At 34.1% G+C, this 164031-nt stretch carries 155 protein-coding genes, 1 other RNA gene, 2 riboswitches and 1 other annotated feature (1 of these 159 cut by a window edge); of the genes, 122 read left to right on the top strand and 34 right to left on the bottom strand.

Translation table 11 applies throughout. From position 1 onward, the window contains the following. Positions 1-69: 69 nt before the first annotated feature. Complete coding sequence (locus C7P63_RS04935) at positions 70-720, bottom strand: MurR/RpiR family transcriptional regulator (RefSeq protein ID WP_125943037.1); 651 nt, start codon at positions 718-720, stop codon at positions 70-72. Between the two features lie 270 nt (positions 721-990). On the opposite strand from C7P63_RS04935, the gene C7P63_RS04930 reads away from it, so the two are divergent. From C7P63_RS04930 to C7P63_RS04860, 15 genes are all read left to right on the top strand, one after another. Continuing rightward, complete coding sequence (locus tag C7P63_RS04930; RefSeq protein ID WP_125943036.1) at positions 991-2646, top strand: PTS transporter subunit EIIC; 1656 nt, start codon at positions 991-993, stop codon at positions 2644-2646. A gap of 2 nt (positions 2647-2648) precedes the next feature. Further along, positions 2649-3416 (top strand): Cof-type HAD-IIB family hydrolase, encoded by a 768-nt coding sequence (locus C7P63_RS04925; protein ID WP_125943035.1) that lies wholly within the window; start codon positions 2649-2651, stop codon positions 3414-3416. 294 nt (positions 3417-3710) lie between these two features. Beyond that, positions 3711-5099, top strand: coding sequence for a glycoside hydrolase family 1 protein (locus C7P63_RS04920; RefSeq protein WP_125943034.1), 1389 nt, complete (start codon positions 3711-3713; stop codon positions 5097-5099). Further along, a complete protein-coding gene (locus tag C7P63_RS04915) occupies positions 5099-5965 on the top strand; it encodes an ROK family protein (RefSeq protein ID WP_125943033.1) in 867 nt (288 codons plus the stop codon). Before C7P63_RS04920 ends, C7P63_RS04915 begins: the two co-directional genes overlap by 1 nt. 565 nt (positions 5966-6530) lie before the next feature. Next, on the top strand, positions 6531-7292 hold the full coding sequence (locus C7P63_RS04910; RefSeq protein ID WP_125943032.1) for a (Fe-S)-binding protein: 762 nt from the start codon (positions 6531-6533) through the stop codon (positions 7290-7292). A 15-nt stretch (positions 7293-7307) separates the two neighbouring features. Further along, positions 7308-8777 carry a LutB/LldF family L-lactate oxidation iron-sulfur protein gene (locus C7P63_RS04905; RefSeq protein WP_125943031.1) on the top strand — a complete coding sequence of 490 codons (1470 nt, stop codon included), beginning with the start codon at positions 7308-7310 and terminating at the stop codon, positions 8775-8777. Next, positions 8777-9508 (top strand): LutC/YkgG family protein, encoded by a 732-nt coding sequence (locus C7P63_RS04900; RefSeq protein WP_125943030.1) that lies wholly within the window; start codon positions 8777-8779, stop codon positions 9506-9508. Before C7P63_RS04905 ends, C7P63_RS04900 begins: the two co-directional genes overlap by 1 nt. A gap of 26 nt (positions 9509-9534) precedes the next feature. Next, the gene (locus C7P63_RS04895; protein ID WP_125943029.1) at positions 9535-11061 is read left to right on the top strand and encodes an L-lactate permease; all 1527 of its coding nucleotides are present in this window, start codon (positions 9535-9537) and stop codon (positions 11059-11061) included. 85 nt (positions 11062-11146) lie between these two features. Next, positions 11147-11458 (top strand): hypothetical protein, encoded by a 312-nt coding sequence (locus C7P63_RS04890; protein WP_125943028.1) that lies wholly within the window; start codon positions 11147-11149, stop codon positions 11456-11458. A 28-nt stretch (positions 11459-11486) separates the two neighbouring features. Then, the gene (locus C7P63_RS04885) at positions 11487-12155 is read left to right on the top strand and encodes a FadR/GntR family transcriptional regulator (protein WP_125943027.1); all 669 of its coding nucleotides are present in this window, start codon (positions 11487-11489) and stop codon (positions 12153-12155) included. A 111-nt stretch (positions 12156-12266) separates the two neighbouring features. Then, a complete protein-coding gene (gnd, locus tag C7P63_RS04880) occupies positions 12267-13172 on the top strand; it encodes a phosphogluconate dehydrogenase (NAD(+)-dependent, decarboxylating) (RefSeq protein ID WP_125943026.1) in 906 nt (301 codons plus the stop codon). A gap of 240 nt (positions 13173-13412) precedes the next feature. After that, the gene (locus C7P63_RS04875) at positions 13413-13985 is read left to right on the top strand and encodes a LemA family protein (RefSeq protein ID WP_125943025.1); all 573 of its coding nucleotides are present in this window, start codon (positions 13413-13415) and stop codon (positions 13983-13985) included. A gap of 51 nt (positions 13986-14036) precedes the next feature. Beyond that, on the top strand, positions 14037-15533 hold the full coding sequence (locus tag C7P63_RS04870) for a TPM domain-containing protein (RefSeq protein WP_125943082.1): 1497 nt from the start codon (positions 14037-14039) through the stop codon (positions 15531-15533). 84 nt (positions 15534-15617) lie between these two features. Beyond that, entirely contained in the window at positions 15618-16079 is a 462-nt protein-coding gene (locus C7P63_RS04865) for a DUF441 domain-containing protein (protein ID WP_125943024.1), read from the top strand. A 106-nt stretch (positions 16080-16185) separates the two neighbouring features. Beyond that, positions 16186-16608, top strand: a complete 423-nt coding sequence (locus C7P63_RS04860; RefSeq protein WP_125943023.1) for a cupin domain-containing protein — start codon at positions 16186-16188, stop codon at positions 16606-16608. Positions 16609-16659: 51 nt separating this feature from the next. Here C7P63_RS04860 and pepI read toward each other — a convergent pair whose 3' ends face one another. Beyond that, the gene (gene pepI, locus C7P63_RS04855; protein WP_125943022.1) at positions 16660-17547 is read right to left on the bottom strand and encodes a proline iminopeptidase; all 888 of its coding nucleotides are present in this window, start codon (positions 17545-17547) and stop codon (positions 16660-16662) included. A gap of 504 nt (positions 17548-18051) precedes the next feature. Between pepI and C7P63_RS04850 the strand changes: the two genes are divergently transcribed. From C7P63_RS04850 to C7P63_RS04810, 9 genes are all read left to right on the top strand, one after another. After that, on the top strand, positions 18052-19317 hold the full coding sequence (locus C7P63_RS04850; RefSeq protein ID WP_125943021.1) for a YeeE/YedE family protein: 1266 nt from the start codon (positions 18052-18054) through the stop codon (positions 19315-19317). 25 nt (positions 19318-19342) lie between these two features. After that, positions 19343-20638 carry a YeeE/YedE family protein gene (locus C7P63_RS04845; RefSeq protein WP_243640795.1) on the top strand — a complete coding sequence of 432 codons (1296 nt, stop codon included), beginning with the start codon at positions 19343-19345 and terminating at the stop codon, positions 20636-20638. A 19-nt stretch (positions 20639-20657) separates the two neighbouring features. Beyond that, complete coding sequence (locus C7P63_RS04840; protein WP_125943019.1) at positions 20658-22361, top strand: FAD-dependent oxidoreductase; 1704 nt, start codon at positions 20658-20660, stop codon at positions 22359-22361. A 76-nt stretch (positions 22362-22437) separates the two neighbouring features. Further along, a complete protein-coding gene (locus C7P63_RS04835) occupies positions 22438-23211 on the top strand; it encodes an ABC transporter permease (protein ID WP_125943018.1) in 774 nt (257 codons plus the stop codon). Next, complete coding sequence (locus tag C7P63_RS04830; protein WP_125943017.1) at positions 23211-24257, top strand: taurine ABC transporter substrate-binding protein; 1047 nt, start codon at positions 23211-23213, stop codon at positions 24255-24257. The genes C7P63_RS04835 and C7P63_RS04830 overlap by 1 nt, the downstream gene beginning before the upstream one ends. A gap of 1 nt (position 24258) precedes the next feature. Beyond that, positions 24259-25038, top strand: coding sequence for an ABC transporter ATP-binding protein (locus tag C7P63_RS04825; RefSeq protein WP_125943016.1), 780 nt, complete (start codon positions 24259-24261; stop codon positions 25036-25038). 124 nt (positions 25039-25162) lie between these two features. Continuing rightward, positions 25163-26929 carry an ABC1 kinase family protein gene (locus C7P63_RS04820; RefSeq protein WP_125943015.1) on the top strand — a complete coding sequence of 589 codons (1767 nt, stop codon included), beginning with the start codon at positions 25163-25165 and terminating at the stop codon, positions 26927-26929. Positions 26930-27177: 248 nt separating this feature from the next. Further along, positions 27178-27831 carry a peroxiredoxin gene (locus tag C7P63_RS04815; protein ID WP_125943014.1) on the top strand — a complete coding sequence of 218 codons (654 nt, stop codon included), beginning with the start codon at positions 27178-27180 and terminating at the stop codon, positions 27829-27831. A 171-nt stretch (positions 27832-28002) separates the two neighbouring features. Beyond that, positions 28003-29511 (top strand): DUF1846 domain-containing protein, encoded by a 1509-nt coding sequence (locus C7P63_RS04810; protein WP_125943013.1) that lies wholly within the window; start codon positions 28003-28005, stop codon positions 29509-29511. Positions 29512-29552: 41 nt separating this feature from the next. On the opposite strand, the gene C7P63_RS04805 is transcribed toward C7P63_RS04810, so the two are convergent. The 4 genes from C7P63_RS04805 to C7P63_RS04795 all read right to left on the bottom strand — a co-directional run bounded on the left by C7P63_RS04805 (position 29553) and on the right by C7P63_RS04795 (position 31945). After that, positions 29553-30014, bottom strand: coding sequence for a universal stress protein (locus C7P63_RS04805; protein WP_125943012.1), 462 nt, complete (start codon positions 30012-30014; stop codon positions 29553-29555). A 16-nt stretch (positions 30015-30030) separates the two neighbouring features. Next, positions 30031-30318 carry a hypothetical protein gene (locus C7P63_RS04800; RefSeq protein WP_125943011.1) on the bottom strand — a complete coding sequence of 96 codons (288 nt, stop codon included), beginning with the start codon at positions 30316-30318 and terminating at the stop codon, positions 30031-30033. 67 nt (positions 30319-30385) lie between these two features. After that, a non-coding RNA gene (gene ssrS / locus C7P63_RS10420) (6S RNA) lies at positions 30386-30575 on the bottom strand. A gap of 104 nt (positions 30576-30679) precedes the next feature. After that, positions 30680-31945: a replication-associated recombination protein A gene (locus tag C7P63_RS04795; RefSeq protein ID WP_125943010.1), complete on the bottom strand. Its 1266-nt coding sequence runs from the start codon at positions 31943-31945 to the stop codon at positions 30680-30682. Positions 31946-32074: 129 nt separating this feature from the next. Here C7P63_RS04795 and C7P63_RS04790 point away from each other — a divergent pair, with 129 nt between their 5' ends. The 5 genes from C7P63_RS04790 (at position 32075) to dtd (ending at position 37094) form a co-directional block, all read left to right on the top strand. Then, positions 32075-32554 (top strand): DUF3013 family protein, encoded by a 480-nt coding sequence (locus C7P63_RS04790; protein ID WP_125943009.1) that lies wholly within the window; start codon positions 32075-32077, stop codon positions 32552-32554. A 16-nt stretch (positions 32555-32570) separates the two neighbouring features. After that, positions 32571-33521, top strand: a complete 951-nt coding sequence (gene prmA, locus C7P63_RS04785; RefSeq protein WP_125943008.1) for a 50S ribosomal protein L11 methyltransferase — start codon at positions 32571-32573, stop codon at positions 33519-33521. 5 nt (positions 33522-33526) lie between these two features. Beyond that, positions 33527-34282: a 16S rRNA (uracil(1498)-N(3))-methyltransferase gene (locus C7P63_RS04780; RefSeq protein WP_125943007.1), complete on the top strand. Its 756-nt coding sequence runs from the start codon at positions 33527-33529 to the stop codon at positions 34280-34282. A gap of 125 nt (positions 34283-34407) precedes the next feature. Next, positions 34408-36618 (top strand): RelA/SpoT family protein, encoded by a 2211-nt coding sequence (locus C7P63_RS04775; RefSeq protein ID WP_125943006.1) that lies wholly within the window; start codon positions 34408-34410, stop codon positions 36616-36618. Between the two features lie 29 nt (positions 36619-36647). Next, a complete protein-coding gene (dtd, locus tag C7P63_RS04770; protein WP_125943005.1) occupies positions 36648-37094 on the top strand; it encodes a D-aminoacyl-tRNA deacylase in 447 nt (148 codons plus the stop codon). Between the two features lie 65 nt (positions 37095-37159). Here dtd and C7P63_RS04765 read toward each other — a convergent pair whose 3' ends face one another. Then, positions 37160-38440 (bottom strand): N-acetylmuramoyl-L-alanine amidase family protein, encoded by a 1281-nt coding sequence (locus tag C7P63_RS04765; RefSeq protein WP_125943004.1) that lies wholly within the window; start codon positions 38438-38440, stop codon positions 37160-37162. 157 nt (positions 38441-38597) lie between these two features. Beyond that, positions 38598-38811, top strand: a binding site (T-box leader). Between the two features lie 47 nt (positions 38812-38858). Between C7P63_RS04765 and hisS the strand changes: the two genes are divergently transcribed. The 3 genes from hisS (at position 38859) to C7P63_RS04750 (ending at position 42937) form a co-directional block, all read left to right on the top strand. Beyond that, positions 38859-40139: a histidine--tRNA ligase gene (hisS, locus tag C7P63_RS04760; RefSeq protein ID WP_125943003.1), complete on the top strand. Its 1281-nt coding sequence runs from the start codon at positions 38859-38861 to the stop codon at positions 40137-40139. 46 nt (positions 40140-40185) lie between these two features. Beyond that, positions 40186-41946, top strand: coding sequence for an aspartate--tRNA ligase (gene aspS, locus C7P63_RS04755; protein WP_125943002.1), 1761 nt, complete (start codon positions 40186-40188; stop codon positions 41944-41946). Between the two features lie 109 nt (positions 41947-42055). Then, positions 42056-42937, top strand: a complete 882-nt coding sequence (locus tag C7P63_RS04750; protein ID WP_125943001.1) for a YitT family protein — start codon at positions 42056-42058, stop codon at positions 42935-42937. Positions 42938-42991: 54 nt separating this feature from the next. Here C7P63_RS04750 and C7P63_RS04745 read toward each other — a convergent pair whose 3' ends face one another. Continuing rightward, positions 42992-43276, bottom strand: coding sequence for a GIY-YIG nuclease family protein (locus C7P63_RS04745; RefSeq protein ID WP_125943000.1), 285 nt, complete (start codon positions 43274-43276; stop codon positions 42992-42994). Beyond that, positions 43266-44009, bottom strand: a complete 744-nt coding sequence (locus C7P63_RS04740) for a tRNA1(Val) (adenine(37)-N6)-methyltransferase (protein WP_125942999.1) — start codon at positions 44007-44009, stop codon at positions 43266-43268. Before C7P63_RS04740 ends, C7P63_RS04745 begins: the two co-directional genes overlap by 11 nt. Before the next feature lie 127 nt (positions 44010-44136). Here C7P63_RS04740 and C7P63_RS04735 point away from each other — a divergent pair, with 127 nt between their 5' ends. The 3 genes from C7P63_RS04735 to C7P63_RS04725 are packed head-to-tail and all read left to right on the top strand — an operon-like array spanning position 44137 to position 49121. Then, complete coding sequence (locus C7P63_RS04735; protein ID WP_125942998.1) at positions 44137-44772, top strand: lysophospholipid acyltransferase family protein; 636 nt, start codon at positions 44137-44139, stop codon at positions 44770-44772. A 45-nt stretch (positions 44773-44817) separates the two neighbouring features. Next, entirely contained in the window at positions 44818-45966 is a 1149-nt protein-coding gene (locus C7P63_RS04730) for an exonuclease SbcCD subunit D (RefSeq protein ID WP_125942997.1), read from the top strand. Continuing rightward, positions 45963-49121: an AAA family ATPase gene (locus C7P63_RS04725; protein WP_125942996.1), complete on the top strand. Its 3159-nt coding sequence runs from the start codon at positions 45963-45965 to the stop codon at positions 49119-49121. Before C7P63_RS04730 ends, C7P63_RS04725 begins: the two co-directional genes overlap by 4 nt. Before the next feature lie 58 nt (positions 49122-49179). On the opposite strand, the gene C7P63_RS04720 is transcribed toward C7P63_RS04725, so the two are convergent. After that, positions 49180-49893, bottom strand: coding sequence for an HAD family hydrolase (locus C7P63_RS04720; RefSeq protein ID WP_165863772.1), 714 nt, complete (start codon positions 49891-49893; stop codon positions 49180-49182). A gap of 81 nt (positions 49894-49974) precedes the next feature. On the opposite strand from C7P63_RS04720, the gene C7P63_RS04715 reads away from it, so the two are divergent. The 4 genes from C7P63_RS04715 (at position 49975) to C7P63_RS04700 (ending at position 56131) form a co-directional block, all read left to right on the top strand. Further along, positions 49975-51696: an ABC transporter ATP-binding protein gene (locus C7P63_RS04715; protein ID WP_125942994.1), complete on the top strand. Its 1722-nt coding sequence runs from the start codon at positions 49975-49977 to the stop codon at positions 51694-51696. A 310-nt stretch (positions 51697-52006) separates the two neighbouring features. After that, entirely contained in the window at positions 52007-53674 is a 1668-nt protein-coding gene (locus C7P63_RS04710) for a ribonuclease J (protein WP_125942993.1), read from the top strand. 185 nt (positions 53675-53859) lie between these two features. Beyond that, complete coding sequence (locus C7P63_RS04705) at positions 53860-55173, top strand: DRTGG domain-containing protein (RefSeq protein ID WP_125942992.1); 1314 nt, start codon at positions 53860-53862, stop codon at positions 55171-55173. A 10-nt stretch (positions 55174-55183) separates the two neighbouring features. Then, positions 55184-56131, top strand: coding sequence for a DHH family phosphoesterase (locus C7P63_RS04700; RefSeq protein WP_125942991.1), 948 nt, complete (start codon positions 55184-55186; stop codon positions 56129-56131). Between the two features lie 65 nt (positions 56132-56196). Here C7P63_RS04700 and C7P63_RS04695 read toward each other — a convergent pair whose 3' ends face one another. Continuing rightward, positions 56197-58143, bottom strand: a complete 1947-nt coding sequence (locus C7P63_RS04695) for an ABC-F family ATP-binding cassette domain-containing protein (RefSeq protein ID WP_125942990.1) — start codon at positions 58141-58143, stop codon at positions 56197-56199. A gap of 355 nt (positions 58144-58498) precedes the next feature. Here C7P63_RS04695 and C7P63_RS04690 point away from each other — a divergent pair, with 355 nt between their 5' ends. Further along, on the top strand, positions 58499-59140 hold the full coding sequence (locus C7P63_RS04690) for a redox-sensing transcriptional repressor Rex (protein ID WP_125942989.1): 642 nt from the start codon (positions 58499-58501) through the stop codon (positions 59138-59140). A gap of 51 nt (positions 59141-59191) precedes the next feature. Here C7P63_RS04690 and C7P63_RS04685 read toward each other — a convergent pair whose 3' ends face one another. Beyond that, entirely contained in the window at positions 59192-59836 is a 645-nt protein-coding gene (locus tag C7P63_RS04685; RefSeq protein WP_125942988.1) for a CPBP family intramembrane glutamic endopeptidase, read from the bottom strand. A 180-nt stretch (positions 59837-60016) separates the two neighbouring features. Between C7P63_RS04685 and groES the strand changes: the two genes are divergently transcribed. From groES to C7P63_RS04670, 3 genes are all read left to right on the top strand, one after another. Continuing rightward, positions 60017-60316: a co-chaperone GroES gene (gene groES, locus C7P63_RS04680; RefSeq protein ID WP_279386789.1), complete on the top strand. Its 300-nt coding sequence runs from the start codon at positions 60017-60019 to the stop codon at positions 60314-60316. Positions 60317-60378: 62 nt separating this feature from the next. Then, a complete protein-coding gene (groL, locus tag C7P63_RS04675; protein WP_125942986.1) occupies positions 60379-62010 on the top strand; it encodes a chaperonin GroEL in 1632 nt (543 codons plus the stop codon). 118 nt (positions 62011-62128) lie between these two features. Continuing rightward, positions 62129-62719 carry a PepSY domain-containing protein gene (locus C7P63_RS04670; protein ID WP_125942985.1) on the top strand — a complete coding sequence of 197 codons (591 nt, stop codon included), beginning with the start codon at positions 62129-62131 and terminating at the stop codon, positions 62717-62719. 14 nt (positions 62720-62733) lie between these two features. On the opposite strand, the gene C7P63_RS04665 is transcribed toward C7P63_RS04670, so the two are convergent. Beyond that, positions 62734-63630 (bottom strand): LysR family transcriptional regulator, encoded by an 897-nt coding sequence (locus C7P63_RS04665; protein WP_125942984.1) that lies wholly within the window; start codon positions 63628-63630, stop codon positions 62734-62736. A 127-nt stretch (positions 63631-63757) separates the two neighbouring features. Here C7P63_RS04665 and C7P63_RS04660 point away from each other — a divergent pair, with 127 nt between their 5' ends. From C7P63_RS04660 to pepF, 4 genes are all read left to right on the top strand, one after another. Further along, the gene (locus C7P63_RS04660; RefSeq protein ID WP_125942983.1) at positions 63758-64768 is read left to right on the top strand and encodes a YeiH family protein; all 1011 of its coding nucleotides are present in this window, start codon (positions 63758-63760) and stop codon (positions 64766-64768) included. A 150-nt stretch (positions 64769-64918) separates the two neighbouring features. Further along, complete coding sequence (locus C7P63_RS04655; protein ID WP_125942982.1) at positions 64919-66190, top strand: NCS2 family permease; 1272 nt, start codon at positions 64919-64921, stop codon at positions 66188-66190. Between the two features lie 121 nt (positions 66191-66311). After that, complete coding sequence (locus tag C7P63_RS04650; RefSeq protein ID WP_243640803.1) at positions 66312-67502, top strand: competence protein CoiA; 1191 nt, start codon at positions 66312-66314, stop codon at positions 67500-67502. A 36-nt stretch (positions 67503-67538) separates the two neighbouring features. Then, entirely contained in the window at positions 67539-69356 is a 1818-nt protein-coding gene (pepF, locus tag C7P63_RS04645; protein WP_125942980.1) for an oligoendopeptidase F, read from the top strand. A 62-nt stretch (positions 69357-69418) separates the two neighbouring features. Here the strand turns inward: pepF and C7P63_RS04640 are convergent, their stop codons facing one another. Together C7P63_RS04640 and C7P63_RS04635 are read right to left on the bottom strand one after the other, a co-directional pair. Next, positions 69419-70063, bottom strand: coding sequence for a DsbA family protein (locus C7P63_RS04640; RefSeq protein WP_125942979.1), 645 nt, complete (start codon positions 70061-70063; stop codon positions 69419-69421). 90 nt (positions 70064-70153) lie between these two features. Beyond that, positions 70154-70741, bottom strand: coding sequence for a CYTH domain-containing protein (locus tag C7P63_RS04635; protein ID WP_125942978.1), 588 nt, complete (start codon positions 70739-70741; stop codon positions 70154-70156). Between the two features lie 187 nt (positions 70742-70928). Here C7P63_RS04635 and yjbM point away from each other — a divergent pair, with 187 nt between their 5' ends. From yjbM to mgtE, 4 genes are read left to right on the top strand one after another with little or no spacing between them, the layout of a single operon-like run. After that, positions 70929-71630 (top strand): GTP diphosphokinase, encoded by a 702-nt coding sequence (yjbM, locus tag C7P63_RS04630; protein ID WP_125942977.1) that lies wholly within the window; start codon positions 70929-70931, stop codon positions 71628-71630. Positions 71631-71638: 8 nt separating this feature from the next. After that, positions 71639-72454: an NAD kinase gene (locus tag C7P63_RS04625; protein ID WP_125942976.1), complete on the top strand. Its 816-nt coding sequence runs from the start codon at positions 71639-71641 to the stop codon at positions 72452-72454. After that, positions 72451-73374 carry an RluA family pseudouridine synthase gene (locus C7P63_RS04620; RefSeq protein WP_125942975.1) on the top strand — a complete coding sequence of 308 codons (924 nt, stop codon included), beginning with the start codon at positions 72451-72453 and terminating at the stop codon, positions 73372-73374. Before C7P63_RS04625 ends, C7P63_RS04620 begins: the two co-directional genes overlap by 4 nt. Further along, positions 73367-74734 (top strand): magnesium transporter, encoded by a 1368-nt coding sequence (gene mgtE / locus C7P63_RS04615; protein ID WP_125942974.1) that lies wholly within the window; start codon positions 73367-73369, stop codon positions 74732-74734. The genes C7P63_RS04620 and mgtE overlap by 8 nt, the downstream gene beginning before the upstream one ends. Positions 74735-74789: 55 nt before the next feature. On the opposite strand, the gene C7P63_RS04610 is transcribed toward mgtE, so the two are convergent. After that, on the bottom strand, positions 74790-75422 hold the full coding sequence (locus C7P63_RS04610; RefSeq protein WP_125942973.1) for a copper homeostasis protein CutC: 633 nt from the start codon (positions 75420-75422) through the stop codon (positions 74790-74792). Positions 75423-75614: 192 nt separating this feature from the next. On the opposite strand from C7P63_RS04610, the gene C7P63_RS04605 reads away from it, so the two are divergent. The 4 genes from C7P63_RS04605 to recD2 all read left to right on the top strand — a co-directional run bounded on the left by C7P63_RS04605 (position 75615) and on the right by recD2 (position 80465). After that, positions 75615-76475 carry a methyltransferase domain-containing protein gene (locus tag C7P63_RS04605; RefSeq protein ID WP_125942972.1) on the top strand — a complete coding sequence of 287 codons (861 nt, stop codon included), beginning with the start codon at positions 75615-75617 and terminating at the stop codon, positions 76473-76475. Between the two features lie 250 nt (positions 76476-76725). Next, positions 76726-77226: a tRNA (uridine(34)/cytosine(34)/5-carboxymethylaminomethyluridine(34)-2'-O)-methyltransferase TrmL gene (gene trmL / locus C7P63_RS04600; RefSeq protein WP_125942971.1), complete on the top strand. Its 501-nt coding sequence runs from the start codon at positions 76726-76728 to the stop codon at positions 77224-77226. 32 nt (positions 77227-77258) lie between these two features. Continuing rightward, complete coding sequence (locus tag C7P63_RS04595; RefSeq protein ID WP_125942970.1) at positions 77259-77915, top strand: histidine phosphatase family protein; 657 nt, start codon at positions 77259-77261, stop codon at positions 77913-77915. 33 nt (positions 77916-77948) lie between these two features. Beyond that, on the top strand, positions 77949-80465 hold the full coding sequence (recD2, locus tag C7P63_RS04590) for an SF1B family DNA helicase RecD2 (RefSeq protein ID WP_125942969.1): 2517 nt from the start codon (positions 77949-77951) through the stop codon (positions 80463-80465). A gap of 65 nt (positions 80466-80530) precedes the next feature. Here recD2 and C7P63_RS04585 read toward each other — a convergent pair whose 3' ends face one another. Further along, positions 80531-81490 carry a diacylglycerol/lipid kinase family protein gene (locus C7P63_RS04585; RefSeq protein ID WP_125942968.1) on the bottom strand — a complete coding sequence of 320 codons (960 nt, stop codon included), beginning with the start codon at positions 81488-81490 and terminating at the stop codon, positions 80531-80533. 210 nt (positions 81491-81700) lie between these two features. On the opposite strand from C7P63_RS04585, the gene C7P63_RS04580 reads away from it, so the two are divergent. After that, positions 81701-82192: a QueT transporter family protein gene (locus C7P63_RS04580; protein ID WP_125942967.1), complete on the top strand. Its 492-nt coding sequence runs from the start codon at positions 81701-81703 to the stop codon at positions 82190-82192. Positions 82193-82245: 53 nt separating this feature from the next. On the opposite strand, the gene argS is transcribed toward C7P63_RS04580, so the two are convergent. Next, a complete protein-coding gene (gene argS / locus C7P63_RS04575; RefSeq protein ID WP_125942966.1) occupies positions 82246-83934 on the bottom strand; it encodes an arginine--tRNA ligase in 1689 nt (562 codons plus the stop codon). A gap of 245 nt (positions 83935-84179) precedes the next feature. Between argS and argR the strand changes: the two genes are divergently transcribed. Together argR and C7P63_RS04565 are read left to right on the top strand one after the other, a co-directional pair. After that, a complete protein-coding gene (argR, locus tag C7P63_RS04570) occupies positions 84180-84629 on the top strand; it encodes an arginine repressor (RefSeq protein WP_165863771.1) in 450 nt (149 codons plus the stop codon). A gap of 6 nt (positions 84630-84635) precedes the next feature. Next, positions 84636-86150 (top strand): phosphohexomutase domain-containing protein, encoded by a 1515-nt coding sequence (locus tag C7P63_RS04565; RefSeq protein WP_165863781.1) that lies wholly within the window; start codon positions 84636-84638, stop codon positions 86148-86150. Between the two features lie 69 nt (positions 86151-86219). On the opposite strand, the gene C7P63_RS04560 is transcribed toward C7P63_RS04565, so the two are convergent. Continuing rightward, positions 86220-87086: an RluA family pseudouridine synthase gene (locus C7P63_RS04560; RefSeq protein WP_125942963.1), complete on the bottom strand. Its 867-nt coding sequence runs from the start codon at positions 87084-87086 to the stop codon at positions 86220-86222. Between the two features lie 178 nt (positions 87087-87264). Here C7P63_RS04560 and C7P63_RS04555 point away from each other — a divergent pair, with 178 nt between their 5' ends. The 5 genes from C7P63_RS04555 to C7P63_RS04535 all read left to right on the top strand — a co-directional run bounded on the left by C7P63_RS04555 (position 87265) and on the right by C7P63_RS04535 (position 94754). Beyond that, positions 87265-89382 (top strand): PBP1A family penicillin-binding protein, encoded by a 2118-nt coding sequence (locus tag C7P63_RS04555; RefSeq protein ID WP_125942962.1) that lies wholly within the window; start codon positions 87265-87267, stop codon positions 89380-89382. A gap of 78 nt (positions 89383-89460) precedes the next feature. Continuing rightward, positions 89461-89802, top strand: a complete 342-nt coding sequence (locus C7P63_RS04550; RefSeq protein ID WP_125942961.1) for a YlbF/YmcA family competence regulator — start codon at positions 89461-89463, stop codon at positions 89800-89802. Between the two features lie 100 nt (positions 89803-89902). Beyond that, positions 89903-91129, top strand: a complete 1227-nt coding sequence (locus C7P63_RS04545; protein ID WP_125942960.1) for a metallophosphoesterase family protein — start codon at positions 89903-89905, stop codon at positions 91127-91129. Between the two features lie 2 nt (positions 91130-91131). Beyond that, a complete protein-coding gene (locus C7P63_RS04540; RefSeq protein WP_165863770.1) occupies positions 91132-93789 on the top strand; it encodes an AAA family ATPase in 2658 nt (885 codons plus the stop codon). A 23-nt stretch (positions 93790-93812) separates the two neighbouring features. After that, positions 93813-94754, top strand: coding sequence for a 3'-5' exoribonuclease YhaM family protein (locus tag C7P63_RS04535; protein WP_125942958.1), 942 nt, complete (start codon positions 93813-93815; stop codon positions 94752-94754). A gap of 49 nt (positions 94755-94803) precedes the next feature. Here the strand turns inward: C7P63_RS04535 and C7P63_RS04530 are convergent, their stop codons facing one another. The 3 genes from C7P63_RS04530 to C7P63_RS04520 all read right to left on the bottom strand — a co-directional run bounded on the left by C7P63_RS04530 (position 94804) and on the right by C7P63_RS04520 (position 96703). Beyond that, a complete protein-coding gene (locus C7P63_RS04530; protein WP_125942957.1) occupies positions 94804-95784 on the bottom strand; it encodes a peptidylprolyl isomerase in 981 nt (326 codons plus the stop codon). Positions 95785-95924: 140 nt separating this feature from the next. After that, a complete protein-coding gene (locus C7P63_RS04525) occupies positions 95925-96272 on the bottom strand; it encodes a YtxH domain-containing protein (RefSeq protein WP_125942956.1) in 348 nt (115 codons plus the stop codon). Further along, positions 96272-96703, bottom strand: coding sequence for an HIT family protein (locus C7P63_RS04520; protein WP_125942955.1), 432 nt, complete (start codon positions 96701-96703; stop codon positions 96272-96274). The genes C7P63_RS04525 and C7P63_RS04520 overlap by 1 nt, the downstream gene beginning before the upstream one ends. 141 nt (positions 96704-96844) lie before the next feature. On the opposite strand from C7P63_RS04520, the gene C7P63_RS04515 reads away from it, so the two are divergent. The 4 genes from C7P63_RS04515 to trmB all read left to right on the top strand — a co-directional run bounded on the left by C7P63_RS04515 (position 96845) and on the right by trmB (position 100402). Beyond that, the gene (locus C7P63_RS04515) at positions 96845-97588 is read left to right on the top strand and encodes an ABC transporter ATP-binding protein (protein WP_125942954.1); all 744 of its coding nucleotides are present in this window, start codon (positions 96845-96847) and stop codon (positions 97586-97588) included. Next, positions 97588-98811, top strand: a complete 1224-nt coding sequence (locus C7P63_RS04510; protein WP_125942953.1) for an ABC transporter permease — start codon at positions 97588-97590, stop codon at positions 98809-98811. The genes C7P63_RS04515 and C7P63_RS04510 overlap by 1 nt, the downstream gene beginning before the upstream one ends. 96 nt (positions 98812-98907) lie before the next feature. Then, on the top strand, positions 98908-99702 hold the full coding sequence (locus C7P63_RS04505) for a phosphotransferase family protein (RefSeq protein ID WP_125942952.1): 795 nt from the start codon (positions 98908-98910) through the stop codon (positions 99700-99702). Between the two features lie 55 nt (positions 99703-99757). Further along, positions 99758-100402: a tRNA (guanosine(46)-N7)-methyltransferase TrmB gene (gene trmB, locus C7P63_RS04500; RefSeq protein WP_125942951.1), complete on the top strand. Its 645-nt coding sequence runs from the start codon at positions 99758-99760 to the stop codon at positions 100400-100402. 45 nt (positions 100403-100447) lie between these two features. Here the strand turns inward: trmB and C7P63_RS04495 are convergent, their stop codons facing one another. Next, a complete protein-coding gene (locus tag C7P63_RS04495) occupies positions 100448-101356 on the bottom strand; it encodes a 3-hydroxyacyl-CoA dehydrogenase (protein ID WP_125942950.1) in 909 nt (302 codons plus the stop codon). Between the two features lie 119 nt (positions 101357-101475). Beyond that, a complete protein-coding gene (locus tag C7P63_RS04490) occupies positions 101476-101805 on the bottom strand; it encodes a PepSY domain-containing protein (protein ID WP_125942949.1) in 330 nt (109 codons plus the stop codon). Between the two features lie 212 nt (positions 101806-102017). On the opposite strand from C7P63_RS04490, the gene pepA reads away from it, so the two are divergent. The 49 genes from pepA to C7P63_RS04245 all read left to right on the top strand — a co-directional run bounded on the left by pepA (position 102018) and on the right by C7P63_RS04245 (position 143801). Continuing rightward, positions 102018-103094 (top strand): glutamyl aminopeptidase, encoded by a 1077-nt coding sequence (gene pepA, locus C7P63_RS04485; protein WP_125942948.1) that lies wholly within the window; start codon positions 102018-102020, stop codon positions 103092-103094. A 20-nt stretch (positions 103095-103114) separates the two neighbouring features. Further along, entirely contained in the window at positions 103115-103426 is a 312-nt protein-coding gene (locus C7P63_RS04480) for a thioredoxin family protein (RefSeq protein WP_125942947.1), read from the top strand. Between the two features lie 21 nt (positions 103427-103447). Beyond that, on the top strand, positions 103448-103924 hold the full coding sequence (locus C7P63_RS04475) for a universal stress protein (protein ID WP_125943081.1): 477 nt from the start codon (positions 103448-103450) through the stop codon (positions 103922-103924). 36 nt (positions 103925-103960) lie between these two features. Continuing rightward, entirely contained in the window at positions 103961-104569 is a 609-nt protein-coding gene (ytpR, locus tag C7P63_RS04470) for a YtpR family tRNA-binding protein (protein WP_125942946.1), read from the top strand. A gap of 78 nt (positions 104570-104647) precedes the next feature. Beyond that, the gene (locus C7P63_RS04465; RefSeq protein WP_125942945.1) at positions 104648-104917 is read left to right on the top strand and encodes an IreB family regulatory phosphoprotein; all 270 of its coding nucleotides are present in this window, start codon (positions 104648-104650) and stop codon (positions 104915-104917) included. Beyond that, entirely contained in the window at positions 104914-105336 is a 423-nt protein-coding gene (gene ruvX / locus C7P63_RS04460; RefSeq protein ID WP_125942944.1) for a Holliday junction resolvase RuvX, read from the top strand. The genes C7P63_RS04465 and ruvX overlap by 4 nt, the downstream gene beginning before the upstream one ends. 28 nt (positions 105337-105364) lie before the next feature. Next, entirely contained in the window at positions 105365-105685 is a 321-nt protein-coding gene (locus C7P63_RS04455; RefSeq protein WP_125942943.1) for a DUF1292 domain-containing protein, read from the top strand. Positions 105686-106285: 600 nt separating this feature from the next. Continuing rightward, positions 106286-106466, top strand: a riboswitch (cobalamin riboswitch). A 172-nt stretch (positions 106467-106638) separates the two neighbouring features. Further along, a complete protein-coding gene (locus C7P63_RS04450) occupies positions 106639-107139 on the top strand; it encodes an ECF transporter S component (RefSeq protein WP_125942942.1) in 501 nt (166 codons plus the stop codon). Positions 107140-107162: 23 nt separating this feature from the next. Further along, the gene (cobD, locus tag C7P63_RS04445) at positions 107163-108242 is read left to right on the top strand and encodes a threonine-phosphate decarboxylase CobD (protein ID WP_243640794.1); all 1080 of its coding nucleotides are present in this window, start codon (positions 107163-107165) and stop codon (positions 108240-108242) included. Further along, on the top strand, positions 108223-109116 hold the full coding sequence (locus C7P63_RS04440) for a GHMP family kinase ATP-binding protein (RefSeq protein WP_165863769.1): 894 nt from the start codon (positions 108223-108225) through the stop codon (positions 109114-109116). The genes cobD and C7P63_RS04440 overlap by 20 nt, the downstream gene beginning before the upstream one ends. A gap of 6 nt (positions 109117-109122) precedes the next feature. After that, positions 109123-110484: a cobyrinic acid a,c-diamide synthase CobB gene (locus tag C7P63_RS04435; RefSeq protein ID WP_125942939.1), complete on the top strand. Its 1362-nt coding sequence runs from the start codon at positions 109123-109125 to the stop codon at positions 110482-110484. Beyond that, positions 110484-111443 carry an adenosylcobinamide-phosphate synthase CbiB gene (cbiB, locus tag C7P63_RS04430; protein WP_207852966.1) on the top strand — a complete coding sequence of 320 codons (960 nt, stop codon included), beginning with the start codon at positions 110484-110486 and terminating at the stop codon, positions 111441-111443. The genes C7P63_RS04435 and cbiB overlap by 1 nt, the downstream gene beginning before the upstream one ends. A gap of 19 nt (positions 111444-111462) precedes the next feature. Next, positions 111463-112107 (top strand): cobalt-precorrin-8 methylmutase, encoded by a 645-nt coding sequence (locus C7P63_RS04425; protein WP_125942937.1) that lies wholly within the window; start codon positions 111463-111465, stop codon positions 112105-112107. A 2-nt stretch (positions 112108-112109) separates the two neighbouring features. Next, entirely contained in the window at positions 112110-113234 is a 1125-nt protein-coding gene (gene cbiD / locus C7P63_RS04420; RefSeq protein WP_125942936.1) for a cobalt-precorrin-5B (C(1))-methyltransferase CbiD, read from the top strand. Further along, positions 113231-113839, top strand: a complete 609-nt coding sequence (locus C7P63_RS04415) for a cobalt-precorrin-7 (C(5))-methyltransferase (RefSeq protein ID WP_125942935.1) — start codon at positions 113231-113233, stop codon at positions 113837-113839. Before cbiD ends, C7P63_RS04415 begins: the two co-directional genes overlap by 4 nt. Further along, positions 113829-114386: a decarboxylating cobalt-precorrin-6B (C(15))-methyltransferase gene (locus C7P63_RS04410; protein WP_125942934.1), complete on the top strand. Its 558-nt coding sequence runs from the start codon at positions 113829-113831 to the stop codon at positions 114384-114386. The genes C7P63_RS04415 and C7P63_RS04410 overlap by 11 nt, the downstream gene beginning before the upstream one ends. After that, the gene (locus tag C7P63_RS04405) at positions 114387-115151 is read left to right on the top strand and encodes a cobalt-precorrin-4 methyltransferase (protein ID WP_125942933.1); all 765 of its coding nucleotides are present in this window, start codon (positions 114387-114389) and stop codon (positions 115149-115151) included. Further along, on the top strand, positions 115151-116197 hold the full coding sequence (locus C7P63_RS04400) for a cobalt-precorrin 5A hydrolase (protein WP_125942932.1): 1047 nt from the start codon (positions 115151-115153) through the stop codon (positions 116195-116197). Before C7P63_RS04405 ends, C7P63_RS04400 begins: the two co-directional genes overlap by 1 nt. Before the next feature lie 4 nt (positions 116198-116201). Next, complete coding sequence (gene cobJ / locus C7P63_RS04395) at positions 116202-116927, top strand: precorrin-3B C(17)-methyltransferase (protein WP_125942931.1); 726 nt, start codon at positions 116202-116204, stop codon at positions 116925-116927. Further along, positions 116924-117667: a precorrin-6A reductase gene (cobK, locus tag C7P63_RS04390; RefSeq protein WP_125942930.1), complete on the top strand. Its 744-nt coding sequence runs from the start codon at positions 116924-116926 to the stop codon at positions 117665-117667. Before cobJ ends, cobK begins: the two co-directional genes overlap by 4 nt. A 2-nt stretch (positions 117668-117669) precedes the next feature. After that, on the top strand, positions 117670-119115 hold the full coding sequence (gene cobA, locus C7P63_RS04385; RefSeq protein WP_125942929.1) for a uroporphyrinogen-III C-methyltransferase: 1446 nt from the start codon (positions 117670-117672) through the stop codon (positions 119113-119115). Further along, positions 119112-119888, top strand: a complete 777-nt coding sequence (locus C7P63_RS04380) for a sirohydrochlorin cobaltochelatase (RefSeq protein ID WP_125942928.1) — start codon at positions 119112-119114, stop codon at positions 119886-119888. The genes cobA and C7P63_RS04380 overlap by 4 nt, the downstream gene beginning before the upstream one ends. 1 nt (position 119889) lies before the next feature. Continuing rightward, the gene (locus C7P63_RS04375; protein ID WP_125942927.1) at positions 119890-120615 is read left to right on the top strand and encodes a cobalt-factor II C(20)-methyltransferase; all 726 of its coding nucleotides are present in this window, start codon (positions 119890-119892) and stop codon (positions 120613-120615) included. 23 nt (positions 120616-120638) lie between these two features. Continuing rightward, the gene (locus tag C7P63_RS04370; protein WP_125943080.1) at positions 120639-121352 is read left to right on the top strand and encodes an energy-coupling factor ABC transporter permease; all 714 of its coding nucleotides are present in this window, start codon (positions 120639-120641) and stop codon (positions 121350-121352) included. Next, positions 121352-121645: an energy-coupling factor ABC transporter substrate-binding protein gene (locus C7P63_RS04365; RefSeq protein ID WP_125942926.1), complete on the top strand. Its 294-nt coding sequence runs from the start codon at positions 121352-121354 to the stop codon at positions 121643-121645. Before C7P63_RS04370 ends, C7P63_RS04365 begins: the two co-directional genes overlap by 1 nt. Then, on the top strand, positions 121632-122312 hold the full coding sequence (gene cbiQ, locus C7P63_RS04360) for a cobalt ECF transporter T component CbiQ (protein ID WP_125942925.1): 681 nt from the start codon (positions 121632-121634) through the stop codon (positions 122310-122312). Before C7P63_RS04365 ends, cbiQ begins: the two co-directional genes overlap by 14 nt. A gap of 23 nt (positions 122313-122335) precedes the next feature. Continuing rightward, on the top strand, positions 122336-123151 hold the full coding sequence (locus tag C7P63_RS04355; RefSeq protein ID WP_125942924.1) for an ATP-binding cassette domain-containing protein: 816 nt from the start codon (positions 122336-122338) through the stop codon (positions 123149-123151). Then, positions 123144-124640: a cobyric acid synthase gene (locus tag C7P63_RS04350; protein WP_125942923.1), complete on the top strand. Its 1497-nt coding sequence runs from the start codon at positions 123144-123146 to the stop codon at positions 124638-124640. Before C7P63_RS04355 ends, C7P63_RS04350 begins: the two co-directional genes overlap by 8 nt. 16 nt (positions 124641-124656) lie before the next feature. Continuing rightward, entirely contained in the window at positions 124657-125271 is a 615-nt protein-coding gene (locus C7P63_RS04345) for a cob(I)yrinic acid a,c-diamide adenosyltransferase (protein ID WP_125942922.1), read from the top strand. Beyond that, positions 125240-125680: a precorrin-2 dehydrogenase/sirohydrochlorin ferrochelatase family protein gene (locus tag C7P63_RS04340; RefSeq protein ID WP_125942921.1), complete on the top strand. Its 441-nt coding sequence runs from the start codon at positions 125240-125242 to the stop codon at positions 125678-125680. The genes C7P63_RS04345 and C7P63_RS04340 overlap by 32 nt, the downstream gene beginning before the upstream one ends. A 3-nt stretch (positions 125681-125683) precedes the next feature. Further along, complete coding sequence (gene hemA / locus C7P63_RS04335; protein WP_125942920.1) at positions 125684-127057, top strand: glutamyl-tRNA reductase; 1374 nt, start codon at positions 125684-125686, stop codon at positions 127055-127057. Beyond that, the gene (hemC, locus tag C7P63_RS04330) at positions 126978-127958 is read left to right on the top strand and encodes a hydroxymethylbilane synthase (protein WP_125942919.1); all 981 of its coding nucleotides are present in this window, start codon (positions 126978-126980) and stop codon (positions 127956-127958) included. The genes hemA and hemC overlap by 80 nt, the downstream gene beginning before the upstream one ends. Continuing rightward, the gene (locus C7P63_RS04325) at positions 127906-128640 is read left to right on the top strand and encodes a uroporphyrinogen-III synthase (RefSeq protein WP_125942918.1); all 735 of its coding nucleotides are present in this window, start codon (positions 127906-127908) and stop codon (positions 128638-128640) included. Before hemC ends, C7P63_RS04325 begins: the two co-directional genes overlap by 53 nt. Next, the gene (gene hemB / locus C7P63_RS04320; RefSeq protein WP_125942917.1) at positions 128627-129604 is read left to right on the top strand and encodes a porphobilinogen synthase; all 978 of its coding nucleotides are present in this window, start codon (positions 128627-128629) and stop codon (positions 129602-129604) included. The genes C7P63_RS04325 and hemB overlap by 14 nt, the downstream gene beginning before the upstream one ends. Next, positions 129604-130914: a glutamate-1-semialdehyde 2,1-aminomutase gene (gene hemL / locus C7P63_RS04315; protein ID WP_125942916.1), complete on the top strand. Its 1311-nt coding sequence runs from the start codon at positions 129604-129606 to the stop codon at positions 130912-130914. Before hemB ends, hemL begins: the two co-directional genes overlap by 1 nt. Beyond that, the gene (locus tag C7P63_RS04310; RefSeq protein ID WP_125942915.1) at positions 130904-131641 is read left to right on the top strand and encodes an AIR synthase related protein; all 738 of its coding nucleotides are present in this window, start codon (positions 130904-130906) and stop codon (positions 131639-131641) included. Before hemL ends, C7P63_RS04310 begins: the two co-directional genes overlap by 11 nt. A 24-nt stretch (positions 131642-131665) precedes the next feature. Continuing rightward, entirely contained in the window at positions 131666-132262 is a 597-nt protein-coding gene (gene cobU / locus C7P63_RS04305) for a bifunctional adenosylcobinamide kinase/adenosylcobinamide-phosphate guanylyltransferase (protein WP_125942914.1), read from the top strand. Further along, the gene (cobS, locus tag C7P63_RS04300; RefSeq protein ID WP_125942913.1) at positions 132259-133029 is read left to right on the top strand and encodes an adenosylcobinamide-GDP ribazoletransferase; all 771 of its coding nucleotides are present in this window, start codon (positions 132259-132261) and stop codon (positions 133027-133029) included. Before cobU ends, cobS begins: the two co-directional genes overlap by 4 nt. Continuing rightward, complete coding sequence (locus C7P63_RS04295) at positions 133026-133607, top strand: histidine phosphatase family protein (RefSeq protein ID WP_125942912.1); 582 nt, start codon at positions 133026-133028, stop codon at positions 133605-133607. The genes cobS and C7P63_RS04295 overlap by 4 nt, the downstream gene beginning before the upstream one ends. A 267-nt stretch (positions 133608-133874) precedes the next feature. Continuing rightward, positions 133875-134528, top strand: coding sequence for a helix-turn-helix transcriptional regulator (locus C7P63_RS04290; RefSeq protein WP_165863768.1), 654 nt, complete (start codon positions 133875-133877; stop codon positions 134526-134528). A gap of 117 nt (positions 134529-134645) precedes the next feature. Further along, the gene (locus tag C7P63_RS04285) at positions 134646-135119 is read left to right on the top strand and encodes a cell division protein ZapA (protein ID WP_125942910.1); all 474 of its coding nucleotides are present in this window, start codon (positions 134646-134648) and stop codon (positions 135117-135119) included. Between the two features lie 4 nt (positions 135120-135123). Next, positions 135124-135669 (top strand): CvpA family protein, encoded by a 546-nt coding sequence (locus C7P63_RS04280; protein ID WP_125942909.1) that lies wholly within the window; start codon positions 135124-135126, stop codon positions 135667-135669. Between the two features lie 64 nt (positions 135670-135733). After that, positions 135734-138103, top strand: a complete 2370-nt coding sequence (locus C7P63_RS04275; RefSeq protein WP_125942908.1) for an endonuclease MutS2 — start codon at positions 135734-135736, stop codon at positions 138101-138103. Between the two features lie 99 nt (positions 138104-138202). Further along, positions 138203-138517, top strand: coding sequence for a thioredoxin (gene trxA, locus C7P63_RS04270; protein ID WP_125942907.1), 315 nt, complete (start codon positions 138203-138205; stop codon positions 138515-138517). Positions 138518-138631: 114 nt separating this feature from the next. Next, positions 138632-138703: riboswitch (Fluoride riboswitch) on the top strand. Positions 138704-138747: 44 nt separating this feature from the next. Next, positions 138748-139959: a chloride channel protein gene (locus C7P63_RS04265; RefSeq protein WP_125942906.1), complete on the top strand. Its 1212-nt coding sequence runs from the start codon at positions 138748-138750 to the stop codon at positions 139957-139959. A gap of 215 nt (positions 139960-140174) precedes the next feature. After that, a complete protein-coding gene (locus C7P63_RS04260) occupies positions 140175-140921 on the top strand; it encodes a metal ABC transporter ATP-binding protein (RefSeq protein WP_125943079.1) in 747 nt (248 codons plus the stop codon). Further along, positions 140921-141778 carry a metal ABC transporter permease gene (locus C7P63_RS04255; protein WP_125942905.1) on the top strand — a complete coding sequence of 286 codons (858 nt, stop codon included), beginning with the start codon at positions 140921-140923 and terminating at the stop codon, positions 141776-141778. Before C7P63_RS04260 ends, C7P63_RS04255 begins: the two co-directional genes overlap by 1 nt. Further along, a complete protein-coding gene (gene efaA, locus C7P63_RS04250) occupies positions 141765-142706 on the top strand; it encodes an Mn/Fe ABC transporter substrate-binding lipoprotein EfaA (protein ID WP_125942904.1) in 942 nt (313 codons plus the stop codon). The genes C7P63_RS04255 and efaA overlap by 14 nt, the downstream gene beginning before the upstream one ends. 99 nt (positions 142707-142805) lie before the next feature. Continuing rightward, complete coding sequence (locus tag C7P63_RS04245) at positions 142806-143801, top strand: DUF3114 domain-containing protein (RefSeq protein WP_125942903.1); 996 nt, start codon at positions 142806-142808, stop codon at positions 143799-143801. A gap of 74 nt (positions 143802-143875) precedes the next feature. Here C7P63_RS04245 and proC read toward each other — a convergent pair whose 3' ends face one another. Further along, positions 143876-144688, bottom strand: coding sequence for a pyrroline-5-carboxylate reductase (proC, locus tag C7P63_RS04240; RefSeq protein WP_125942902.1), 813 nt, complete (start codon positions 144686-144688; stop codon positions 143876-143878). 162 nt (positions 144689-144850) lie between these two features. Here proC and mprF point away from each other — a divergent pair, with 162 nt between their 5' ends. The 4 genes from mprF (at position 144851) to C7P63_RS04220 (ending at position 150074) form a co-directional block, all read left to right on the top strand. Then, positions 144851-147445 (top strand): bifunctional lysylphosphatidylglycerol flippase/synthetase MprF, encoded by a 2595-nt coding sequence (mprF, locus tag C7P63_RS04235; RefSeq protein WP_125942901.1) that lies wholly within the window; start codon positions 144851-144853, stop codon positions 147443-147445. A gap of 143 nt (positions 147446-147588) precedes the next feature. Continuing rightward, positions 147589-148551, top strand: coding sequence for an ABC transporter substrate-binding protein (locus C7P63_RS04230; RefSeq protein WP_165863767.1), 963 nt, complete (start codon positions 147589-147591; stop codon positions 148549-148551). After that, positions 148535-149314 (top strand): ABC transporter ATP-binding protein, encoded by a 780-nt coding sequence (locus tag C7P63_RS04225; protein ID WP_165863766.1) that lies wholly within the window; start codon positions 148535-148537, stop codon positions 149312-149314. Before C7P63_RS04230 ends, C7P63_RS04225 begins: the two co-directional genes overlap by 17 nt. A 118-nt stretch (positions 149315-149432) precedes the next feature. Beyond that, positions 149433-150074 (top strand): ABC transporter permease, encoded by a 642-nt coding sequence (locus tag C7P63_RS04220; protein WP_243640793.1) that lies wholly within the window; start codon positions 149433-149435, stop codon positions 150072-150074. Positions 150075-150111: 37 nt separating this feature from the next. Here the strand turns inward: C7P63_RS04220 and C7P63_RS04215 are convergent, their stop codons facing one another. Together C7P63_RS04215 and C7P63_RS04210 are read right to left on the bottom strand one after the other, a co-directional pair. Then, on the bottom strand, positions 150112-150528 hold the full coding sequence (locus C7P63_RS04215; protein WP_125942897.1) for an Hsp20 family protein: 417 nt from the start codon (positions 150526-150528) through the stop codon (positions 150112-150114). Between the two features lie 82 nt (positions 150529-150610). Then, positions 150611-153226, bottom strand: coding sequence for a YfhO family protein (locus tag C7P63_RS04210; protein ID WP_125942896.1), 2616 nt, complete (start codon positions 153224-153226; stop codon positions 150611-150613). 371 nt (positions 153227-153597) lie between these two features. Here C7P63_RS04210 and C7P63_RS04205 point away from each other — a divergent pair, with 371 nt between their 5' ends. Further along, positions 153598-155586 (top strand): KUP/HAK/KT family potassium transporter, encoded by a 1989-nt coding sequence (locus C7P63_RS04205; RefSeq protein ID WP_125943078.1) that lies wholly within the window; start codon positions 153598-153600, stop codon positions 155584-155586. 65 nt (positions 155587-155651) lie between these two features. Here the strand turns inward: C7P63_RS04205 and C7P63_RS04200 are convergent, their stop codons facing one another. Then, a complete protein-coding gene (locus tag C7P63_RS04200; RefSeq protein WP_125942895.1) occupies positions 155652-156662 on the bottom strand; it encodes a serine hydrolase domain-containing protein in 1011 nt (336 codons plus the stop codon). A 364-nt stretch (positions 156663-157026) separates the two neighbouring features. Here C7P63_RS04200 and C7P63_RS04195 point away from each other — a divergent pair, with 364 nt between their 5' ends. Further along, the gene (locus tag C7P63_RS04195; protein ID WP_207852940.1) at positions 157027-158187 is read left to right on the top strand and encodes an iron-containing alcohol dehydrogenase; all 1161 of its coding nucleotides are present in this window, start codon (positions 157027-157029) and stop codon (positions 158185-158187) included. Between the two features lie 92 nt (positions 158188-158279). Here C7P63_RS04195 and C7P63_RS04190 read toward each other — a convergent pair whose 3' ends face one another. The 6 genes from C7P63_RS04190 to C7P63_RS04165 form a co-directional block, all read right to left on the bottom strand. Further along, positions 158280-159329 carry a zinc-dependent alcohol dehydrogenase family protein gene (locus tag C7P63_RS04190; protein WP_125943076.1) on the bottom strand — a complete coding sequence of 350 codons (1050 nt, stop codon included), beginning with the start codon at positions 159327-159329 and terminating at the stop codon, positions 158280-158282. Positions 159330-159583: 254 nt separating this feature from the next. Beyond that, the gene (gene cas5, locus C7P63_RS04185; RefSeq protein ID WP_125942894.1) at positions 159584-160327 is read right to left on the bottom strand and encodes a CRISPR-associated protein Cas5; all 744 of its coding nucleotides are present in this window, start codon (positions 160325-160327) and stop codon (positions 159584-159586) included. Between the two features lie 6 nt (positions 160328-160333). Further along, complete coding sequence (locus C7P63_RS04180; RefSeq protein ID WP_165863765.1) at positions 160334-161305, bottom strand: type I CRISPR-associated protein Cas7; 972 nt, start codon at positions 161303-161305, stop codon at positions 160334-160336. After that, the gene (locus C7P63_RS04175) at positions 161286-163262 is read right to left on the bottom strand and encodes a hypothetical protein (protein ID WP_125942892.1); all 1977 of its coding nucleotides are present in this window, start codon (positions 163260-163262) and stop codon (positions 161286-161288) included. Before C7P63_RS04175 ends, C7P63_RS04180 begins: the two co-directional genes overlap by 20 nt. Position 163263: 1 nt before the next feature. Then, complete coding sequence (locus C7P63_RS04170) at positions 163264-163992, bottom strand: hypothetical protein (protein WP_125942891.1); 729 nt, start codon at positions 163990-163992, stop codon at positions 163264-163266. Positions 163993-164011: 19 nt separating this feature from the next. Continuing rightward, positions 164012-164031 carry the final stretch of a CRISPR-associated endonuclease Cas3'' gene (locus tag C7P63_RS04165; protein ID WP_279386792.1) on the bottom strand. It continues 2320 nt past the right edge of the window, so only the last 20 of its 2340 coding nucleotides appear in the window; its start codon lies off the right edge, out of view; its stop codon occupies positions 164012-164014.

The following is a 164031-nucleotide window of genomic DNA, read 5'->3' as shown; positions in this document are numbered from 1 at the left end:
ACTTTTTCAGGATTAATCATCCCTTTTAACTGGTCTAATGCTTGAATTAACTCCTCTAAGGAACTGGTTTCAATGTAATCTTGATAAATCTTCTCTATTCGGTAAGCTAAAGAGGCTTCTATTAAAACCTAAGATTTTTGTGCCATTTTTTCTTGCTTTTAAAAGGCTATTATTAACATCTTTACTATAACCACCTAAAGAAAAGGCGATAATAACATCATTTTTAGTAGAAATATCAGGTATACGCTGAATACTATGCTGTTCAAAATAGTCATTTGACCAAATATCTACTAATTTTAATTTTCGATTAAAATCAGAAATAGCCATATAACTAGAACCGATTCCAACACAAAATACACGTCTTGCTTCAATGATTAATTGAGAAAAATAGTCAAAGTCTTGTTGATCTAAAATAGACATAGTTCGTTCAAATTCGACTGTTAGTTGTTCTTTCATTTGATCAAAAGAAGTTAATTGTTTAGTATTTTGACGGTTAGCTAGATCTTTGCTAAGACGTAAGTCATACCTTAAGTCGTTGTAAGTTTCATAACCTAATTTTTTACACGCACGAATAACAGTAGAAGAAGAGATGAAAATATCTTGTCTAATAGCTTTTAAAGTCAATGATTCTATATGTTCTTGTTTCATTAAATAGTCAATGACTTCTTGTTCAGCGTTGGATAATTTATCATAATTTTGTTTTAAATTTTCAAAAAACATGGCATCACTCCGTTAATTGTCTGCTTTAAACAGACATATTGTTATAATTTTACTCTTCACAAAAAATAAACAACTACATTTTAGCTTATTTTTGTTAAAAAATAAAGGTATTAGCTTGATAATATAAGGGATAAATCGATTTACTTAATCAGAGTAAAAAACTTCTTAAAAAGTAAAAAAAACCTCAATTCGAAAGTTTTGAGTAAAAAGCGGACAAAGGGAAAAAAGCAGTTATAATGTGAAATGAATTAAAACAAAGGAGAGAAAATAATGAAAGAGAAAAACAAATTTGTATCCGCTTTTGAGCAATTCGGACGATCTTTTTTGTTACCGGTATCAGTTTTACCTGGTGCAGGTATCATCAAGGGTATAGGGACTGCATTTAGTAATCCTAATACGGTTGACATGTTTCCATTTTTAAACAACCAAATCGTTCAATTTATTATGAAATTTTTTATAACTTTGGGAGATACAGCATTTAACAACCTTCCAATCATTTTCGCTGTTGGGGTGTCTGTTGGGTTAGCGAGAAGAGAAAAAGGTTCTGCTGCTTTATCTGGTTTATTAGGATTTATAGTTCTTCATTATGTTTTAAACTTTTTACTAGATCAAACTGGTAAGTTAGTCGATACAACTGGCATGGAAAAAGGCGCTGCAAAACTTGCTATGTCTAACGCTATGCAAACAAAAGTTTTAGGAATCCAAACAATGGATTTAAGTGTATTTGGTGGTATTATTGTTGGTATTACAGTTTATTTCGTACATAAGTGGGCAGTTAAACAACAATTGCCAACTTTAATTGGTTTCTTTAGTGGACCACGTTTTGTACCTATTGTAACTATTGTAGTTATGTCAGGTGTAGCTATTGTTTTATTCTTCGTTTGGCCAATTGTGCAAACAGGAATTAGTGCTTTATCCATCTTTATTTTGAAATCAGGGCCAATCGGTACTTTCCTTTACGGTGTGATTGAGCGAGCTTTATTACCATTTGGACTACATCACGGTTTAAACTGGCCAGTTCGTACAACTGAACTTGGTGGTGTTTGGACAATTGGTGGGGAACAAGTAGCTGGAACAATTAATGGTTATATCGCTTCTTTAGCTGATCCAACTATTAAAGCTATTGATCCATCTATTACCCGTTTCAACGGTGGTAAATTTGTTTACTTCATGTTTGGTTTATCTGGTGCTGCTTTTGCTATGTACCGAACAGCTGAACCTGAAAAACGTAAAATGGCTGGTTCATTATTATTTGCAGCAGCAGGAACAGCCTTCTTAACAGGTATTACTGAACCTATCGAGTTTACTTTCTTATTTGTTGCTCCAATGTTATATGCAGCTCATGCTATTTTAGCAGGGACAGCTTTATTCGTTATGCACATGTTAGGTGCTGGTGTAGCAACACCAACTGGACATGGTTTTATTAACTTAGTTATTTATGGTGTGCTTCAAGGACCTAAAACACGTTGGTGGTTAGTATTCTTAGTAGGTATTCCATTCTTCTTCTTATACTACTTTGTCTTCAAAGCAATGATTTTAAAATTCAATTTTAAAACACCAGGCCGTGAAGAAGGAGACGTTCACTTAGCAAGTAAAACAGAAGCTCGTGGTAAGTATGGTCTTAAAACACAATCTGTTGGTAAAGAAGAACCAGCTACAGCTTCTACAGGTAATCCTACTCATGATCAAGCCCTAGCATTAATTGCAGCTCATGGTGGTGGTGCTAATATTGAAGCAGTAGATGCTTGTATTACCCGATTAAGAATCAATGTAAAAGATAAAGAAAAAGTTAATTCAGAAACTATTACTAAAGATTTAGAAGCTATGGGATTTGCAGAAAACGGCATGCAAATGCAATCTATTTATGGATCTCATGCTAACGTTTTAAAAATGGAGATTCAAGAAATTCTTGGATTGGAGGAATAGTCATGCATAATTTGTTTGTAACAGATTTAGATGGAACCTTTGTCATGGATTCAGTCGCTGTTAGTCAACCAGATCTTTCTGCCTATGAACAATTGCAGCCCTTTGGTGATTTTGCTATTGCTACTGGTCGTTCTATTCGAGAAATTGATTATGTGATTGATCAAAATCAGTTAGATGTCTCTCATCGGATTGGTTTTAATGGAGCTTTAGTGCAAGACAAAGAAACTCTAATGTTCAAACAAACTATTCCAAAAGAAGATTTAGTGAGAGTGTTTGACTATTTAAAACGAGAAAGTTTAATTTTTGATGCACTAGATGGTGAAAAAAGAATTGGAAACTTTCAACATGAAAAACCTGCTAGTCTTTGGAATATGGAACTTATTTGTCAGGATAATCCGTTTCATTTGTTAGAGAATAAAGAGATTTACAAAGTCAACGTTCGACCTAACAAAACGGAATGTGATGCTTATTATCACCAAATAAAACAAGCTTTTCCTAACTTAGAAGTTTTTAAATCTGGTAGTTCTCGCATTGAAATTACTGCTAAAAATATTTCTAAAGCAAGTGGAATTGACTTGATTAAACCTGGATATGAGCGGATTATTGCTTTTGGAGATTCAGGTAATGATGTAGATATGTTTCAAACAGCTGACCTGTCTTATTGTATGTCACATGCCCCCAAAGAAGTGCAACAAAGATCTTCTCATGTGGTGAAAGATTTTGCAGCAGCTATTAAACATTTTGTTACACATTATGAATTAAGTCTTTAGTAAAAAGCCAAGTGTGCTAATTTAGTCACTTGGCTTTTTTGATTGAAGTTAATTATGCTACATCTATCTTTTATAAAGTTTTGTAATTAGTAGATAAACTAAAGAAAAAGCCTAAAAAAACTATAACCTGACTATAGGCGTGTCGTTTAAGAATCTGTATAATAAAATTAGATTGATAAATTATAAAAGTCTATGTTATTTATCTTTTTTTCGGTATGATAGATAGCATAGATCCCCCTATGAAATAAAATGATAGCGTTTTTTTGAAATAACAGGATAAAGGAGAAATTACTCATGAAACAATTTCCAACTAATTTTTTATGGGGAGCAGCTACGTCTGCCCCGCAATCTGAAGGTCATTCTACTCAAAATGGTAAAAGTCCAAGTACTTGGGATAAATGGTTCGAATTAGCCCCTGAAAAATTTAACGAAAATCAAGGGCCAGAAAATACGTCTAATATGTATGAGATGTACCGTGAAGATGTTCAGCGAATGAAAGACATTGGGATGAATTCATTTAGAACATCTATTTCTTGGACTAGATTACTTCCAGATGGAAAAACGGTGAATGAAGAAGCGGTTCGTTTTTACCGAGACTATTTTTCTGAATTAAAAAAACAAGATATTCAATTGGTAGCTAACCTTTTTCATTTTGATATGCCTTGGTGGTTAATGGAAAAAGGTGGTTGGGAAGTAAGAGAGTCAGTAGATGCCTTTGCTTATTATGCTAAAACTGCTTTTGAACTATTCGGAGATTTAGTTCCTATGTGGACAACCTTTAATGAGCCTATGGTGCATATTGAATGTGGTTATCTATATGGGTATCATTATCCAGCTATAGTAGATTTTAAAAAAGCTGTCCAAGTGGGTTATCATACGTTAATGGCCCATACTATGGCAGTCAAAGCATTTAAAGACGGTGGCTATCCAGGGAAAATGGGGATAATTTTAAATGTTTCCCCTTGTTATCCACGTAGTCAAGATAGTGAGGATGTCAAAGCAGGACACTTAGCTGATTTGTTGAACACCCGCAGTTTTTTAGACCCAGCAGTACTAGGAGAAATTCCTAATGAATTGATTGAATTAGTGAAAGATCATCACTTAACCCCTGTAACAGAAGAGCTCGATCAACAGTGGATTGCTCAAAATAAAGTAGATTTTATTGGGATGAATTATTATCAACCAAGACGAGTTCAAGCCCCTGAAAATCCACAATTCCCAGCTAGTATGCCATCTGATTTTTATGCTCCATACGATTGGCCTAATAAAAAAATGAATATTTACCGAGGATGGGAAATTTATCCAGAAGCTTTATATGACGTGGCGATGATGATGAAAGAAACCTATCATAATATACCTTGGTTTGTTTCTGAAAACGGTATGGGTGTAGCAGATGAAGAAAGATTTATGGACGAAACTGGGATGATTCAAGACGATTACCGAATTGAATTTATGCAAGATCATTTACTACAGTTACATAAAGGTATTGAAGCCGGAAGTAATTGTTTTGGGTATCATACATGGACATTTATTGATTGCTGGTCTTGGTTAAATGGTTACCGTAATCGTTATGGTTTTTACCGATTGGATTTAGCGAACCAATATGAACGTCAGTTGAAAAAAAGTGGTTTGTGGTTTAAAGAGTTAGCTTTGACCCAACAACTAAAAGAGGAGGAATTTTAGTGACATTAGCAGTATTTGATTTAGGAGGTTCTGCGGTAAAATATGGACTTTGGGATCAAGAGAAATTGCAACAAACCGGTTCTTTTCCTACCCCTAAAACTTACGAGGAATTAAAACAAGAATTAGCAGTCCGAGTAAATCAATTTAAAGAAACTAGTGAAGTAGTCGGAGTTGCTTTTAGTATGCCAGGAGTCGTTAATGTTCAAGAGTCTATTATTGAAGGAATTAGCGCTATTCCTTACATTCATGGGTTTGATATATTTAAAGATTTAGAAACTTTTTTTGATTTACCCATAACTATTGAAAATGATGCTAATTGTGCAGGTATTTGTGAAGTAGAAGTAGGAGCTGGTCAAGGAGTAGATCATTTAGCCTTTCTAGTACTTGGAACAGGAGTAGGCGGCTCTCTTTTTATTAACCGAGAATTATATAAAGGAGCTCACTTATTCAGTGGTGAGTTTGGTTTAATGAAATTAGAAGGAAATAAAATATTTAGTACACATGGTACTGCCGTTTCTTTAGGAAAACGTTACTCAAAGGAGAAACAAGTAGAGGTAAGTGGGGAACAAGTTTTTCTTCTAGCAGATCAAGGTGATTTATTAGCTCAAAAGTATGTAGATGAGTTATATCATGCGTTAGCTAAAGGACTTTATAATATTCAAGTTTCTCTAGATCCAAGTCGGATTATTTTAGGTGGAGGTATGTCTAAAAGAAAAGGTTTGGCTTTAGAGTTGACTAAGCGGGTCTTTACGTTATTAGAAAAAGAAGGGATCACAACAATTAAACCAGATATTCGAGCAGCAGAATTTTTTAATGATGCTAATTTAATAGGAGCTGCTTTAAATTTTAACAAAGTGATTCAATAAATGAAGGGATTTAGAGTATAAAACAAGTGAAACCTTGTTTTATACTCTTTTTTTTGTTTATAAAAAGGATATTATTTTTTTATTTACTAAGATTGGTTTATTATAAATATATAGCCAGTTTTTTATATAAAGATAAGGATAAATAAACATGTTTTTAAAAAATAAAAACTTGTTTTATGTCAGAATAAATTATTCGGTTATATCTTTATTAAAACTTTAGTTATATTTGAAAATATATTCACAATCTTTTTTATCTTAAATAATTTTAAATATAAAAATTGTTTTGTTTGAAATGGATAATTATAAAAATATAGAGAAAACACCTATCAATAAAGGAAAAAGCAAAAAATATTTTGAGAAAACGATTGCAACATGAATAGTTGATTGTTATAATAATTATTGTATTGTAAAAATTATAATTAGTGAAAAAGAAAAATGATAAACGAAGCCATTTTGATATATATTTATTTTAAAAACTGAGTTAGCAGTTATTCTTAATTATTATGTTGTTATATGCTCCGTTTATTAAGTGATTTCTTTAAAACATACAAGGAGGATTTTTGAGATGAAAGTAAGTATCTTTTCAACCTGTGTAGTGGATTTAATGTTTCCAGATGTAGGTAAAGCTATGGTAGAAGTGTTAGAACGGTGTGGATGTGAAACGGAATTTCCTGACAAACAGGTGTGTTGTGGTCAGCCTACTTACAATAGTGGGTATGTTGATGAGAGTATACCTGCTATTAGAAACCAAATTGATGCTTTTGAAGGAGCAGAAGTAGTAGTAGGTTCTGCTGGTTCATGTGTTGCCATGTTGCGTGAGTATCCTGAAATTATGAAAGATGATCCTATTTATTATCCTAAAGCAGTGGAATTAGCTAATAAGACTTATGAGTTCAGTCAGTTTTTATACCGCGTGTTAGGTCTAAAAAATGTAGGAGCTAGTCTAGACGCTAAAGCAACCTATCACCGCTCTTGTCACATGACTCGTCTATTAGACGAAAGGGAAGCTCCTTTTGTTATGCTGGATCATGTTAAAGGATTGGAAATGGTTCCCCTTCCTCACATTGAAAACTGTTGTGGGTTTGGTGGAACATTCTCTGTTAAAATGCCTGAAATTTCTGAGCAAATGGTAACAGAAAAAATGAATGATGTAGTAGATACCGGAGCTGAAATTTTGATTAGTGCAGACATGGGATGTTTGATGAATATCGGCGGAAAGTTAAACCGAGAAGGCAAAAAAATTAAGATTATGCACATTGCAGAAGTCTTAAACAATCAAGTAGACCTAGCTCGTATGGATACACCAAAGATTAACGTTAAAGGATAGGAGGAGAAAGTAACCATGGGATTAAAAACAAGTGAAAAGCCATTACTAGAGCGATTAAAAGACAGTGAAAAAGATGTATTTATGCAAAAAGCTGTGGCGAAAGCCCAAGATGCTCAATGGGAAAAAAGAGAAGGAGCTAGAGATGAATTAGGCAACTGGGAACAGTGGCGTGAGTTAGGCGAACAAATTCGTCAACATACTATCGCTTATTTACCTGATTACTTAGAACAATTTAGTGATAATGTAGCTAAGCAAGGTGGGAAAGTGTTCTTCGCACAAACTGCACAAGAAGCACAAGATTATGTCAAACGCCTTATCATCGAAAAACAAATTAAAAAAGTTGTTAAGTCCAAGTCAATGGTGACAACAGAGGTAGATATTGATCCAATGTTGTTAGACCTTGAGGGTGTTAACGTAATGGAGACAGACTTAGCGGAATTTATTTTACAAATGGATGATTGGGATGAACCTTCTCATATCGTTTTTCCAAGTATTCATAAAAATAGAGAGCAAATTCGTCAAGTATTTGAGAAAAAATTAGGCTACAAAGGAGATAATGAACCAGTTAACTTAGCTCGTTGTGCGAGAGAGGTTATGAGAAAATTCTTCTTAGAAGCAGATATGGGGATCACTGGTTGTAACTTTGCCGTAGCAGATAGTGGCATTATTAATTTAGATACTAACGAGGGAAATGCGGACTTAACCATCAGTGTTCCTAAAACACAAGTCGTTTTAATGGGAATGGAAAGAATTGTTCCTACCATGAAGGAAGCAGAAGTTTTAGATAACTTATTAGCTAGAAGTGCTGTGGGACAAACGTTGACAACTTATGTAACCTTTGCTGGTAAAAAAGCTGAAGACGAGTCAGATGGACCAGAAGATTTTCATGTAGTTATTTTAGATAATGGTCGTTCCAATGCTTTAGGTACAGCCTTTCAATCAGTTTTACAATGTATTCGCTGTGGGTCATGTTTAAATGTATGTCCTGTTTATCGTCATATTGGTGGACATGGATATGGATCAATTTATCCAGGACCAATTGGAGCAGTGCTATCTCCAGTGTTAGGTGGCTATAAACAATTTGGTGAATTACCTTATGCTTCAAGTTTATGCGGTGCCTGCACAGAAACTTGTCCTGTTAAAATACCTCTTCATGAGCTATTGATTGAACATAGACGAGTTATGACAAATGAACTTGGCATGCAGCATGGCTTTGATGACTTCCAAATGAAAGTGATTGGAAAAGGAACCTCTACTCCTTGGATGTTTAAATCTGCCATGACATTCGCTCATGCTGGATCAGCTCCACTAAGCAAGAAGAAAAATATTTCAGTAGAAAATATGTATGATTACGGTGGCTATATTGACAAAGGTCCAGGTATGGTCAAAGGTTGGACAGATGTTAGAGATTTACCACGACCACCAAAAGGCTCTGAAAACTTTAGAAGTTGGTATAAAAATCGTCAAAAAGCAGGTGATAAATAATGACTGAACTTATTCAAAATAGAGAAGATTTCTTGAAAAATTTAACAGAAAAATTAGGAATTGAGCGCCAACCAGTTGAATCACATCCTTTTGAGCCAATGAATCAATTACCTCACGAAACATTAAGTGGTAAAACCCAAGATGAATTATTACAAGTAGCCAAAGAGCGAGTTAAAAAAATTCATACAAATATTGTTGAAACAAAACAAGCAGATTTAGAAGGAATTATCAATGAATTAATTGGCAAATGGGGTAACGGTAAAGTGTTACTACCAACTGATAATAGATTTAAAGAAGTTGGACTTAATCAGTTTGATGCCAATGACTATGCTAATCATTCTGTTGATTTTGATCGTGCTTTTTGGCAAAAAGGTGCTGATTACAGAGAAGAGAACATTCAAACAGCTAGTGAAGCTAACGTTGCGGTAGCATTTGCGGAGTTTTTATTAGCTGAATCTGGTTCGATTGTGGTTGAAACCCATGCAGGCCAAGGCCGTTCTTTACACTTTTTACCTACTCACTATATTTCCATTGTGCCTAAAAGTAAAATAGTGCCTCGTTCCACTCAAGCTGCCGATTTCTATCATGAAAAACGAGCAAAAGGTGAAACATTAGGATCAGCTATCCACTTTATATCAGGGCCGTCTAACTCTGGAGATATTGAGATGCAATTAGTTGTTGGTTTGCATGGACCAATTGAAGTGGTATATGTTGTAGTAGAAGATTTATAAAACAAAAGGTATTGGAGGAATGAAAGATGGATGTAGCACAGACTCTTTTAGCAATCATTCCTATTGTATGGCTAATCTTGTCGCTAGGCGTTTTTAAAATGCGTGGCGACTTAGCCTGCTTGATTGGTTTAGGAATTACGATTGTGTTAAGTATTGTTGGTTTTAGTTTCCCAGTTATGCATAGTATTACTGCAGCATTAGAAGGAATTACCATGGCTATTTGGCCAATTGTATACGTTATTATTGCAGCGGTCTTTATTTACAACGTAAGTAAAGAATCTGGTGGTATGGACACCATTATGAAGATGTTGACATCAATTTCTAGTGACTTACGTATCTTAGTGTTACTACTTGCTTGGGGCTTAGGTGGCTTTTTAGAGGCTGTAGCAGGTTTTGGAACAGCTGTAGCGATTCCAGCAAGCATTTTAGCTGTACTAGGTATGTCACCAGTTAAAGCAGCTGTTATTTGTTTAATTGCTAATACCACTCCAACAGCTTTCGGAGCGATTGGGTTACCAGTTGCCACACTTTCTCAAGTGACTGGTTTAGAAGTAAAACAATTGTCTTATACCGTATCTATTCAATTATTTATTTTAATTATTTTGATTCCTTTCATTTTAGTAGCATTAACGGAAGACAAAGGCTTTAAATCTATTAAAGGTGTTTTTGGCATCACTTTAGTATCTGGTTTGGCGTTTGCTATTCCACAAGTGTTTATCTCTAAATATTTAGGTGCAGAACTACCTTCGATTGTAGGATCAATTGTTTGTATTTTCTTAACAGTATTGATTGCTAAAAAAATGTCTTCTGAGGAAGAAAAAGCATCTGCTGAAAAAGTTAGTACATCAGATGGCATTAAAGCGTGGATTCCTTTTATCTTAGTCTTTATCTTTATTATCTTTAGTTCTTCTTTATTCCCAGTAATTAATCAAGCGCTTTCTAGCATTCGAACAGAATTTCCGATTTACATCGGTGAAGGTGCTAAACCTTATAGCATTGTTTGGTTAACTTCGCCAGGGACACTTATTTTGTTAGCAACGTTTATTGGTGGAAGAGTTCAAGGATTAACTTTTGGCCAAATCCTAGGTATACTAGGTAAAACAGTCAAACAAATGGGTAAAACCATGATTACAGTGGGATCGATTGTAGGGCTATCAAAAGTTATGGGATATAGCGGAATGATTGATATCATTGCAGTTAGTTTAGTAACGATGACTGGTTCGTTCTATCCGTTTATCGCCCCAATTATTGGAGCTTTAGGTACCTTTATAACGGGGAGTGATACTTCTGCTAACGTGTTGTTTGGTGAACTGCAAGTACAAGCAGCTCATAGCTTGAAAGTAGATCCTTTCTGGTTAGCAGCAGCGAATATGGCAGGAGCTACTGCAGGTAAAATGATTTCTCCGCAAAGTATTGCGGTAGCAACTGGGGCAACTGGCCTAGTTGGAGAAGAAGGAAACATTTTGAAACAAGCCATGAAGTATTGTGCTATCTATACATTGATTATTTGTATGGTAGTCTTTGCATTAGGTAAAGCTTTAGGTAAAATTTAATCGTTGAAAAAGTCTAAAAGATTATAGATTTTTTAGACTTTTTTTCATGTTATACTAAAGAAGGTAAAACGTGAGGAGGAAATGAATGTTAACAGAATGGTTAGAAAATTTAGAAGAAACAAGACCAGATATGTTTATCAATGCAAGGTGTGGGGTGATTCAACCTTTACAATTGGTGGTAGTACTTGAAACAGATAAAGGCCCGTTAACTATGATTTGTCATATTCCAGACACCGTGATTGAATTTGTTTTACTTCAAGAAAAAGAGAGAACCATATTTAAAACAGACTACCAAGGAAATTTACAACCTATTGATTCATTTTTATCAGAAAATAATTACAGTCAGGTTCAAGTAAAACAATTTTATAAAACTATTTCTGATTTTAAATATGATTAAACTAGAGTATAAGTAGGTGAAATGAATAATGGCAAAAAGACCTTCACTTTCTGAGTCAGTAGCAAAAGAAATCGAAGAACTAATAAAAACAGAACAATATCAACCAGAGGACCAACTTCCAAGTGAATTCGAATTAGCAGAGTCATTAGAGGTTGGTCGTGGGACAATTCGTGAAGCTATTAAGTTGTTAGCAGCACGCAATGTGGTGGAAATTAAACGAGGAAAAGGGACGTTTGTGACAGAAACACCAGGTTTAACAGAGGACCCTTTAGGACTGGCTTATATATCAGATAAGCACCAGTTAAGTAAAGATTTAATGGAAGTTCGTTTAATGATTGAGCCAAAAGTGGCAGAATTAGCCGCTCAGCGAGCAACTTCTGAAGACATTCAACGTTTGACCCAATTAAGTCAAGAAATTGAAACATTAATCAAAGCAGATGAAGATCATACGCAAAAAGATATAGAATTTCATGAAGCCATTGCTAAGGCTAGTGGGAATTTAGTTGTGCCACTATTATTACCAGTTATTCAGTCAGGTGTCTCCTTGTTTGTTAATTTAACCGATCGTAGTTTGAAAACAGAAACGATTGAAACCCACCGAGGTATTTTAGAGGGAATTAAAAATCATGATCCAGTTTTAGCTAGAAATCAGATGTTGCAACATTTGCAATATAATAAAGAAAAATTACATATTTAATGAAAGAGAAAGTGAAAACTTTCTCTTTTTTAGGTTGACTTTCCAAAAATCTATGTCTATCATGATACATGGAAATCGTATGACGTCAGTTGTCTTTAAGGAGGACATAACATGCAAATAGGATTAGTTGGTTTAGGAAAAATGGGATTAAGCTTAGCTAAAAATTTAGTCGATCATGGTCATCAAGTAGTGGCTTATGATTTAAAACAACCAAAACTTGAAGGAGAGTATCAAGCTAATATTAAGTTGACTCAGTCAGTTGAGGCAATGGTAGAAGCACTACCTGAATTAAAAATTGTTTGGTCTATGGTGCCGTGTGGTGAGCCAACCGATCAAATTATCGAAAAAATGCAAGCATTATTACCAGCTGGCTCTATTTTGATTGACGGAGGAAATTCTAATTATAAAGAATCTGTTGCACGAGGGGGACGTTTAGCTAGTCAAGGCATTCACTTTTTTGATGTAGGAACTTCGGGTGGAGTAGAAGGGGCTCGGCAAGGAGCTTGTTTTATGATTGGTGGAGATGCTACTGTTTTCCAACAAATTGAACCTTTATTCCAAGATATGGCAGTAGAAAAAGGTTACCTGTATGCAGGACCAGTAGGTAGCGGTCATTATTTAAAAATGGTACATAATGGGATTGAATACGGCATGATGCAAGCTATTGCAGAAGGCTTTGATGTGTTAGAGCATGGACCTTTTGATTATGATTATGAACAAGTGGCTCGGGTTTGGAATAATGGGTCAGTTATTCGGTCATGGTTAATGGAGTTAACGGAATCAGCCTTTTCAAAAGATGAACATTTGGATGAAATTCAAGGAAAAATGTTTTCATCAGGAGAAGGAAAATGGACAGTAGAAGAGTCTTTAGCTACTCAAGTCCCTACGCCCGTTATCACAATGGCACTGATGATGCGTTACCGCTCGATGTATCCAGATACTTTTAGTGGAAAGGTGGTAGCAGCTTTACGCAATGAATTTGGTGGGCACGCTGTAGCTAAAAGTGACAAAAATTAAATAAAATAAACAAAACGTCTAAATTCATAATGGATTTAGACGTTTTTTGTTAGGAAAACCTGTTTAAACAAGAGGGATATAATTAGCTATTTCCGATAGGTTTCATGTAAAATAGAAATAAGAGTCTAGTTATTTTCTCTCAGACTTTAGACTGATGTAGAAATAATCAGACTGACTTATACTGTTAAAAAAGAACAGAATGTTGTTATCTTTTTTAATGAATTAAAAGGAGGAAAAGATATGAAACAAGGAAAGAAAACAGGTTTAATTGTAGGAATTGTAGCACTTTTAATCGTTTTATATGGCGTTGTCACTTACAATGGATTTGTTGCGAAAGAAGCTGAGGTTGATAAACAGTGGGCACAAGTTGAATCCAAGTTACAACGTCGTTATGATTTAATTCCTAATTTGGTAAATTCTGTAAAAGGTAGCATGAAACAAGAAAAAGAAGTGTTTGGTGAAATAGCAGATGCACGTGCTCAAATGTCTGGGGCTAAAGGTGTGAAACAAGTATCTGAGGCTAGCAATAATTTAGAAGGAGCTCTTTCTCGATTGTTAGTCGTGATGGAAAACTATCCAGAACTTAAATCAAATGATAATGTAAAAACTTTGATGACTCAATTAGAAGGTACAGAAAACAGAATTTCAGTTGAAAGAGATCGTTATAACCAAGCTGTTAAAGAATATAATGTGTCTGTACGCAAATTTCCTAAATCCGTGGTTGCAGGCGTAGCTGGATTTGAGAAAAAAGACTACTTTGAAGCGGATAAAGGGGCAGAAAAAGCACCTCAAGTAGACTTTAACGATAAATAATCTAAAACAGTTAAGACGTACATAGAATGTAGATTAGGAGGTGGAGTGAGTATGAAAAAGTCCATCTATCAAAAACAAAAACTACTGGTTATAATGGGGTTATTGATGACTGGTTTACTGATAATTATTTTTCCTAACTGTAGTGTAGCAGCTTCTTCTAATATTTTCGTTGAAGATCAGGCACATATCTTAAATGATCAAGACAAAGACTATATAAAAAAGATTAATGAAGAAAAATTTAGTACATTAGATGGTAAACCGCAATATGTCGTAGTAACTTTACCTAATTTAGAGGGATATGATTCTATAGAAGATTATGCTGAACAGAAGTTTCAAAAATTAGGGATTGGACAAAAAAATCTTGACAATGGTTTCTTATTTGTTATTGCTATAGAAGATCATAAATATCGATTAGAAACAGGTTACGGTGTAGAAGATGTTATTACCGATAGTATGAAAGAAGATATCGTTAACGATGAAGCGGTAGAGTTGTTAAAAGATGAGCAGTACGGAGCTGCTGTCATGACTATTAGTCAAAACATTGAAAGAGTAGTATTAGACCGCTATGGTAATTACGATGCTTCTAAGCAGGCAGTTATACAAGAAAAAGAACGGAAAGCTAAAGCAGTTAAATTGCTGTTTACTGTATTAGCCTTTTTAGTTGCTTTGGTTGTGGTTGTTTTTCTAATTTACCAACTTCGTGTTCAAAAGCTTAAAGGTCAACTTCAAAAGGAATATATAGATAAAAATATGAAGGTTTTTATCTATGAAAAATCAGGGGCCTATAAGCAAGTTCAGTTATCTAGCTATTTAGCTAGACAACTTATTAGAATAAGTGGATCTAGCAAGTTATTAAAAGACCAGGAAGAAATGGGCAACTGGCTAGGACAATATTTGATTGTAGATGCTTTGATACAGTACTGGCGTCAAGCTAAGACAAAAGCTCCTTATAGCGTTTCTATTTATATGGATCAAAAGCATTTAGATCCATGGTTAACTCCCTTATTAGAAAATGCTCAGTCATTTGAGTATCCTCTAAAAGTTAATCCATTTACTAAGAAAAATAAACTAACACAAGCTGTGACGACCTACTTTACAGAAGTCACTGAAAAACATGAATTAGCAGTTAGAATCTCTCAACGAAACCAGACTTATATTCATCAGGTTTGTTCTCAGTTTTTAATGCAAAACGGCATTCAGTTTAGAAATACTCTCAATCATCAGTTAGAAATTGCGTTGATGACTTACTATTTTTTAAAAGGAAAAGACTTGTCTAGTCCTCATGTTTTAGATACCATAACTCTCGATGATACTGAGTTAAATAAAGCGTTTCGTTTTGCTGAAAAGAAACGTAAAGAAATCGATTCTAGCCAAAAACAACAGGCATTGTCTGATTTGACCAATATGACGTTAGGGAATTATTACTTACAAAGTCTGATTTGGTCTAATTATCACAGTAGTGGTAGTTCCTCAATTGGTGGCTCAGGAGGAGGTTCTTCCTTTGGCGGAGGTTCATCAGGTGGTGGAGGATTTTCAGGTGGTTGGTAAATTAAGTTAATTAGTTGAGAACTTCTAGATTTGTGCTTACAATAGACAAGAAGATTTAGAATATATATAGTAAAGGGTGTTCTCATGGAAAGTTGGCTTTTTTTATTACTTATTTTAGGTATTGCAGCACTTGCTAAAAATAAAAGTCTTTTAATTGCTACTGCTTTTATTTTAATTATGAAGGCTTTGCCTATTTCTGGTAAAGTTTTTGACTATCTTTCTGCAAAAGGGATTAATTTAGGGGTAACTGTTATCTCAGCAGCTATTTTAGTACCAATTGCTACAGGTAGTATCGGATTAAAGGATTTAATCAATTCTTTTAAATCTCCAGCAGGTTGGGTAGCTATTGGTTGCGGTATTTTAGTCGCTATATTATCTGCAAAAGGTGTAGGTTTGATTGGACAAAATCCCGAAATAACCGTTGCTTTAGTCTTTGGAACTATTATGGGAGTAGTGTTATTAAAAGGAGTTGCTGCAGGGCCAGTTATTGCAGCCGGTATGACTTATTGTATTTTACAATTACTCCAAAATTGGTTTTCTATCTAGTTGATTAGAATAATTATTAAATAATACTAATTATTATCTTTTTAGTTAGAAATCGTGTATACTTAATTTATTAATTAAATAATGAATTCTTAGGAGGTATTCACACATGACAATTGACTATTCAGATCGAGGGAAACAACCTGTTGTAGAAAATATCGAAGAAATGACTCTTCAAAATGAAAATTTTAGAACCACTATTTGGACAGGTGAAAAACTTCAAGTAACAGTTATGACTATTCAACCAGGAGATGACATTGGTTTAGAAATTCACGAAGGTATTGATCAATTTTTACGTGTAGAACAAGGAACAGGTATTTGTAAAATGGGTCCTAGTGAAGACAACTTGACCTTTGAAGCACCTGTAGCAGATGATTTTGCTATTTTCGTTCCAGCTGACACATGGCATAATGTGATTAATACAGGTGATCAACCACTTAAATTATATACGATTTATGCAGGACCAGATCACTTACCTGGAACTGTTCACCCAACTCATCAAGATGCAATTGATGATCCTAATGAAGATTAATAAGTATAACGAATAAAAAGAGAGGCTGTTAATAGCCCCTCTTTTTTTTATTTATTCATGATCATCTAGCCATTTATTTAACTGAGATAAATAAGTGCTATTTTCATCCACAAAAGGCATATGTCGGCTTTTAGGGAAAAGCTCCCAAGAACTATTAGGGATTAAATCATACATCGTTTTGGCAATCAGCGGGGTACATAGGTCATCTGTCCCACTAGTAATTAAGGTTGGCACATTGATTTTATCTAGCTGATCTCGGTAATCCCAATTAGCTAGAGTTCCTGTAGGATTATATTCATTTGGTCCCCAAGCAGTGAGGTAAGAAGCTGCGCCACTTTGTTTTTTTCGGCGTAAAGGTTCAGGAGAACTATCAGAAGGAAGGTCGGCAGCATGTCTAATCATAAATTTTTCATTTGCTTTTAAATAATTCGGCTCAGTAAAGTTTCCTGATGCTTCTGCTTGTTGGATGGCTAGTTGATCTTTTTCATCCATTAAACGAATTAAGCGGTGAGTTTCTTCTTTCCACATAATAGCCGCAGGTAAGGTGCTAGACAAAATTAAACTTTGAATTCCCTTAGGTTGATAATCACACAAGTATTGAATAGCCAACATTCCTCCCCAAGACTGTCCTAGTAAGTGGATAGAGTCTAAGTTAAGGTGATGTCTTAAAGCAATTAATTCGTTCATCCATGTTTCAGCTTTCCAAAGATCTGGTCGATTTTCCACAAAAGATTTTCCGCAACCTAATTGATCGTACATAATAACAGGACGGTTGTTTAAAGCTAAATCATCTAATAATTCAAAGTAATTGTGAGTAGACCCAGGGCCACCGTGAAGTAACACAATTGGTGTTTTAGAGTGAGCAGGGTGGTCTGGTTGAAGGATACGGTAGTAAGTTTGATACTCAAGATAAGGCATATAGCCTTCAATTATTTTCATCAGCAAGTCCTCCTTTTTAACCAAGTATATCACAGGTTAAGTAAGTAAACGTTTTCTTTATTTGGTAGGAAATTATTTTAAAAGTAGGGTTAAATAAGCGGAAAAACTTAGCAATGCAAGAGAATTTGTTTCTTAATCATGAGTTAGTGAGTCAATCAGGTAAACAGTAAAATAGACTACTTCTATAAATATGACTAAAAAAAAACGTAATTATAGTTATTCTAATTAAGGGAGTTAAAGACCTGATAAGGGATGTTTGAATAAAGATAGTTTTTTCATCATTTTATTTTAGCTAAGTTATTTTTTATAAAAGCTTGTTTGGATAAATTTCACATATAAATCACTTGTTTTTTATGTTATTTATAAAAGTGCTTGAATGTAAACTGTTTAATGGTGGTTTTCAGGTAAAGTTCAAGAAAAGTTTGTAAAAGCATTGAAAAATTCACTAATTATTATATAATTAATTTGTTCGTGAAAACACAAACAAACGGAAGGAGAGTCTTCATGAATAAAAAAGAAAATATTGTTGGATTTATTTTATTAATTGTTTTATTGATTGCTGGAAAAACAATGCTAGCTTCTAATGTTTTATTTATTCGGTTACTGTTTGGTTTAGGTTTAGGTTATACACTATCTAGAGCCTATACAGGTTTTGCTGGAAGTGTTAACCGAGCGTATAATACTGGTTCTACAAAATTAATGAGAACGTTAATGCTATTATTCTTTTTAACTGCGCTAGCTTCAACAGGTTATTTCTTCTTAGCAGATGCCACACAATTTGATTTATGGGTTAATCCCATTAACTTAGGATTAATTTTAGGTGGTATTTTATTCGGATTTGGTATGGCCTTTTCATCTTGTTGTGCCTCTGGTGTGTTAACAGATTTAATCACTGCCTTACCTCGTGCAGGTGTGACTTTAATATTCTTTTGTATGGGAGTCTTTTTAGGCTATCCTGTTCAAAACTCTCAAGGCTGGATCATTCATTCATTATTTACATCTGAAACAGGTAAAGCTTTAGGAACAAATGGTGTGTTTTTACCTGACTGGTTTAAAAATGATGGAACAAATGGTTATCTAGGTGCCCTTATTTTAACAGGAATTTTTGCTTTAATTGTAGTGGCACTATCTTATTTATACGAAAAAAAACGCCGTCAAGCGAATACTTATCACGGAGTCCTTTCTGAAAAAATGCAAGATAATAAAGAAACTGTAGATGTAGAAAACTTTACAGTGAAAAGTGAAAAAACTTACTATCATTTATTTGTTTCTCCTTGGACATTAAAACAAGGAGCAGTTATTTTAACGATTATCTTTACAGTGATGATGGGCGTAACTAAAGCTGGTTGGGGTGCTTCTACTCCTTACGGTATGTGGTTTGGAAAATTCTTAATGTTGTTTGGTGTTTCAGCTGATTCTTTAGCAAGTTTCACTAAAATGGCACCTGAATTTTATGCTAATCCTTTATTAGAAAATGGCGTTAGTGTGCAAAACTTTGGTATTTTATTTGGAACGTTAATTTTCTTATTAACTTCTGGACAATTTAAACGCACCTTTATGTCTGAAATGCACTTAACTGGTAAAGAAGCGGCATTATATGCTTTAGGTGGTATTACTATGGGATTTGGAACACGTTTATCTAATGGTTGTAACGTAGGGGCTTTATATACTCCTATTGCTAACTTCTCATTATCTGGTTGGATTTTCTTAATCGCTTTAGTCGGTGGCGGCATTATTGGCAACAAATTTGCTAAAAAATGGACGGCATAAAACATCATAAGAGAGGATGCTTAATATGAAAAAGAACTTTGAACAAATGGGCTTAAATAGTCAACAACCCATTATAGGAGTTATTTTAATCGCCATATTAGCTTGGGCAGGTTATGCTTTAGGACAAACTAAGGCCAGTTTGCCAATGTATTTATTAGCAGGAGTTTTGTTAGGGTATATTTTAACTCGTTCTAGATTTGGTTTTGCTGGTGGAGTTAAACGGATTTATGTAAGAGGAGAAGGCAGTCTAACTAAAGCATTAATTTTAATGCTAGCTGTTACTATGTTTTTAGCCTTAGGAATTCAATGGTTTGCAGCTTCAAATGGAGCAGTAACAGCCATGGTTGCTAAAGAAGGGGAAGCAATTATCCCTGGTACTCAAAATGTAGCCTTTACTAATATTGCAACTATTTTAGGTGGGTTTATTTTTGGTGTAGGAATGATGTTAGCTGGTGGTTGTGCTTCTGGAACTTTAGCTGACTTTGGTGAAGGGGAAGGACATGCAATTATTGCTTTGCCTTTCTTTGTCTTAGGTGCAGCACCAGGACACTGGTTACGTTATGTGATCGATGAGTCTTCTGTAGGTAAAGTTGGCTTTCAAGTCTACTTACCTGATTATGTAGGATTTGTTGGCGCTGTTGTCATTACATTAGTGTTACTAGGAGTTCTTTACTGGATAACTCGTCGTTACGAAGACAAACGTAAACAAGCAGGAACCTATGCGGATCCTAAGTCAGATTATGAAGTATTTGAACAACCACTAAAAGATGCACAAGCATTTAAGTGGACAAGTTTTGAAACTTATCATAAATTCTTTATTGAACGTTGGAGTTTTGTAACAGGAGCTATTTTATTATCTGTTGTCTCTATCTTTATTCTAATTACCACTCAAAAAGCTTGGGGAGTTACTTCTGCTTTTACAGTGTTAGATGTGTATGTTCTTCAAAAATTGGGAATGACTTTTGAGTCTCCAGCCTTTGAAAGTATCTTAGAAAAAGTCAATGCTGGTTTATTACAAGATGGTGGAACTATTCGTAATATTGGGCTAGTGTTTGGTTCATTGATTGCTTTCTTATTGGCAGGACGCTTCAAGTTTAATTTTAGATTTAAAGGAAAAGATGGGGTATACTTTGCAGTAGGTGGGTTAATGATGGGAGTTGGCTCTAGAATGGCCAAAGGATGTAATATCGGAGCACTATATTCAGCTATTACAAACTTCTCTCTATCAGGCTGGGTATTCTTAATTGCGTTAACTCTAGGCGGTATAGTTGGCTTAAAAGCTTTCGCTGGTAAAGTATGTATTATTCCAAATAAAAAATAATTATTGGAGGAATTTAGTTATGAGTAAACGAGTATTAGTAGTAGGCGGCGTTGCTGGAGGAGCTTCAACAGCAGCTCGTGTGAGAAGATTAGATGAATCTGCAGAAGTTGTTATGTTTGAGAGAGGTCCTCACGTTTCTTTTTCTAACTGTGCACTTCCTTTCCATTTAAGTGGTATTGTAGAAAATTCTGATAACTTAGTTTTAATGTCACCAGAACAATTTAAAAAACAATATAATATTGAAGCACACGTTAACTCAGAAGTTGTTGATGTAGATGCTACTAAACAAGAAGTTACTATCAAAAACACTTTAACAGGAGAACTTTCAACGGATCATTATGATGAGTTAATGTTAGCTCCAGGTGCTAGTCCAATTGTTCCTCAATCAATTGAAGGAATCAATCAACAACATGTTTTCACTGTTCGTAATGTTGTAGACATCAAAAAAATTGCGGCTTTTGTTGAAGACAATAATGTGAAAAACATTGCAGTTATTGGAGCTGGCTTTATCGGATTAGAGGTAGCTGAAAACTTCCGTTTAGCAGATAAAAACGTCACAATTATTGAAGCTGCTAATCAAGTTATGGCACCATTTGACTACGATATGGCACAAATTTTACATAAAGAAATTCATGATCATGGTGTAGAGCTTATTTTAGAAGATGCTCTAAAAACAGTTGGAACAGATAAAGTTATCTTAAATTCTGGTAAAGAAGTGACTGCTGAAGTTGTTATTATGGCAATTGGGGTTCGTCCAGAAACTGGCTTAGCTAAAAAAATTGGGGTTGAATTAAATGAACGTGGAGCAATTAAAGTTGACCACAATTATCATACTAACTTACCTCATGTTTATGCAGTGGGTGATGCGATTGAAGTGACTCACATGCTAACGAAGAAAAGAACTCAATTAACTATGGCATTTCCTGCACAAATGCAAGCTCGTGCAGCAGCAGACGACATGTATGGTCGAACTAACCACAACCCCGGTGTTATTGGTTCATCTGTTGTACAATGTTTCAATTTAAATGCTGCTTGTACTGGTATGAATGAAAAAGAATTACAAGCAGAAGGCATCGCTTATGATATTGCTTATGTAATTCCAAAAGATAAAGTTGGTTTAATGCCAGATGCAAAACCTATTTACTTTAAATTAATTTATGCAACTCCTTCAGGCAAGATTATGGGAGCGCAAGCTATTGGTTTAGGAAATGCAGATAAACGTATTAACGTGATTGCTACAGCTATTACTTTAGGTGGAACATTAGAAGATTTAGCTAGTTTAGAATTAGCTTATTCACCTATGTATGCGACACCAAAAGATGCAGTGAACTTTGCAGCTCTTGTTGGTTTAAATGTGTTAAACGGAGAATTTAAACAAGTACCTGTGACACAAGTTCGTAGTTTAGTAGAGTCAGGTGCATGTATCATCGACGCTCGGGAACGTCCAGAATTCCAAGAAGGACACATTAAAGGAGCGGTTAATATTCCATTAAGTGAATTTAGAAATAGATTAGATGAAATTCCAACTGATCGACCTGTTTATGTTCACTGTTTATCTAGTCAACGTAGCTACAACATGGTGCGTGCTTTAGGAAATATGGGATATACAAATGTTTACAATATGGTAGGTTCATTCTTAGGAGTATGTATGTATGAATACTTTAATGATGTAACCACTGGCCGTGAACCTATTGTGACCAACTATCGTTTCGATTTATTATAAAATTAGGTTATGCGACTACCTCGCCTTCTAACATTAGGAGGCGAGTTTTTCGCTAATGATGAGTTAGGAGAAAAAAATGAAAGAAAAGAAAAACTATCAGGGTATAACCTTAAGTATTTGGTTGTTGGTTTTAATTTTATGGTTTGCGGTAACTAAAATAGAACTGATACCTGCTGTCATTTTACCAGCCCCTAAAGAAGTAGTGTTAACAGGCATCGATATCATAAAACATGGCTATAATAACATTTCTTTCTGGTCTCATTTAGGTGTGAGTTTTTACCGATTAATTTCCGCTACTTTTTTTGCTATTATATTAGGAATTCCTTTAGGGTTATTAAGTGGTTATTCGCAAAAAGTCCATGCAGTCATTGATTCTTTTGTTCAATTTTATCGACCTATTCCACCGCTTGCTTACTATACGCTATTAGTTATGTGGATGGGAATTGGTCAAGCTTCTAAAATTATGCTACTTTTTTTAGCAGCATTTGCCCCTATTTATATCTCATGTATAGCAGCAACGAATAAAATTAATCCTAATTACATTCTAAGTGCTCAGACTTTAGGAGCAAACCGTAAACAGATTTTTAAAACCATTATCTTGCCAGCTTGTTTGCCTGAAATATTTACCGGAATTAGAACTGCAGTAGGTGTGTCATACACGACCTTAGTGGCAGCCGAAATGGTAGCAGCAACATCTGGTATTGGCTGGATGGTGATTGATGCCTCTAAATATTTAAAAAGTAATGTGATGTTTTTTGGGATTATTATCATGGGATTAACTGGTATTTTAATTGATTTTGGTTTGCAAAAGTTAGAGAGAAAACTTGTCTTTTGGAAAGGAATGGACTAATGAAAAAGAGAAATAAAAGTAAGTGGTTACTACTAGTTGCACTTAGTTTACTAGTCATCGTTTTACAAGGATGCACGAAAGAAACATCCAGTAAAACAGGACAACCTAAAGAAGTAAATATTGGTATTTTACGTGTGCCAAATGATGAAACTGTAGCAAGAGCTAAACAGTTTTATGATCCGTATTTTAAAGAAAAAGGAATTAAAACTAATTTTGTGGTATTTGATAGTGGTGTAGATGCTAACAAGGCCTTTTCATCAGGGAGTATTGATTTTGCTACTATGGGACACACAAATGGGGTAGTCGCTTTGGCAAATCAGTTGCCTGTTAAACTTATTTGGATCAATGAAGTGATTGGAACAAATGAACAGTTAGTGGTACGAAATGCTTCAGGAGTTAAACAAATGGACCAGTTAGCTGGCAAAAAAATAGCTACACCTTTTTCATCTACTTCTCACTTTAGTTTGCTGAATACACTAGAAAAATATCATTTAACAGATAAAGTAACTTTATTAGATATGAATACCTTAGATATTGTAGCTGCTTGGAAACGAGGAGATATTGACGCAGCTTATACATGGCAACCTACTCTTGACCAGTTGCTTGAAGATGGCACAAGTTTACTATCCAGTGCTGATTTAGCTAAAGATGGCTATGTTACAGCGAATATCACGCTAGGCCGAGATGGCTTTTTAGAAAAATATCCAGACTTAACTCGTGACTTTTTAAGAGCTAACTTAGAAGGAGGAAATTTTTACCGAAAAGACGCAGAAACCGCAGCTGATTTAGCCGCTAAAGAATTAGACATTACAAAAGCAGAGGCATTAAAACAAATGGAAGGAACACTTTGGCTAACTGGAGAGGAATTACTTTCTGATAAATATTTAGGCACTAGTGAAGAACCAGGAGATTTTGCTAAAGTCTTTTCACAAACAGCCACATTTTTACATAAACAACAAACGATTCAACAAGAACCAACTATGGAACAAATTAATCAATTTATCCAACCTCTATACATTGAACAAGCCATGAAAGAGATGAAATAAGATGACAATAACTAAGCCAGCATTTATCGATATTAATCAAGTTTCAGTGGTTTATGATTCTAAAAAAGGACCTGTGACAGCGATTGAACAAATTGATAAACAAATTAATCAAGGAGATTTCATTTGTGTATTAGGACCATCTGGTTGTGGTAAAAGTACTCTTTTAAAAGTGATAGCAGGTTTTATTCAACCGACTAAAGGAACCTGTCAGATGGAAGATAAACTTATTACTCAACCAAGTTGGGAGCGAGGGGTAGTGTTTCAAGACTCTACCTTATACCCATGGATGTCTGTTCAAGAAAATATTGAATATGGGTTAAAAATGAGACAAGTCAATCCTACTATGATAAAAGAAAGAACAGAAAGTATCTTAGAACAAGTTGGCTTACTGCACGTGAAAGACGCTCATACCTTTGAATTATCAGGTGGAATGCAACAACGGGTAGCAGTTGCTAGAACACTGGTTAATAAACCAAAAATGATTTTAATGGATGAGCCTTTTGGCGCTTTAGACGCTTTAACTCGTTTAAACATGCAAGGACTAACGAGAGATTTATGGCAAGAAGAGAAAACTACAGTATTTTTAATTACCCATGATATTGATGAAGCCATGACTTTAGGTAACCGAGTGTGGGTGATGTCGAAAAATCCAGGCAAAATTGAAAAAGAATATCAGCTAGACTATACTTACCAAGCCTTGACAGATGAAAGACATCGTGTCTCAGTGGATGATAAGTATCTGACAATCAAAAATGAAATTCTAGATATTATTGGGGCTTAAAGCAATCACTTACTGAGTGGTTGCTTTTTTTGTTGAGTGGATAAAATAAGTGGTATTCTTTAGATTTGAAAGGGATGTGGTAGAATAAAAGAAAAGAGACATGAGTTGAAGGAGGCCAAATTAGATGGAAGAGTATGAAGGGTGGGAGGAGATTAGTCAACAGATTACTTCGAAAGAAGAACGGCAAAGACTAAAACAAATCATCCAATCATTTAGTCAACATCATGTAATCAAACACCTTATTTTACAAAAAAATCCTGAAGAAGTTTGCCTAGCTTTTGAAGAATTAGGTCCTAGTTTTGTTAAAATTGGCCAATTTTTATCAGTCAGAACAGATATTTTTAAGCCAACTTTTGTAGAAGGTCTAAAACGTTTACAGGAACGGTCTGTTACTCATGATTTTTTAACTGTTCAAACAGAACTTGAATCAGAATTACAAAAACCTTTATTAGAAGTGTTTCAGTCTTTTGAAGAAGTCCCTATTGCTTCAGCTTCCATGGGACAAACTCATGTGGCTTATTTAAAGAATGGTCAGAAAGTAGTGGTGAAGTTACAACATCCAGATATCACTAAAAAAATTCAAATGGATATCGCATTATTAGAAAAAGCTATTCCCTTGTTAGAATCAGTGCCAGAATCAGATGTGATTCATCCTAGTTTATTAATTCAAGAAGTTAAAAAAAGTTTTCAGTTAGAGCTAAATGGCTACAATGAAGTTCAAAATGGTCAAAAGTTTTATCAACTTAATAATGGATGGGATATTATTAGATCTCCTAAAATGTATCCAGACTATTCAACTAGTAAAGTAGTGGTATCTGAGTTTATGGAGGGAACAAGTATCAATCAAGTCATCCAAGAAAAAAGAGAGGCTACTAGATACTCCAAAGAGTTAGCAGATAGAAATCAATACTTAGGGGAAGTGTTGTTGGATAATTTTGTTAAACAAGTGTTTGAAGATGGTTTTTTTCATGCGGATCCTCATCCTGGTAATCTTTTTGCAAGACCACGTCCTTTAAATCAACCTAAAATGCCTAAAAGAAAGCGAATTGGGCAAGTCGGTGACTGGCATTATGAGACGACTTGGCAATCTAATCAGTCTAAGTCAGATTATGAATTAGTTTATCTTGATTTTGGCATGATGGGATCTATTCAAGAAGAGATGTTAGATAAACTGACCAATGTGGTGATAGCTATTTATACCAAAAATAGTGAAACGATTGGGATGGCTTTGCTTCAGTTGTGTCAACAACTAGGTCCAATGAAACGCAGTCGTTTTTTTCTTGATTTAGAAGAATTTTTAGCACCGTATTATGATATGCCTGTCCAAGATATGGATTTCCAGCTTATTTCTAATCAAATTATGAGAATTTGTCATCAGCATCAACTACAAGTACCTAGTGAAATTATGCTATTAGTCAAAGCTTTTTTAACCTTAGAAGGTATTGTTGAGCAGCTTCATCCTTCTTTATCTATGATGGATGTGGCTACACCATTTGCTATGCAAAAGTTAATCGAACGATTTGATGTGAGAAAAGAAGGAAAAAAAGCTGCTTTTGATTTGCTTGCTTTTATTAAAGTGATGCCTAAAATCCCTATTCGGATGTTTGAAGCGATTAGCACTCTAGCCAGAGGGCAATTGCATTTAACGGTACAGTTAGAAAAAGAAGAAAAATTATGGAAACATTTTCAATATTTAACCCAAAAGATAATGGTTACCTTGTTATTAGTTGCCTTGATTATTGGAAGTAGTATACTTCTACCGAGAATGCCGTCAAATTATTTTTTTAAAGGAATAGCTTACCTGAGTTTTAGTTTAGGTTTACTTTATGTACTGCGTTATCTTTGGAGAGAATTAATTCAAAAAATAAAAGAAAAAATAGCTAAAAAGTAACATGTAACTTACATTTTATAACCAAAATAGAATAAAAAGCAATTGATAATAGTTATTACCTAGTTGATTTTAAAATTATGAGTAAAAAGCAAGACAACTTATATAACTTATGTTAATATAGATATGAAATAAGAATAATACTAATTTAAAACGCTTGCTGTTTTTTCTAAGAGTGTTTTTTATTTCAAATTAAAAAACATAGAAGAGTTTACACTCATCTGTGAATAAAATAAAAAGGAGTTTTTTTAATGACAGAAGAAAACAACGTACAACAAACATTACCACGTATTGGTTCACCAGCACCACAATTTACAGCACCAACGACACATGGTGAAATTAACTTATCTGATTATGAAGGAAAATGGGTTGTTTTATTCTCACACCCATCAGATTTCACACCTGTATGTACAACTGAATTCGTAGCTTTCCAAGGAATCAGCGAAGATTTAGCAGCATTAAATGCTGAATTAATTGGTTTAAGTATTGATAGTGTTCCATCACATATTGCTTGGGTAAGAAACATTGAAAAGAACTTTGATGTAAAAATTACTTTCCCAGTAATTGCTGATATTACTATGGATGTAGCTAATAAATATGGTATGATCATGCCTGGCGAAAGCAGTACTGAAACATCACGTGCTGTATTCGTGATTGATGACAAACAAATTGTTCGTGCTATTATTTACTACCCATCAGCAAATGGCCGTAATATTCCAGAAGTATTACGTATTGTTAAAGCATTACAAACATCTGATGAACATGCTGTTGCAACTCCAGCTAACTGGGAACCAGGTGAACGTGTTATCGTTCCTCCAGCTAAAACACAAGCAGGTGCTGAAGAACGTATGAATGATGATACAATCCAATGTAAAGATTTCTATTTCTGTACAAAAGAAATCTAATCTAGTTTAGTTAAAGAGTAGCATACTTGCTACTCTTTTTTTTGATAAGTTAAAGATAATATTGCTTATTTTTTTGTTAACAGGTATTATAAATAAGATGTGAAAAAACCATGGAGCATTTAGATGTGACGTGGTTTTTTGTTGGAATTTAAAAGTAGCGGAGGTCTTCTAATGAAAAAAATCGGATTTGATTCAAAAAAATATATTGAAGAGCAATCAAAATATATTTTAGAAAGAGTTAATCACTATGACAAATTGTATTTGGAATTTGGAGGAAAACTGATTGGTGATAAGCATGCTAAACGAGTGTTACCGGGATTTGATGAAGACTCTAAAATTAAAATGCTGCAAAAGCTAAAAGATCAAGCTGAAATTTTAATGTGCGTGTATGCAGGAGATATTGAACGAAATAAGGTTCGAGGAGATTTAGGGATTACTTATGATATGGATGTTCTTCGCCTGATTGATGAACTTCGAGAGTATGGGTTAGAGGTAAATAGTGTGGTTATTACTCGTTATACAGGTCAACCTTCTACTAAATTATTTATCAATAAGTTAGAGCGCCGGAATATTAAAGTGTATAAACATGGTTTAATTGAAGGGTATCCTTCAGATGTGGATTTGATTATGGGAGAAGGCGGCTTTGCTAAAAATGAGTATATTCCGACTACTAAACCGATTGTGGTTGTTACCGGGCCTGGTGGAGGAAGTGGTAAATTAGCGACTTGCTTAAACCAGTTGTACCATGAAAACCGTCAAGGAACTCAAGCAGGTTATTCTAAGTTTGAAACTTTCCCTGTGTGGAATTTACCCTTAAAACACCCAGTTAATATTGCTTATGAGGCTGCTACAGTTGATTTGAAAGATGTAAACATGATTGATTCTTTTCATTTTGAAGCTTACAATGAAGTAGCTGTTAACTATAACCGTGATGTAGAAACATTTCCAGTAATTAAACGTATTATTGAACGGATTACAGGACATCAAGCAGTTTATCAATCTCCTACAGATATGGGAGTTAACCGAGTTGGTTTTGGAATTGTTGATGATCAAGTTGTCCAAAAAGCTGCTAAACAAGAAATTATTCGTCGTTGTTTTGCAACAGAAGTAGATTTTAAAAAAGGATTAGTTGAAGAAGATATTGTTAACCGGATGCGACTTATTATGGAAGATGCGGGACTGAAAAAAGAAGACAGAGAACCTGTTTTGCCAGCTCGTACTTATAGTGAGCAAATTAAACAACAAACCGGAACAAACGAACCAGTATCGATAATGGCTTTAGAATTACCTAATGGCAAGACTATCACTGGTAAAACCTCTGCTTTAATGGATTCTGGAGCAGCTGTTATTTTGAATGCAGTGAAGGAATTAGGGAATATTGCAGATGAAATATTACTTTTATCACCGGTTATTTTAGAAACAATTCAAGCAATGAAAACAGAGCAATTACATAGTAAAAATACAGCTTTAACAGCCAATGAAATTTTAATTGCTTTAGCTATTAGTGCGGTAACAAATCCAACAGCTGAATTAGCTTATCAACAACTATCTAAATTAGAAGATGCCCAAGCACACTCCACTGTGATGATTGGTAAAGATAATGAACAGACATTGAAACGTTTAGGAATCGATATTACTTGTGATCCTATTTTTGCTTCAGAAAATTTATTTTACATTTAATTAAAAAAAAGCTCTCAAGATTAAAATCTTGAGGGCTTTTTTTAAGCGGATGGAGTTGTATTATCTAAGTCTGTTCGCACCACTAAAACATCACAAGGAGCGTGCCTGATAACATATTCAGATACAGAACCAATTAATAATCTTTCAACAGCGTTTAGACCAGTGGCTCCCATCATAACTAAATCAATCCCGTACTGGGTTGGTAGCTGTTTAGCAATCAATGTTTTAGGAGCACCGTATTCGATTACTGTTTGTATATCTTCTACTCCTAATTTTTTAGCATAATTTTCATAGTCAGTTAGAGTGTTTTTGGCAACCGCAGTTGCTCGGTCAGCCATTTCATCATCAAAAGATGTTACTGATTGAAATGCCCGCATATCAATAATATGAGCTATGTAAAGAGTAGCTTTATTTCTTAACGCCACATTAGCTGCTTTTTTAAATGCTTTTTCTGCCTGATCGGATCCATCAACGGCGATTAAAATTTTTTGATAATGTTGCATGAAAAATCTTCTCCTCTCACTTGTCTGAATGGATGTTTTTAGATAATTTTAGACTAAAAACAGATGACATGATTAAAACTAAAGCGATATACATTAGTGAAGTGTCTTTTCGGTTAATCCAAATAAAGAAACATCCGATTAACATACAAATGATGTTAAGGCGACTAAAAGTTTGAAATAATTGTTTTAGAGTAGCTTCTTTTTCAGGATTAAGTAAATAACTTAGCTTTTCTTTGTTTTGGGATAGGTAGCCAAAAGTAATTCCTTGAATAATTAAAATAATAACTAACAACAATCTAATCATAAAACACCTCATAATAGTATAAAAAGCAACTTGCTTATGCAAATTGCTTTAGGGTTAATTCTAATGGGTAGTATCCGTAGATGCCGTTGGTTACTCTGGCGTATTGATCCCGCGATATATGCAGGTGGGCTCCTCTGTTTTATCAGCAAACTACCAAGTGAAAAGGCCTGTCTTTTGATGAAACTCGTTGGATCCCAATATCAATATAATATGTTCGGTCAACACTTAAAGGAGTAACTCGTACATCACAGATATCCCACTTATATAGTACCATAGTTTTTTATAATGAGCAATTAAGAAGATTGAAAACATAGTCATGTTTATTCGCTTACAACTTTATCTAATCATGTTTTATCTTAATTTAGCTATTATTTAATCGGTCATATTGTTGAGAAAGAGCTTGTTCATATTTACCGGTTAATTTAGGTTGATAGTAGCGAGCATTTTTTAAATTATCTGGTAAGTATTGTTGTTTAATCCAGGAACCTGGGTAATCATGAGGATATTTATAATCAAGACCACGGCCTAAAGTTTTCGCTCCACTAAAATGGGCATCTTTTAAGTGAGCAGGAATAGGGCCGGCTTTTCCTGCTCTAATATCTGCTAAAGCAGCATCTAACGCTTGGTAGCTTGAGTTTGATTTAGGTGATAAACACAGGTCAACCACAGCTTGAGCTAAAGGAATACATGCTTCTGGAAAACCTAATTTTTCAGCAGCTATAACTGCTTGAACTGTTCGGCTAGCTGCATTGGGATTACCTAGGCCAACATCCTCATAAGCAATCACTAATAAACGTCTGCATAAACTTTGTAAATCGCCAGCTTCAACTAACCGAGCCATGTAATGAAGGGCCGCATTTACATCACTACCACGAATAGATTTTTGAAAAGCAGAGATAACATCATAATGGCCATCTCCTTTTTTGTCATGGGTCAATGATTTACGCTGAACGCATTCTTCTATAATAGGAAGAGTTAGGTGAATCTGTCCTGTGGCATCAGGTGGGGTAGACTTTACCGCTAACTCTAATCCGTTTAAGGCACTTCTTAAATCTCCATTGGTTGAATTGGCTAAGTGAATGAGAGCTAGTTCATCTAATTCAACATCATAAGTTCCTAGTCCTCTTTTTTTATCTAGTAAGGCCGCCTGAAGTGCTTCTTGAATAGCGGTTTCTGTTAGGGGGGTTAATTCAAAAATTTGTGTTCGACTTCGAATAGCTGGGTTGATACTAATATAAGGATTTTCAGTAGTAGCACCAATTAAAATAATTTGTCCACTTTCTAAATGTGGTAACAAGAAGTCTTGTTTGGTTTTATCTAAGCGATGTACTTCATCTAAAAGTAAAATGACACCCCCGCTCATTTTTGCTTCTTCTGCCACAATTTGTAAATCTTTTTTAGTATCTGTAGCTGCGTTTAATGTTCTAAAAGCAAGAGAAGTCGATCCAGCAATCGCACTAGCAATGCTAGTTTTTCCAATACCAGGTGGGCCGTATAAAATCATGGAAGAAAGCATACTAGCCTCTACCATTCGGCGAATAATTTTTCCGGGACCAATTAAATGTTCTTGTCCCACTACTTCATCTAAATTTTGTGGACGCATTCTATAAGCTAAAGGTTTTTGCATAAAATTCCACCTTCTTTCTATACAAATGTAGTATAGCATATCTGAAGAAAGAAATTATGCTCCCAAGAGAGCCTAAAGTAGCAATTCTATGATAAAATGAATTAAAATTCAACGAATGAGGCTAAAAAAATGAAAAAACAAACAATGTTAGATTATTTAGAAACTTGCTTAGAAAAAGAATTAGGAGAGTATGATTTTGCTATCGACTGGGATACTAAGAAACATTTAGTAGAAGTGATAGTTGTTTTGTACGGTCATAATAATCAGACTGTAACAGTGGAAGACTTAGAAGGAATAGTTTCTGAAGAAGAAATTATTGAATTTGAAGACAGTGTATTATTGTGTGCAGGGGATACTGATGCAATAGATGAAGAAGATTATTTAGCAGTGATTTCTTTTGACAAGAAAAAAGGCATGTCTAGTCATACATTAAAAGGTTTAGCTAAGTATTTAGCAGCTGTATTAGTGGAAGGTGAAAGTGATTTATTAGACTTTTTACAAGATGAAGGACAAGATGTGTTTGAACTAGTTTGGAATGAAAAAGAGTTTGAGGAAACAGTTGCGACGGTAAAAGGTGAAGATGTTTTATTACCTTATCCTAGATATTAGAAAGAGAGCATAAAAAATGAAGTGGACACAGTTAACGATTAAAACAGAAAGTGAAGCAGTAGAAGCTGTTTCTAATATTTTAATGGAAGCAGGAGCAGCAGGCGTCGCAATTGAAGATGCTAAAGATTTAGAAAACTATCAACCTGATTTATTAGGCGAAATAATTAATAAAGAATCCTTAGATTTTATCCAAGAAGGAGCTCTAGTTATGGCTTACTTCCCAGAAACCACGTATTTACCTGAATTGTTACCTGGAATTGAAACAAAAGTTTATGAACTTCCTAAGTTTGGTTTAGAAATAGGTGAAGCTGTTATTACAACTAATGTACTAGAAGAACAGTCTTGGGAAACAGCTTGGAAAAAGTATTATCATCCGATTGCCATTAGTCGCTTTTTAACAATTGTTCCTAAGTGGGAGTCTTATCAGCAAACACGTTCAGATGAACGTGTGATTTATTTAGATCCAGGTATGGCATTTGGAACTGGCACTCATCCTACGACTTATTTAAGTCTTCATGGACTAGAGATGGTACTTAGAGGCGGAGAAACTGTAGTGGATGTTGGTACAGGTTCAGGGGTGTTAAGTATTGCTAGTAAACATTTTGGAGCTAAAGAGGTTTATGCCTATGATTTAGATCAGGTAGCAGTTCAAGCTGCAGAAGAAAATATGGCACTAAACCCTGTTGCAAAAGATGTAAAAGTGGCAGCTAATGATTTGTTGACTGGTGTAAATTTAAAAGCAGATGTAGTTGTGGCTAATATTTTAGCAGATATTATTTTGAAATTAATCCCAGATGCTTGGCGGATTTTAAAAGAAACAGGGGTACTGATTGTATCAGGTATTATTGAAGATAAAAAAGCAGAAGTGGTTGCTGATGCCCTTGAGCAAGGATTTGTTTTACAAGAATTACTTCAAAAATCAGATTGGTATGGACTTATTTTTGAAAAACCAGCTTTGGAGGAATAGAATTTATGCAACGTTACTTTTTAAATGAAACTTATGAAGTGGCTAAAGAACAAGGTTTTTCCCTCATTGGTGAAGACTATCATCATGCGGTTCATGTGATGCGTATGGAAGTAGGAGATTGCTGTTACTTAGCTTTTCAGGATCAACAAGCTATTGTCGGTGAAATTACACATGTAACAGCTGAAAAAGCGGAATTAAAAGAGGTTCAAAAAGAAAATCAAGAAAAAGAATTACCAGTAGAAGTGACTATTGCTTGCGGTTATCCAAAAGGAGATAAACTCGAGTGGATTATTCAAAAAGGAACAGAACTTGGCGCTTGTCAATTTATAGGGTTTCCTAGTCAAACTTCTGTTGTGAAATGGGATCAAAAAAAATTACAAAAAAAACAACAACGTTTTGAAAAAATAGCTAAAGAAGCAGCAGAACAAAGTCACCGCACTCTTCAACCTACTGTTCAACTATTATTAGCAACAACTGAACTTTATCAGCAGATAAATGAATTTGATCATTGCTTAATTGCCTATGAAGAATCTGCTAAACAAGGAGAAACCAAGCAATTAGTTAAAACCCTACAAGAAATTCAACCAACTGAGAGCTTGTTGTTAATCTTTGGGCCAGAGGGAGGATTTCATCCAAGTGAAATAGAAAAGTTAGAACAATTAGGGGCTAAGCGATGTGGTTTAGGACCTCGAATTTTAAGAGCGGAAACTGCTCCTTTATATGCATTAAGTACAATTAGTTATCAATTAGAATTAATGTGATAGAATAAAGGTACATAAAAACAAGGGTTGTATTGAAAAGGATGGAAATTAACGGTATAATTTTCATCATAATTTAAGAAAAAGCACTCATTGTCAGTGCTTTTTTTTGTAAGGGAGTGAGTAGTATGCCGACACAAAAAGATTTGACTGGTAGAGAAGTCATTGACATGGTTTCGCAGTATATGAGTCAGGAACATACTAAATTTGTTGAAAAAGCCTATGAATTTGCAAAAACAGCTCATGAAGGGCAAACGAGAAAATCTGGGGAGCCTTATATTGTTCATCCTATTCAAGTAGCTGGGATACTAGCTAGTTTACACATGGATCCTTTTACAGTTGCTACTGGGTTTTTACATGATGTGGTAGAAGATACACCTGTTACGTTAGAAGATTTAGATAAAGAATTTGGACCAGATGTAGCTATGCTTGTTGATGGTGTAACGAAGCTAGGTAAAATTAAATATAAATCCCATGAAGAACAATTGGCAGAAAACCACCGTAAAATGTTATTAGCTATGGCACAAGATTTGCGAGTTATTATGGTAAAACTAGCAGATAGATTGCATAATATGCGCACATTGAAACATTTACGTCCAGATAAACAACGGCGTATCTCTCAAGAAACTTTAGAAATTTATGCACCACTTGCTCATCGTTTAGGGATGAGCCGAATTAAGTGGGAACTAGAAGACACGGCTTTACGCTATTTAAATCCCCAGCAATATTACCGAATTGTTCATTTGATGAATTCTAAACGAAATGAACGGGAATCTTACATTAATGAAACGGTTGGTCAAATTAGAGAAGCGACAGAAGAGTTGTCCATTGAAGCAGATATTTACGGTAGACCTAAGCACATTTATTCGATTTATCGTAAAATGAAAGATCAAAAAAAAGAGTTTGAAGAAATTTATGACTTGTTAGCGATTCGAGTGATTGTTAGTACCATTAAGGATTGTTACGGTGTTTTAGGTGCCATTCATACGAAATGGAAACCTATGCCAGGTAGATTTAAAGACTATATTGCTATGCCTAAAGCCAATATGTATCAATCTCTTCATACAACAGTGATTGGTCCTAAAGGCAATCCAGTGGAAATCCAAATTAGAACTCAAGAAATGCACGAAATTGCTGAATTTGGGGTAGCGGCACACTGGGCTTATAAAGAAGGTAAATCCGCTAAAGAAGATGAGGATAATCGTCAGCTTGGTTGGTTTAGGGAAATACTTGAATTACAAGCAGAATCTTATGATGCTTCCGATTTTATGGAAAGTGTCAAAGGGGATATTTTTGGAGATAAGGTCTACGTGTTTACTCCTAAAGGGGATGTAACAGAGCTACCAAAAGGCAGTTGTCCTTTAGACTTTGCTTATAGCATTCATACAGAAATTGGGAATAAAACAACTGGAGCAAAAGTCAATGGCAAGATGGTTCCTCTTGATTATAAGCTTAAAAATGGGGACATTATTGAGGTGTTGACTTCTCCTAACTCATTTGGGCCAAGTCGTGACTGGGTTAATATGGTAGCTACGTCTAAAGCACGAAATAAAATTAAACGTTTCTTTAAAGATAAAGACCGAGAAATGAATTTGGATAAAGGAAAAGAACTGTTAGAAAAACAGTTGTTAGAGATGAGTTTCCAACCAAAAGAATTTATGAATAAAGAAAAAATTTCGGAAATATTAGATCGGTTTAGCTATCAAACAGAAGAAGATTTATATGCTGGAATTGGTTATGGCGAAGTTAATGCTAAGATGATTGCTAATCGTTTAACAGAGAAAAAGCGCCGAGAATTAGAAGTTGAACGAAAAAAACAAGAAGTCGAAGAGATGATCAATCAGCCTGTTAAGAAAGAACCAGAAAAAATGAAAGTTCGTCATGAAGGTGGCGTGGTCATTCAAGGAGTAGACAACTTGTTAATTCGAATCAGTCGTTGTTGTAATCCTGTTCCTGGAGACGATATTATTGGCTATATTACCAAAGGTCGAGGAATTTCTATTCACCGAAAAGACTGTCCCAATATGATAAATAATCAAGCTATTAGTGAACGACTAATAGAAGTTGAATGGGAAGACACTGCAGCTGTAGGTCAACAAACTTATAATGCAGAGTTAGAAGTTTACGGAGCAGATCGTTCTGGTTTATTAAATGATGTGTTGCAAGTTGTTAATGCATTTACTAATAATTTATTACGAGTAGAAGCAAGACCGAATAAAAATAAAACAGCTACCATTTTAATGACAGTAAGTATTCAAAATTTATCCCATTTAGAAAGAATTGTGGATAAAATTAAAAGTGTCCCAGATGTTTATAGTGTGCGTCGGACAAACGGTTAAGAGAATGAGAGATAAAGGATGATAGCAACATGAAAATTGTGGTTCAAAAAGTTAGTCAAGCAAGTGTATCAGTGGATAATCAAGTGCTTTCTAGTATTCCACAAGGATTAATGCTTTTAGTTGGTGTTAAAGAAGGAGATACAAAAGAAGAAGCAGATTATTTGATTAAAAAAATTAGTCAAATGCGTATCTTTGAAGATGAAGAGGATAAGATGAATTTATCCATTGCAGATGTTAAAGGAGAAATATTATCTATTTCGCAATTTACCTTATTGGCTAACACAAAAAAAGGAAACCGGCCAAGTTTTACTCGAGCTGCTAAGCCAGAAGAGGCTAATGAGCTTTATTTATACTTAAATGAAGGACTTAGAGAAAAAGGAATTCCGGTGTATGAAGGACAGTTTGGCGCTCATATGGAAGTGTCTTTAATTAATGATGGTCCAGTAACGATTGTTTTAGATACTGATTACAAATAAAGTGAAACAAAGAAAAGGTCTACTTCAAGTAATTAATTACTTGAAGTAGACCTTTTTGTTAAAGTTTATTCAAAATAATCCATCAAGGCATTTTTAACAGCAAGTGCTACTTTTTTCTGATAATCTTTGCTATTAATAAGGTAGGCATCTCCATCGTTATTCATATAACCTAATTCTAACAGAAGTGCTGGTTGATGATTATCTCTTAAAACTTGATAGTCTCCAAATTCTGTTCCTCGGTTTGTTAGAGGAAGTTCTTGTTTGATATGGCTGTTGACTGTTTCTGCTAAAGGAATATCTTTTTCATTATAGTAGTAAGTAGTTGTTCCAGATGCCTCATTTGGATGTTGACTTGAGTCGAAATGGAAACTAATAAATACATCAGCTTTTGCTCGGTTACTTTTTCCAGCAATACCTGACAGAGAAATAAATGAGTCATCTCGTCTAGTCATAATGACATTGGCACCTAATGATTTTAACTCTTTTTCAACGGCTAGTGCTGTTTTTAAGGTGACATTTTTTTCATAAATCCGCTCGTCATTACTTAAAGAGCCAGCATCATATCCACCATGTCCTGGATCTAGGACAATAGTTGTTTCAGCAATAGACGTGATTTTATTATGTTTATTCGGTTTGCCAAAACTGACTACCCAATTAGCGACATAACCTTTTTGTCCGTTCGCTGTTTTAACTTGATACCAGTCGCCATCATTTTCTAGAAAATGAATTTTTTCTCCGCGACCGAGAGTAGTTAATACCTGGCTGTCAATTGAGGGTTCTGTCCGAATTTTGGTTCCATCTTGTCTTGCGAATAAAGTTTCAGAACTTAGATCTTTTTCTTGTTGTTTATTATTTTCTACATTAAGTAATTGAGAAAAAACCCAACCTTCTTTGTTATCAACGGTTACATAAGACCAGCCATGTTGCTCTTTGGTAATCGTTACCTTGGTTTGTTTATCTAGGGTGGCAATTTTTTTACTTTCAGTTGTAGGATCTTCCCTAAGATTGGTTTTAGGTGTGTTAATTTTTGCTGCGATATTAGTAGCAGGGCTGGTTTCTTTGTTTGAAACTAACCAACTAGCTACCCAGCCTGTGTCATTATCGTTAAATTTAACTCGGTACCAGTGATTTTTCTCTTCTAAAATCGTTAACTTATCTCCTTTTTTAACCTGTGACTGAATGTCAAAGTCAATACTTGGACCAGTTCTGACGTTCATAGCTATTGGATCAACAGTCACAACTTTATATTTTCCTAAACTAAGCAAGGAAAATATAACCATTAAAATAATAATGATATTTAAACTAATTAATCGAAGTTTATTGCCTTTCATAAAACTATTTTTCATAAATTTTCCTCACTTTTAAAAACAAGCTGTTCTCATTATAGCAAAATTTTAAAAAAGAAAGTAGTCTCTCTTTCGTTTTTTGGATTAGATTAAAATTGAATGAGACTTGACAATTATAGAAAATTTTAGTAACGTGTAAATAATACATAATAAATATAGTGAATCAATGAAAGAGAAAAGTAACTAAACTAGTTAGATGTTTCAAGAGAGAAGTTTCAAGGGCTGAGAAAACTTCAACATCTCTTTAGGGAAAGACACTCTGGAGATGAGTAGTAAAAAGCTACTCCGTGACGAGCGTTAATCGTTAGAGTCGAAAGAGAAAATTACTCTTTCAAATTTAGGTGGTACCGCGTAGATAATTCGCCCTTGTATAATGTTACAAGGGCTTTTTTTATTACAAAAAAGGAGAGGAACAGTTATGAAATATCAAAAACCAAAAGGCACCCAAGATATTTTACCAGGCGAAGTTGAAAAATGGCAATTTCTAGAAAAAACAGCAAGAGAATTATTTGGTCGTTACCAATTTCATGAAATTCGTACGCCAATTTTTGAACATTATGAAGTGATTGCGCGAAGTGTTGGGGATACAACAGATATTGTTTCTAAGGAAATGTATGATTTTTATGATAAAGGGGACCGTCACGTTACTTTACGACCAGAAGGAACTGCGCCGACTGTTCGAGCATTTGTTGAACATAAATTATTTGGACCAGAATATCAAAAACCTTATAAAACCTTTTATATGGGACCTATGTTTCGTTATGAAAGACCTCAAGCAGGACGTATGCGTCAATTTCACCAAATTGGGGTAGAAGTTTTTGGAAGTGATAATCCTGCAGTTGATGTGGAAACGATTATGATGGCAATGGAATTTTATCAATCATTAGGCGTTAAACATTTAGAGTTAGTGATTAACTCTTTAGGAGATAAAGAAAGTCGGGCTACTTATCGTCAAGCCTTGATTGACTATTTAGAGCCCTTTGAAAATCAGTTAAGCGAGGACTCTAAACGTCGTCTACACGAAAATCCGTTACGTGTTTTAGATAGTAAAGAGGAGCAAGATAAAGAAATTGTTTTAAATGCCCCTTCTATTTTAGATTATTTAAATGAAAGTTCTAGTGCTTATTTTAATCAAGTTCGTGAATTATTAGATGAATTAGATATCTCTTATACGATTGATCACCGCATGGTTCGAGGTCTTGACTACTATAACCATACGATCTTTGAGATTATGAGTGCTGCACCAGGATTTCAAGGAGCAATCACAACAGTCTGTGCTGGTGGCCGTTATAATGGCTTAGTGGAAGAGCTAGGTGGACCAGATGTTGGCGGCATTGGTTTTGCATTAGGAATGGAAAGAGCTATTATTACGTTAGAAGCAGAAGGAATTACTATTCCAACTAGTCAACCACTAGATGTCTATGTAGTCGGAATTGGGGACAGGACTAATGGAGCGACGTTAAAATTAGTGAGTCATTTAAGAAAATTAGGTTATTCAGCTGACCGAGATTACATGAACCGAAGTGCTAAAGCTCAGTTTAAGTCAGCTAATAAACAACAAGCCTCTTTTGTGATAACTATTGGAGAAGACGAGCTAGACAAACAAGTGGCCCAAATTAAACATATGGGAACAGGGGAACAACAAACAGTTCCATTTACCGAGTTATATCAAGATATAAATTCTTTACTAAAACAGTAGACTAAAAGCAGATAGATTTAGGAATGAAAGAGGGAGAAAAGTTATTATGTCACAGCGTACAATGTATTGTGGAGAAGTTTCAGAAAAAGTATTAGATCAACAGATTACTTTAAAAGGTTGGGTGCAAAAGCGCCGAGATTTAGGTAATTTAATTTTTATCGACTTAAGAGATAGAGAAGGCTATGTTCAAGTAGTCTTTAATCCTGAGCACAGTGAAGAAGCTTGGAAAGTGGCAGATAAATGCCGATCAGAATATGTAATAGAAATTACAGGGAAAGTTGTGTTACGTGATGCTTCTGTTGTCAATAAACAAATGAAAACAGGGCAATTTGAAATTATGGCTGAAGCAATCACTATTTTAAATGAAGCTAAAACAACTCCGTTCACTATTGAGGAAGCTTCGAATGTGAATGATGATACTCGGATGAAGTATCGTTACATTGATTTAAGACGTCAAGAAATGTTTCAAAATTTAAAACTTCGCCACGCTGTTACCCGTTCTATTCGTCATTATTTAGATGACAATGGTTTTATGGACATTGAAACACCTTATTTAGGAAAATCAACTCCAGAAGGTGCTCGTGATTATTTAGTTCCTTCTAGGGTCCATAAAGGTCATTTTTATGCTTTACCACAGTCTCCTCAAATTCATAAACAGTTATTAATGGGAGCAGGGATTGATCGTTACTATCAAATTGTTCGCTGTTTCCGAGATGAAGATTTACGTGGAGACCGTCAACCAGAATTTACTCAAGTGGACTTAGAAACCTCTTTCTTAACAGCTGAAGAAATTCAAACTTACACAGAAAACATGTTAGCTAAAGTCATGAAAGAAACGAAAGGATTAGACATTCCTACTCCGTTTCCACGTATGAGCTATCAAGAAGCGATGGAACGTTTTGGTAGTGATAAACCAGATACTCGCTACGGCATGGAATTAATCGATGTGAGTGATGTGGTAAAAGATGCTGGATTTAAAGTATTTACTCAAGCGATTGAAAATGGTGGACAAGTTAAAGTCATTGTAGCAGAAGGAGCAGCTAGTCAGTATTCTCGTAAAGATATTGATCATTTAGGTACTTATGCTGCCCAATTTGGAGCGAAAGGTTTAGCTTGGGTAAAAGTAGAAGAAGATGGCGTGAAAGGACCAATTGCTAAATTCTTAGGCGAAATTTCTGAAGCACTTTTAGAAAAAACAGGAGCTAAAAGTGGTGATTTAATTTTATTCTGTGCTGATAAAGCAAGTGTTGTTGCTGATTCATTAGGTGGTTTACGAACTCGTTTAGCAAAAGAATTAGATTTAATTGATACAACTAAATTTAATTTCTTATGGGTGGTTGATTGGCCACTATTTGAATACGATGAAGAAGCAGATCGCTACGTGGCAGCTCACCATCCATTTACTATGCCAAAAGCAGATCAAATTGATTTACTAGAAACAGCACCAGACCAAGTTCATGCTCAAGCTTATGATGTTGTATTAAATGGTTATGAAATTGGTGGAGGTTCTCTTAGAATTTATGAACGAGATGTTCAAGAGAAAATGTTTAAAGCTTTAGGATTTACTCAAGAATCAGCAGAAGCTCAGTTTGGCTTTTTAATGGAAGCTCTAGATTATGGTTTCCCACCTCATGGCGGTTTAGCTCTTGGTTTAGACCGATTTGTTATGATTTTAGCAGGTAAAGACAATATCCGAGAAGTGATTGCTTTCCCTAAAAATGGTCGTGCAATGGATCCATTAACTGCAGCACCAGGTACAGTTTCTTCGCAACAATTAGAAGATTTAGATTTAAACATTGTAGAATAATTAAAATTTACACAATAAAGAGCAATCTTCCAGGATTGCTCTTTATTTATATAGGGCTTATCGTTATAATGGGAGTGACTAAAAGTAGAGGAGCGACTCACTTAATAAAATGAAAGAGATAAGAGAGAAGTTACAACTGGTTAACAATGAGTACACGAAAAAAAGTACTGTAGCTGTTCTTTATGCAATCATTGCATCAGTGGCTTTAAATGTTTTTTGGCGACCGGGAAATATTTATGCAAGTGGAGTAACAGGGATTGCCCAAATTGTGACGTCCGTTATGGAAAGAATGACTGGGTCAGAACCTCCTGTTTCGATTATTTATTACTTGTTAAATTTTCCTTTGTTTATTTTAGCTTGGAAGCAAATCAGTAAAAAGTTCACCATTTTTACAGCGGTGACAGTTACTTTAACCACAATTGCTATCCAACTAATGCCAGTGACCCCCTTAACAACTGACCCTATTATTTGTGCAGTATTTGGTGGGGCAGTAAACGGTTTTGGGATTGGTTTTGCTTTGAAGAATGGTATATCTTCAGGTGGGTTAGATATTGTTTCCATTACGATTAGAAAGTTAACTGGTCGAACAGTTGGCTCGATTGCTATTATTGTTAATGGAAGTATTGCTTTAACTGCAGGTTATTTGTTTGGTTGGCCCTATGCTTTTTATAGTGTGTTGTCTTTCTTTGTAAGTGGTAAAGTAACGGATGCCGTTTTTACCAAACAACAAAAATTGCAGGTAATGATTATTACCAAGGAACCAGACAAAGTGATTGAAAGTGTTCAAGAGCGTTTGCGTCGAGGGATTACGATCATCCATGATGCCGAGGGAGCTTACGATCACGGTGAAAAAACAGTTTTATTAACGGTTATTACTAGGTTTGAGTTACATGTGTTTGAAGAAGCAATGATGGAATCAGACCCTAAAGCCTTTGTTAGTATTGCAGATAATGTGCAAATTTTAGGGAATTTTTATGATCCAGGTATGTAGTATAATTGGTCAAGTTTTAGATTAAACAAAAGAACCAGATGGTAGTCTCCAAGGTTAGGAGAGCTTCATCTGGTTTTTTTGTTGGTTATTCGTTAAAAATAGTTCCTTTTTAGCTCGTGTAAGTTGCTTAAAAGCATATTCAGCTTTAGTGGCAGCACTTCTTGTGTCAAATGCCTCACAATAAATCATCTCAGCCGGTCGTCTTGACTTTAGCCGAGTATACTTTGCTCCTTTGCCTGAATTGTGTTCTGCCAAACGTCTTTTAGGATCTGTGGTGTAACCACCATAAAAAGTTTGATCAGCACATGCTAACACATAAAAATAATGTTTAGTTTCCATATAAAATTTGTTTCACCTCAGGTAGATACTGATTGTCTTCACCGTAAACATATAAAGGTGGTAAAATTTTTAGTCCCTCTTTTTTACCATGACGAATGCCCTCAATTAGTAAAATATTGGCTTCTTTGTGTTGTTTAGGGTAGACAAATTGAATTCGTTTTGGAGCAATTTTATAACGGTTCATTAAGTCAATAATTTCTAATAAGCGATCTGGTCGATGGACCATTGAAAATTTTCCCATCATTTTAAGTTGTCTACTTGCTTCTTTAATGACTTCTTCTAAGGTTGTCTCAATTTCATGACGAGCTATGGCTAGATGAGGATTGGGATTTTTAGTGCTAGTAGGTAGTTCTTTAAAGTAGGGAGGGTTACAAGTAACAAGGTCTACTGAGTCAGCAGGAATTACTTGTTTTCCTTGTTGTAAAGGCAAAGTTAGGATATCCATTTGTTCTGTTAGCTGATTTAAGGCGACACTACGTCTGGCCATATCTGCTAATCTTTCTTGGATTTCAATACCAGTAATTTTAGCTTGGGTTTTTTGACTTAAAAATAAACCGATGGCTCCGTTTCCGGCACATAAATCAACAATTTTTCCGGATTTAGGAACATTAGTAAAATGAGCTAATAGCACCGCATCAAGAGAAAAAGAAAAAACTTCTTGACTTTGGATAATTTGCACACCTTCTGAGTAAAGTTGGTCAATACGTTCATTTTCATATAAAACAACGGACATATAATTATCTCCTTTTGATTTGATCTCAATTATTATATCATGGAGTTAGAAAAGAAAAAGAAAAACTTGCATCTCAAATTATTTTTAGGCATACTGAAAGAGATAAAGCAAAACTGGAGGAAAGAGAATGTTTTTTAGATTTATTAGACAAGTAGCTCGCTTTGTTGTATGGCTTTTAAATGGAAAAGCTAGCTATGAACAAAAAGAAAAGCTACCCCAAGACACTAATTATATTTTAGTTGGGCCTCACAGAACTTGGTGGGATCCGATTTATTTTGCCTTAGCAGCCAGCCCAAAAGAATTTTCTTTTATGGCTAAAGAGGAATTATTTAAACGACCTGTTTTACGTTGGATTTTAGTTCATGCTCATGCGTTTCCAGTGGATCGTAATAATCCAGGTCCTAGTGTCATTAAAAAGCCTGTTAAATTATTGAAAAATAGTGAGTTAAGTTTAATTATGTTTCCAAGTGGTACAAGACATTCAGAAGAGTTAAAAGGCGGAGCTGCTTTAATCGCAAAAATGGCTAAAGTTCCTCTTGTGCCCGCTGTCTATCAAGGTCCTTTGACTTTTAAAGACTTTTTAAAACGACAAAAAATAACTATTAGATTTGGAGATCCAATCGACGTTACCGATATTAAACGAATGGATAAAGCAGGATTAGATGAAGTCGAAAGAAGAATGACGACAGCTTTTGACCAATTAGATAAAGAAATTGATCCAACATTTAAATATATTCCAGCGCCTAAAAAAGAGAAACAGTAGATGATTACTGTTTCTTTTTGTTAGGGAATAAAAAGGAGTGATACGATGAAATTTTTACATACAGCTGATTGGCATATTGGTAAAAAGTTAAATGGCTTTGATTTGTTAGAGCAGCAAAACCACGTTTTTAAGCAACTCCTTCAAATAGCTAAAGAAGAAGAAGTAGACGGGATTATTATTGCAGGCGATTTATATGATAGAGGGTTACCTAGTGTTGACGCAGTGGAAACCTTAAATCAAATGTTTATTGAATTAAACTTAAAAGAAACCTTTCCTATTTTTGCTATTGCAGGCAATCATGATAGTGGGGAACGTTTAGGAACAGGGAGTGAATGGTACCAGTATTCTAATTTTTATCTAAAAACTAATTTGCTGGAGGCAACCAAGCCAATCGAATTAGCAGATACTCAAGTTTTTTTACTGCCTTATTTTGAACCTTTTGAAGCTAGACAACTATTTCAAGACGAGAAAATTAAGACAATTCAACAAGGCGTCACTCGTTTGGTAGAAGAGATGAAAAAAGAGATGAAGCCAGACAAACAACATCTGTTAGTGACCCACTTCTTTGTAGCAGGGGGACAAAAAACAGATTCAGAAACAAAAGTAACAGTTGGTGGGTTAGACGCTATCTCTCTAGATTTACTGGCTGAGTCTTTTGATTATGTTGCTTTGGGCCATCTTCATTCTAAACAAGCTTTAAGTCACTCAAGAGTTAAATACAGTGGTTCATTGTTAAAATATTCAGTTTCTGAAGTTTCTGATGAAAAAGGGGTTTGGATTGTTTCTCTGGAAGATAAACAAGTGACAACAACATTTAGAAAAGTTGAACCACTAGCAGATTTGCAACAAATAACTGCTTCTTTTCAAGAGCTTATGTCAAAAGAGTATTATGAACAAATTAAACGAGATAATTATTTAGCCATATCTTTAACGGATACTAAGGTCATTCCTAATGTTATGACAGAACTTAGAAAAATTTATCCACATATCATTCAACTTGACCGAGCTTACGGCCGAGATTGTAGAGAAAACGAAGCGAGTCAAATGAGTCAAAAACTACAAGAGTTAGATCCGTTAGAATTATTTACTACATACTTTAAACAGATTACAGAGGATGAATTGACAGAAGAACAAGTTAATTGGTTAAAAGAGAGTCTGGCAATGACACAAGCAGCAAGGAGAGAACAAGTATGAAGCCAATTAAATTAGTATTAGAAAATTTTGGCCCTTATCAGCATGAACAAATTAGATTTGATCAGTTTGATGAGTTGCCGCTATTTTTAATTACAGGAAAAACAGGATCAGGAAAAACGAGTATTTTTGATGGAATCTGTTATGCTTTATACGGAAAAACAAGTGGTAATTTACGTGAAGGGAAAGATATGCGGTCTAATTTTGCCACAGTAAAAGAGATTACCCGTGTTTCTTTAACCTTCACTCATGACAATTTTACCTATCAGGTGGTAAGAGAGCCGGAACAAGAGTTAGCTAAGAAAAAAGGGGAGGGAACTACTCTACGTCCTTCTAAAGTTTCTTTAACCCAATTAGATAAGTCTGGTTGTGAAATAAATCAATGGATTAAAAAAACAGAAGTAGAAACACAAATAGAAGATATTTTAAAAGTAGATGTGAATCAATTTACTCAACTTATTCTATTACCCCAAGGAGATTTTCGTAAATTTTTAAATGCCTCTAGTGATGAAAAAGAAGGAATTTTAAGGAAGTTATTTCACACAGCTTTTTATAAAGAATGGGCCAGTCAACTGAAAGAATTAAAGAAAAATTATCAACAAGGATTGGAGCAAACTAGTAAGCAAATTACGGCTAAATGGAGTGAAATTCCTTGGTCAAAAGAGCAACTTACTCAGTTTGAACTAGATGAGAGTGTGGAAGCTAGATTAGAGTTGTTAGACTTAGAAATCCAGCACAGACAACAAGGTGTGGCTTGTTCTAGTCAAAAAATCGAGAAAAAAACCGAAGAACAACAACGACTAAGCAAGGCGTTGCAAGAAAAAGAACAGCAAGAACAGTTATTTTTTAAATGGCAACAAGAACTAGAAGTATCAGCTAAACTACAGGAGGAAGAACCTTATATTCTAGCTAAAAAAGAAGAGCTAAACAAACTTAACTGGTTATTAAGTTGTCAACCTCAACTAGAGAAATGGAAGGAAAACGAAGGAGAAAAACAACAGCTATTAACAAGAATAGCTACTAATCGCCAAGAAGAAAGTAAAAAAATCGAAGAACAGGCTGATAATCAACAACGACTAGCTACTTGCCATAAAAATACAGATAAAATTGAACAGGCAAAGCAACAGCTAGTTAAACTAGAAGAGATGATTCCCAAAATTGACGAGTATCGTAGGCTAAAACAACAAGAAATTGAAAAGAAAGAACAATTAGAACGGCAAGTGGAACAGATAGAAATAGTTTCCCAGTCCTTAGAAAAAAGTGCCGAGCAAAAGCATCAACTGAACCAGATGATTCAGTTGAAAGATGATTACTCAAAACAATTAGTAGATTGGCAAACAAAAATTAAGCAGTACGAAGAGTTTAATCAATTGATTACTCAACTTGCTTGTCAGGAACAAAAAATCGAAGACAGTAAAAAATACTTAGCAGATTTGACCAAGGCATTAGAGCAACTATTTGAAGACAAGGAACAAGCTAGGATAAATTATGATCAAACTAAACAGCAGTGGCAGGATATACAAGGAACGCGCTTGGCTTTATTATTAGAAGCTAATCAACCTTGTCCAGTTTGTGGATCATTAGACCATCCGAAAAAACAAAACCAAGAAGAAAATTGGACATTAAATCAAGTCCAAACTCTTGAAAAACAAAAAGAAGAAGCAGAAAAAACCTTTCTTGACTTAAACCAACAAGTAGCAAAAGTTACTACTGAAAAAAGCATAGGATTAGAAGGACAGCAAACCGAATTAGCTAAGTTACACCAACTTGAGCTGGAAAAGCAAATAAAGGTCCCTAAAGAGTTAGCTAGCTTGCCGCAACTAAATTCTAATGACCAACTATTAGCTGTGTTAAAGGATAATCTAGCTACTTACTCTTTAGAAGAAGAAAATGTGAAGGACAAGTTAGCGGAAATTGCAGAACAAGAAGAAAAGTTAATTCAGCTAGAGGAAAAAATTGAAGAAAAGAATGAAGAAAAAATTCGCTTGTCTGAGGAAGTTCAGGAAAGTAAACAAGAAGTGTCAGCACTAGAAGCAAAAGTATCTACTTTGTTTCAGTATGTAGATCCAAGTTTTATCGAACAAGATTTAAATCAGGTCAAAGAGTCGCTGAAAGATACCATTGAAGAAGGAAACAGGCTGTTGAAAGAAGCCCAAGAAGAGAAAGAAAAGATTAGTCAACAGTTAATTTCAATTCAAATTGAGCAAAAACATATCACTCAGCAACTGGAAAAAATAAATCAACTTCAAAGAGAAATTGAAGAAAAAATAACAGAAAAAATCCAAAAAAGTCCTTATGAAGATAGTTTTGATCAACTAGTAGAACAAATGGTTAAACCAGAAGAGATTGCTGAATTAACACAAGAGATTGAAGATTTTAAAGAGAAACAAATGCAAACACTTATTAGGCAAAAACAGTTAAAAGAAGAATTAAAAGTAGAAGAGCAACCTGACAAAGATGAAGAACAAGCCCAATTAAACATGTGTGAAACAGAACTCGCACAAATGCAAGAAGAATTGACTAATTTAAAATATGAACTGAAAGATTGTCAGCAAGCATATCAGTGGGTTAGTCAAACGTATCATGAATTAAAAGAACAATGGGACACACTAGCTGCTTTAAACCAACTTTCAGAAGTAGCTAATGGAGATGGGAGTCAGTCTAAAGTAAGTCTTGAACGATTTGTTTTACAAACCTATTTCAACGAAGTTTTACGTTTAGCTAATAACCGATTTATGCAGTTAACGCATGGTCGTTATAGTTTTCAATTAAACAAAGAATCCGGTTCTTATAAAAAAGCTTCAGGCTTAGAGTTAAATGTATATGATGACAACTTAGGAGGAATTAGGAATATTCATACTTTATCTGGAGGAGAAAGCTTTATTGCTGCTTTGGCTTTATCACTTTCTCTAGCAGATGTTATCCAAATGCAGTCAGGAAGTGTTAAAATTGATGCTTTATTTATTGATGAAGGATTTGGATCATTAGATAGCGAGTCATTAGAAACAGCTATGGAAGCACTAGAATCTATTGAAGGACAGGGTAAGATGATTGGAATAATTAGTCACGTTCAAGAGCTAAAACAGCGAATACCCCAACAATTACAAGTAATTAGTGACGGACAAGGTCAAAGCCGAATAAAGTATCAATTAATTTAACGCCAATAAAAAAGATTAAGATAATCTATTATGTTATCTTAATCTTTTTTATTAATCATTAGCTAAGATGATGTTGGTGAAGGTAGTTCACCAGTTCGTCTACCGATAGAATTTCTGTATAGGATAATTCTAGATCTAAAGGAGAATGATGTCGGTGATTAAACCATAAAACCGACCAATTTGCTTGATTAGCTCCTACTACATCATTGGCAAAACTATCGCCAATATAAAGTAGTTCCCCTTCCTTTAGACCTGTTCGTATTTCCATTTGTTTAAAAATACTAGCACCAGGTTTTTCCGTTTGAACATCACCGGAAACAATTATCTGAGAAGTGGGGATCCATTTTGAAAGGGATAATTGTTTAATTTTTTTATGTTGATGGTCACTAGGTCCGTTAGTAATCACTCCTAGTTGCAGCGAGGTTTTAGCTAACAAGTCTAGTAAGCTACGGATAGCTGGCATTAATTCAATATGATCTAATTCATATTGATAATGTTCCTGAAAAACTTGGGCAGTTTCTAGTGAGATCTTAGGATAGTTAAAGTCTAGTAAGGTTTGTTGAATCCGGTATTGGCGCATATATTCTAGACTCCATTCCCCGCTGACTTGTTTAAAAAAGACAGCATCGCTATTGTGGCGAAATTGTTTATAAAAAGCGTCCATAGGGAGATGAGGATAAATCTCTGGAAATGTCTGCTTAACGGCAGATTGAAAAGGGAGTAGTTGATCGTAAAGTGTATCGTCTACGTCCCAAATAATTCCTTTAATCATAAATAACTCTTCCTTTCTTTTTAGACTCATTCAGTATATCATAAATAAATAATAGCGTTTTAAAAAGGAGAGAAGGTTTGCATGCTCAAAAGATTTTTTAATTATTATAAGCCCTATAAAAAATTATTTCTTTTAGACTTTAGCTGTGCTACTATTGCCGCTATTTTGGAATTAGCATTTCCTATTGTGGTTAATCAAGTGATTGATACTATTTTACCTCAAGAAAATTGGCGGTTAATTGTGGTAGCCTGTTTATCTTTATTATTTTTTTATGTGGTCAATACAGGACTGCAATATATTGTGGTCGCCTTAGGTCACCGGTTAGGGGTTAATATCGAAACAGATATGCGGCAAGATTTATATGAACATCTACAAAAGCAATCTTTTAGCTATTACGATGAACAAAAAACAGGTAAATTAATGAGCCGGTTAACCACTGATTTGTTTGAAATTTCAGAGGTAGCCCATCATGGACCAGAAGATGTATTTATTACCTTGATGACTTTGACAGGTGCTTTTGTTTTAATGTTACGAATTCATGTTAAATTAGCTTTAGCTACCATTGTATTAATTCCATTTATCACCTTAGCCTTAGTCTTTTTTAACAAAAAAATGACCAAAGTTAATACTGATATTTACCAAAATTTAGGAGAGTTTAATGCAGGGATTGAAGCCAATGTCAGTGGTATTCGTGTCATTCAAGCTTTTGGGAATGAAGAGTTTGAAACTCGTCGTTTTAAAGAACTAAATAATATGTACCGACAATCTAAAATTAAATTCTATCAAGTGATGGGAGTAAGTTCTGCTTACAATTATTTATTTATCCGTTTGATTAGTTTGTTTGCATTGATTTTTGGTGCTTATTATAGCATTCGAGGAGAAATTACTTACGGAGAATTTGTGGGATTTATTTTACTATCTAATGTTTTTGTTCGTCCAATTGAAAAAGTTAACAATATGATTGAAAGTTATCCAAAAGGAATAGCAGGTTTTAGACGGTTTATTGAAGAAATTGATAAAGAACCAAGTATTCAAGATGCTAAAAAAGCAGAAGATATGCTAAATGTTAACGGGAACATTGTTTATGATCAGGTTTCCTTTGCTTATGATGATGGAACTGAAGTATTAAACAATGTGTCTTTAACCATTCCTGCTGGGGAAACCATTGCCTTTGTAGGACCAAGTGGAGCAGGAAAAACTACTTTGTGTAATTTGTTGCCACGCTTTTATGAAGTAGATCAGGGAAATATTTATATTGATCAATACGACATTCAGGATGTAACCCTTCAGTCTTTAAGACATCATATTGGAGTTGTTCAACAAGATGTGTTCCTATTTCCAGGGACGATTCGGGAAAATATACGCTACGGAAATTTAACCGCAACAGATGAGCAAGTTTTAGAAGCTGTTAGGTTAGCTCACTTAGATCAAGTTGTGTCTGAAATGCCGGAAGGACTGGATACTATCATTGGAGAACGAGGAGTTAAATTGTCAGGTGGCCAAAAACAACGAGTATCCATTGCTAGAATTTTCCTTAAAAATCCGCCTATTTTAATTTTAGATGAAGCTACTTCTGCTTTAGATACTGAAACAGAGCAAGTTATTCAAGAATCATTACAAGCTTTATCCAAAGATAGAACTACCTTAATTATTGCTCACCGATTTGCAACTATTAAAGATGCTACTAGAATCGTTGTTGTGGCTGATCACGGGATTAAAGAAATGGGTACTCATGATAGTTTAATGGCGTTAAAAGGAATGTACTATCAATTATATCAAGCACAGTTTAGCCAAGAGGGATAGTTCCCTCTTGGCTTTTTTAGTAGCTTTAAGTTTATTTGTGAGATATTTCAGAAAGAATATGTTAAAATAAAGAAGAGTTTCTTAGAGGACAAGCTGATTTTTAATTGGGATGTTATATCTAATGGTAACCAACAGATTTCGACCGCGAAACCACCTTCTCTTTTTCTCTTTTATAAAGACAGTACAGGGTATTTAAAAATGAGTTAAAAAGTTGAGAGGGGTTTTAAGTCCTTTTTGTTTAGATAAATAGATATAATGGTGTACCTAGATTGTGTACAAGAAACAAACAAACATTTAGAGGTGATAAATATTGGCAAATATTAAAATAATTCCACTAGGAGGAGTTCGTGAAAACGGAAAAAACCTTTATGTAGTGGAAGTAGATGATGAAATTTATGTATTAGATTGTGGACTTAAGTATCCAGAAAATGATTTATTAGGTATTGACATTGTGATTCCAGACTTTACTTATTTATTTGAAAACAAAGAAAAAATCGCAGGAATCTTTTTAACTCATGGCCATGCAGATGCGATTGGAGCACTTCCTTATTTATTAGAAGAAATCAACGTCCCTGTTTTTGGAACAGAATTAACGATTGAACTAGCTAAGTTATACGTGGAAGATTATAATAGCTCTAAGTATTTTAAAGATTTTCATGTGATTGATGAATTTACTGAAATTGATTTTGAACAATCTACCATTAGTTTCTTTAGAACAACTCATACTATTCCAGATTCTGTAGGAGTGGTGATTAAAACTAAAGAGGGCAGTATTGTTTATACGGGAGATTTCAAGTTTGACCATAGTGCTATCCCTATGTATCAAACAGATTTATCTCGTTTAGCAGAAATTGGAAATGATGGAGTCTTAGCTCTTTTAAGTGACTCTTCCAATGCAGAAAATCCTGTACAAGTAGTTTCTGAAAAAGAAATTGCTGAAGAAGTTTATGATACACTGAATTATTGGGATGGTCGGATTATTGTAGCGAGTGTAGCTAGTAATATCCAACGAATTCAACAAGTGTTAGATGCAGCAGATCGAGCTAATCGAAAAGTTGTATTAACTGGACAAGATTTGGAGCGGATTATCCGCACAGCTATGAAATTAGGAAAATTACAATTACCTAGTGAAGATTTAATTATTTCAACAAAACAAATGAAGAAAACAGCTCCAGAAGAATTACTTATTTTAGAAACAGGTCGAATGGGAGAACCAATTAAAGCTCTTGAAAAAATGGCAATTGGCCGACATAAAACGTTAAATATTCAAGAGGGAGATTTAGTTTACATTACCACCACTCCTTCAATTGCAATGGAAACAGCAGTCGCTCAAGCAGAAGATAAAGTTTACCGTGCAGGTGGGACAGTAAAATCTATTTCTGATAATTTTAGAGTATCTGGGCATGCTAATCCTAATGATTTGAAATTGATGTTACGTTTAATGAAACCAAAATATTTTGTACCAGTTCAAGGAGAGTACAGAATGTTAGCTGCTCATGCAGATTTAGCTCATGACTTAGGTTTATCTTATAAAGATATCTACCTAACAGGTCGGGGAGATATTTTAGAATATCATCAAGGCAATATGCACGTAGCAGGTAGTACAGAAGCTGATAACATCTTAGTAGATGGAATTGGTGTGGGAGACATTGGTAGTATTGTGTTACGAGACAGAAAAATGCTTTCAGAAGACGGGGTATTTATTGTTGTGACAACAATCAACCGAAAAGAAAAACGTATTGTTTCTAAACCTAAAATTTCTTCTAGAGGGTTTGTCTATGTGAAAGAAAGTAAAGATTTACTAAAAGAAAGTGCTACAATTGTAGAAGGGATTGTAGAAGCAAATCTTCAGTCTAAAGATTTTGAGTGGAGTAAGCTAAAACAAGAAATTCGAGAAGCTTTAAGCAAATATTTATTTGAGCAAACTAAACGGAGACCAGTTATTTTACCAGTTATTATGGAAACAAGTCACCGATAAATTAAAGAAAGTTCTCAATTATATTGAGAACTTTTCTTTTTTTCTGTATTATTATTAAAAATAAACTGTTATACTATTACAGTCCGTTCTTTTTGTTCTTTTGTATAAAAACAGTTATAATAAGTGTGAACAGATTGAAACGAAAATTGTACCTGTTATATTGTTAATTAGAGGAGAGTTTAGGTATGGCAACCAAACATGATAAAATTCTATCGTACATTGAAACCTTACCTGTTGGAGAGAAAATCTCTGTACGTGGAATTGCGAAAACATTAGAGGTAAGTGAAGGGACAGCTTACCGAGCAATTAAAGATGCTGAAAATGAAGGATTAGTTTCTACGATTCAACGAGTGGGAACTATTCGAATTGAGAGAAAATTAAAAAATCATATTCAAAAACTAACCTTTGGTGAAATTGTAAAAATTATTGAGGGAGAAGTACTTGGAGGTGTATCTGGTTTAGATAAACCTTTAAGCAAGTTTATTATTGGGGCAATGCGAGTAGATGCAATGGATCGCTATATTTCAAAAGATTGTTTAACCATTGTAGGAAACCGTGAAGAAGCTCAGCGATTAGCGCTTGAAAAAGAAAGTGCTGTTTTAATCACTGGTGGATTTGATACATCTGAAACTATCAAAGAATTGGCTAATCAAGTAGGAATGCCAGTCATTCGGACTACTTATGATACCTTCACTGTGGCAACGATGATTAATCGTGCCATGAGTGATCAGTTAATCAAAAAAGATATTATGATTGTAGAAGATATTATTACTCCGTTAGAAAGTACATGTTACTTACTTAATACAGAAACTATTCAAGATTACCAAACACTATCAGACACTACGACTCATTCTCGTTTTCCTATTGTAAATAAAAATATGCGAGTATTAGGAATTGTGACAGCAAAAGATATTATTGGGAAAGAATTGACTCAAACTTTGGATAAAGTTATGACAAAAGATCCAATTATGGCAAAAGAGCATATGAGTGTGGCAAGTGCAGGACATATTATGGTTTGGGATGGATTGGAAATGATGCCGGTAGTAACAGATGATTTATCGTTAATTGGGATTATTTCTCGTCAAGATGTGATGAAAGCTATGCAAATTGCTCAACGTCAACCACAAGTAGCCAACACTTTTTCAGATCAAATATCAGAAGAGATTCACTTGGAACAACAAGGTTCTGATTTGAAATTTTACTTTACAGTAACGCCTCAAATGGTTAGTAGTATGGGAACTGTTTCTTTAGGGGTGTTAAGCGAAGTCATTAGTGATGTGACAGAAAAAACGATGTATATTAACCAAAGACGGAGTGTCATGATTGAACAAGTCAATTTACATTCATTTCGTTTAATTCAAATTGATAGCGAGTTGGAAATTAGACCACGAATTTTAGAAATTGGTCGTCGGTCTGCTAAATTAGATATTGAAGTCTATTTAGAGAATACCATTGTAGGTAAAGCCATTGTATTATGTCAATTAATGGAAAAAATGTAAGGAGAGTCATATGAGGATTGAAAAAGAAATTTTAAAAAAAATTCAAGAACATTCTACTATTATTATTCACCGTCATCAACGTCCTGATCCAGATGCCCTAGGTTCTCAAGGCGGACTAGCTGAAATTTTAACTGCCTCTTTTCCTGATAAAAAGATTTATCAAGTAGGAGGTCCAGTTGGGGATTTAAGTTACTTAACTGAAATGAAGACAGTTGAGGATGAAGTATATCAAGATGCTTTGGTTATTGTAACAGATACAGCTAATGCTCCTAGAATTAGTGATAATCGTTATGATCAAGGTGCTTTTCTAATTAAGATGGATCACCATCCAGATGATGAGCCTTATGGGGATCTTTCTTGGGTGAATACTGACGCTAGTAGTTCGAGTGAAGTGATTTATGACTTCTATAAAGCAAATGAAAATGACTTAGTGATGACAGATGAAGCAGCTAGATTATTGTATGCGGGAATTGTTGGAGATACTGGTCGCTTTTTATACCCATCAACAACTAGTCATACTTTACAAGTTGCCAGTGAATTAGTAGCGTATCAATTTGATGCTAGTAAACTAAATAGACAAATAGATGAAATTAGTTTTAAAGTAGCCAAGTTAGCTGGTTACGTATTACAAGAGATGAAAGCTGATGAAAATGGTGCTTGTATGGTCTTTTTACCACAAAGTATTTTAACTCAATACGGAGTGACAGATGCTGAGACAGCTGCTTTAATTTCTTTACCTGGTAAGGTAGAAGACATTATTGCCTGGGGAATTTTTGTGGAACAACTAGAAGGCTTCTTTAGAGTGCGTTTAAGATCTAAAGGACCTGCCATTAATCAGATTGCAAAAGCCCATCACGGCGGAGGACATCCTTTAGCAAGTGGAGCTAATGCTGAAGATAAAGAAGAAGCTTTAGCTATTTACGGAGAAATTCAAGAATTAGTCAAAAATTGGCATTAATTTAAAAAACTGACCGATTGACCTTAACATGATACATGAAGGGTTAATCAGTCAGTTTTTTATGTTTAAGTATTCATTTCTTCTAACTCTAAACTTTTTTCTTCCCATTCTTCCATTAAAGTTAGTTGCTCGGTTTCTAATTGCGAAACTTTTTGATCTAATTCAATTAAAGCAACATGGTCATTTAACACAGTAGGCTCTGTCATGTTAAGCTGCAGTTGCTCGATTTCTTGTTCGATTTCTTGTAGCCTATTTTCGATTGCTTCAATCCGGCGACTCAATTGTCTAAGTTGTCTTTGGAAATCTTTGGATTGTTGAAAATCTGATTTGTTTGAAACGGTTGGAACATCTTGTTTGGTTGTTTCTTGTTTAGTTAGCTCTTCCAGTAGAGCTGTTTCTTTTTTCTTTTCAACGAAATAATCATAATCGCCTAAGTACATAGTGCTACCTTCTGGTGTTAATTCCACCACTTTTGTAGCAATTCTGTTGATAAAGTAACGGTCATGGGAAACAAACAGAATAGTACCGTCAAATTCGATTAAGGCATTTTCTAAAACTTCCTTACTATCAATATCTAGGTGGTTGGTTGGCTCATCCAAAATTAAAAAATTATCTTGATTCATGGATAATTTAGCTAGAGCTAGTCGCGCTTTTTCTCCACCGCTAAGAAGTGGCACAGTTTTTTGAACGTCATCTCCTGTAAAAAGGAAACTTCCTAAAATAGAGCGAATGTCTTTTTCAGGGGTGGTAGGGTGTTCATCCCACAACTCGCTTAAAACAGTTTTAGTAGAGTGGAGGTCAGCTTGCTCTTGGTCGTAATAGCCAATAGATACATTTGTTCCCAGTTTAGCTTGTCCTTCTAAAAAAGGAATATCTCCCATGATTGATTTTAATAAGGTGGACTTCCCAACCCCATTAGGTCCTACTAAGGCAATAGCTTCTTGTTTGCGAATATCTAAATCGACAGGCTTGGACAATACAACATCAGAGGTGTAGCCGATACTTGATCCTTCTACTTGTAGGACGACATTGCCAGATTGTTTGCTCGTTTTAAATTGAAATTTAGCCGATTTTTCATCCCCTAAAGGTTTTTCAATTCTATCCATTTTTTCTAGCTGTTTTCTGCGGCTTTGTGCCCGTTTAGTTGTGCTTGCTCGGACAATGTTTTTGGCCACAAAATCTTCTAATTTCTGGATTTGGTCTTGTTGTTTATCATATTCTTTCCAGGCTCTTGTTAAGCGCTCTGCTTTTTCTTCCAAATAGAAGCTATAATTTCCTTTATAGTGATGTAATTTATGTCGGCTTAGTTCATAGACTTCTGTGACGATTTTATCTAAGAAGTAACGGTCATGAGAGACCATCAATAGAGCTCCTCGGTAATTTTGTAAATAGGTTTCTAACCAAGTAAGGGTTTCAATGTCTAAGTGGTTAGTAGGTTCATCTAAAATAAGTAAATTGGGGCGTTCTAGTAATAGCTTAGCTAAAGCAAGGCGAGTTTTTTGACCGCCAGACAAGCTATTGATTGGCCGAGTATAATAAGTTTCATCAAAGTGAAAGCCATTTAGAATAGATTTAATTTCTGCCTCATATCCATAGCCGTTAATTTGTTGAAAATCATGTTGCAACTGATCGTATTCTTTTAAAACTTGTTCATAACGCTTAGGATCAGCTAAGGTATCAGGATCAGCAATGAGTAACTCTAAGCTATGTAATCTTTTTTCCATAATTAAAGTCTCTTCAAAAGATTTTAGGAGTTCATTCCAAACGGTTTCTTCAGAATCTAGTCCAGTATGTTGATCTAAATAACCTATCGTTAAATCTTTCGTTTTAGAAATATGGCCAGCATCAGGTGTTTCAATTTCAGCAATTATTTTTAATAAAGTAGACTTTCCAGCCCCATTACGGCCGACTAAAGCAATTCGGCTATTATCTTGAATTTCCATATATAGTTGTTCAAATAAAACTTCTGCTCCAAAAAAGCGAGCAATTTGATTAGCTTGTAACAATATCATTTTAAATCCTCACTTATCGTCTGATAGTTTTATCCATCAGTCATTATTAGTTATTATTTTTTTCAGACAAATTGCAACATCTCTAAAACAATTTAACACATGTTATCAGTAAAATCTATGTTTACAGAAGATAAACAAACAATTAACTGGTAAGAATGCTATCAAGGTAAAGGCATAGAAAAGAAAGAAAAAAATAGATAATGAGATTAAGATTTAAGTTTTTCCCCCTTTATTAGCAAATAGTTCACAATCAAGCCAAGAAAATTGCTTTTTATAAGCGGTAACTGGTATTATACTATTGTGAATTTATTTGCTACTACAATTTATTAGATGGAAATATAGAAGGAGGAAACAAATGAAAAACCAAGTGATTCCTAAAGCGACAGCTAAAAGACTTCCGCTATATTATCGCTACTTAAAAGTCCTACTTGATTCTGGTAAGAAAAAAGTCTCTTCAACCGAGTTAAGTGAAGCTGTAAAGGTGGATAGTGCAACGATTCGTCGAGATTTTTCATATTTTGGTGAATTAGGAAAACGTGGCTATGGATACGATGTAGAAAGTTTACTTGATTTTTTTGGTAAGACACTTAGTGAGGACCGATTGACTAGTGTAGCATTGATAGGAGTAGGAAATCTAGGTAATGCTTTACTTAAATATGGTTTTCATCAAAATAATAACATTCGGATTAGTGCTGCTTTTGATGTAAAAGAAGACTTAGTCGGAAGAATTGTTGATGGCATTCCTGTTTATCCTATTGAGGATATGGCGGAACAAATCGAACAACAACAAATTGAAATTGCTATTTTAACTGTGCCAGCTGCAGTAGCTCAAGATACAACTAATCAACTGATTGAAGCAGGGATTAAAGGTATTATGAACTTTACTCCAGTTCGGTTAACTACCCCTCAAGCTGTGCAAGTTCAAAGTGTTGATTTGACTAATGAACTACAAACATTGATTTATTTCTTAAATCATTATACAACTGAAAAACAATAAAAAAATAAGCCTTCTATTAATCAATTACGATAATAGAAGGCTTATTTTTGATTAAGGCACAAAAAACATTTGGGTAAGGACAACTAGCAAGTTCATGGCACAATGAGCAATAGAAGAAGTCCAAATACTACCTGTGTGTTCATATAAAGCAAACAAAACAATTCCCATAGTAAAATAGACTAAAAAATGACCATCCATGTGGGCGACTGCAAATAAACAGGCACTTAAAACAGCTGCAAACCAAACATTGGTATATTTATCTAACCAACCAATAAAGGCCCGTCTAAAGACTAACTCTTCCATAATAGGTCCTCCAACAGATACTGCTAAGAGAAACAAAGGGTATTGCTTAGCTAATGTGACAATATGTTGAGTATTAGCGGAAGCCGCTTCAGTACCTAATAGACTTTGTTCGATTAAATTAGCTACTCCTTGAGAAAAAATAGTAATAAAAATGCCGATAACTCCCCAAGAGATGATTTGAACCCAAGAAGAATTTTTTCTTCTTTCCACCAAGGGTTTCTCTGTAAGGCGAGTGTTAATAAAAATTAATGCTACTGCCCCTAAAATGTAAATAATAGTATTAGCTTGAATTAATACTTTAGGATCTTTTGAAAAGAAAATAACCAATGATGGACTTAAAAAAGCAATCAAATAGGCTATTAAAGTATATTTAAAGTTTTGCGCTAATGTCATAATTTCACCTCTTAAAAAACTTATTGAGGGAATTATACCATAGAATAAAGATTAACTCGAAAATTTTGAAATATCTGCTCATAATTGTTGCAAAAAAAAAGAATAATGAGTATGATAGAAGAGTAGGTTAGCACTTAGCATAGATGAGTGCTAATTGCTAATCCAATTGAAAGAAAAAAGATGGAGGGATTTAAGTTGTTAAAACCATTAGGAGATCGTGTCATTATTGATGTAGCAAAAGAGGAAGAAGTAACAGCAGGCGGTTTAGTGTTGACTTCAGCTTCTCAAGAAAAACCACAAACAGGTAAAGTGGTTGCAACCGGAGATGGTCGGGTTTTAGACAATGGTCAAAACATTCCGATGTCAGTCAAAGTTGGAGATACTGTTTTATTTGAAAAATATGCAGGCTCTGATGTTAAGCATGACGGTAACGATTATTTAATCGTCCATGAAAAAGACATTATCGCAATTGTAGAATAAATGAATGAAACATACTAAGTGATATTTACAAGAAAGAAAATATTTAATGAGGTGACCAAAAAATGGCAAAAGATATTAAATTTTCAGTAGATGCACGTGCAGCTATGGTTAAAGGAGTGGATACTTTAGCAGATGTGGTTAAAGTAACTTTAGGACCTAAAGGACGTAATGTTGTATTAGAAAAAGCATATGGTTCTCCGTTAATTACTAATGATGGTGTAACAATTGCCAAAGAAATTGAATTAGAAGATCATTTTGAAAATATGGGAGCTAAATTAGTATCAGAAGTTGCTTCTAAAACCAATGATATTGCAGGTGATGGTACAACAACTGCTACTGTTTTAACTCAAGCTATTGTACGTGAAGGAATTAAAAATGTTACAGCAGGTGCTAGCCCAATTGGTATCCGTCGTGGTATTGAACAAGCTACTCGCTCAGCTGTGGAAGAATTAAAAGCAATTTCCAAAAAAATCGAATCAAAAGATGCTATTGCCCAAGTTGCAGCAGTTTCTTCAGGTTCAGATCATATCGGTCAACTTGTTTCTGATGCGATGGAAAAAGTGGGTAAAGACGGTGTTATTACTATTGAAGAATCTAAAGGAATTGATACTGGATTAGATGTAGTAGAAGGTATGCAATTTGATCGTGGGTATTTATCTCAATATATGGTAACAGACAATGATAAAATGGAAGCTGTTTTAGAAAATCCATATATCCTAATTACCGATAAGAAAATCTCAAATATCCAAGACATCTTACCACTATTAGAACAAATTTTACAACAAGGTAAACCACTATTAATTATTGCTGATGACGTAGATGGTGAAGCATTACCAACTCTTGTATTAAATAAAATTCGTGGAACATTTAACGTGGTTGCAGTTAAAGCACCAGGATTTGGTGACCGACGTAAAGCAATGCTTGAAGATATTGCAGTATTAACTGGTGGAACAGTTATTACAGAAGATTTAGGTTTAGAGCTTAAAGATGCCACTATTGACTCTTTAGGAACTGCTAGCAAAGTAGTCGTTGATAAAGATAATACAACAATTGTTGAAGGTGGCGGAGATTCTAAAGGAATCGAAGAGCGAGTATCTTTAATCCGTTCACAAATTGCTGAAGCAACTTCAGATTTTGACCGTGAAAAATTACAAGAACGTCTAGCTAAATTAGCTGGTGGTGTAGCAGTTGTAAAAGTCGGCGCAGCGACTGAAACTGAAATGAAAGAATTAAAATTACGAATTGAAGATGCTTTAAACGCAACTCGTGCTGCAGTAGAAGAAGGTATTGTAGCCGGTGGTGGAACAGCTTTAATCAATGTTTTACCAAAAGTTTCAGAGTTAACTGAAAAAGTTGTCGGTGACGAATTAACAGGCGTGAACATTGTAATTCGTGCATTAGAAGAACCAATTCGTCAAATTGCAAAAAATGCTGGAAAAGAAGGTTCTGTTGTTGTAGAACGTATGAAACATGAAGAAACTGGCATTGGATTTAATGCAGCTACTGATGAATGGGTAGATATGATTGAAGCAGGAATTGTTGATCCAACTAAAGTAACTCGTTCTGCTTTACAAAATGCAGCAAGTGTTGCTTCACTTATTTTAACAACTGAAGCAGTTATTGCTGATCAACCAGAAAAAGAAGGGGCAGCTCCAGCTATGGATCCATCAATGATGGGTGGGGGCATGATGTAAAAAAGAAGGGCTTTTTAAGCCTTTCTTTTTTTTGCTCTTTTTTAAAAATAAATAGCTCTAGATATACATATAAGAGAGTTATGGTATAATAAGTTTAAAAAGATAAAAGGGGGATATTATGAAGTCGGTTAAGCAATTATTATGTACAAGTATCCTACTCATTAGCGCAACTTGTCTATTAACCGCTTGTCAAAATAAATCAAATCAAGCCGAAAAACCAAGTGATGTAGTGACTGAGCAAAATATAACACAGGATAATGGAAAAGGTGAAGTGACTGTATCTGAGGCAATTGATTTATACCAAAAGACTTACCCAAATTCTGATATTATAAAATTGGAATTAGACAACTCTTTTGGAAAAATTCAGTATAAAATTGAGGGCGTTGATGATATTAAAGAGTACACAGTAAAAGTTGATGGAGAAACTAAAAAAGTTGATACTGAAAAAGAAGAAGCTTTAGATACAGATGAACGTGATGGGCAAAAAAGACAACAAGAAAAAATAGATGTGACTGAGTTAAAAAGTTTGACTGAAATTTCAGAAATAGCTGAAAAAGAAGTAGGTAAGGGACAAGCTGATGAATGGGAATTGGAACAAAAGTTAGGAATAACTTACTGGGAGGTAACAGTTAAAAACGGATTGAAAGATACTTCTGTTAAAATTAATGCCCAAACAGGAGAAGTTTTAGAAGTTGAACAGGAAGACTAAGAAATAAAAACCACCTAATCTTTCTTTAGGTGGTTTTTTATCATCTGAAATAAGTGTAAATAGTGAGATTCAAAAATACTATCTTTTAAATAGATAAAGTAAAAATTATGATTAGCTTGAATTTGGTTTAAGGGAATTTGGATAAGTTCTCCTTTTTTTAGCTCATCTAACACGACGGTTTGATAAATAAAAGATATCCCTTGATTAGCTTTGACTAGTGATTTTATGGTCTGGATATTACTGATTTCAAAAACTCTTTTAAAATCGTAGACTGTGCTGTTAGATTCATGTAAAACATTGTCTAAAATATGACGAGTACCAGAACCTGGTTCACGAGTAATTAAGGGAAAAGGGTATAAATCAGCTAACTCATAGCTTTTTTTCGAAGAAAATGAAGCGTGACTAGATGCGATAGGAATATATTTTTCAGAACTTAATATTTGATAGGCAAAGTCACTTTTAGGAAAATTCCCCTCAACAAAGGCAAAATCGATCTCTCCGTGAATCAGTTTAGTTAAAATCTGGGTAGTGTTTTCAACATAACAGCTTAAATTAGCTGAAGGATAGTGTTGAGATAGGCAAGTTAAAATATTAGGGAGAAAAGAGTCACTAATAGAGAGAGTAGAAGCAAGTCGAAGTTGACTAGGTTGAGTTTCTTTTAAAGCCATTTGATGTTGAACTTGGGTAATTTGACCTTGGATCTTAATAAGCGCAGTATAAAGTTCTGTTCCTTTAGAAGTTAAGGTTAGCTTGCGGTGTTGATAAGTGAACAGTTGAGTTTGATAATGTTCTTCTAGTTTTTGAATATGTTGAGAGACTGCAGGCTGTGATATATATAAGCGTTTAGCTGCTTGGGTGTAACTTTTTTCTTGACAGACCATTAAGAAAGTTTGATGTAAATCGTCTAACATAAGAATACTCCATCCTTTTATCTATAAGTTTATGTAATACTTCTATTATAATATATAATTTTTGCTTATGGTAAAAAGATGTTATTCTTATAATTGAAAAAGAGATAAAAGTTAGGTGATGAATAACATGAAACAATTTGTAGTAGAAAGAATCAAAGGGTTTTTAGCCTGTTTAGTGATTGCATTAGTTGCCCAGCAAATCGGACATATCTTTCCTCAAATAGGTGGAGCTCTTTTTGCTATTTTACTTGGTATTTTATTAGGAAATACATTGTTAAATAGGGAAAGTTTAAACAAAGGGGTAAAATTTTCTGAAAGTAAACTGTTAGAGTATTCTATAGCCCTAACTGGTTTGACCTTAAATATTCAAGAAGTGTTCGGTGTAGGGGTATCTGGCATTTTATTTATTGCTTGTCAAATGACATTAACGATTACTTGCGCTTATTATTTAGGGCGTCTATTTGGCTTTAGTCGAAAATTTTCCCTTCTTATGGGAGCAGGGAATGCAGTTTGTGGTTCTTCTGCGATTGGCACAGTCAGTCCTGTTGTTGGAGCAGAGGATAAAGATAAAGGCATCTCTATCACTGTAGTAAACTTAACAGGTACGATTTTAATGGTATTACTGCCACTGTTAACAGGTTGGTTGTACCATCATGAAACTTTGCATACAAGTGCTTTGATAGGTGGGGTACTGCAATCAATTGGACAAGTGATTGCTTCTGCTAAGTTAGTTAATGATGAAGTGACTCAATATGCTACTATCTTTAAAATTGTACGAATTATTTTTTTAGTGGTGGTTGCATTAGTTTTTTCTAAGATGAACACAGAAGAAACAGGTCCTTTATTTAAAAGATCAGCTGAAAATAAAAAGGGAACCTCAGTAGGGATACCTTGGTTTATTAAAGTATTTTTTGTTTGTTCATTAGCTATAACCTTATTACCTATTCCAAACATTATTTCAATAGCTGCTAAACAAATTAGTAGTCAGTTTGAAATTATTGCTTTAGCAGGAATTGGTATGCGAGTTAAGTTTAAAGATTTAATCAAAGAAGGACCAAAAGCATTGGCACTTGGAGGGACAATCGGTACGATTCAAGTGATTGCAGCTATTCTATTTATTCGATTATTCTTAGGATAAGTATTCGGTTGCAAAAAGATTTTAGTAATGGTATTATGTACCTATATTTATGACAACTTCATAAGAATCATGCTAAATGTATAGGTGGGTGGGATTATGCTACCCTTCTATACTTTTTTTGTGAATTAAAATGAAGAAGGAGAGGATTACGTGCATAAACAATTGCAACAGGTAGATGTAAAAAAAGAAATATTAGCAGGATTAACATCATTTTTCGCCATTTCTTATGTAATTATTGTTAATTCGGTTATTTTAGGAGAGGCAGGTTTACCACCAGAATTAAGTGTTTTTGGAACTATTTTTATTTCCATTTTAGGTTGTTTAGTGATTGGCTTTTTTGGAAAGGTTCCGATTGTGTTAACTACAGGAATGGGAGTTAATTCCTTTTTTACTTATACCTTAGTTATTTCTTTAGGGTTAAGTTGGCAAGAAGCTTTAGCTGTAAGCTTTGCAGCTAGTTGTTTGTATTTAATTGTGGCTTTTACTCCTTTAACGGAAGTGTTGATTGAACATGTTCCAGACAGTTTGAAACACGGTATTACAGTAGGAATTGGGATATTTTTATCTTTAGTAGGTCTTGAAAAGGGAGAAATTATTATAAAAGGTGAACACACCTTTATGACCCTTAATTCTTTTAGTTCTCCTGCTTTATTATTGACTTTAGCCTCACTTATTTTTACGTTATTTTTATTTTTGAAAAAAATTCAAGGTAGTTTTTTTATTGCTATTATTGTCACAACGATTGTTTCCAATGTGTTTAAAATTATTCCTAGAGAAGCTAGTGCTTTTTCTTTAAAAATGTTAAAAGACTATCCAAGTATTGTCGGACAGTTAGATTTTTCTAATGCCTTATCGACTGAATTTATTTTAGGGACCTTCTCATTAGCAATGATTTTAATTTTTGAGTCAATGGGCTTATTTAATGGGTTACTTCCTCATTTAACACAGGATGAATTTAGAAAAGTTTACCGCATTAATGGGATTATTATGATTTTATCTAGTTTGTTTGGAACAAGTCCAACCATTCCTGCAGCAGAAAGTTCTACAGGAATTCAAGAAGGTGGACGAAGTGGTTTAACAGCAGTTGTAGTCGGACTTTGTTTTATTGCTTCTATCTTTATGATTCCTTTATTATCATTTATTCCAAGCTCAGCTTTAGCCCCTGTCATTATTATTACTGGGTGTCTGATGATGTCTAATTTACAAGCTATTGACTTTCGTGATTTCAGCGAATGGTTCCCTGCATTTCTGATGATTGTCATGATGGCTTTTTCTATGAGTATTTCTGATGGATTAGCATTTGGCTTTGTTAGTTATCCTTTAGTAAAACTATTTACTGGTAAAGGAAAAGAAGTTTCTAAGCCGATGTGGTTTATCTCTTTACTATTTTGTGGCTATTTAATCGCTAAAGTGTGGATTTAAAACAAAATAACCAGTTAAAAGTCTAAAGTGGTTTTGACCATTTTAGGCTTTTTTTTTCGTGGGATTAACGCCAGTTGACGAATTAAAGAGTGTAGAGATTAAGGGAAGAAATCAGGTGACAATGATGTTGGTAGCAATTGATGAGAAAAAACAACATATTTCTTTATGGAATAAGAGAAAAGAAGAAATTCAACAGTTGAAAGGATTAAAATTTTACTGTCCAGTGTGCTATAACCAAGTAATTTTAAAAAGTGGATCCTATAAACGTGCTCATTTTGCCCATAAAAGCTTAAACTGCAGTATTAGTAGTGAAGGAGAAACCGCAGAACATTTAGAAGGAAAAAAATTACTCATTGAAAATTTAGTAAGATACGGAAAGACATGTGAACTAGAACGTTATTTTCCTAAAAGTAATCAACGAGCCGATGTGTTTGTTTCTTCTTTAGCTTTAGAGTTTCAATGCAGTCCTTTAGACGAAAACTCCTATCAAAAACGAACGTTGGATTATCAGTTGAAAGAACAGGTAACACCTATATGGCTTTTAGGGAGTAGGTATTTTCCAGCGAACAGGAAAAAATGGCGGAATGGTGAGAAGCGATTTTTTTTGTTCTCCAAAGGATTAGGTAGCTATTACTGGATATTAGATACTACTAAGCAGCAACTAGGTTTGGTTTATCATATTGAAGAAACTTTTTTAACGAGCCATTATCAAGTGAAGTGGTGGTATTTAAAGAAGTATTCTGTCTATGAGATTGTGACTCAAGTAGAACAGTTAAAAGTAACTAGTTGTTATCATTACCGAGTGAGGGACGAATTAAACAGCTGTTACCGATATCTTAGTCAAAGTTTAAATAAAAAACAGGTTAAGGTGTTAAAAATTCAAGAATACTGTTATTTGAAGCAAGGCAATCTATTAAATTTACCTATTATTTGTTATTTACCTATTGTGAGAATACCTGGAGAAATCGGTTTAATTTATTATTTAAGATGGTTGTTTCTCACAACATTACAAGAGAGAAAACAAGTAGATATGTTAGAAAGTCTTCATTTTTTATCTTTAGAATATCAAAAACAAACCCTTTTTTCTTTAGCAACAAATAAGCAATTCATTGATGAATTTGGCGAGTATCTGACTTTTTTAATAGACATTCAAGTTATTCGACAAATGAATAATAGAATTTTGTTCAATGCAGAAAGATATCAATATTTGTTAAATAAACAAGTAAATGATCTTTTAAAAGAACAACTCATTAATAAAATACAAAGTTCGGACCTTCAGCGACCAAATCCCTTAGCAAGTATGCTATTATAAAAAGTAGATGAAAATTTGAAGGGAGTTTACTCATATATGTCAGCGAAAACATTACCAAAGCGATCTGAATTAGCAGTAGAAAGTACTTGGGATTTAACTAAAATCTATGCATCAGACGAAGACTTTCAAGCAGACTTAAAACAAGTGTCGCAAGAGTTATTACAAGCAAAGGATTACCAAGGAACGTTAAAAAAAGGCGCTAAACATTTTTTACAAGGGATGGAGTTTATTCTAGAATTATCAAGAAAACTAGAAAAAATTTATACTTATTCTCATTTAAAAAATGATCAAGATACAAGTAATACAACTTATCAAGGAATGAACAGTCAAGCTAGTACTTTAGTGGCGAAAGTTAGTGAAGCTGTGTCATGGTTTGAACCAGAACTGTTATCATTAAGTGATGAACAAATATGGGGATACTTTGAAGAAGAACCTAAACTAGAAGTATATCGCCACATGGTAGAAGGAATTGTGGCTGAGCGTCCTCACGTGTTAAGTGAACAAGAGGAAGCCTTATTAGCAGGTGCTGGAGAAATATTTGGAGCATCTAGTAAAACTTATGGAATCATGTCTAACGCTGATTTAACTTTTCCAATTGTTAAAAATGAAGAAGGGGAAGAGGTTAGATTATCTCACGGACTATACGGACAATTACTAGAAAGTACAAACCGTCAAGTTCGAGAAGAAACTTTTAAACAGTTCTATAGTGTGTATGATCAGTTTCAAAATACATTCGCTACCACTTTAGGTAGTCATGTTAAAATGCATAACTACTTGGCTAAAACCCGTCATTATCAATCAGCTAGAGAAGCTTCATTAGCAAATAATCATATTCCAGAAGCGGTTTATGATACTTTGTTACAAGTGGTAGATAAGCATTTACCTTTGTTACATCGTTATGTGGCTTTACGGAAAAAATTATTAGGTGTAGATACTTTGCATATGTATGACATGTATACTCCGATTTTAGGTGAAGCACCTATTCGTTACTCTTATTCAGAAGCCAAAGAAAAGGCTAAAATTGCTTTACAACCATTAGGACAAGAGTACATGGCTATTGTGGAAGAAGCTTTTAGCGACCGATGGATTGATGTAGTAGAAAATCAAGGAAAAAGAAGTGGGGCTTACTCATCAGGGTGTTATGATACAGTTCCTTACATTCTACTTAATTGGCATGATAGTTTGGATCAACTTTATACGTTAGTGCATGAGATGGGACACAGTGTCCATAGTTACTTTACTCGTCACAACCAACCTTATGTGTACGGGGATTATTCTATTTTCTTAGCAGAAATTGCTTCTACTACCAATGAGAATATTTTAACAGAGCACTTATTAGCTACTGAAAAAGATCCTAAAGTGCGAGCTTATGTATTAAATCGTTATTTAGATGGTTTTAAAGGAACTATTTTCCGTCAGACTCAATTTGCTGAATTTGAGCATTTTATTCATACAGAAGATGCTAAGGGAGTTCCTTTAACTGCAGAATATTTAAATCAATATTACGGGGATTTAAATGCTAAATATTATGGACCAGCTGTTGCAAAAGATCCAGAAATTGCTCTAGAGTGGTCTCGGATTCCTCATTTTTATTACAATTATTATGTTTATCAATATGCAACTGGCTTTTCAGCAGCCTCTGCTTTATCTAATAAAATTGTGAAACAAGAGGCAGGAGCTTTAGATCACTATTTAAATTACTTAAAAGCAGGAAACAGTGATTATCCAATAGAAGTGATGAAAAAAGCTGGAGTAGATATGACACAAGCTGTTTATATTGAAGAAGCGATGAAAGTCTTTGAAGCACGCTTAAATGAGTTTGAAAAGATTGTAACAGATTTAGGTTTAGCTTAATTTAATTCTCTATCTCTAATAAAAATACTAATAAAAAATAAACCTCCGAAATTTTCGGAGGTTTATTTGTATAAATGAAATTCTTCTTTATTAATAAAATGATGTTGGTCGTGGTTAGTGTCAAAATGAAGGGCACAGCTAGTTGAATCTGTCCGTAACAATTCTTTTAAGACATCATTAGACGGATGTTCTTCAATCAAAACGCCAAAATCTCTGTCACATTCGTAGTTGAAAACAACGACAGCAGGTTTAGCAGTGACGCCCATTTCTTTTGCCACAATTTGATCATCTAAAAAGGCTTCTCTGACAGTGTTAGAGTAACGATCTGCATAAAACATATCCAAATCTCCTTTAACAGCTAAAACAGAATCTTGAACTAAAGTTTGTGAATAATTACCGATGTTTTGCGTAACGGCTTCTTGTAAAAGAATTAAGAATTTTCGTGCTTTCTTTTTGCCTTGCAATTGTAAGGATTTATAATCAAGTGCAATTGAATAAGAAACATCGAACAATTCATTGCGAGCTTTCATGTCTTTTGTGTCCATGATTTTTAACTCTAAAAATTGTTGAAAACTCCTTAAATTAAGTAATGGAACCATATGGAGTTTAATATCTTGATTTTCTTGAGCAAACAAATCAAGCATACGTTTTTCAGCAGCTAGACATCTTTTACAAAGAGGGTGCATAAACAAATAAATTTCAATCATTTCATTATTCCCCCCTATCTATTATAATTAAAACTTCTAATCTCTACCTATAGAGTATCAGAAATTTCACAAATAATGAAATAAAATGAACTATTGCTCTTTTTGAGCTAAAATAGCTCGAGCAATTTTATTAGCTGCTGGTCGATATATTAGTTGATTTTGTGTTAAAAAGTCTAGAAAGAAAAGACGGCCCGTTTGAGCATTGGAAACTTCCATTTCTAATTCGAAGTCATGATGGCCATGATACCAACTTTCATCTAGAACCAATAAAGCATCTTTTGTGATAGGAATTTCTATGCGAGTAGTGGTAAGTTGTCCAATTATTTGTAACTCCTTCAAAGAAAGATGATACTTGTGAGCTAACTTGTCTTTAAAATTATCCAAAGCAGGAAAAGTTTGATTTTGAATGGCTTCTTTAGCTTTAGCTAGAGATATTTTTTCAGTTGTTTCCCATAAACCATCTGTGACAGGTTCTTTTAAAGTAACTTCTGCTGCTTGTTCCAATAAGCGAATTCTTAAAGCAGTTTCTCCAGATTGAAGTTGGTGAGTACTTGTATCCCAATAAACATTTGTTTGGGTGTGATGCGAACTAGCTTCTGGTAGATATTTTTTGACTAGATTGTCAAATTCTTCTTTAGTTAACAAGCTTTTATATTCGATTTCAATTTCTTCGTGCATAACGCTAGTTAAGCCCCTTTCCGTTCTATTGCGTTAATAGTTTCTCTTTTTTTTTAGATTTCGTCAAATGAAAAGCTAATTCTTTCATTGTATTCTCATTTATTCTTCTTGATATGAGTTCTTATTTGTTTTATGCTAAAATGGTATGTGTTTAAAATTAGAGTGAGAGTTAAAAGGGGTTAGGTTTATGCAAGATTGGGAACTGTTTTTAGCACCCTACGAACAAGTTGTATCAGAATTAAAAGTAAAACTAAAAGGAATTAGACAACAATATCGCGATCAAAATTTACATACACCGATTGAATTTGTGACAGGACGAGTTAAACCTATACACAGTATTCAGTTAAAGTGTCAGCTAAGAGGTATTCCTGAATCTAAAATCGAAAGGGAAATGCAAGACATTGCTGGTTTAAGAATTATGTGTCAATTTGTTGACGATATTTACGAAGTAGTTCGTCTAATTCGGTTACGAAATGATTTAAAAGTGATCCAAGAAAGAGATTATATTTCTAATAGAAAAGAAAGTGGGTACCGCTCTTATCATTTAATTGTAGAGTATCCAGTTCAATTAATTGATGGTGAAAAGAAAATTTTAGCAGAAATTCAAATTCGGACCTTAGCTATGAATTTTTGGGCAACTATTGAGCATTCGTTAAATTATAAATATCAAGGGGAATTTCCTGAGAAAATTAATGATCGTTTAAAAAATGCCTCAGAAGCAGCTCATCAGCTAGATGCAGAAATGTCTAAAATTCGGGAAGAAATTCAAGAAGCCCAACATTTATTTTCACATGGCAAAGGAGCCCATCATATAGAAGCAGTTAATTCACCCTTGTTGTCAAAACTTAATGAAGAGGAGTCACAACAGGGAAAAGCAAGTAAAGGATGATAACTATTATGAAAGTAGCCTTAGTGACCAATCATTCAGAAAAGTCGCAAAAAGCAATGGCTCAATTAGAACAAGAATTAGCGGCGGCTGGGATTGAACAAGATCAAGCCCAACCTGATATTGTCATTTCAGTTGGTGGAGACGGCACATTATTATCCGCTTTTCATCAGTACATTCATCAGTTGGACCGTGTTCAGTTTGTGGGTATTCACACAGGACATTTAGGTTTTTATACAGATTGGCGTGACTATGAAGTGAAAGAGCTTGTCAAAAGTTTAACAGAAGATGTTGGGCATAGTGTTACTTACCCATTATTAGATGTGACGATTGAGTTTCATTCAAAACCAGACCAACACTTTTTAGCACTAAATGAGTGCAGTGTGCGACGAATTAATCAAACAATGGTAGCAGACGTTTATATTAAGGAAGAAAAATTTGAACGATTCCGAGGGGACGGCTTAACCGTAGCTACCCCTACTGGATCAACAGGTTACAATAAAAGTATTGGAGGAGCAGTTATTCATCCAAGAGTGAATGCTCTTCAGTTAACAGAATTCGCTTCTTTAAACAACCGAGTTTACCGAACGCTAGGTTCACCAATGATTATCGCAAGTGATGAATGGGTAAGGCTGGTCTTAGAAGAGGCAGATGATTATTTTATTGGTATTGATCAACTTAATTTTCAAGATAAAGATGTGAAACAAGTCACTTTAAAGGTGGCTAAAGAGCGTATTCAGTTTGCTTCTTATCGACACACTCATTTTTGGAGACGAGTAAAAGATGCCTTTATTAGAAAATGTGAGGATGACGAGGTTGAATCATGATTTTTACGTGGAATTACCAAGAAAATGAGCCGAAAACAATAAAAAAATTTGTTAAAGAAGTTGGGTTGTCTAAAGGATTGTTAGCCAAAGTCAAGTTTCAAGGAGGACGTATCGCTGTTAATGGTAAAGAAGAGAATGTTTTATATAGTCTAAAAAAAGGTGACTTACTAGAAGTGACTATTCCAGATGAAGAAGAACATGAAACCTTATTACAAGATAACCAGCCTCTAGAAATTATTTATGAAGATGAGCATTTTTTAGTGGTGAATAAACCAATTCAGGTGGCATCTATTCCTGCTCAGTTTCATCCTAATGGAACAATGGCTAATCGGGTAAAACATTATATTATGGAGAAAAACTATCCTAATAAAGTGGTTCATATTGTGACACGCTTAGATAGAGATACTTCAGGTTTGATGTTATTTGCTAAACATGGCTTTGCTCATGCTTTACTAGATCAACAATTAAGAAACAAGCAAGTTCTTAAAAAATATGTAGCACTGGTGGGAGGAAATCATGATCAGTTAGCTTCTCATGAGATGATTACACTACCTATTGAAAGAGATACTACCTCTATTTTGAAAAGACAAATAGGAGAACAGGGATTATCTGCGCAAACAGAATACTGGCTAAAGACAAGCTATCCAATGTGTTCTTTAGTAGACATCAGACTACATACTGGTAGAACTCATCAAATTCGTGTTCATTTTGAAGGAATTGGTTGTCCTTTGCTAGGAGATGAGCTATATCATGGCAACATGGATTTAGGAATTAAGCGTCAAGCATTGCATTGTGAAAAGTTAAGTTTTACTCATCCTTTTACTAAAGAAATGCTGACATTAACAGCCCCTTTACCACAAGATATGATCAAAGTCATTGACGAGCAGACTGAGCTTAAACGGAGGAATGAAAATGAGTGAACATATCGATCCAATAGAAGAACAATATAAACTACTACATCAACGATTAAAAAATGAACAACTCCAAGAGTTTAGAAATGAATTGTTAGATCTACATTTATACGAGCAAGGTCTTTTTTATGTGTCTTTAGATGAAGAAGAAAGACAACAAATTTATACCTATCTTTCTCCAAAGGAAATGGGGGATATTTTTGATGTTTTAGAAGAAGAAACAGAAGAAATGCCTGAGTATTTGGAAGAGATGCGTCCTCAATATGTTTCAGATATGCTATCTGAAATGTATACGGATAACGCAGTAGATATCTTAAAACAGCTAGATAAAACAGAAATAGCTAAGTATTTAAGTCTTATGAATCATGAAGATGTAAAAGAAATTAAAGCGTTACTTCATTATGAAGATGAAACTGCTGGGGCTATAATGACAACTGAATATGTTTCGATTGTGGCCAACCAAACTATTCGTTCAGCGATGTATTTACTAAAAACCGAAGCTTTAGTGGCAGAGACAATCTATTATGTGTTCGTTGTAGATGATTTTAACCATTTAGTAGGAGTTATTTCTTTAAGAGATTTGATTGTACATGATGAAGATGAATTGATTTTTGATGTGATGAATGAGCGAGTTATTTCTGTAAAAGTTGGTGATGAACAATCTGATGTTGCAAGAATGATTAAAGATTATGACTTCTTAGCAATTCCAGTAACAGATTATGACGATCATTTATTAGGGATTGTAACAGTAGATGATATTATTGATGTAATCGACGAAGAAGCAACGAGCGATTATTCAGGATTAGCAGGGGTAGATGTAGACGAAGCCAGCGAACACCCAATAAAGGCAGCTTCTAAACGCTTGCCTTGGTTAATAACCTTATTATTTCTAGGAATGTCTACAGCCACCTTAATTGGACAATATGAAGCCTTAGTTAGTGAAGCTAGTGTGTTAGCTGTTTTTATTTCTTTAATCACGGGAACAGCTGGAAATGCTGGGACTCAGTCATTAGCAGTAGCAGTTAGGCGTTTAGCTGTTCAAAATGAAAAAGGAAATAATTTTTTTAGAATGATTCTCAGTGAATTATTAACAGGACTTGTAACTGGAGCTATTACAGGCTTGACTATTTTCATTATTGTAGGTATCTGGAAACATAATTTTATGTTAGGTTTTGTGATTGGCATGGCTATGCTGTGTGCTATTACAGTAGCTAATTTAGCTGGTAGTTTGATTCCTATGTTAATGGATAAATTAGGATTTGATCCTGCAGTAGCAAGCGGTCCATTTATTACAACACTTAGTGATTTGACTAGTGTTTTGATTTATTTTAATATTGCTAGTTTATTTATGCGCTACTTTATTAGTTAAATAAACAGAACCCACCTGACTCAATAAACAGAGCTAGGTGGGTTTCTTTATCTAACTAAACAATTTTTGTTCCATGGACTTCGTGGACGTTTAAGGTCTCACTAACTAATGTCGCATTTTCAGAAGTAATACCACCACCAGGTAAAATAATTAGCCGATGATTAGCATAGGCAATCAATTCTTGTAGGTGAGCGAAATTATCTTCAATAGGAGTGCCACTAGGACCACCGTGAGTTAAAATTCGGTCAACTTGATGGTCAACTAACCAATCAATCGCTTCTTTTTGTTTAGCTAAGGGAATAGCATCAAAAGCCATATGAAAGGTTATTTGTAAACCGTTGGCAATGTCTAGTAGTTCTTCCATTGCTTCTTCATCAATCCAACCATCTTGGGTTAAACAACCTAAGACTACTCCGTCAACTTGAGCCTTTTTTGCTTCAAAAATATCGCGTGTCATAATTTTTAGCTCAGTATCAGAATAAACAAAATGACCTGCTCTAGGGCGAATAATAGCCATGACTGGAATGTCTTTTTCATGACAATATTCCACCGTAGTTTCCATTACACCTAGACTAACTGTAGTGCCACCTACAGCTAGGTTATCACATAGTTCAATTCGTTTAGCTCCTTTTTCGATAGCAGCTGGAACATGTTCAAAATTTTCTGCACAAAATTCTTTTAATAGCATATATGTAGCTCCTTTTAACTTATTATGTCATTTATTGTATCATAAAGAATAGGCAGAATTTGAGATTTTATTGGAGAAGATATCTAGGAAGGCATAGAGTTAAATGAAAAGCTATGTTAAAATTTGATAGGATTAACTTATTTAGATGAAAATAAAAGAAAATTATCTCATTTAGTTTAAAAGGAGAAGAATATGCGTCAAAAAAAAATAGATAAAGCATTGACATTTTTAGAAAAAAATTATCATGTTTTTGCTTGCCCAGTTTGTCAGCAAAAATTTAATTATCCAACTGATTATAGTTTAGTATGTGAGAATAATCATCGATTTAATCTATCGAAAAAAGGCACTGTTTATTTCTTGTCTCATCAGGTTCAGACAGATTATAATGAAGAAATGCTAAAGGATAGACAGAAAATGATTGAGCTAGGATTGTATGAACCTATGTTAAAAGTTATTTATCAACATTTACCTGAAACAGCTAATCCAGTTACAGTAGATGTAGGGTGCGGTGAAGGAAGTTTCTTAAAACAGTTAATGGACATGGGGTTAGAAGGAACTAACATTGGGTTTGATTTATCTAAAGATGGTATTCAATTAGCAACTCAGCATGATTTGGATGCTTTTTTCTGTGTAGCAGATTTAACTCATTTACCTTTTGATAACCAGCAAGTAGATTGTCTTTTGAATATTTTTTCTCCAAGTCATTATGAAGAATTTCAACGAGTGTTAACAGAAGATGGCTGTGTGTTAAAAATTATTCCCGAAGAATTTTATTTAAAAGAATTAAGAGAAGTGTTTTTCAAAGATCAGCCAGAGAAACAGCATTATTCTAATGCTTTAGTAAGAGAGAAATTTTCACAAGAGATGAACTTAGTACATGATCAGCGGATTACTTATCAGTTTAGTATCCCTAAAACCCATCAACAAGCTGCCTTGAAAATGTCACCTATGCATTGGGGAGCAACTTGTGACATGGAGACGTTACTTGATGAAGCGGAATTAGATTATTTAACGGTAGATGTCCGTTTATTGGCAGGTAAAGGAAAAAAATAATGAAAAAAACGCTTTATTATGAAAAAATGAAAATTTTTTGGTAAAAGTGTTGCAAAAGTATGAAGCCTTTGTTATAGTGTCATTAAAGCAATTTTTCGTTGGTTTTTCTCAGATTCCTGTTCTGATAAAAGTTAATGAAGGAGGCTTCACTAACGTAACGACTCGCCGTGCTTAGACACCGAGTTGATACGTTCTTTTTTTTGTCCAAAATTAATCAAGATAGAATAATTTAGCAACGGAGGCTAAAAAAATGAATCATATCGTACTATTTGAACCAGTTATTCCAGCGAATACAGGAAATATTTCAAGAACCTGTGCCGCAACGAACACACCATTACATCTGATTGAACCACTAGGATTTTCAACTGATGACAAGCACTTAAAACGAGCAGGTTTAGACTATTGGAATGCTGTAGATATTCGCTACTATCCTAATCTAGAAGCGTTTTTAGATAAAGTGGACGGAGAGCTTCATTTGATTTCTAAATTTGCTCATCAAGTCTATAGTGATGTGGATTATAATGATGGCAAGAATCATTATTTTCTATTTGGTAAAGAAACTACTGGCTTACCAGAAGAGTTTATGCGTCAAAACGAAGAAAAATGTATTAGAATGCCAATGAATGATGAACATGTTCGTTCTTTAAATTTATCTAATACTGCAGCTATTATGATTTATGAAGCATTAAAACAACAAAATTTTCCTAATTTAGAGTTAACGCATCACTATGAACATGATAAACTAGACTAAAGTCGCTAAAAAGTAAAAGTGAGGAGATTTAAATGAAACTTTATTTTACAAGACATGGAAAAACTCGTTGGAATGAAGAAAAAAGATTTCAAGGTTACCAAGGGGATTCCCCATTACTTGAAGAAAGCTATTTGGCTATTGATCAGTTAGGCAAACATTTAAAAGATATTTCGTTTGAAGCGGTTTATGCCAGTCCTCAAAAAAGGGCCAAAGATACAGCTGAAGGAATTATAAGTCATTTAAAACATACTCCTACCATACAGTTTACCGATGATTTACGTGAGATTGGTTTAGGGAGTTTAGAAGGAGTTAAAATAAGCGAAGCTCGTCAGGTATATGATAAAGAATTGGACCATCTACGTTATCAGCCTGATTTATATGATCCAACTGCTTTTAATGGTGAGAGCTATCAAGATGTCATGAAAAGAAGTATGGATTTTATAATAGAGGCAGTGAATAAAGCAGAGAAAGGCCCTCTTTTATTTGTCAGTCACGGGACTACACTAACAGGATGTATTCAAATGTTAGCAGGAGCACCTTTGAAAGATGCACGTAAAATGGGAGGATTAGGGAATAACACCCTATCTGTTTTGGAGACAAAAGGGCGTCAGTATCCGCCTTTTAACCTAGAAACATGGAACGATGATTCCTTTTTAGCAGTGAAACAAATAAATTCGGTAGATTTATAAATAATTTATATAAGAAGAGAAGTAGGTGAGGCAATGGAAAACAGCGAAGAGTTAAAGGAATGTTATATTGTAGGAAAGGTCTTAGCTATTTTCTTTCAAAATCCTACCAACTTTTATAAAGTTGTGTTGGTAAATGTTTTAGATACTAATACAGGCTATTTAGAAAATGAAATTGTAGTAACTGGTAATTTTGGAGATTTACAAGAAAATGATTTGTATCAATTTAAGGGACATATAGTTGAGCACCCTAGATACGGCTTACAGTTTCAATCTGAAACTTATCAACAAGAAAAGCCTACAACTAAAAGTGGGCTAGTAGCTTACTTGTCTAGTGATCAATTTCCAGGCATTGGTAAAAAAACAGCAGAGAATATTTTAGATGCCCTAGGCTCTGAAGCAATTGATATTATTGTAGAACAACCTGAAAGATTGAAGGAAGTTAAGGGATTAACACCTAAAAAAAGGCAGATGTTAACAGAGAAAATAAGACTGAATTATGGGATGGAACAAATCGTTCTTCAGTTAAATAGTTATGGCTTTGGTAATCAGTTATCCTTGTCGATTTATCAGCATTACCAGGAAAAAACATTAGAAGTCTTGAGAGAAAATCCGTATCAGTTAACCGAGGATATTGAAGGGATTGGGTTTAAACGAGCAGATCAATTAGCTGAGCAATTAGGCTATGAGGCGACTTCACCTAGACGAATTCAAGCAGGCATTCTACATGAGTTGTTCCAATTAAGCATTCTGGCAGGAGACACTTATGTAGAAGCGGACCAACTACTAGTGGAAACTATTCAGACTCTTGAAGGGAGTCGTCCTGTTGAAATCCTACCTGAATTGGTGGCAGATCAGATTATCGAGTTGGTTCAGCAAGAAAAAATTCAACAAGAAGAAACAAAATTATATGACAATTCTTTATTTTATGCAGAATGGGGAATTGCTAGTCAAATTCAGCGTTTATTAGAACGAAAAAAAGAAATTAATTATGAGGAAAAAGAAGTAGAACAAGCTCTTAAAGCGATTCAAAAAAGAGAAGGTATCAAGTATGGTCCTTCTCAGTTGTTGGCGATTAAAGAAGCCATTAAATCTCCGTTATTCATTTTAACTGGCGGACCTGGAACAGGAAAAACAACAGTGATCAACGGCTTAGTGATGTTGTTTGCTGAATTGAATGGTTTATCTCTTGATTTAGATGATTATACCAATGATCTTTTTCCTATCTTATTAGCAGCACCAACTGGCAGAGCAGCTAAACGGATGAATGAAACCACTCAATTGCCATCAGGGACTATTCATCGTCTATTAGGTTTGACAGGACGAGAGAAGAATCCAGAGGCGGTTGCGAATGATTTAGATGGTAGCCTATTAATCGTGGATGAAATGTCTATGGTGGATACTTGGTTAGCTAATACACTTTTAAAAGCCATTCCAACTAACATGCAAGTTATTTTAGTTGGAGATAAAGACCAATTGCCTTCTGTAGGACCAGGACAAGTTCTTCATGATTTGTTAACCATTCCAACTATTCCTAAATGTGAGTTAGTAGATATTTATAGACAAGGAACCGATTCAACGATAATTTCTTTAGCTCACTCAATAATAGAAGGTCAGCTTCCAGTAGATTTTACTCAGAACAAACCGGATAGATCTTACTTTGAATGTCAAGCCTATCAAATTGAACCAGTGATTAGACAAATTGTAACTAGAGCAAAAGAAAAAGGTTTTGAAGCAAAAGATATTCAAGTTTTGGCACCAATGTACCGAGGACCTGCGGGGATTGACCGATTGAATATTATGCTACAAAATATTTTTAATCCTAATGAAGATGGTACTAGGAAAGAAGTTACTTGGAATAAACAGGTATATCGAATTGGAGATAAAGTGTTACAGTTGGTTAATAACCCGGAATCAAATGTGTTTAACGGAGATATGGGAGAAATTACTGGGATTAGTTTAGGTAAGGAAAATGAAAGTAAGGTAGATGAGTTAACAGTTCGTTTTGATGAGGTTGAGATTGTTTATCCTCGCAATGAATGGAGTCAATTGACTTTATCTTATTGTTGTTCAATTCATAAATCCCAAGGCAGTGAATTTAAAATGGTGATTGTCCCAATGGTAATGTCTTTTCAGCGTATGCTACAAAGGAATTTATTGTATACAGCTATTACAAGAAGTAAAGATATTTTAATTTTATTAGGAGAAGAACAGGCTTTTTCGCTATGTGTGAACAATTTAGGCACAGAGAGAAAAACTACCTTAGTTCAGCGGATTATATCGAGTACAGCAGGTGAACTAACCCATCAGCTAACCCAAGAATTGCAACAGCAACTAAAAGAAACACCTAAATTGAAGGAAAAAAAAAGAAAAGAGCCATTACCTGAAACAAAAGAAATTTCTCTATTTGATGAGACGGTGGATGAGTTTCATGTGGAAGAAAGTGAAGCATTACCAGACTATTTAACGATAGAGCTGATTAAACAAAGGGTAGTTGACCCTATGATTGGTATGGAGGGAAAAACTCCTTTTGATTTTATGTCTTGTAAATAAGTGTAAAACCCCCTAGCTATTGATAGTTAGGGGGTTTTTAGAAAAATAACAGGTACTATTTATACTTATAACCAAAAAAGTCGTTCTCGAACTGAAAAAGAGATGTCAAAAGCTCTAGGACTAATAACTTCACCGTCGGCTTGTCCAAATTGAGGTGTAGTGGAAACAATTCGAATTTGAGAACTTTTATAGTGGTGAACGTGTTTAGAGTTTAAATGTTTTTGGCGTAAAAGTAGGAATGCTAAGTGAATAATTTTAAATAGGTTGATTCTTTCTACAATAATTAGTTCCATACAAGCTTCTTTAGGACTAGCATTAGGTGCAATCGCCAAACCTCCGCCGAAATAAGGATGATTAGTAGTTGTACATAAGTAAGCTTGGTTAAAGGATTTAGTTTCACCGTTGACTTCTACCAGAATAGGGAACCCTTTTTGTTTAAACATAACATGCATAGCAGCTAATAGATAAGAAAGAGAGCCTAAATGATAACGATTTAAATTTTTTTTCGATTTAGATGCATTGGCAGTAGCAACGATGTTAGCATCTAGACCAATGCCTAAATTGTTAGTAAATAAACCTTCTTCTTGTTTGATTTGCTCTAAATAGTGAACTACTGTAAAAGGTTGTGGCTGTTTAACGGATAATATTTGCTGTAAAGCTTCTATGGGATCTCTTGTTAATTGGACTCCTCTTGCAAAATCATTGCCAGAACCAGAAGGAATATAACCTACTGGGATATCTGTTTCATCTCCTAAAGCATTCACAACTTCGTGGAGAGTACCGTCGCCACCAATTACTACTAATAGAGGAAATTTTTTTGTTGTATCAGAGTCTGACCAGGGTTTTAAATGTGTTTGTTTTAATTGTTGTGTCAGTTCAATAGCATGACCTTGATAATTAGTAATTTTTGCTTGGTAGGAAATGTGATGTTCAACAAGCCACTTCAGTACGACATCTGCTGCTTGTTCACCATTGCCACTACCAGCTTTTTTATTTATGATAAAAAATAACTCTAAATGTGTCATCGGATGCTCCTTTCACAAATTAATATTATACCAAATATTGATAAAAAAACCATGATAAAAGTGCTGATTATCAGGTTAAACAAAAGATGCTTGAATTTCAAAGAGAATTCCTCTATAATTCATTGTTGGGCGTCTTTGGATGAAGACATAAAAAAACATCACGCGGTTCATCAACCATCCCGCGTCAACAAAACTAGGAGGAGGTATAATATGACAAATAAAAAAACAAAGTTATTAATTCAAAATGGTGTTATTGCAGCGATGTATTTAGCTTTAACGATTGTAGTTTCACCAGTTGCCCAAGGTCCTATCCAATTTCGGATATCTGAAAGCCTTAATCATTTAGTAGTATTTAATAAAAAGCTAATGTGGGGAGTTTTCGGAGGAGTAGTAATTTATAATCTACTTTTTTCTGAGTTTGGCTGGTTGGATATTGTATTTGGAGGAGCTCAAACTTTGATTGCTTTAAGTTTGACTGCTGTATTAAGTCGCTATGTTTCTGATGTTAAAAAACGTTTAGCCCTTAATATTTTCTTTTTTACAATAAGTATGGCATTAATTGCTTGTATGCTTCATTTAGCGATTGATTTACCATTTTGGCCAACTTATGGAACAACTGCCTTAAGTGAATTTATCATTATGACTTTGTCAGCTCCCATTATGTATGGGATTAGTCAATATGTTAAATTTGATCAGTTATAAATGACTTTTAAAAAGGTAAACAAAAAGACCACCAATTTGGTGGCCTTTTTTGTTTACATCTCTTCAGGTGCTTCTATTCCTAATAATCGTAAATCTTCAGCTAGGATCGTTTTAACAGCATAAACTAAGGCTAGTCGAGCATTTTGTTCAGAGTCATCATTGACAATTTTGACATGAGCATAATATTTATTGAATGCTTGGGCTAATTGAATAGCATGTTTAGCGATGATCGAAGGTTCAAATTTATCTGCAGCACGTTTAACCGTTTCAGGAAAATCTTTCAATAATTTGATAACTTCCCAACTATCTGAATCATTTAATTCTAATTGGTCTGTATTTTTTTGCCAATTTGTTTTACGTAAAATAGAAGAACAACGGGCATGAGTGTATTGTACGTATGGGCCAGTTTCTCCTTCAAAACGGACAACTTCTTCTAAAGAAAAGTCGAAATTGTTCATGCGGTCATTTTTTAAGTCATGGAAAATAACAGCGCCTACGCCTACTTGTTTGGCTACTAAGTCTTTATTTTCTAGTGATGGATTTTTCTCTTCGATTTGTTGTTTAGCTAAAGTTGTTGCTTCTGCTAGAACTTTTTCTAATAAAACAATTTTACCTTTACGAGTGGAAAGTTTTTTACCATCTTTTGTGATTAAGCCAAAAGGTACATGATGAATATCTTTTGCCCAGTCACAACCTAATTCTGTTAAAACAGCTTTTAATTGTTTGAAATGAATGGATTGCTCGTTACCTACTACATATAAAGCTTGAGCAAAATTGTATTCTTTTTTCCGATATAAAGCAGATGCAAGGTCGCGAGTGATATACAGTGTCGCACCATCTGATTTACGAATTAAAGCAGGATTTAATTGATATTTTTCTAAATCTACAATTTCAGCACCTTGGTCTGTTTTTAATAGATTTTTTTCTTCGAGTAATTGAATAGCTGCATCCATCTTATCATTATAGAAAGATTCACCATTATAAGAATCAAATTCTACCCCAAGAATATCATAAATACGTTGAAATTCTTTTAAGGACTCTTCTCTAAACCATTTCCAAAGATGAGTAGCTTCTTCGTCTCCATCTTCTAATTTTTTAAACCAGAAACGTCCTTCATCTTCAAGTGATGGATCTTTTTCAGCTTCTTCGTGGAAGTCAACATATAAACGAAGTAGCTCTTGAATAGGGTTAGCTTGGACAGCTTCTTCAGAACCCCATTTTTTATAGGCAACAATTAGTTTACCAAACTGTGTGCCCCAGTCTCCAATATAGTTAATTTTAATCGGTGTGTAGCCGATTTTAGTTAAAATATTAGCTAAAGCATTCCCAATTACTGTACTACGTAAATGTCCCATTGACATTGGCTTAGCTATGTTAGGTGAAGACATGTCAATAGGAACATTAGTGTTACCTGTTATATGAGCATCTCCGTAATGATTTTCATCAGATAAAATAGCTGTTAATGTTTTAGCACTTACATTTCCTTTATTTAAAAAGAAATTAATATAAGGACCAACTACTTCTATTTTTTCAAACGCATTAGCATCTAAAGCTTCAGCAATATCTTTGGCAATCAATTGAGGTGCTTTTCTCATCACTTTTGCTAAAGAGAAAGCTGGAAAAGCTAAATCTCCGTGATCTGCTGATTTAGGCTTTTCTAATAAAGGACTGATCTGTTCAGGTGTTAAGTATTCATTTAAAACATTATGTAACGCAAGGGTTACAAATTCTTTTTCGTTCATGGGGAAACCTCCGATTAATTTATTAACGTGACATAAAGAAACGTCTGACCCAAAGGTAGACGAATATTCTGCGTATTTTTTATTCGTGAACTGAATAAAACTCATTTGTCATTATAGCAAAAATTAAGGGAAAATACTAATGGATTTGCAGACAGGCTATGAATTTATTAAAATTATAGAAGGAAGCTTTATTATTTAATTGAAAGTTTGTTATACTGAAACAAAGAATAGAGAGGATGAATGCGGTGAAAAAAAGTGAGCGACAAACTTATATAAAAGAAGTCATTCAACAACATCCTATTAGTACGCAAGAAGAGTTGCTGAATTTTTTACATCAAAAAGACATTACAGCTACCCAAGCTACTGTTTCAAGAGATATTCGTGAGCTAGGAATTATTAAGTCTCACGATGAAGATGGAAATGTTATTTATCTGTTACCAGAAGATCACTCTCCTTTTTCGGAAACTCGCTTAAAAGAAGTCATTCAAGAAGCTATTTTAAAAATAGAGAGAGTGCAGTTTATGGTGATTTTGCATACTATTTTAGGCTCAGCTGACCGAGTAGCCGCTATTTTAGATGATATGTCTTTAACAGAAATAGCAGGAACATTGGCTGGAAAAGATACAGTGGTTCTTATTGCTCACAATGAAGAAAAAGCGCAAGAATTGTATGAATTTATTCATACATATTTATAAGGAGGAATTAACAAAATGAGAGCGTTACAAAATGGATCAGATATTCGAGGTATTGCGATTTCAACAGAAAATAATCAGGCTAATTTGACTGAAAATGAAGCAGAAAAAATTGCCAAGGGTTTAGTGAAGTGGCTACAAGTAGATAAACAATTACAAGGCCCTCTAACCATTGGAATTGGTCATGATAGTCGTTTATCAGCAGATACATTAAAACAAGGGCTTATTAAAGGGTTATTAACACAAGGGGTTCACATTATTGATGTAGGATTGTCTACAACACCAGCTATGTTTATGGCTACTCAGTTTGAGGATTATCAGTGTGATGCTTCTATTATGATTACTGCTAGTCATTTACCTTATTATTATAATGGAATAAAACTTTTCACTAAACAAGGTGGAGCTGAGCATGAAGACATTGAACAAATTTTAACCTATAGCATGGAAACTATTCCGAGTGCTTCTTCTGAAGGATCAGTAGAAACAAGAGAATTAATTCCTAGATATGCCCAAGACTTAGTTGAAAAAATACGTCAAGGAATTGGTTCAGGTGACACTCCTTTAACTGGTTTTCATATTGTAGTAGATGCTGGAAATGGGGCAGGAGGGTTCTTTGCTAAAGAAGTCCTAGAAGCACTAGGAGCAAACACAACAGGTAGTCAATTTTTGGAGCCAGATGGCCATTTTCCAAATCACATTCCAAATCCTGATAATAAAGAAGCAATGGCAAGTATTAGACAAGCAGTTTTAGACCAACAAGCAGATTTAGGAGTTATTTTTGATACAGATGTAGACCGAGCTGCTGTAGTAGATCAAACAGGTCAAAGTATTAACCGAAATAATTTAATTGCTGTCTTAGCTCAAATTGTACTAACAGAATATCCAGGTTCCACCATTGTAACCAATTCTCCTACTTCTAGTCATTTGAAGACGTTTATTGAGTCCTTAGGAGGAAAACAAGTTCGTTATTTATGTGGTTACCGTAATGTGATTAATAAAGGTATCGAATTAAATCAAAAGGGAATTCCAACTGAATTATCTATTGAAACTAGCGGACATGCAGCTTTTAAAGAAAATTATTTCTTAGATGATGGTGCCTATGTCATTGCTAAAATTTTAATGTTACTACCTAAATTAAGAGAAGAAGGCAAAACTTTAGGGGACTTGATTGCGACATTGAAACAACCTGCTGAAGCTAAAGAGGTTCGGTTTAACATTGTAACAGATAACTACCGTGAAGAAGGGGAAAAAGTGATTGAAGAGTTAGCTTCATTTGTTAATGCAACAGATGATTTTGTCATAGACCCTGAAAACGAGGAAGGTATTCGAGTTAACTTTACAGGCGATTATGGCATGGGTTGGTTTTTATTAAGAATGAGTTTGCATGAGCCTTTACTTGTTTTACAAGTAGAAAATGATGAAGCAAATAAAAATCAACTAGTTTTTCAAAAGTTAGCCACCTTTTTTGAAAGCTATGATTTTCTTAATACAGATAAATTAACAGAAGTATTAACTTCCATTTAACTTAATTAGAATAAAAAAACCTATGACTTTGTCCATCTGATGATACAAGTCATAGGTTTTTTGTTGTATTTACCACAATAACGGTTGTGCTTCTACATAAATTCTTTGTTGAGTAAAGGGATGGATCAATTCAAGAGATTTGGCATGGAGCATTAAACGATCTGCGCCTTGGCTAGGTTGTGGATGATACAAAGGGTCTCCTAAAACTGGATGGCCTAAACTAGCTAAATGAACTCTGATTTGGTGAGTGCGGCCAGTATCTAATTGACATTCAACGTGACTGGTGTGAGCCAATTGTTCCATAACGGTAACATGGGTGATCGCAACTTGTCCATGTCTTTCATCGACTACACGTTTTCGTCTATCTTGACGATGGCGGCCAATCTTCTTTTCAATCGTTAATTGAGAAGAAGAGAATGAGCCCTTTACGATAGCTTGATAAGTTCTTTTAATCTCTTTTTGTTCTAGTAAACGGCCTAAAATTGGCAAAATAAAAGGGTTTTTAGCAAAAAGAATAGCTCCACTAGTTTCCTTATCCAAACGATGTACCACATAGGGATTTTGTTTTTTAGGAGCTAAGTAAGCAGCTAAATGATTTAAGAGAGTATTAGTTTCATCAGGCTGATTGGGGTGTGTTTTCATACCATAAGGCTTATTAACAATAATGAAATGTTCATCTTCATAAAGTGGGGTAATCAACTTTGCTTTTCCTAATTGAATAGTCGGTAGCTGATAGTCACTATCTTCAAAGGTTAAAGTTAACTGATCAAGTGGATAAACAAGTTCATGGAACATTTTTGTTTCACCATTAACTTGAATGTTTTTTCGCATTCTAAGAAAATGTCTAACTTTTCTTGGGACTAGCCATTCTTTCTCTAAAAGAGTTTTAATGTCACAAGTTTTAAAGTTTTCTGGCAAGGTAATTGTATATTCCAAGGGGATACCTCTTTTCATAAAATTATGGAATTCTTATGAATTGTAACATATTTTATTAAGAAGTTCATGCTAAGATAAGTGAGATTAATCTAGGGATTCAGACTTTAGCCTAATTTACTTAGGAATTAGATATGATAAACTTAATAAGCAATTAAGTTGTAAAGAAGAAGGAGATTTTATGGATATAAAAAAAATAAGCCAAAAAATTTTAGAAGCATTAAAACAAGCTTGGCTTTTTATAAAGCCGTATTTAGCAAAATTTCGAGTAGAAAGAAAACGGATTTGGAAAAAGTATCAAGTTAATAAAGTTTTGTTGCTATTAGGTCTTGTAGTAGTCTTAATTACTAGTATTTACTTATTTTATATTGCTAAAAGTGCCAATGTTAAAACGTTAAAAGTTGGCTTGGCAGAAACTTCTATTGTTTATGATAAAGATGGAGATAAAGCTGGGGTTCTTTCTAGTGAAAAAGGGACATTTGTATCTAGTGATCAAATTTCTCAACATATTAAAGACGCAGTTATTTCTACAGAAGATAGACGGTTTTATACTCATAAAGGATTTGATATTAGAGGGATAGCTCGGGCATTTTTAGGTATTTTAAAACATGGACATATTACAGGAGGGGGAAGTACTTTAACGCAACAATTAGCTAAAAATGCTTATCTTAGTTTGGACCAAACCCTTCAAAGAAAAGCCAAAGAGTTGTTTTTAGCAATTGAAATTGAAAAAAAATATAATAAAGATGAAATTTTAGAGATGTATTTGAATAAGTCCTATTTTGGTAATGGGGTTTGGGGAGTGGAAGATGCTTCTCATAAATACTTTGGTAAAAGTGCAAGTCAAGTAACAATTGATGAAGCAGCGGTTTTAGCAGGAATGTTAAAGGGGCCAAGTATTTACAATCCGATTGATCATATGGATAATGCATTAAATAGAAGAGATACAGTTCTACAATTAATGGTAGATAATGCTAAGTTAGATGAAAATGAAGCTAAACGATTACAAGGTGAAAAACTTTATTTGACGGATAACTATGTGAACAACAATCAATTAAATCAATATCCAGACTTCTTCAAATCAGTTATTGAAGAAGCCAAAGAACGGTATGATATTGATGATGAAGTTATCTTGAACCGAGGTTATAAAATCTATACGACGTTAGATCAAACTTACCAACAAGGTATGCAGACTTCATTTGCAAATGATAGTTTATTCCCACCTAATGCTTCAGACGGAGAAATGGTTCAAGGGGCATCGGTTGCTATTGATCCAAAAACTGGAGGGGTATTAGCTGTCGTTGGTGGACGAGGAAACCAAGAATTTAACCGAGCAACTAATGGGGCAATATCTCCAGGTTCGACGATGAAACCACTAGCTGTTTATACTCCGGCTTTAGAGGCAGGTTGGAAATCAACAGATTTATTAAAAGATGGTCCGCTAGATTTTTATCAAGTAGAGAATGTCGATAAATATTACCGAGGAGAAGTTCCTATGTATCAAGCGGTTGCTGAAAGTTTAAATGCCTCTGCCGTTTGGTTATTTAACGAAATCGGCATGGATCGCGGCTTTAAAAAAGTAGAAAAATTTGGCATAAAATTAGATGAAAAGGATCGTTATCCTGGTTTAGTTTTAGGAGGAATGACTCATGGGACTTCTCCTTTAAAAATGGCCAGTGCCTATACAGTTTTTGCTAATGAAGGTAAAAAGAAAACGCCACACTTTATTAGAAAAATTGTTGATGAAACAGGCAAAGTCTTAGTTAATCAAGAAGAAGCAAAAACAGTTCAAGTGACTACTCCAGAAGTGGCTAAAGAAATGACAAGCATGTTACAAGGAGTATTTACTAACGGAACAGGGATCAATGCTCAGCCTTATGGTCATCCAATAGCTGGAAAAACAGGAACAACTGAAAGTGTCAATGCTGAAGGCAAAGCCAAAGATCAGTGGATTATTGGTTACACTCCAGATGTGGTGATTGCCACTTGGATGGGATTTGATAAGAGCAGTGATATTCATTATTTAGATAACACTAGTGGCCAGGGAGTGTCTCAATTATTTAAAGATGAAGCCCAAAGAATTTTAGATGTGTCGCCTCAAACTCCTTTTAATGTTGAAAATGCTAGCCAACAGACGACTCCTCCATTGTCAGAGCAAACCGATGCATTGAAAGAAGCTGTAGACAAGTTAGGTAGTAGTGTAAAAGAAGGAGCAGGTTACTGGGGTGAAAAGTTGAAAGAAGGGGCAGATGTATTGAATGATACATTGTCTGATCTTTGGAATACAGTGGTAAAATAACTGCTTTAGTTAAACGCTAGGCAAGGACATTTTTTAATGTTACAATGATTTAGATAACAAAGAAAGGAAGATGGACTAATGGGAAATATTTATGATACTGCCAATCAATTAGAGAAAGATATTCGCGAACTACCTATGTTTTTAGAATTGAAAGCAGCTGTTGAAGCAATGAAAGCTGATGAGGAAGCTGCTCGTTTATTTAAAGAATTTCAAGAAACTCAAATGACTTTGCAACAAAAACAAATGCAAGGGGAAGAAATTACTGAAGAAGATGCAACCAACATGCAACTAGTTGTGGAAAAAATTCAAACTTCTGATTTAATTATGGCATTGATGGATAAAGAACAAGCATTAAGTACATATATTAATGATTTAAATAGTATTATTATGAAACCTATCCAAGAGTTATACGAAAATTAAGCATTTAAACTAAAAGAATAAAAATAGCTCGGAATTTTTCTGAGCTATTTTTCTATTCTTTTTTTTTTGTGGTAAAATTAGAGGGAAAGAGGTGAACAAAATGAAATGCATACATGTAGCCGATTTACACTTGGATCGTCCTTTTGAAGGTTTAGGGGAGTTACCTGAAGAGTTTTCTTTAAAACTTAGTCAAAAAAACTTTCAGGTTTTTTCGGCTATTATTGATGAAGCAATTAAAGAACAAGTTGATTTGTTGCTATTAGTAGGAGATATTTTTCATCAGCCTAGAATTCCTATCTATACCCAACATTTATTTATAGAAGAAATGAAAAGATTAGAAAAAGAACAGATACAAGTTGTTTTAACATTTGGAAATCACGATTATTATGATACCAATCGTTACTGGTTTCCCTTTCCTAAAAATGTCAATGTTTGGAAATCAGAAACAGTAGAAACTTTGGTGTTAACAACACGTAATCAAGAAACTGTGGCTATTTCAGCATTTTCTTATGAAAATCGTTGGATAGAACAACACCAAGCAACTAAGTTTCCTAAGCGTTTTTCTCATGTGGACTACCATATAGGTTGTTACCACGGAGAACTTGGTACAAGTGAAAATAATCGTTACGCTCCTTTTACTTTAGGTGAACTAAAAGAGAAAAATTATGATTATTGGGCATTAGGGCATATTCATCAACGAAAAGTTGTTGGAGAGGATCCTTTAGTTGTTTATCCAGGGGCTCCTATTGGACACACAAAAAAAGAACAACAGTGTTATTATGCGGCTTTAATAGAGTTTACAGGTCAACAAAAACAGCTTGAGTGGAAATCTTTTCCTTTTGTGGAGTGGAAACGAATAAACTATCAGCTAACAGAGGACAATATTCCAAAACAAGTTATTTTAAAAGAGTTATTTGATGCAATTTTAGAACAAATTACAGATTTAAGTCATACATATTTTATCGAAATAACTTTAGAATCTTCTCCAGAGTATAGCTTGACAGAGTATGAGCAGCAAGACATTTTAAGATATTTACAACAAGAAAGTTATCAAAGTTTTAAACAACAAGTTTGGGTTTATCAATTAATCAATGAAACGGTTATAAAAGATAATCAATCAGCCTTTGGTTTTTTAGATAAACAACTACTTCACCAATTTTTACAAGCTTATGAACAACAAGACATGGAAGATAAAGCTTTAGATCCGCTATATAAACAACCTATTTTGTATACATTACTTCATGAAAACACTTCGTTTAAAGAAGCACTATTAGACCAGTCAAAAGACTTTTTAGAAGTTGAATTTCAAACGAAAGGTGGGGACTAAGGTTGCAAATTTTAGAATTAGAAGTCGTTCAATTTGGCTGTCTAAAAGAGGTTACTATCCCGATTGATAGTCAGCTTCAAGCTATCTACGGAGATAATGGAATAGGAAAAACAACTTTATACAACTTTATCAGAACCATCTTTTTTGGCTTTCCTTCTAAAAGAAGTAAGCGCCATGATTATACCCCGTTAGCTGGTGGAGCTTTTGGCGGTCGAATTCGGGTAAGAACGGAAGCGTTTGGCGAAGTGGTGATTGAACGATTTAAACAAGAACGACAAGGAAAAGCGGTAGTGTACAATCAGACTCATGAAGAAATAGGAGATGAGGTCTTTCTTAATCAGTTATTATCTCCCTTAACAGTAGAGCTGTTTGATGAAATGTATTCATTACAGCAGGAAGAATTATATAAAATCAATCAATTACAAGAAGAAGACTTGCAAAAATTTCTCTTGTCAATTGGTTTATCAGGTAGCCGAAAAATGATGGACTTGAAAGAGTCTTTTGAAAAAGAGCAAGGTAATATTTACAAACCAAATGGGGTTAAACCTGAGTTAAATAATTATTTAGAAGAGTATAGTCGTATTCAAGAATTGATTGAAGAAAAAGAAGCTGATGAAGCGGCTTATCAGGAAAAAGTTGGGGAGCAGCTTAATTTAGAACAATTGATTGAGCAAGAAAAGAACCATATGTTAGCTCAAAAAACGCAAAGGGATCAATTAAATCAACAATTAGTTTTTTGGGAACACTATGATGAGTGGCAAAAATTAAAATTAGAGCTTGAACAAGAAGAGCCTCGGCTTTTTTCTCATGATTTAAAAGATATTGAAAAAATTTATGGTCAATATACGTTCACTAAACAACAAGAGCTAGATTATTTAAATGAACAAGCTTACATCAAAGACAGTGATATTACTCCGGCTTATACTTTTTATTTAGAGCATCAAGAAGCCTGTCAAGAAGCACTAGCTCGTCGAATTGATGTGGAGAAGCGAGAGGACTCTTTAAAACGATTAGCCCAACAGAAAAATGAACAAATAGCGTTTTGTGATCAGCTACAACAAGATTTACAAATAAAAGATGCTAGGCTAGCTTTTTATCCAAATATTCAAGAAGTCACTCAGATTCAGCAATGGAGTCTGACTGAAAATGAACTGATGCAGCAACAAACAGCTACTGAAAACTTGTTTGATCAAGAGATGGAAAAACAAGAAGCTCTTGAAAATGAAAAGTTGGAAAAAGACTGGTTTAAAATAGGTAATGGTTTACCTATTGGAGCAATTTTAGGAGCAGGCATTACTTTATTATTGATGCTTAAAAAACATTTCATACTGGGAATAGCCATTGGTTTTATCTCGTTGATTGCTGTAGGTGTTGCTTATTATTTACAAGAACAAAAGAAAAAACAAAAAGTTATAGCAAAACAATATCAAGAAGTATCTGATAGAGTGGATAAATTAGCGGATAAAATTGCTAACTATCAGGAACGACAAAAAGAGATGGACGTTTTCAAACAACAATTAGCTGAAAGTTATCAGTTCTCTATTCAGAAAAGTTTACGAGATTGGCTAGCCGAGCTGCCACTAAGAGATCAATTGAAAAAACACTTGGAAAAAGTAGAAGAGCTAACAGAAGAAATAACCCGATTGAATTTAGAACAAGAATCGGATATTAGTCGGATTCAATTTATGAAGGAGTGGCTCCCTGTTTCATCAGAACCCAATATTTCTACTTTATATCAAGCCTTAGCTGATTATGTGGAAGAAATGGAAGCGAAACGATTAGCTGAAGCACAAAAATTGGGTGAAGAGCAGTGGTATCAAATGTTGCGAGATATTCAAAAACGAAAAGCTGATCTAGAAGCACAATTAGTCGAACGAATAACATTGTTTAATTTAAGTGAAGTAGAAGATATTCCTGTTTTGTTACATCGTAGTCAGGAACTTAAAATACAAGTAGCAAGAGAAAAAGAACTAAGACAATCTTTAGAACCTATATTTGATTTAAACGAAGTATATACACAAGAAGGCCTAAAAGAGTCTGAACGTCAATTGAATGAAGGAATAGAAAATAGTCGTAGACACCGTGATTCTTATGAAAAACAACTTCAAGGCGTTTTATTTACAATCGGTAATATGGAAGCAGATGGTAAATTGCCTCGGTTATATCAAGAAAAATCTAACATTCAAAGTAAATTAGAAGAATTAGCTTTGACCTGGGGACAATACCGCATTGGCAGTTTAGTCATTCAAGATATTTTAGACTTTTTATCAGATCAACAATTGCCAAGTCTTTTAGAAAAAACTTGTGAGTACTTTGCTCAGTTAACAGATAATAGATATAAAGATATTCAGCTAAAAGAAGGAAAATTGGTTATTTTAGGTTCAGAAAATCAGTCCTATCAATTAGGTGAACTGTCAACAGGGACAAGAGACCAGTTGTATATTAGTTTAAGAATGGCCTTTATCATATTGCAACAAGCTTATTGTGTATTTCCATTGATTATTGACGATGGTTGGTTAAACTATGATGATAGAAGAAAGGGAAATCTCTTCCAGTTACTCACTAAGGTTAGTTTGGAGCAGCCAATTATTTGCATGTCTTCAGATCAAGCCTTTATTGAGTATTGTCGTGAGCATAATCATCCCATTTTTTCATTGTAAGTTAAGAGAGGAATAATAGATTCATGAAGAAGTTATGTGAGTTAGAAGTTAATGAAACTTTTGATATGTTTGTTCTACTAAGAACAGCAGAAGTTAGAGTAGCTAAAAATGGTAAAAAATTTATTGCGTTTACTTTTCAAGATAAATCAGGAACGATAGATGGTAAATTTTGGGATGCTAGCCCAGATGAAATCGATCGTTTTCAAGCAGGCAAGGTTGTATACCTTACTGGTAAAAGAGAGTTATATCAAAACATGCCGCAAATCAAAATTACTCATTTGCGGTTAGCAACAAACACAGAACCTTACCAGCCAGAGCTTTATATGGTAAGAGCCCCATTGTCTACTGAAGAAATGGAAGCAGAATTCAATCAGCGTCTGTTTGATATTACTAATTCAACTTGGCAACGGATTGTAAGATATATTTTAAGAGAGCATCGAGAAGCTTTTTTTCAATTTCCAGCTGCCAAACGTCATCACCATGCCTATGCAGGTGGTTTAGCTTTTCATACTCTGTCCATGATGCGTTTAGGGGAAAGTATTTGTAAAGAATATCCAGAATTAAATAAAGGATTACTTTATGCAGGTATTGTGCTTCATGATTTAGGTAAAGTTTTTGAATTAACAGGGCCAGTTTCGACTGAGTATACTTTAGCCGGTAATTTATTAGGACACATTGTAATGGTAGATGAAGAAATTACAAAAGCTTGTCAACAATTAGGTTTAGATGACCGTTTAGAAGATGTCTTAGTGTTAAAACATATGGTGTTAGCTCATCACGGTTTATTAGAATACGGTTCTCCTGTTAGACCTAAAATAATGGAGGCGGAAGTGTTACATCACATTGATCATTTAGATGCATCTATGCAAATGATGCAACAAGCTTTTAAACAAGTGAAACCAGGAGAATATACAGAACGAATTTTTGGATTAGATAACCGAAATTTTTACTTACCAAATAGCTAAAGAAAAAAGCGAAGGAACTGAAAACAGTTCTTTCGCTTTTTGTTTCATCTTATTTTTTAGTGTCTTTTTTGCTATCTTTTGTTTTATCAGTGTCTTTAGTAGTAGAAGATTTAGAATCTTTTTTCTTAGATGAAGTAGTATCTTCTTGGATAAAGCCAGCTAATACTGATTTCATAGCGTCATCTTCAATTTTGACATCGGCTTTTTTCAACTCTTTACTAATAACATCCATAGTAAATTGTTGATCGTTCATTTTTTCGTCTTTAGCAATCTTAGTTAATTCTTTCTTAAATGGTTTCATATCATTACCTTTGGCTTGATTTTTCACCATTTTTACTACGTAATTTACTTTTTCACCAGTTTGTTGATTATCAACTGAGATAACTTCAGAAACTTCACCGTCTTTTAGTTTATACGCAGCTTGTTTAACTTCGTCAGGTAAAGTGTAGTTAGTTGAATCAAATGATAATTTTCCGCCATCTTTGCTAGAAGCGTCAGTTGAGACTGTTTTGGCTAGTTTAGCAAAATTTTCCCCACTTTTAATTTTATCAAGTGCTTCTTTAGCTTTATCTTCTTTATCTGTTGAAATTAATTGAACAGTTACTTTAGGTTGGTAACTAGCCCATACACGTTTAAGATCTTTATCAGTGATTTTTACATGTGACTTGATCATTTCTTGAAAAGCTAATGATTTTTTCATTTGGTCTTTATATGATGCCTCAGTCATACCATTTTGTTTTAATTGTAACTCAAAGTCATCACCGAATTGATCTTTCATTTTTTTGTATTCTTTGTCAACTTTTTCTTTGGAAACTTTGTCTCCGTAATTTTGTTCAGCTACTTTAAATACAATCATATTGCGAAGGTTGCTTTGAACATTTGGATCTGTTTTAACTTCATCATAAAAGTCATGAACAGTAATTTTGCCACCTTTCATAGTGACGATATCTGGGTTATCACTAGAGCATGCAGCCAGTGTGAAAACAGAGGCAACAGTAATAAATGCTAGAGCAAATTTGTTTTTCTTCATTGTAGAACTCCTTACTATTATATATATTTAGTTATAACGAACTCACTTAATTACTATACCATAATCATACAGGTAACAAAACCCAAATGAGGACAAATCTCAGAAGCTTTCTTTGGATTTATTAAAAATTTAATGTTTTTTTATGAAGACTGCTCTAGGTCATGAACTTGTTGAGAAATAACTTCTACTTGGGTGGCTATTTGTTTCATTCTGGGTTCAGTTTGAAAGCGAAAGGTGTTAAACGTTGCTTCTAAATCTTCGATAACTTCTGGAAGAATCATTTCAGAAGTTTCTTTTAATTGGTTGACAGAAAAATAAAATTTATTAAGACTTTGAGTTAAATCCATGGTTAATTGGCTTGCTTCATCTAAGTCTTTCGTCAGCTTTTTTTTGGTATCTTTGCCACTTCTAGGTGCAAGCACTAACCCACTAACACTGCCGATAACACTTCCAACTAAAAGCCCTTTAGTAAATTGTTTAAGTAACATTAGGCATCAACCTTTTCTCGAATTTGAGTTGCAATAGACTCTAGCTCTTCTTCAGACATATCTTTTCCATGATTATTTAAAAACTGCATACTAAAATCATCATCTTTAGTATAGCGAGGAATTAAATGAATGTGAGAATGAAAAACTGATTGATAGGCTAACTCTTTGTTGTTATTAATCATGTTTAGTCCAGCCATATCAGGAAAGGCTGCTTCTAGTGCTCTAGCAATCTTAGGAATTCGGCTAAATACATCAGCTGCCAGTGTTTCATCGTACTCAAAAATATCTTGTACATGTTGTTTAGGGACGATTAGGGTATGTCCTTTCGTTACTTGGGTTAAATCTAAAAAAGCACAAACTTTTTCATCTTCGTAGACTTTATAACTTGGAATTTCTTTATTGATAAGTCGACAAAAAATACAATCTGTCATAATCTCAACCTCCATAAATATTAAAGTTACTATAGTTATCATAATTATCATAAGATAGAGTGTAGGTAAAAGTCAAAGCTTATCATTAAGGTTTTTGAATAATATGATATAATAAGTGCATGAAAAGATGGAGGAAAAAAGATGACATTATCAATTGAACACGTAACAGGTGGCTATAGTCATCTACCTGTTTTAAAAGACGTGACTTTTCAAGTTAAACCGGGTGAAATTGTAGGATTAATTGGGTTAAATGGTGCAGGAAAAAGTACCACTATTAAACATATCATTGGTTTATTAACACCTATGAAAGGTGACATTAAGATTAATCAAGAGACACTACATAGTCATCCAGACACTTATAGAAAGCAAATTGGCTATATTCCAGAAGCGCCTATTCTATATGAAGAGTTGACTCTAAGAGAGCATATTGAAGTGACTGCGATGGCTTATGATATTCCAAAAGAAGAAGCCTTTAAACGAGCTGAAAAATTATTAACTTTATTTCGTTTAGAAAATAAATTAGACTGGTTTCCTTCTCATTTTTCAAAAGGAATGAAACAAAAAGTTATGATTGTTTGTGCCTTTTTAGTAGAACCAGCCATTTATATTATCGATGAGCCATTTTTAGGGTTAGATCCTTTAGCTATCAATGTGTTGTTATATTTAATGAATGAAAAAAAAGAACAAGGTGCGGCGATTTTAATGTCTACCCATATTTTGACCACAGCTGAAAAATTTTGTGATCGCTTTGTATTTTTACATGAAGGCAGTGTTAGGGCAGAAGGGCCGCTAGCTGTTTTACAAACAGAATTTAAATTGCCCACTGCTTCTTTAGATGACATTTATCTGAAACTGACTGAGGAGTCAAAGGTTGGTGAGGAGTAATGGAACTATTTTTTAAGAATCGTTTACAGAGCTATCAAAAGCAAATGTTTAAGTATTTAAAGTATGTGCTAAATGATCATATTGTTCTTGTTCTTATTTTTTTATTAGGAGGTTTTGGCTACTATTACGGAGCGTTTGTTAAAACGTTAACCCCTGACTTTTGGTTAGGAAAGTGGCTAGTAATTATCATAAGTTTTGCTTGTCTGTGGATAGGACGATTTGCCACCTATCTTAAAGAAGCAGACCGTGTTTTTCTACTTCCTAAAGAAACTGAAATGAAAGAACAATATTTGAAAAAAGCTTATCAATATACGCTTTTTTTTCCATTTGTTTGTCTTCTGATTGTACAAGGTGTTTTTATGCCAATGTTAATTGCGACAGAACAAGCAACCTTTATTGACTTTTTATTAGCAGTAGCGTGTTTGTGGTTACTAAAAGCGAGTCAACTAGTAATTTTAGGTTTGTCTTTTTTACAAGGAATAGATAAACAACAGACTAAAAAATTACTGATTTGGAGTTTGTTTAGTGGGATTATTTTAGTGATTAATAGCTACATTTCCCCTATTGTAGGCCTTGGTTTAAGTGGCGTTTTTTACTATATTTGTTTGCAAGATATGAATAAACAGAAACAAGCTCACTTACTAGATTGGGATTTATTGATTTTAAAAGAACAAGGAAGACTTAAACGGATTTATCAATTGATTAATTTATTTACAGATGTACCAGGAATTAGTACGCAAGTTAGACGTCGTAAATATTTAGATCCTTTGTTAGCTAAGTTACCTTATCAGCAAAAAAACACCTATCTATATCTATATATGAGAAGTTTTTTACGGGGAACAGAATATAGTGGGTTATTTTTGAGATTAACGCTAATTGGTAGCGTGTTAATAGGATTTATTCAAGAATGGCCGATTCAGTTAGCTGTTGGATGCTTATTTATCTACTTAATTGGCTTTCAATTAGTTCCTTTATATAATCAATACGACTATATGTTGTTAACCCAACTTTATCCTATCTCTCTTTTGCAAAAAGAAAAAGCAGTGAAACAACTGATTTTAGGGTTGCTTGTAGGGGTGACTATCGTGTATAGTATAGTTTTGTTACTAACTAATTCATTTAAGATAGAACTAGGTATTCAATTAGCTGTTTTGTGCTTAGAAACTGGAGTAATGGTTGTTTGGTATATTCCTAAACGGTTGCGAAAAATCGCAAAGAAATAATTGGAAATAAACAGATTAAAGACAACCTTGACGGATAATTGAGTGGGCTATAAAATGAAAGTTAGCATGTTTCTCAGTAAAGATAGGTGGAGAATTATGAGTACACATTTTCAATTTGATAAAAGATGGTCTCTCCAACCAATCGAAGGAGATACTGGTCAAACCTTTATGGGAGTGAAGGATTCGGAAAAAGTTTTTATTAAGCGAAACTCTTCTCCGTTTTTAGCAGTCTTATCAAGAGAAGGTATTGCTCCCAAATTGATGTGGACAAAACGAACAGGGGATGGAGATATTTTAATTGCTCAAGAATGGTTAGATGGGCAATTGCTTACTCCAGTTGAAGTGGGTAAACGTTTAGATGTAGTGGAGACATTACAGCATTTACACACATCTGATTCTTTAAAGAAGATGTTATATAGAGTAGGTGGAAAAGAGCAGCAAGCTTTCGATTTTTTGTCGGAATACGCTAGACAATTACCACAAGATTTAAAACACAATACTTATTTACTTCAAGTATTTAGATATTTAGAGGATCATATACCAAGCACTAATGAGTTGAGAGCTTGTCACGGAGATCCAGTCCACACCAATTGGCTATTATCTACGGAAGGTCGCTTATATTTAGTAGATTGGGATTCAACTAAATTAGCGGATCCAGCCTCGGATTTAGGGATTGTTTTAGGTCGCTATGTTCCTTTTTCTGAGTGGGAGAATTGGTTAAAGCTATATGGAATTGAGTTAACCGATGATTTACTAAATAAAATTTACTGGTACAGTGGTATTGATTATTTATTGCGAATTAAAAAGCATTTTTTGTACCGGGATTATCAACAAATGAACCGTGAATTAATTATGCTAAAAGAAATTTATACAAATTTTGATGGAAACTAGAATTGCTCTCTGCCTGCAGAGAGCTTTTTAATGGAAAAAATAAAGGAGTTAGATGATGAGAGTAAGAAATAAACCTTGGGCAAAAGATAGAATTGAAGAAAATCCACAATATGTGGCAACAAACCCAACTGAGTGGCATGGTAAGTGGCAACAAAGATTTGAAAAAAATCAACCTTTACACATTGAGGTAGGAACAGGTAAAGGTCGATTTATTACAGAAATGGCTAAAGCACATCCAGAGATTAATTATATTGGAATCGAATTACAAATGAATGTCCTTGTTATGGCTTTAGATAAATTGCTTGAAGAACAGTTACCGAATTTACAACTTATTTTAGTTGATGGACAACACTTAACTGAAATTTTTGATAAAGGAGAAGTTTCTCAAGTTTATCTAAATTTCTCTGATCCTTGGCCTAAAACCCGACATGCAAAAAGACGACTAACTCACGAAAACTTTTTAAAATTATATGAACAAATTTTAAAACCAAATGGTCAGATTCATTTTAAAACAGATAATAGAGGTTTATTTGAGTATTCTCTTGCTAGCTTTTCCCAATATGGTCTGATTTTGAATCAAGTTTGGTTAGATTTACATCAAAGTGATTTTGAAGGAAATATTATGACAGAGTATGAAGAAAAGTTTTCTAAAAAAGGACAACCAATCTACCGAGTAGAAGCTTGTTTTCCTAACAAATAATAAAAAACTGTTAAGTATGAATTAGCTACTTAACAGTTTTTTTGATTAATGTTTTAAAAAGTCTTCAGCTGCGTAACTTGGATTAGGATAGGTATAAAAACCTTGGCCACTGGATTCACCAAGATAGCCTTTATCTAAGTAATTTTCTTTTAGTTTCTGACTAATAATAGCTAGTATGTCAGTATTTGGTCCGCCTTGGGTTACTTGAATTTGTAAAATATTATAGGCTGTTTGAATACCAACTACGTCTAAGATAGCAAAAGGGCCTCTAGGGGATCCAGTAGCAATCATCCATGTTTTATCAATGATTTGAGGATCAGCAACATCTTTCACCCAAAGAACTAAGGCTGAATTTAATAGCGGAACAAGTAAAGAGTTCAGAACATAACCAGATTGTTCTTTTTTTATGGGAATAGCAACCATACCGATATCTTTAGCAAACTGAGTAATTTGGTCAAAAATCTTTGGATCAGTTTGAGGTTGGGCCATAATTTCAGCTGTGATATTATGCCAAATTTCATTTGCAAAGTGAAGAGCTAAAAATTTATCTGGTCGACCAGTTGCAGCAGCAAATTGACTAGGTAGTAGGGTAGAAGAGTTAGTAGCGAAAATAGTTTTTTCTGGAGCGACTTCAGCAAGTTGGTGATAAAAGTTAGTTTTAATATCAATGACTTCAGGAATAGCTTCAATAACTAAATCTGCATCATGAACTGCTAATTTTAAATCTGTTTGATAATCAATTCGGCTAAGGACAGCTGGCATTTTTTTAGGAGCTTCATCAGCAAACTCTTTGTTGTACACTTCTTTCAAATGATTTACTTTTAGTTTAGCGCTTTCAATAGCTTGTTGGTTAATATCGTAAATGGTAACATCAAAACCAGAATAAGCAACTTGAAAGGCAATCTGACTTCCTAAAACACCACTACCTGCGACAACAACTTTCTTAATTGACATAACTAGTCCCTTCTTTTCTTTTATAATATAATAAGAAATAAATAAAAATTATTTCCTTATAATAATTATAACACGTTTAATGAAAATACATTAAAAAAAAAGACTTCCTAGAAAGTCTTTTAGATTCGATATAAGTCGATAATAGTTCCTGTATAAGCATCTGCTAGGAATTCATATTGAACTAATTCTTGGTCTTCTTTTCGGGTGATACCACCAACATATATTTTCGTTTCAATAGCAAATTGACGGTATGGTTTTTTTGAAAATTCAATCCAAGAACCTTCAATAGGCCCTTCTTTTAAAAAGGCTTGTTTAACGGTGTTAAGAATGTCATTAGGATTTAAAGTTTTTTTTCGCTGATAGAGTTGATGGACAAGGGTACCACTTAAAAGACCTACTCCTATGCCGATTAACAAACCAGTCGAAAAGGGTTGCTCTTGTTTAGCCATAAAGAAAACTCCCTTCTGTTACTTTTCTTCTTTAATTGTACCATAAGATTAAAAAAACTGCTTAATCTGTAGAAGGATAAGTCAAGGAATTTAATAAAAAATAAGAGTTTTTCTATCTTAAGCAATTGAGTCTATGAAAATTGTAAAGTTATAAGGTATAATAAGAGAAGTGATGATTCATAACAAAGACTGAACATTTATAGGAGGAAAACATGGAAGAAAAAACGTTTCAACTTATTAAAAGGTTAACAGAGGCTCAAGGAGTTAGTGGGTTTGAAGACAATGTTCGAACTATCATGAAAGAAGAATTAAGTCCCTATGTGGATAAAATTGAATTTGATGGACTAGGTGGCGTATTTGGAATTAAAAAAAGTAAGAATCCTGATGCCCCAACTGTTATGTTAGCTTCTCATATGGATGAAGTTGGCTTTATGGTAACACAAATTCAAGAGAATGGTTTACTACGTATTCAGCCTTTAGGGGGATGGAATCCTTATGTGGTTTCTGCTCAACGCTTTACTTTACAAACCAAAAAAGGAAATTATCCAGTCATTTCTTCTTCAGTTCCTCCTCATTTATTAAGAGGCAAAGATGGTAATAAAAATGTATCTGTAACAGACATTTTATTTGATGCTGGCTTTGAGTCAAAAGAAGAAGCAGAAAAATATGGTGTCAGACCAGGAGATAGTATTGTTCCAGTTTCTGAAACAGTTAAAACAGCTAATGGAAAAAATATTATTTGTAAGGCTTGGGACAATCGTTATGGCTGTACAGTTATTTTAGAGGTCTTAGAAGAAATTAAAGACATGGATCTACCTTTTAATTTAGTTGTAGGAGCGAATGTTCAAGAAGAAGTTGGCTTACGAGGAGCTAAAGTATCTACGCATAAATTTAACCCAGATTTATTCTTTGCAGTAGATTGTTCTCCTGCTAATGATTTAGAAGGTAAAAAAGATACATTTGCTCATTTAGGTGAAGGATTCTTAGTGAGAATTTTCGATCCAGGTATGGTGATGTTACGTCGTATGCGTGAATTTGTAGTAGACTTAGCCGAAGAAAAAGACATCAATCATCAATACTTTGTTTCTCAAGGTGGAACAGATGCAGGAGCAGCCCACATTACTCGTGACGGTATTCCAAGTGCTGTTATCGGTGTGCCTGGCCGATATATCCATACGCATCAAACCATGTTTAATATTTCTGACTATGAAGCAGCTAAATCAATGGTTTTAGCCATTTTAGAAACATTAACTCCAGAAAAAATTAATGACATTATTTACGGAAAATAGAAAGTAAGGTGGGTAACTAAATGATTATTCCTAAAACTTATGAAGAATTAGCTTCTTATATAGAAGGAGAACCAACTGTATTTTTCTTCACTGCTGACTGGTGCGGTGATTGTGTGTATATTAAACCTGTCATGCCAGAAATAGAAGCTGCTTTTCCTAATTATCGATTTGTTCAGGTAGATAGAGATGAGTTCATTGATTTATGCGCTGAGTGGAATATTTTTGGTATTCCAAGTTTTATTGTAACCAACCAAGGGAAAGAAGTAGGTAGATTGGTTAATAAAGCACGTAAAACAAAAGAAGAGGTAGTTAAATTTTTAGAAGAATTATAAAAGAAAGGGTAGATAGCAATGATGGAAACACAAGAGTATCAAACCATACTAGTCGGGGTTGATGGTAGTGAACAAGCTGATCAAGCTTTTGACAAAGCAGTAGCAGTAGCACGACGTAACCAAGCAACGATTATTATTGCCCATGTCCTTGAAAACCATTTATTTGAAAATATGGGATACACCTTTAACCAAGGAGATATGATTCAAATAGAAACAGATCGTTCTAAGGAATTGCTAAACAGATACAAACAACGGGCAGAAGCTGCAGGTGTTACAAAAAGTGAAACAGTTTTAGCTTTTGGTTCACCTAAAACAGTAATGGCTCATGATTTACCTGAAAAATATCAGGTAGATTTAATGATGGTTGGTCAATCAGGTCTAAATGCAGTGGAGCGATTTGTAATGGGAAGTGTTAGCTCTTATGTAATTAGAAATGCGGCTTGTGATGTTCTCATTGTGCGCCCAGTAGTCGTTGATGCAAAAAAAGATGAAAGATAGTAGAAGGTTATAAAACCTTTTTAGAAGGAGATAGTTATGATAGTTTGTTATAATAAAGAGGCAGTAGGGGATACTTTATTATTTATTTTAGATAATCCTAAAGAAGAAAATGTTCAAATTGATAAGAAAGAAGCAGCGGTTCGTATTTTTACTGAGGAATTCAAGCGGACTGTCAGTTGGAATATTTTTAATGCTAGTCAATTGGTTGGAGAAATTAATGGAAATGGTCAAATTAAGTTATCAGATAAACAGTTAGAAAAAATTAATGAGTATCTAGGAAAACAAGGATTTTCAGAAACTATTCCAATGGATACAGAGCCTAAAATTGTAACTGGTTATGTTAAATCATGTGAACCACACCCAGACTCTGATCATTTATCTATTACCCAAACAGAAGTAGGGAAAGGTGAAACCTTACAAATTGTTTGCGGAGCCCCTAATATAGAAGCTGGCTTAAAAGTAGTCGTAGCTAAACCAGGTGCCATGATGCCAGATGGTATGATGATTTGGCCTGGAACACTAAGAGGTGTAGAAAGTTATGGGATGATTTGTTCTGCTAGAGAATTACATCTGCCTAACGCTCCGGCTAAACGGGGAATTTTAGAGTTACCTGATGATACAGAAGTGGGCAAAGCGTTTTTATAAAAACAGCTTGAGAGTTGTTCTTTCTGGTTATTTTTAGTAGAATGAATAGCACATAACAAAAGAAAAGAGGTGGAGATAATGAGCTTTACAGATGAAACAGTTCGCTTTGAATTTGATGATTTTCATAAACAAGCAGTCAAAGAGACATTAACCATTGTCTATAACGCCCTTGAGGAAAAAGGTTATAACCCAATTAATCAAATTGTTGGTTATTTATTATCTGGAGACCCAGCATATATTCCACGTTACAAAGATGCTCGTAATTTAATTCGTCGTCATGAAAGAGATGAAATAATGGAAGAACTTGTTAAAAGTTATTTATCTGACCAAGGACAGGAGCAATTATGAGAATTTTAGGATTAGATGTAGGCTCCAAAACGGTTGGTGTTGCCATAAGTGATCCATTAGGATGGACTGCACAAGGCATTGAAATTATTCCTATAGATGAACAAAATCAATATTTTGGTTTTGATCGTTTAGAAGAGTTGATTAATCAGTATAAAGTAGATAAAATTGTAGTGGGTTTGCCTAAAAATATGAATAATACAATTGGTCCACGAGCAGAAGCGTCTTTAGAGTACGGGAAACAGCTGGAAGAACTTTTTCACTTATCAGTAGAGTATCAAGACGAGCGTTTAACCACTGTTCAAGCTGAAAGAATGTTGATTGAGCAAGCGAATACATCTCGTAGTAAACGTAAAAAAGTGATTGATAAATTAGCTGCAGTGATGATACTTCAAAATTATTTAGATAGAAAAGCTTACTAACAAACACTTAAAGAAAAGAGGAATAAATATGGCACACGAACACGATCATCATGATCACGAGCACAAACATGAATACATTACATTAGTAGATGAAAACGGAACTGAATCTCTTTATGAAATTCTGTTAACTATTGATGGGGAAGAAGATTTTGCTAATAAACAATATGTTTTACTTTTCCCAGCTGGAGCAGCAGAAGATGAAGATGAAACAGAAGTAGAACTTTTAGCGTATGAATATATTGAAGGAGAATCTGGTAAAGAAGGTGACCTTCGAAATATTGAAAGCGATGAAGAATGGGATATGATTGAAGAAGTTTTCAATGCTTTCGTAGAAGAACAAGAAGGTTAACAAATATAGCTAACGGATTAATCCGTTAGCTATATTTTTTTTGATAAAGTTCTCGTCCTTTTTAACTATTAGCTAAATAATTTTTTTCTCCTTTGTAAAATGGTCACTAACTACCATGAGTGAGAATGCAAAAAAGAGAAGCTCTAGCTCCTTTTACTAGATATATAAGAAAAAATCTTTTATAAAACAAGTTTCTGACTAATACTTTTTTGTTTTGTTAGGATTTTTATGATTAGTAATATTTTGCTCAGTTAATAAATTAGAATAAAGAGATAAAAGAAAGAAAAGTACAAAGTTTAGAGCCTTTAAATTAAACAACATAACAAAATAAAATGAAAGATATGCATATAAGTTTTATTATCTAAGTTATGAAAAGCTTATAATATGTGAGGTAGTAACTTAATTCTATTGGTTAAGAAGATAATAAGTTGCTTCTTTATACATTTTTATATAAAAAGTTATAAAAAAAATAACTTTTATTAGTTACTCAAAATAATGGGGTGTGAAAACATATCTGTTTAATAAGATTTTGTTTTCACAAATTTATAACCTAATAAAATATTGGTTACTTTAGTTTAACTACTGTGTTTTTATTTATATTTTGACTATAATGAGCACATAATTAAATAGTCAAGTTAGGATAGGGAATGAGGTGAGAATCCTCAGCAGCCCCTTTCTACTGTAAGACGGACGAAATCTCAGCAAGCCACTTAGTTTAATTTAGGGAAGGCGAGAAAGTAGGATGAAGTTAAGTCAGGATATCTATGCTAACTAGCCAAATAAAATAATTGGATTGGGAAGATTGTTTTTATTGTGATAGATTTACCAAATAAGTGTTTCATCATTTATAGGATAAATGTCTTTACAGTATAGAATGTTAGCCTTTTCAAAGCCAATATTCTATGCTGTTTTTTTATACCCATTATTTCAATATAAATTATAGGAGGAGTATTATGTCAAAAAGAACAAATAATTTAACGTTAAAAGCTTTATTAATTGCTATGTGTATTGTAGGTGCTAATTTTAAAGTATTAGGATCTATCGCATTAGATTCTTTCCCTGCGTTTTTAGGAGCGATTATTTTAGGTCCAGTATCAGGTGCAGTCATTGGCTTTTTTGGACATATGGTATCTGCTGCTTTATCTGGCTTTGCTTTAACTCTTCCTATTCATTTAATTATTGCAACTTTGATGGCTGCTTGTATGTTTTCATACGGTTGGATTCGTTGTAATTGGAAAGAAGGCACGTTAACTTCAGTGATTGTTTCACTACTTGTTGCCTACATTATTAATGTGCCACTAGATTTATTACTACTATATCCAATGATTGGAAAAGCAGTTTATGGTTTATTTGTTCCATTGACAATTGGAACAGTAGCCAATCTATTTTTAACAGAAATTGTCTATGTGATGTTACCAAAAAAATTTAAACAATTGATGACAACACATAATTAAACATAAGGAATTGGTGAATATTTATGCAGCATGGTGGGAATATTTTAGAAATAGCTGAACAGTATGGATTAGCTACACAAGACATTATTGATTTTAGTGCCAACATTAATCCGTTAGGTATCCCTGAAAGTATTAAACAAGCTATTATTCAAAATATCGATCAATTAAAACATTATCCTGACATTCGCTACCGAGAATTAACGGAAGCGATTAGTCAGTACCATAATTGTTTAGCTTCTCAAGTTTTTGTAGGAAATGGGGCAGCTGAAATCATTTATAGTTTGCCCCAAGTACTAGAAACTCAAAAAATGTTAGTTCTAGCACCTACTTTTTCAGAATACGAATCAGCTTTTTCTCAAACAGGTACAGAGTTTAGTTACTATTCACTAGAGGACAATCAATTTAACCTATCCATTGAGCAGTTTATAGAACAAGCTAAACTTGCTCAGGTGGATAGTATTTGTTTGTGTAATCCTAATAATCCAACAGGACAAGTATTAGCAAAAGAAGACAGCTTACGTTTACTTGATTTTTGTCAACAAGCTAATATATTACTTGTGATGGATGAAGCTTTTATGGATTTTATAATAGATGAAGAGTGCTCATTAGCGGATTATTTAGACCAATATTCCCAGCTGTACATTGTTCGTTCATTGACTAAAATATTTGCTATCCCTGGTTTAAGATTAGGTTATTTGTTAACTAGTAATGAACTAGTTATTGATCAGTTAAATAAAACTTGTCCTCCTTGGCATATTAATACTTTAGCATCTTTAGCTGGGCAAGTAGCTTTACAAGATAAAGAGTATTTAGAAGAATCACTAAGCTATGTCAAAGAACAGCGACGTTATCTAATAAAAGAATTATCTACTATTTCAACTATAGAAATGTATCCAAGTGACACTAATTTTTTATTTTTTAAATGGCTAGGCAATGTTGATTTAAGACTTGAGTTAATTTCTAATGGTTACTTAATTAGAACGTGTGAAACTTTTAAAGGTCTAAAGGAAACTTATTACCGAATTGCTGTGAGGACACATGAAGAAAATAAAGGATTGGTTAAAGCGATACAGGAGATTGTTCATGAAAAAAGTGATTGCTAAATGTCCTGGTTCATGTGGAGAATTAATTCAAGGATTTTTAGGTCAAACATCTAAGTTAGTGAGCTACGGTGTCAATCGTTATACAACGATTACCATAGAAGATCAAGTAAATGGTAATCAACATGATTGGCAACCTAAGATGAAACAGGCAGCACAATTAACTTGTCAGTATTTATCAATTCCCTTAGAACAACTTAACCACCTTAATATTAAGAAGGAAAGTGAGTTGCCTGAAGCAAAAGGGTTATCTAGCAGTACAGCAGATATAGCTGCGACGGTAACAGCTTTAGCTGCTTATTTCCAAAAAAAGTTACCCTTTGATTTGCTACTACAAATTTGTTTAGAGATAGAAGCTACTGACAGTTTACTATTTCCTAGTCTAACCCTTTTTGCTCAAAATTCTGGACATTGTCAGTTAAGCAGTGGTTGGCGACCTAAATTTTATGTGTTGATGCTAGAACCAAGTGAAACCTTAGTGACAGAAGAATTTCACGGTATTCAAACTGATACTTTGTTTTACGAACAACGTCATTCTTTTCAGCAAGTCTTTGAAGTATATGATCAAGCAGTTCAAACGCAAAGTCTGTCGTTACTAGGAAAAGCCGCTACAGAAAGCGCTAAACTTAATCAAAATATTTTAAAGAAACCGAAATTTGAACAACTGTTAGAGTTGAAAGAAGAATTTCCTTTGTTAGGTATTAATGTGGCTCATAGCGGAACTGTAGTAGGGCTAATGTTTGAACATTTAGGTTTACTGCAACCTTTGCAAACTTTAGTCAGATTAAAAGGATTAAACCATGTTTATCCTCGAACAACTTGTTTGACGACTTGTTATGAAGGAGCACATCTAGCAGTGAATAGTTTGGAGGATTGAAGTGTTATGAAAAAAATAATGGTAGCCGGCACATCTAGTGGCTCAGGTAAAACAACCATTACTCTTGGGTTATTGAAAGCTTTGATTGATAGAGGGTTAAAGGTTCAACCTTATAAAGTGGGACCAGATTATGTAGACACAGAATACCATACACGAGTGACAGAATTAGCCTCTAGAAACTTAGATATGTTTTTAGTTCAAGAAAAAGAAACATTGAATCAATTATTTAAGAAAGAAGCTCATTTGGCTGATATAGCAGTGATTGAAGGAGTCATGGGATTATTCGATGGCTTTGGTATTAGTAAAGATTATTGTTCAAGTGCAGGAGTAGCTAAGCAGCTAGCTTGTCCAGTATTACTAGTGGTGGACGGTAAATCTGCTTCAACTTCTGTTGCTGCAGTAGTTAAAGGTTTTTTAGAGTTTGATAGTGATTTAGATATTTTAGGAGTCATCGTTAATAATGTTGCCTCTCTTAACCACTACCAACTGATAAAAACAGCTATTGAAACTTATACGACAGCAAAAGTCTTTGGTTACTTAAAAAAAGATACTAGTTTGTCATTACCTTCTCGTCAGCTAGGTTTAGTTCCTGACAGGGAGTTAGCAGATGTACTAGATAAAATTTCATTAGTAGCTACTCGTTTAGAAGAAACTGTTGACTTAGATGGGATTTTAGATTCTCTTCAAGATGAAGTAGTTATCTATGAAGAACCTATTTATCCTGATTTTTCAGAAATAACAGTGGCTTATGCCAATGATGCTGCTTTTCACTTTTATTACCCAGATAATTTAGAGTTACTAAAAAAATATGGGGTTAAGTTACGTGAGTTTAGTCCTCTAAAGGATATAACATTACCTGAAGCAGATTTGTACTACTTAGGAGGCGGTTATCCAGAAGAGTTTGCTAAAGAGTTAGCAGATAATCAGGCTATTAGAGAGCAATTGCTGAAAAAGCATGAAGCAGGGGCTTTTATTTTAGCAGAATGTGGTGGCTTGATGTATTTAGGTCGATCTCTTGAAGTAGCTGAGAAAAGTTATCCAATGGTAGGTGTTTTTGACGGAATTAGTCATATGACCGATAGATTGAAACGCTTTGGTTATTGTTATGGAGTTTTAGAAGAAGATACTTTGTTAGGTCAAACTGGAGACAAGTTATACGGACATGAATTTCATCATTCAGTTTTTGAAACGAGTGAACCAACAAGTATGGAAATGATTAAAAAAAGAGATAATCAACAAATTGCTACTTGGCGTGGTGGTTATCATAAGAAAAATACATTTGCTAGTTATCTTCATTTACACTTTTATCAACAACCTTATTTTGTTGAAAATATGTTACAGACTATTCAAAAGGAACGTAAACAATGATAGGAATAATAAGTGCAGGGCTTGCTTGGGTCTTAGATTTAATTTTAGGAGATCCATATACTTGGCCCCATCCAGTTAAATTAATTGGCAATTATATCAGTTTTTTTCAAAAAAAATGGCTAAGTCAAACAGACTTAACTGCTAAGCAAAAGAAAATAAGAGGCGGCTTGTTGTTCATAACAACGGTTGGACTAACTGCTATTGTTACTTGGCTAGTTATCTGGCTTGCAGGTTTTATTCATAAAGGGGTTCAAATAGCCGTAATAGTTTATATAAGTTATACCACTTTAGCGACTAAGAGTTTAGCAGTTGAAGGGGAAAAAATTTATCAAACCTTAACAACTGGCTCTTTAGAAGATGCGAGACAACAAGTAGGTATGATAGTAGGGCGAGAAACGTCTCAATTAACTGAAGAAGAAATTATTCATGCAACGATTGAAACAGTTGCGGAAAATACAGCAGATGGTGTTGTTGCTCCGCTATTTTTTTTATTAATAGGGGGTCCTGTTTTGGCAATGAGCTATAAAGCAGTGAACACATTAGATTCCATGGTAGGCTACGTCACACCTAAGTATAAAGAAGTAGGGTTGGTTTCAGCTAAAATGGATGATTGGTGGAATTTTATTCCAGCTCGTTTAACGATGTTTTTTATGATAATCGGTAGTTGGTTATTAAGATTAGATAGTCGTCAAGCCTTAACAATAGGTTGGCGAGATCGTTTGAATCATAAAAGTCCAAATAGTGGCTATTCAGAAGCAGTAGCGGCAGGAGCTTTAGGCATTCAACTAGGAGGTAGCCATGTTTATCATGGAGTAGAAGTAAGTAAACCTTTTATTGGAGATGATTTAAGGCCAGCTGATGCCCAAGATATTATCCGAATGAATCACTTACTGTTTGTTACATCTTTAGTAAGTTTGGTTTGTTTAAGTGCTTTGAAATGGTTATGGATAATGAGATAAAGATGAAAGAGGGACAAACATGGCTTACAATAAAAATCCAATGGGAATCGAAGAAGAAAGTTTTCGTATTATTCAACAAATTATAGAAGAAACGAGACCTGATTATACATTTAATTCAAAGGCTGAAGAAATGATTGTGAAACGTGCAATTCATACAAGTGCTGATTTTGATTATTTAGACAACTTGCAATTTACTCATGATGTGTTAAGTCATATCCAAACATTTATGGAACAAAAAGGAACGATTTTTACAGATACTACAATGGCATTAAGTGGAATTAATAAACGGGCATTGGATAAGCTTGGAATAGGATACGAATGTTACATTCGAGATCCAGAAGTTATCAACATTGCTAAAGAAAAAGGAATAACTCGCTCAATGGCAGGAATTGAAGTAGCTAGTAGAAAAGAAGGAGCTAAATTATTTGTGATTGGCAATGCTCCTACAGCTATTTTTAAATTGTTAGAGATGACAGAAGAACATAAGTTGCATGCTTCAGCTGTGATTGGTGTTCCTGTAGGGTTTGTAGGTGCAGCAGAGTCCAAAGAAGCTTTATATACCAGTGATATTCCTGCTATTGTAGCACGGGGCCGAAAAGGCGGAAGTAACGTTGCAGCGGCGATTGTGAATGCTATTTTATATCAAATGCCTGGAGTTCGTTAACAATGGAACAAGGCTATGTGTATCATAACGGTAAAAAATTAAGAAAAGGCTATACAACAGGTAGTTGTGCTACAGCGGCAGCTACAGCAGCAGCTTTGTTATTATTTCATGATGAAGAACATGAGTCAGTTAATATTACTACACCAAATGATATTACCTTACATATTCCTATCGAAACTTTGGAAAGAGATGAGGAAAGTGCGACAGCTAGTGTTCGAAAAGATGGTGGGGATGATGCAGATGCTACTCATGGCATGTTAATTTATGTCACTGTTAAAAAGCTTTCTACACCAGATATTTTAATTGACGGTGGTGTAGGCATTGGCCGAGTTACCCAAGAAGGTTTGTTAGAACCAGTTGGCTTTGCGGCTATTAATCCAACCCCTCGTCAAATGATTGAAACCAGTGTGAGACAGATTATTGGTCCAAATAACGGAGCAGAGGTGATTGTGTTTGCACCTGAAGGCGAACAAATTGCTAAACAGACCATGAATGGTCATTTAGGTATTGTCGGAGGTATTTCTATTTTAGGCACAACGGGTATTGTCACACCTATGTCAGAAGAAAGCTGGAAAAGTGCGATTACGATTGAACTAGAGATGAAACATAAACAAGGATTAACTAGTGTGGTATTAAGTCCAGGAAATTACGGGGAAGATTTTGCTGTAAATGAGCTTCATATTCCCTCTGATAAAATTGTTTCTATGAGTAACTTTGTAGGTTACGTGTTAAAAGAAGTACAGCGTATCGGCTTTACAAAAATTTTAATGGTCGGTCACTTAGGCAAATTTATTAAAATTGCAGCGGGTATTTTTTCAACTCATAGTAAAGATGCAGATGCTAGAACTGAAACACTTATCGCTAATTTGGCTTTGCTTGGAATGCCTGTTCCAGATTTAAAACGGATTGAAGAGTGTAAAACAACAGAATCTGCAGGAGATATTATAGAAGAACTTGGCTATGAACAAGTTTATCAAATTATTGCTGATAAAATTCAGCAACGATCTAGTCGTTTATTGAAGTACGGAGAGCCTGAAGTTGCGATTGATGTAGTCCTTTTTTCATCGAAACGAGGTTATTTAGCTTCAACTCGGCCAGTAGCTGAATTAATGGAGGAATGGCAATGATAAATGTGATAGGAATCGGTCCTGGTGAAGGGGATTTTCTCTTACCTGCCAGTTTGCATGCCTTACTAGCATCTGATGTTGTTGTAGGGAGTTGTCGGCAGCTTGAATTAGTTCCAAAAGAATTTGTTGGAGAAAAAATGATTTTACCTAAAAAGTTTCAAGAGCTAAAAGATTATTTACAAACTCATACAGGTTTAATGGTTAGTTTGTTAGCTTCTGGAGATCCAATGCTTTACGGTATTGGCAATTGGGTTAGTCGCAGTTTTCCCTCTGACCAAGTTCAAATTTTTTCAGGTATTAGCTCTATCCAATATTTATTTAGCCAAGCACAAATTTCTATGAATGATTGCTATTTAACTAGTAGTCACGGTAAACAACCTGACCTAGATTTATTAGCGAGTTTACCTAAAGTTGCGATGGTTACTGATGACAAACTTGGCCCATATGAATTGGCTCAAGAAATGTTAAAGCGAGGTAAAAATAAACAAATGATTATTGGTGAAAATTTAAGTTATCCAACTGAAATCATTAGTTTTACCCAGGCTAATCAAGTATTACAAAAAGAATATGGAATGAATGTGGTGGTGATGTTAGATGAAAGATGAGTGTTTTATAAGAGGGAAAGTTCCAATGACTAAAGAAGAAGTCAGAACGATTAGTCTTGGAAAGTTACAACTAGAAAAAGCCCACCGTCTATTAGATGTCGGAGCAGGTACAGGGAGTATTTCTATTGAAGCTAGTTTATTATATAAAGATTTAGAAGTCACAGCTATTGAAGAAAAAGAAAAAGCTGTCGATTTAATTCAGCAAAATAAAGACAAATTTAAAACAGATAATTTACGTATTATTCAAGGGAAAGCCCCTATTTCTTTAGAGGAAGAATATGATGCTATTTTTATTGGCGGTAGTGGTGGAAATCTGGAAGATATTTTAGTTTGGAGTTTTAACCATCTAATCCCAGGTGGCCGTTTAGTTTTAAATTTTATATTACAAGAAAATGCCTTTGCTGCATTTGAATGGTTTGAACAGCACGAAATCTCTTATGAAGCAGTTCAAGTTCAAATTGGCAAGTTAACAGGATTAGGTAAAGGGCATTACTATAAACCAATTAATCCAGTCACAATTATTGAAGCAAAGAAAGAGGTTAAATAAATGGCACATGTACACTTTGTAGGAGCAGGACCTGGTGATCCAGATTTAATTACATTAAAGGGATACCGGTTATTACAAGAAGCAGGGGTGGTCATTTATGCAGGCTCCCTAGTTAATCCAGAACTATTAAAGTATTGTTCAGAAGATTGCGAAATTTATGACAGTGCAAGTATGTCTTTAGAAGAAATTATCGAGGCTATGGAAAAAGGTGTTAAAGAAGGAAAAGAAGTTGTCCGTCTACAAACAGGAGACTTTTCTATTTACGGATCTATTAGAGAACAAACAGAAGAAATGAAAAAACGTGATTTAGATTTTACGTGTACACCAGGAGTTAGTTCTTTCCTTGGAGCAGCTTCTAGTTTAGGTGTGGAATATACTGTGCCTGAAGTATCTCAAAGTGTGATTATTACCAGAATGGCAGGAAGAACTCCAGTTCCTTCTAAAGAAAGCATTCGATCATATGCACAACACCAAACTTCAATGGTTATTTTCTTATCTATTCATTCGATTGATCAAGTAGTAAGAGAGTTGACTAAAGGAGGTTATCCTGAAGAAACTCCTGTAGCAGTTATTTACAAAGCGACTTGGCCTGAAGAAAAGAAAGTTATTGGCACATTAGCTAATATTGCTGAAAAAGTACAAGAAGCAGGTATTACTAAAACAGCTTTAATTATGGTGGGGGATTTCTTAGGTCAAGAATTTTATTATTCTAAATTATATGATTCCCACTTTAAACATGGTTACCGAGACGCTAAGGAAGATTAATGAAAAAGATAGCGATTATAACTTTGACTGAAACAGCCTTTTTAACAGGTCAACAGGTTCGAACAACATTACAACAAGTGGATTCTTCTATGGAAATTGATTTATATGGTTCTAAAAAAATTCAACAATCAGATAAAAAAGAATTTCCTAGTGGTCGATTTACTACTAGCATGCCTGAACTATTTTCAGCTTATGAAGGGCTAATTTGTATTATGGCAACAGGAATTGTCGTTAGAAGTATTGCCCCGTTATTAAAGGACAAACGGCAAGATCCTGGCGTGATTGTTATGGATGAGTTAGGTCAATTTGCTATTAGTTTATTATCAGGTCATATTGGTGGAGGTAATGAACTGGCTAGGCTGTTAGAGAAGCATATAGGCTGTACTGCGGTGATTACGACAGCTACAGATGTGCAAAATGTTACAGCGATTGATAGTTTAGCTAAACAAATCAATGGCTCCTATGATCAGTTTAAACAGGTAACGGTATGGATCAACGGTTTATTAGCTAATCATCGACCTGTGGCTATTTATCAAGAAGGAAGTTGGGTAAAAGATACTAGAGGCTTGACGGTGATCAACCATTTAGAGGAAGATTTATCACAATATGAGGCAGTCATCATTGTTTCTCCTTATCAAATCGACTCACTAGTTTCCCATGCTGTTCAAGTTGTTCCTAAATGTTTTGTATTAGGAATGGGGGCTAAAAAAGACACTTCTTTTTCCCTTATCTTAGAAGAATTTACTCAGTTTTGTAACCTTCACCATATTCATCAGAAAAGTATTCAAAAAATAGTTAGTATTGATCTTAAAAAAAATGAAGCAGGCATAATAAAGTTAGCGACACACTTAGCTGTTCCTTTTGAAACTTATACAAAAGAAGAATTATTGCCTGTTTCAGAAAAATACCCTCAATCAGATTTTGTTAAATCAATCGTTGGGGTAGGAAACGTTGCATTGTCAGCTGCAGATTTAGCTAGTCATGGTCAGGTATTGACTGAGCGATATGCTAATCGTGGGGTGACTTTTGCACTAGGAAAGGATTGACAAGATGTTATACGTAGTAGGATTAGGCCCTGGTGGTCAAGAACAAATGACCTTTGAAGCACAAGAAGCTATTAAAAGTTGTGAGACTATCGTAGGTTATGTTACTTATATGAGATTAGTTCAAGAGTTAACTGAAGGAAAAGAAATTGTTTGTACAGGAATGAAACAAGAGATTGATCGTTGTCAAAAAGCTATTGATATAGCAATGACAGGAAAAAATGTAGCGGTAATCTCAAGCGGTGACGCTGGGGTTTACGGAATGGCAGGATTAATTTTAGAATTAATTTCTAGTCAAGAAAAAGAGTTAGAAGTAAGAGTGATTCCTGGTGTAACAGCTAGTTTAGGAGGAGCTGCAATTTTAGGTGCTCCTTTAATGAATGATTTTTGTCATATTAGTTTAAGTGATTTAATGACGCCATGGCCAGTGATTGAAAAACGACTTCATGCAGCTTCTGAAGCAGATTTTGTCATTTGCTTATACAATCCACGAAGTAAGGGACGTCCTCATCACTTGAGAAAAGCATTAGATATTATGTCTCAATATAAAGACAAACAAACAGTGGTCGGAATTGCTAAAGATGTGGGACGAAGTAAAGAACAAGTCATTGTCACTACCATTGAAGAGTTAGATGAAACTCTTGTTAATATGACCACAATCGTCATTATTGGGAATAAAGATACGTATGTTTCTAACGGTCGAATGATTACCCCAAGAGGATATACTGTATGATCTTATTGTTAGGTGGGACTTCTGATGGAACTGACTTAGCAGTTCAATTAGAGCAGGCTGGTTTTTCAGTGGTAGTCTCTGTAGCAACTGATTACGGGTATCGACTGACCAAAGAGAAAGTTTCGCATGTGATTGAGGGACGAATGGATGAACAGGCTATGTGTCAATATATTTTAGCTAATCAAGTAACCTTACTGATTGACGGAACCCACCCTTTTGCAACGATTGCGTCTAAAACAGCCATGGCTGCTTGTCAGAAAGCAGCTATTCCCTATATTCGCTTTGAACGACCTAGCTCAACGTTGGATAATACCCTACCAGTTGATTCTATTGATGAAGCTTGTCAAATTGCTAAAAAGATACCAGGTACGATTTATTTAACAACTGGCAGTAAAACTTTAGGTGAATTTGCTAGTCTCTTACCTATGGACCGCTTGGTTGCCCGAGTTTTACCAACTATTTCAGTCATCACATCTGTTGAAAATTTAGGTTTTAAAGCTCATCAAATTCAAGGAATGCGGGGACCTTTTTCAAAAGACTTAAATAAAGAGCTGATAAAAAAAGAACAAGCCAGTGTCATGATTACTAAGGAAAGTGGTCCTGCTGGTGGTTTAAAAGAAAAAATAGAAGCTTGTCAGGAATTAAATATTCCTTGTATTGTGATTAAACGTGAAAAAATAGAGTATCCATTAATTTTTCAAAAAACTAGCGATGTAGTGGCATACTGTGGAGGATTGTAAGAATGAAAGGAACTGTAACATTAATAGGTGCTGGCCCTGGTGAACCAGAATTATTAACCGTTAAGGCCTTACGAAAATTAAAGGAAGCAGATGTTGTTTTTTATGACAGATTAGTTAACCCTAACTTGCTTAATTTTTGTAAGGAAGGCTGTGAATTAATTGATGTTGGGAAAAAGCCTAATCATCACCCTATTCCTCAAGGAGAAATTGAGCAGTTAATGATTGCTAAAGCAAACGAGGCTCAAAAAATTGTTCGTCTGAAAAGTGGGGATCCTTATGTATTTGGTCGTGGCGGAGAAGAAGGCATTTCGTTAAGACAGCAAGGGATTGATTTTGAAGTTATTCCTGGTGTAACTTCTGCTATTGGCGGTTTAGCTTATGCAGGTATTCCTATTACCCACCGAGATTTTGCTTCAAGCTTTCATGTGGTAACAGGGCATTTAAAATCAAAAGATAGTGAACTAGATTGGCAAATGCTAGCTAAAATGGAAGGCACACTTGTATTTTTAATGGGGATGAGTGAGTTAGAAACGATAACAAATCATCTATTAGAGAATGGCAAAGATGCTAAAACACCTGTAGGAATTGTTCAATGGGCAACTCGAAAAGAACAACGAACTGTCACAGGAACGTTGGCTAATATCTACGAAGTAGCCACAGAAGCAGGTATGAGTTCTCCTAGCTTGATTGTTATGGGGGGAGTAGTTAGTTTACGAGATGAATTAAAATTTATCGAAGAACGTCCCTTATTTGGTAAAAGTGTAGGGATGCCCTATACCCATCAAAAAGTGATGTATCATCAATTAATTGACCAAGGAGCAACAGTGCACGAGTTTTCTAAGCCTGTAGAAGTTAGCTATTTAGCTGAGACAAATAAAAGTTATAATGCTGAAGGTCGAATTCTTTTTACTAACCCTACTAGTATTGATTATTTTGTTAAACAAATGATTCAGGAAGAAAAAGACTGGCGTTATTTTAGTCAGACTTTGTTTTTAACAGTAGGTCATCATACAGAAAAACGATTAAACGAGCAAGGTATTTTACCAACAGAGCGTTATGCCACAATCGAAGAGTTTTTGTCAGAAACATCAGATAATTTACTAGCTGATACTCAAGTAATCGGTAGTAAAGAAATGACTGAGGTTTTTGATGGCTTAGATAAAAAGGTCCCAAACATTTGGACTACTCATGAAGAACGACTACTTCATTTAGATGAAGCAAGTTGGCAAGAACCAGATATTCTCTTTTTCCCTAACTCTAAAGGGGCTAAGTTATTTATTAACGAGCTAAATCCTCGAGAGTTAACAGATTTAGCAGATAAAAAAATTGTGGTAATGGGAAGCATTACTGGACAAGTGTTTGAAGCACAAGGAATTCCTGTCATATACACAGCTGAAAAAACATTAGCTAGTGTTATCGAAAAAATAATAAAGGAGGTAAACAAATGAAAAAAGCACTAATCGTGGTTAGCTTTGGAACTAGCTACCCAGAAACACGACAAAAAACCATTGAAGCTGTAGAAAACAAAATGAGTGAGCATTTTAAAGAGTATGATGTTTACCGAGCATTTACATCTAATATGGTTATTAAAAAAATCAAACAGCAAGAAGGCTTGGTTGTTCCGACTGTTAATCAATTAATGAAACAATTGAAACAAGCGGGATACGAAGAAGTTTACATGCAGCCTTTACATATTATTAATGGCAGTGAGTATTTTAAAGCAGTAGAACAAGCTAAGCGTTATGAAAAAGATTTTAATGTGATTCAAATTGGAAAACCACTTTTGACTAGTTTTGAAGACTATTTAGGTGTTGTAGATTGGTTAAAAGAATTAAAACAAGATAAACAACCTGGAGAAGCTATTGTTTTAATGGGACATGGCACTCAGCATTCTGCTTTTACCGCATATGCTTGTTTGGATCATTTAGTATTAGATGAGCCTATTTATGTTTGTGCTGTTGAAAGTTATCCTGGGATTGGTCGAATTATGGACCGATTGAAACAAGATAAAATCGAAAAAGTTTGGTTGTACCCACTTATGCTAGTTGCAGGTGATCATGCAACCAATGATATGGCTTCAAATGAACCAGATTCTTGGAAATCTCAATTACAACAAGAAGGTTTTGAAGTGACACCTGTTTTACAAGGAATGGGTGAATTTACAAGCATTCAACAAATGTTTTTAGAGCATGCTGAACAAGCAATAGAAAGAGGCAACTAATATGGGAGTAGGTAAATTTTTTGGCATAGGAACAGGTCCTGGAGATTCTGATTTATTGACAATTAAAGGGCAAAAAGTATTACAAGAAATTGATTGTTTATATACACCTGAGCCTAAAAAAGGAACTAAAAGTTTGGCGTTAAGTATTGTTAGTCCTTATGTTAGAGAAGATTTAGTTGTGAAACAACGTCATTTTCCTATGGTGAAAGATTGGTCAGTCAAAGAACAAGCCTGGGATGCTATTGCAAATGAAATTTTAGAAGAAGTTAAGGCAGGTAAGAAAGTAGGATTTATTACTTTAGGAGATCCAATGGTTTATAGCACTTATAGCTACTTACTTAATCGATTAAAAGATCAAATCGAAACGGAAACTATTCCAGGTATTTCTTCTTTTTGTCAAATGTCTAACTCACTACAAATTCCACTTGTTATGGATGATGAAAGCTATGCAGTGGTACCATCTACTGCTTCTGACGAATTAATTTCTCAAGCTTTAACAGATTTTTCTACGATTGTGATTATGAAAGCAGCCCCTCATTTAGAGAAAATAATGGCTTTGTTAACTAAAGAAAATTTATTAGATCAAGCAGTTTTAATTAGTAATGCTTCAATGGAAAATGAAGTAGTGACAAAAGGATTATCTGAATTAGATCCTAGTCAAAAAATATCTTATTATTCAACAATTATCGTTTATAAAACACAAGAAAGTTTTAAGGAGAGAGTCTAGTGAAAAAATTAATAACAAAATTAATGCAATTAGGTGTGGCAGGAATTCTTTTAACCACATTAATGTTACCTAAGAAAGCTTATGCTATGCATATTATGGAAGGATTTTTACCAATGGGTTGGTGTATTTTTTGGTACATCGCTTTCTTACCTTTCTTTATTTATGGGTTAATGAGTGTTAAACGCATTGTGAAAGAAAACAAACAAAATAAAGTGTTACTAGCTTTAAGTGGTGCGTTTATCTTTATTTTATCTGCTTTAAAAATTCCATCTGTAACAGGATCTACTTCACATCCAACAGGTGTTGGTTTGGGAACAACTTTTTTTGGACCAGCTGTGATTAGTGTGTTAGGAACTATTTGTTTATTATTCCAAGCTCTATTTTTAGCTCATGGTGGTATTACTACTTTAGGCGCTAACGCTTTTTCAATGGCAGTAGTAGGACCTTTCGTTGGATATGGTATTTATAAATTAATGAAAAAAATGAATGCAAGTGATGCAGTTAGTCTATTTATGTGTGCGTTTATTGCTGACTTAGCTACTTATTTAACAACATCTATTCAATTAGGTATTGTATTCCCAGATCCAGCTACAGGTATGGTAGGATCTATTACTAAATTTATGGGAATTTTCTTATTAACTCAAATTCCAATTGGTATTGCTGAAGGTCTTTTAACAGTGATTACTTATAACTTATTAACTTCAAGCATGAAAGTTGAAGGAGGACTTTTACAATAATGAAAACAAATAAAACAAAAGCAAATCTTATTATGTTAGTTGCTATTATTATATTGGTGATTGGGGCATTAATGATCAAACCTCAAGGAGAATTTGGTGGGTCAGATGATGCAGCAGAAGAAATGATTACAAGTATTTCTCCAAGTTACGAACCATGGTTTGATGCTTTTTTAGAACCAAAAAGTGGAGAAATTGAAAGTTTATTATTCACCTTGCAAGGAAGTATTGGTGTAGGAATTATTGCTTATATCATTGGCTACTATAAAGGTAAAAACAAAGATGTTATCAATTGATCGAATTGCTTATCAAAGCAAATTGGTTAATGTGGCACCAGAAATAAAGGGAATTGCTTACTTAGTTCTTTTGATTTTAATGTTTCAAGGAACTCCTTTGATACAAGCTACTTTATTTGCCATTTTAGCAGTAGTAACCATCTATACTGCAAATATAACTATTAAGCGTTACGTTAAATGGATATTGTTACCTCTTCCTTTTATCTTAATTAGCTTTATTACGATTATTTTTTCAGTAACAGATACAGATACTAATTTATTAGTATCTGTATCTGTATTTGGCAAATATATGGGGCTTAATCAAGAAGCCTTACCAATGGCTTATTCTTTATTTTTTAGAGCAATAGGGTGTTTAGCTTGCACATTCCTTTTTTCAGTTAGTGTTCCATTTAACCAAATGCTATTATTATTAAAAAAATGTCGCTTACCAAGTGTCTTAATAGAAATTACGATGTTAATGTATCGGTTTATTTTCATTTTAATAGAAGAAACAGCCAACATCTATCATGCTCAGCAAATGCGTTACGGTTTTAGAACGTTAAAAACTAGCTATCACTCCTTTGGGTTGCTTTTAAAAGTATTATTTGTTCAAAGTTTTGATCGGTATGAAAAAATGGTAGTTTCCCTTGAGATGAAGTATTTTCAAGGTGATTTTCCCTTACATTAAGTTAGAAAGAAGGTTTATGTACGATGTTTAAAGTAGAGAAAATGTGTGTGGGCTATGACAGTCAAGAAGAAATTTTACATAATATCACCTTGGATTTAGACAATCATCATCCGATTGGAATTTTAGGTGCTAATGGCTCAGGCAAATCAACTTTATTTTTAACTTTAGTAGGACTATTAAAACCCTCTAAAGGGAAAATTATATTTGGAGATAAAAAACTAGGATATAGTAAAAAAGAACTATTTCGTTTCAGACAAAAAGTGGGCATTGTTTTTCAAGAACCTGACCAACAAATTTTTTACACGATTGTCGAAGATGATGTGGCTTTTGCTTTAAGAAACTTGGGAATAGCTGAAGAAGAAATAGCCAAGCGACTAGATGTGGCTTTTGATTTATTAGACATTCAGCACTTACGTAAAAAAACAATTCAATATTTAAGTTATGGACAAAAGAAACGGGTGGCCATTGCTAGTGTACTAGTCTTAGAAACAGAATGGATTTTATTAGATGAACCTACAGCTGGCCTTGATCCTGCAGGTCGTAGTCATATGATTCATATCATTAAACGATTGATTTCAGAAGGAAAAAAAGTTATTCTCTCTAGTCATGATATGGATTTAATGTATGATATTTGTCAATATTTTTATGTGTTAAAAGAAGGAAATCTTATATTAGAGGGAACAAAACAACAAGTTTTCTTGGAAAAAAATCTATTGTTAGATGCTAAGTTAGAGCAACCTTGGTTAGTTAAAATCCATCAACAACTTGGTTTACCCTTATATCAAGATGAAGCAGAATTTTCTAAGCAAGTAGCTACTGGAGGAAAGCATTATGGGTAAAAGTATTATGGTACAAGGGACAGCATCTGATGCTGGTAAAAGTGTGATTGTAGCAGGACTTTGTCGTATTTTTAATCAAGATGGCTTAAAAGTAGTTCCGTTTAAATCTCAAAACATGGCATTAAATTCTTATATTACTAGAGAAGGATTTGAAATGGGGAGAGCACAAGTATTTCAGGCTGAAGCTGCTAACTGCGAACCAGATGTTCGAATGAATCCAGTGCTATTAAAACCTAGCTCTGATAGAAAATCTCAAGTTATTTTTAACGGAGAAGTTTTAGCTACTATGGATGCAGTCGACTATCATGAATTTAAACCAACTTTGGCTAATAAAATAAAAGACCTTTATGACGACTTAGCTGCTGAAAATGACGTAGTTGTAATTGAAGGGGCAGGGAGTCCAGCCGAGATTAATCTAAATTCAAGAGATATCGCTAATATGGGAATGGCTAAATTGGCGGATGCACCAGTTATTTTAGTGGCAGATATTGACAAAGGCGGCGTTTTTGCGGCGATTTACGGTACGATTGCTTTGTTAGAAGAAGCAGATCGAAAACGAGTAAAAGGCATTATTATTAATAAGTTTCGCGGAGACAAAGCTTTATTGTTACCTGGGTTAGAGATGATTGAAGAATTGACTCATGTGCCAGTTGTTGGGGTAATTCCTTATGGTCAGTTTGATATTGAAGATGAAGACAGTGTAGCGCTGAAAAATGTTAACCGACAAGTAGATGTGAGTAAAGACTTAGATGTGGCAATTGTTTCGTTAACTAAGCTATCGAATTTTACTGACTTTAAGAGTTTAGAGCTTGAGCCAGATGTATCTGTGCGTTATATTTTCCCAGGGGATGCTGTGGGAAATCCTGATTTGTTAATTATTCCTGGTAGTAAAAATACTTTAGAGGACCGAATCTTTTTAAAAGAAAGTGGTCTAGAAAAAGAAATCCACCGAGTTCGTCAACAAGGAAGTTATGTGTTAGGAATTTGTGGAGGGTACCAGTTACTTGGTCAGACATTAAAGGATCCGTTAAAGATTGAATCCACAAGAGGAACTCTTTCAGGTCTTGGTCTATTACAAGTAGAAACTGAATTTCAAGAAGTGAAAACAACGACTCAAGTAACAGCTCATTCTCTTAGTGATCCGACATTAGAATTAGAAGGTTACGAAATTCATATGGGAAAAACAGAGAGAGTAGGAGATAAAGCTTTTTGTGAAATCGTTGAAACTAATGGTGTTTCTGATAGCCGATTAGACGGAGCAGTAAGTGAAGATGGCAAGGTTATTGGAACCTATCTACATGGAGTATTTGATTCAAGTCGGTGGCGACGTAATTTCTTGAATAACATCCGTCTATCAAAAGGATTGTCCCCTATTGAGGAAGTTGCTATGCCTTACAAGGAATATAAAGCAAAAGAATATGATAAGTTAGCCGATTTAATTAGAGAAAATGTTGATATGACTAAAATTTATCAGATTATTTCAGAATAAAAAGGAGATGAAAAAAATGAAAATATATACACGATCAGGAGATGCTGGGTCAACCGGTTTAGTTGGAGGAACTCGGGTTAGAAAAAGTGATTTAAGAGTGGAAAGTTACGGAACAACAGATGAGCTTTGTTCTATGATTGGTTTGGCTGTATCTTTTATGGATCAGGAAGATCCTTTTAGAGAAGAACTTTTAAAAGTTCAACAAGTTGTATTTGATTGTGGCAGTGATTTAGCTAAATTAAACGATAGCCAACAACCTTACAAAGTAATTCAAGCTGAAATTGACTTTTTAGAAGAAAGAATTGATGAGTATTGGGACAAAACACCAGAAATTACTCGGTTTATTTTACCAGGTGGCACAAGAGTGGCTAGTACCTTACATGTAGCTCGCTGTATAGCTAGACGAGCAGAGCGATGTGTGGTAGCTCTAATGGATACAGAAGCAGAAATCAATCCTTTAGTTTTAAGTTATTTAAACCGTTTATCCGATTACTTTTTTGCATTAGCACGCTTAATCAATGTGTTGTCTTCTGAAGAAGAAATTTTTTATCAAAATAGTGCAGAAGTGTTTACTAATAAGAAAAGGAAAAGAGACCGACATGTATCCAGTCATTCTAAATCTAAAAAATAAACCAGTTGTAGTGATTGGTGGCGGAAAAGTAGCAGCACGGAAAATTAAAGGCTTAGTTCGAAGTGAAGCACGTGTTACAGTAGTGAGTCCAAGTTTAGATCCTAGTATTGATCTGGCTACTATTAACTGGGTTCCTAGAACGTATCAACCCACTGACTTACTAGAAGCTTGTTTGATTTTTGCTTGTGTGGATGATAACGAGATTAATGAGCAAATTCAATTAGATGCCTCTCCTACTCAGTGGGTTAATGTAGTAAGTAATAAAGAAGTAGCGGATTTTTATAATATGGCAGTGCTTGATTATGATGGTTTAAGCATTGGAATTTCAACCAATGGTGTTTCTCCGTCTAGAGCTAAACAAACTCGGAAACAATTAGAAATATGGTTAAAAGAACAAAATGAGGTGTAAAGAATGCATATCCTTTATGTAGGATTGACTTATAAACATACACCTGTCAAATTAAGAGAAAAAACATCTTTCTTTTCCCAAGATTTGACTGGGGCTAATGTTAAATTAAATGAAACAAAAAGTATTTTAGAAAATGTGATTCTAACAACATGCAATCGCACAGAAATTTATGCAGTGGTAGATCAACTTCATACTGGTAAGTATTATATCAAACGATTTCTAGCCGATTTCTTCGAATTGCCTATGGAAATGATAGAACCTTACTTAGAGTACAAAGAAGAAGAAGGAGTTCTCTATCATTGTTACCGGTTAGGCTGTGGTCTTGACTCTACAGTTATTGGGGAAACTCAAATTTTAGGACAATTAAAAACCAGTTTTCAAGTGGCAAGAGAAAGTCAAACGACTGGGACAATTTTTAATAAATTATTCAATGACGTGATTGCTTTTTCTAAAAAAATGCATACTGTGTATAAAATTAATGACCGTTCAGCTTCTTTAAGTCAATCTGCCATGCAAATTGCAGAAAATGAATTAACTGATTTATCGGATAAACATTTATTCATTTTAGGGGCAGGTGAGATGAGTGAGTTGGTGGTTAAAAATAGTGAGAATTTCAATATTGGTCAAATAAGTATCTTTAACCGAACTGTAGACAAAGCTCTTAAACTACAACAATATACGGATCAACCCTTACATGTTTTTCCTTTGTCAGATTTTTATAAGAAAGTACCAGAGGCAGATATTGTTATTAGTGCTATTTCTGTTAAAGACCCTTTTATTACCAAACAAGATCTTGTACTTTCTTATGCAAATGAGACTGTGAAAGCCTTGTATATTGACTTAGGAGTTCCACGTAATATCAATCCTCATTGCCGACTAATTGAGGGCATTACACTTTATGATATGGATCAAGTGAATCAATTGATTCAAAAACATAATGAAGAAAGAGCTGAAATATTAGCTTTAATTAATCAAGATGTGGATATAGCTGTATCAGACTTTAAAGAGTGGGAAAAACAATTAGGGATTATCCCAGTCATTAAACGTTTGCGGGAAAAAACATTAGAAGCAGAAGAAGCTGCGATGACTAGCTTAATGAACAAGTTGCCAGATTTAACAACTCGAGAAGTTAAAATTATCCGTAAACATATGAAAAGTATAGTGAATCAATCACTTAGAACACCAATTAAAGAAATAAAAGAGTTATCTATTGAAGAAAATGCTGCTTACGATATCCAGTTAATTCAGCGGATTTTTGGAGTAGAAGAAAACAAAGAAACAGAGGATTGTATAAAAAATGAAAATCAAAGTAGGAACCCGGGGAAGCAAGTTAGCCGTTACTCAAACGAAACAAGCAGTAGCATTTATTCAGAATAAGTTTCCTAAGTTAGAAGTAGAATTAGTTGAAATTACAACAAAAGGTGATCGACTAGCTCATCATAGTTTAGCTTCGATTGGGGGACAAGGAGCTTTTGTTAAAGAAATTGAATATCAGCTTAGTCAAGGAAATATTGATTTAGCTATTCATAGCTTAAAAGATTTACCTACAATCATTCCAAACGACTTAACTATTGGAGCTGTGTTAAAAAGAGAAAATCCCCTAGATTGTTTGTTGTTTAAAGAAGAAAAGATGACGCTTAAAAAGTTACCATTAGGAGCTAAAGTTGGAACGAGTAGTTTAAGAAGACAAGCTCAACTTTTAAAAGTTCGTCCTGATTTAGAAATTATCCCTATTAGAGGAAACATTGACACACGGATTAAAAAATTATATGAAGGTCCTTATGATGCGATTGTTTTAGCCTGTGCTGGTTTAACTCGTATGGGATTTTTAGAACAAGAGACTCAGTTAAATTATGAGGTATTACCTGCAACCACTTGTTTGCCTTCAATTGGTCAAGGCGCTTTAGCCTTAGAATGTCGGAAAGAAGATGCTAGTCTTTTATCTATTTTAACTGAAATAGAAGATAAGAAAACTCGTGCAGAAGTAGATGCTGAGCGTTCTTTTCTACGAATGATGGACGGCAGTTGTACATTTCCGATTGGAGCATATGCTGAGCAATTAGAAACAGGAGAGGTACGTTTAGCAGGTGTTATTACTAGTTACAATGGAACAGAATATTTGCATGAAACTGTAACAGATAAAAACCCTATTTTAGCAGGTCAATTATTAGCTAACCTTTTAAAAGAACAAGGGGCTGAAAGGGTTATCCAGGAGTGTCAAGAACATGTTAGAAAAACTACTTTACACGAGACAACAACCCTGTCCAAAGAAGATTAAAGACTGTTTATTTCAACACAAAATAGAAGTAATAGATATTCCTTTAATTCAAACAGTGGGATTACCAGTCACTTATGATAAAAATCAGTGGCAGAAGATAGATTGGGTCTTTTTTACCAGTGTCAATGCAGTCAAATTTACTGACCTAACTTGCTTACCTGAAAATTGTAAAATCGCTTCGATTGGGGATAAAACGACGCAGGCATTAGTTAGTCAAGGCTTAACGGTTGATTTTCAGCCCTCAGCAGCTTATTCGGAGGGAATGGTTGAGGAGTGGTTGGCAGGTCATAAAGAAAAAGAGCAGATACTTCTACTTAATAGTCGGTTGTCTCGAAGGGTGATTAAGGATAAACTAGAACAAGAAGGTCATAAAGTATATCAGATACCTATTTATGATACGATTTTTCCTAAAAAATCAGAAGAATTATTAGATGATATCTTGCTAGATCAGCAATTAACTTATTTAATTATTGCTAGTCCATCAGCTTGGCATCATTTTTATCAACGCGTTCAATTGTTAGGCTGTTCCCTAAATCAATTGAAAATTCTTTCGATTGGACCAATCAGCACAAAAGCCATTCAACAGGATGGTTTTTCGGTGTTTTATCAAGCAGATATCTATGATATGCCGCACCTATTTAAAGGATTTATAAAGGAGATAGAAAGCAATGGAAACATTTAAACGTCACAGAAGATTACGTTCTTCTGACTATATGAGAGATTTAGTAAGAGAAAATCATTTAAGTTTGGATGATTTGATTTACCCTATGTTTGTAAAAGAAGAAGGTCAAACAGAAGAAATTACTTCTATGCCTGGCATTTATCAGTACACTTTGCCAGATTTTGCGAAAGAATTAGATGAAGTCGTTGCTTTAGGGATTAAAGCAATTATTTTATTTGGGATTCCTGCTCATAAAGATGAAGAAGGAACAGGGGCTTATAATGATGAAGGAATTATTCAACAAGCCACTCGTTTAGTTAAAAAAAATCATCCAGAATTATTAGTCGTAGCAGATACATGTATGTGTGAATATACTAGTCATGGACATTGTGGAGTGATTAAACATCAAGATGTTGATAATGATGCTTCTTTAAAATTATTGGCTCAAACAGCTGTTAGTCAAGCTAAAGCCGGAGCAGATATTATTGCCCCATCTAATGCTATGGATGGGTTTGTTTTAACTATTCGTGAAGCATTAAATGAAGCAGGTTTTTCAGAAGTACCAATTATGTCTTATGCAGTGAAATACGCGTCTAGTTTTTATGGCCCATTTAGAGAAGCGGCAGATAGCACACCTAAATTTGGTAACCGTAAAACTTATCAAATGGATCCAGCTAATAGCCGTGAAGCGATGCGGGAATTAGTAAGTGATATTGAAGAAGGGGCAGATATGTTTATTATTAAACCAAGTATGGCCTTTTTAGATGTGGTAAACGAAGCTAAACATTATACGAATGCACCAATTGTTTGCTATAACGTTAGTGGTGAATATTCAATGGTTAAAGCTGCAGCCCAAAATGGTTGGATTGATGAAAAACGTGTGATAGAAGAAACTTTAGTTGGCATGAAACGAGCAGGAGCAGATTTAATTATTACTTACTTTGCTAAAGATGTAGCTAACATGATACATGGAGGTCAACAGTAATGAGACAAACAGAACAATCACAAAAAGCCTTTGAAAAGGCGAAAGAGTATTTTCCAGGTGGAGTGAATAGTCCAGTTAGAGCGTTTCGTTCAGTAGGAAGTACCCCTCCTTTTATTGATCATGCTAAGGGCGCTTATTTATATGACATTGACGGTAATCAATACATTGACTACGTTTTATCATGGGGACCTATGATTTTAGGCCATGCGCAAGACAAAGTGATTGAAGCTGTAACTAAAACAGCCGTTAAAGGAACCAGTTTTGGTGCTCCGTCTCCTCTTGAAACACGGTTAGCAGAATTAATTCAAAAACGAGTGCCTTCAATGGAAGAAATGCGTATGGTTAACTCTGGTACAGAAGCAACTATGAGTGCTATTAGATTGGCACGAGGAGTAACTGGTAGAGAAAAATTTGTGAAGTTTAAAGGCTGTTATCATGGTCATAGTGATTCTTTCTTAGTGAATGCAGGTTCAGGGGTTGCAACATTTGAATTAGAGGACTCTCCTGGCGTACCAAAGGATTTAATTAAACAAACATTAAGTGTGGAATACAACAATTTACAAGCAGTTCAAGATGTTTTTAAACGCTATCCAGATGAGATTGCAGCCGTTATTATCGAACCTATTGCTGGAAATATGGGAATGGTTCCTGCTCAACCAGAATTTATTCAAGGAATTAGAAAATTAACAGAAGAACACGGAGCTTTATTTATTTTTGATGAAGTAATGACAGGCTTTAGATGTGATTATGATTCAGCTCAAGGTTTATATGGAGTTGTACCAGATTTAACGACTTTAGGTAAAGTAGTGGGTGGAGGATTACCAGCTGCTGTATTTGGTGGTAAACGTCAATATATGAAACACATTGCTCCAGACGGTTCTATTTACCAAGCTGGTACACTTTCAGGTAATCCACTAGCTATGGCAGCAGGGATTGCAACTTTAGAACAATTAACTCGGGAAGACTATGAGTATATGAATGCTTTAGCTAAAAAATTAGTAGCTGGAATTGACCAAGCTGCAGCTAAGTATCAAGTACCTATTCAAACAACTTGCCGTGGAACTATGTGGGGATATTTCTTCAATGATCAACCAGTTAATAACTTTGAACAATCTAAAGCAAGTGATCAACAATACTTTGCTCACGTTTACCGTGAATTATTAGAAGAGGGAATTTATTTAGCTCCATCTCAATTTGAAACAGGTTTCATGTCGACAGCTCATACAGAACAAGATATTGAAGCAACCATTCAAGCCTTTGACAGAGTGTTTGCTAAGTTAACTGAACAAGGAATTGTTTATGGAAAATAAAACAAGATACCGAGATTTAACTGTTTTGCCACTCACTGATCACAAGCAACTAGTCATTGCTTGTGATAGTAGTGCAGGGTTAGGCATGAAACCTTATGATCAAGTTAAAGTGACTCCTGATATTATGGCGGCTTGTTGTGTACGAGTGCCATTATTAGAATTGCTGTGTGTAGGGGCTAAACCTATCACAGTAGTAGATGTTATTGGAAATGAATATAATCCAACTGGTAAAAGTATGTTACAAGGAGTTCAGTCTGAACTAAGTAAAGCTAATTTAGCTCATTTACCTCTTAACGGCAGTACCGAAGAAAACATGACTACCTATACTTCAAGTATTGGTTTAACTGTTGTGGGAGAAGTATCAGAGCCTTTAGTTTCTCCTACAATTTCTCATTTAGATGGGTTGTTTCAATTAGGAGAGCCTTATGTAGGAAATGAAGTTGTTAGTCATCTTTCTGATCTTTGTTCCTATGAAGAAGTTCGACAATTAAGAGCAGAAGACTGGGTGATTGACTTATTACCTGTAGGATCTAAAGGAATTGGCTATGAAGGGAATTTATTAGCAAAAGAAAATCAGTTAAAGTTAACCTTAGAACCAAGTGTTCCTAGTCAAAAATCAGCTGGTCCAGCTACAGTAGTCTTGGTAGTAGTCAAACAAGCAGCAACTGAGCAATTTCAAGAAAAATATCCTAATATTAAAAAAATTGGCACATTTTATGCCAAGTAAGAGTGAATAAAGGAAGTTGATTGTATGGGAAAAGTTGTATTAGTAACGGGTGGTGCAAGAAGTGGCAAGTCGGATTTTTCTGAATCTTTATTGAAGGAAAAAAAGACAGTGTGTTATTTAGCTACTAATAGTGCTAATGTGGATGATCCAGAAAACCACCATCGTATTTTATTACATCAACAAAAAAGGCCGCATAGTTGGCATACTGAAGAAGGATATTGGCAAGTAGCAGACTATCTAGCTCAAGCAACTGGGTTTGATGGGTATTTGTTGGATTGTGCTACACTTTTAACCTTAAATTGTTTTTATCAAATGATGACAGAACAACATGGTCAAGATTATGCTAAAATCGACAAAATCATTCAAACCTTAACAGAAGAAGAAAAACAAGGTATAGAGATGCGCTTACTAAAAGAATGGCAAGAAATCTTAAAAGTTGTTCGGCGAGATATAGCAGGAGATTTTGTGATTGTAACTAACGAAGTGGGCCTAGGAATTGTTCCTGAAAACAGCTTTACAAGATGGTTTCGCGATATTTATGGCCGAATGAACCAATATTTAGGAAAGGAAGCGGATGAGGTATATTTAGTTGTTGCTAGCATCCCGGTTAAAATTAAATGATTCAAGCATTAATTTTATATTTTCAGTTTTTTACCCGTATCCCTATTCCTATTCCCATTGATGATCCTCTTGATAAGATGAAACAAGGGGTAGCTTATTTTTCTTTCTTTGGTTTATTAGTTAGTTTAATCGAAGCTGGTGTGTTTTTTTTATTATCGATGGTTATGGATTTAAATTTAGCCTGGGTAATGATTTTGTTATTAGATGTTTTATTAACAGGTGGCTTTCATTTAGATGCTCTAGCTGATATGACTGATGGCTTATTTTCTTCCCGTCAGCCAGATAGAATGTTAGAAATCATGAAAGATAGTCGAATTGGAAGTAATGGTGTACTTAGTTTAATTTTTTATTATGCTATTTGCATATTAGCTTTTGTAAACATGACCCATGCAGGTTTATTGTTGTCTGAAGCAGTATTCATCGTTATCGGCTTAAATGTGGTAGGTAAAATGGCTATCACAATATTATTTTATCAAGCTACTTACAAAGGTGCCTCAGAAACAGGTTCTGGTAATGCTTTTATAGGTGTTTCTTCTAAAAGTATTTGGGTAGCTCAAATAACTGGACTTATTTGCTTATTAGTTTTATTTCACTGGCAAGGGTTGATTATTTATTTAGTGATTGCTGGTGTTATTTGGTTATACAGAAAAATGGTTTATCAAAAAGTAGGCGGGTTAAACGGAGATACTATGGGAGCAGGCTCACCTATTGCCCAAGTAATCTATTTAGTTGTTCTTAGCAGTTTGTATAGTCGAGGTCTTCTATGAAAATCATCTTAATAAGACATGGTGAAACAGACTACAATGCTAAAAAATGTTTTTACGGGCGTTTAGATGTATCCATTAATCAAACTGGACAAGATCAAGCTAGACAACTTGCAACTAAATTAGCTAGTTGTCACCCAGACAGATTGATAACTAGCCAGTTAGTCCGAACAAAAGAAACCGCTAGTTTGATTTTTCCTACTTATACCCAGGAGGCAAATTCTTCTTTAAATGAAAAAGGGTTTGGCAATTGGGAAGGAAAAACTGCCAATCAAATTGAAGCGTGTTATAAAGATGACTGGCAAGCTTGGCTAGAAGATCCTTTAGGCTATACCCCAGCAACAGTTGAGCCATTCTCTTCTTTTAAGCAACGGGTATTAACTGGCATAGCTTCTTACTTAGTAGAACCAACTGAACCAGAAGCTGTTTATGTTTTTGTTCTCCATTTAGGAGTGATTCGTCTTCTTTTATCAGAGTGGTTTCCTAATTATTCTTTTTGGGATATTCAACTAGATCAAGGAAATTATACGTTATTAGATTATCAACCAGATAAGTGGCGTGTTTTAAATTGGAATATTTAAAATAGAAGATGAATAAAAAGAAGCCAATAAAAGGCTTCTTTTTATTCATTTCTTTTATAGAAAATTTTATGAAAATGTTTCATTAAAATAACAAATACAAAAAAATATGATAAAAAATTATTATTAAGAAATAAAAAACTACTACTTATTGCCAAAATCAATTGTAAAAGGTATCATATAGTTGTCAATAATCTTTTTATTTTTGATGATAAAAACTTTTTAACAAGAAACATGCTAATATATAAAATAACGAATGGAGATAAGAAGATGAGTCATGAACAAGTATTTTCATACTATAAAGGATTGGTTCCCTTTTTACATCAAGTATTAGGGCCAAATAGCGAGGTTTTATTACATGATATTAGACAACCAGATTCTTCGATAGTTGCTTTAGCTGGTAATTTAAGTCAACGGTCTATTGGCGGACCTTTGACGGATATGGCATTAAAGCAAATTCAAAGTAAAAAATATGAAACTGATCCTGCAGAAACTAATTATCCTTCTTATACAGTAGATGGTAAAATGTGTCGATCATCTAGTTACTACATAAAAAATGAACAAGATGAGTTAATTGGCTTACTTTGTATTAACGTGTTAGTGTCAGATTTAATGAATATGCGTCAGATGATTGATGATATGATTTGTTTATCCACAGAAGAAATGGAAAACACGTTAAATATCTCTCATAAGGGCGAAAAATTAGGTCAAAACTTAGATGAATTAATGAAGTCTTTAATCGATGAAGTCTTAGAACATTACGATTTGACTCATTGTTTATTAAGTATTGAAGAAAAAGAAAAAATTATTTCAGATTTAAATGAAAAAGGTGTCTTTCTGTTAAAAGGTGGGGTAGCAGAGGTAGCAAAACGAATAGATATGTCAGAATCTAGTGTGTATCGTTATTTATCTAAAATTAAATAAAGCATCTAGTTAGTGACTAGGTGCTTTTTCTTTTTGCTAATAAGTTTGTAAATTAAAATAATCTATTTTATAATGTAAAAAGGTTAAAAACATGGGAAGATTTTGGAGGTTTATATCGTGGGAGAATATAAGAACAGATATAAAGCCAATATAGCAGGTGAAAGCTATACAATTATTGGTAATGAAACAAAGGAACATATGGATGTTGTGACAGAAATTGCTAACAGACAGTTAGAAGAAATTAAACGGTTATCTTCTGTTAATTTAGAACAGGCTGCAGTTTTACTAGCAATCAATGCTATTTCAGACCAAGTAACTAAACAGGAACAGTTACTTGTTTATGATAGACTGATAGAAGAATATAAAATTAAATTAGAAAAAGTGGATGAGCAAAAAAAAGAAATCAACTTTTTACGGCGTAAATTAAAACGATTGGAACTACTGGAAACCGATTTGTTAGATGATAACCAAAAAGAAGTCGATCCAGTAGAAGTGCAAAAAATAAAAAATCAACAAGCGTTAGAAAAGATTCAAGAAAGTCATTTAAGTGAGGCCAAAGAAGAAGCTGAAACGCTAGAAGAAAAAGGATAGAGCGATGTTAAATTTATTGATTATTGGGTTATTAGCTTTTGGTTTTTATACAGGAGCTAGACGAGGATTAGTATTACAGGGAGTTTATACAGTAGGGTATAGTTTATCTTTTATAGTAGCTAAACTTAATTATGAGGCTTGGGCTAAACAGTTAGAGTTATTAGTGCCTTATCCGTCTCCGTCTATTGATAGTCATCTTCTCTTTTTTAGCGATAAGATTCTTTTTAGGATGGACGAAGCGTTTTATTTAGGAGTAGCTTTTATCACTATTCAAACATTAGGATGGCTTATTACTCGATTTGTAGGAATGGTTTGTTACCGACTGACTTTTTTCCCAGTTATTAGACAAGTTAATACTGGATTAGGTGGTTTGCTAAGTTTTTTAGTGGTATATACAGGGATCTTTTTATGTTTATTTGTCTTATCAATGATACCTTCTGCTGGTATTCAGCAATTGTTTCAGCAAAGTAGCTTAGCCCAATTTATGGTAAAACAGACCCCTTATTTGTCGCATCAATTGTATGATTGGTTCGTAACAGCTGCATTATAACAAGATTCTGAGCTGAACGTTTTTAGTTCAGCTTTTCTATTAGAGAAAGCAAAGGTGTAGATGATTGAATAAAAAAATACTAGAAACACTTGAATTTCAAAAAATTAAACAATTATTATTACAGTCTATTAGGACTGCTTTAGGAGAAGAGGAAGTTAAAAATTTAACTCCTAGTTGTGATTTTGATCAAGTTACTCAGTGGTTAGAGGAAACAAAAGATGGGTTTGACATTCTTAGGCTAAAGGGAGGCATCCCTATTCCGAAAGTATCTAACATTAAGCCTCATATGAAACGGATTGAGATAGGAGCTATGCTAAACGGACTAGAAATTGCTCAAGTTGGTCGAGTACTACAAACTGCATTAGAATTAAATCGTTTCTTTGATGAGCTGAAAGAAGAACAATTAGAAGTAACAAGATTATATTATTGGGTTGATCAATTAGAAATACTTCCTCAACTGACTAGAACAATTAAAGTGTCTGTTGAAGAAGATGGTCGAGTTACTGATGAGGCTTCTCCTGAGTTAAGAGGGATTAGACAGCAAATTCGCCGGACAGAGCAAACCATTCGTGAACAGTTAGATCAAATGATTAAAGGAAAACAAGCTAAATATTTAAGCGATAGTCTAGTTACTATGCGAAATGAACGATATGTTATTCCCGTTAAAGCTGAATATAAAGGGGTGTTTGGCGGAGTAGTCCATGATCAAAGTGCGTCAGGACAAACTTTGTTTATTGAACCCAGACAGATTGTGGACTTAAACAACCGGTTAAGACAACACCAAATTGCTGAAAGACAAGAAGTTGAACGTATATTAGCTAACTTATCTAATGAATTAGCGCCTCATTATCGGGAAATTTTACATAATGCTAGGGTAATTGGCCATCTAGATTTTATTGAGGCCAAAGCAGAATTTGGTAAAGCTTTAAAGGCAACGGTTCCTCATATTAGCGAAACAAATGCTCTTTTCTTAAAATCAGCAAGACATCCGTTAATTGATGCTGACTTAGTAGTTGCTAATGACATTACGATTGGTGAGAACTATCAAACTATTGTCATAACTGGCCCAAATACTGGTGGGAAAACTATTACCCTTAAAACTTTAGGACTTATGCAGCTTATGGGACAATCAGGATTGCCTTTAACTGTTAAGGAAGATAGCCAAATAGGAATTTTCCAAGAAATTTTTGCAGATATTGGAGACGAGCAATCTATTGAACAAAATTTAAGTACTTTCTCCTCTCACATGACTAACATTGTCGATATTTTAAGACAAGTAGATGATAAAAGTTTAGTCTTATTTGATGAATTAGGAGCTGGAACAGATCCTCAAGAAGGAGCAGCTTTGGCAATTTCTATTTTAGATGACGTAGCCGCTAAGGGAGCTTATGTAGTAGCAACTACTCACTACCCTGAGTTGAAAATTTACGGCTACAATCGTCCTGGTACTATTAATGCTAGTATGGAATTTAATGTAGATACCCTTAGTCCAACTTATAAACTGTTAATTGGGGTTCCTGGGCGAAGTAATGCTTTTGAAATCTCTAGACGATTAGGGTTAGAAAACCATGTGATCGAAGCGTCTAAAAGTTTAATTGATGAAGAAAGCCAAGATTTAAATGAAATGATTGCAGATTTAGAAAGTCGTAGAAAGATGGCTGAAACAGAATATTTAGAGGTCCGTCATTTTGTAGAAGAATCTGAATCATTATATGAAGACCTAAAAGCTGCTTATGAATTTTTCTTTGAAGAACGAGAAACAGAATTAGCAAAAGCTAAACGGGCAGCCAACGAGATAGTAGAAGAGGCTGAAACAAAAGCAGAAAAGATTATTGCTGACATTCGTAATATGCAACTAGCTAGTGGTAGCCAAAGTGGTCATGTTAAAGAACATGAACTGATTGAAGCTAAATCTAAAATTCGTGGTCTATATCAAGAAGAAGAACGACTAAAAACCAATAAAGTGTTGAAAAAAGCAAAAGAAAAGAAAGTATTGAAACCAGGAGATGAAGTTCTGGTAGAAAGTTTTGGTCAGTATGGCACTCTAATAGAAAAATTACCTAAAAATGAATGGTTAGTTCAGTTAGGTATTTTAAAGATGAATATTAAAGAGAACCAGTTAGTCAAATCAACTGAAAATAAAGAAGAACCGAAACAAGTGATCACTACTGTGAGAACATCTACGCCAAGAGTTTCTTCTCAACTAGATTTACGTGGTCGTCGTTTTGATGATGCTATTCATGAAGTGGATCAGTATTTAGACGATGCTATTTTAGCTGGCTACTCACAAGTGACCATTGTTCACGGTAAAGGAACAGGCGCTCTTAGACAAGGGATTACAGATTATTTGAAAAAACATCCTCGGGTGAAAAAATTTGCTTTAGCTCCTTATAATCAAGGCGGATCTGGGGCAACTATTGTGGAATTTAAATGATTGTGTAAATATGTACAGACTTTAAAATTTCCAATTTGAATTTCCTTTGCTATAATCAATTTAAGAACTTAAGTAGAAGAATGAAGGAGGAAATAACAAATGGCAGTTATCGAAGTAACAGATAAAACATTTGAACAAGAAATGAAAGAAGGGTTAGTCTTAGTGGACTTTTGGGCACCATGGTGCGGTCCATGTCGTATGCAAGGACCTATTTTAGACGACTTAGCTGGAGAATTAGAAGGTTCTCTAACAGTGGCTAAATTAAACGTTGACGAAAATCCTGAAGTAGCTGGACGTTTTGGTATTATGAGTATTCCAACTATGATGGTATTTAAAGATGGTGAAGCAGTTAAAACAATGGTAGGGGTTCACCGTAAAGACCAATTAACTGATATTTTAAACCCATATCTATAAGCCTTAATTAAATAATTTCAAAAAAATCACTCAATTTTTGTTGAGTGATTTTTTTGTGCTAGTCTTTTTTTGTTTGTTATATGTTATAATTAATTGATTCAATTAAATAGATAAATTTTAAGTGGGAATGATGATCTCCCAGACTTTTAAGTCGAACTGCCTAAAGCTAATGACGTCTACAACAAGTTTTTTTGTTGTAGACTTTTTTTGATTAAAGAAAGGAGAATAAAATGCTAACACAGATGAATGAGGTAAAAAATATCCTGAGTAAATTATTCTGGACAAGTCTAATAGGGGGAATGATAGGTACGATTGATTTTATATTTGGCCAGGGGCTACTTTATCTATCTAGTTTTAGAGAGCAACATATTTTATGGCTCCTTCCCTGGTTGCCTTTAGCAGGACTGGTTATTATTTGGCTAGGAAAGACTTTCTCCCAAGAGGTTACAAAGGGAATGGGCTTGATTTTTGAAGTAGGGCACAGAGAACGAAAGAGTATCTCTCTTCTCCTAATTCCTTTTTCGATAGTAAGTACTTGGTTAACCCATTTATTTGGTGGAAGTGCAGGAAGAGAAGGGGTGGCAGTTCAGCTTGGTGGAACAATTGGTCAGTTTGTCAGTCGAATTAGACAAAAAGAGGGGGAGACAAGCTATTGGTTGGTAATCGGAATGGCAGCAGGGTTTGCTGGTTTATTCCAAACGCCGATTGCTGCGACTTTTTTTGCTTTAGAAGTTTTATATGTAGGAAAATTAATTTATGAAGTCTTACCTTATGCTTTATTAGCTTCATTTATTTCAGCCAAAGTGACTCATTTTTTAGGATTAGAAAAATTTGTAGCACCTATTCACAGTTTGCCTAAATGGAATAGTTCATTATTCTTAAAACTTTGCTTAGCAGGACTTTTATTTGGGATAATTGGTTGGTTGTTTTCTAATTTATTGCTTAAAGCTAAGCAGTGGGCAAAAGTGACTTTTCCAAATCCAACTAAACGGATCCTAATTATGGGGGCAGGGACTGCGCTTCTTTTAGCTAGTCTATATTATGGTAGATATAGTGGATTAGGAACTCATTTAATTAGTGAAAGTTTCAATCATGGCACTATCTATTCTACGGATTGGCTATTAAAGTTACTTTTAACGATTCTAACTTTAGCTGCCGGTTTTCAAGGAGGGGAAGTAACGCCGCTTTTTTCAATTGGTGCTTCTTTTGGTTTTCTTTTGGGAACTTGGCTAGGGTTACCTACCCCTTTTTTAGCAGCACTTGGCTATAGTAGTGTCTTTGCAGCAGCAACCAATACTTATTTAGGCCCACTATTTATTGGTGTCGAAGTGTTTGGTCCAGGTATTTTGCCTTATTTGTTACTTACTTTAACCGTTTCTTTTGCAATCAATAAAAACCAGTCTATTTATACAGGACAAAAAATAAATACATTTTATTCATAAAAAAATCCAGTCCAAGAGAAGGTATTACGCTGTCGTAATGCCTTTTTTTATATTATGATGAATGTGGGTAATTGAAAATAACTCTCATTTACTTGACCTAATTAACTTGTTATGCTAAACTTTAATTAAAGTTTAGGCATACCTAAAACTAAGGAGGTAATCAAATGATGAATCAACATGTAATGGAAGTAGACGATGTTTCTACCTCAACAAGTATGCAACTTGAACCAATTCAAGTGAACAATCTTTCTGTTTCTTATCAGGGAAAACCTGCTATTCAACATATTAATTTAACCGTTCAACCTGGAGCAATCACAGGAATTATTGGCCCAAATGGTGCGGGAAAATCTACTTTGCTAAAAGGAATTATGGAATTAGTTAAGCGAGATAGTGGCCAAGTAACAATGGGAGAGCAAGATATTAAGTCTTTACGTAAAAATATTGCGTATGTGGAGCAAAGAAGTGCGATTGATTTAACTTTTCCTATTACAGTAGAAGAAGTAGTCTTATTAGGGACTTATCCTAAATTAGGGTTATTTAGACGACCTAGAAAAAAAGAATGGCAAAAAGTTGCTGAAAGTCTTGAGAAAGTTCAAATGACTGAGTTCTCTAAGCGGCAAATCGGTGAATTATCTGGTGGTCAATTACAACGGGTATTTATTGCAAGAGCTCTAGCACAAGATGCAGACATTATCTTTTTAGATGAGCCTTTTGTAGGGATTGATATGACTAGCGAAAAAGTGATCATTGATTTGTTAAAAGAACTTAAAAATATGGGAAAACTAATCATGATTGTTCATCACGATTTACATAAAGTTGTGGAGTATTTTGATGAACTAATTATTTTAAACCGAGAATTAGTAGCAAGTGGTCCAATTTCTCAAAGTTTTACTACAGAAAATATGCGTAAAGCTTACGGAAGTACCATGGGAGATATTGTAATCAAAGGGGTGAGTGACTAATGGTTATGAATTTTATTCAAGGATTAATTAAGTATGAATTTTTACAAAATGCCTTAATCACTAGTGTTATCGTGGGATTAATCTCAGGTGTTATTGGCTCGTTTATTATTTTAAGAGGAATGTCTCTAATGGGAGATGCTATTTCTCATGCTGTATTACCAGGGGTAGCAGTTTCTTATATGCTAGGAGCTAATTATATTATTGGTGCCTCTATTTTTGGTTTATTAGCTGCCACTTTGATTGGATTTGTGGAACAAAAAAGTCCGTTAAAAAGTGACACATCTATCGGGATTGTTTTTAGCTCATTCTTTGCTTTAGGAATTGTCTTAATCAGCCGAGCCCAAAGTTCTACTGATTTAAATCATATTTTATTTGGTAATGTGTTAGCGGTTAGACAAAGTGATATTATCATGACAGCAGTTGTAGCTGTCTCTGTGTTAATTTTTATTTTACTGTTTTACAAAGAGTTAGTTGTCAGCTCCTTTGATCCAACAATGGCAGCAGCTTATGGCTTAAATGTTAAATTAATCCATTATGGGTTAATGTTTGCTTTGACTCTTGTTGCAGTGACTTCTCTCCAAACAATTGGGACAGTCTTAGTAGTGGCATTATTGATCACTCCTGCAGCTACAGGTTATTTATTAACCAACAAACTAACACATATGATTATAATTAGCTCAATCATTGGTGTAGTTAGTTCGGTATTAGGATTGTTTTTCAGTTATACCTTTAATTACCCATCAGGAGCTACTATTGTTTTAACAGCAGCCTGTTTCTTTTTACTTGCCTTTTTATTTTCACCAATCAAAGGCTTATTGTTTAGAAATAAAGGAGGAGTTATGAATGAAGAAGTTTAAGTTAGGCTTATTAGCCTTAATGTCAGTAGGTTTACTAGCAGCCTGTTCTGCTCAACCACAAAAGGAAGGAAAATCTGAAGAGGATCAGAAAGTTCAAGTTGTTGCTACTAACTCTATTTTGGCAGATATGGTTAAACAAGTAGGAAAAGAACATGTTTCTGTTCACAGTATTGTTCCAGTTGGGACAGATCCTCATGAATATGAACCACTACCAGAAGATATTGAAAAATCAACAGATGCAGATATTATTTTCTATAACGGGTTAAACTTAGAAACAGGTGGTAACGGTTGGTTTGTTAAACTAATGGAAACCGCTCATAAGGAAGAAGACAAAGATTATTTTGTTACAAGTAAACAAGTAAAACCGATGTATCTAACGAGTAAAGGACAAGAAACGGAGCAAGACCCTCATGCTTGGTTAGATATTCAAAATGGGATGAAATATGTAGAAAATATTCAAGAAGTTTTAATAAAGAAAGATCCAGAACATAAAGCCAGTTATGAGAGTAACGGAGCAGCTTATTTAAAACAACTAGAAAGTTTAGATAAAAAAGCTAAACAAGATTTTTCAGAAATTCCAGAAAATAAACGGTTACTTGTAACTAGTGAAGGAGCTTTTAAATATTTTTCAAAAGCTTATAATGTTAAAGCAGCCTATATTTGGGAAATCAATACTGAAAGTCAAGGGACACCGGATCAAATGAGTCAAATCATTGATAAAGTGAAAGCAAGTGATGTCAACTCTTTATTTGTAGAAACAAGTGTGGATCCTCGTAGTATGGAAAGTGTCTCAAAAGAAACAGGTATTCCTATTTATGATAAAATTTATACAGATTCTATTGATAAAAAAGGAAAACCTGGGGATAGCTATTACAAGATGCTAAAATGGAATATTCAAACTATTCACGATGGTTTATTAGGAAAATAATTAGTAAAAACAGATGCTTATTGTATCTGTTTTTTTCTTTGTGATTAAGTCAAAACATGAGATAATAAAGTAATAACTAGTCAAAGGAAGTTTTAGAATATGGAAAAGTTATGGCAAAAATTAGGTTGGGATGCTTTAGCAATTAGCCGAGGAAAAGAACTGATTGAAACAGGTCAGGCCTCTTTTTTTGATTTGCTACAAGTCGGGTCAGCTTCTTATATCCAGTTGTTACAAGCGTCTTCTCTTTCTACTGATGAAAAATTGAAGCTTGTAGTTCATACTCATTTAGGCGCCAAGTTAGATTCTTGCTTTTTTTTACAATTAACAGGTCCTTTACAATTAGATATAAATATCCCTCCTCACAGCGTATTTTATGAGCTAGTAGCAGCTTGGGTTAGAGAGCTATACCAAAATGAACCTTCTTTAACTGATCCCATTCTTCACCAACTACGGATATATTTTGATGAACGAAATATACGTTATGTCAGGAAATTCTATAAAACAGGTCATAAAAATGATGAAGAAGCTTTAAAAGCCTATGTGTGTAGCGAGTTAGACGGAGAAAAAATGTTACGAGAGCCTGCTCGTTATCATAATAAATACCCTGTTACAACGACTTTTCGTCAGTACTACGAAGGAAAAAAATTAAATAAAAAAAGACTCACTCCTAATTTTCATTCAGAATTTATTATTGACCGATATGGAAATTTTGTTAGTCAATGGAATATTTTAGAGCGAGGGACAAATGGTCTAGTCATTAGTGACTATGCTTATTATGTTAAAAAATATCCAACTAAGATAGAACAAATAGCTATGCAAAAGCAGCTGTTAAACACTGAATCTTTTAATTATGGAATTAAAAATAACGGAGAACATATAAGGTTAGATGCTAAACCTACTCATTGCTATGACCATTTTATCCGTCAAAGTGCTAAAAAAAATCAAAAAATAGAAAGAAAAGCACAATTAAATCAGTTGCCAAACGCTTGGACTAGTCCAGAAAAAATTCGTTTATTTAAAAAAAATTCCTCTCAATTTTATTGGGATGATTGGCATCCAGAATGTTATTCTAGGTGGTTTGTTAAACTTTTTTAACCAATGCTCTGAAACAAATAGCTAGCTAAAACCCCTCTTAACCAATGTTTAGGCTAAGAGGGTGGGAGAGTTTCTTAATTATCTAGCTCCATTTTTTGATCTTTTTCAATGGTAGCATCTAAGGCACGGACAATGGCTGAGGTAAATTTATCTTCTTGTAAAGTTAATAAACCTTCAATAGTTGTTCCGCCAGGTGAACATACTCGGTCAATTAAGTCCCAAGGCGAGTCATTACTTTTAGTAATCATATCGGCACTTCCTAAAACGGCTTCTGCGGCGATTTGTGTAGCAACATCTTTTGATAGTCCATGCTTAACACCCGCTCTAGCCAGTGAATCGATATAAAGATAGGTATAAGCAGGAGAGCAGCCAGCAATAGCGGTAAAAATCCGAAAGTCTTTTTCAGGGATTAGGTAGGTGCTCCCTACTGTTTTAAACAAACCAATCACTTGTTGTTCTTCTGTTTCAGTGACTTGACTGTTAGAACAAATAGCAGAAACACCTTGTCCAATCCCAACGTTCATATTCGGCATGACTCGGATAATAGGTTCTTCCTTTAGTGTTAAAGTTAAATTTTGTAAGTTTTCTAGAGAAAGGCCAGCGGCAATAGAAATGAGTAAGACTCTTTTTTGTTCAAGTATCGGAGTAATTTCTTTTAACACAACAGGAACAATATGTGGTTTAACTGCTAGGACAATAAAATCCACCTGAGCAGCTAGCTCTAGATTAGACTTGGCAGCGTGAATGTGATAGAGGTTTTCTAGTTCTTTACAGCGATTGGTTTTAGTAGACACCCAAATGTTGTCAGCAGGTATAAGTTGACTTGAAATGATTCCTTGGATAATGGCTGTAGCCATGTTTCCTCCACCGATAAAACCGATTTTCATAAGACATTCTCCTTTAATTTAAATAAGTATGGTTACTCTTATTTTAAAGGTATGATTAAGCTTTGTCATCTTTTACTGAGTTAACATGGACGTTTGTTGGAAAAAATTGTATGATTAAAATAATAAATAACTATTTAATTAATTAATGGAGCGAAGACATTTATGAAATCTCGAATGAAAAAAATGCTTTCTTGGTTAAAAATTCATAGTAAATGGCTAAAGTTTTTATTTATAGCGTCTGTATTACTTTTTGTTATTAATCAGATGACTCATATTTTGCAAGGGATGACTTGGGAAGAGTTGGAAGCTGTTTTATCCACGCAGAAAAAACAAACCTTACTTTGGATGAGTTTAGCTGGGTTAATAGCTGTTTTACCTATGTTAGTATATGACTGGGTAACAGTGGAAGTATTAGAAGAGCATCAAAAACCCCATTTGCCTCGAAATGAGTTGTTTAAATCAGCTTGGACGACTAACACTATTAATAACTTAGCTGGTTTTGGTGGGGTAATAGGGGCTACTTTACGAGCTAAATTTTACGGAAAAGGTGCCAGTAATAAAAAATTAATTGCGACTGTTTCAAAAGTAGCTTTATTTTTAATTTCTGGTCTATCAGTTTTATGCTTATTGACATTTTTAGATGTTTTTTTAATTCGTTCTGCTAATCCTTATCGTCGGTACTGGGTATGGTTACTAGGAGGAGGAATGTATACTCCTTTATTGATTATGATAACTCAAATTAAAGGACAAACTCTATTTAAAGATTTTCCTTTAAAAAGAGTATTAAAACTAGTACTAGGTTCATTTGGTCAATGGGTGGGAGCATTATCTGTCTTTTTATTAATTGGTAAAGGTTTAGATGTACCAGTTAATTTATTAGAAGTTTATCCTCTTTTTGTAGCCTCTACATTTATTGGGATGATTTCCATGGTGCCAGGGGGTATGGGAACCTTTGATGTGCTGATGATATTAGGCCTTAATCAAGTAGGAGTAGGTAAAAGTGTTGCCTTAGCTTGGCTTCTTTATTACCGAATTTTTTACTACGTTATTCCTTTTTTAACAGGAATAGGGGCATTTATCCATCAAACAAGTGCAAAGATTAATGAATTTTTTAATGGATTACCTAAAATTCTATCTCAACGGTTGGCTCATTTAGTATTAGTTTGTATGGTTTATTTTGCAGGAATTATGATGGTGCTATTATCAACTGTGCCTAATCTATCTACAATGAGTACTTTATTTAGAAAATTATTGCCTTTTTCTTTTGATTTTTTAGATCAGACTTTAAATATGATGATGGGATTTTTATTACTAGGCTTAGCTAGAGGGGTTGCTAATCGAGTAAAAAAAGCTTATCTACCAACTATTATTGTGTTAACTTTTTGTTTATTTAATACTATTACCCATACTGTTTCTATAAAACTGTTAATTTTTTATGTTATTTTGATAGGGGCAGTTTATTTATCTCGAAATGAGTTTTACCGAACACAATTGGTTTTTTCGCTAGAGTCTTTGACATTTGATGGTATTTTATACGGAGTTTTATTTATTTTGTACACCATTGTAGGATATTATGCTAGCAGTAAAATAGAGCACGGTTCAGCTCCAGCTAAGTTTTTACTTTTCCCTTCAGAAGATGTTTGGATTGCAGGGCTAGCAGGGTTAATTTTAGCGGCTATTACGATTCTAGTCTTATATCAATACTTAGGGATTGAAACTTATCCAGGGATTAGTTATGACAAGTCACGGGTGGATCATATGTTAGTCACTTATCCTAATACTCATTTAAGTCATTTTGGTAGGCTAGAAAATAAACGGCATTACTTTTATCAAAATAAAAATGAAGATAAAGTTATGTTTACGTTTGAAATAAGAGGAAACAAAGCCTTTGTTTTAGGAGATCCAGTTGGTAAGTTAAACCTTTTTAAAGAAGCGACAGAGGCTTTCTATCATCATGCAGATGAGCAAGGTTTCCAATTAGTTTTTTATAGCATTACTGATAAGTATGCTTTATTGTTACATGATTTAGGTTATACTTTTATTAAAATTGGTGAGGAAGGCTGTGTTCCACTAGCTACATTGCAAAAAGACTTAGCCTATTTGAAAGGCAAAGAACAACGAAAAGAGCTATTAGAAGAACAAGGTTACCGGTTTATTTTACATACACCTCCTCATAGACCAGGTTTAACGGAAGAAGTAAAAGACGTTTTACGACACTCTTTACAAAATCAGGAGGAATTTGTATTCCTATTAGATGAGCGGTTTGGTCAAACTTATTTAGATAAACATACGATTGGTGCTGTTTATAATCGTGAGGGACAATTTAAGGCTTGTATTTTAATGTATCCAATGTCTAATGAGATGGTCGGGTATGATATGATTTGTCATGACGGGACTTTACCGAAAGAGCTAGATACTTATATAATTGATCAAGTGATGTCTACTTACTACCAGCAAGGCTATACTTTATTTAATTTAGGGTTAGTGCCTTTCTCTCAAGTAGGAAACGCCTCAGAGGCTATTTTAAAAGAACGGTTGATTAATACTATTTATGAATATAGTTCTCCTCTAGAGTCTTTTAAATGCTTGTATCAATTTAAACAACAATTTCATCCGACTTGGTTTAAGCGTTATTTAGCTTACGGATCTCATAACCGATTTATTTTTTTATTTTGGCAACTATACCGACTTATTAACCGACAAAGAAAACGGACAATGCGACCAGTGGAAGCAGTTATTGAAGAAGAAAAAGGCTAAGGTTAGTCTTTTTCTTTTTTTATTTCAAAAGAAAAAAATAGTAAAAAAGATGAAACAAAGTATTGTCATATTATTTATTTTTATACTACAATGTTTGGGTAATGATAATTATAATTAGTTTAATGAAAGTAGGGAAAGTTAACATGAAGAAAAAAATATTTATCGGGTTGATGGCAGCAATGGCCATTAGTTTACTAGTGGCTTGTCAACCTAAAAATAATCAGTCAAAAAAGGAAGCTAAACCGACTAAGACTGATCAAGTAACTAAAATAAAATTAGGAGTTATGCCTTCAACGGATAATATTCCCTTTTTATTAGCACAAAAAGAAGGGTTTGATCAAAAGAATGGCGTGGACTTATCACTGAAAGTTTTTAAAAACCCCTTAGACCGAGACGCGGCTTTACAAGCTGGAGAAGTAGATGGTGTAATTACAGATTTAGTTGGTGTAGCTATTTATCAACAAGGTGGGTTAGATGTTAAAGTAATTGGTGTTCCTTATGATCAATTTGATTTAGTTGTAAAAGATCCAGCTATTCAAAAATTATCAGATTTAAAAGGTAAACAAGTGACTTTTTCTAAAAAAACTGCTACAGCCTATGCAGTTGATCAAATGTTACAGCATGATAATCTACAAATGTCCGATATTACAGTGACAGAAATCCCTCAAGTTCCTACTCGTTTAGAAATGCTTAAAAACGATAAAGTGGACGGTGCTATTTTACCAGAACCTTTTACAACAATTGCTAAAGCACAGGGAATGCATGTTTTACAATCTACAAAAGATATTGGAGTTGAAACCTTTGCTATTGGTTTTCCTAAAAATGTTTTAGAGCAAAAAAAACAAGGAATAACTGGCTTAATCACTGCCTATAATGAGGGCGCAGATTATGTAAAAAATCATGATAAAGCAGAGTATTTAGATTTATTTGTTAAAAATGTTGGTTTTCCATCAGAACTACAAGATAAAATTGAAATTCCAGATTATGGTCATTTAGCTTCTGTTAAAGAAAAAGATGTGACAGATGCTTTTCAATGGTCTAAAAAAGCTGGCTTATTGAAAAAAGATATTACTGCTGAAGATGTTATTTATGACTATTCAAAATAAACCAATTCTTAGTTTTGAGAAAGTATCAGTCCATTTATCTGGTAAATGTGTCTTGGATCACGTGACCGAAAACTTCTCAGAGCATCAAGTTTATACTATCTTAGGACCATCTGGAACAGGAAAGACAACCTTACTTAAAGTATTAGCTGGCTTTATTCAGCCTAATCAAGGGTCTATTTATTGGCAACAGGCTGAGTACCGACCTAGAGATTTAAAAATTGGCTATGTTCCTCAAGACTACGGGTTACTACCTTGGCAAACTGTGAGAAAAGCGGTTCAGGAAAGCTTAACTGTTGGTCAACGGAAAAAAAGATTAACCTTAGCTGATCAAAAAAAAGTAGCAACATGTTTAGAAGATGTGTTTTTAACTGAGGTAAGAGATGCTTATCCCAAACAGTTAAGTGGAGGACAAAAACAACGAGTAGCACTGGCTAGGGCTTTTATGCTGGAAAGTGATTTGTTATTAATGGATGAACCATTTTCTGCGTTAGATGCTTTTACTCGAAGAGAAATGCAACAATTATTTCAAACTATGTGGCATAAAAGTAAACCCTTAACCTTTTTTATTACTCATGATATTGAAGAAGCTTTGATCTTAGGAGATGAAGTTTTAGTATTTAAAGGTTCACCAGGTCAGGTCATAACTAGAGAAAAAGGTTTAAGAAAGAGCTACCGAACAGAGGAAGAGTTGTTTACTTTACAACAATCCGTGGATTATTTTCAGCGAGTCAATGATTTAAGAGAGGAGCTGAAAGGTTATTAATAAACATAGTTATAAGTCTTTAATTGCTGCGTTAATTGTTTTTCATTTACTGTGGTATGGGTTAAGCCTTTGGGTAAATAAAGAGTTATTACCTTCTCCCAAGGTGGTATATCAATGTTTGCCTACTGCTTTTTCTAATCAATTAGGTTGGCATATTTTCTTTAGTTTAAAACGAATTGGCATAGGGTTAGGAATTTCTTTAATAACAGGATTATTGCTAGGGTGGTTAATGGGGACATTTCCTTTTTGGAATAAATTACTAGATCCGTTAATTTATTTAACCTATCCGATTCCTAAATTAGCTTTACTTCCTTTACTCATGTTATTTTTAGGTTTAGGAGAAGGGTCTAAGATTGCTCTTATTATCACGATTATCTTACCTCAAATGATTTTATCTATTCGGGATGCGATTATTTCTATTCCTGAAACCTATTATCAAGTTTATTTATGTATGGGAGCTAATTCTTTTGAGCGATTTAAACAAATCACATGGCCAGCTATTTTTTTCGGTATTATTAGCACGTTGAGAGTGTCTTTAGGGATTGCTTTTTCTGTTTTATTTTTTGCTGAAAATTATGGAACAGAATATGGAATGGGATACTTTATTATGGATGCTTGGCTTAGAATGGATTATCCAATGATGTATGCGGGGATTTTAATTTTGAGTTTAGTAGGTTTAATCTTATTTGGCTGTTTAGACTATTTATTAAAGAAAAAAACGCCTGAAATCAATTATGATAATAAACAAGCACAAAGATAACTAGCTCTATCTTTGTGCTTGTTTGTATTTATTGAATTTATTGAATAGGAATTTGTTTTTTTTCAATATCATCTGGTTCTATTTTAGGAAGTTGGACAGTTAAAACCCCTTTGTCAAAGGCTGCGGTAATCTTTTCTGAATCTACATTTTGTAATAAAAATTGACGTTTCACACTGCGTTTTAGCCGTTCTTTACAGATGAAATAACCAGTATCTTCCATTTCTTCAGACTCTTTTTCTTTTTCTGCGGAAATAGTTAAAAATTCATTTTGATAAGATAGAGAAATATCTGATTTTTCATAACCAGGTAAGTCTGCTTTTATTTCGTACTGGGTATTATTTTCTTTAATATCTACAGGGAAATGTTGTATAGCTAATGAACTAGGTGGAAACTCATCTAAAAAATTATCTGCTAAATCTAATAAATCTTTTCTGTTAGGGATTAAATTAAACATATGGTTATCCTCCTTGAAAATTTTTTGTTGGCTCACATTCGTTTACCCTACGTTTATATGATAACTTTTTTTAACACATTCGTCAAAACAAGGAGGATTTGTATTTATAGAGAAAGAGAAAAAGTCCTATACTGAGTAAGCTAATACTAGCTCCTAATTTGATGCCATAGGGATAAAAAGTTAGAGTCACAGTATGTTTACCACTAGGAACATCTAGTAAGATAAATCCTTTATGAAAATCTTGAACAGTTGCTTTTTTTTGATCAATTTTTACTTGCCAACCTAAGTCATAGGGGATTGTTGTAAAAATCACTGGCTTATCTTCTTCAGTTTGATAATCAAAAGTTACTTGATTCTGTTTAACGTTTGTTTTAATAGTTTTGGCTTGGATGTGCTTAATTTGTTGTTCATAATTTTTAGTGTCTAACAAAATAATTTTAGGCGGTTCTATTTCAAAATGATTTTCTCCGTAAAATTCTAATTGAAAAGATAAAGGTGTTTCTTCAGAAAAATAGCCTAAATCGTAATAAGAACCCATTAAATCTAAGCGTCCTTCTGATGATTGTCCTAGGGCTTTGACTGTCAGATTTGTGTTAGAAACTTTAGAAAAATCTTTGGGGTAGATGGCAACATAAGCTTGTTTGCCTTTTGGGATAGTCGTTTTTAAGCTTAGCACTTGTGGGTGATTAGCTTTTTTTTCAAAGAAACGCCATTCTTTCTGATTTCTTTGTAAATAGGCATTGGTTGTGTTAACCAAACTTGGCTCTTTTTTAGTAAACAAGGCTTGCTGTTTTTGTGCTAATTGATTCAATATATTTTGTTGATTCATCAGCATTTGATTTTTTTCAATAGGCACTTGTTTGATTGCTTGGGTAGTGAGCATACCAAGGTCTAAGGCTAAAGGATTATGATACAAGCGGTAGCTATCTGTTTGCTCTAATTGAGAAAATTGATAAGTATTTAAAGGTGATTGACTTAGTTTGTACTGAATACCTAATAAAGAATCCATCACCAAGGTATTATGTTGATAGCGAATATTTAATTGACTTTTTCGGGAAGGAAACCCTAAGTCATTTAGTAGTTGATTACTATTTCTGTTTCGAATAGAGGAAAATAAACTAACGCCACTATATTGATAAGTAAAACTATCATTGGAAGAAACAGGTTCTAGGTTTTCTACTCGGAAAAATTCATTGGGTTGACTATGATTTTCGCTAGTCTTTAAATTTTTAACAATATCTGGGTAAGGCTGGGTAAAAAGAGAGCGAGAGGCGTAATTCCAATCTGCTAAAATACCGGATAGCATATAGTAAGTATTCATACCCGCTTCTAAAGAAACACAGATAAAAAGTAACACACATATCTTAGAGAAATTCCTTTTTCTTGATTTATGAAACACCCCTTCATATAGCATAAAAACGAGAGCATAGATACAAACAAATAAACAGGATAAAGCAAGAGTTGTTTTATTTAAGTAAGGATAGCTTTGATGAGGTTTTAGGAAATATACCCCTAAAAAAGTAAGGATTAAGATACTAGATACTAGATAAATAGGTTGAAAGTGATGTTTTTTAGCAATGGTTTCTAAACCGTAGCCAGCTATTAAGATCACTAAAAAAGAAAATAAAAAGCTATAACGAAATAAAAACATATTAGGTGAATGGAACCCATGCCAAAACAAATTGAAAGGTTCAATGTAAAAACTTGCAATCAGACAAGTAAAAAGAACTATCCAACTTAGCTTTAATTTTCGCTTAATTTTTTTAGATAAAAAAGCAGTAAACATTAAGATAAGAGGGAGTAAACCGACATAAATAAATGGTACAGAACCGTATTTAGTGGTATCATAAGCACCAATAAATTGTTTAGCTATCAAATCTAGCCAACTAGTGCCTTCAGTTTTGATCCAATTCAAGGTATCTAATTGTTCTCCGTTAAATTTTAAATCAAAATAAGTAGGAAGAATAATAAACATAGCACTTCCACCAGCTAAAAAACTCGTGAGAAAATAAGGAACTATCTTTTTTTTATATACTTGCCAGTCGGATACCGTTCGTGCTAGAAAGTAAAGAAGTGAAAAAACACCGACCATGAAACCAAAATAAAAATTACTAACAAATAAGAAAACATAGCTTACAAATAAAAGTCCTGGTTTATGCTGATCCATTAACCGATGAATACCTAGTATGATTAAAGGCAGCCAAACAAATGTATCTAGCCACATAATTAATTCAGAATGAGCGGTAATAAAGGACATTAGTGAGTAGCTTACTGCTAAAAAAATATGGCCGAAACTAGGGATTTGATAAGTTTTTTTAGAAAAGTACCAAAAAGATAAGCTAGCAGAGCCAATTTTCAGTAAGGTTAGAAAATATAAGGTATCAGGGATTTGCTCATTTGGAAAAAAGAAAACAAGTGGGGTAAAAATACCTCCTAAATAATAAGCAATCAATGAGAGATAATTTAGACCTAAAGAACCTGACCAAGTATAAAAAATACTTTGTTCTCCTTTTAGCATATTATGAAAACTAGCATGAAAATTTGCAAATTGAGAGAAAGCATCACTAGCTAATATAGAACGCTGACTACCTGGAAAAATACCGATAGAAAAATAACACAACACCATAATAACAATTGGGCAAAAGAAAGCACAACAAGCAGTTAAAAAAGTTTGTGCAGTTTTATCAGATGATTTCATGTTGAAAAGCTCCTTTAATGAGAGTTCAATAATAAAGTTAACTTTATTTTAACATAGATAGTTCAGATAACTAATGATTTTTTCATAGTTTATACGAAGTTTAAATAGTTAAAAAAATGGATAAATAAACTGTATAAAATAATCAAAAAAAGAAAAAATAATCTGTAAAAAATTACATTGACATTTAACTAAAAAAGCATATAATTTGCTCTGTTGGATTTGAAAGAAGTACAATTATTTTCATTATTTTAGAGAAAAAGAATTGAAGGGTTATCTTATTAAAACGAGATGACTAAGGAGGAAGAAAATTGGAAAAAAAAGCATTAAGTCGTCGAATTGATACGTTTAGTATTGGCGGTGCCTTAGTGGCAATGGGGGTTGTGTACGGAGATATTGGAACAAGTCCCTTATATGTAATGAAGGCAATTATTGAAGGGAATGGTGGTCTTGCTCATGTATCGGAAGACTTTATTATTGGAGCTGTTTCGCTGATTGTATGGACATTAACGTTACTTACTACAGTTAAATATGTGCTGATTGCTTTACGAGCAGATAACCACGGTGAAGGTGGTATTTTTTCTTTATATACGCTAGTTAAAAAAATGAGTAAATATTTGATCATACCAGCTATGATTGGTGGAGCTGCCTTGTTAGCAGACGGCGTATTAACCCCGGCTGTTACTATTACAACAGCTATTGAAGGGTTAAGAGGAATCCCTATGTTTTACGATTTATTTGGTGAAAATCAAAATGTCATTATTGTCATTACCATAGCTATTATCTGTGTGTTGTTTATTATTCAAAAATTTGGGACAGAAAGTGTTGGTCGTGCTTTTGGCCCAGTTATGTTAGCATGGTTTACTTTTATCGGAGGGATTGGTCTTTATAATTTTATCGGCAACCCTGCAGTGATTAAAGCTTTAAATCCTTATTATGCTATTCATCTTTTAATGAGTCCTGAAAATAAAGCAGGTATTTTTATTTTAGGAAGTGTGTTCTTAGCCACTACTGGGGCTGAAGCATTGTATTCTGATATGGGTCATGTTGGCCGTCAAAATATTTTAGGAAGCTGGCCTTACATTAAATTATGTTTGATTTGTAATTACTTTGGTCAAGCAGCTTGGATTATTGCTATTAAAGATAATCCCTACTATCAACAAGTTGAGTTATTAAATCCATTTTTTAGAATGATGCCAAAATCATTGTCTGTTATAGGGGTAGCATTTGCCACAGTAGCTGCAGTGATTGCATCTCAAGCTTTGATTTCTGGTTCGTATACCTTAGTTTCTGAAGCAATCAAATTAAAATTACTTCCTAGACTTAAAATTGTTTACCCAACGAATCAAAAAGGCCAATTATATATACCAGCTGTTAACTGGTTATTGTTTGTTTTGTGTATAGGCATTGTGTTTTTCTTCCGAACTTCTACTAGAATGGAGTCGGCTTATGGATTAGCCATTACAGTAACTATGTTGATGACAACTATTTTATTACTGTTTTATTTATTAGAAAAACAAGTACCAAAGATTTTAGCTTTTCTGATGTTTATCTTCTTTGGTTCTATTGAAACTATTTTCTTTATTTCCAGTGCGACTAAATTTTTCCACGGTGGTTTTGTTGCGGTATTTATGGCATTAGCGATTTTATTTGTCATGATTATTTGGGAACAAGGTTCTATCATCGAAGAAAGAGAATCGCAAAAAGTCTCTCTTTATGATTATATGGATCAGCTAATTGCCTTAAAAGAAGATAAATCTGTTCCTCTTTATCAAACTAATGTTGTCTTTTTAACAAGCAATTTAAAAGGTCACTTAATTGGAAAAGAAATTCTTTATTCTATTTTAGATAAAAAACCTAAACGGGCAAAAGTATATTGGTTCGTTAACGTACTAGTGACTGATGAGCCTTTTACTGGTGAATATCATGTTGATATGATGGGAACAGATTGCATTGTGAACGTTCAATTGCGATTAGGATTTAGACGAAGCCAAAATATTAACTTATATTTACGCCAAATAGTTAATGAGTTAATGGAACAAGGAAAATTACCTAAACAACCGCAACGTTACACGATTATTCCTAATAGAGAAGTTGGCGATTTTTGTTTTGTATTAATCCGTGAAGAACTAGCAAGAGGAACAGGGTTAAAAACAGTTGAAAAAATGATTTTACAAGCTAAGTTTTTCTTGAAATCTATTGCAGTTTCTCCTGCAAAATGGTTTGGTTTAGAGTATAGTGATGTGAAAATGGAACATGTTCCTTTTATGATGGATGTAGTTAATTTGAAACAGTGTCGTCCTTTAAAACAAGTTTATGTTCATGATTTTTGTTCTGAATATGAAGAAGACGAAGAAGAATAAGTTAATTTTTAAGTAATAATTATAAGTAAAGACTAAGCGAAAAATATTTTTCGCTTAGTCTTTTTTTAGATTTCATGTAGGTAAGTTTCAAGCAAAAGTTTGCGACTTGCTAGGTAAGCTTGTCTGTGGTTAGTTGGATGAAGAGCATTGGATAAAAAAATAAAGGACTGCTGATTAAAGGGATCTACCAATAAAAAGGTACCTGTATAGCCAGTATGATATAAAAAGGTCCGATTTTCATAGCGTAGTAAATCCCAACCTAAAGACCGCCCTAAAGTGCGAGAAGGAGTATGATCTTGTGTCAGTAACTGAATAGTTTTTTCTTTTAGAAACGTTTTTCCAGAAGGACTTTGGCCATTTTTTAAAAGCATATTAGTAAATAGCATGAGATCAGTTAAAGATGAAAAAAGACCAGCACTACCGCAGTGTTGTTTTAAAACAAAGGCTTTAGGGTCGTGTACTTCGCCTTTGATTACCCCTCTGTTGCTATGTTGTTCCGTAGCAGCTACAAGAGGTAAGCTAGTAGGAGGAAGATTAAAAAAGCTGTGAGTCATTTCCAAAGGGTCTAATACTTGTTTTTGAAAAATCGAAAATAAGTCTTGTTGAAATAGTTTTTCTAATAAAAACCCTAGCCAAATAAAGTTGGTATCTGAGTACTGTACTTGTTTGCCTATTAAAGGAGACGGAGTTAGTTGTTTAAGAGCCGTCATTAGGTCAGGTTGGGAAAGACTATCTCGGTTAGGGATAAATCCCTGAATCATCGAAGTATGGGTTAATAAATGTCTTAATGTAACGGAATCAGCTTTTATATCTGGCAGATAAAAATGAATACTTTTTTCTAAGTCAATATCATTTGTTTCTAGTAGTTGTAGCAAAACAGTGGTGGTACAAACTACTTTAGTTAAAGAAGCTATATCAAAAATAGTATGCTTCGTGACTAGCTCAGGAGTTGGGATAAGTTGCTGATAGCCCGCAAAGTGAGGGCACCATTTTTGTTGGTCAAATATAGCATAAGAAACACCTGGATAGTTATGATTTAATTGGGTGTCAATAATCTTTTTAGTTTGTGAATACATATATAATAAGCTCCTATCATTGTTTATCTTCTTTTAGATACTTTTTATTATACTTGATAACGTGAAAAAAATAACTAATTTCTCATTGAAGCTATCTCTTTAGTAGGATAAATATACACTAAGATGAAAAGATGATAAAAGCAATTATGTAAGGGCTTAAATTAGATGTTTTTTATTTTTATAAAAAGAGGGTATTCACAAAGAAAAACGGACACATTCGCAAATATGTCCGTTAATTTTTTTAGATAAACGGTCTATAATTTAAATTGTTAAAAGGTTAACAATCTTTTTGCTAAATTAGCCGATTAACAATAACAAGGATGATTTTATACTAAATTAGATTAGATAGATAGGAAGGAAGAATATGATGCGTTATTATGATTATCTTTTACCAAGTGTTAACTTTTTTGGACCAGGATCTGTTGAGGTAACAGGTGAACGAGTTAAAATTTTAAATGTTAAAAAACCTTTAATTGTTACTGATTCATTTTTAAAAAATTTAGAAAATGGACCTGTTAAACAAGTAGAAGCTTCCTTAAAAGCAAGTGGCATTGAGTACGCTATTTACGATGGCGTAGAACCTAACCCTAAAATTGCCAACTGTTTAGAAGGAAAAGAAATGTATGAAGCTGAAAAATGTGATGGAGTTATCACAGTAGGTGGAGGCTCTGCTCATGACTGTGGTAAAGGAATTGCTATTGCAATCAGCCATACACAGCCTTTAACTGAATTAGCTGGAATTGAAACATTAACGAATGCTCTACCTCCAATTGTTGCAGTTAATACAACAGCTGGTACAGCAAGTGAGGTAACACGTCACTGTGTGTTAACTAACACAGAAACTCACTTAAAATTTGTTATCGTTAGCTGGCGCAATGTGCCATTAGTATCTATTAATGATCCATTACTTATGTTAGGTGTTCCTGCTGGATTAACAGCTGCAACAGGTATGGATGCTTTAACTCATGCTATTGAGTCTTATGTTTCTAAAGATGCTAACCCTGTCACAGACGCAGTTGCTATTCAAGCAATTAAATTAATTAGTACTAACTTACGTCAAGCAGTAGCTAATGGTGAAAACATTGAAGCACGTACTAACATGGCTAACGCTTCATTATTAGCTGGTATGGCATTTAACAATGCTAATTTAGGCTATGTTCACGCAATGGCTCACCAATTAGGTGGACAATATGATATGGCTCACGGTGTGGCAAATGCTATTTTATTACCAACTGTTGAGAAATTTAACATTGTTTCTAATCCTCAACGTTTTGCTGATATTGCAGAATTTATGGGTGAAAATATTGAGGGTTTATCTGTACGTGATGCTGCAGATAAAGCAATTGATGCAATGCGTCAATTAGCAACAGATGTAGGTATTCCTGCAACATTAGAAGAAATGGGTGTTAAACGTGAAGATTTCCAATTAATGGCAGAAAATGCTCTTAAAGACGGAAATGCTTTCAGTAACCCACGTAAAGGTAATGTAGAAGATATTATTGCTTTGTTTGATGAAGCATTTTAAGTAAATAATTTACAACAAAAGAAGAGAGACTAGCCCTTGGGCCAGCCTCTCTTCTTTTTAGTATAAAAATAACAAGCTAATGTTAGTGGTACCTAGACTTCATCAAAAGAAATAATAAGTTTTAACGCTTTATTATCATCTGCATGTTTGAAAATATCATAAGCTTCCAGAATTTGATTAAAATTAAAATGATGAGTAATTAACTCATTTGGCTCAAGTTTGCCTGCATTAACTGTTTTTAAAAGCATTGGCGTACTAGAAGTGTTAACTAAGCCAGTTGATAAGGAGATGTTCTTAATCCATAATTTATTTAATTCAAAAGTAACAGGTTCTCCGTGAACTCCTAAATTAGAAATATGTCCTCCTGGAGCGATAATTTGTTGACATAAGTCAAAAGTAGTTGGATAGCCAACCGCTTCCATAGCAACATCTACTCCAACGTTATTTGTAATTTCCATTATTTGTTTAATGGCATCTTCTTTATTAGCTGAATTAATGACATGAGTTGCCCCAAATTCTTTAGCTACTTGGAGTCTGTTATCATCTAAATCCATAACAATAATAGTAGCAGGTGAAAAGAATTGCGCAGTTAGTAAAGCAGATAATCCAACAGGACCTGCGCCGACTAAGGCAATAGTTTGACCAGGTTGAACGTGACCATCTAAGACGCCAATTTCAAAACCAGTCGGTAAGATGTCACTTAGCATCACAGCTCCTTCATCGGTAATATTTTTAGGAATATGATACAAACTATTATCAGCATGATGAATGCGAACGTATTCTGCCTGTGTCCCATCAATTAAATGTCCTAGATTCCAACCGCCATCAGCACAGTGTGAATACATTTGACGTTTACAATAATCGCAGTGACCGCAAGCTGTAATACAAGAGATAATAACTTTGTCACCAACTTTAAAGTTGTTAACTGAGTCACCAATTTGTTCAATAACACCAACACCTTCATGACCAAGCGTTAGTCCTTCAGGTACTTCAGGTGTATGTCCAGCAATGATATGAAGATCTGTTCCACAAATAGTTGTTTTAACAAGTCTGACAATTGCATCTGTGTCTGCAGATAATTTTGGAATATCTTTTTCAAGTACGTCAATTTTTCCAGGTTCGATATATGATAAGGTTTTCATTTTGTTAGTCATTAAATTTCCTCCCAGATTTTATCTACTAGTCGTTATGATAAAACTTAGTTGTTTCATAACTTATTTTTAATATAAACCTATATAAATGAAAAAACAAGATTAAATTTAAATTGTAATAAAGAACTAGGTTTATTTAATATAAGAATCAATAAAAGATGATTTTATGAAATAAAAAGAGAAGTTTAGTAGTCAGTAAAAAACCTTCAAGTTAGCACAAATTTCTAACTTGAAAGTTTTTTAGTTTATCTAATTATGGCAATTGCTGTATCTTTTAAAACTTCTCCATCATATGTAATATTAGCATCAGAATAGTAAACAGGTTCAAACTCGTACATCATTAAGTCATTATATGTGACAGGCAGTTCTAAAATATATTGATAAGTTTCTCTCTGAGTGCTAAAAAGAGTGTTTTTATTGGTTTGAACAAGATTGTATAGTCCAATGGAATTTAGGTTGCCACTGAATCCCTTAACTATAGTAGTATCTAAACACTGAACATTAGAAATTTGAGCAGAGAAACCTTTTCTTCCTAAAACAATGGGGAATGCAGTTTGTTTGCTCATTAATTTATGGTAAAGTTTATCAAAATCATCAAATTCATCTGTTAGATATATATCATAACTAATATCTGCTAAAATTTCTTGTTTAATGATAGCAGTTTGACCTATTCCTACTGTAGTTTTTGGTAAAGCTCCCTCATTAGCAAAACCTGTTGTATTAGTTATTTGTTGAGTAAACTTAGTACCTAATCGAACAGGTTGAATTCCAATACCTACATTTTTTAGTTTATCTATATATTCTGGTTGTCTATGATTTTTGTAAGCATCTGCTAGTCCTTTATAACCTAAAACAGCTCCAATGATTCCTTTTAAAACAGTTATAGGTATAATGTCATAAGTCAAAATTAATTCGGTAGACATATCAAAGCTTGTGGCTTGCTTAAAACAGGCTAAATCACCACTTAAATTAAATGTCAGAACTCTCATTAGTTTTTACTCCTCTATATTAATTTTTCTAGCTTCAGCCATATCTTTAATTTCTACTCCATTTTTTTCTAAGGCATCCAGTCCAATAAATTCTAATTGAATATTTTGAGCAAGATAAAGTTCTATACTATGAATTGCTTGTTCGTTTTGAGCTAGGTAATTAGCTAATAAAGTAAAATCGATGAGATAAACATCATTTTTTTTAGTGGTTGAAATGTAGTGGTTAAAGTTAGGCTGAATTAGATCTTCATTTTCTTTCAACTCAATAAACATTCCGTATCCTACATAACTACCTGTTGAACTAGATTGATTGGTTTGTGCAGCCCTCAAGGCACCTTTTTTAAACCAGTTATAATCAGCTAATGTATAGGGTTCTACTTCAACACCTAAAACATTTTTAGAAAGCATATTAGGTTGAACAGTAAAATTATAGATGTAGTTAGCAAAATCTAGAAATTTACGACGTCCTAAAGTGGCTTGTAAATTGCCTTCTTTGGTAGAATACGCACCATTTATTTGAATAATTTGTTCTTCGGTTTCTTTATAATTATTTATAGCATAGCTTAATTGAGTCACTCCTGTTACTTTGACTTGTTTTTTATCAATAGGCAGTGCTACACCGAAATTTTTAACATCTTTTTTTGATAATACTAAGTTGAGTAAATCAATGGAAGTTAAATTTTTAAAATCGTCGTCATCTAAATCAAATAGATATTTGATTCGTTGTTCAAGGGTTCTAACCGCCAAATTACCTGTTTTGTCATGTTTATAAGCACTTGATTTAACTAGTACAGATTTATTACCATTTAATCTTGCAAAGTAATCTCTAATTAACCATTTCATTTTGTAATGTGTGGCATAAAAATCCCCTTTTGATGTTCTTCGACTACCTGCATTGTCACCTACTTCATTGTTAAAAGAAGCCATATTGGTAATAACACCAATAAATCCTGTAGAATTATTTTTTTTCATTGTCATGTGTATTCTCCTTACTTGTTTTATATTTAATAGAAACATTTTGTTGTAGTAGGGCATAAATAATATCTTCTTGGTTTGGAATGACAGCTTGTTTTGGTTGGTACTTTTTGAGATGTTTAATGCAACAAGCAAAATATTCTTTATCTGCAATCATCTCACTTTTTGTCATGGTTTTATATTTTTTTTGTAACGCTTTTCTTAGGTTAGGATCAATACTATTTGCTTCGGTTTGCTGTAAATCCATTGCTTTTTGTTTCTGGTTAATATAGTCTTGTTCAAGTTCAATAAAGACAAATTGATATTGTTCTTTATATTGAATTAAACTATTGAGCAACAAAGAATATCGTGTTTTTTTGATTAATTGGTTAATTAGCTTAGATGAGTTGTCGAGTGTGTTACTTTGTGTGTGTGTGATAACAGCATCAAATAGACGCAAATGAAGTTGAACAAGGGCTACAAGATATTCTTCATCATTATGAATACATCGTAAATCAATGTTTTTGGGCATAGTTGGACGGTGATATTGAATTAAACTATCCCAAAAATTTGTCATATTAGCGTAGATATCTAATGACTCACTTTTCGATAAAGTTTCATAACGAGAATTTAATAAAAGATCTTTTCTTAAATTGAAAAAGATGGAATAGAGTACATCAGTTGACTGATCAAATGCTCCAACAGATTTTATCAAATTATAAATTTTTTCAGATTCAGGACTTAACTTGTTTCCTTCAAAATATTTATTTTTGATTGTGCTGTTATCATCTTTTTTTTCTTTATTTACATATAGCTGATTAGGAACATGTTTTTCTTTACTACCAAAAAAAATTATATTAGCCAGTTGCTGGTAGTCTGTTACGTTTATTTTGTTATTATAATAGTTAAAGCTAAAGTCAAGGGGACGATAACCTTTAGGATTCCATTCGTTTAAAATAGAACATTCTGTAATAAAGTAAGCTTTTTTATCTTCTAAAACTTTATATCTTAAAGAACCAATGCTAGGGGTTAAAAGTAGTTGATTATCTTTTACATAAAAAGTTTTGATAGGATTTTTAGTGCTTTGGGCTAACGCTCTAATAAATAAATAAAGACTAATATTTTTATCCAACTTTTGTTCATATAGCATATCGTGACCGATATTTGGAGCACCTGTACGATTTAAGTACATCATTTTCTTTGATTCATTATGATTAGCAGAGATGGCTGAATAAAAGTAAGCGGTTTGATTATGGTAAATACCAGGTGTCCCTGCAAATAGACTATAGGAAAAATAAAGATAACTTTCATCTTTTAAAGTCGTTAAATCACACTCGTTAGATACAATGATATTCAACCGAATTGTTTTTATCTCACTGGGATACTCTGTTTCAAAATGCTGAATGATAGCTTCAATGAAATGTTTATTCTGCTGAATAATAGCTAATGTTTTAGGTGCTTGTTCTGACATCGAATCAATAGTTGGTTGGTAGTTGTTTAATACTTGATTAATCAGTTGCTTTTTCTTTTCTATGATGGCTTGTCGGTCGTTTTTTGTACCTGAAAGAGCAAAGGCTTTTTGTAGACTTTTTTGAATGTAGGATTCGCTAAAGCCATTTGTATAAAAATTTTGAGCTTTATCTATTTCTTTTTTTGAAGAAAGAAAATCTTTAACGTTAGCAATGGTAAATAATTTAGAATACACACTATTTAAACCACGTACACTATAAATTTGTTTGTTGCCACTAATAGCAAAACCATAAATCCCTACTTGTTTAATCTTATCTTCAAGGAGAGGATTGACTTCAGATTTTTTGCTAACAAAACTAGTACGATTAGCTAGAAAAGATTCTGTTAGTTCACTTTCATCATATATTTTTTCATCTAAAAATATATAAAGGCCACGATTAGGTTTGGCGTATTCCATTTGCTGTATTAAAGCTTCTTCTATATTAGCTGTATTCCATAATTCTCTTAGCATACTAATCTCCTTTCAAAATAATACTGCCAGCACCTAAGTAGCTAGATTTAATGCCCATGCCGTGTGTCATTAAATGTTGAGTGATTAACTTACCTAAAATACTGGTATCTACTAAAAAGTGTCCTTTTGTTCCAATTAGTTTTATACCATTTTCTTCATAGTGACCTATCTTAGGTTGTTTAATATCTAGTATATAAGTAAAATTTTCTGGAAGTCGTTCGCCAGTAATATATTCAAAGTCTGCTTTAATAAATTGGTTAAGATAGCGAAGAAATTCTTCTTTTTTTTCTTTAGAATCGGTTGGACGTAGAAAGTATATTTCTCTTTGACCAGATGAATCGTCTTTTAATAATAAAGGGTTTTTTACTTGAATAGTTGGAACAGCTCCTTTCCAAGTTTTATGGTCAATAATAATATCTAAAACTTTTAATTGATCACTTTCGAATAAACAATTTTCTAGTAAATTCATAAAATCTTGATTGCCACTAAAAATATAAAACTGACAGACATCTCCTTTGTCAGCTTTAAAGTAACCGTTGGCTATTTTTTCATTGGTTAAAGTTGAAAAGGTATAGCCTTTTCTTTCTCGACTTTCATGAAAGCGAGTCCATTCTTCGCTATTAGAAAAAACCACATTAATCAATTGACCAATGGCTTTACCAAATTGATTTTGAGTTAAATTTTCTTTGACTCGAACAGATACTGATGCTTGAAAATAAGTAATATCCATATTTTTTCCTCCTAATATTTTATAAACTTTGCCCAAATG

This window comes from Vagococcus humatus, from assembly GCF_003950325.1.
GTDB classification, from domain to species: domain Bacteria; phylum Bacillota; class Bacilli; order Lactobacillales; family Vagococcaceae; genus Vagococcus_C; species Vagococcus_C humatus.
Note: the sequence above shows the minus strand (reverse complement) of the source record. Positions and strands in the feature narration are given on the sequence as shown.

Excerpts from the sequence above, each read along its gene's own strand:
- C7P63_RS04310 (WP_125942915.1), top strand. The coding sequence starts at position 130,904 with ATGGAAAATAAAACAAGATACCGAGATTTAACTGTTTTGCCACTCACT.
- cbiQ (WP_125942925.1), top strand. The coding sequence starts at position 121,632 with ATGTTATCAATTGATCGAATTGCTTATCAAAGCAAATTGGTTAATGTG.
- C7P63_RS04820 (WP_125943015.1), top strand. The coding sequence starts at position 25,163 with ATGGAAGAGTATGAAGGGTGGGAGGAGATTAGTCAACAGATTACTTCG.
- C7P63_RS04715 (WP_125942994.1), top strand. The coding sequence starts at position 49,975 with ATGCTCAAAAGATTTTTTAATTATTATAAGCCCTATAAAAAATTATTT.
- C7P63_RS04790 (WP_125943009.1), top strand. The coding sequence starts at position 32,075 with ATGAAAAAACAAACAATGTTAGATTATTTAGAAACTTGCTTAGAAAAA.
- C7P63_RS04725 (WP_125942996.1), top strand. The coding sequence starts at position 45,963 with ATGAAGCCAATTAAATTAGTATTAGAAAATTTTGGCCCTTATCAGCAT.
- C7P63_RS04520 (WP_125942955.1), bottom strand. The coding sequence starts at position 96,703 with ATGACAGATTGTATTTTTTGTCGACTTATCAATAAAGAAATTCCAAGT.
- C7P63_RS04890 (WP_125943028.1), top strand. The coding sequence starts at position 11,147 with ATGTTAACAGAATGGTTAGAAAATTTAGAAGAAACAAGACCAGATATG.
- C7P63_RS04740 (WP_125942999.1), bottom strand. The coding sequence starts at position 44,009 with ATGTCCGTTGTTTTATATGAAAATGAACGTATTGACCAACTTTACTCA.
- C7P63_RS04490 (WP_125942949.1), bottom strand. The coding sequence starts at position 101,805 with ATGGCTAAACAAGAGCAACCCTTTTCGACTGGTTTGTTAATCGGCATA.
- C7P63_RS04400 (WP_125942932.1), top strand. The coding sequence starts at position 115,151 with ATGAAAAAGATAGCGATTATAACTTTGACTGAAACAGCCTTTTTAACA.
- C7P63_RS04750 (WP_125943001.1), top strand. The coding sequence starts at position 42,056 with ATGAAAGAGATAAGAGAGAAGTTACAACTGGTTAACAATGAGTACACG.
- C7P63_RS04280 (WP_125942909.1), top strand. The coding sequence starts at position 135,124 with ATGTTAAATTTATTGATTATTGGGTTATTAGCTTTTGGTTTTTATACA.
- C7P63_RS04620 (WP_125942975.1), top strand. The coding sequence starts at position 72,451 with ATGATTTTTACGTGGAATTACCAAGAAAATGAGCCGAAAACAATAAAA.
- C7P63_RS04595 (WP_125942970.1), top strand. The coding sequence starts at position 77,259 with ATGAAACTTTATTTTACAAGACATGGAAAAACTCGTTGGAATGAAGAA.
- C7P63_RS04170 (WP_125942891.1), bottom strand. The coding sequence starts at position 163,992 with ATGGATATTACTTATTTTCAAGCATCAGTATCTGTTCGAGTCAAAGAA.
- C7P63_RS04465 (WP_125942945.1), top strand. The coding sequence starts at position 104,648 with ATGAGCTTTACAGATGAAACAGTTCGCTTTGAATTTGATGATTTTCAT.
- hemB (WP_125942917.1), top strand. The coding sequence starts at position 128,627 with ATGGAAACATTTAAACGTCACAGAAGATTACGTTCTTCTGACTATATG.
- C7P63_RS04355 (WP_125942924.1), top strand. The coding sequence starts at position 122,336 with ATGTTTAAAGTAGAGAAAATGTGTGTGGGCTATGACAGTCAAGAAGAA.
- C7P63_RS04765 (WP_125943004.1), bottom strand. The coding sequence starts at position 38,440 with ATGAAAAATAGTTTTATGAAAGGCAATAAACTTCGATTAATTAGTTTA.
- C7P63_RS04610 (WP_125942973.1), bottom strand. The coding sequence starts at position 75,422 with ATGCTATTAAAAGAATTTTGTGCAGAAAATTTTGAACATGTTCCAGCT.
- pepF (WP_125942980.1), top strand. The coding sequence starts at position 67,539 with ATGTCAGCGAAAACATTACCAAAGCGATCTGAATTAGCAGTAGAAAGT.
- aspS (WP_125943002.1), top strand. The coding sequence starts at position 40,186 with ATGTCACAGCGTACAATGTATTGTGGAGAAGTTTCAGAAAAAGTATTA.
- C7P63_RS04745 (WP_125943000.1), bottom strand. The coding sequence starts at position 43,276 with ATGGAAACTAAACATTATTTTTATGTGTTAGCATGTGCTGATCAAACT.
- C7P63_RS04405 (WP_125942933.1), top strand. The coding sequence starts at position 114,387 with ATGGCACATGTACACTTTGTAGGAGCAGGACCTGGTGATCCAGATTTA.
- groL (WP_125942986.1), top strand. The coding sequence starts at position 60,379 with ATGGCAAAAGATATTAAATTTTCAGTAGATGCACGTGCAGCTATGGTT.
- C7P63_RS04585 (WP_125942968.1), bottom strand. The coding sequence starts at position 81,490 with ATGACACATTTAGAGTTATTTTTTATCATAAATAAAAAAGCTGGTAGT.
- C7P63_RS04435 (WP_125942939.1), top strand. The coding sequence starts at position 109,123 with ATGAAAAAAATAATGGTAGCCGGCACATCTAGTGGCTCAGGTAAAACA.
- yjbM (WP_125942977.1), top strand. The coding sequence starts at position 70,929 with ATGCAAGATTGGGAACTGTTTTTAGCACCCTACGAACAAGTTGTATCA.
- C7P63_RS04325 (WP_125942918.1), top strand. The coding sequence starts at position 127,906 with ATGTTAGAAAAACTACTTTACACGAGACAACAACCCTGTCCAAAGAAG.
- C7P63_RS04365 (WP_125942926.1), top strand. The coding sequence starts at position 121,352 with ATGAAAACAAATAAAACAAAAGCAAATCTTATTATGTTAGTTGCTATT.
- C7P63_RS04805 (WP_125943012.1), bottom strand. The coding sequence starts at position 30,014 with ATGCAACATTATCAAAAAATTTTAATCGCCGTTGATGGATCCGATCAG.
- C7P63_RS04580 (WP_125942967.1), top strand. The coding sequence starts at position 81,701 with ATGACAAATAAAAAAACAAAGTTATTAATTCAAAATGGTGTTATTGCA.
- C7P63_RS04905 (WP_125943031.1), top strand. The coding sequence starts at position 7,308 with ATGGGATTAAAAACAAGTGAAAAGCCATTACTAGAGCGATTAAAAGAC.
- C7P63_RS04695 (WP_125942990.1), bottom strand. The coding sequence starts at position 58,143 with ATGATATTGTTACAAGCTAATCAAATTGCTCGCTTTTTTGGAGCAGAA.
- C7P63_RS04265 (WP_125942906.1), top strand. The coding sequence starts at position 138,748 with ATGCTAACACAGATGAATGAGGTAAAAAATATCCTGAGTAAATTATTC.
- C7P63_RS04555 (WP_125942962.1), top strand. The coding sequence starts at position 87,265 with ATGGATATAAAAAAAATAAGCCAAAAAATTTTAGAAGCATTAAAACAA.
- C7P63_RS04925 (WP_125943035.1), top strand. The coding sequence starts at position 2,649 with ATGCATAATTTGTTTGTAACAGATTTAGATGGAACCTTTGTCATGGAT.
- C7P63_RS04350 (WP_125942923.1), top strand. The coding sequence starts at position 123,144 with ATGGGTAAAAGTATTATGGTACAAGGGACAGCATCTGATGCTGGTAAA.
- C7P63_RS04340 (WP_125942921.1), top strand. The coding sequence starts at position 125,240 with ATGTATCCAGTCATTCTAAATCTAAAAAATAAACCAGTTGTAGTGATT.
- C7P63_RS04935 (WP_125943037.1), bottom strand. The coding sequence starts at position 720 with ATGTTTTTTGAAAATTTAAAACAAAATTATGATAAATTATCCAACGCT.
- cas5 (WP_125942894.1), bottom strand. The coding sequence starts at position 160,327 with ATGAGAGTTCTGACATTTAATTTAAGTGGTGATTTAGCCTGTTTTAAG.
- C7P63_RS04730 (WP_125942997.1), top strand. The coding sequence starts at position 44,818 with ATGAAATTTTTACATACAGCTGATTGGCATATTGGTAAAAAGTTAAAT.
- C7P63_RS04635 (WP_125942978.1), bottom strand. The coding sequence starts at position 70,741 with ATGCACGAAGAAATTGAAATCGAATATAAAAGCTTGTTAACTAAAGAA.
- ytpR (WP_125942946.1), top strand. The coding sequence starts at position 103,961 with ATGATAGTTTGTTATAATAAAGAGGCAGTAGGGGATACTTTATTATTT.
- C7P63_RS04885 (WP_125943027.1), top strand. The coding sequence starts at position 11,487 with ATGGCAAAAAGACCTTCACTTTCTGAGTCAGTAGCAAAAGAAATCGAA.
- cobS (WP_125942913.1), top strand. The coding sequence starts at position 132,259 with ATGATTCAAGCATTAATTTTATATTTTCAGTTTTTTACCCGTATCCCT.
- cobD (WP_243640794.1), top strand. The coding sequence starts at position 107,163 with ATGCAGCATGGTGGGAATATTTTAGAAATAGCTGAACAGTATGGATTA.
- C7P63_RS04545 (WP_125942960.1), top strand. The coding sequence starts at position 89,903 with ATGAAATGCATACATGTAGCCGATTTACACTTGGATCGTCCTTTTGAA.
- pepA (WP_125942948.1), top strand. The coding sequence starts at position 102,018 with ATGGAAGAAAAAACGTTTCAACTTATTAAAAGGTTAACAGAGGCTCAA.
- C7P63_RS04700 (WP_125942991.1), top strand. The coding sequence starts at position 55,184 with ATGAGGATTGAAAAAGAAATTTTAAAAAAAATTCAAGAACATTCTACT.
- C7P63_RS04840 (WP_125943019.1), top strand. The coding sequence starts at position 20,658 with ATGAGTAAACGAGTATTAGTAGTAGGCGGCGTTGCTGGAGGAGCTTCA.
- trmL (WP_125942971.1), top strand. The coding sequence starts at position 76,726 with ATGAATCATATCGTACTATTTGAACCAGTTATTCCAGCGAATACAGGA.
- ruvX (WP_125942944.1), top strand. The coding sequence starts at position 104,914 with ATGAGAATTTTAGGATTAGATGTAGGCTCCAAAACGGTTGGTGTTGCC.
- cobU (WP_125942914.1), top strand. The coding sequence starts at position 131,666 with ATGGGAAAAGTTGTATTAGTAACGGGTGGTGCAAGAAGTGGCAAGTCG.
- C7P63_RS04640 (WP_125942979.1), bottom strand. The coding sequence starts at position 70,063 with ATGATTGAAATTTATTTGTTTATGCACCCTCTTTGTAAAAGATGTCTA.
- C7P63_RS04195 (WP_207852940.1), top strand. The coding sequence starts at position 157,027 with ATGATGCGTTATTATGATTATCTTTTACCAAGTGTTAACTTTTTTGGA.
- C7P63_RS04230 (WP_165863767.1), top strand. The coding sequence starts at position 147,589 with ATGAAGAAAAAAATATTTATCGGGTTGATGGCAGCAATGGCCATTAGT.
- C7P63_RS04900 (WP_125943030.1), top strand. The coding sequence starts at position 8,777 with ATGACTGAACTTATTCAAAATAGAGAAGATTTCTTGAAAAATTTAACA.
- C7P63_RS04665 (WP_125942984.1), bottom strand. The coding sequence starts at position 63,630 with ATGTTAGACGATTTACATCAAACTTTCTTAATGGTCTGTCAAGAAAAA.
- hemC (WP_125942919.1), top strand. The coding sequence starts at position 126,978 with ATGAAAATCAAAGTAGGAACCCGGGGAAGCAAGTTAGCCGTTACTCAA.
- C7P63_RS04510 (WP_125942953.1), top strand. The coding sequence starts at position 97,588 with ATGGAACTATTTTTTAAGAATCGTTTACAGAGCTATCAAAAGCAAATG.
- C7P63_RS04835 (WP_125943018.1), top strand. The coding sequence starts at position 22,438 with ATGAAAGAAAAGAAAAACTATCAGGGTATAACCTTAAGTATTTGGTTG.
- C7P63_RS04410 (WP_125942934.1), top strand. The coding sequence starts at position 113,829 with ATGAAAGATGAGTGTTTTATAAGAGGGAAAGTTCCAATGACTAAAGAA.
- C7P63_RS04930 (WP_125943036.1), top strand. The coding sequence starts at position 991 with ATGAAAGAGAAAAACAAATTTGTATCCGCTTTTGAGCAATTCGGACGA.
- C7P63_RS04425 (WP_125942937.1), top strand. The coding sequence starts at position 111,463 with ATGGCTTACAATAAAAATCCAATGGGAATCGAAGAAGAAAGTTTTCGT.
- C7P63_RS04375 (WP_125942927.1), top strand. The coding sequence starts at position 119,890 with ATGGGAGTAGGTAAATTTTTTGGCATAGGAACAGGTCCTGGAGATTCT.
- C7P63_RS04245 (WP_125942903.1), top strand. The coding sequence starts at position 142,806 with ATGGAAAAGTTATGGCAAAAATTAGGTTGGGATGCTTTAGCAATTAGC.
- cobK (WP_125942930.1), top strand. The coding sequence starts at position 116,924 with ATGATCTTATTGTTAGGTGGGACTTCTGATGGAACTGACTTAGCAGTT.
- mgtE (WP_125942974.1), top strand. The coding sequence starts at position 73,367 with ATGAGTGAACATATCGATCCAATAGAAGAACAATATAAACTACTACAT.
- C7P63_RS04190 (WP_125943076.1), bottom strand. The coding sequence starts at position 159,329 with ATGAAAACCTTATCATATATCGAACCTGGAAAAATTGACGTACTTGAA.
- C7P63_RS04290 (WP_165863768.1), top strand. The coding sequence starts at position 133,875 with ATGAGTCATGAACAAGTATTTTCATACTATAAAGGATTGGTTCCCTTT.
- pepI (WP_125943022.1), bottom strand. The coding sequence starts at position 17,547 with ATGAAAATAATTGAAGGCTATATGCCTTATCTTGAGTATCAAACTTAC.
- cbiD (WP_125942936.1), top strand. The coding sequence starts at position 112,110 with ATGGAACAAGGCTATGTGTATCATAACGGTAAAAAATTAAGAAAAGGC.
- hisS (WP_125943003.1), top strand. The coding sequence starts at position 38,859 with ATGAAATATCAAAAACCAAAAGGCACCCAAGATATTTTACCAGGCGAA.
- C7P63_RS04795 (WP_125943010.1), bottom strand. The coding sequence starts at position 31,945 with ATGCAAAAACCTTTAGCTTATAGAATGCGTCCACAAAATTTAGATGAA.
- C7P63_RS04775 (WP_125943006.1), top strand. The coding sequence starts at position 34,408 with ATGCCGACACAAAAAGATTTGACTGGTAGAGAAGTCATTGACATGGTT.
- C7P63_RS04860 (WP_125943023.1), top strand. The coding sequence starts at position 16,186 with ATGACAATTGACTATTCAGATCGAGGGAAACAACCTGTTGTAGAAAAT.
- C7P63_RS04515 (WP_125942954.1), top strand. The coding sequence starts at position 96,845 with ATGACATTATCAATTGAACACGTAACAGGTGGCTATAGTCATCTACCT.
- C7P63_RS04810 (WP_125943013.1), top strand. The coding sequence starts at position 28,003 with ATGAAAAAAATCGGATTTGATTCAAAAAAATATATTGAAGAGCAATCA.
- C7P63_RS04910 (WP_125943032.1), top strand. The coding sequence starts at position 6,531 with ATGAAAGTAAGTATCTTTTCAACCTGTGTAGTGGATTTAATGTTTCCA.
- C7P63_RS04845 (WP_243640795.1), top strand. The coding sequence starts at position 19,343 with ATGAAAAAGAACTTTGAACAAATGGGCTTAAATAGTCAACAACCCATT.
- C7P63_RS04780 (WP_125943007.1), top strand. The coding sequence starts at position 33,527 with ATGCAACGTTACTTTTTAAATGAAACTTATGAAGTGGCTAAAGAACAA.
- groES (WP_279386789.1), top strand. The coding sequence starts at position 60,017 with ATGGAGGGATTTAAGTTGTTAAAACCATTAGGAGATCGTGTCATTATT.
- C7P63_RS04830 (WP_125943017.1), top strand. The coding sequence starts at position 23,211 with ATGAAAAAGAGAAATAAAAGTAAGTGGTTACTACTAGTTGCACTTAGT.
- C7P63_RS04225 (WP_165863766.1), top strand. The coding sequence starts at position 148,535 with ATGACTATTCAAAATAAACCAATTCTTAGTTTTGAGAAAGTATCAGTC.
- C7P63_RS04370 (WP_125943080.1), top strand. The coding sequence starts at position 120,639 with ATGCAATTAGGTGTGGCAGGAATTCTTTTAACCACATTAATGTTACCT.
- hemA (WP_125942920.1), top strand. The coding sequence starts at position 125,684 with ATGCATATCCTTTATGTAGGATTGACTTATAAACATACACCTGTCAAA.
- C7P63_RS04685 (WP_125942988.1), bottom strand. The coding sequence starts at position 59,836 with ATGACATTAGCGCAAAACTTTAAATATACTTTAATAGCCTATTTGATT.
- C7P63_RS04495 (WP_125942950.1), bottom strand. The coding sequence starts at position 101,356 with ATGTCAATTAAGAAAGTTGTTGTCGCAGGTAGTGGTGTTTTAGGAAGT.
- C7P63_RS04705 (WP_125942992.1), top strand. The coding sequence starts at position 53,860 with ATGGCAACCAAACATGATAAAATTCTATCGTACATTGAAACCTTACCT.
- proC (WP_125942902.1), bottom strand. The coding sequence starts at position 144,688 with ATGAAAATCGGTTTTATCGGTGGAGGAAACATGGCTACAGCCATTATC.
- C7P63_RS04735 (WP_125942998.1), top strand. The coding sequence starts at position 44,137 with ATGTTTTTTAGATTTATTAGACAAGTAGCTCGCTTTGTTGTATGGCTT.
- C7P63_RS04180 (WP_165863765.1), bottom strand. The coding sequence starts at position 161,305 with ATGACAATGAAAAAAAATAATTCTACAGGATTTATTGGTGTTATTACC.
- C7P63_RS04670 (WP_125942985.1), top strand. The coding sequence starts at position 62,129 with ATGAAGTCGGTTAAGCAATTATTATGTACAAGTATCCTACTCATTAGC.
- C7P63_RS04870 (WP_125943082.1), top strand. The coding sequence starts at position 14,037 with ATGAAAAAGTCCATCTATCAAAAACAAAAACTACTGGTTATAATGGGG.
- C7P63_RS04650 (WP_243640803.1), top strand. The coding sequence starts at position 66,312 with ATGATGTTGGTAGCAATTGATGAGAAAAAACAACATATTTCTTTATGG.
- C7P63_RS04535 (WP_125942958.1), top strand. The coding sequence starts at position 93,813 with ATGAAGAAGTTATGTGAGTTAGAAGTTAATGAAACTTTTGATATGTTT.
- cobJ (WP_125942931.1), top strand. The coding sequence starts at position 116,202 with ATGTTATACGTAGTAGGATTAGGCCCTGGTGGTCAAGAACAAATGACC.
- C7P63_RS04920 (WP_125943034.1), top strand. The coding sequence starts at position 3,711 with ATGAAACAATTTCCAACTAATTTTTTATGGGGAGCAGCTACGTCTGCC.
- C7P63_RS04525 (WP_125942956.1), bottom strand. The coding sequence starts at position 96,272 with ATGTTACTTAAACAATTTACTAAAGGGCTTTTAGTTGGAAGTGTTATC.
- C7P63_RS04505 (WP_125942952.1), top strand. The coding sequence starts at position 98,908 with ATGAGTACACATTTTCAATTTGATAAAAGATGGTCTCTCCAACCAATC.
- C7P63_RS04210 (WP_125942896.1), bottom strand. The coding sequence starts at position 153,226 with ATGAAATCATCTGATAAAACTGCACAAACTTTTTTAACTGCTTGTTGT.
- C7P63_RS04295 (WP_125942912.1), top strand. The coding sequence starts at position 133,026 with ATGAAAATCATCTTAATAAGACATGGTGAAACAGACTACAATGCTAAA.
- mprF (WP_125942901.1), top strand. The coding sequence starts at position 144,851 with ATGAAATCTCGAATGAAAAAAATGCTTTCTTGGTTAAAAATTCATAGT.
- C7P63_RS04480 (WP_125942947.1), top strand. The coding sequence starts at position 103,115 with ATGATTATTCCTAAAACTTATGAAGAATTAGCTTCTTATATAGAAGGA.
- C7P63_RS04205 (WP_125943078.1), top strand. The coding sequence starts at position 153,598 with ATGGGGGTTGTGTACGGAGATATTGGAACAAGTCCCTTATATGTAATG.
- C7P63_RS04215 (WP_125942897.1), bottom strand. The coding sequence starts at position 150,528 with ATGTTTAATTTAATCCCTAACAGAAAAGATTTATTAGATTTAGCAGAT.
- C7P63_RS04260 (WP_125943079.1), top strand. The coding sequence starts at position 140,175 with ATGCAACTTGAACCAATTCAAGTGAACAATCTTTCTGTTTCTTATCAG.
- hemL (WP_125942916.1), top strand. The coding sequence starts at position 129,604 with ATGAGACAAACAGAACAATCACAAAAAGCCTTTGAAAAGGCGAAAGAG.
- C7P63_RS04255 (WP_125942905.1), top strand. The coding sequence starts at position 140,921 with ATGGTTATGAATTTTATTCAAGGATTAATTAAGTATGAATTTTTACAA.
- trmB (WP_125942951.1), top strand. The coding sequence starts at position 99,758 with ATGAGAGTAAGAAATAAACCTTGGGCAAAAGATAGAATTGAAGAAAAT.
- cobA (WP_125942929.1), top strand. The coding sequence starts at position 117,670 with ATGAAAGGAACTGTAACATTAATAGGTGCTGGCCCTGGTGAACCAGAA.
- argS (WP_125942966.1), bottom strand. The coding sequence starts at position 83,934 with ATGAACGAAAAAGAATTTGTAACCCTTGCGTTACATAATGTTTTAAAT.
- C7P63_RS04625 (WP_125942976.1), top strand. The coding sequence starts at position 71,639 with ATGAAAGTAGCCTTAGTGACCAATCATTCAGAAAAGTCGCAAAAAGCA.
- dtd (WP_125943005.1), top strand. The coding sequence starts at position 36,648 with ATGAAAATTGTGGTTCAAAAAGTTAGTCAAGCAAGTGTATCAGTGGAT.
- C7P63_RS04865 (WP_125943024.1), top strand. The coding sequence starts at position 15,618 with ATGGAAAGTTGGCTTTTTTTATTACTTATTTTAGGTATTGCAGCACTT.
- trxA (WP_125942907.1), top strand. The coding sequence starts at position 138,203 with ATGGCAGTTATCGAAGTAACAGATAAAACATTTGAACAAGAAATGAAA.
- C7P63_RS04415 (WP_125942935.1), top strand. The coding sequence starts at position 113,231 with ATGATAAATGTGATAGGAATCGGTCCTGGTGAAGGGGATTTTCTCTTA.
- C7P63_RS04815 (WP_125943014.1), top strand. The coding sequence starts at position 27,178 with ATGACAGAAGAAAACAACGTACAACAAACATTACCACGTATTGGTTCA.
- C7P63_RS04345 (WP_125942922.1), top strand. The coding sequence starts at position 124,657 with ATGAAAATATATACACGATCAGGAGATGCTGGGTCAACCGGTTTAGTT.
- efaA (WP_125942904.1), top strand. The coding sequence starts at position 141,765 with ATGAAGAAGTTTAAGTTAGGCTTATTAGCCTTAATGTCAGTAGGTTTA.
- C7P63_RS04450 (WP_125942942.1), top strand. The coding sequence starts at position 106,639 with ATGTCAAAAAGAACAAATAATTTAACGTTAAAAGCTTTATTAATTGCT.
- C7P63_RS04875 (WP_125943025.1), top strand. The coding sequence starts at position 13,413 with ATGAAACAAGGAAAGAAAACAGGTTTAATTGTAGGAATTGTAGCACTT.
- C7P63_RS04475 (WP_125943081.1), top strand. The coding sequence starts at position 103,448 with ATGGAAACACAAGAGTATCAAACCATACTAGTCGGGGTTGATGGTAGT.
- C7P63_RS04530 (WP_125942957.1), bottom strand. The coding sequence starts at position 95,784 with ATGAAGAAAAACAAATTTGCTCTAGCATTTATTACTGTTGCCTCTGTT.
- C7P63_RS04440 (WP_165863769.1), top strand. The coding sequence starts at position 108,223 with ATGAAAAAAGTGATTGCTAAATGTCCTGGTTCATGTGGAGAATTAATT.
- C7P63_RS04175 (WP_125942892.1), bottom strand. The coding sequence starts at position 163,262 with ATGCTAAGAGAATTATGGAATACAGCTAATATAGAAGAAGCTTTAATA.
- C7P63_RS04455 (WP_125942943.1), top strand. The coding sequence starts at position 105,365 with ATGGCACACGAACACGATCATCATGATCACGAGCACAAACATGAATAC.
- C7P63_RS04895 (WP_125943029.1), top strand. The coding sequence starts at position 9,535 with ATGGATGTAGCACAGACTCTTTTAGCAATCATTCCTATTGTATGGCTA.
- C7P63_RS04605 (WP_125942972.1), top strand. The coding sequence starts at position 75,615 with ATGCGTCAAAAAAAAATAGATAAAGCATTGACATTTTTAGAAAAAAAT.
- C7P63_RS04380 (WP_125942928.1), top strand. The coding sequence starts at position 119,112 with ATGAAAAAAGCACTAATCGTGGTTAGCTTTGGAACTAGCTACCCAGAA.
- recD2 (WP_125942969.1), top strand. The coding sequence starts at position 77,949 with ATGGAAAACAGCGAAGAGTTAAAGGAATGTTATATTGTAGGAAAGGTC.
- C7P63_RS04660 (WP_125942983.1), top strand. The coding sequence starts at position 63,758 with ATGAAACAATTTGTAGTAGAAAGAATCAAAGGGTTTTTAGCCTGTTTA.
- C7P63_RS04200 (WP_125942895.1), bottom strand. The coding sequence starts at position 156,662 with ATGTATTCACAAACTAAAAAGATTATTGACACCCAATTAAATCATAAC.
- prmA (WP_125943008.1), top strand. The coding sequence starts at position 32,571 with ATGAAGTGGACACAGTTAACGATTAAAACAGAAAGTGAAGCAGTAGAA.
- C7P63_RS04550 (WP_125942961.1), top strand. The coding sequence starts at position 89,461 with ATGGGAAATATTTATGATACTGCCAATCAATTAGAGAAAGATATTCGC.
- C7P63_RS04690 (WP_125942989.1), top strand. The coding sequence starts at position 58,499 with ATGAAAAACCAAGTGATTCCTAAAGCGACAGCTAAAAGACTTCCGCTA.
- C7P63_RS04850 (WP_125943021.1), top strand. The coding sequence starts at position 18,052 with ATGAATAAAAAAGAAAATATTGTTGGATTTATTTTATTAATTGTTTTA.
- C7P63_RS04825 (WP_125943016.1), top strand. The coding sequence starts at position 24,259 with ATGACAATAACTAAGCCAGCATTTATCGATATTAATCAAGTTTCAGTG.
- C7P63_RS04720 (WP_165863772.1), bottom strand. The coding sequence starts at position 49,893 with ATGATTAAAGGAATTATTTGGGACGTAGACGATACACTTTACGATCAA.
- gnd (WP_125943026.1), top strand. The coding sequence starts at position 12,267 with ATGCAAATAGGATTAGTTGGTTTAGGAAAAATGGGATTAAGCTTAGCT.
- C7P63_RS04800 (WP_125943011.1), bottom strand. The coding sequence starts at position 30,318 with ATGATTAGATTGTTGTTAGTTATTATTTTAATTATTCAAGGAATTACT.